This window comes from Cognatundibacterium rugosum, from assembly GCF_014284365.1.
Taxonomy (GTDB): Bacteria; Pseudomonadota; Gammaproteobacteria; order Burkholderiales; family Burkholderiaceae_D; genus Undibacterium; species Undibacterium rugosum.
This window is the reverse complement of record NZ_JACOGG010000008.1, coordinates 1-206,583: the sequence shown is the minus strand read 5'-3', so window position 1 is coordinate 206,583 and position 206,583 is coordinate 1. Positions and strand designations below refer to the sequence as shown.

Below are 206,583 nucleotides of genomic sequence, written 5' to 3'. Positions count from 1 at the left end.
CTGGCGACTGCTGGAACCGTATTGGCATTCACGCCAGACTGCCCCGCTAATTTGCCAAGATAGCGTTGCGTGTTCCCCAGCAAACCCTCGTCTTTCAGACGCGTGAGCAGGCCAGCTTTTTCAGCTGTTTCATGCGCTTGCGCTGAGACACCAGCTGGGTATAAAGTCAGGCTGCTGAACGTCAGCAAGACGATGCTGGCAACGCTACGCTGGAACAAGGTTTGGCGAATCTTCATAACAGGTCTTCACTATTTTTTCAGGAACGGCAATCTGGCCGCTTGGTTCGTTTGGGTACTTGAGGTAATCAGGGCTTAGGCTGGAAAAGGTTGTTCGCAATCGCCATTCCGCTATTCCATTGGGCTGCGATAACATTACCTTCTATATGGCCATCAGAGTCACGGATGCAGGCATAAGGGGCGAGGATGCTGCCCCACATATTGACTTGTGTAAAATTAATCAGGTCGGCATCTGGAAAATTAAAAATGAGTCTACGCTTTTGAAGCTGGAGCGCGCTATTGTCCATGCCAAATACGACTTTACGAAGTTTATTGCCAGTTATATTAATGATGACATACGCATCCTGCCGGATTTGAGCGACTTCCAGGCTACGCTTGTTAGTCACCTGGTCGTAAGTCAGATGGAAAACTTCTACATCCTGGTTGCTACCGGTCAGCGTCAAGATGGAGTCCCATTCCAGTTTGACAGAACCAGTATCACGCATGCTGTTGAGTTGTTCGCTCATGGCCGTCAAGTAGGTACGTTCGGCAACGAAGTCAATTGGAATAAAATCACTTTTTCTGAAGTCCAGGTAGGCACCAATGTTTTTGTCTTTACTAACGCCATAAATCCCGTAATTGTTGTTAGGGTCGTAGCTGCCAACCCAGCCACCATCGAAACGCACAATGGAGCCACCAACAATGAGGGCGGGGCCCACTTCATTCGCGGGAATCTGGTTGCCGATGTTAGCGGCATTAGTGCTCAGATTGCCTCCCAAGGCCAGATGCCCGTCGATATTTTGCATACCAGTGACATTGCCAAAAAAGAATCCAGCATAGGCGCCAGCAGTTCCAAAATCGATGCCAGCGGCCAGCACCGGTAATTGCGTACTCAGGGCCGTAGCGACAATCGAACAGCGAATCAGATGACGCAATGTTGGTGTGGCTTTACCGGTTCGGCAACTGGTCCGACACACAACAGCCGATAGGTGTTTCTGCACTTTTTTTAGCAGCTTCATTGGGATATCTCGACTCATTTTGCACTCCTTTCGAGTGCACGCATTAATTGACTTAAGCTTGCTTGCAACCTGCTCTTGACGCTGGTGCTGCTACGTTCGCTGTAGTTGACTGCGGCGCTGGCATAGAGCAAAGCAGTTTTACTATCACTCTGGGCCAACGCAGCACTTACGCTGCTTAGACTTTTTTGTAAGCTCTGACGAACAATGCCATCGTTGCCGCCTGTACTCATCGCTGCGACCAAGGTATTAACGTCGTTGAGCAATTGATCAGCACTCTTGACCGTAAAGTTCAGCATCTCCGTTTTGTACAAGCGTTTTGTACCATTAGCATCGACTGAGCTGATGGTTACCGGCAAGCTGAAGTCGCCCCCAGTAGCACCAATACGGATGTCAGCAACAATTTTTTTGCTTTGCGCAGCAGGGACGGGAAGCGTCCAAACAATTTTCTGCACCTGTGCCGGATCAGTATTTGCTAACGGGCTACTGCTTTGCAAAACACTGTTGGATGGCAAGGTTGCGACTGCCTCGATTTGAGCGTCGCCCCCTTGATTAGTGACGTCTAGCACAATGTGCAGAATATCTCCGGCAACCAATTGACTGCTAATTTGCTGGCGCTGTGTGCGTTTGAGCGCGGGCACCAGCGTTTGCTTCCAACGGGTATCGCTATTACTCTCAAGCTGAGTTTCCCAATCAAAACCAAGTGCCAAAGTGTTACCACTTCCAAGTTGGTTACTAACGATGGCAGCAGCGCTACTTGCCAAGCCAAGATAATTGGCTTCCAGTTTGCCACCGCCGGCTGCTTGCAGTTGCAAGGCACCTGTGGAAAGAGGTAATTGACTTGCTTGCAGAGGCGCTCCGCAGATATCGGTCTGCGGCACGACTTTTCCACCGGTTGCGACGGTGGCACCTAAGCTATAACCGAACAGACTGTCGAGTTTACTGTTGCGACCAGCATGCAAGCCATCGACCAATAAGCCAGCGCCACTATACGCATTAGCCCACAATTCCATTGCAGTACTGTCACGCTGACGCACACCAGCACCGCTGATCCAATAGCTGTCATAGTCCCCTTGACGCAACTCTTTAACAAATGCGTTCTCATCCATAACCACTGTCGCTGCAACTCCCTGACTACTCAGATACTGATTCAGGAAGTTGTTCTTTCTAGTATCGCAGGCAGCAAGTTTAGCGGGGTCGTCAACGACAGCCGACTTAGCACCGCAGCTTCCTTGTACGGCATCGATCGCACGGGCACAACTACTCCATACCAACACCTTATTATTGAGTTGACGCGATAAACTGGTATTCAATACGATGCTCGGGGAGCTGACCGTAAAACTGTCTTGTGCGATGACGACTGGTGAGGCATTGCCTATAACGCTGAGTAACTGTGCACTGTAAGTATCTGCCTGCCCTGGCGTAAAGCTACGGGCTTTTTGGTAACTCGCCGCGACGGCAAGACTACTTGGATCATCAGCACTAAAGACGATTTTTCCTTTACTGTCACTGACTTTAAGGCTCAATGTCAATCCTGTGATTGCGTTGCTACCTATGTTTTGTGCGGTAGCATTGAGGACAACGGTATCACCCAATGTGAGCGTACGTGGGGTGGCCGTGAGACCGCCTTGCAATTTATTGAGTGGTGCAATGAGCGTCAGGTTATCTTGCGCAAGCACACGCTCTTGTCCGTTGATGAGAACCACCAGTTGTCCCACAACGGTCGTTCCAGTGACACCATTGCTCAACCAGCTGCGGTTGCCATTCAAGACAACAGTTTGCTTTAGATCCATACTAAATGCTTGTTCGATGATGACCTTATTGGCACCAGGATCGACCACGCGGAACTTTAATGCTAAACCGGTCAAGTCAGTGTTACCACGGTTGCTGACACTGAAATTAAAGTTCGCCATTTCGCCAACAGCAATCTGTTTCGGCACAGCAGTCATGCTACCGACTAAACCACTGCCAGTATCGGAACTGGAGCTAACTTTGAATTGTGTCGCACTTTGGCTCAGCAGCGTTCCACCGCTATCTTTAACTTGTAAGATAGCCTGATATTGGCCCGCCGGTGCCGCCAGCAAAATCAAAGGATATAGATATTCTTTACTAGCGTTTTGCGCCAATTGCGTTATGGTTTCACTCTGTGTAAAGCGCAAACTGCCATCCGGGTTGATTACCTGTGTAATGATTTGCAGATTGTTACTGAACTGGTTGACCGCCCTATTCTGAATACGGTCTGTCAGTTGAACCCGGTCATTACTCAAGTAGCTGACTTTATCGCTGGTAATCTGACTGAAAATAGCTGGATTGTTATTATCAACAGCGGTAATAGCAAATGTCGCTGAAGCAGTTGTGACGACACGATCATTGCCATCGTAAAGCGTCGCAAGAATTCGATAATTGTTTCCGGCTAAGGTTCTTGCAGTATTCCAGTTACTGGCCTCGGTTACTACAGCACCAGCAGCAAGATTAGCGAACGGAACGCTACCCAACGCAGAAATCAGACTACCATCAGGCGCCAAAACATCGAATTTAACGCGGCCAGAATTTATATCTACACCGGTATTGGTGACCTGAGCGCTCACACCAACTTGGCTATCTGCTCCATAGCTCACCTTATCTGTCGCTAACCCAAGAGTCATAAACGCCGACGCGGTAACACTAGGAATGTCTATTGGTGCATTGACGGCTCCGTTCGTAAACGAATTTCTAAACGTCAAGTGTGCATCGCTGGAGAGTGGCCTTACTTCTCCTGGCTGTAGATCGCTGAGCTGTGTATCGAAACTAATCGATTGACCGTTGCTAGTGACACCTTTTAAGTTCCAAATAGCTGTAGTCGATCCATCACTATTTTTAGTGATCTGCGATGGTGCAGTATCCGGATTAAGCATCGTTACATTCGCTGGGAAGGTCAGACTCAAATCCGTATTGATACCGCCCAAACGATCAAGGATGACGGGCAACCAGATTGACACCCACGTCGTCGTCGCCAAATTTGTACTGGTGAAAATATTGTTCTGGCTTGCCCACGAGCCATCTGAAGCTTGGCTTGCCAACAACCATTCAATCGCACTGCGAATATATGGTTCATCTGGAGACGGGTTCAAGTAATCCAGTGCATATCCCACATGCGCAGTGACAAAAGCATCACCAGCATATCCAACATCGACACCCCAACTACCGTCTTTGCCTTGCCTGGATCTCAACAAGCTCGCAAGAACTTGCATTTTTGCTTTAATCGCATCGCGTCTTGGCAAATCACCTGCATAGAATTTTGCAGCCTCGCCCAAGCCCAATAATTGATGCGCCAGAACCAGATTATTTGCACTGGAACCCAAGTCTAAGTTTTGCAACCACTGGCTGGCGTGATCGATGCTTACACCAATTTGTGCACGCTTTGCTACCGGATCAACAACCTCTGGCAACAATTGGTAAAGACCAGGGTTACTACGACTAGCAAAATATACTTTTGCATCACTCGTCGTAACCATATAGTCCGTCCTTAGATCACTTAATGTACCAATTTGATTCCATTGTGCATCGTACGAGTAAAGTCCAGATATATTACCGACGACCCAGCCCTGTTTATATTTTGCAACCATTACAGGATTGGAAGGTGTGGTTGCAAGAGAAATGGTCGTCTTATCCTTTTTTACAAGAATAATTTTTGAATCGGCCACTGACGGAACCAACATTTCTCCTGTATCCGTAAAAGAAAATATCGTTGGAAGGCGGACAACCCCAGAGGCCAAATACACACTGTCCTTACCGCTGTCGTCGATTTGATAGATGGTACTGGAGTCATAATCCGCGCTGAATAGCTGACCACTTGGATCATAATTCAACGCACCCAAAGCCGGGTTCGTATTAAGCTGCTGTATTGAACCATCGAATCCAAGCTTCATTAAACCTTTACCTGTAGCGACCAAGATGGCCTCCCCACCTTTTGCCACTACCATCGCACCTGGATACCGCAAACCAGTCCATTGGATACCTATAGTCCCATCTGACTTAATTTGGGTTACTGTATCTACAAGTGGACCTGAAAGACAGGTAAAGTATAAATTGTCGCGCTGATCGCGAACTAGTGCGCCTGTACTTGCACAGTCAATTGCGGGTAAATAACGTTTAGTTTGGAAATTTATATCAAACTTAGTGGTAGGTATTTTATCAATGTAATTGTAGAGACCGATTAAACTCTTTACATTTAACGCGGTATGGTCTGCTGCATGCGTCCACTGACCTATCCACGGATAATCATAATCCCAATGACCATCACTTTTTTGTACGCTCTGTATAAATTCTGCGCCCCGTAGATGGGTCGCAGCAACATCTTCCTTGTCGTGCCATGAATCAAGTGACCACATCGCCAACATGCTAGATGTCTGACGATAGTAAAAATACTTATCGTAAAACGCACCATCTTTTTGCATACTTCTTTTCAATAGCGCATACAGGCTATTACGTTGGCCTTCATCAAACGTCGCGAAGCGACGATTCGTTTCACCACCGACCAATGCCTGAGTCTGTACATGACAACCAAGGCAATTGTTTCTTGCACCCCAGTTCGCAGCCTGCTGATCGTTATAGGTAACAGATTTTTGTATGGCAGCTTTGACGAGCGGCGCCAATGGATCGCTAATAACACCGCCAGCGACGTCTTGTCCGAGTACGTTTATTGTTGCGCGAACGGTTTGGGTACCGGTTCCAATCGTCGATTTGTTGCTTGTATATGCAGCTTTAGCTGAATCACCAACGTACACTGATCCAATAACTTTACCTAGACTTGCATCTGCCGTAGTTAATTCAAGGCGATAACTACCTGCGACAGTAGGCTTCCAGTCCTGGAACAGGATTGATCGCAGACTGTTAACTGAGATGTTTTCTGATAAAAAAACTTGCTCTGTATGTGCGACAGAATTGTCTTTAGCGTCAACGACGTTGAGAGTAAATGCCTGGCTGAGCAAATCTGTATTGCCATCATTTTGCACTATTGCTGAAAGCTTGACTGTGGTATTCGTCCCTGCCTGTAGTACTGGCGGATTGGCCGTCACAGAGCCAGCAAAATGCATTTGATTATTGATATTAACCGCTGCAACACGTTCAATCAGCACATTACCCAATGGCGTGGTGCGGCTAATGCTTCCGGCCTCTACAATTTGTACGGTCAGCTGATATGTACCTGGTAAATTCTGCGCTGAATTCCAGATTAGTTTAACCGGGACTTCCTCACCAGGATTAAGTTTGATTTGCCCTATCAATTTATTGTTTGCATCAAACGCAGACCCACTCCAAGTCCGTTTTTGAGTGGAATCGGTCACACGCAACAGCAATACCACTGTCGCGCCAGATTGCCCATTATTTTTAATCGTCGTATTCACAACCACATCGGCATTGCTTCCTATGGTCGCTGGACTAACAATTAAGTTGCCTAAGCCAAACGATGCAGTGCTCTGAGCAGACAGTATGAGGTCTTGCTGAAAATCTCCTGGAGCTTGTGGCTGCACATTCAAAATTGTAGAGTCGTAACCCACTGCACTCACTCGAACAGAGAAATTCCCCGCGTCAATATTCGTAATCAAGTAGGTACCGTCGACCCCAGTTGTCGCAAGCAATTGGCTTCCAACAATTTGCACTGTCGCATTATTGACTGCTTTCCCATTGGTATCGAGTACGCGGCCGGCAAGACTGGATTTAGTTAGGTTGGGTACCAGCGACACGGTACTCGCGTCAATTTTCGATCCAGGCACGGCAACGAAAGTCTGATTAACGGTCGCATATCCGGCCAGAGAAAAAGTCGCTGTATACGTACCAGTCGGTATTTGAATATCAAATTTCCCTTGCGAATTACTATTACCGCTAAGCGCTGCAGTTCCACTCAAAACGATACTGACACCAGCTAGCGGAGTCCCCTGCCCCGACGCTACAACTTGCCCTACAAAGTGTATTTCCCCCGGAACATTTTGGTTATTCGCATATAGCAACGGTGAAAATACCAAAGTTTGCCCTGCCACCACATTAACGTTAGCCGATGCCGATTGGAAACCTGCAAAGTTCGTACTAATCACGGCACTCCCAATTGGCAATCCAATTAATTCGTAACGGCCGCTTGCATCTGTGGTTACTGATCTGGTCACTGCCCCACTAATCGTCACAGTAACACCTGCCAGAGGAACATTGCCTGCCGCATTCAACACCACCCCTTGCAAGCGAGCGGTGTCGTTGGGCTGCGACATTACGATATTCCCCAAATTATAGGCCTGACCTTCAGCAAGCACGACGCTCCCGTTTAAGCTGACATAGCCAGATTTAATTACAGCGAAGGCATAGGAAGCCGCTGGAAGGTTCGCAAACGAAAAATTCCCTAAACTGTCCGTTAACGAATTTTGTGTCGCAGTGGCAGTTAAAGTAACACTAGCTCCAACTATAGGTTGACCGGTAGATTGATCAACGACGCGACCTTTTACCGAACTAGTGTTTTTTGCGGGAGTGTTTAACTGGGTTGAGATTGCTCTCAACACTAAGGAAGTTGTAAATGGATCTTCATTCCAACTACCATTCGGCAGCTGCTTGGAAGTAAAAAAGTTTTGGGCATTATTACGCACCGTTGCATCGGTCGTTACTGGAGCAACAGCAAGCAGCGCATAGGCAGAATAATAGACATCACCAAACCAACCACCATCAACACCTTGCCTCTGAAGCAACCAAGATGTCAAATTCTTTATATTTAGACTAAAGCTTAAATCCGCGCTACTTTGCAAAGCCATCAAAGTTATTGCGCTGTATAAGGTTCTTTGCATGTCAGTCCTGCCATCCACCCCGCCATCGGATTGGATTTGCTTCTGCAAATAAGCCCTTGCTCCTGTAGCAGCGGGACTGCTAGCACCATTTGACTGCGCCAAAGCAAGTACTGCCCATGCTGTATCTAACGGATTACTGGAATATCCTTCTGCACCACCAAACCCTCCATCCAAATTTTGCAGCTTCGCCAGCTCGCCTACCTGAGTACTTACGTCCCATCCTGACAAGCTTAAAGAAATAATTTTTCTTGCATTAAACTCAGTGTTGCTTTCGGGATCTGCATTAATGACACTAGTCAAAGAAGTGGGTGGTGCTGCCAGTAACTTCAGTGTTTGCGCCGTTTCCGTGCGGGCTTGTAGCTGGAGTGCTATCGAAGTTCGTTGACCAGACAAGCTACCATCAGATTGCACTTGCGACACAAGCCATTGCATTCCTTTATCGAATTGAGGTGAAGATTGATTTTGTGCAAAAGCTGAACTCGAAAAAAATAGCCCAACCCAAAATGACAAGCGTAAAAAACAAGCAAATAATCGAACCACACCCAACCCCTAATAACGAGCAAACTCAATTAATAACAAATTGAACATTAATGTAACTTAATACATCAATCAAAACCCCTACTTTTCAAAAATATATCAATCTCTGTGCTTTTTTTCTAACAAAATTACCCTAATTTTGACCAGACTTAAGTGGAAGCATCAAAAAAACTTCACTGCAATTCCGATATCAACATGAGATACTTAATGGCATATTGTCAGGAAAAAGAAAGACTACATTGATTCCTGAATCTACAAATCACCGAATTTAACGACCTTAAAAAATTCTTTACTTAAGCGACAATCGAACTTGAGACATTAAAAATTAATAAGTCATTTCGAAACATTTATTGTATTAATGTATCAATTAAAATATATTTATCGCAATATAATTATGATGTTGATCATATTTTAGTTTTTTAAGTTGCTTAATCACTCAATGAATGCCCTCATCATTGTCCAAGGATTGCTAACAAGGTAAGATCAATTAACTTAGTGCGCCAATTGCAATTTATCTAAATATTTCAAATCCCGAACAGCCATGGCTTTTAAAAAAATAAAACCTGAAATTTCATCTCGCTTCAAATCGTTGCAGGCATCTGGATTCACGCTGCTTGAGCTGTTGGTTGTTATTGTCATCATTGGCTTATTGGCAGCTTATGTGGGTCCAAAATATTTTTCCCAACTCGGCAAATCTGAAACTGTCGTCGCTAAAGCGCAAATTGAAGCGTTTGAAAAATCGTTGGACTCATTCCGACTCGATGTCGGTCGATATCCAACAACCGAAGAGGGGCTAGCGGCTTTACTTGTATCTCCACCAAATACAGCAAAATGGAATGGTCCTTACTTAAAAAAAGACATTCCGAAAGATCCGTGGGGCAATGTTTATATGTATAAATCTCCAGGTACAAAAGGAGATTTTGATATTATCTCTTATGGCAAAGACGGGCAGCCAGGCGGCACAGGCGAGAACGCAGATATCATCAACTAAAATCGTTTGAGTGTTTTAGGTATTTATGCTTTTTGAAGTTCGCTCTGTTTCATCAGCAAATGAAATTTTGGTCGATTTAATCGATGCAAGAGATGCGAGCGATGCGCGCGCTCAAATAGAAGCCAGAGGATGCATGGTCACGTCCGTCGGCCAACAATCGGTCTGGAAGCAAAAAGATCATCAACAAAAATCCTCCATCAGAAAACATGGTGCTTTGACTTTGTTTAGTCAAGAGTTACTCGCGTTGCTCACTGCCGGATTGACTATCGTTGAAGCACTTGAGGCTTTATTGGAAAAGGAACAAAACAGCGGCACACACGCTTTACTGTCCAGGCTACTCACAGGTTTGCGAGAAGGTAAGCGTTTTTCCAGCGTACTCGCTGAACAAACCGACGTATTTCCTCCTCTATTTGTAGGCATGATTCATACGGCCGAAGGTACCAGCGATTTACCTCGCTCTCTCGCTCGATATATTGAGTACGACCAGCGCCTAGAAATTGTCAGAAATAAAGTAATTAATTCTTCCATATATCCGCTGATCCTACTGTGTGTCGGCGGCACGGTCAGTTTTTTCTTAATTGGCTATGTCGTCCCCAAATTTTCCGAAGTCTATCAAGACACCGGAAGAAGCCTACCCTTAATGTCTCAATTATTGCTGGAGTGGGGACAATTTGTATCCAAACATACTTTATCTATATTCTTGAGCACTTTTTTGATTATTGGTGCCACTATAACCGGCATGTATCATCAATACTTGAATGGCAATCTGAGACGATTGATACACAAGGTTCCCAAAATTGGTGAGCGCGTGAAAATTTATGAGTTGTCGCGTTTATATTTGACGCTGGGAATGCTGCTTGAAGGAGGCGTTACCATAACATCGGCACTTGAGACTGCGCGAAATATGATGAGTGATGAGATGCGCGAACAAATCAGTTGCGCAATAAAAGAAATTGAGTCTGGCAGCCCATTATCCATTGCATTTGAACGATACAAACTAGCTACTCCTATTTCATTACGCATGCTAAGAGTCGGCGAGCGGTCGGGAGAATTGGGATTAATGCTTACACAATCTGCAGCATTTTATGACAATGAAATTAATCGCTGGATAGACCATTTCACGCGCGCCTTTGAACCAATCTTGATGGCTGTTATAGGCTTGATCGTTGGAACTATCGTAGTGTTACTTTACATGCCGATTTTTGATTTGGCCGGGAGCCTCTCTTGACAAAATTTGGTACTGCTGCTGAAGGTGCAATTATTGCGCCTCTTGATTGGGCATTTGACGAAAAAATATTGACTCGTGCACGCTCGCTCGCACAATCATCAGGTCAGTCACTATTCTCCTCGCTGCAAGAATTAACTGGTCAAGAACAGCGCACGTTAATCAAAGTCGTTGCTTCGCTGTTTGATCTAGTTCCAATTGAAACAGAAGAGATGATGTCACTGCCACCTGCGTTCGATTTAGTTTCACTGTCGAAATCCATGCAAAGGCAATGTGCATTATTGCGAGTCCGCGAGAATACCCAACAGAACGTCATCGGTATCATCACGGATCCCTTCGACACTGACCTGATGATTTGGCTGGAAACACAAGCAACCTCTTACATCTCCTATCGTTTGGCCCTCCCCTCCGACCTCGCCGCTTATCTGACTAAGCAAGAGGAATCGGTTCGTGCCGTCGATCACATGGAAAATGCAGCCAAATCAGAGCAACAACTCGAATCTACTATTGAAGTACTGTCATTTTCATCTATTAGCGAGTCATCTAGTCCGGCAGTCAAGTTGGTCAACTCAACACTCTACGATGCTTTGAAAGCGGGTGCATCTGACATTCATTTGGAAAGCACAGCCAGCGGATTGCTTGTCAAGTATCGCATTGATGGCATCCTGGATAACGCAACGTCCGCACAAGGCATCGAAAATGCAGAGCAAGTTATTTCGCGAATAAAAGTGTTAGCAGAGCTCGACATTGCGGAGCGTAGAGTACCGCAAGACGGGAGCTTTCAGGTTCAGAGCGGAGGGAGGGAAATTGATTTGCGCGTATCGATCATGCCTAGCATACATGGCGAAGATGCAGTAATCCGCATCCTGGATAAACGGTCAATGGTTGAAGAATATGGTTCATTAACACTGGACGCACTGAATTTCGATTCAAGTTCTTTAACTACTTTACGTCAACTAGCAGAAGAACCATACGGTATGTTGCTTGTAACCGGTCCAACCGGGTCCGGAAAGACGACCACACTTTACGCCGCCCTGACAGAGATTAATAGCGGGCGCGATAAAATTATCACAATTGAAGACCCAGTCGAATATCAACTGCCAGGGATCCTACAAATTCCGGTCAACGAAAAAAAGGGCCTTAGTTTTGCGAAAGGCTTAAGGTCTATCCTGCGACATGATCCAGATAAAATTATGGTCGGCGAGATCCGTGATCGAGAAACAGCCGAGATCGCTATTCAATCTGCACTAACAGGACATTTGGTCTTGACCACAGTCCATGCCAATAATGTATTTGATGTGTTTGGTCGCTTTACCCACATGGGTATTGATCCATATGCGTTCGTATCAGCACTAAATGGAGTCTGGGCCCAACGTTTGATCCGATTAAATTGCCCGCATTGTTCGCGCGCGTATAGGCCAGACAGCCAGGAATTGAGTCTGATGCAAACCGACGTTGAACACATAAACGATTTCACACTAAAAAAAGGAAATGGATGTGGAGATTGCCGTGGTACAGGCTACAAAGGACGCCGCGCTATCGCAGAGATCCTCACACTTACCGATGAAATCAGAGAAATGATTATCGAAAAAAAACCGATTCGCCAAATAAAAAATATGGCCCGCATGAATGGCACGCGCAGCCTACGTGAAACGGCGCTCGAGTTGGTAAAAAAAGGGGAAACTACACTGGAAGAAATTAAACGGGTCACTTTGAATGCTTAAACTTTTCTTCAGTAGCTCGGTTCAAATTGGTATAGGAATCAATGAAGTAATCGTCCGCCATCAGAAAAGAACAGGTAAGTTCTATTCATCTAGTACCGTCACAAAAAGCAGTATCAACAACTCCCAACCATGGGACACGCAGCTGCGTACACTATTAACTGAAAATAAAATCCGTAATAGAACTTGTTACGTTCATTTATCAAATGATTTTGTGCGTCATTTCATAGTCAAGCCTGCTAAAAATACTGTTAGCCTACGTGACTGCAGAGATGTGGCATATGCGAGATTTCAAACATTATTCGGTGAAAAGTACGAGGATTGGCTCATCCAAGGTGACTGGAATCAACAATATCCTTTTTTTGCATGTGCCATACCCAAATCGTTGCTCCATCAACTGACTCAGTTGACAACAGAGTTTAAGCTCCGCGTTTTAAATACAACGCCACAATTAGCTTCCGTGTGGAATGCCCATAGAAAGGCGTTATCTGCTGGTGATTTGTTAATCGTCATCGATAAAAATTTATTGCAAATTATCTGTATCCAACAACATGGGATCGGAGACATTCGCATGATTCCCTTTTTCGATACACATGAGGTTCAACACAATTGGCTAGATCAACAAATCCGGATCGAATCGCTAAGATTGGGCTTAAGCGAGATTAAAAAAATTCACTTAGTTGGAAACTTACCCATCGCCTGGAAAAATAGCTCTGTTGGCATCATTGATCTAACGACTAAAAATACTATACCTCAAACAACGTCTATTCTGCATTACGTCATAGGGTACGAACGTAAATGATGAAACGATTAAACATTAATTTTTCTAAATCCGGATTAACAGCCAGCATACTGCGTTTATCTTGGTTACAGCGTGGGCTTCTGTTTGGATTTTTAATACTACTTTTTTATAGCATATTTGTTTATATTGGATTACTTGACACAGCTAAAAGTATTCAAAACGATATTGTAAGCGTACAAACAAAAATCTCTCGATATCAACAAAAAGAAACGCCAATAACTGAGAATATCCCTAATGAAAAAATCAGGGTTGTCAATCAAATAGTAAAGCAATTAAATTTCCCTTGGAGTGGGTTACTTGATAAATTGGAAAAACTCACGCCTATGGATATCGCGTTGCTTAGTATCGAACCTGATTCAAAAAAAGAAGCTGTGCGAATTGAAGCAGAAGCAAAAAATTACAATGCGATGCTATCTTATTTGGCTGCATTAAATGCCGATGGTGAGTTTAACAACGTTGTGTTAATCCGTCATGTAGTCAACGAACAGGAATCGAACAAACCTTTACGGTTTCAATTTGAAGCGAAACAAAAGCAAATAGAAAAATGAATCGATTCAAACTGGTTTACTTAAAAACAGAACTATTCATCAGACAACTTGGATGGTTCAACATTTCGAGCATGCTACTGCTAATTGCTACTAGCAGTTTTTGGACAATCTTTATTCCAAATGCATCAACGAAAAATTTGAACCTACAGACGCAGCTAAGCATGTTACAAGACACGTACAAGGGAATATCGACAAAGGTCTCGCTGAAGACCCAACCAGAAAACCCACTTGATTTATTCTACCAATCTTTAGGACACAAGGAAGATGCAATCAATGAATTAAAAGTTTTATTTCAGATTGCTGAAAAGAATGGGATTCAACTCCAACAGGGTAACTATAAATCAGCGAAGAGTAAGGAAACGGACATAAAAACCTACCAATTTCAATTGCCGGTAAAAGCGACATACCCTGAAATCCGGAGATTTTGTGAGGAGATTTTACTTGCGATACCTTTTGCCAGTATGGATGAATTACATTTAAAGCGCGAGGTAATCGGAAGTGACATAGTAGAAGCCAAACTTAGCTTCACTTTGTATTTGCGACCAGCTATCAATACACCTGCCAGAAAGCCATGAAATTTCGTCAATTGTTATTAACGGTTATCGTCTTTGCAGCAGCCTGGTTAGCATTTTTTTCAGACAAAACTCCGCAATCCGGTGTTGTCGAAGCAACGGAAAGAAAAAATAATTTTGTTCCAGCCAATACGAAATCGAGTGTATCTTCAAAAAAACAAGAAGCAGACCTTGCTGTATTGAGTCTCACGACATTACAGCCACGTTCCAGTTTTATCGGAAATAGTAATAGCACGACTGCTCACAACACATTATTTAACCAAAAAAATTGGTCTCCTCCACTTTCTGCGTCAATTCAGAGTTTACCCACAGAGGTGCCTGTTGCGCCTTCATTGCCATTCACTTATATAGGAAAAAAATTTGAATCTGGTATATGGGAAGTCTACTTATCTGAAGGTGATCAAGCTTTCGTTATCCGAGAGAAAGACACGATAGACGAGCGATATCGCGTGGAAAAAATATCTCCGCCGACTTTGTATCTGACGTACCTTCCACTTAAACAAACACAAACGCTGCCCATTGGAGTATTCGATTAATGTTGTCCATCTGTTCTTACAACTTACTGACGAAGTTCGGAAGAAATATCCTACTGTGTATTGTTGCTGCCGTTATATTGAGTAGCTGTGCAGCTCAACAATCCTTTCGTGAGGGAAAGGAATTAGCGGCCTCAGGAAAGCTAGAACAAGCAATGGATAAATTTCAGCAAGCTTCCACAGCTGACTCCAAAAATGCGGAATATCGATTCGCATTCTTGGAGTTAAGGGATAAAGTTTTGAGTACCTATCTGCAAAGAGCTGAAAAACTAAAAGTCACGGGAAAAAGCCAAGAAGCGGAGCAGGCATTAGAAAATGTACTCAGGATAGACCCTTTGAATGAGCGCGCCATTGCGAAACTAGATGAACTAAAGAGTGGGCAGCGTCAATGGCAGTTAACGAATGAAGCACAGCTTGCTTTCGGGAATAATGATCTGGAGACCGCTAGAAACAAATTGCACATTGTTCTTACGGAAAACCCAAATAACATCGCTGCACAATCCTTGCAAAGAAAAATTATTGAAAAAAATAAATCGACTGCATCAGACCTAGGGCTCTCTGGAAAATTCAAAAAACCTATTAGTATTGAGTTCAGAGATGTCAGTCTTAAACAGTTATTCGAAGTAATTTCTCATTCATCTGGGATGAATTTCGTATTCGATAAGGAAGTAAAAACAGATCAGAAAACGTCAATTTTCTTAAAAGACAGCACGATCGAATCTGCAGTTCATTTTGTACTAATGACAAACCAACTTGAACAACAGATCGTGGATGCGAATACGATTTTGATTTACCCCAATACCCCTGCCAAAGTAAAAGACTACCAAGAAATGGTTGTGAGAACCTTTTTTCTGGCCAACGTCGATGCTAAGTCGATCGCGAATACTGTAAAAACGATAGTAAAAACAAAAGATATCGTGATTGATGAAAAACTCAATATGCTAATTTTGAGAGATAGCCCTGACGCCATTCGAGTTGCTGAAAGGCTAATAAGCTTGCAAGACATTCCTGAACCAGAAGTGATGCTAGAAGTGGAAGTTCTAGAGATAAAACGAACTCGCTTATTAGCACTAGGCATTCAGTGGCCTGATTCATTGAGTCTAACTCCGCTACCATCGACTGTCGGCGGCAGCGTGTCATTGCGCAATTTGCGAAACCTCAACACTGGCAGCATAGGTGCAACAGTTTCACCGATGACGGTCAATGCAAAAAAACAAGACTCTGACGCAAATTTATTAGCGAATCCAAGAATTCGGGCACGCAATCATGAAAATGCAAAAATTCTCATTGGAGAGCGCGTTCCTAATATTACGACAACATCAACGGCAACTGGATTCGTTTCCGAATCGATTACTTATTTGGAAGTCGGTTTAAAACTTAATGTACAACCCACTGTTTATTTAGACAACGATGTGGCCATTAAGGTCGACATGGAAGTCAGCAATATAGTCGGACAGACCCAGACCAAGTCAGGCTCGACTGCATATCAAATAGGTACACGTAATGCCAGTACGGTCCTGCGGTTAAAAGATGGTGAGACACAAATTCTTGCGGGTCTAATCAACAACGAAGATAGAACAAGTGCAAATAAGGTGCCAGGACTCGGAGAGTTGCCGATTCTTGGGCGACTTTTCGGGGGTAACACTGACGATAATCAGAAAACAGAAATCATCTTATCTATCACTCCCAGAATCGTCAGAAACATTCAGCGACCTGAAGCCTCTCTGTCAGAGTTTCAGGCTGGCACGGATAGTTCATTCAGAAACCGCCCTGATTCAAATAACTCTTCTGCGGCAAACGCAGCATCACCATTGAACACAAATGATGCATCAAAAAAATCAGGAACATCTCCTGAAAATGCTAACAAATCTCAAGCGACCTCTCAGCCAAACAATGGTATGCCAAATGTCCAAGGGCAATTTCTCAATCAGGTAAATACGGGCACAAACACTAATCCTCAATACCCAAATATTGGAATCGTATCAAGCAACCCACCAAAGCTACAGTGGCAAGGGCCAGGCAATATAAAAGTTGGGGATAACTTTTCAGTTCAACTCAATATACAGTCTGATCAAGGTATTCTCAATATTCCCTTAACGATTACATATGATAGTAAGCTATTACAAGTGAACGACGTAATTGAGGGTGACTTTCTAAAACAAGGAAATGCCCAAACCACTTTTATGAGCAGGATTGATCAAAATGGTCAAATTATCGTTTCCGATACTCGAAACGGTGATGTAGGCGCTGTAACGCAAGGCACACTGCTCTCAGTGAATTTCAAAGCTTTAGGCAGTAGCGACAACAGTACAATTCAAGTGAGCAATGTCAGCGCAACAGGGTTCGGTGGCAGAGTTATTCCAGTGCCAGTACCTACAGCTTTAAACCTCAAAATACAGCAATGAAAGTGAAAAAGTCTTCGGGGTTTACTCTAATAGAGTTACTTGTGACGCTAGCGATATTGGCAGTGTTAGCAATTATGTGCATACCAATGACTCAACTTGCTTTCCAGCGCCATCAAGAACGAGAGCTGAGATTAGCTCTCAGAGAAATTCGCTTAGCTATTGATGCATATAAGCGTGCTAGCGATGAAGGCAAAATAATAAAAGAAATTGGTAGTACTGGGTATCCAAGGGACCTGGATGTTTTAGTAAAAGGCACCGTTGATCAACGTAGTCCTCAACGGACTAAACTTTATTTCTTACGTCGGATTCCTCGTGACCCATTTAACGCAAATAGTGCTATATCTGACTCAGAAACTTGGAAAATACGTAGCTATTCAAGCGAAGCAGATGATCCGCAAGAAGGAGATGATGTGTATGATATTTATTCGTCATCAACAAAAGTTGGGCTTAATGGAATCCCTTATAAAAAATGGTAAACCAATCGATTCTACGAACCCGCGACAACGGATTTACGTTGATTGAGTTACTTGTTGTTTTGGCAATAGTAGCATTACTATTGACATTGGCTAGCCCTCGCTATTTTCAAAGTATCGAAACCTCGAAAGAGACTGTTTTATTGCACAATTTACGCAACACTCGTGAAACAATCAGTCACTTTTATAGCGACACAGGGAGATATCCAGAAACACTGGAAGAACTCGTTGAAAAAAAATACTTACACTCAATCCCCATTGATCCAATCTCAGAACTTCCATGGAAAATTATCCCTCCTGAAGAAGAGGATAAAGGTAAAGTTTTTGATGTAAAGAGTAGTTCTCCAGGAGCAGCAAAAAACGGCATCCCTTTTTCTGAGCTATGAAACTGTGCAAGCAACTAATGACCCACGTACCAAGAAAGCACCAACAAGGCTTTACCTATCTTGGTTTGATGATCTTATTAGTAATCATCATGATCGTAGCAACTGCATCTATACAGCTCGGGAAAATTGAGCAACAACGACTAGCTGAACAAGAGTTGTTGCATATTGGAAGAGAATTTCAGCTGGCGCTGCTGAGTTATGCGAATTCCACACCAGTTGGTCAAAATCGAAGGCCAAAGACATTACAAGAATTGGTCAAGGATCCACGTTTTCCGAACACTCAAAGACATCTGCGCAAAATTTATCTTGATCCCATAACAGGAAAAGCTGAATGGGGCATCGTGCTCTCCTCTGATCAACAACGAATTATTGGAGTGTTCAGTCTCTCAGATAAAAAGCCGATCAAAATAAAAAATTTCGATAGTTACTTCTTAGGATTCGATGAGAAAAAAAGTTATCGAGATTGGGTATTTGTTGGAGTTAAATAAAATACATGGTTTCTATGTAAACCTCCCCCATCTAGTGCCAGGTATTACTAGAGTTTTGAGTTTGCTTTACGTCGCAGCCGCATCAGAACGAGGTGTGATCAGATATATGAAACGTTTCCGCCGCTGATGCAGCATTGATGCGGAGTGTCAATTTTCTGATGACTTACCCAGTCTTATTTTGGTCGAAGGATTTACATACAGAACAGCGTGGGAGAGACGATTGGCTGGACGAAAGCAGCACTATATACCGCAGTCGGTTCAACGCGCGTTTGAGGCGCGGCGTACCGGACTGAAGACTCAGGTGTACGTGTACCCCAAGGGCCGTGCACCGTATTTGACGTCGACCGAAGGCGCGGCAGCGGAACGAGATTTTTATTCCACCCCTCAGCCTAATTCGAAAAACACACTGGATGATCTCATCACCGATTTCGAATCGGATGAGCTCAATCAATGCCTCAATGAACTTCTGTCCGTAGAGCATGGCCCAGTCGACCCAGCGATGGCCTCCCTCGTCATCGCGCATCTGACTATACGAACTGCGCATCTGCGGGGTACTTTTGATTCCGCGCTACAATCTGTCTTCGATCACATGGCCTCGCTAGTCGATAAAACGGAATCAGTGCGCAAATTTGTTGGCATCGATTCCCCGTCAGATAACCGTCTCAAGGAAGCAATTCGGTCTGAGCTGAGTGCGGTTGGCCTTGATGCCTTGCAGCAGGACGATCACAACACGATTGAACGCATGATATCCTTTCGCCTCAGAGAGCGCTTCGATACCCTCTTCGAGAATACCAAGGATGCCGTGAAAGGAGGATTGGCGCAGATGATCAGTCAAGCGCCCGACACGGTGGCGAACACGCACAAGCGCGTATTAACTGAATCACTGGTGTCGAGCGTACGCTATCAGGCGCTGCTCAAACTCCAGTGGCAGGTGGTCGCTGCCGACACGAGTGACCGACGCTTCATGCTTCCTGACTGCGTAGCAATTGGCAAAACAGCAGTAGCTGATGATTTTTTACCGTTCGCCATGCTGGACTCTGAAGATATCACAACGGTTGTGATGCCCCTATCTCCGCAGCGGCTTCTTGTAGGCGGCCCGCCCCCTTTGCTACAGGAGACACTCAATTGTGCTTTCGCAAGCTGTAGTTTGAAGTTTTTCATCAGCTCGTGCCGGGATGGCGACATGGAGAAGGTGGTACCACACATAGGCACTTTTGCCGCCAACATGAACTTGGACTTGTTCGAAGATGCGTATGAACCGAACCCAGAGCCGATGATACGGGAACAATATGAGACGCGATTAAAAATTCGAACTCCGTCAGGGAAAAGTGGCGATGCGATGAAGCGCGCGATTGCGGCGGTCGTGCGCGAATCGGTTGATGCTGCTGTACTCTGTACGATCGAATCGGTGACCGTGACCACGAATATGCGTGTCGCGATGGAGTCCGAGTTGAAGCGCGTGCCCAATGACCAGGAACTTCGCATTGCTGCGGCAGGTGTTGTCTTGCCGGTCAAAAACGGAACACGATGGCAGTCCAGGATCATTCTCCCCCGTCGTATTGCGGAGTCCCTGTTGCCGAACGAGATGCCTGCAAAACAACGCCTTGGTCGGCGCGTGATGAAGGTGAACCTGGGACGCGCAGTCTACTTGGGATGTTGGGCTCGCCAGTATCCCGCCATTTTTGTACAACAGGGGCCCACACTTTGGCAGCACACGTTGTACGCCATCGCCTTTAACGCTGCGTCTCAATATGCTGGGGCCTTGGTCACCCATGAGGAAATGGAGGCATTACCGCTGGATGGCGAGGCGCAAAACGAGCTAGCGTCCAATATCACCACTGCGCTCAGTCAGCTGCTGCTAGTTCGTAGTGGTTTTGCAAGTCATCATAACGTCGATAAATTGACAGTTGATGTTGCTGGCCTGTTGGACACGCTGCTCGGCAGCGTTGCCACATTAGCCGGCTTTGCCGCGACCGAAGGGGGCGCGCTCAATGACTACCCGCTAGTTGTGCAGATCTTGGAGGCTGCGAATTTATTCGACTGGGCTATCCTGTTCGCCAAGGATTTGGCGCGACATTATGAGTATCGTACGCGATGGAGCTCTGCGGCCGACCTAAACCAGCTTGCCGAGCACGTTGAAAGGATTCTCTGGACAATCGGAGTGTCGGCTACGCCAATTGGAGCGTTGTATAAGATTCATGTCTGTGATGAAGGCGGGCTGGCCTTGATAGGTCGCATCCTATCTCACTGAGGCGATGCTGTGGCACGCTGCACTTTGACGCATCATCAGTCACTTGCGTCGTTTTGAATCAAAACTGCCTGCCTTGATTGTTAACTGTAAGCGCGCAGCCGTCCCACCTATGAAATCGAACGCGATGTAGGGATACTCCAATTTTCGAATTGGAGAACCGAATGAGCAATGACGAGCGCAGAGCGGCATGGAAGCGCCGAGTAGTACAATGGCAGCAAAGCAGCTTAAGCCAAGAACCACTTGCCGCTGGCTGACCAGGCATTGAACTTTTTATAGATGGAGTTCCAACAACCAAAGGCAGCTGGCAGGTCTCGCCAAGGACAGCCTATTCTCATGCAATATAGCATGCCTTCGACCGTCAGGCGTAAATCGCGCTTGTTACAAATACGTTCTTGAAGCAAACTCTTTCGTCGCTTCGAACAGAGCTCGTCATTGAGCAGCAATCGGGACATGGCAAACTCTTGTTAGATCGGTGTGAGAACCTTAACAATACGAGTTTGCCTTTCTTTTTCAAAGGCTTACGTTCAAACGTCAACAAGCCCTAGAGTAAGGTGCGTTTGAAAGAATCTCGGCGTACATTGACTTAAACTCCCAAAGAAACCATAGTGATCAGATACAGGACGAAAAAATTGGATGTTCGCCGGCAGCCTGCGCGCAGGCAAACGTGCGGCGGCGATCATGAGTCTGATCCATTCAGCCCGGCTCAACGGTCACGATCCTTACGGGTACATGAAAGACGTGCTGGAAAGACTACCATTACAACCATTCAGCCGCATCGGCGAACTACTTCCACACAACTGGAAGCCTGCTCAATAATTTCCATCATCCATATCAAAACCGGTCAACCTGTGATGACCGGGCGCTTACAAAACATGATACCTTATTGCAAAGTAATGGAATGAATTTTGCAATATTAAAACAAGTTGCCAGCAATTTGACTGGTGTGAAAAATGCGGTGAACCTGAAGTTAATATTTTCGGATATTTTGACTGATGGTCCAAAAAATCACTAAATTAATACGAACGCTAATGCGCGTGTTACGCTGTTGAGCATAAGCGGAGCATGCATAAGTCAACAACCTTGGGTTGCCTACTACAAAAGTGCACGGCGCAGGGTTGCTGAAACGTTGAAGATATGAATGTGGCCGCCAAGACTCTGCGATAGCTGAAGGTATTGCTGACTCTCCAGCACCTTTAGCGCATGGTCGACTAGATACTGCTGTAAATCAAGTTTTAGTGCGATGGATTCATTGTCTTGCAATCCTAGGTTAACCACAGCAACTGCAACATCCTGAATTTTCTCGGAGTATCCCGTGATATAGGTCTTAGCATATTGTTGAAAGCCGTATGTGGTAATTCTAAAATGCGGCAGACCGCTACCAAGATGGCGTGAAACATTCAGAAGCCCTGCGTGCTCAAGCACTTCAATTGAATCACTGAGTTCTTGTTCAGGCGTTCCTATAAGTAAAGAACTAGTTATTAGGTCAGGGCCATCTATTAGATCATCTCCGTTCTCTAGCGCGTGTTCGCAGGATGCTTTCAACACGAGATTATCAATTCGAGCCAAACCATTGATCTCTTTGATCGGCGAAGTCACATATCCAGGAAGAGCGCCGAGCGGCGGTTTTTCACGGACTCCTGTGATAGATGCAACGATTCGATCGAAACTGGCGTCATAGGAGTTAAGATCATCAATACGCTCCCAAAGAGTGGATGCGAGCGCTGCAGGGACCTCACAGTTGTCAATTAACACGGGTATGAGCCGACTCCCAGAGTTAATTTTTGCGACGAATGCCGCATTCAACTCTTCTCTCACCCATGGTTTACTAACACTGTGTGTGGATAGAACCACAACCACTGCATTTGCGTTACGCAATCCCTCTTCGAAAATTTTGTCTACAAGACTGTCGCCCGGGAACATTTCCCAGCGATCAAGCCACGCATCCACGCCACTCGCACGAAGCCTTTCTGCAAAACGAACAACAAATCGAGCTTTATCCTCTGATGCATGACTAATGAATGCTTTTGGGTACATTTTCGAATCCTGAAATTAAAGTAGCGCACTACGAAGTAAAAAATCAACAAATTCAATAAAAGTTCAGCTGCAATTTGACTTCTGTTTCACAACCATTTATCCCGAAAATGGCATCCCCCTACACGCACATAAAACGGTTCACGCCTGTAGCTCTACTTAATCGTCACGAAAAACACCACCCATGGCCTAATTGCTGGCGCTGCAATGTATTAAATAGCAATTTAATAGTGACGAATCAATCAAAGTAATGACTATTTCTCTTCAAATCGCAAAAAATCTATCAGCTGCTTCGATTCAATAATTTCATCATGCGGCACAAGTAAGTAGCGCCAGGGCTTGCCACTCACAGAAGCTGCATGGTCTGATGCATGCTTGCACCAACGCACAGCCACAGCTGTTTTAGCCTGAACCACGGGTGTTTCGATATCAGAACGAGCCTTAGTTTCAACCATGAAAATCTGCTTGTCAGTTTCAGCGACGAAGTCAGGGATGTACTCCGGCTGCTCGCTGCCCAGCTTGTAGTAAATCTGGAACTGCCCCTTGGCGGGCTTGAGCCACTTCAAGGCATCGCGTTCAAGGATGACCGCGAAGCGTCTCTCGGTGTCCGAGTCAAACTTTTGCAGCGGGTACAGGCATCGCGAGAACCCGCCAAACAACATCTGCTTGATCTTGCCCAGATCGGTCACCGTTTCGCGGTAGTTGTGTGCTGTCTGCCCGGCGACCGCCGTGTAGTTGCAGGGCTTGAGTTCTGTAAAACCTCGGCTGACTTGCACCTCGTAGTCAGTGGCCTCTTCCCAGAAGTGGGCCATCATCTCGGCCCTGATCAGGCGAGCCAGCTCTGCACCATAGGTGTCGAACACTTCATGCAGCTCGTTTTCCGAGTAGTTCTGTGCCTGGTAGTGGGCTACCGCCTGACTGGCCAAGTCGTAGAGCAACTCGGCCTGCGTGAAGTAGTCGATGTCGTCGTAGTCGATCAGCTTCTTGACGATGTAGTCCTCGAAGCGCTGCTCCCTGATGCCCGCCTCGCGGCTCATAGTGAACTGATGGTTCGTGCGCAGCTCTTGGCCGACGATCTCCCGTTGACCCGGCTGAAAGTTGGGCAGTGAGCCCAGCTTGAACGGGTGGAAGCCGGTGGTGACCTCCCCGGTAGGCACCACTGCTATTCGCGGAATGTCGATGGTTTGCTGAACCACGATCTCCGTGGTCTTAGACACGACGGCCGACAAATCAAGAGCCGGTGCGGCATCGTCCACTTCAGCCAGCAACTCCCCCTGAGCAGGCTTCAGTCGCTCTGTCACTTCAGCCAGGATGGCCGATTGCACCTCCGGGGTGAGCAGGGCACTGCTCGTCGGCACGAGGTCACGCTTCACCTCGTACTTGCCGATCACGTCCATCACCACGCGCGCAGCTTGGCGCTCGCGCTCCGTGGTGAACACAGGCGCAGGCGCTGCAGCCGGAGTCACCCCCGAGCTGGCGGGATTGGTAGCAATGGTCGGCGCTTCGCTGAGCCCAAGTCGCGTCATCGTACCTGAGCCGACCTGTACGCTCACCTTCTTGTCGTCAGCGCTTGGAGCCTCCAGGATCACTTGCTTCAGGCGGATCGGCGAGTCCCCTCGGTTCGCCTCGTCGATGATCTCCTGGAACTTATCGTGGGCCACGATGTTCAAGCGGTCCACCGCAGCAACGCCCGTGCGTTTGCCATAGGGCAGGCGCAGGCCGCGACCGATGGACTGCTCTATCAGCGTGCGCGCATTGGCCGCACGAAGTGGCACGATGGTGTACAGATTGGTGACGTCCCAGCCCTCTTTGAGCATGTTGACGTGAATGACGATCTCGGTCGGCTCGTCCATGCTTTCCACGGCGAGCAGCTTGGCAATCATCTCCTCTTCCTCGGCCCCGGTACGGCTGGAGTCCACCTGGATCACCTTGCTCACGTAGCGCCCTTCATAAAAGGCGGCGGACTCGATTAGCGTCTTGAGCTGCGAAGCATGCGTGGTGTCACGCGCGATCACGAGCATGAAAGGCTTTACCACCTTCACGCCATTTTCTCGGGCGTAGGTCAGCAGTTCGACTTTGGTGGTCTCGTGCAGGCGAACGCCGTCTTCCAGCTTGATCTTTTCGATCTCCTCGGCCGAGTGCGCCTTGGCGTCGAAGTTACGCTGGGTCACAGCCGCCGGCTCTTTGACGAAGCCGTCTTCCATCGCCCGTGCCAGCGGGTAGTCCATCACCACGTTCCTGAACGGCACGGGGCCCTTGGTCGACTCCACGAATGGCGTAGCCGTCACCTCCAGGCCAAACAGCGGCTTCAATTCATTGATGGAGCGCACCCCGGCGCTGGCGCGGTAGCGATGCGACTCGTCCATCAGCAGCACAAGGTCCGGCAGGTTGGCCAAGTAGTTGAAGTAGCTGTCACCAAGCACCTCGCGCATCCGTTTAATGCGGGGCTCCTTGCCGCCGCGGACCTCGGAGTTGATCTTGGAGATGTTGAAGATGTTGATGCGAATCTCGCCAAACAATTCGCCCCCGGCAATGTTCTGCTGGTCGTAGTTGTCGCCTGTGATGATCCGAGGCGCGTTGATTGCCAACTCACCGATACCCTTAAAAACGTATTTGGGGGTATTGGGAGTGAAATCGGAAATCAGCTTGTTGTAGATCGTCAGGTTCGGTGCAAGCACGAAGAAATTGTTGATGCCATGCGCAAGGTGCAGGTAGGCGATGAACGCGCCCATCAGGCGCGTCTTACCCACGCCCGTGGCCAGCGAAAAGCACAGCGAGGGAAAGTCGCGTTCAAAGTCTTCCAGCGTCGGAAATTCCGCCTTCAGCGTGGCAAGGATGGCCGCCACGTTCTGGTCGTGGCCGAGCAGCTCCGGCGCGACCTCGATGGCGCGCACGAGCTTCGCAAGGGACTCCGCTTGGGGCGGGCGCAGAGACAGTCGGCCGGTGACGGCGTTCTGGACGCGTGCATTCATTATTCGTTCTCCCCGAACAGACCGCCTTGCCCCGCGTTCGTGGCGGCGGATTTCTTGGTTTTGCGTGTGGCAGCGCCGCTTGCGGCCTCTGGCTCTTTTGCCGATTCAGCCTTCTCCGCAATCGGCAGATTGGCGACGTTGAGGCTGTAGTCGTCGTGACCCCATTCACAGCGGGCCAGCACCATCTTTGGAATTTTCTTTAGTGTCAGGTTCGGCCAGCGTTCGGACGCTTTGGCTGCTGTAACGCCATGGAAAGCCGCGCAGCAAACCAGCAGACTCTGATCGCTGCCGACTTCGTCCGACAGCGCTTGTAGCTGTTCCGCGGACAAGTTCTGGGTAGTGACGTAGATGAAGTCCCGCTCGCTGGAATGCCCGTGCTGCCACCATTGCGCCTCTGATGGGGCATAGGTGAACCCCTCCAGCTTGGCGAGCGCTTCCGCCAACTGCGTTGCGTTGTACTCAGGATTGATGACTGGAATGCCCCAGCGGTCGCTGACGATGAGGCTAGGAGCGAGCTTGTAATAGCGGAAACCGCCGCCGCCTTGCCAGTTCACACTTTCGGTAATACCACCTTTGTCTTCTCCATCGACAACTCTCTTGAGGCGCGGAATGACGTGCGTGTGGCAGTGCTCACCAAGCTCAACCATGATCCAGCGGCGCCCCATTTTGTGTGCTACAGCGCCAGTTGTTCCTGATCCAGCAAATGAATCAAGAACAAGATCACCAGGGTTAGTCGAAATTTCCAGAATTCGCTTAATTAGGCGCTCTGGCTTCGGCGTATCGAACACATCCCGAGGCCCATAAAGACCAATCATCTCTTTCTTGGCTTCGTCTGTATGGCCCACCTCTTCATGTGGCCACCAGTTATGAGGAGTCATGCCATCTCGCACCTCAGAAAGAAATAGCTTTAATGCAGGAACTGTGTTTTTACCATCTCGCCCCCACCAAATTCTGTTTTCCTCAACATGTCGGCGGTGAGTATTTGGATCGTACTTCCAAGCTTTCTTTGTATTAGAAATCACTGCCCCGTTATTGGGATTGATGATGTCGTAGCATAGATTTGGACGCTTCTCCGGTGTTGCTTGATTAAGATAATCAACAGCCTTCCAAGGCCCACGTGGATCGTTATCCAGGTTGGTGTAACGTGCAGCCGATTCTTCGCTGCGCGGAAGCAGATTGTTCTTAAATGCGTCACTCTTTGAATAAACGAGAACAAAATCACATATAGTTGCAATGCCTTGGAAATTGTTGCTAACACTGTACTTTCTTTGCCAAGTTATTGTGGATTTGTAGTTTGACCGACCGAAAACCTCGTCGCACAAAACCTTTAAATAATGACACTCGTTATCGTCAATCGTTATCCAAAGCGATCCATCTTCTGTAAGGAGCCGTCGAATTATTTCGAGGCGGTCGCGTATCAAACCAAGCCAAATCGAATGTTCCAAACCATCGTCATAATGAGTGAAAGCGCTGCCAGTGTTATAAGGCGGATCAATGAAGACACACTTAACTTTTCCGGCAAATTCAGCCTCCAATGCTTTTAGTGCAAGCAAGTTATCACCAAAGATAATTTTGTTGTCGAAGAGATCACTGTCCGATTTTTTTCGACTTGCATGATATGAGCGCTCAGGGTCTTCCAAAAGGATCCTTGGTTCTAGTCTCGACCTTTGCTCTTTGCCGATCCAGGTGAGTTCGAGTTTTTGTTTATTCATTTTCGCTACCCGCAAATTCTTTTTTTGCAATCTGTCCGATGACCTCAAGAACTTCCTTCGCATCGAGACCATCTGTGATGTCAAGAACTCTAAACTCCGCGTTACCCTGTTTGAGCTCTTGTCCCGCCTCATTTCTGCCTTTCGCCTGAAGTATGGCATTAGTTGCACCACCGACAAAGTAAAGCTGGAGTTCGCCTCGACCAATCATTTCATCAGCAGAGGTTCTCTGATACTTGTTTGTTTTTTTGTTTTCCTCGAAACTAGACAAATGATAGATTGGTCTCAGATAGAACGGCTTCTCAGTTTCTGTCACACCTTTCACAGAAGAAGCATAGGGTCCTAATATTTGCCAATTTCGTATCATCGAATTCAAAGGCATATATATGCAAACCGACGACCGGATCTCAACAAGATAGTCTCGACCTTGCGAAGACAGCTTGATGTCGTATTGATCGTGATCTTCAAAATCGTCAGTCCTAACGTCGTCGTATCTTGTGACGCATATGTCGAGGTGGTGCTTTTTGAAGTAGGCTTTTAGCAGTCTGGCGCAGACGATGTCAGCAAGTGTTCCAAGGAAATTCTGACTTCGAATTTCATCGAAGTTTCTTTTTCGACCTGATGGCGCGTCTTTGTGAACCTTCTCCGCTTTTTTGAAAGCTTGATTTTGCGCAAGAGAAATACTCTCGCTGCCATTTTCTAAATTGGCTCGAAGAATGAGATGGTCTCCGATACTTATTTGCTCAAATTTCATTTTGCTATCCATTTATTACAGTTGCGGAGCACGACTCGACAGATAATCGAGTAAACGTTTTCGCGGATACGCGTCTGCTGAATTTTGGATATTGCGTAATGAGGCAATGGCCTGGTCTGTGGTCAGAGCGAAATATGCCACCATCAGATTCGCGATAAAGGTCACCACGTTGCCCTGGTTCCGAAAGCAAGCCAATGGCCCTTGGAATGTCAGCCGTTGATGGCCAAGATCAAAGGTCTGCTGCCGAAGTTGATCAAGGGGCATGCTGGTCAAAGCAAAAAGCATCGTCGCGCCTATGGCCGCCGCCGTATTGATACGCTGTTTCAGACGTTTCATCATTACCGTCGTAATGACATGAATCGCGTGACGGTAGATCAGCTTTTTTTGACTGCGCGCCGCTGCGTTTTGCTCGTATCCCACAACCAGTGCACGGATAGCGCGATAACACAATACAGCGTTAGTCAGCGCCGCCCCTTTCATGCTGGGTGTGAAGAGCGCCTGGTATTCAACAGACTCTAGGTTGGCCAGCCGTGGAGGTTCACTCTTGAGCCACACTGTGTAGCGAGGGTCGTTTTGCAGTGATGCCAACGCCTTGAGTGCCTCGTCCAGTGCGATCGCCTTGGCACCAATGGCCGCAGCCTCAGGACGGTAATGATAGTCAAAACCGAGGTGAGCAATCTCTTGTCTTAGTCGCTCCAGGTTCTCATCCAGCGACGCAAAGTTGGCGGTCTGGGCAGGGTTTTGATGATTGCGGGCCTTGGTTACCCACTTGCCGAATAACCCGTCCACCGGCGCCTTAATCAGGGTGAGCATTACCTTTTCGTCGTCGATGCTCCGGCCAGGATAGTGGCGCACGAACTCGGCGGCCGATGCCACGCTCTGAGCGCCGTTGATGATGGACACCCCTCGGACACGAAACCTTCCGGACTCCCGATGGGGGGCGCAGGGATGCTGCTCGTTGATGGCCTCACAAAGGAACGTGATACCATTGTTGAAATAGAAGAAGTGCTCCGTCTCCTGTTGCAGGGTCTCCGTAAAACCGGCGTTGAAGGTTGTCGCACCTTTGAAGCGTCTGATGTTGCGGTCAACCAGGCGGTCTTCGTACTGCACCCACAGTTCTGCAAGACGCTTGGCATCCATGCGGCCGTAGAACGCCCTGTAAGGCGCCTGGGTGTGCCCGAAGTCCGTCAGCTCTACATCGGCCTCAATTGCTTGGGCAGAGATGCCGTCCAAATGCAGATCATGAAGGGTCGTGAGTCCGTATGCATGACAGCGAAGGAATCCGGGATTCGGCCCGTTGAACGCACGCTCCAGGTCGGAAAAGATGTCCTTCCGATCATCGGAAACCGCCGTGCCGGAGTAGGAGAGCACCACCTTGACCTTGCAGATGCCAGTGTTCAAGGCATTGGTGATTGCAGCACAGCGGTTCTGAAGTTCGTTGTTGAAGCGGCCCCAGCATTCCTCGATGAGATCGGTGACGCCATCCCGAAACTTAGACATGTCATCAAGCTCCGGCTCGCCGGAGCCGGACTCCTTGTACTTCGGCTGGACAAGCCAGATGGTCTGGTCATTGGCCACGAACACCGAGTCGATGCCGTGGTCCAGGCCGCCGTCGATGTTCGCGGCGGCGGCCTCTTCCAAGGTCACGCCAGCGGCTTCATGAATTACGAACGCTGCAATCGCCTTGGACAGGAAATTGCTGCGGCGGGAGTCTGGGCTTGTGCCCGTCCCCGTGATGAGTGCTGCGTAGTCGGCGTCCAGCTTCTGGCACAGCATGTCTAGTTCAAGCGGGCGAATTGGTGCTGTTGCCATAAGGTCAACGCTTAATCAGCGACGAAAAATGCGCTGCTTCAACTCGTGCGCTCGCATCGCGAGGTTGGGCAAAGAGGCAATCTTGTCCTCTGGTGCCAGCTCTCGGCTTGGAAATATCGGGGGGCGCAAAGAACAGCATGTCAGTGGTACTTCCCTGAGCGATTGTTGAAGGCGGGCTTGGTGCCTTCCAATACTGTCACGACGGCGCTGTTTAGCGTTGGGTTTTCCAATGAGCCGGCTACGTAATTGATGCCGCAGTTTGAGGCTCGGTCAAACGATGCATGAATAATCTGCTCGGCGTCACAGACCACCGCTAGGTTCGGGTTATGAGTGACCATGATGATCTGGCGCTTCTTTTTGGCCTCTGATAGCACCGGAACCAAGAGGCGGAACACGGTCTCGTTGTCCAGATTTTCTTCGGGCTGGTCCAAGATGATGGGCGTCTTGCCGTTATCCACCAATAGATAGAAGATCAGCAGGAGTGCGCCTCGCTGGCCAGGAGACAACTGCTCAATCTGCGTGTCCTGGAAGAGAAGTGAATACCGTGGCTCAAGAAAATCGAGCCCGAAAATCAAGTCGTAGACCGAAACGGCTGATTGGTCCTTCTTCAGTAGGCTGGCAATACCGACCTCGGCGCCAGGCCCCTTGGCCGCCTGTTCAAGGGTTTCATGTAATGCCTTCGCAAAGGCCAGTGCGCCTTGCTTGGAGTTCAAGTCGTGGCTGTCAAACAGCCTCTTGACCGTCAAAAGAGCCTCATCTTGGCCGCGCAGCACACCTGAGGTTTGTTTAATCAAGGCGAAGAGACGTTCCGCGATGGCCTCAGCCGAAGCGGCTAGCGTCGCCTGGAACTGCAGCCGGTAGTCCTCGCGGATCAAGTCATTCGCCTTGATCAAGTCTTGCACCGGCTTGAAGAGCTCTTCTCGCGCCTTCCTTTGGGCGTCCAAGGATTCAAAGATTTCGGCCGTCAGCTGAAGTCGCGCGGCTTGCAGTTCCACGCGCTTGGCAGGCAACTCTTTGATCTGAGCCAGTCTGGTTTCCAGGCCTACCTTGGTGTCCGGGTCAGTCGGCGTGCCAGTCAGAGCATCCAGCTTCTTGGTCCATTCTGCGAGCTGGTGTTGGTACGTTTCGAACTGCTGTTGACGGGCGTTGAGCTTGGTCGCGTGTACCTTCTTCTCTTCTTCGAGGTTCGCGAGGGTGCTGGCCAAAGTGCCAGCCTCGGTCTGCAACGTCGACTGCTCTGCAGTGAGGGCAGTAGACCGTTCATCGAGCAAACTGGTCTTGATCTCCAGCTTAGCCACGTCGGCCCAGTTCAAGCCTGCAAGCTGGAGATCTTCAGCCACCTGTTGCTGGGCTTGCTCGTAGGCGCGCTGGAGTAGTCGCAGCTGCTCCCTTGCATTGGCTATCGCCTTCTGCTTCTTGGCAATTGAGGTGAGTTCTGACTGGATCTGCTGCGTGCGCTTGGTGGATGCTACGATTCTTTGAGCCGTGGCCGCAAGCGCTTCGGCGGCTTCCTTCTGCTCGGGTTCCAGGGTTTCAGGCGGCGGGGTAACTTCCGCCGGCTTGATCTTCTGGTGCTCGTCGATCTCGCGTGTCTTGACCAGCAGCTGGTCCGTCAGCTTCTTCTCCTCAATTGGCTGGAGCTGGTCTTCAATCCGAGCGATGCTGGCGTTGAGGGTCCTCAGCTCCTTGCGGAACTCCCCCAGTCGATTTCTCAGCGCTTGTTCTTGCTGTTCGGTGAGCTGATCGAAATCGAGCGCGCCAAGACGCATTTCCTCGCTGGTATGCGAGAAGATGACGGCTCGCAACTCCTTCTCAAACGCGTCTGACTTTCCAGAAACGTGATCGTTGCAGAGCTCTTCGAAGTAGTGCTGAGGGATGTATCTGACCAGCTCTTGTTTGTCCGGTGCCGGGGACTCGTTCAGCGGACGACTCTCGGTACTGTCATCGCGCCAGGTCAGGGTCCCGGTGAATTGACGTGCTGGATCTCCACTTTTGCCCAGAAAGCGTTCAGGCTTCAGGAAGCTGAAGTGTTTGGCCTGTCGTGAGTGTCCAAGGGTTGCGAGGATATCGGCCAGGGCGCTTTTGCCGCTGCCCTTGTTGCCGATGATGGCAACAAGGTCCGGATTGAGCGGCAGATCGCAGCCGTGCAGCCAGTTGCCGATACCAGTCTTGGTGCCCGTCTTGGTGACTTCGATCGACTCGATGAAGTGAGTCTTGCTGGTCTCCACGGCCTGGAGCTTGGCTGGCTTCACGCCAATGAACGACCGCTTCGCCGGCTCCAAGATGGCCTGTTTGAGACCCTGAAAGGTTGGATCGGCCTTGATCCAAGTCTTCTTTTCAGATGGGAAGTCTCCGTAGCCACGATTGTTGTTGTCGCCAGCAACGCCGACGAAGCAATGCGCGTCGCTGCCAGATACGGCAAGGCGCGGGATCGCTTTCAGCGCACTGAAGAAGTTGTCAAAGAACTTCGCGTTTCCAGCGGTCCTCACACCCGCGAAAGCCGCATGCAAGTCGACGCTGCGCGATTCGAAGATGGGCGAACTTTGGAAGAGGCCCATGACGTAGGCGTAGTGCTCATGCCACTTCACGTCAGCCAGGCCATCGTTGGTGTCAAAGGGCATGAACCCGATGGCCAGTCCCAGCTTGACCTTGGCGATCGCTGTTTTGTACGACTCTGGGTTCAGCTCCCCGATGGTCGCGCCAGCGAGCAAGGCCTTCTCCTCTGACGCGTCCACGTCTGCCTTGTCGAATCCGTGAGTCTTCAGCTTGTCGGCGCCAGCCTCGCGGGCGAGCTGGACCAAGGCCGAGTCTGACAAGGGGCGGTTTACCAGCTCGACCGTGAGTGCCTGCTTGAAGTCGAGCAGCGCCTGATCCTCGATCTCATCAGAGAACAGAACGTGAGCGTTGAGCCGGCCCTTCATCGGAGCGGCCAGTCGGAGCTCGATACCTGGGAAGACCTTCTTGTGAAGTGCTGGAGCTCCGGCCTCTTTGAGCCGTGCCTTTAGTGCAAGCCAGCCATCGAAGGTCCAGTAGTCCATGATGGCGAAGACTGCAGGCTCTGCCTTGTTCAGCGCGTCGATCATTTGATCGATGAGGGCATGCCGCTCGTCGGCATCTGCACAGTCCCTGAACTTCTTACCCAGCCAGTGGAATGACGCCGGCGTGTGGATGTGCAAATCCCACTGGCGCCAGACTGAACCTCTGGCGATCTCCCTTTTTGACATTAGATTAGCTCCCATTGAATACAGAAAAGAGGCTGCTCTTTGACTTGTTGTTTGAGCTGGCCTTCTAACTGACTGATGATGTCGTTGCGCTGGGCCTCGATTTCATCTTGTTTGTTGAAGAGTTCGCGACGCAGCTTCGTGCGCGTACTCTCAAGCTCACGTTGTTTCTTTTGCCACGACAACTTCTCGTCCAGCGTCGGCGCACTGGCTGCCGTACGCCGGACTTCTTTGATCTGCCGGTCGATCTCCATGATCTCCTGCTCGATGCCCAGCTTGAGGTCGTCGGCCCAGGCGTCCAGCTTCTGAACTTCTTGCTCAAAGTAGCCCAGATTGCGCTGGTTGATCTCACGCAAGATGTCCATCCGGCGGCCCTGGTAGTCCTCTGCGAGTTCGGACGCCGGCACATTGCCATCGCACGGCCCTTCCAGCTTCACGGGCAGGCGCAGGAGTTTCGAGGGGTCGTCTTCTGCCAGCGGCGAACCGTCAACGGTGACGGCGGCCGCGACAAGCCGCTCTTCCAAGTTGCCTAGCGCTTCCACAGAGACCAGGCTCACGGACAGCCAACCAGACTTGCCGCGATAGTTCTTTAAGGTGCTGATCTGCGTGCCGTAGGCGCCGTAGTCAAACAGCAGTTTGGCCATCGGCAGTTTTCGGGACTTGGCCTGGGCTGTTACCCACTCGGCGAGTGGATGCCCGATCCGATACAGATGCGATTCGCCTGATCGCCGGGGCAATTCGTACCGCCCCAGCTCGACGCCAGCAAGTGCGGAGCTCGGGAGTCGCTGTAGTACGAATCCTTCTTCATCGAATGTTGCGTGTCCCGCGAGCTCTGCTCGCGTCAAGTCCAGCAGCATCCGCTCGTACCTGCTTCTTGCCGCGCTACTTGCTTCCGCTCGTACACGCAGCTTGTCCTGCACCTCTTCATCGAAGTTCTCCAGGAGGATCTGCCGCGTCTTGACCATGGCTTCACTGATCTCACCGGACAGGTCGCGCTGCAGTTGCTCGAAGCTGCTCTTGATCTCTTCAGGATCGCGGCAGTTTTGGTAGATCTCCGCAATGCGACGCTCGAAGTCCACGCCCGACCCGATAGCACCCAGCACCTCATCGCTGGCGCCAAACACCCCCTCGAAGAGCTGGAACTTCTGGTCAAGAAGTTCGTAGACGCGAGCATCGGCCTCGTTGCTGCGGTCCACGAAGTTGACGACCACCACATCAAATTTCTGCCCGTAACGGTGACAGCGGCCGATGCGCTGTTCGATGCGTTGCGGATTCCATGGCAAGTCAAAGTTGATGACCAGCGAGCAGAACTGCAGATTAATACCCTCTGCTCCCGCCTCAGTGGCAATCATCACTGTGCCGCGTTCTTTGAAGTGCTCAACCAAAGCGGCTCTTGTGTCTGCGCTCCGTGATCCTGTGATGTGATCTGTCCCTGCGTGGCGCTTGATCCAATCAGCATAGACGGCTTGCGCTCGGGCATCGCTGTTGGTGCCATTGAACGAGACGATACCCTCACCGTAGGATGTGTCTGCCAGGAGCGAGAGTAGGTATTCCTGCGTACGTTTGGACTCTGTGAAGATGATGGCCTTCTTTGCTGCGTCGAGTCGTTCTAGCTCAGCGAATGCCTTGTCCAGAGCGGTCAACAGTGCTGTGCCCTTGGCGTTCTCGCGAATGTTGGTTGCAAGTGTTTTGAAGTGCCGCAGCTCAGCAATTTCCTGAGCAACCGCGTCGCGCTGGGCCGCTGGCGATACGTCTGTGGTCGCAGCACTGCCATCCCACTCGTCTGCGGTTTCATCAAGCGACTCGTAGTCTTCGTCGAGCACCTCGGCCAATTCGGGGATGTCAGCTAGCTCGGCGAGTTCGCTTTCAAGCCGCTTGGCCATGGTTTCCAGTGCGCCCGCAATGGCGTGGGTCGATGAAGCCAGCAGCTTCCACAGCACCAAGGAGATCAATTGCCTTTGGCCTTCAGGCAGCGCCTTGATGTTGGGCCGGCGAAGGTAGTCTGCGACAAGGTTGGACAGCTCCCGTTCCTCGGCCGAGGGGGTGAACTCTTCAACGATGGCCCGACGTGCTGTGTATGGCACGTACTGCTGAACTTGGCGGCGCAAGGTGCGTTTGCACACGGTGGCTAGGCGAGCTCGTAGTGCTGTGAAAGCCTGCTCCTTGGGTTGCGCCGTGAACTGCGAGCGGAAGCTGTCGATGTCACCAAAGACACGGTCATCAATCATGCTGACCAGACCGTATAGCTCCAACAGCGAGTTCTGCAGCGGAGTAGCTGTCAGCAGCACTTTGGAATGCACATGGGCCAGTGCTTCTTTCAGCGTCTTGGCAATCACGTTGCTTGCCTTATAGACATTGCGCAGTCGGTGCGCTTCGTCGAGCACAACCAGATCCCAATCAACGGCCTTGATGTCCGCTGCCTTCGATTTCGCAAACTGGTAGGAGCAGATGACGGGGCCGGATGCGCCTTGAAACGGATTCTGGCGACCCTGTTTACGGAGAGCGTTGAAGTTCTTGGCCTCTAGGAGGACGCCCTGCAGGTTGAACTTATCTTGCAACTCCTGATGCCATTGCTTGCGGAGGTTGGCGGGCACGATGATGAGGATGCGTCGGCGGCGCTCGGCCCAGCGCTGAGAGATCACCAGCCCGGCCTCGATGGTTTTACCGAGCCCAACTTCGTCGGCCAGGATCACGCCACGCGAGAGCGGATTGGCGCAAGCGAAAAGGGCCGCTTCGACTTGATGGGGGTTAAGGTCCACTTGCGAGTCTACAAGCGTGGAGGCAAGCGACTCTACTGAGTCGCCAGCCGCCCGACGAGTGAGAAGCCAAGCGTAATAAAGGCTTTGGTGTCGAGTAAGTGGCGGCGGAGCCATCAATTGAATTCCTAAATACGAACTTGTTTCGACTTAACAGATTCCCGCTAGCTCCGAACGCATTCTATCGTTGTCATATTTTCACAAAAGCATCGAATTTTATCGTATTGCCGGCCATAAAGCCAACAATTAGCTTTGTATTTATACGGGAAGTAATGCATTAATATTTCAATAATTAAATTATGAGTATAGTAATCCAAAAAACGGCATTTACATCATTACAAATGAAAGCATTGACTACTGAAATAAATTTGCACGACTAAACTTTGTCTCCAATCTCCATGATGGGTGAATAACAATTTGGATCGTGGAAAGTTAAAAATTTTCAAATATATATCCTCAATATGAGCGGAGAAAACCTTTCGCTACTGAGACTGATTCTACATAACCCAATCAACAAATTTTATATTGAAGGAATGTCATGAAAAACCAATGCCCAAAATGCAAATCAACTTTAATCGAAGCTCGTCACGTTGGTCGTAAAGTTGGCGGTAAAACTGGTGCTGTTGCTGGCGCTGCTGTTGGTGCCGCCAGTGCAGCAGGTGGGGCCGAACTAGGTGCAAGTATAGGACTAGTAGCTGGACCAGCAGGTGCATTAGTCGGCGGATTGGCTGGTGCTCTGCTTGGTGGATTGTTAGGCGGATCGAGCGGCTGTATTGCTGGTGCAAAATTGGGAGATGTGGTTGATGACCATGTTCTAGACAATTATGTTTGTCTTAATTGCCAGCATCAATTTCATCTGGCGGGCGGTACATCGTCCTCAGATCAGTAACTCCTCTTCCCTACCCCATCCATCGTCGAAAAACCATGCTGACGTTGGATTCACAGCACTCTAGAAGCACTACAAAACAGAATACGTTTCGTAGATTCACTGAATATCAATTCCCACTTGAATAACTCCTTAACTCTTGCCAACCCATTTAGGCAGTGAGTTGATTCGTTACAGGCATGCCTGAAGGAAAAAACAATGTCACATCAAATTGAATCCATGGCATATGTGAATGCCACCCCCTGGCATCAGCTAGGTCAACAATTAACACCAAATCAGCCAATTGAAGTCTGGTCTCAGCAATCAGGATTGAACTTCACGATCCAGGAAGCACCGGTGCAATTTTCTATGAAATCGCATGAGATGAAATCAATTTCATCGTTTCCGGAACAAAAAGTATTGTACAGATCAGACAACGGATCCCCACTATCGATCGTTTCAGCGCGGTATCAAGTTGTACAACCCAGTCAAATTCTTGAGTTCTACCGCGACTTAACTGAAATGGCTGGTTTTGAACTGGAGACAGCTGGAGTAATGAAAGGTGGTCGGAAATTATGGGCACTGGCACGGACCAATAAATCGTCCTTTGTTAAAGGCAATGATCTCATGCACGCCTATCTGTTATTAGCAACCGGCTGTGACGGAACATTAGCCACGACTGCCCAATTTACCAGCATCCGTGTCGTTTGCAATAACACGCTTGCTATCTCACTTGACAACGGTATTGGTGCGATAAAGGTACCTCACAACACCAACTTTAATGCAGCCGCAGTGAAACAACAACTTGGCATCTCAATTCCATCCTGGGACACTTTTATACACAGAATGAAAGTCCTCTCAGGACGAAAATTAACTGCAAATGAAGCAGATCGGTTTCTACTGAAATTATTTAACGACGCCAATAACGGTACAGAAAAACAGATAAACGCACGTGCTATGAAGAGTGTGTTGACACTGTATGAAGGGCAAGGCAAAGGTGCTGAACTAAGCTCGTCAAAATCTACGGCATTTGGCTTGCTGAATGCAGTCACCCAGTTTGTTGACCATGAGCGACGTGCCAGAAGCGCTGATCATCGACGTGACTCAGCGTGGTTTGGTCAAGGTGCTAACCTTAAGCAAAAGGCGTTGGATGAAGCATGGCAATTAGTACTTTAAGCCTTTCATTCCATCCCTAACGCTGTTTGAAAAGGCAGGTTCGCAACAACCGAACAACACGATAAAAAGTGCCTTTACGCGTATTTGGGACACAAAAAACTGCAAACGCAACCCGCTGCCCGGCAACCAAAATCGCCGGGCATTTTCTTTTGCCTGAAACTTTTGGCTTTCAATTAATTCAGCGCTTCTTATAAGGAGAAATCATGTCAAATCTTTGTGCATTATTATTGCCGCCGACACACAGCTTATCTACGATGCCCGATTCATCACAGCAGAGCAATCCAGTTTCTCTTCCGCTGGGAAAAATAGTCGCAACACAAAACGCGCTAAATTCCTTTAAGGATAACCATGTTCTAATTTTAGATTTGCTACGTCGCCACCAATCTGGCGACTGGGGCCTTGTGCATGAGGAGGGTCGTGCGGCGAACAACGAAGCAGCACGGCTTGGAGGGGCAATAATATCAAGCTATGAAATTGAGCTTAATGGACAAATTGTGTGGCTCATTACGGAAGCTGATCGAAGCGTCACCACGTTATTATTACCGGATGATTACTAACTGAAAAAGTATTTAGTCACTCAAAAAAAAGCAGCTAAATAACTAAACAAACTCAAAAATCACTTCAACTTGTTTAGCGATAAACCAGTAATAAGACTCTCAATTGCCTGCAATATGACAACTCTGTGTTCGTGAGATAGCCCATCAAATAGCATTGCTAATTGACGCCCTTGATCTAATTGACGACTAGATCCCTTTGTTATCAATTCCTCTATGCTACATTCGAAAATGTTAGCTAACTCAGCAATCCGGACAATTGAAGGAACTGCTACACCCGTTTCCATTCTAGAAACAGCTTCTCTGCTAATTCCTAAGATTTCAGCAACTCTTTCTTGTGACAAACCCTTAGCAACTCTCCGAGCTGAGAGAGCCTCCCCTATTGCCTTCACAAATATAGTTTTCTGAAAATTGTCCATTTACAGCCTTTTGCACTTTCCCGTAATGATCAGTTCAAAGACGGAATATGGACATGACTCAATTAATCACATTGTGATGTTTTAGGTTACAATTTTAATTAAACCTTAATTGTTAATTTAAATAGATCGACTACAGCCAATTTTGTAGTCGTTCTCTACACACATCAGGTTTTAAAAATCGATGTTGATTGCTTATCAAGCTAAATGGAAAAGAAAGGCCAAATACATGTTTAAATTTGAAATGTTGTTTATTTGCATACTTTCCACAATTACTTTAATAGGATGTACTGCTGAATCACCAATTGAAGTAGAACTAAAGTCCACCCCCTACTCCTCTCCAATCGGCGTTCTATCCCTAACCGGAATTTACGTCACCGCGAAGGTAGACGAAGTCAAAGTCAACTCCATCGAAGTCAATCGAGGAAATTGCAAAGTAACTGGGGGATCGAAATCACTAAGGTTCGGACAACATGCGTATTTTCAGAGCCCAGGCTGCGAAATCAAAGAAATTGAAGTCGAAACAGATGAAGGTAGTTTTACCTTCAGTTTCTAGCTGCTTGACGGCAGCTCCACACCAATACACTCAAAACATCAACAACTTACGCGTACATTGCGTCTTGCATGTACAGGGACGCCACGTTCTGCTGCGGACCTTTAACTGAAAGAAACCCATGGATTCGAACATACACACCCCAACCTCAAAAAGTACGTCCACCTCTCAAGCATCGTTCAGTATTCTGTTTAAAGGATTGCGGGATGATGTCGATCCAGCAGTAGCAATAGCTCAACTTGCCAGCTTATTTAAAGTATCAGTGGAACAAATTGACAGCTTGCTTGCGTTACCAAGCTACACGATCAAAAAGTCCATCTCGGAGAATGCTGCCCGAAACTATCAAATTGCGATTGAAGCCGCTGGGGGCGTCTGCGAAATTCAAGCAGATGATGTACAAATCCAATCAATTGAAATCGTGCTACCGGAACATGGCTCATTCGCTGCAAAGCATAATGCGGCTTCGCCCCCTCCAGCCTACGAAAGTACCTCGTCAACCCAATTTTCCGCTAAGGAAAAACAACCTACGTCATCAATGGCGACCGAACCTGCCAAACACGATGCGGCAGAACTGAAGGATGAAATCCAAACGAAAACTTTACATCTCATATTACTGACAATCGTTACATCCGGACTTTATCCATTGTTATGGCTAACACGCCACCACGATACGTTTAATCGGATTACAAAGAAACAGACCATTAATATGAAATATATTGTCTGGATGGCGATCTTTACCGGCATCTGTCTGGCACTCAGAGATGCACGTGATAAGAGCGCTATTTTGATGTTTTTTGGCGCTTACATTGTCGGCTCTATTCTCTTTCTTATCTGGGCATTCCGTGCCAAAAGTGCCTTACAAAACTATGCACTGAACACATTCAAAATTGATCTACGAATGAATCCAGTCTATACATTCTTTTTTACTATTTTCTATATCAATTACTGTATCAACGATTTGCCCGAGGTCTTACGTCGTCAAAAAATCTTGACTGGTCAGAATCAAATGTGAGTTTGGCATACTCAGAAATACCCATTCTTTCTTGAGGAACTTTTTTATGTTTCGAAAATTTCAAATACCGGCTTTCGGGCTAATCGCTGCGTTGCTCATGACGGCCTGCCAATCTAAGCCACCCACGTGTGGCGACGAATCAACGCAAACGGAATTACGCAAAGTCATGATAGAGCAAATAGAAAATGAAGCACGAAAGCTTCCTTTTGGAGATCGCATTGCCAATCAACCTGAATTCCAAGGTTTCCTTAATGGCATTACACTGACCTTGTCTGAAATTACTTCTGATGGCTACAACTCAGATATGAAGAAATATACTTGCCAAGCAAGAGTAACCGCCAGCGCCAGCAGTATTCCTAAGCAAATATCCGATAGAATCACATACAACACGCAAGCGACCGAAGATCCAGGACCTCCAAACTGGATTGTGCAACTCAACGATAAGTCACCCTTTGTGAGTACGTTAGCTCAAGTAGCGCTGAACGCCACATCAATTACAGGCAATCTAGGCGAGCAGTCTAGCTTACCTTACGTAGAACGCCTCTACTTAGCCCAGCAGGCAGCTAAGAATCCGATTGACTCAGCATCAATGCCTACCCGTTACGGCACCTTGTCAGTCAACGAAGAGAATAAGCTGTTATTCAACGGTAAATTGACGGAACCTGTCGTAGAAGGGAACAACAGCTTGTCATTTCTGGATAAAAAATCGTTTGCAGATCAAGACATCGTACTTGTTCAAAATACGGGTGGTACTGCCTGTCCAGCTGTATATATTTTTGTACAGCTGACCCAAGCCGGCGCAACAGTTACGAAAACCTTCGGAACATGCTCCGACCTATACCAGCTAGAACAGCAAGGAAGCAAACTAACAATGACATTCGCCGGTTTCTTGGGGCCAGCCGAATCCGAACAAGAAAAACGTGCAGCTGCACAAAAACGGGTGGTTTACGTTTTAGAAAATGGTGTGCTGAGTAAAGATGGCAAACCAATGTAAGCAGCGCCAGCATAATGTTCGCTGCTTACGCTATCGATTTATTATCCAATACATGATACAGCCTGATTTCTTCCAAAGATTTTGCGTGAATACACACACTTTTTGGTGAAAATAAGTTTGTGTGGCTTTTGGTTAGCTCCATAGATAGAAGAGCGCAGCTGCTCTTCTATCTATACAAATGCCTATCCAGATACGGTTAAAACATCCGATCAACAGTATCGTTGCCATGACGAGGTCGTCCCAACTTCTTTGTTCCCCGGGATGAATATTGGCCCTTTCGGAATAACTTATACTTGCCAGTACCCTTGGGTTTAAAAAATTGATCGTCTTTAAAGAAGTATCCCAAGACATGGTCCAAAAGGTTCTGGCGTAACTTTTCATCGCGCCAATGAATTAGACCAATCCCACAGTTTCCCAGGCGAACGAAATCATTGATTTGCGCATTGGAATTCCAGTAAATACCCCTCCCATGTGTGATTATCTCTTTCCAGTAATCACCTATTTTCTGTGCAAGATGGACGTGAGAACTACCGTTGCGTTCAGATCCATTAAAAAAGAATAAGGCATGAAAATGAATCCCTTTTTCAATACCGAATTCAGTTTTAATAATGTAACCCTTCTGATGATCAAACAACTTGTTCCATCGGCGATTTGCCAGTAGTCGATCGATATCATCCGATGCCATCTCAAAATCTATTTTCCCAGCCTGTTCGGCGGAATAACCTAAGTCAACACGAATAACAATTAAGCGGTCGTTTTGTTCGAACAATGTATTTACGTATTGACGGTATTCCTGGTATCTCACGTTGATTTCACGTCGCCTTGCAGCTTGAGCCGATCGAAATATCTGAGTTTGATAACGGCCCCTTATTACCCAAACCAGCTCCTTAAAAGTCTGCAGAGTAAGCCTGGTCTCGACAAATTCATACTTCCGAAGCATTTGACCAGAAGGCGTACCTAAGATGCACCTCATTCGAGTCAACTCCAACATACGGCAACAATCAGCCAGTATGTTTAGGTAAGCGGAATACTCATACTCCGAAGGAAGAGTCATTAGCGTCTTTAAATACTGAGGCATGTATTGAAACTGCAGATGGAGCCATTTTTGATATTCTCCGTCACATTGATCACTTTCTTGATGAAGCGATACTTGCAATAGAAACTGCTCTAACGCCGATAGCATCGCCGTCGGCGAGTGTGATGCCAGTTGCTGACTGAAAAATAAGTTTTGAGTGTCCGTTGCGCTTATTCCCATATTGCTGGATTGAAAAAAAGTCATAAGTGTTCCTTTCAAGCCAATACCCCTGGTACGGCCCTCATAGATAGTCACGATGTAAAAATCAATAGATGCAAACTATCCTCTTCGCAATATTGCAAAGAAAATAAATAAAATTTATTGACGTAATTGGGTTTCGTGTGTGTAAGTCGCTGTAGTCTCTATCGAGGCGACATGTGATGTGACCGCTATGAAAATATGCAGTCGAAATGGAGGGTGAACATACTCGGCTTGGATGCCGGCATCCTCACAGATGTCTAATGCTATATGAAAATTACCTAATTAATCAGAGACTGTTCAATGAGTGAATCTGCTTAGTAATTCATTCGACATGAAGTCTGCTTATTAATATCAATAGATATTTGATAGTTAAATAACATAAATAACCGAAAAGTCTCTTCTGAAAATACCTCCGCTGCGCCGGCTAATATTTTATTTTTAGCAATATAAAAATGAGACTTTTTAAAATACGCAACCCTACCGACTTAGCACACTGCCAGGCAAAATTACATCCAAATTTCCCCGGCTAGCCATAATTCTGCTTTCAATCCACGCCGTAACTTCAACCTCCAACCAAGCAACACTGCCATGGTTAGTTGCGGATAAGGAAATTGGTTTTGGGAAAGTTTCGTCAAACTGTTTGCAATTCGGATTTAGTCGGCCGTAAATACTACTTCTTTTTAGTCCAGTCAGTGCCTCTACTTGGGAGCGCCGAAGTAGTCGAAATTGTGAGGATGAATTCATGATAACTCCTGAAATTTAAAAGTATTGGACGCGAGCGTAATTTCTCCGCCACAACATCAGATCAGTTGTTATTTTTTTACAGAAAAGATGGCAAAGATTAGCCCCTTACCCTCCTTTTTCTTGCACTTATCCAAAGCAACGAAAATCAAAAAAACAAATTAAAACCAAATTACATTTTGTTTTTTAAAAACCAATCTGTTTATTCAAGTTACGTTTGCAGTTAACAATGCAGCCCTTGACTCAAGATGCAATGGCTACTGTATCTTCTTCAGGATTCAAAAAAAGATTGATTTTTCGTGTTCAAAACTGTTACCAGAAGAGTTTTTAACTACCATCAATTTCTGCATCATTAAAATTTTCATCCCCGTAAAATCTTTAATCATGTATATTTTTACTCGTGCTTCTCTTGTATTCATCAAATCTATTCATTCTCGATTATCTACACCTATATTTCATAGTAAATATTCACAAGAATATTTTAGTAATTTTTAAGTATTATTCAGGTATTTAATTAGCAAATTACAGGTAACATTTATGTAAATTTTCAATATTTTTTACGTTCTTTCAAATCTAAATTTTGCATTTCAAATCTAAAATACTTCAATTAAATTGCTATTATTTTAAGCATAATTTATAAGTCCATCTCTAATTTGTTTTTTTAAAATCGCCCAGTAAAATTCCAACTTTAAATTTTTACCAATGAAAACCGCTGATGGAAAAACGTACATATCAAAAATAAATACTTGTAAACCTAAAAAAACGACAAAAAGAAAACCTCGAATCGAAAGTCAGGATGAGTTTGAAATTAAGTTAAGACATTTCTTAGATGAAAAAAGACCGGAACAATCTAAAAACGGCGCCAAATTAAATTTGGGGGATGGTCTGGCGATATACGTCAAGAAAGATGGCGTTTCGTATTTTCAGTTTGTATATTGTATTCATGGAAAAAATTCCACAATCCAAATTGGACGATATCCAGAAGAGAAAAAGTTTGAGGCAGCAAGAAAAATCGCTGACGGTTATCGTGACGAAATCAAAGAAAAAAGAAACGACGCAAAAAATTTAACCCTAAAACGCAATCTGAATGGTTCCAGTCGTCATAAATCATTACCTTGCTTTAAAAGCATGCATGATGCGAAACGTTTCTCAAAGACGCTTACAGACACGTTATGCTTCGGATCATCCTTCAACCAAGATCAACTTGAAGCTTATCTTGCGATCTATCTTTTACTATTGCTCCCTGATCACGATCTCGATTTACTAAATTTAGCGCCACAAGACGTTCTTACTTTTTGTCGATTGATTGATCCAACTTGGCTTGAGGACCACAGATATAATTCAACTGTATATTTTTACGACAATACCAATAATGCGCATCAACAAAGCGCTCTAAAGATTAACATTATGTGGATATTCAATCGCCTAGATGCCTTGTATTATCCAAATCGGAACACGCTCTTCCCTAGATTGCATGGAAAAGGAAAAGCAGAAATTTACCGATTTTTTAATGCCAGTCTTAAACTAATTTGGGATGATTACCCAGTTGATGTTCGAAAATTTAAAGCTTTTTTTCAATACCAAGCTATTCAGCAAAGTGAATTCGCGCCGTCGATGATCGATAAATTCCTTGACCAAGCTTTAATGCACAAGAACCTAAGCAAATACCATTTCGACAATATAGAATGGAAAAAATATCGCTTTCGGATTTGGGCTTTAAGAATGTGGTGGATTGATTTAATTAAAGAGACTCCTGATATTCCGTAAGCGCCTCGCCAGCACCGTAATTGACTTTGCGGAGCGATTGAGTGCTTCTCTTTTCGACAGAATCTTTGCCGTCGAAGTCAGCAATAATTCCATGGTAGAAGTTAAGCGACGCGATTGATCGGATAATCAGCAATATGCGTAAACACATAGCGCAGATAGGCTTCCAGGTCGATGCGGTTCATGTGTGCAGTGCCGATCAGGCTATACATTGCGGCAGCACGTTCACCTCCACTGCCTGCACCCTGGAACTACAAGTTCTTGTGGCCAAGACAGCTACCACGTAATTGGTTCTCGGTGATGTTGTTGTCGATTTCCGCCACACCATTGTCGCAATAATAGATCAGCGCCGGCCACTGGTTCAGCATGTAGCTTACTGCCTTCATGGTCTCGGATTGGGTCGAGAGTGTTAGCAACCGGTTGTAAAGCCATGCTTCCAGTTCGTCCAATAACGGTCTGGCCTGCAATCGCCGGATGTGCTGGCGTTCATCTGGAGGCTTGCCACGGATCTGCACCTCAATGGCATACAACTCGCCAATTCTGCGCAGGATCTCGGTTGTGGTTGGCGTGGCCTTCTTGACGTGCAAATCGTAGACCTTGCGCCGGGCGTACGCCCAGCAGGCTGCTTCGGTCACGCTGCCGTCAGTAAAATCTTGTTGTAGCCGCCATAGGCATCGGCTTGCAACACCCTGATGAAGCCCGCCAGATACTCCTGCGGATGCAGGCCCTGTCGGTTGGCGGAATAGGCAAACCATACCGCTGGCGACGCCTGCGAGCCGGAATTGCGGTCATCGCGCACATACACCCAGAGCCGCCCGGTCTTGGTTTTACCGTTGCCCGGTGCCAGAGCCGGCATCGGCGTATCGTCAATGTGAATCTTGCGGTGGGAGACCACATAGCGACGCAACGCGTCCACCAATGGAATGACTAGCACGCCACAGGCTCCCATCCATCTACCCGTGGTGGCCGGATCTAGTTCTACCCGCGCCGGGCATGGATCACAGCTTGCCGGTACAGAGAAAGACCAGGTTCGGCGAATCCCCGTTGAATCGGGCGGTTCGGTGCCAGTGCCTGAACGATGCAATCACAACAGGCGCAAGCTTTCTTCTTCCTGACTTGCAGGATCACTTTGAACGCCGCTTCGATCACTTCCAGCTGTTCGGATACATCTTCGCCCAGTGGTTTCAGATTGCCGCCGCATTGTGGGCAGGCTTCTTCCTGGGGTTCGATGATATGTTCTTCGCGTGGTAGGTTCTCAGGGGATGGTTTATGAACCGATTTTTTACGTGGTTCCGGGTCCGAAACATCTGAGGCTTGTTCAGCCGCGCCTTCTTTGACGAACAGGTCTTCCAGACGGGTTTCCAGCAACTCTAGCTTCTTGTCGATCTTCTCGGACTTACGACCGAACATCATGCGCCTGAGCTTGGTGATCTGGAGGTTAAGTTGTTCAATCTCCAGAGTGCGCACACTCAGGGACAGTCCAGCGTCGAGACGGTCTGGCGCAACGCCTGCACTTCGCCTTCACGCTGCAACAGCAGCGCCTTCAAGGCTTCAATTCGTCTGGAAGTGGCGGGTGACGGGCATGCGCAGAGTTTACGCATGTCCTGAGACGTTTACAAGAGCCACAGTGCGGGTCCGGTACGCTTTTGTTGCTTCCAGTCGATCCCTTCGAGCAGCATGGACAGCTACGCCTGGGTTAAATGAATCTTGTCGCTGCTTGCGTGAGACCAGACGAAGCGACCTTGTTCCAGACGCTTGATCAGTAGGCACACGCCATCGCTGGTGACCCACAGCACTTTGACCACATTGCCGCGCCGGCGATCTGGACTTCGATGACACTCGGTGTATGGGTAGCAAATTCATTAGCCGAAACCGCAACAAGCAACTCGGTCGGAATAGAATTTGTCACTGGCAAACGATCAAAAGATTCATCGACGACTGTCACTGGAAACATGGCCTGGCGGCACGTCACGCCATCGAAGCAGCCTTCCCGCAATTGACGACGCCACTTGAACTGCATGTTGACATTGATGTCGTTTTCCTGCGCCAGCAGCGATACGTAAACGCCAGGTTCCAATGCGCGCTGCGCAAGTTGTTTTTTAAATTCCTGTAAGAAGTTGTGGCGCTTCTTTCTGCGCACCGCTTTAGACAGTAATTCCAAAATAACTCCCGCTAAATTTAACGGAAGCTACTTTGAAGACTTTCAATGCTGGCGTCCAGACGGTTCAGATGAGGCGCTTACGATATTCCTAAAATTGAACTTAAATAGGTCAAGGTACAAATACACGTAAAAATGCTGTAAATAAATGGCATACCAGATGGCATACCGAATCCGACAAAAATAAAAAAAGCCCTTGAAAATCAAGGGCTTAGTTTAATATTTTGGCGGAAGGTGTGAGATTCGAACTCACGAAGGCTTTAACACCTCGCCAGTTTTCAAGACTGGTGCATTCAACCGCTCTGCCAACCTTCCAAGCCTTTAATTATAGCCTGTGGGGATAACATTGACAAGATCTGTTGCTCATTTCCCTAAATACAGACTCGCGATTTTTTCGGCGCTGACTGGTTGGGACAATAAATAACCCTGAGCCTGGTTACAACCGGCCTCTCCCAAAAATTCAAATTGTTCTATGGTCTCCACACCTTCAGCAACGACCTCTAAGTTCAGTTGATGTGCCATGACGATAATGGCGCTGGCGATGGCGCAATCGTTACTGTCCGACGGAATGCCACGTACAAACGACTGATCAATTTTTAGGGTGGAAACAGGAAAACGTTTCAGATAGGAGAGGCTGGAATAGCCAGTTCCAAAATCATCTAAAGCGAGGCCAACGCCCAGGGCGACAAGCCGGTTCATAATCCGTATGACTTCTTCTGCACCTTGCATCAGCATGCTTTCCGTGATTTCCAGTTGCAACCATTGTGGTGCAATGCCATACACTTTTAGCGCTGTCGCGATTTTGCCTGGCAGAGCATCGTTGAACTCACGCGCAGAGACATTGACGCCGATCAGGAATGGCGCTTTCCCGGCATCCTGCCAAATGCGCGCCTGCCTGCAAGCAGAATGCAGAACCCAATTTCCCAATTCGATGATGAGCCCGGTATCTTCCGCTATCTGTATGAAGTCACCTGGCGAGACCATGCCGCGCTCTGGATGCTGCCAACGTACCAAAGCTTCTACCGACAGGAATTCACCGGTTGAGATGGTGAATTTAGGCTGATATAGCAAGAAAAATTGTTGTAGTTCCAGCGCTTTACGCAAATCAGTCTCTAAGTACAGGCGATCTGCAACATGGGCATTCATTTCCTGATTGTAGTAGGCGTAATTGCCGGAAAATACGGAAGCATCGCGCTTAACTTTGTACATGGCGATATCAGCACACTGCAACAAGGCATCAGCATTGCTGCCATCGTCAGGGAATATGGCAATACCTACGCTGGCACCGATGCCGAGATCAAAGTTATTGACCAAAAACGGTGCATCCAGACTGCCCAACAGTTTTTCCACAACCAGACCCACATGTGTCTGACTCGCGATATCGGCAATCGCGATTGCAAACTCGTCGCTACCCAGACGTGCCACGATATCTTCTTCCCGTAACACCTGGCGAAAACGTTGCGCGACCTGCTTCAGCAAGGCGTTTCCGATTTCATGGCCCAGCGTATCGTTGATCGCTTTAAAGCGGTTTAAATCAACAAATAACACTGCGCAACGCTGATGCTTACGTTGTGCCAGCTGTAAGCGCTGATCGACCAGTTTTTTAAAAAATATCCGGTTTGGCAGATTGGTCAGCGGATCAAAATAGGCGAGATGATTTAATCGTTCTTCTGTTTGTTTGCGCTGGGTGATATCGCGCAGATAGCCCACCAGTGCAATCGGCGATCCGTGTTGATCTTTCAGTGTGTTGAGTGTGAGGCTGGCCCAGAATACTTCACCTGATTTCTTTTTACGCCGGACTTCCATGGTACTGCCACCATGCTCCAGAAAATGATCATAACGGATGTCATCTTCCCGTCCTTCCTGCTCGTATAAAAAAATGATATTTTTACCCAGTGCTTCTTGCGCACTGTAGCCGAATAAATTTTCCGCACCACGATTCCAGCTCAGGATGAAACCGGCCAGGTCCATCGTGATTACAGAGTCGTGTAGGTGATCGAGTATCTGCGTGTGCAGCAACTGACAGGTTTGCCACTTATTTTTTTGTTCCAGCAGCTCTTTCCGGGTCGCTAACAGACGGGCTGTAAGCGCGGTCAGTACATGCAATTTTTTGAGGTCCGCTTCGTTGTATTGTCCATAGCGACCTGAGAGTAAATAAAAACATTCAGGTGTAACCTGGCTACAGACCTGGTGAGCTTCATGCACCGCATTCAGCTCTGGATTGCCCCGTACAAACTGAACCTGTGCATCTGGAAAAAGTCCGGTAGTCACCCGATTAATACCAGCTTCAAGCTCATCATCTGGCAAGATCAGTATCACCTCATTCAAGGTGATCGCAACAGTCAGATCCTCAACAGATGGGGATGTCATGCTACATGTCCTTACATACCTGATTCACCCATGCAAATGCATGCGTCACACTCAGCAAATAGTCATCGTCAGACAATGCCAATTCGGTAAGCATACCGCGTAATGTGGCTTGATAGTGCCTGTCAGCCATTTCTGTCAGTTGCAAGCAACGTCCCAACGGCCCGCTACGCTGCAATAGTGCCGCAACGTAATCTTCTTGCAGACTCAGCGGCTGCAGAACTTCCGCTAAAGGGCTGGTGAATAAAGTATCTAGCAAGGAAAACATGCCGACCATAAATGCGCCATCGGACATGTCGCGATTAAATCCCATACGTTGTGCCAGTGCCTCCATCATTGCCGCGCGGAATGCGGCACGCGCCATGAGTGGATTGAGTGCACCACCCTGATCAGATTGTTTTGCATACAGTAAAAGCTGCAGCCAGCGCTGCAATTGCCTGCGACCGAGCAAGTTAATCGCCTGCCCGAAATTACTGACTTTAACGGTCTGCGCGAATGCAGCAGAACTGACCAGCCGGAACAGTAAATAGGACAAATTGGCGTCTTGCTTAAATAAGTCTTCCAATTCCTTTGAATCGGCATCACGCGCGACCAAACCCAGCAACTTGAGCAAGCGGGTTTTAGCAGAACTGTCGGCCGCACTATTGTTCTTTGCCGGGTGAAACGCGTAATCGCCAGAGAACAGCTTAAACCCTGTCATTACCGCTTGTTCAAGCACAGCAGCTGTTCCTACATTTTTAGCCCAATGTTGACCCTGAGGCAGGCGCAACATCCACAGCTTAGCGGAAAACGGCACCCCCGCCTGGCTATCGATCACGATATCCCTGGTATCACTCCAGGCCAGATCCGAGACGGACTGAAAATCATCGGTATAGATCCGGAATCCTGAACGCGCAAAATGTTTGAGACGAGTTTGCAATTCCTGATCCTGACATACCTGCTCAGGAATACATAACATGATTTTGTTTGCCGGAAGGCGCTGATGCAGATCGGTCGGCAGCAAACTCAAGTCGCGAACATGCACCATCCAGTTCAGTGTGGGTAATTGTTCAAACAGTTCCAGTTGCTTCCAATGCTGCAAGGCTGCGATCACAGCATCCTGATCCAAGGCTGCAAAATCTGGGCACAGCGCAAGCAATTGCTGCTGCTGATTAAAAACGGGTAGAAATGTGGTGATTACCGTGGATTGCGTCATAAATAAAGGTACTTCTGTTTAACTTCTGCTTAGCCTGAGCGAATGATGATTACTATAGTCAACGCTGCTAAGGCCACTACGGCCATTATGTAGCACGCTGGCTATCGCCACACCTGCGTGTCAGACCAGCGTAGCTGTGCATTTTGTAATGCTTAAGGGAGAAAGATTTCCTGCAAATCGTTAAGGAATAATTTACCTTTTTCGGTAGGCATAATCAATGCATGATCACGGTAAATCAAGCCTTTGGCCTCCGCTTGTTGCAACTGTTTTTCTATGCGGTTTAACAGCAAGCCTGTGCGTTCCTGAAACAGTGAAACGGGAAAGCCTGACTGCAAACGCAGTGCGTTGAGCATGAATTCAAACGGCAGATCGTTAACAACGATTTCATTTGCTTCCTGCGCAGGATTGCCTGTGCGAACGGCATCCATATAGGCCTTAGGCTGTTTATATCTGGCCTGGCGCACCACACGGTGGGGAAATGACAGCTTACTGTGGGCACCTGCACCTATACCCAGATAATCGCCGAAATTCCAGTAATTTAAATTATGTCTGGATTCATGTCCTGGCAATGCATAGGCGGACACTTCATAATTGCGGTAGCCCGCGCTTTCCATGCGCGCGTGGATCTGCTCCTGCATTTCCGCACTGCTGTCCTCATCAGGCAAAGCTGGCGGAAATTTAGAAAAGTATGTGTTTGGCTCCATCGTCAAGTGATACAGCGACAAATGGCGAGGCGCAAACGACAACGCAGTTTCCAGATCACACGCAGACTCCGCCAGCGTTTGTGACGGCAAGGCAAACATCAAATCTAAATTAAAATTATCAAAGTAGTTTCCAGCGATATCTATCGCTCTGCGCGCCTCGTCCCCATTGTGGATACGGCCCAAGGCCTGCAAATGACCGGAATGAAAACTTTGTATGCCTATCGAGAGGCGATTAATGCCACTGGCGCGGAAAGACTTAAACTTTTCAGTTTCAAAAGTACCTGGATTGGCTTCCAGAGTGATCTCCGCATCTGCATCCAACGGCAGCAAGGTACGAATATCAGACAATAAGCGGTCTACTCCGGCGGCCGACATCAGGCTGGGTGTACCACCGCCAATAAACACCGTATGGATACGGCGCCCCCAGATCATGGGTAAAGACATTTCCAGATCGGCACGCAGTGCCTGCAGATAGGCCTGTTCGTCGAAGCTGCCTTTCACCTCATGCGAATTAAAATCGCAGTAAGGACATTTTCTGACGCACCAGGGGAAATGGACATACAACGATAAGGGTGGAAGTGCCGTCAGGTGCAATGCGCCCGGCGTCAGATACTGGGCAAAAACATCCTGAGGAATATCGGACAGCTCTGCACTTTTCTTAGGTGCCGTAGCCGATCCGACTGGTTTAATTGGAATCATTTTAACTTTTCAAACAAACTGCGTAATGCCTGACCGCGATGTGATAAGCGGTTTTTCTGCTCTGGAGATAATTCAGCGACAGTTTGCTGCAACTCAGGAATCAAAAAATGAGGATCATAACCGAAACCCGCGTTACCGCGTGGCTCAGCAAGCAAAGTGCCATGCCAGGTACCATCTGCGATCACAGGTTGTGGATCGTTTGCGCTGCGCACATATACCAAGACACAATAATAATAGGCGGAATGATTAGTGTGATTTTGCAAGTCACTCACCAGTTTCTGATTATTCCTTGCATCAGATTTAGGCTCACCTGCATAACGCGCAGACAGTACGCCGGGTGCACCACCTAAGGCAGGCACACAGATGCCGGAATCGTCCGCTAAGGCAGGTAAACCCGTTACCGCTGCAGCATGTCTGGCTTTTCTGAGTGCGTTTTCAACGAAGGTAAAAAAAGGCTCGTCCGTTTCCGCTACCGCCAACGCCGCTTGTGGTAACAACTCTATGTCCAGCGGCGCCAGGATTTGATGAAACTCTTTGAGTTTGCCCTGATTATTAGAGGCTAACACTATCTTTTTACTCATACACGCTGCCCTGCTTTACTATGCTTCGACTTCATTGACTATATTTGCTCGACATAACGCGATTATGACGCCGTCATCGCCGCGCTTTATCATGCGACTACGCGGTAATCAGGCGCCTAACAGGCCCAGCACTTGCTTTTGCAGCGCGATCAGATCAGAAATACCACTCTCTGCCAATTCCAGCAGGGTGTTCATGGTCTGGCGATCAAAGGCAGCACCTTCGGCGGTACCCTGTACTTCAATAAAACTGCCCGCATCAGTCATGACTACATTCATATCCGTATCGCAATCCGAGTCTTCCGGATAATCCAGATCCAGCACAGGAATGCCGCGATACACACCGACAGAAATGGCCGCCACGAAATGCTTCAGTGGCACAGCCGGCAGCAAGCCCTGCGCCACCAGTGTAGACAACGCATCATAGGCAGCGACCATCGCACCGGAAATCGCGGCAGTACGCGTACCGCCATCAGCCTGAATCACATCGCAATCAATATGCAGAGTACGCTCACCAAATGCTTCCAGGTCAAACGCTGCGCGCAGGGAACGGCCAATCAGACGCTGAATTTCCTGGGTGCGGCCAGATTGTTTGCCTTTGGCGGCTTCGCGATCCATGCGCGTGTGGGTGGAGCGTGGCAGCATACCGTACTCTGCGGTCAGCCAGCCCTGCCCTTTGCCTTTCAAGAAACCAGGCACTTTATTTTCTATACTCGCAGTACAAATGACGCGCGTATCACCGAATTCGATCAGCACTGAACCTTCTGCATGACGGGTGAAATGACGGCTGATGACGACAGGACGCAGAGCGTCTGCAGCTCGCCCGCTAGGACGGAAATTGGTAGACATAAATTAAGGTTTGTTCGTAATTTTGGAAGATTTATGGATCGCATTGCGTATCTCTGCAATCGCTTTTTCTATCTCCGCATCGTTAAAAATATCCTGCTCACCATGCTCTTTGACCAATTCAGGATCAATCGGTGCCTGTATCGTGGTCGTGACCGAGCCTATCGGCAAAGTATTGGTCGAGATGACGGAAGTATCATCCAGTCTGTCATCCCCTTCCCACATTAAAGCCAGCGCTGTGGTGTTATCACTGTGCTTACCAGCGATACTGACGGCAGAACGTATCAGTTCGGGGATAGCCCGTACTATAGTGTGCTCATGCAGACGCTGTGCCAGCAAATGATCGGGCAACATAGACCAGAATCCATCTGAACACAGCAGGATCAGGTCGCCAGGCTGCAGCACAGCTCTGCGTGACAATTCAACGATAGGTGAATTCGGCGCACCCAGGCAGTTAAACAATTTATTGCGGTCTGGATGGCTGTGGCGCTCGGCCGGATCGACCTTACCCTGCGCGATCAGAGTCTCCAGTCTGGAATGATCCTTGGTACGCAACAGTATCTGCCCCTGGCGTAACCAGTACAGGCGAGAATCGCCGCAATGCGCCCAGTAGGCGTAGCCATTCTGTATCAGACAGGCGACGATGGTGGTGCGCGGCGTCTCAGGCAAATTATTCATAATGCGGTAGCGATGAATCTCCTGGTGCGCAGCGAGGAAACTATCTTCCAGAAAACGCTCAGGGCGGCCTATCATAGGTTGCGCCTGTTGCTGAAACAAACTGCCTATGGTTTGCATCGCGATGGCAGCGGCCATCTCACCCATGATGTGACCACCCATGCCATCTGCAAGCAAAAGCAAAATCGCATCACGAGTAAAGCTGTAACCCATGCGATCCTGATTGACCTTGCGGCCGCCTATATGACTTTCTTGATAAACGGAAAAGCGCATGTAGATTGAGGTTAAAAATGTAAGTAAAAAACAGCTACAAACGGGGATAGCATTAATTTAGCGTGCTTTCCTGTATCGTCGTATGATCGCTGTCGTCTTTGTTCTTTTTCTTGCCGAAAAGACCGGCAATTTTCAGTCTGGCCTTATCCAGCAAGCCCGGTTCAGGTTGCGGCTGCGCTTTCATGGCTAACGCTTTTTGCAAAGCAAATACACTTTGCGGACGTTCCAGAGGGTCCAGCTTCAGGCACCAGCGCACGACTTCAATCAATTCGGGCGAATACATACCTTCCAGCTTGCGATAATGCGATTCCATTTTGTCATTCGTCTTGCGCTGATCCGCTGGCTGTGGCGGTGCGCCTATCATGCAAGCAAAAATCGAAGCACCGATACTATAAATATCGGTCCAGGGTCCAAGGTTACCGTTCTTCTGATACAGCTCAGGCCCCGCAAATCCAGGGGTGTACATTGGATACAACTTAGGGATATCGGTCTTCAGGGTTTGTCTTGCCGCACCAAAATCCAACAAAATTGGCGTTCCATCCAGACGCAGATAAATATTGGCTGGTTTCAAATCCAGATGCAGCAGCTTATTCGTGTGCACCTCGCGCAAACCATTCATCACCTGATTAAACATACGACGAATGAAACGCTCAGATACCAGTGGCTTTTCCCCCTTATCACGACGCCGTAAAATATGTTCCTGTAAGGAGCGGCCAGATTCATAAGCCATCACCATATAAACCGTTTCATTTGCGCGAAAAAAATTCACTACGCTGACGACATTAGGATGGGAGATACGTGCCAGTGCCCGCCCTTCTTCAAAAAAACACTTCAGGCCGATACGGTAAATCGGCAAATTTTCGTTTGAAATCGCAGGCACCAGTTCACCTTGCTGTCTTAAGGCAAGCGAGCTGGGCAAATACTCTTTGATGGCGACCGCGTTACCATCTTCATCAGACGCGAGATATACAATACTGAAGCCGCCAGAAGCGATTTTCTTTACAATGCGGTATCCGGCAATTTCCAAGCCATCGGGCAGTGGGGCATTATTTTGTGCAGCCATTGATCTTCCAATCCTGTTTACAGCAGCGATTGTGTTGACTATTGTGGGTTTTGTAAAGAATATCCTGCTTTAGAACAACTGTAGCCACAACTGAAAAACTTATTTCCAGTTGGCAATAAATTAAAAAGAGGAAAAATTTGAGTATTTACAGCATGACTGGCTACGCGACCAGTACACAGGAAACTGAAGCCGGAACCATCACAATTGAAATAAAAAGCGTTAATTCGCGCTTTTTAGACCTGCAATTCCGCATAAATGACGAATTCCGTGCGCTGGAGAGCCATTTCAGAGAAGCTATTTCCAAGCGGATTACACGCGGAAAAATAGAGTGTCGCTTCAGCTTTGGAAAAAAAACAACCGATACACAGCAAAAATCGCTGAATTCTGGTGTTTTGCAACAGCTGGAAGAATTTCAGGCTGCAATCAGCGCCCGCTTCCCAAACGCGAGCGCATTAACGAGCGCAGAGATATTACGCTGGCCCGGCGTCATCGAAGAGTCAGAAATCAATGCTGAGCATTTACAATCTGCGATACAAGCCACGATGCAGCAAACCCTGGATGCCTTCGTCGTCAGTCGCGAGCGCGAAGGCGCTGCACTGGGCCAGGTATTGCTAAGCAAGATCACGGCAATGGAAGAAATCGTCACGCGAATTACGCCGCTGATGCCGCAGATTCTGCAACAGTTTCAACAAAAAGCGACCGCCAGACTGGAAGAAGCGCTCGGCCTGGCTGGTGCAAATGCGGGCAATCCAGCCAGTCAGGTCAGTACGACCCAGACCATTACGCGCGAAGAGGCACTGGATCGTATTCGTCAGGAAGTAACGGTATATGGCATACGGGTCGATGTGGCCGAAGAATTAGCCCGCTTATCGGCACATTTGACTGAGACCCGGCACTTGTTAAAAAAAGGCGGGCAATTGGGTAAGCGTCTGGACTTTATGATGCAGGAACTCAATCGTGAAGCCAATACACTGGGCTCTAAGGCCGCGCTCAAGGAATTGGCTGACGCTTCCATGGATTTAAAATTGTTGATAGAACAAATGCGGGAACAAGTACAGAACCTTGAATAAGCGCAGGCATTTGCTTATACTCCCGCCACATTTTTTTAACGCCTGCTGCCCTGCCCTTACCGTCACTGAGTCAAGTACAGCATGGGTCGTGCAGCAAGCCCCATCCTAGCAGAGAGCACACATGCTACCCACCACTTCTACCGCTGGCAGTTTATTTATCGTCGCTGCCCCGTCTGGCGCGGGAAAATCCACCCTGGTCAATGCCTTGCTGGCACAAGAGCCGCAAATCAAGCTCTCTATATCATTTACGACCAGACAGCCGCGCCCGGGTGAACAAGATGGTCGCGAATATCACTTCACCACCGCAGAGGATTTTCTGGAAAGAAAAGCACGCGGGGAGTTTCTGGAATCAGCCGAAGTGCATGGCAATTACTACGGTACCTCACGCATTCTGATAGAACAGCAAATGCGTGCCGGCACTGACGTTCTGCTGGAAATAGACTGGCAAGGTGCGCAGCAGGTGCGCAAGCAATTCCCTGGTGCAGTTGGTATTTTCATATTACCACCATCAATTCCAGCGCTTGAAGAAAGACTAAAAAAACGTGGACAGGACGAGCCTCATGTCATTACACGCCGGATTTTGGCTGCAGGCGGCGAAATGGCGCACTCTCCTGAGTTCGAATATGTTATTATCAATCAGGACTTTGCCACTGCTTTGTCTGAACTGGTGTCTATCGTTAAAGCGACACGTTGCCGTTTCACACAGCAAGCAGCCCGCAACATTGAGCTTTTTGCTCAGCTTGGCATTCATGCCAATCCCAACTAATTCCAGTACCTACCGCATTAAGGAAATACCATGGCACGTATCACCATTGAAGATTCTTTGAAACAGATCCCTAACCGCTTTCAGTTAACGCTGTGTGCAACCTATCGCGCACGCCAGCTGCTGCAAGGTCATACACCGAAAGTGGAATCCAAGGACAAACCTACCGTTGTAGCACTGCGCGAAATCGCTCAAGGTAAAGTCGGCATCGAAATGCTGAAAAAAGTTCCTGTGTAAATCGCTGCACCTGCACTGACCGCTTTACACGAATTCGGCCGGGAGTAACAGAATGAACGTTAATGATATTAATTCATCTCTGCTTACCATCCCGGCCGAATCCATTTCCGTTCCGTCTTCAGAAAATCTTCGTCCGTTGCAAGATAAAAAAAATATCCCTGCATCTAATGATGCGTCTGCCAAACCGACAGAACCCACCCATACCGGGGTCGCCTCGACCAGTGCCCTGAGTGCACGCTTGTCGGAATACATGTCCGCAGCTGACTTAAAACTGGTCAAAGAAGCCTATCGTTTTTCTGACGAAATGCATTTGGGGCAGGTCCGAAAATCCGGTGAGCCCTATATTTCCCATCCCATTGCGGTCGCTGAAATCTGTGCTGAATGGAAACTGGATGTGCAAGCCATTATGGCTGCCTTGCTGCACGATGTGATGGAAGATCAGGATGTACAGAAAGAAGAGCTGATAGAGCGCTTTGGCGCACCGGTCGCGACGCTGGTCGACGGGCTGTCCAAGCTCGAAAAAATCGAATTTCAAAGCCAGATTGAAGCACAGGCAGAAAATTTCAGAAAAATGCTGCTGGCGATGGCGCGCGATGTACGTGTGATTCTGGTGAAACTGGCCGACCGTTTGCACAATATGCGCACCCTGGGCGTGATGTCGCCTGAAAAGAAGCGCAGGATTTCACGCGAAACCATGGACGTATATGTGCCGATTGCGCACCGTCTGGGTCTCAATAATATTTACCGTGAACTGCAGGATCTGGCGTTCTCGCATTTGTATCCTATGCGCTATCGCACGCTGTCCAAAGCAGTCAAGGCGGCGCGGGGCAACCGGCGCGAAGTGGTCAACAAAATTTTGGATGCGGTGAATGACGCACTGAAAACAGCGGAGCTGCAGGCCGAAGTGTATGGCCGCGAAAAAACCCTGTATGGCATTTACCGAAAAATGCATGACAAGCATCTGTCTTTTTCTCAGGTGCTGGATGTCTATGGCTTCCGTATCGTCGTCAAGGACTTCCGCGAGAGCTATTACGCGCTAGGTACATTGCATGCGCTGTACAAGCCTATGCCAGGCAAATTTAAGGACTATATCGCCATCCCGAAAACGAATGGCTATCAATCCCTGCATACCACGCTGATCGGCCCTTACGGCACACCGGTGGAATTTCAGATCCGCACGCAGGAAATGCACAGAGTGGCTGAATCTGGTGTGGCAGCGCACTGGCTGTATAAAAATGATGAAGGCAGTCTGACCGATCTGCAGCAACGCACCCATGCCTGGCTGCAGTCTTTGCTCGACATTCAGAAGCAAACCGGTGATTCAGCTGAATTCCTGGAGCATGTCAAAGTTGATCTGTTCCCTGATTCTGTCTATGTCTTCACGCCGAAGTCAAAGATTATCGCCTTGCCACGCGGCGCCACCGCACTGGATTTCGCGTACAGCATTCATACCGACATCGGCGACCAGGCGATTGCTACCCGCATCAATCATGAGCCGGTACCGCTGCGTTCCGAATTGAAAAATGGGGATATCGTTGAGATCATCACCTCGCCGAATTCCCGCCCTACGCCAAACTGGCTGACCTATGTGCGCACTGGTAAAGCGCGCTCAGCAATACGCCATTATTTACGCACCATCAATCTGAATGAGTCCACTGAATTAGGCCGCCAGTTGCTGGCTCAGGCTCTGGTTGCTGTTAATCTGAATCCTGATTTGCCAGCCACGCTGATCGATAAGCTGCTCAATGAATCCAGCGCGAAATCGATGGAAGAAATTTATACCGATATAGGCATAGGAAAGCGCATGGCGGCGCTGGTTGCACGTCACATCCTTGATCTGGTCGAGGATGATTCGCCAAACATTCCTTTCCAGCAGTTTGGCGAGCGCTCAGGCTATCGCCATGCCCCTGTAATTATCTATGGCAGCGAAGGTCTGTCCGTACAACTGGCACCATGCTGCCTGCCTATACCAGGCGATGGCATCGTAGGCCAATTGAAACGCGATCAGGGTTTAGTGGTGCATACCGACGATTGCGAGCATGCCAAACGCCTGCATGCCAAAGAACCGGATCGCTGGATCGATGTGACCTGGGGCGAAGAACTGAATCGTCGCTTTGATACCAGAATTGCGGTCACGATCAAAAACGAACGCGGTGCACTGGCCAGAATCGCTGCTGAAATTGGCGAGGCCGATGTCAATATCAGCCACGTCAACATGGAAGATGGCGATGCCAATGATATGACGCACATCCACTTTACAATTCAGGTGGACAGCCGTGCCCATCTCGCTAAGATTATGCGTAGCATCAAGCACCTCAATGGCGTGCATCGTATTTTGCGTGAACGTGGCTAATAGCAAAGCCCAGGCGCTTGCTACTCGCTGCTGGGAGTGGCACACCGGGCTATGCGACTGTTTCGCGCCAAGCACAACCGCAGCGCACTCTTCGCTAACTGGTTAAGCAGTTTATGACGGAAAAATTTATTCCTATCACTGATATCCGACAGCAGGCCGTCCCGCTGCCATCTGTCGGACTGATGCAGGCTGCCACCGGCCAACTGCTGGATAGTCTGCAGCGTCCTTTGCGCGATTTGCGGATTTCAGTCACAGATCGCTGCAATTTCCGCTGCGTCTATTGCATGCCCAAGGAAATTTTCGACCAAAACTACCATTATTTACCGCACGCAGATTTGCTGAATTTTGAGGAAATCACCCGTCTTGCGCGTATTTTTGTGGCACACGGCGTAAAAAAAATCCGTCTCACAGGTGGCGAACCTTTACTTAGAAAAAATATTGAACAACTCATTGCCATGTTAGCGAATCTGCGCACTGTGGATGGTGCGCCGCTGGATCTGAGTCTGACGACCAATGGTTCGCTGCTGGCGAAAAAAGCCCTTAGCCTGAAAAATGCAGGCTTAGGCCGGGTTACGGTGTCACTCGATGCCATCAATGATGATGTATTCAGGCGCATGAACGACGTTGATTACCGCGTTGATCAGGTGCTGGCGGGCATCGCAGCGGCAGAGGCTGCTGGTCTGGGGCCGGTCAAAGTAAATATGGTGGTGAAAGCCGGCATCAATGACAGCCAGATAGTTCCTATGGCAGAGTATTTCAAACACTCTCCCCATATTCTGCGCTTCATCGAATATATGGATGTCGGTGCTTCGAACGGCTGGCGCATGGGCGAAGTCGTTACTGCGGATCAGATACTGCAACGGTTGCAACAGGCAGGCATGCAACTGGCGACACTGGATGCGAATTATCCAGGTGAGACGGCAAGGCGTTGGAAGCATCGGCATCATGCTGGTGAAATCGGTATCATTTCAAGCGTAACCCAAGCCTTTTGCGGCGATTGTTCGCGCATACGGCTTTCGACTGAGGGGCAGTTATACACCTGCCTGTTCGCTACCCGCGGCTACGATCTGCGCCCCCTGTTACGATCAGCCAGAGTCAGTAGCGACCAGGAACTCGCTGACGGCATCGCCAGCGTCTGGCAACAACGCAGCGACCGCTACTCGGAACTCAGAAGTTCAGACACATTCGTGCCAACCTCAGCCAGCAAAAAGATAGAAATGTCTTACATAGGTGGTTAAACCCTGACTCGCCCGCACCGCACAGTATGCCCGACTCATTACCCCAGGAAACCATCAATGCCGCCCTCGCCTGACTATCCCCGGCTTTCTGTAACTGGCCTGTTGTTAGCGGGGGGGCGCGGGTCTCGCCTGGGAAATTGCGACAAAGGCTTACACCTGTTTCGCGGTCGCCCGCTGGCAGCCTGGGTATACGAGCGCCTCGAGCCGCAAGTCGCAACGGTGCTAATCAGTGCAAACCGGAATCTGGATGAATACGCGCAATTTGGCGCTCCCGTTTGTCGTGATCAAATCAACGGTTTTGCCGGACCACTGGCAGGAATACATGCTGGTTTACTGCAAGCAGACACGGAATTTGTACTCAGCGTAGCTTGTGACTCACCTTTCATCCCGCCTGACCTGGCGGAGCGCTTATATGCGACACTGTCATCACAGGCTGCGGATATCGCCATTGCGGCCACACGTGAAACGGGTCAGTCGCCACTGCAAGCACAACCGGTATTTGCGCTGATACGCAGGCATCTGGCTGCCGATTTAGGCCTGTATCTGCAGAGTGGGCAACGCAAAGTCAGGCTATGGATGGGACGGCACCGCATGGCGCTATGCGATTTTCCCGAAGCGCAAGCCTTCATTAACATGAATACTGAACATGAATTAATCCTTGCCGAAAAATATGATGCATAGCAGTCCGATGACGGTACAGAACTCCTCCTGTGAACCGAGTATAAAAGCTGATAATACAGCGCCACTCAGCCTGGATCAGGCAAAGGAAAAAATCACCAGCCTGGTCAGACCTCAATCCAGCCATGAACAAGTCAGCCTCACGGCCGCTTTAGGCCGGGTGTTGGCACAGGATGTGATATCACCCATTGATGTACCGGCACACGATAATGCGGCGATGGATGGCTATGCCTTTGCATCTCTCGGTGACTGTGCCCCTGAAGGCAGGACACTCAGGATAGTTGGCTGTGCTTTGGCCGGTGCAGCATTTCCAGGACAGGTAAATAGTGGTGAATGTGCGCGCATCACGACCGGTGCGGTGATGCCAGCCGGCTGCGACAGCGTCGTCCCCTATGAGCAACTGCTGGCACAGAACGATACGCACATTACCCTTCCGGCTAACGCTGACAGCGCCGGTGCGCACCGGCGCTTGCGGGGAGAAGACTTACAGCGTGGCAGTACCGCACTTCACAAGGGACGACTGCTCACGCCGTCAGATCTGGGCTTACTGGCTTCACTGGGCCTCACTTCCGTCGTAGTGAAAACTCGTTTGCGCGTCGCATTTTTCTCTACCGGTGATGAAATTCGCGCTCAGGGGGAAGCGAATCAGCATGGCTGCGTGTATGACAGTAACCGCTACACCCTGTTTGGTATGCTAAGCCGGCTGGGCTGCGTAGCAATAGATTTGGGCATCGTTCCGGATGATGCGGTACAGCTGGAAACGGCCTTTCGCAGCGCTTGTGAGCAAGCCGATGTCATCATTACGTCTGGTGGTGTGTCACAAGGCAGTGCTGATCTGACCCGGCTGACCATGAGTCGCCTGGGTGAGGTTTCCTTTTGGCAAATTGCTATGCGTCCTGGACGTCCAATGGCTTTTGGCAGGATACATAATGGCACACGCTCAGCACTGCTGTTTGGACTACCGGGCAACCCGGTGGCGGTCATGAGCAGTTTCTATTTTCTGGTGCGCCCTGCCTTACTGCGAATGATGGGGGCTGATCTGGTTGAGCCCTTGCTGATTCCAGCCGTGACAACGACGGCGCTGCAAAAAAAGGCAGGCAGAACTGAGTTTCAACGCGGTATATTGAAAAGAAATCTGCAGGGCCACTTAGAAGTTTCCGTCACAGGCTCACAAGGTTCGGGTATATTGCGCTCTATGTCTGAAGCGAATTGCATGATCGTTTTACATCATCATCAGGATCAGATCCACGCTGGCGAAGTGGTTGACGTCACGCTGTTTGATGGACTGATTTAATCACACGTTCAGATAACGGCTAAGAGCAGTTTTATTTTTCATTTATTTCATGGAGATCAGATTGAAAGCAACAACATGGGTATTCGCCACATTGGCATCCTTAGGATTACTGAGCGCCTGTGGCGGAAAAAGCAATCCGGCACCGACAGTGCTGGCGACTGTCAGCGCCGTCAGTATCGATCAGGTTGCTTACCGCAAAACTGCTACGATCAAAGTGCAGGGACAGAATCTGGATAAAGGGATTACGGTATCAAGCACAGGCTGTACAGCAGTCTCAGAATCCGCTGGCGGCACCGCCACGCAACGCACATTTACCTGCAAAATAGTGACTGTAGGCAGTGTGGTCACGAATGTCTTCAACGCCAACAATGTTCTGGCTTATCAGGCGACCATGACGTCTGTGCTGAATGCGCAGCCACAGGTAACACTGGGTACCTCCATGGGAAATATCGTGATTGAGCTCAATCCCGGCAAGGCACCGGTATCGGTCGATAACTTCCTTAATTATGTGGAAAGCGGCTTTTATGTCAGTAAAATTTTTCACCGTGTAGAAAAAGATCTGGTGATACAAGGTGGTGGTTATACTAAAGACCTGCAACTGGCCAGCACATCGGCAGCCATCGTACTGGAATCCAAAAATGGTCTGAGCAATGTCCGTGGCACGATAGGCATGGCACGCACCAGCGATCTGAATTCTGCCACGTCCCAGTTTTACTTCAATGTGACGGATAACAGTGCTGCGTTCGATTACTCTGCAACAAATGCAGGGTATGCGGTGTTCGGAAAAATTGTGTCCGGCATAGAAATTATGGATGCGATCCGTGCTGTTCCGGTTTCTACCCAGGGTGGCTTAAGCAATGTACCTGTCACCCCTGTGCTGATCACCTCTGCTGCACAAACACAGTAATGTTCTTAGCGCAGTTTTAGCGCAATTTGCGTATTTGCCCGTCCGCGGGCTGTCAACCAAGGAGAATCGCAGTGAAAACAAAGTATGCCAAGTTGTTATCCGGTCTGTGCGCAGTCTTACTTATGGCCTCGGTGGCACAGGCCAAGGACACCCCTAAAAACGCCGCTGCAGCTTCAGCGACTGCGGCCAGTGCTAAAACTGAGTTATTGGATATTAACAGCGCCAGCAAAAAAGAATTATCCGGATTGCCTAAAATTGGCGATGTACGCTCTGATGCCATTATCAAAGGCCGACCTTATCGTGGCAAAGATGAATTGCTCAGCAAAAAAATCATTCCTGAAGATGTGTATAACGGCATCAAAGATCTGATCATCGCGAAGCAAAAAACAACTGAAAAGAAATAATTTAATTTGTAACCTGGCAATGGCGTTTATACTGACATTGCCTCCAGATAACTCTATTGTCAGGTTACTCTTTCAGGGCGTACTTTCCATTAGTGTGAACTATGTTGCGTACGTATCTTTTCCCCTCCTTTATTTCCACTCTGATCTTACTCATCAGTAACTGCTCCTATGCAGAGGAGCATACCGATGAACAACAGCCAGCCACAACCCAAGTAACCGGCTTTGGTACACTGGGCATTGCGCACAGTACCAGCAGCCAGGTAGATATAGTCCGGGACTTATCGCAAAGCAGCGGGGTCGGCGCCAGTGGACGCACCAGTCTGGCGCTGGACAGCAACTTCGGGCTGCAATTGGATCATCGTATCAACGACAATACTGACGTTGCGGCTCAACTCTTAGCCAGAAAAGCGGACAAAGACTTTGTCCCTGAGCTGACCTGGCTGTACGCTGCGTATATGCCGAATGACAGGCTCAAGCTAAGACTGGGCCGGGTAGGCTTTGACGTCTATATGCTGGCTGATTCCCGTCAGGTTGCCTATTCCTATACCTGGGTGCGCCCTCCCGTCGATTTTTTTGGCAGTCTGATCGTTTCTTATTTTGACGGGGCAGATGCGGTCCTGTCTTTTCAGGATGCGCAGCAAGGAAATTATCAAGTGAAGCTGTATGCCGGTTTTGCACAAGGAAAAAGCTATACCGGCCACGCAGACTATGATTTTTCATTGGATGGTTCAAAGATACTTGGTGCTCATCTGGCTTATCAGCGCGGTGCATGGAGTGCCAGGCTGGGCTATAGTCAGTTGTTAGTCAGGAATGAGTACGCATCCTTAGTCCCTTTACTGGGAGCTTTTCATACTGCCCCCCTGAATACGCTGATCCCGGATGCAGCACAACTCAGCGCTGAGCTTGGCATGCAAAACAAGCGTATCCGTTACCTGTCCGCTGGACTGGTCTATGATGCAGGGCCGCTGCAAGTACAGGCCATGTTGAGTCAGACCAGTACAAATAGTTTGAATTTTCCTGACAGCTATGCCGCCTTCCTGTCCACCAGCTACCGGATGGGGAAATGGACCCCTTATGCAACGCTGTCCGCTTCGCGCCCGGTGTCAACACAAATACCACTGCAGCCGCCGGCTAACGCGCCTGCTACGGTCATACAATTATTCAGCGATATCAATAATGGCATACATAGTCAGCGCAACGGACAATCTACCCTAAGCCTAGGCTTGCGCTTAGACCTTAGTGATTCATCGAATTTAAAATTACAAATTGACCATATTCGCAGTAAAGAGAGACTTCTGGTGCGTAAGGAGGCACCTGACTGGAATGGGCGTGCGACGCTGCTAAGTGCAAGCTATAACTTTGTGTTTTAGTTATGTTTAAAGCGCGCATATTTCTTATTCTTTCCGGCCTGTTGCTACTCTGTGGAGGAGCACATGCAGAATTGGTTGTCATTGCTAATCCGTATAGCGGCATCGATAAACTGAGCAAAGACGAGGTCATTAATTTGTATATGGGCAGAACCCGTAAATTTGCAAATGGCCTGAGTGCCTTGCCGATAGACTTGAAAAATGCTGAGCATGAAAAAGTCCAGTTTTATGCGATGTTAGTCGGAAAAGAAGTCGCAGAAATTAACTCTTATTGGGCAAGATTACGTTTTTCTGGCCAGGGTTCGCCACCTCTGCAAGCAGAGTCGATGGACGAAGTATTACGCATTGTTGCTGAAAATAAGGCCGCCATCGGCTATGTCGATAAAAAAAAGCTGGATAAACGCGTCAGGCTGATTTATGTTTTCGAATAGATCTCTGTTTTAAAACAGTAAAGCGACGGATCCGGACGATTAGATACGTCTGCACATGAGTGTTCATCTCTGTATGTGGTACATCGTATGGCCGGTTTGCTGGCCTCAGGCCAGCAGATTCTGCGCGAACAATGCAATGCCCCCTGCTTCTATCGGCGATTATGCGAGAACTATTCAGAACCAGTATCGTGTTCCGGAGTACCAGCATCGTGCTGGGGATTACGCTATTGATAGGTGGATTATTTTCTACCGTCAGTTATCTGTATTTTCTGCGCGCAGAGCAGAAACAGGCAGTGCAAATTATGCATGATTTACTCAATTCTGTTGAAAATACCGCACAGATAGCCTGCTATTTATCCGACGCCAATCTGGCCAAAGAACTAGTGCAGGGATTGAGTAAAAATCATGACATCCGTCAGATTGTGATTTACCAAAAAGAGCATGTACTGGCCAGTTTCCGGCGCGACCCGAATGGCAACCCCAGCCCTATCGATAAAATCCTGTCAGCCACCGGGACCTCCAACGGTATACAAAGAAATATTCATTCCCCGTTCAACGCCTCCGAACAAGTCTGTACCGTAGCGATGGAAACGGATCAGCTTGCGATACGCGCACAAAGTTCGGAAAAAGCCAGCTTCATTGCCTACCTGTTGCTGCTGCAAGCAATTGCGATCGCGCTCATCGTAGCCACATTGATACTGGTGCTGATTACCCGTCCAATTATGAGTATATCCTCCCGGCTGCACCGTTTAAGGCCGGAAAAAGGCGAGTTGCTGCAATCCCCCTCCTATCATGGATCGGATGAGCTGGGCACGCTGGTCAGCGATGTGAATCAGCTGATAGGCAATCTGGTCAGTACGCTTGATGAAGAACGTCACCTGCGCATTCAGCATGCATTAGGAGAGAGAAAATACCAGACGCTGTTTGACAATGCAGAAACCGGGATTTTTCAGATTAATCCGGAAGGGCAATTACTGTCCTGTAATCAGGCCTTGTTGCGTATGCTCAGTATCAACAGCATCACAGAGCATGACACTGTGCTGCTACAGGCGCTGGAGGGGCAGGAATTAAGATTGCACCTGATGATAGATCAGACGACGCAAACCGCTCAGGCGGCGTCGGAAGACTTCCTGATAGAAACCGGTCAGGGCTTACGTCAAAAGAAATGGGTGCATCTGGTCATACATTCTGCTGAAAACGGCGTATTACAAGGCCTGATGAATGACATCACTGAGCGCAAACTCAACGAAGAACAGGCGAATCGTCTGGCGGTCACCGACCATTTAACCAATATCCATAACAGGCTGGGTTTTGAGCGGGAAATGAGCCGCCTGGCGAAAGAAAATGCCCGCCATGCAGGCTGTGACTTTTTTCTGCTGCTAATCGACCTGGACAAATTCAAAGAAGTGAATGACAGCTATGGGCATGCTGCCGGTGACAAGGTACTCATGCATTTTTCCGCCATTTTAAGTGCCACCTTACGAAAAACCGATTTTATCGCGCGCCTGGGGGGTGATGAGTTTGTGGTTTTGCTCAGAGGTGTGAGTGAATTGGGGACGGCACAAAGAATTGCCGACAAAATCATCCAGCTGACCCGGCAGCCGATTTCTATTTCGGATAGGGAGCAAGTCGTCATTGGTGCCAGCATCGGTATCAGCTTCACCCGTAACCAGGAGTTCGCACCTGCCAGTCTGATAGAAAGAGCCGATGAAGCGTTGTATACCGTGAAAAAGAGCGGCAGAAATAACCATCACTTCTCGCCTTCCTGAGCAGCAAGCTAGCTGAAGTCACCATACACAGCGATGCATAGCGCTGCTCACAGACAGAAAAAAGCCAGAAAAGTTTGAAAAGTCCGCTCCGGAATAATATACTGTATATTTAATCAGTATATTATTCCGGAGCGCTGACAAGCGCCCTGCTTTTCGGTCGCTATCATGTCTACTCTTGAACATCTTCATCCTGCACTCTGGCGTGCCACTCAGCTGGCGCATGGCGATCTGGCGACTACAGACACCGGTTATGCCGTACTGCGTACAGAATTGCCGGGCGGCGGCTGGCCATTGGGGCGCATGACGGAAATCCTGAGCGAACCGGGCAGCGCCGCGGAGATGCGACTTTTACTGCCAGCCTTAAGTCAGATCCATTCCGGCCCGATTGCCTTACTCAATCCACCACACATCCCGCAAATTGCAGCCTTTACTGCGCAACAGATCCCGGCCCAGCGCCTGCTCTGGCTGCCAACGCAAACACATCAGGACAGCCTGTGGGCGGCTGAGCAAATCATCCGCCATGGCAGTTGTGCCGCGCTCTTATTCTGGCAGGCCACAATCCGTCCTGAAGCCTTACGCCGCCTGCATTTGCTGGCACAACAGACGCAGATGGCATTTTTTATGCTGCGACCGGAAAACACCGCCAGCAATCCCTCCCCGGCCTTGCTGCGAGTACAGGTACACAGTGTTTCCTATGGCTTGCAAGTCAGGATACTGAAACGGCGCGGCGCACAGTCTCTCGCTTCCTTGCCGCTGTATTTACCGCAGCATCCTTATCTGGCCGGCTTAAGTCATGATCGTACACAAGGCTTGCCACAAGATGTGGTGCGCAGCAACCGGGCGATGCACGGCATCGTGCAGCCCTGATTGCAGAACAACAGCGATATCAGCTCCCGACACCACAGACAGCCTTTATGTCCCCCAGTTCCAACACAAATCCGGCACAGGCTGTAGCGGAACGCAAACCCTCGTTATGGGTGGCGCTGCACTTCCCGCATCTGGCGCTGGAAGCCTGTATCCCACGCTGGGAATGGCAACAGCATGATCAGGGCAGCGTCATCCTGCAGCAGCAGCGTGTGCTGGCAATGAGCCCGATGGCGCACGCTGCCGGGATACGCACAGGCATGCGTCGTGGCGGGGTGCAGATGCTGCTGCCGGATGCCAGCTTTTTTCCTTGCGACAGCCGCAAACAACAAGACTTGTTGCAAGCCGCAGCACTGGCATTATTACAGTACACTCCGTCAGTCGCACTGCATGGCAACGCTGGCATCGTGCTGGAAGTCAGCAGCAGCCTGCGCCTGTTCGGCGGCATACGCCGTCTGCGTCAGCGCATCCGCATGACTATGCATGCTCTGGGACTCAGCGTCAGCCTGGCCTGTGCCCCGTTTTCCAAAGCCGCAGCCTTGCTCGCGCTGCATGCCGCAGAATGTGGCAAAGCCGCCTGCTATTGCCTGTCGCAGCGTAAGCTGGTCACTGTTCTGGATCCGCTACCGGTGCATACCCTGAGTCAGGCGCAAGCCTATCTCGACATGCTCCAAGGGCTGGCCTGTCATCAGCTCCAGGATTTGCAAAAGCTGCCGCGCGCCGGTTTGCAACGACGCTGTGGTGCCGCTTTATTACAAGAGCTGGATCAGGCCTATGGCCGGGAAATGACGTTGCATCCCTGGGTCGTCGCCAGTGAACATTTTCATAGTAAACGCGAGCTGGCTGGCCGCCTGGAACGCAGCGATCAGCTACTGCCGTATGTGCAAGCCTTGCTGACCCAGCTATGCAGCTGGCTGCGACTGCAACAGCTGGCCCTGAGTCAGTTACGCCTGCGCTTACACCATGAGCGTGGCCGTAGCGCGATTGCCCCCAGCCAGCTCAACATCATGCTGGCTGAGCCCAGTTGGCAAGAAGCACATTTGCAACTGCTGGTGCGCGAGCGTCTGCAACAATTGCGTCTGAGCGGACCCGTGATTGCACTGGAACTGGAAGCTACAGAGACCGCAAAGCGCCAGTTACACAGCGAGGATTTATTTCCCGAACCGGGCGGCAAACCCGAAGACCATCAGCGCCTGCTCTCGCTGCTGGTGGCCAGACTGGGCGAACATCAGGTATTACAGGCAGCACCGCTAGCCGATTACCGGCCTGAAATCGCCAATCAATGGGTCTCCGTGCTGCATAAAAAGTCCGCGCAAGCTTATGCCACGGCCAGTGCCGCTCATGCCTTGCTGCGCCCGGTCTGGCTGCTGTCCCAGCCACTGGCGCTGACACTGCGCCAGCATCAACCCTGGTATGCAGGATCGGTGCTGACCCTCATTTCACCGGCCGAACGCATAGAGGCAGGCTGGTGGAGCGATGGCACCCAGGTCAGAGATTATTTTATTGCCAGTCACGCCAGGCATCAGTTGTACTGGATTTACCGTGAACGCAACGTGACGCAAACTGACGGCGATACGATCGCACTCAGCTGGTTTTTACACGGAATTTTCGGATGAGCGCGCCGCCTCCAAACGGAACACCTAATGTGGATGCGGCTTACGGGCACAATTTGCCCGATTACGCAGAGCTGTTCTGCATGTCCAATTTCAGTTTTTTACATGGTGCCTCCCATGCCGAAGAACTGGTCAAACGTGCCACCAGGCTAGGCTATCAGGCATTGGCGATCACTGACGAATGCTCGCTGGCCGGTGTAGTGCGTGCGCATGACGAAGCCAAAGCACAGCAATTGCCACTGTTGATTGGCAGCTGGTTCGCACTCAGTCATGACAGCGATGCGCTATCCTGCCTGCGCTTGCTGGTGCTGGCACAAAACCGCGAAGGCTATGGCAATCTGTCCGAGCTGATTACACTGGCACGCAGCCGCTGCAGCAAAGGCAATTACCTGCTCAAACCCGAGGATCTGCAGCCCAACGATAGCGCTTACGCCCACCTCGCCGGTCTCCCCGGCTGTTGCGTGATACTGCTGCCCGAATATCCGGTACGGCCGGCGATACTGGATCAGCAATTACAGTGGTTTCGTCAGTATTTTCACCGTGCAGATCAGCACAGCGGCTGGCTGGGGCTGACTTTACTACTGCAGGCTGCCGATGACTATCAGCAGCAACACGTGCTGCACAGCGCCGCCAGCCATGGCTTACCGGTAGTGGCGCTGGGTCAGGTAAGCATGCATGTACGTTCCCGCAAGCCCTTGCAGGATACGCTGACAGCGATACGGCTGAGTAAAACACTCACGGAATGTGGCTATACACTGACTCCAAATGCCGAGCAGCATCTGCGTTCGCGACTGCGACTGGCCAGACTGTATCCGCCCGCCACGCTGGCTGCCACCATACGCATTGCGCAATCCTGCCAGTTTTCACTCGATGAATTACGCTATGAATATCCGGATGAAATCGTTCCTCCCGGCCATACCCCGGCCAGTTATCTGCGGCAGCAAGTGTATCGGGGTGCGCAGCGCCGCTATCCCGATGGCATCAGCGACAGCCTGATACAGCGTATAGAGCACGAGCTGCATCTGATTAATGATCTCGCTTATGAACCCTATTTTCTGACCGTACACGACATTGTGCGCTTCGCACGTCAGCAAGGCATATTGTGCCAGGGACGCGGTTCCGCCGCGAATTCTGTCGTGTGCTATTGCCTGCACATCACCGAGGTCAATCCGGAAGTCAACACCCTGCTGTTCGAACGCTTTATCTCCAAAGAGCGTGCCGAACCACCCGATATCGATGTCGATTTCGAACATCAGCGGCGTGAAGAAGTCATGCAGTATATCTATCGCAAATATGGCCGCGAACGCGCAGCGCTGGCCGCCGCCGTCCATACCTACCATCCACGCGGTGCCTTGCGCGAAACCGGAAAAGCCCTAGGTATTGATCCGGACATTGTCGATGCAGTGGCCAAATCCCATCGCTGGTTCGATAGCAAACACGATCTGCTGGCGCGTTTCGCAGAATGCGGACTTGATACCAGTTCGGTCATCGCACAGCAATGGGCGGCCCTGGCGACTCAGCTACTGCGCTTTCCGCGCCACTTATCGCAGCACAGCGGCGGCTTTGTGATCGCCAAAGGAAAATTATCGCGGCTGGTGCCGATAGAAAACGCCGCCATGAAAGAGCGCTGCGTAATCCAGTGGGATAAAGATGATCTGGAATCGCTGGGCTTATTAAAAGTCGATGTGCTGGCGCTGGGCATGCTATCGGCGATACGGCGTGCACTCGATCTGCTGGCAAGCATCCCCGGTAAACCAGCCCGCTTGCAAGACATCCCACGTGAAGACCCGCTGACTTACGACATGATTTGCCAGGCCGATACCATCGGCGTTTTTCAGATCGAATCGCGTGCCCAGATGAGTATGCTGCCACGACTGCAACCGCGCGAATTCTACGATCTGGTGGTACAGGTCGCCATCGTCAGGCCGGGCCCGATACAAGGCGGCATGGTGCATCCCTATCTGCGCCGCCGTCAGGGGCTGGAACCGGTAGAACAGCATCATGATGCCGCCATGCAGAAAGCGCTGGGGCGCACGCTGGGGGTGCCGATTTTTCAGGAGCAAGTGATGCAAATCGCGATGCTGGCGGCGGGCTTCACCCCCGGTGAAGCCGATAATCTGCGCCGCGCCATGGCTGCATGGAAGCGTAAAGGCGGCCTGGAAGCTTACCAGGCGCGCATCATCAGTGGCATGCAGGCCAATGGTTACGAGGAGGATTTTGCCAAAAGAATTGTGGAACAGATAAAGGGCTTTGGTGAATACGGCTTCCCCGAAAGTCATTCTGCCAGCTTTGCGATCCTGGCCTACATCAGCAGCTGGATCAAATGCCATGAACCCGCTGTCTTTCTATGTGCGCTGCTGAATTCACAGCCGATGGGATTTTATTCACCTTCACAACTGATACAGGATGCCAGACGGCATGATGTACAGGTACAGGCAATCGACGTTTGCCACAGTGACTGGGACTGTACGCTGAGCAGTGACTGGTTTCACAATCGCTATACCAACACGCCACAAGCAGCGGTCAGACTGGGTATGTCGCTGATCAAGGGTATGTCGGAAACGGCTGCACAACGCATCATGCAAGCCAGAGCCGCTGGCCCATTTCAGGATACCGCTGATCTGGCACGCCGCGCCGAACTGAACCGGCATGAGCTGGAAACCCTGGCGGCTGCCAATGCGCTCAGCCAATTAGCCGGACACCGGCGTCAGGCCTTGTGGCAGGCGGTGGCCGCAGTCGCCGATAAGGATTTGCTACGGCCAGCCCGTGTTGCAGAAAGCACGCCGGAATTAGCAGCACCCGCCGAAGGTGAACAAATACTGAGTGACTACCAGAGTATCGGGCTCACACTGCGACGGCATCCGGTCGCATTGTTACGGACACAGTTACTGAAGCAGCGCTTTCTGCCAGCGCGGCTGCTCACGACGTTTCAATCCGGTCAGTTTGCACGTGCCTGTGGGCTGGTCACCGTCAGACAACGGCCCGGCACCGCCAAAGGCGTGTTATTCCTGACACTGGAAGATGAGAGCGGGCCAGTCAATGTGATCATCTGGCCCTCGCTGGTCGAACAGCAAAGACGTGAAATCCTGAGCGCCCGGCTGTTGGGCGTCTATGGCATCTGGCAAAACGAACAGGGTGTACAACACCTGATCGCCAAACGCCTGGTCGACATGAGTCATTTGATCGGCACCCTGAGCACCCACAGCCGGGATTTTTGTTAATCGTTGGATCAGACCAGCATTAAGACTGACCAGCGGAGCGCATCAGCGCCGACAAACGCTGCACGCCCTGCGCTGCCTCTAAGCTAAGTGCCTCAGGCGCAGCACGCCATTGCCGGACAAACTGGTCCACCGCTGCTTTCTGCGGGTCGGATAAGCGCGCTTGCAAGTCATCAAGTGCTTGCAGGAACTCAGGCTTCGCCTTGGTCTGCTCTGGCTGCAGATTTTGCGCAATCAACAGATATTGATAAGCCAGTTGTTTGTCGGCTTCAGGCTGCAAACGAGCGAGCCAGGCCAGCCTGATCATCGCTGAAAAAAGCCCTTGATCGGCGGCCTTCTGGTACCAGCTCAGTGCGCGTTTCCAGTCGCCCTGCTTTTGATATAACAGCGCCACGTCATGTTGCGCCAGTGAGTAGCCAGCTTCAGCCGCGATGCCTTTAAAATGTAAAGCCTGCGTATCATCTGTCACGATCACGCCAGGAAACTGGCCCGCATAATAGCAACCTAGCTTGTACGCAGCCAGAGGATGACCTCCTGCCGCGGATTTCTGAAACCAGAACAAGGCTTGTGCCGGGTCTTTCGTGGCACCGGCAATGCCATTATTGAACAGCATACCTGCATGGTATTGCAGCTCAGCCAGCTGAGCACTACTCAAGCGGGTTGCTGCATCCGACTCACCGGCAGCGATCATCACCACTTTGCTGGCCATGCTATCGGCAACCAGCTCCGTCGCATGTACGCTGGCGATGCTGAAGCAGCTCGCTAACAGCGCACCACCTAAAAAAACAGAGAGAGATTGAGAAGACATCATGGCACGCCAGAACAGATGAATGATTAAAAATGTCTGCCAGTCATTCACCGTCTGATGCCTGACACCGCAATCCGCACAGTATGTGGCAAGCCAGCTCACGCACAAAAATTGCCGATGTATCAAGCCATGCAACCGGAAAGCGCAGTTGGCAAACCCAAGCATCCAACCCAGAAAGTCAGTTCAGCACCAGACCAGCTACATGCTCAGAGATGATTTGCGCGCTGGCCGCCAGTGCCTGTTGCTCTAGACTGTCGAGTGGCGGATATAAGGTCTGCAGGATGCCAGCCCGCCCGACTACCTGCGGCAGCGACAAGGCCACATCGCGCACACCCTGCACCTGATCCTGTACGGAAGAAACCGTCAGAACCTGACGCTCATCAAACAGGATACAACGGCTCAGCAAGGCAATCGCTGCACCGATGCCGTAATACGTAGCGCCCTTACCTGCAATGATTTGATAGGCGGCGCGGCGTACTGCCTGATCGATGTGCGCCTTCACCGCCGCATCCAGACTGCAGCCACGGTCCGCTGCGAACTGGCTTAAAGGCACACCAGCCACACTGGCACTGGACCAGAGCAATACTTCACTATCGCCATGCTCACCTAATACATAGGCATGCACAGAACCCGGCGCCACACCACAGTGTTGTCCCAGCAAAGCGCGGAAACGTGCGGTATCGAGCATGGTACCGGTGCCCAGCACACGCCGCGCATCCGCACCTGCGGCCACCGCAATCCGGGTCGCCACCTGGGTCATGATATCAAGCGGATTGGTCGCAATCAGCAGCACTGCATCCGGTGAATAGCGCAGGATAGCGGGAATGATGTGCGCAAAAATATCCGCATTACGCTGCAACAAAGCCAGCCGGCTTTCTCCGGCTTGTTGACTGACGCCTGCTGCCACAATCACCAGCGCCGCATCCTGTAAGTCGGCATACTGACCGGCACGGAGATGTACGGGATGAGAAAACGGCGTGGCATGCAGAATATCCATCACCTGTGCCTGAGCCAGCGCGGGCTGCTGATCGACCAGCACCAGCTCACTGCCTATACCTTGTAACACCAGCGTATAAGCAGCAGTACTGCCCACATGACCGGCACCGACTATCCCGATTTTCATCAATCGCCTTTGCTTGCCAAGACCTGCGCCTCAGCGTTTATTTTTGTTTGCTTTGCTTCTCTTTAGCAGCCCGCTCCACCAGCACTTCCATCACCTGAAAAGAAGCCGGCAGCACCTCATCATTACTGAGCTTAGGATTCGCCTCAACCACCATTGAAGTTTGCGTCACATACCGGCCATCAATCACAAAAGTCGGTGTTGAGGTAACACCGTAATTTTCTACCAGACGCGGCAGGCGCTTCATCATACTCAACACAGAAAACGAGTTATACGCGTCCAGAAAAATCTTTTGCTCTATACCATGCGTCACCGCCCAATTCAGATTATCCTGGTCGCTGCGTAAACGCTTACGTTGCACATGCCAGGTAATCAGCAAGCGTGCATGCATTTCCTTCTCTAGCCCCAGCGCTTCCAGCGTCAGAAACATGTGTGCTTCAGGATCGGTTTCGCCGTAATACGGTAAATGAATGCGACGGAATTCGACTTTATCACCCATTTTTTTGAGCCAGTCCTGCAGTGCAGGTTCCAGTGCATTACAAGCTGGGCAGTGGTACATGAAAAACTCGATCACCTCGACTTTTTTTTCTGCCGCCCGTACCGGCATAGGATTACTCAATACCTGAAATTCTGCACCACGCACCGGATTCGGCGGTGAAGCCGACACCACACCGGCCAACAAAGTACAAGCTAAAAACATCCAGCGAAACCCACGCATACTTTCCCCGACAGTTGTAAGCAGACGGCCAGTACAGACCAACTGCAAAATGTTCATACACAGAAACCTTCAAGTATCGCATAAATTCCAGTTAGCCCACATAAAACGCCCCAACGGCGTTATCGCTCCTTGTAGTACGGCCAGTGCTGAGTAGTGGTGCTAGTGCTGAGTAGCACCAGCACTGCCTGCATCGCCATGGTAGCGCCCGGGTTTCAGGCAACACCTTGCCTGCTGGCGTCACAGATATCGCTTATCAGCGCTGCGTCCTACAGCACCACGGCTTTTTTAGCCTTGCCGGGAGAATTTTGCGCCACTCCAGATGCCAATTATTATTGCTAATGATAGTATGCAAAAATACATCACCCAGTAACACTGGTTGCGCCAGTTGCGCCACTTATGCACCGCCCAGGAAAAACTGCAGTCTGGCTGGCATCTGAATTTTTTGATAGGGACAAGTATGAAATCAGCGATAGAAAAACAACTGTGGTTTAGCATGCTCATCACCTTAATCGCACTGCTCTGTACCAACTTACTGTTTTCGCGCGCCCACCTCTCCTTCTACGACGCAGAGCTGTTCTCAGCGACACAAATTATTTATCTGTTTTGCTGGTTTGGATTTGAGCGGATTTTTAAATTCAGCTTTTCGCTGTTTTTTATGCTGAGCAGATCGCAGCAAACGCCTCAAGCCACCGGCGCCCCTGGCAACACGCAGTTGCAGGATATCCCGCCATCTGTGCAGGCTACAGATATCCGAAATTAAGCGATACACCACCAACGCTGCCAGCCTGTCACGCGGTATGCAAAGTGATACACATTGCATCTGCTTTTGACGCCAGGCTTCGGTGCAAAACACAAGTAGGGCGCATCGCGATGCGCCGCATGGCTTAGTCATCGTATTCAAGATTATTCAAGTCTCCACCAGCCGAATCGTGAGGATAAACGCCTGCTTCCACCAAACGATGAAAGGTCGAATAAGGCCATTCTGCGACTCTCTCAACCAGGCCATGCTTGAGTGGGTTGATATGAACATAATCCATATGTGCCACAAAGTCCTGCTCATCACGTATCAGATGTTCCCAATACCGGCGTTGCCAAATGCCGCGCTCACCACGACGTAAGCGAACCGGGGAGCGGGTTTCGGTTAAAGGGATGCTTTTTGAAAATGTATCTTTAATCAAACGCCAGCGCGTCGCAAAATCGCTGTCACCCTGAGGCAATTCAATCACGCAATGCAGGTGATCCGGTAAGACTACCCATGCATGAATCGTGAACGGATAACGCGCTTTCACCGCGCGAACCGATATACGCAATTCTGTGATGTGCCGGATCAACAAATCATTGCCGGTTCGCTCAATCAAGTTGACAGTGAAAAAGTAGGTGCCGCCCGGATGCCAGGCGCGTCGATAATTTGGCATAGTCTTCACCACATTCCATGCGGCGCATCACGATGCGCCCTACGGAGATTACGCATCACCGCGTTTTCACTTCAAATGAAAAATTTTCTTTATTTTTTCGTCTTTTGCAGGGTATACGTCAACTTCCCCAATCAAACCAATTCCCAAACCGCCATATATTTTTGAATTTTGTAAAATCAATATATAACTGTCTCCAAACGTAACCAAAACATTTACATTCCTATATGGTTCACTAATAGGCATCGCAATTGGCATTAATACAAACTGTTTCAGATAAGCATCGGAGTACAAAATTATTTCATCATTTTTTTTACTTCGTTTTTTAAACTCATCTCTGTCGATAATATTAGCGTCTAGCATCTTCTCTAATTGAAAACTCATTGCTTTCGCGTTTCGCAAATCGGCATCACTTTTTTTCAAATCAGCCTTCTTGTCGGGATTGGGCATTGGGATAACCCAACTAACAGGGATACGAATTCCAGAAATAAACTGTTCTCCAGTAATGACTTTATCTATTTCAAACTCATTTCAAAAATAGCCCTATTACCGTCAAATCGCTCTGGAATTGTTGTTTTATATGGCAATACCAATCTACCTAGCACAACTATCTTTGCATTAGACAAACTCATTGAGATGCTTTTCTCAATCGAATAGGGTGGGAGTAGGTACTTAGGCTCCGCAAATGCATCAACCATCGATAAAGCTATCAACAATAGTGCGAAATAAATATTTTTCATTAAGGTCGCTCCCACAAGTAGGGCGCATCGCGATGCGCCGCACGGAATTTCCATCGCAATCAAGATTCATCAAATCGCAAGCTAGCTCATCGTAAGCGTAAACGAGCTCTCTCAGCAAACGATAAAGCGCGAATCAGGTCTATATGCAAGGCTATTCAATAAGCCATGTCTGCATGGCTCGCTTTGCATTGTTCAGATGTGGCGCATCGCGATGCGCCCTACCACTGCAACACTAATAATTAAACCATGCTTGGCTATTGATTGAGACTAATCCTCTGCGCTACCCGGCAAAGTCAGGCGGCCGGTGTGGTAGTCGTATTCGTAGACTTCGCCGTAGCGCCCCCATTCGATCGCGACTTCGAGTACGCGTTTGGCTTCTTTCTCTTTGAGGAATTCCTGCAGCAGATCCAGTACCGGCTGCTCGGCTACACTGCCGCTGGGTTCACGTTCCAGTTCGCGCCGGATATGGGCGACCAGCGGGACATGGGTCAGGCATTGCTGGCCAAAGATGTCCTGCTTCAGCGATTGCTCTGCATGTACATATTGCTGGCCTAATGCGGTCAGCAATATGTCGCCTTTTTCCAGACTAGCCAGACCCAGCATGCTGAGTGCCTCGTAAGTCGGGAACAAATCCTCGTCTGACAATTCAGCTTCTTCCGCCAGTTCCGGCAAATCAGCACGGCCCAGGAAAGGCGCTTCGGCCAGCATATCGAGTATGCCTTCGATACGGCTGATGGTGGTTTCGGGTAAGCGGTAGCCAAGATGCCGCGCTGCCGATTCCGGATGGCTGTCGCTTTGCGCACGCATCGTCATCAAGCCATACACTTCATCAATTAAAGCGCGCACTTCCGGCGAATCCGGATCACGCGGGCGTGGTAAATCAACCGGAATTTCGCAACGTACGGTGCCAGGATCGCTGGTCAGCAATACGATGCGGTCGGCCATCATGACGGCTTCTTCAATATTATGCGAGACAATCAGAATGCCCTTGGTCGGGATTTTTCTCTCCTCCCATAATTCCAGCATATCGTTACGCAGGGTCTCGCCGGTCAGCACATCCAGTGCAGAGAAAGCTTCATCCATCAACAACACATCAGGATTGGTGACCAGCGCCCGCGCAATGCCGACGCGCTGTTTCATACCACCTGACAGTTCGCGAGGCAAAGCGCCACCAAAGCCAGAAAGGCCGATCAGCTCCAGCACCGAATCAGCACGTACTGTGCGCTCTGCCTGCGGCACGCCCTGAGCCTCCAGCCCCAGCTCCACATTCTGCTGCACCGTCAGCCAGGGGAACAGCGCGAAGGATTGAAACACCATCGCAATGCCGGAGACAGGCTGGTTGATTTCACGTTCACGGTATTTGACCTCACCATGATCAGCACTGATCAGGCCGGCCATAATCCGCAATAAGGTGGATTTGCCGGAACCGGATTTCCCTAACAAGGCGACGATTTCGCCTTCTTTTAACTGAAAATCGACTTTATCCAGGATGACCCTGGCCTGCCCGTCCGAGGCAGTGAAGGATTTTGCGACACGCTGTAAATCCAGTAAATTTTTTTGCATCATGGCTTACTCCTTGTGCAGTGCCCGTCTCTTGCAGTCACTGCCGGTCTGTATGTTTGTACGTCGGTATTCATCGCCGGGCCATGCCGCTGGCGATAGTTTGGTTGGTCTATGCGTTGTTGTAGCTGTGCTTTAGCGCAGGTGCTGATCAGCCAGCACATATAATTTGCGCCAGAAAAAGCGATTCAGCAGCATCACAAATACGCACATGACACCGATGCCAAGCGCAATGCGATGAAAGTCGCCTGCTTCCGTCATCTGCTTGATATAGCTGCCCAAGCCATCAGCCATCAGCGTGGTATCGCCCCAGGTCACGTATTCAGCCACGATACTCGCATTCCAGGAGCCACCGCTGGCCGTAATCGCACCGGTGATATAGCTGGGGAACACGGCTGGCAAATACACCCGCTTCCACTTGAGCCAGCCTTTGAGGCCCAGATTATCGGCAGCCAGCCTTAACTCGTTTGGAATCGCTGCGGCACCGGCAATCACATTAAACAGGATGTACCACTGGGTACCAAATACCATCAGCGGACTGAGCCAGATATTCGGCGTTAAATCCAGCTTGACCATCACCAATACCACCAGCGGGAACATCAGATTGACCGGAAATGCGGCAAGAAATTGCGCAATCGCCTGCACCCCTTGCGAATACTTAGGCCGCAAGCCTATCCAGATCGCGACCGGCACCCAGAACAGGGAGGCAATGGCAATCAGCAGCATCACTCGCAACAGCGTCAGCCCGCCCAAACCGACCACATGGGCGACCTCACGCCAACCGACCACGCTATGTATAAACTGCAGCAATTGCAGCGTGGCGACCAGCATGGCGCATACCAGCGCAATATCGAAAGCTCTGGCCAGCCAGGGCAACTGCATGATGCGCCGTTTAGGCCGTGGCACGGTGTCTGGCTGTAGCCGGAACCAAGCTATCATCACCGCCAGTCTGCGCCACATCGCCATACTCAGACGCCTGACCCAGTGGCTGTTACGCATCCAGCGCAAGACCCAGGAGTCGGGTGGAATTTCACCGGGATTTTCTTCAAAGCGGAATTTATCAGCCCAAGCCAGCAAAGGACGGAAAAATAACTGATCGTAGACCAGAATACCTGTCATCATCGCCAGGATGGCCCAGACGATAGCAGTGCCATCGCGTGCATCAATCGCGACGGCAATATACGAACCAATGCCGGGCAGGCGTATGTCTTGCCCGGCGACAGAAATCGCTTCTGCTGCGACCAGGAAAAACCAGCCGCCGGACATGGACATCATCATGTTCCATAACAAACCCGGGATCGCGAATGGCAAATCCAGGCGCCAAAAACGCTGCCAGGGCGAGAGCCGGAATACACTGGCGGCTTCCCGTAATTCCGACGGAATCGTCCGCATGGACTGGTACAGGCTGAATGCCATATTCCAGGCTTGCGAAGTAAAGATCGCAAAAATCGCCGCGCATTCCACACCGAGCAGATTCCCCGGAAAAAAGGCGATGAACGGCGCAATCGCTATCGCCTGAAAACCCAGAATAGGTACCGATTGCAGGATGTCCAGTGCCGGTATCATGACTTTTTCTGCAGTCAGGTATTTTGCTGCAATGGCGGCAAAGATCAGGCTGAATAACAAAGAAAAAGCCAGCGCCGTAAACATGCGCAGTATGGTGCGCAGCAGGTAATACGGCAAATACCAGGGGTCAAGCGAGACTGGCAGCACATCACCGACCGCAAATGGCCGGCTCATTTGCAGCGCAGCAAAGGTCAGCAAGCCCAGCAACGCCAGAAAAACCGGCAATAAAATCCAGTCCCATTTATTGGGTCCGCGTTGCGCCGCGCTATCCGATCCGGATCGCAGAGAAAACAAATTAAACACAGGCACCTCCGCCGAGGTCACAAGAAAAAATACAAAAAACCATGCGTACTCCCCAACCTCAGATCACGTATCTGAAGCCAAACAAATTTACACGCAGACTCAGCAACGCTGCCTTGAGTAGCCAGCGTGACGACGTGAAATCAATTGAAATGTGGGTGAGAGAAGGCGCGCCTGAGCGCAGATCCACTACCCGCCTGATGGCAAGGTAGCAGCGGTCGGACTGCTTACATTGCCATGGTGAAGTCGCAGTAGCGACAACTATAACTATCCACAGAATGAGCTCCGGAAATGATGAAGTCCGCAATGTAACACAAGAGCAAAAACAGAAGCAATATGCTGCAACGCAAAATGCAAGGAATGAACGTATTTTTTGTATCAGCGTCGCTGTCGGATTTGCGATGACAGGAAGGCAGCAATCGCGCAATGTTGTCTACGCTGGTATGGTACAGGACAGGAAGACGCTGGATCCCTGCCTGCGCAGGGATGGCGCGATCTCGGGGATAGCACTTGTTGCTTGTGAAGGCTGCCCCGCAAAGGGGGACGCGAGGCAGGCAGATATGCATACGCAGCCAACCCGCGTGCGCAACTGCTTATGTATTCTGCTTATTTCTTTTGCTGGCTGGCGAATTCGGCAAAAACGTCCAAAATATCGTCGCGTCGGTTTGCTTTGGCAAAATCCTGGGCAGTCTGACCCGCAGCGTTTTTCAAACTGGCGTCCGCGCCCTCTTCCAGCAATAATTTCACGACTGCTTTTTTACCAAACTGCACCGCCATCATCAAAGGCGTGGTTTTATTCGGCGATTCTGTATCGATATACGCATGGTGCTCCAACAGCAAAGCCACCAGCTCGGTCTTACCGCTGGCTGCAGCATAGTGCAAGGCGGTCCAGCCTGGTTGATTGACTTCAGCACCTTTAGCAATCAGCTTTTGTGCGACTTCGGTCTGCCCCAGATAGCTGGCCATCATGAGCGCGGTGTCGCCGTTATTGGCGTGAGCTTCCAGCTGTATGCCCGGCGTATTAATGAGCGCATCCACCACCTTGAACGATTTTTCACGGATTGCCATCATCAGCAAACTTTCGCCACGCTGCGGCTCTTTCGCATTCAGGTCCTGCCCCTTGCGGAATAAGCCCTGCATGCTGCCTACATCATTAAACCTGACGGCGAAAAATAAATCATCAATCTCTGCCGCCTGCACAGCCAGCGTGCCGGTCAGCAATGCAGCAGCGCACAGTGTGCGCACAGATGGCAGTAGCATCATTTAAGCTTCCCTCGCAAATTGAAACAGACGGAAAAAATTCTCGGTGGTGGTTTGCTGTACCTCCAGCACGGAAATACCGCGCAAATCCGCCAAAAACTCGCCGACGTGTTTGACATAGGCCGGTTCGTTCATCTTGCCACGGAAAGGTACCGGTGCCAGATACGGCGAATCAGTTTCGATCAGGATGCGATCCAGCGGCAAGGCTTTGGCGACTGCCTGCAAGTCTTTGGCGCTTTTAAAGGTGAGGATGCCGGAAAAAGAAATATAAAAGCCCATTTCCACCGCAGCCTGCGCAACCTCCAGTGACTCGGTAAAGCAATGCATGACGCCTGCCACACCACCCTGATCGGTACCGGCGCCCTCTTCGCGCATGATACGTATTGTGTCTGCTGAGGCAGCTCTGGTATGGATAATCAGTGGCTTACGGCTCAGGCGTGAAGCGCGTATATGCTGACGAAAGCGCTCACGCTGCCATTCCAGATCGCCTTGTAAGCGGAAGTAATCGAGGCCGGTTTCGCCGATGGCGATAATTTTAGGATGCTGGGCCAGCTCCACCAATTGCTGTGCGCTGGGCTCGGGCGTATCTTCATAATCCGGATGCACGCCGACCGAGGCATAGATATGCGGATACTGCTCAGCCAAGGCCAATACCTGCGGGAAGTCGGGCAAATCCACCGACACACACAAGGCATGGGTGACGCCGTTGTTTTGCATGTTCTGCATCAGCTCAGGCAGTTTGGCGGCAAGCTCAGGAAAATTGATATGGCAATGTGAATCGATATACATGGATAATCAAAAAAAACGGTATTTTGGTCAACAGACCCTAGTGTACGTTAAGGCGCAAGATGGCGCTGTAGCTGTTTGGCGTCAGTCCAAAAAAATGCCGCGTGGTGCGCGGCATTTGAAGACTGAATTGTGCGGCTAATTTGTGTGGCTATTTGTAGGCCTATTTGTGTGCCTGAATCACATCCAGCACAGCCTGTGCTGAGAGATTGGCGGTGTCGCGCAACAGACTGTGATGCATATCCGTAAAGCGTTGTCTGAGCCGGCCTTGTAAGGCATCGTCGTTCAGTTGCTGCCAGATTGCCTCTGCCAGCGCCTGCGGTGTTGCCGCCGATTGCAGGAATTCCGGTACCACAAATTCTTTTTCCAGAATATTCGGTAAGCCTATCCAGGGTTGATAACCCATATGACGCAAAATTTGCCAGGACGCTTCCATCATCTTATAAGCAATGACCATAGGCTTTTTATACAAAGCCACTTCCAGTGAGGCGGTACCTGACGCCACCAACACCGCATCTGCTGCAGCGATCACGGTGTGTGAACGTCCATCGACCAGCAAGACAGGCACACCTTCCAGACCTGCGGCGACCACCAGCTTGATGTAATACGCTCTTTGCTTATTCCCCGCCATCGGTACCACGATCTGTAAATTCGGATCGCGGTCGGTCAGAATTTTAGCGGCGCGGACGAAGGCTTCCGTATTGTATTTAATTTCTGAAATACGGCTGCCCGGTAAAATCGCGACCACTTTGAAGCGCGGATCCAACCCCAGTTCATCACGTGCAGCGGCAGTGTCTATTTCCATAGGGATGACTTGCGCCAGCGGATGGCCGACATAGGTCACCGGAATACCGGCTTGCTGATAAATCTGCTCTTCGAACGGGAAGACCACCAGCATGTGGGAAACCGCTTCAGCGATTTTTTTGATGCGCCCAGCACGCCAGGCCCAGATGGAGGGGCTGATGTAATGCATGGTCGGGATACCGGCTTGCTTGAGCTGAATTTCCAGATCCAGATTGAAGTCAGGCGCATCCACTCCGATAAATACATCTGGGCGCTCATCCAGCAAGCGTTGTTTCAATTGCTTGCGAATGCCGCTGATTTCGCGGTAATGCGCAAGCACTTCAAACAAACCGCGCACAGATAGCTTATCCATAGGCCAGTCATTGACAAAGCCATGTTCCGCCATACGTGGCCCGCCTATGCCATGCATCAGCGAGTCAGGTAATCTGGGGCGCAAACCGGACAGCATGCGCGCCGCCAGCATGTCGCCGGACGTCTCACCGGCGACCATAGAAATAATAGGGCGAGTCACTAGGCTACCCTGTTCAGCGCACAATGCCGCGCGTAGACACATCAAGGAAGCTGCGCATTTGCTGCACAGGGAGCTGCGCCTCAGCACTCAGTTCAGCCGCATAGGCATCCAGACTTTGCTTGGCTTCGTCCAGCGTCAAACCGGATTTGTAAATCAGCTTGTAAGCATGGCGGATCGCATTCAATTGCTCGCGTGTGTAGCCACGGCGTTTCAAGCCTTCCAGATTGACACCGTGTGCCTGTGCCGGATTGCCAGACAACAGCACAAACGGCGGGACGTCCTGCGTCAGGCTGGTATTCATGCCGACAAAAGCATGCGCACCAATCTGACAGAACTGGTGAACTGCTGAAAAGCCGCTCATAATCACCCAGTCACCTACGTGAACATGACCAGCCAAAGCAGCATTATTCGAAAAGATGGTGTGATTGCCGACGACGCAGTCATGCGCAATATGCACATAAGCCAGGAACCAGTTATCGCTGCCGATACGGGTAATCCCTTTATCCTGAACGGTACCGCAGTTGAAGGTACAAAATTCACGGATCAGATTACGGTCGCCGATTTCCAGATAGGTAACTTCACCCCCATACTTTTTATCCTGAGGCGGACCACCAATCGACGAATAAGCATGAAAGTGGTTATCACTGCCTATGGTGGTATGCCCATCGATCACCACATGGGGGCCTATCTTGGTTCTGGCACCTATCTTGACATGCGGACCTATGATGGAATACGGCCCCACCTCTACTGTACTGTCGAGCTGGGCGTTCGGATCAATCAGTGCTGTGGGATGAATAGCCATTACTTCTCCGCTGAGTCGTCAGTGGAGCGCATGGTGCACATCAGTTCGCCCTCGACCGCTAACTGACCGTCTACCGTTGCGCGGGCTTGATATTTCCAGATACCGCGTGCCACTTTCGTGATTTCCACTTCCATTTTTAACTGGTCACCAGGTTCAACCGGGCGTTTAAAACGTGCACCATCAATACCCAGGAAATACACCAGGGTTTTTTCATCCGGTTTTTTTCCCATGGTCAGGAAGGACAATATCGCAGCGGTCTGCGCCATCGCTTCTATCATCAGCACGCCAGGCATGACAGGTTTGTTCGGGAAATGTCCGTTAAAAAACTCTTCATTCGCCGTGACATTTTTAATCGCAGTGATACGCTTACCGCTTTCCCAATCCAATACGCGATCGACTAACAACATCGGATAGCGGTGAGGTAAATATTCTTTGATCTGGTTAATGTCGAGAGAATTCATGATTTGTCTGCTAAAACTTTAATTGTTTTTTCTAATTCGCGAACTTTTTCACGCATGGACGGGAGATTGCGCACGATGACCGCACTCTTCTCCCAGTCTGCGTTTTTCGCTAAAGGGTAAAAACCAGTGTATTGTCCCGGCTCCAGTATCGAGCGCGAAACCATACTACCGGACGAAATATGTACATTGTCGACGATGGTCAGATGCCCAAGCACCATCGCAGCACCGCCAAATGTACAGTGTTTGCCGATTTTTGCACTACCGGCAACGCCGACACATCCTGCCATCGCTGTATGCGCTCCTATATGGCAGTTATGTCCAATTTGAATCTGATTGTCCAGCTTGACACCATCTTCAATGATGGTATCAGCCAGTGCACCACGGTCTATGCTGGTATTGGCCCCGATTTCCACATCGTTACCGATCACCACGCGGCCGGTTTGCGGTATCTTAATCCAGCTGCCTTTTTCATTGGCAAAACCAAAACCATCGGCACCGATCACTGCACCCGAATGAATGATGCCGTGCGTGCCAATGACGCAATAGTCGTACACCGTTGCATTGGCATGTATCAGGGTATGCGCACCGATTTCCACACCGCGACCCACCACCACGCCGGCTTTCAGCACTGCGTGCTCACCGATCACAGCTTCTGCTTCTATACTCACATGCGGACCGATACTGGCAGTCTCATGGACGATAGCCGCCGGGCTGACCCAGGCCGTCGGATGTATCCCCGTCACAGCCGGGATTTTATTGAGTTCAGCAAATAGCTGCGCTGTGCGCGCAAAATAAACGTAAGGATTAGCAAAAACGATGCAAGCGCCCTGATAGCTGCTGCGCACCTGCGCGTAGTCAGCCTCAGTCACGATCAGCGCAGCCGCTTTCGTGCTGGCCGCCTGATGCTTTAATTTTGAATTGGAGAGGAATGTGATCTGACTGGCACCAGCTTCACTCAAAGGAGCGATGCCCGTCACCGTCAATTCAGGAGAACCAATCAATTGACCACCGAAGCGATCGACCAATTCTCCCAGCCGAATGCTTGTGGTGGTCATGATTATTTAGTGAGTGCTTTAAGAACCTTGTCGGTGATATCTATGCGTGGATTGTGGTAGACCGCATCCTGCAACACCAGATCGTATTTTTCAGCTTCTGCGATCTGCTTCACAATCTTGGAGGCACGCTCAAGCAAGGCAGCAATTTCTTCATTTTTACGTTGATTCAGATCTTCGCTGAAGACACGTTGTTTGCGCTTAATATCCTGATCCAGATCAGCCAGTTCGCGCTGACGCTTGATACGGTCGGACTCGCTGAGTACAGGCGCGTCTTTATCAAACTTCTCTGCCAGGATACGGAATTTGTTCGCCATATCCTGCAGATCTTTACTGCGTTTAGAAAACTCCTGCTCTATCTTGATCTCTGCTGCTTTTGCAGGCGCAGATTCACGAATCACACGCTGAGAATCAAAAATAGCGACTTTAGAATCCTGTGCCTGCACTTGAGAGACGCTCACTAAGCAAGCCGCACAAATCATCAAGCGTTGGAACAATTTGGACGGTGTAATCAGTTGACTCAAAATAATCTCCATAACACGAAGCACAGCAAACACATAAAGCAAACATAGCCCACAGAATCAGAACCCAGTACCCATTTGGAACTGGAAGGCCTGTTTCTTATCGCCTTCCTTCGCATTCAGCGCGCGGCCGAAGCTCAGTTTCAAAGGACCTACCGGCGATATCCAGCTTATACCGATACCTGCGCCTAAACGTAAGTCGCTATAACGTATACGTTGACCTTCATCAAACACCTGACCGGCATCTAGGAAAGTGAACCAGCGCAGCGACTTGTCTGCGCCTGGGAATGGCACCTGTAATTCTACATTACCTAAGACCCGTTTAGCACCACCCTGAGAATCACCCTGCGGCGTTCTTGTTCCTAAAGAGGAAGGCTCGTAACCACGCACAGAACCAATACCACCAGCATAGAAGTTTTTAAATACCGGGTAAGGATTACCGCCCAAACCGTGACCGAAATCGAATTCACCGTTCAGTGCCAGCGTCACGGAACGATAAATCGGCTGGAAATATTGCGCCTGATAAATCGCACGATAATAACGGTAGTTACCTAAGGCAGCCAATTCCAGATTAGCGCGCTGATAGCGACCGATAGTCGGCGTCAACACGCTGTCACGGCTATCGCGCTGCCAGGCTACCGTCAACGGATAAGAGCTGGTCGTTGCGGTACCAATACCATACGTTGCCTGGTCCGTGATGTCTTTACCACCGTTACCAAAATTCGCTACATAAGTTTTATACAAATTTGGACTGGTAAAATCGGTCTGCACCTTGGTACGCTCTACACCAATACCAAAGAATACAGTGTCGACTTCAGAGAATGGCACACCGAAACGCAGATTGCCACCTATAGACTGAATCTTATAGTAAGAATAAGAACCCAAAATAGGATTCGTGGTACGCAGGAAGCCATCGACGCTACGACTGATACCGTCATCGGTAAAGTAAGGGTCAGTATGCGCGAGAACGATGGTACGGTTCTGACGGCTGGTATTAATCTCCAGACCTATCGTATCACCGCTGCCAAAGGCATTGGCCTGGCTGACCGAGCCCGACAAAGTCAGGCGCTCAGCACTGGAGTAGCCAGCGCCAAACATCAGATTACCGGTCGGCTTTTCTTTGATACTCAGATTGATATCCACCTGATCGGCACTGGTCGCAACTTCCGGCGTTTCCAGCTTTACGTCGTCGAAATAGCCAAGACGTTCAACGCGGTCACGTGACGCCTTGATCTTGGCACCGTCGTACCAGCTGCTTTCAAACTGACGGAATTCACGGCGTATGACTTCATCTCGGGTACGGGTATTGCCCGCCAGGTTGATACGGCGCACATAGACACGTTTGCCAGCATCGACCGCGACATTGAACGCCACTTCTTTTTTCTCTTTGTCCAGCTGCGGAATCGCATTCACGTTCGCAAAGGCATAACCAAAGTTACCCATGCGCTCAGAAATGCGCTTCGTGCTTTCGGTCAAACGGGCCGCATTATAGACATTGCCTTTTTTGAGCAGCATCAGCGAGGCCAGCTCTTCGTCGCGGCCAAACATATCGCCTTCGAGCTTCACGTCGGAGACCGTGTATTTGTCGCCTTCGGTCAGATTAATCGCGATATAGATATTCTTTTTATCTGGACTAATGGAAATCTGAGTCGATAAAATCTGCATCTCCAGATAACCACGGTTCTGATAAAAGGAAATCAGGGTCTCGATATCGCCGGACAGTTTTTGTTTGGAATACTGATCCGCCTTGGTGTACCAGGAGAACCAGGTAGGCGTGTTCAAAGCCATCAGATCGCGCAATTCGCCATCGGAAAATGCTTTATTGCCGGTGATTTTAATTTCTGCAATACGTGCGATCTCACCCTCATCCACCGCAAACGTTACACGCACACGGTTACGTTCTATCGGAGTGATGGTGGTGGTAATCTGCATGCCATACAAGCCTTTGGACAGGTATTGGCGTTTCAGTTCCTGCTCAGCGCGGTCCACCGTCGCTTTATCGAAAATCCGGGATTCGCCGATGCCGATATCCTTGAGCGCTTTTACCAGTGCGTCTTTTTCAAATTCCTTGGTACCGGTGAACTCGACACCGGCAATGGTTGGACGCTCTTCCAGCAATACAACCAATACACCGTCCTGCTCTTCGATCTGGATGTCTTTGAAAAATCCGGTTGCATATAAAGACTTGATCGCCGTGGTACTCTTGGCATCATCAAATACATCACCGACTTTAACTGGCAGATAACTGAAAACAGTTCCCGCCTCTGTTCTTTGTAAGCCTTCAACCCGTATGTCCTTGACGGTGAATGGCTGGATGGCGAATGCACTACCGGAGCACAGTGCTAAGGCTGCGAGAGCCAGTGAACGACGGCGAAAATGTGGCAAAGTAAAATGCTCTATATGTAATTTCATTGGGTATAAAGTTCTTTCAATACTAGGACTCTGGTAAAACCGATTTCATCCGTTCTGACCTGAAATTCAGCCAGCAAATGCTTCAGTCACATCAGCCCTCAATACTCTCAATATTGCTATCCAGGACACATCACTTATATCAGGCGGGCTATTATGCCACCAAGTCGCCGAAAATCATTAAAAAAAGCTAATGCCATCATGGCGCCCAGCAAGGCGATACCAATCGTCTTGGAAATTTCGACTGCGCGCACCGATAAAGGCTTACCTCTGACGAGTTCCAGCGAATAATACAACAAATGACCACCGTCCAGCATCGGTACCGGCAGTAAATTCATCACACCCAGACTGATACTTACCGCCGCCAGGAATGAAATATAGGTCACTATGCTGATACGTGCGGTCTGTCCCGCATAATCGGCGATCGTGATCGGGCCCGTCACATTACTCAGCGAAGCTTGTCCGGTGAGCAGTTTGCCTATCATTTTTAAATTCAGCCAGGCAGTATCGAAGGTTTTTTCCAGGCTCTTAGGAATCGCTGCCAGTACAGGCACACTGACTTCTTTCATTTCTGGCGCAAGATTCAGCTGCACCTTCAAACGCCCGATACGACGGCCATTCACTTCATCAGCCACTGGTATAGCGCGCAACTCCAGTACAGCCTGTTCACGCAGGACCGTCAGTTGCAGTGCCTGATCCGGGCTCTGATTAACCCGCTCGACAAAATCCACGCCATCCAGCAGAGGCCGCCCATTCACACTCAGGATGCGATCCCCTTCTTGCAAGCCAGCCGCGAACCCCGGCCCATCTTTAAGCACCTGCGTCAGTATCGCAGGTGGCCTGGCTACCGCCATGCCTAACTTACCCAGAAAGTCCTGCTCCAGATCGTCTGCTTTCAAGGTATCTAAAGGCAGATGCACGCGAACACGCGTTGGGTTGGCTCCGGCCTCTGTGCGCTGCACCTCAACACTGGCATCTTGCTTCGCAACCGCAGCCTGCAAAACCAGCCAATGCACGTCATTCCAGCTTTGCACAGCTTTGCCATTAATCGCCAGTATCTGATCTGTATGACGCAAGCCGGACTGCGCCGCCACCGAAGCTGCATTCGCGATGCGCAGATGCGCCAGTGGCTCAGGCGTACCATGAACAAACAGCGCAAAATACAGCAATAGTGCCAACACAAAATTCGCTGCCGGACCCGCCGCTGCGATAATCATGCGCTTCCAGACCGGTTGGCGGGAATAATCGCGCTGACTGTCTTGCTCTGATAACGCAGACTGCGACTCATCCGGATTACTGCTGTCGAGCATACTCACATAGCCGCCAAGCGGTATCATGGAAATCGCCCACTCGGTCTGATCCGGGCCAAAACGGCGCGAAAACAGCACGCGTCCGAAGCCAAACGAGAACCGTAAGACCTTCACACCGCACAAACGCGCAGCCAGATAGTGACCCAGCTCATGGAAGGTCACCAGGCAGCCTATGGTGATCAGAAATGCCAGCGCATTTTGAGAAAATATCATCAGTTCACCAACCCAGCGGCAAAGCGACGCGCCTTTGCATCCACCTCAAGAATCGCCGCCAGATCCTGACAGGCTGTGACTTCTATCGCATCCATGGTTTTAGCGATGATACGGTCTATATCGCGGAAACCGGTTTTCTTATCGAGGAAAGCTTGCACGGCAATTTCATTCGCCGCATTCAGCACTGTGGGTGCAGAACCACCGGCACGCAAGGCCTGATACGCGAGTGCCAGGCAAGGGAAACGTTGAAAATCCGCCTTTTCAAAATGCAGCTTCGCCACCTGAACCAAATCCAGCGGCGCTACGCCAGAGTCGATACGCTCAGGATAAGCAAGACCGTAAGCAATCGGCGTACGCATATCCGGATTCCCCATTTGCGCCAACACTGAGCCATCGTTATACGACACCATGGAGTGGATCACACTTTGTGGATGGATCACCACCTCAATATCATCAGCCGGCGCATTAAACAGCCAGTGCGCCTCAATGACCTCCAGACCCTTATTCATCATGGTCGCGGAATCGACGGAGATCTTGCGCCCCATGACCCAGTTAGGATGCGCCACTGCCTGTTCCGGCGTCACGTCAGTCAGCGTCTCGACAGCACGATGCAGGAAAGGACCGCCGGACGCGGTCAATACAATTTTACGCACACCATGTTGCTGCATATTGCCCTGATACTGGCGCGGCAAGCACTGAAAAATCGCATTATGCTCGCTGTCGATAGGCAGCAGGCTGGCACCAGACTCCGCGATCGCGTCCATAAACAACTGGCCAGACATCACCAGTGCCTCTTTATTGGCGAGTAAAACCTTCTTCCCTGCGCGTGCTGCTGCCAGCGATGCCGGCAAGCCAGCCGCACCCACAATAGCAGCCATGACCATATCCACTTCAGTCGCAGAAGCCGCACGGCATAAGGCGTCCGGGCCAAATTCGACCTGTATGCCAGTCAGACCCGCTGCGGCCAAACCCTGATGCAAGGCATCCGCCGCCGCCGCTGTACCCACGATAGCCAGCGCCGGCTGAAATACCCGGCATTGCTCCAGCAGTTTATCGACCTGGCTATGTGCGGTCAGCGCATGAACGGCATAGCGTTCCGGATGGCGTGCGACGACATCCAGCGTTGAGACACCGATGGAACCGGTAGAACCCAGTACGCAAATTTTTTGAGTAGTAGCCATAACAAGCAAAATAAAACGAAATCAGTGAATAATATTCAGATAAGCGCAAATCAGCGCAACCAGAGGCAGTACAGGAATCAACGCATCGACGCGATCCAGTACACCGCCATGACCAGGCAAGAGCTGGCTGCTATCTTTCATGCCGGCACGACGCTTGAGCATAGACTCAAACAAGTCCCCCACGACGCTGGCGGCAGAAATCAACAACATCACAGCGACAAAAATCAATGCGCCTTTCGCCTGCATTAACTGCGCAGCAAAGGTATCCTGCAATGCAGGCAGCAAAGTCGATGCTGCAGTCAACCCAAGCACCGCAACCGCACCGCCCAGCGCTCCTTCCCAGGACTTACCCGGCGAAATGCCAGGCGCGAGTTTTCGCTTACCAAAAGCCTTACCTGCAAAATAGGCGCCGATATCAGCAATCCATACGATCGCCATCACCGATAACAAAAATAGAGCAGAACGCTGATATAACACCGCGATGGCGACAAAGCAGCCGAACACGACGATGCCGTACAGCGTACTCAGTATGCCATTCGAATAGCCAAAATCCTTAGGGAGGCCTTTGTACAATAAAGGCAGCAAACGCAGCACCCAGAATGCGACACACAACGCAAACAACAATACGGTGGAAAAATCACGCAGATGGAACAGCACATAAGCAAAAAAAGCCGTCCAGACCACGCTCATAGGTATCGGTAGCGGCTTCTTGAACAGGCGCTGACACTCCCAGATCGCCGCCGCAAAAAATGCAGAGATCACTACTGAAAATAACAGAAAGTTACCTGAAAATAAGGTGGGAATCAGGATGGCCAACAAGACCAGTGCAGTGATAATCCGGGTTTTTAACATGATGAGCTATACCGCAAGCATCAATACCATCAACGGTGGCAGAATGCTGCATGATTGAATGTGAACGCACAAAAAGAAACGTGACGGAATGGCCAGTGATTTTCAGAGCAGGCTGAAAAAAACAGGCCAATCCGTCACGGATCCGGTTTATTCTGACAAAGATAAAAGATGATCTATCATGCAGAATCAAATTTATACCGTCAACACTTCTTTTTCTTTTTCTGCCAACAGCTTGTCCACTTCAGCAACAAATTTATCTGTCAGCTTCTGGATATCATCCTGTGCGCGGCGCTCATCGTCTTCAGAGCACTCTTTATCCTTGAGCATTTTTTTCAGGGATTCATTGGCATCGCGACGGATATTACGAACCGCAATTTTCGCGCCCTCACCTTCGGTCTTGACCAGCTTGACCATTTCTTTACGGCGCTCTTCAGTCAGCGGCGGTGTAGGTACACGAATCATGTCACCCTGGCTGGATGGATTCAGACCCAGATCGGAATCACGAATCGCCTTTTCAATTGTGCTCAGCATTTTCTTTTCCCAAGGCTGCACACCGATCGTGCGCGCATCAATCAGCGTCACATTGGCAACCTGAGAAATATTGGTCGGAGAACCATAATAGTCCACCATGACGTGATCGAGAATACCGGTATGAGCACGGCCAGTGCGCACTTTAGCCAGATCAGCTTTGAGAGTCTCTATCGACTTCTGCATCCTTTGATCGGTATTTTTTTTAATATCTGCTACGGACATACTTACCTCCAAACATCAGTGCGGGAATCATTTGGCATCCCGCACAGGAAATTGATTAATGCAAAAGCCAGAATTATACGTGTACTAATGTGCCTTCGTCTGCACCCAGAATGACATTCTTTAATGCACCTGGTTTGACGATAGAAAACACTTTGATCGGCAGCTTCTGGTCGCGGCACAATGCAAATGCAGTCGCATCCATTACCTGCAGGTGACGGGAGATTGCCTCATCAAACGAGATAGTGGAAAAACGGGTCGCATTCGGATCTTTTTTCGGATCAGCCGTGTAAACTCCGTCAACCTTAGTCGCTTTCAACACGATTTCTGCACCGATTTCAGAGCCACGCAGCGCTGCCGCAGTATCTGTGGTGAAGAAAGGATTGCCGGTACCGGCCGCGAACACGACGACTTTACCTTCTTCCAAATATTGCAGTGCCTTAGGACGCACATAAGGCTCTACGACCTGCTCGATACCAATCGCGGACATCACACGGGCAGTCAGACCCACCTGGCGCATTGCATCAGCCAATGCCAGAGAATTCATGACAGTTGCCAGCATACCCATGTAATCGGCTGTTGCACGATCCATGCCTTGCGCACCAGGCGCCACGCCACGGAAAATATTACCACCACCAATAACAATCGCCAGCTCCACGCCCATGCGTGAAACTTCGGCAACGTCTGCCACCATACGCTCTATCGTTGCACGATTGATGCCAAATGGATCATCGCCCATCAGGGCTTCGCCGGAGAGCTTCAAGAGCACACGCTTATACGCAGGTTTTGTCATGATAGGACTCCTTCAGAAATTAAAAATAAAAACAAAAATAAACTTGCTGATTTGCTTTGAACACCAGGTACAAGCTGAGCCATCAAGATGTACAAGGCAAATTAGCCTGTTTGAGCGCGTAATTGCTGAGCTTAAAAAAACGGGCCTTTCGGCCCGTTTTCTTTAATGCCAGATTACGCTTGTTTTGCTGCTGCAACCTGCGCTGCAACTTCAGCTGCGAAATCGTCGACTTTCTTTTCAATGCCTTCACCAACAACAAACATGGTGAATGCTTTGACAGATGCGCCGGATGCTTTGAGCATCTGTTCAACGGTTTGCTTGTCGTTTTTAACGAAAGGCTGGTTCAACAGAGAAACTTCTTTCAGGAACTTCTGCACAGAACCTTCAACCATTTTCGCTGCGATATCCGCTGGCTTGCCGGATTCTGCTGCTTTTTGTTCTGCAACTGAACGCTCTTTTTCGATCAGTTCTGCAGGAACCTGTTCTGTAGACAGGGAAACTGGTTTCATCGCAGCGATGTGCATCGCTACGTCTTTACCGATTTGTTCTTCTGCTGCGTCAAACTCAACTACAACACCGATACGTGTGCCGTGCAGGTAAGAAGTCAGTTTGGACTGAGTTTCGAAACGTACGAAACGGCGGATAGACATGTTTTCACCGATTTTACCAACCAGTGCTGCACGTACTTCTTCCACTGTTTTGCCGTCGAGTGGCAATGCGCCCAATGCTGCAACGTCTGCAGGATTGTGTTCAGCAACCAGCTTAACGCAAGTGTTTGCCAGAGCGATGAAGTCATCGTTCTTAGTCACGAAGTCGGTTTCGCAGTTGATTTCGATCAACGCGCCAACATTACCAGAGATATAGGAAGCAACTACGCCTTCTGCAGTAATACGGGAAGACGCTTTAGAAGCTTTGCTACCCAGTTTTACACGCAGAATCTCTTCCGCACGGTCCATATCACCATCAGCCTCTGTCAATGCTTTTTTGCATTCCATCATAGGGGCATCAGTCTTTGCGCGCAGTGCGCCAACCATCGCTGCTGTAATCGCTGCCATGTCATTCTCCTAATTCATTAGTGCCAACGGACACTGATCATCAAATTTAGTTTAAAAAAAAGGGCGAACGATCGTTGCCCCATTTTTTCCCTGATCTGCCGCAACAGATCAGGGTGATTCAGCTGAACAAAATTACGCTTGTTCTACTTCTACGAACTCGTCAGAACCTGGCTTAACAGCTTCCAGAACTTCGTTCACTGCGTTTGCACGGCCTTCCAGGATTGCATCTGCAACGCCACGAGCGTACAGAGCGATTGCTTTGGAAGAGTCATCGTTACCAGGGATAACATAAGTTACGCCTTCTGGGGAGTGGTTAGTATCAACCACGCCGATAACCGGGATACCCAGTTTAGCTGCTTCAGTGATCGCGCCTTTGTGGTAACCAACGTCAACCACGAAAATTGCGTCAGGGATGCCGCCCATATCTTTGATACCGCCGATAGATTTTTGCAGCTTGATCATTTCACGCTGGAACATCAGAGCTTCTTTTTTAGACAGCTTTTCTACGGAGCCGTCTTCGATAGCTACTTCCATTTCTTTCAAACGCTTGATGGAGGTTTTGACAGTTTTGAAGTTTGTCAACATACCACCCAACCAACGTTGGTCAACGAAAGGCATACCTGCGCGCTGCGCTTCAGCCGCGATGATTTCACGCGATTGACGCTTAGTACCAACCAGCAGAATTGTGCCGCGGTTAGCGGACAATTGACGGATGTACTTCATCGCTTCCTGGTACATAGACAGAGTCTTTTCCAGGTTGACGATATGAATCTTGTTGCGATGGCCGAAAATGAACGGTGCCATTTTTGGGTTCCAAAAACGGGTTTGGTGACCAAAGTGCACACCAGCTTCCAGCATTTCACGCATTGTTACGGACATAATAACTCCAGGGTTAGGTCTTGAATCCAGTCAGTGATCCAGGTCATACCCGAACACCCTTTCAGACCGGATTCGATTAATAAAAAATGATTAACTTGCAAAGATTTTTTAATGCCAATACAAGCTAACCATCTATTCTACTATGAAAACATTGCTTTCCTCAAGCATCCCATCATCTCAAACAGGACGACAGAGGCGCAGCTCGTCTATAATGAAGCCCCAAGGCTTTCTCTGAGGAATGTTTTAATCCTATTTCCAGAGCGCAGCAATTCCAACACTTTTTCAAAATAACAAAAATCCGTATGGACTCCATTTCTATTAAATCCGCTGAAGACATCGCAGGCATGCGCATTGCAGGCAAATTAGCCTCCGAAGTGCTGGATTACATCACGCCTTTCGTCAAACCCGGCGTTACCACTGAAGAATTAGACCGTCTTTGTCATGAATACATGGTCAACGTGCAAGGCACCATCCCGGCACCCCTGAATTACTGCCCGCCCGGCTACACACCCTACCCAAAAGCAATCTGCACCTCAGTCAATGATGTGATTTGCCACGGCATCCCGAATGCCAAGGCACTCAAAAACGGCGACGTGGTCAATCTTGACATCACCGTCATTAAAGATGGCTACCACGGCGACACCAGCCGTATGTTTTTCATTGGCGAACCCTCCATCCTGGCGCGCCGCCTGTCGCAAATCACGTATGAATGCCTGTGGATAGGCATCGCCAAGGTCAAACCTGGCGTCCATCTGGGCGATATCGGCCATGCGATACAACAGCACGCAGAGAAAGCCGGCTACAGCGTAGTCCGTGAATTCTGCGGCCACGGCATAGGCAAGGTTTTCCATGAAGCGCCACAAGTGATGCACTATGGCAAACCTGGCACCATGGAAAAACTGGAAGCTGGCATGATCTTCACGATAGAACCGATGATCAATGCGGGCAAAAAAGAAATCAAGGCGATGCCAGACGGCTGGACCATCAAAACCAAGGACCGCAGCCTGTCAGCACAATGGGAACACACCATACTGGTCACCGAAACCGGCTTTGAAGTACTGACTATGTCTGAAGGCTATCCAGCGCTGCCGGATTTCATCAAACTGGCCTGAGATCTGCACAATGAGCACCCCTATGCTGGCATTCAAGGACAAACTGAAAAGCGCGCAGGCGGAAGTCATACAGCGCTTTAAAGAACAGGAAAAAGCAGAGCAGCTACTACAGGATCTGTGTAAAAACGTAGACCAGACCCTGACTGAAATCTGGCGTCATTTTGCCCTGCCCAAAGAGTGCTCATTAATCGCCGTCGGCGGCTATGGCCGTGGCGAACTATTCCCCTACTCCGATGTGGATGTACTGATACTGCTGCAAACCCAGCCTGACAGTGCACTCAAAGAGAAACTGGAAAACCTGGTGCAATTGCTGTGGGACATAGGCCTGGATATAGGACATAGCATACGTACCGTCGAAGAATGCCTGCAAGAGTCAGCCGCCGATATCACCGTGCAAACCAGCCTGCTGGAAGCCAGACTGGTGACCGGCAGCCGCAAATTATTCCGCGCCTTACAGCAGGATTATCTGGCGGCGATGCAGCCGCAAAAGTTTTTTCAGGCCAAACTGCTGGAACTGCAGCAGCGCCACGTAAAATACGAAGACACACCTTACAGCCTGGAGCCGAACTGCAAGGAAAGCCCGGGCGGCCTGCGCGATTTGCAAGTCATACTCTGGGTAGCAAAAGCCGCCAATCTGGGTAATTCCTGGCATGAACTGGCTAAGCGCGGCCTGATTACCGACACCGAAGCACGTCAGCTAAAACGGAATGAACGCGCCTTCAAAGACATACGCATACGTCTGCACTTGCACGCCAAACGGCGCGAAGATCGCCTGATTTTCGATATACAGGCGCCAATTGCGGAAAGCTTTGGCTTTAAAACCACCGAATCACGCCGCGCCAGCGAATACCTGATGCAGCGTTACTACTGGGCGGCCAAGGCAGTCACGCAACTCAATCAGATTTTGCTGCAAAACATAGAAGCCGTGTTGTTCCCGCAAGACAGCACGGCGCGGCCTATCCATGCGCGCTTTAACGAAGTCAATGGCTTCATCGATATCGCAGAGGACGACACTTTTGAGTCGCATCCTTCTGCGGTGCTCGAAGTGTTTTTGGTACTGGCTCAGCACAGCGAACTCAAGGGCATGACTGCGCGCACCCTGCGTGCGTTGTGGCATGCGCGTTTGCTGATGGATGCCGAATTCCGCCACAATATTTTCAACCGTGCGCTGTTTTTACAGATCCTGCAATCGCCGCGTGGCATCACCCATGCGCTGCGCCGCATGAATCAGATGAGCATATTGGGCCGTTACCTGCCCAACTTCCGCCGCATCATAGGCCAGATGCAGCATGACTTATTCCATGCCTATACGGTGGACCAGCACATCCTGATGGTGGTACGCAATCTGCGCCGCTTCACTATGCCAGAACATGCGCATGAATACCCGTTCTGCAGCCAGTTAATGGCGAACTTCAATGAACCCTGGGTGCTCTACATCGCCGCCCTGTTCCATGATATTGCCAAGGGACGCGGCGGCGATCACTCCGTGCTGGGCATGGCCGATGCCAAGAAGTTCTGTTACGACCATGGTTTAACGCGCGCCAATACCGAGCTGGTGGTCTTCCTGGTGCAAAATCATCTGACTATGTCTCAGGTCGCGCAAAAACAGGATTTATCCGATCCCGACGTGGTGCAGCACTTCGCCAGCCTGGTCAAGGATGAGCGCCATTTGACCGCACTGTATCTGCTGACGGTCTGCGATATCCGTGGCACCAGCCCGAAAGTGTGGAATGCCTGGAAAGGCAAGCTGCTGGAAGATTTATACAAAATGACCTTGCGCGTATTGGGTGGCGAAATGCCATCTAAAGACCGCGAACTCAAAAACCGCCAGGAAGATGCGCTCAAAGCCTTGCGTTTGGCTGGCATTGCACCGAACGCACACGAAGAATTCTGGAAGCAACTCGATGTCGCCTATTTCCTGCGCCATGACGCCTCAGACATCGCCTGGCAAACCCGGGTACTGCATGATAAAACCCATGCCAGCCATCCCGTCGTCAAATGCAGACTGTCACCGATAGGCGAAGGCTTACAGGTCACGGTCTATGTCAAGGATCAGGCGGATCTGTTTGCGCGCATCTGCAATTATTTTGATGGCAAAAATTTCGGCATTCTGGATGCCAAAATTCATACCTGCAGCAATGGCTATGCGCTCGATACCTTCCTGGTCATCGAACCCAGCTTTGCCAATCAATACCGCGACATCATTAATCTGATCGAGCATGAACTCAGTGAAATCCTGACCCTTCAGACACCGCTGTCAGCGCCGAACCGCGGACGCTTATCGAGAATGTCGCGCAGCTTCCCAATCACGCCCAGCGTGGATTTACGCCCTGATGATAAGGGACAGTATTACCTGCTATCGATATCGGCGAATGACAGAAATGGTCTGTTGTACGCGATTGCGAATGTACTCACCAAGTACAAAATCAATCTGCATACCGCTAAGATCATGACTCTGGGCGAACGGGTGGAAGACGTATTCATCGTTGATGGAGCGGCCTTACAAGGCGCAAAAACCCAGATCCAGTTTGAGGCGGAATTACTGGATGCGCTGCGTATCTGAGGCTTTTCAGCCAGATCTGCGCGGCACTCCGTTACAATGCGAACCTGACGAATATCAGCAACTCAATTAGCCAAGCTGAGCTAAACCAAGCCACGACAAGCTAACTCAAACAAATATAAGTAACTACCAGCCACTATAAGCAACACATGACAGACTTAATCAGATTATCAAAACGCATGTCCGAGCTCGGACTTTGTTCACGCCGCGAAGCCGACGAATGGATCGCCAAGGGCTGGGTCCGGGTCGATGGCAAAATCGTGTCCGAACTCGGCAGTAAAGTGCTACCGCATCAAAAAGTCAGCGTAGAACGCCAGGCCGCCGCCGAGCAATCCAAGCGCGTCACCATCTTAATCAATAAGCCGGTAGGCTATGTCAGTGGTCAGGCGGAAGATGGCTACACGCCTGCAGTCGGGCTGATCAAGCCAGAAAATCGCTGGAGCGAAGACACGGTCGACACCATGTTCCACCCTACCCAGCTACGCAGCCTCGTGCCTGCCGGTCGGCTGGATATCGACTCCGTGGGCTTACTGGTATTGACGCAGGACGGCCGTATCGCCAAGCACCTGATCGGTGAAACCACGGTCGTGGAAAAAGAATACCTGGTACGCGTACAGTACAGCAAACCGGGTCGCCTGCCAGCCGAAGACCTGAAACGCCTGAACCATGGCTTGTCGCTGGACGGTAAAAAGCTGTTACCCGCCAAAGTCAGCTGGCAAAATGAAGACCAGCTCAATTTCATCCTGAAAGAAGGCAAAAAACGCCAGATTCGCCGCATGTGCGAAATGGTCGGTCTGCGTGTACTGGGTCTGAAACGGGTACGCATCGGTAAAGTCAAACTCGGTAAATTACCGGAAGGCCAATGGCGCTATCTGCGCGAAGATGAGGTTTTCTGATCAGCCGTCCAACACGTTCATGTGTTTAAGCTGATGTGTTTAAGCTGTGTAGGGCGCATCGTGATGCGCCGCATTTGACTTTCAATCAGTGCGATCCATTCGGTGCGGCTTCTTCAATCGGGTCGCAGATTATTCCTGCTGGACCTCGCATCGCTTGGCAGAAGCAAGCGTTTATTCTCACCATTGGGCAGCCGACGTTTTGATCTGTCTTGATGACGAAAACGACTCCATGCGGCGCATCGCGATGTGCCCTACCCGCTCTACAATTCGCTCCACCTCACGATCTTTTGACCAAGTACCGTCGCGCCTTCGACGTTCAGTTGTACATCGTCACCCTGGGTCTCAATCTCTAACAGGATTCTGCCTGCTGCACCTACCACCTATCTGGGACTAAATATTTCTTAAGTCTGATTTTTACATTGGATAAACCAAGTTCGTGATCGCTAATAGCTTTGGCATGACGAATCACATCGGCATCATCCGATATAATAATTGAATCATTAAACGAAATACCGTATAGTAAGACATAATATTCATCTTCAGTTTCTCGAGTTTGTTTTTCAATTACGATCGTACCAATGGTACCGCCCTTGTCATCCTTTGTTATTTTTGGCAAATAAACAAAATCCATTTCCAAACGAAAGCCGGATAGAATTTCTGTTTTCTTACTACTCTTAAACTCAAAACCAAGCTTACGATATTCTTCAATGATTGTCGTTAGCAATTCGTTGAACTCGATCCCTTTAAAAATGGTTTTCCTGTATACAGGTTTAGCGTCAACGCTTTGGACAGGCATCAACATTCCTATAAGTAGCAACAGACCAACGAGATGACGTCGAATATGCTGAAAATCAGACATTTTACACTCCTATCAATTAATTCATCTTCAAAAAACACATCACAAAAAATATACGCGATATTTCTCAGCCATTGATTGAAGTGTGGTTTATCCTTACGATTAGGCAGCCGGTGTTTTGATCAGTCTTGATGACGGTAACGATTCCATGCGGCGCATCGCGATGCACCCTACCCGCTCTACAATTCGTTCCGCCTTACAGCCTTAACGCAGCTTGATTCGGGAAGGTTTGAGGTGTACTGTCAATAACGGACACTCTTGTTTCAAGCCGCCTGCGGCTGTTTGCTGAAGAATTCAGCGAACAACGCTGGCGGAATATTGCCAAGGCGGGAGTGACGCCGCTGGCGGTTATAAAAGCTCTCTATGTATTCTTGAATTGCTGACTGCGCGTCGGCTCGCGTAGCGTAGCGCTGGTGATGCACCAGTTCGTTTTTCAAGCTACCCCAGAAGCTCTCCATCGGGGCGTTGTCATAGCAATTCCCTTTGCGCGACATGGAGGCTTGCATGCCGAATTGTTCTACCAGCTTACGATAGTCATGAGCGCAATATTGGCTACCCCGATCTGAGTGATGAATCAATCCTGGTGCTGGCCGCTTATTGGTCGCGGCGCGCCAAAGTGCCTGCGCCGTCAGGGCCTGTGTCATGCGATCACCCATCGCATAGCCCACGATTTCGCAGGTGAACACGTCCTTCACGCCGGCTAGGTAGAGCCATCCCTCACCGGTCTGAATGTACGTGATATCCGTCACCCAGGCTTCATTCGGCCGGGTTGGGACGAATTTCTGCTTGAGCAGATTGTCGGCCACAGGCAGGTCATGATTCGAGTTCGTCGTGGCCTTGAATTTGCGCTTCTGCTTGCAGCGCAAATCCAATTCGCGACGCAGGCGTGCAATGCGGTCGCGGCCAGCCTCAAAGCCTTGTTCCGCAAGCTCTGGCTGCATACGCAGTGGCCCGTAGGTCTCGCGGCTCTGCGTGTGAACCGCCTTAATGGCCACCTTAAGGCGCTCATCTGCCTGCGCACGCGGCGACAATGTGCCTTTCGCCCAAGCGTAGTAGCCGCTGCGCGAGACACCAAAGACGCGGCACATAACGGCAATCGGATAGTGGAGTCGCATCGTCTTCATGACCGCGTACTTGGCAGCGACTCCCGCGCAAAGTACGCCGCCGCTTATTTTACGATATCTCGCTCCACGCGGGCTTCCGCGAGCTCTCTGCGCAGCTTCGCGTTCTCCGCTTCCAGTTCGGGGACAGTGCGACTTCCTGGTGCTGCGCAGGGCGTCGTCCCGCGCTTGGCGGTGCTTACCCAATTGGCCAAGGTTCCTTTCGGAATGGCAATGCGCGCTGCCGCGTCTTCGAGCGTCAGACCCTGCGTCAAGACCAGCTTCACGGCTTCTTCACGAAGCTCCGGTGTGTATGTTTTTATTCGTTTCATAAATTCTCCCTTTGGTGAAGTTTACCAAACAGGAGTGTCCGATAAGGTCAGGGTACCTCAGTTTCCTTCAAATAGGCAATCAATTGCTTACGAGACAAATGCGGATTTGAAGTCATTGCTTCTGACAAAACTTCACCTCCTTGAACTTCAAAGCTTAAAAAAACCGCAATTGGTGTTATGGACCCAAATTCCAATTTTCCCCACGTAGTAGGTGTGAAAATCCTCCACTTCCAAGTTATAAACTGGCAGCTTCAAGTAAGGATAGTTCGTCTCGCTTCTTTCAGCCTCTTCAATTGCAAGTTGAGAATACAAAGGATGATCTGCTTCGAGAGCCTGAATACGCTCAATTGCCATCGCTTCCGAAGCAATTAATTTATTATTCTTATAATCAATTAAAAGCCCTGGCCGCGTGAGGTCGCCCATATAGGAAGGAGTCCAACCAGCGCCATCAGAATCGGCAGCATAAATCGAACCACATCCTCCAATTTTTGTATATGTACCATCGAACAATTCAAACTGTTCTCCATCAGTAAAACGTCCTTTTGGCAAGTTATTGGCTGCAGTCCATCCTTGCCCGACCACCCAAAATGGATGGTTTAGTGTCGATACAATTCGCTCAAATGCGTTCGGTCTGATTGGAACTTCACCACAAACCTCCATCACCGTGGTCGGCTCATACGCAAACGTTTTCAACACACGTTTGTAGGCCTGTTCTCCACCGTTCTCTGGTTTCGATAAAACCCAATCACCGATCTTGATTTGCTCAATGGGTACCAAGCCTTCTTTGGTATGCACCAACGTACCTGCAGCAAAACAGGCGCCGGGTTCAAACCATTTTCTATCGGTACTAAGTTTCTGCAGCTTCTCTAGCACCAGTTTAAGTTGCTTCTCGCCCGCCCCACCAATTTCTTTCTTCAATTTATCCACAGATGGAAGAGCAAACGCTTCACGCAGAATTGATGTGAGATCATAGTCGAGGAGTGAAGCAGAACATCCCTGCATGAGCTCTTCTTCCAGTTGCTGGAATTCTTTAATCTGCAAATCAATTGGCAGGTCTTTATCAATCGCGCCTGCCAATTTTGAAAATTCCTCCCGATACCATTTGGTAGCATCGATGATGGTTTTGGTCTTTGCTTTTGGCGTAGTAAAAATAAGTTTCCCCTTGATTCTGACTTCTGTTTCGCCTGTAATTGTTGACACGTTGCTTTCGTATGGACGGGTTTCCAGACCTGCTTAATCGTCGAATATACTGAGAACTAAATACGTTACATTCCTATCGGTTGTTTCATTTTCTAAAAACACTTCGCAAAACATATACGCGATACTCATCGGCCATTAATTGAAGTAAGCCCATGCGGCGCATCGCGATGCGCCTTACCTGTGCGGGTGTTGGCAAGCCACCTGCCCCGAGATTTATTCGCTGCCATCCTCACCGGGCCCACTCGCACTGTCGATCAGCATTTGTGCCTGCAGTTCAGGCATTTGCTCGACTTGCTTGAGCTTGCGGGTCATCTGACGGGTTCTGACTTCGGCCTGGTCGATATTTTTGGCGGCGCGTTCCAGCGTGGACTTCGTCGCTGCCAGCACTTCACCGAATTTACCGAATTCCGTTTTGACAGCGCCCAGCACTTGCCACACTTCGGAAGAACGTTTTTCCAGTATCAGCGTGCGGAAGCCCATCTGCAGGCTGTTCAGCAACGCAGATAAAGTCGATGGCCCGGCCACGGAAACGCGGAAACTGCGTTGCAAATCATCGGCCAGTCCGGGTCGGCGCATGACTTCGGCATACAAGCCCTCGGTCGGTAAAAACAGGATGGCGAAATCGGTCGTCAAAGGTGGAGATACGTATTTCTCAGCAATGGTCTTAGCTTCACTGCGTATGCTGCGCTCCAGCTCTTTTCCAGCCAGCGCCACGCCTTCTGCATCGGCACGTTCGGCGGCATCTAACAGACGCTCGTATTGCTCTTTGGGGAATTTGGCATCGATGGGCATCCATACCGGCGCCCTGCCTTCTTCTTTGCCGGGCAGCTTGACCGCAAATTCAACCCGCTCGCCTGTACCCGGCACGGTTTCTACATTCTTCGCATACTGATCAGGCGTCAGCATCTGTTCCAGCACCATTTCCAGCTGCACTTCGCCCCAGGTACCACGGGTTTTGACATTGGTCAGCACACGTTTCAAATCACCCACACCGATTGCCAGTTGCTGCATTTCGCCCAAGCCCTGATGCACTTTTTCCAGACGATCAGAAACCAGCTTAAACGACTCACCCAGCCTTTGCTCCAGCGTGGCATGCAGTTTTTCATCCACGGTTTTGCGCATCTCTTCGAGCTTGCCGCTGTTTTCAGCCTGTAGTTGCTGAATCTTTTGTTCCAGTGTGCTGCGGATTTCCTGCATGCGCTGCGCATTTGATTCGGTCAGTTGGTCTATGCGCTGCGATAAAGTATCGGCCATCTGTTTCAGGCTGGCGGTCTGCTCTTCGCGCCCGCACTGGCTTTGCAGCAGCAGGGTCTGGCGCAATTGTTCCAGCTGTTGGGCAAAGCTATCCAGCTGCCCTTTTTGCAGACCCGCACCCTGCGCCAGTTGCTGCACCAAAGCCTGTTGCAGCCGCGCCAGATTACTGCCCATTTCCTGGCGTCCTGCCAGCGCAGTGGACTGCAATTGCTCACGCAGCGAGCGCTCTGTTCTTTCCTGACTTTGCAACTGCTGTAACTGCGCCTGCTGCAAATAAGCCTGCAAGGCTTGCAGCTCCGTGCCCAGCGTTGCACTACCGGCCTTACCTTGTCTGAGCAAGAGCAGAATCAGCAAGCCCAGCACACCTGCCAAGCCAAGTAAGAGCGCCCAATCCATCCAAACCATTGTTGTCATAAGCCTTATCCGGGTGTATTCCGCATCCAGTCGGCGGTCTGAAAGAAGGAATTCATCAAGTGCAGTTGCAACTCTTCAGCGATGCCTACGTCCTGCATCGCCCAGGCCATACAACGCAGCCACTGATCACGTTCACTGACGCCGATCGCGAATGGCAAATGGCGCGCACGCAGACGCGGATGACCAAACTGACTGATATACAAATCCGGGCCACCCATCCAGCCCGATAAGAACCAAAATAATTTGTCGCGCGAACTATCGGTCGGCGTCGGATGCATGGCGCGTATGCCTGCAAATTCAGGCTCCAGCTCCATCAGGTCATAAAAGCGGTCGACCATTTGCCGCAGCGGCTCAGCGCCGCCTATGCGTTGATACAGGCTGACGGCCTGTTCTTCTTGCATATCATCTTGCCGGTCATCTTGCTGATGACTGCTTTCTTTTGTTGTCATACTTCTTTTTGACTTTCCTGCTATTTTTTAAAGGTAGATTCTTTGCGATGCTGTTCAGGATTCACGCAAGCTGATGATGGGTGCCTGCCTGAGTACATGGCGTAAGCCCAGCCAGCCGCCGGTCACAGCACAGCCCGCACCTAAGACAGCACCGGCCAGCCAGACCCAGGGCGAGAATTGCCACTCAAACTGAAAACTATAGGTGGCCAGCGTCCAGCCTATCGCCGTTGCACCTGCCGCCGCCAACACGCCAGCCAGACTACCGATCAGTAAAAACTCTATCCACTGCGCACGTGACAATTGCTGGCGCGTCGCCCCCAAAGCACGCAGTAATGCAGCTTCGCGCATACGCATATCCTGCGTACCGGCCAAGGCGGCATACAAAACCAGCACGCCCGCTAACAAGGTGAAGGCAAACAGGAATTCCACGGCCGTCACTACCTGATCCATCACAGCCTGCAACTGCCGTATCATGGCGCCCACATCGACAATTGTCAGATTCGGAAATTGCGCCGTCATCTTCTGTATCAGGCCCTGATCGGATGGTGGCAAATGGAAAGCAGTAATCCAGGTTTGCGGCATATCCTGCATGGCGGACGGATTGATGATGACAAAAAAGTTGACCCGCATCGAACCCCAGTCCAGCTTGCGCAGACTGGTCACGGTCACAGTCGTTTGCTGACCTGCCACATCAAAGCTCAGCTGATCACCCAGTTTCAGGCGCAGGGTTTTGGCTATACCTTCTTCAACCGAGGCTTCTGCGACATTCGCTTTGGATGCATCAAACCACTGACCCGCCGTGATCTTATTGAGTTCTGGCAGATCATCCATGGTCGACAAATTAAACTCCCTGTCCACCAGGCGTTTGGCCTGATCCTGCTCAAACGTTTCAGCTGTGACTGGTTGCTGGTTAATCGCGACTAAGCGGCCACGTATCATGGGATAAAAACGCGGTGCCGAGTAAGGCTGCAGCATTGCCGCAACCTCCGCGCGCTGATCAGGCTGGATATTGATTACGAATTGATTCGGTGCGTCAGCCGGTGTGGATTTTTTCCAGGCGGAGACCAGATCGGAGCGTATCACGGTCAGCAATAACAAGGCCATCAGGCCCAATGCCAGTGCCACCACCTGGATGACGCTGGCGCCCGGTCGGCGCTGCAAGGCACTCACGGCAAAGCGCCAGGAAGCCGAGCTAAACAGATTACGTGCAGGCTTTAATGCACTCACGCTGCCCCAGGCAATCAGCGCAAACAGCGCCAGACCAATCGCATAACCGGCGCTGGTCAGCAAACCCAGCTTGAGATCGCCGGTCTGCCACAGCAATAAACCGACAAACATAGCCAGACCACACAGATAACTGAACCAGGTCACAGGCTGCGGCGCATCCTGATCACGCCGTATCACGCGGTTATGCGGGATATTCCGCAATTGCAGTACCGGCGGCAAAGCAAAGCCCAGCAACAATACCAGCCCGGTCGCAACGCCCTGCACGGCTGGCAGCAGGCTTGCTGCTGGCAGATTTTTCGCGACCAGTGCACCCAGCCATTCCAGCAATACATAATGACTCAGGAAGCCGAGCAAAATACCGGCCAGACTTCCGGCGATGCCGACCAACAAAAACTCGATCAGATACAGCCAGCTCACCTGAGTCTGGGTCAGCCCCAGGCAACGCAGCATGGCGCAGGCATCCAAATGACGCAACATAAAGCGGCGTGCTGCCATTGCAATTGCCACCGCCGCCAGCATGGCGGACAAGAGGCTGACCAGCGACAAAAACTGTTCAGCACGATCCAGGGTCGCGCGCATTTCCGGGCGTCCGCTATCCAGCGACTCCAGCCGTATGCCTTTGAGTGCCTGCTGTTCTATGCGGTTTTTTAAAGTTTGCTGAAAAGCCTGTATCGCAGATTTGTCGCCCGCCAGCAGCAGACGATAGGTCACGCGTGAGCCATCCTGAATCAGGCCGGTAGCCGCCAGATCAGGCAAGGCGATCATCACGCGCGGCGCAAAATTCATGAAACCGGCACCACGGTCAGGTTCATCGCCGATCAGATTCGCGACGCTGAATTCCTTATCCCCCAGTCGCAGCAAGGATCCGGGCTGCACATGCAACGCGGCCTGCACGGCAGGATCTATCCACACGGTCCCGGCGGCCGGTATGGTGCTGGTCGCGACTTCACGCTCGCCCTGAAGCAGCTTCATCTGCCCACGCAAGGGATAGCCAGCGCTGACTGCTTTGAGCGACACCAGACGCGTCGCGAGCTGATCACCCTGACCGCTGATCGCCATACTTGGAAACACCACAGTTTCAGCCAGCTGCAAGCCTTGCTGGCTGGCTTCCGCCTTCCAGCTGGCGGGGACAGGCTGATCGGCGCTGACCAATAAATCCGCGCCCAGCAACTGATGCGCGTCTCTGGCCAGACCATTACGCATGCGATCGGTGAAGAAACCGACTGCACTCAGCGCGCCCACTGCGATCATCAATGCCACCAGCAAGAAGCGCAATTCGCCCGCGCGCCAGTCACGTAAAGTCATACGCCAGGAGATCAACCACATACCTGTATCCTATCTATGCTGTTTATGCTATCCATGCCTGGGGCCGGGCTCAATGCTGGCCACAACAACTCAGAATGCGTTGAGCGCCTGACTGAAGTCCGCTAGTAAATCATCACGGTCCTCAATACCGACCGAAACACGGATCAGTGAATCAGCGATGCCCATTTCTGCACGGCGGGCCGGGCCCATTTCAAAGAAAATGGTGTGTGCTACCGCAATAATCAAGGTCCGGGTATCGCCTAAATGGGTGGCATGGATCGCCAGTTTCAGATGCTGTAGGAAGTCGAAGCAGTCGATCTCAGGCTTGAGTTCGAAACTCAGCAAGGCGCCGTAAGCGCGGAACAATTCCGTGGCCAGCGCATGCTGGGGATGGCTGGGCAGACCGGGATAGTGCACCACCGCGACCCGCTCATCCTTTTGCAGCAAGGTCGCCAGCGCCAGTGCATTCGCCGATTCACGCTCCATGCGTAAGGCCAGGGTTTCTGCACCGACTGCGATCTGATGCGCCGCGTCCGGTGACAAACTGGCGCCAAAATCACGCAAGGCCTTGGCGCGGATTTGCGACATGCCCTGCATGGCGGACGCCTGCTGGCGGAAATTATCGGCAATATTCGGATAGCTGGCCCAGTCAAACAAGCCGGTATCACTGATCGCGCCACCCAGTACATTGCCATGTCCGGCGATAGACTTGGTGAGCGAATTAATCACCAGCCCAGCACCGACCGCTTTGGGACGGAATAAATACGGTGAGGTCATGGTGTTATCGACCACAAACAGAATGCCACGCGCATGGCACAATGCGCCGATGCGCTGCAAGTCTGCGATCTGGGTACGTGGATTGGCGATGGTTTCGACAAACACCATGCGGGTTTCCGGACGCAAGGCAGCCTCCACCTGCGCGACATCCGTCGCATCCACCATCGATACCTGTATGCCTTGCTGGGCCGTGGTTTGCCACACGCTATTGGTATTCCCGAACAGGAAGACCGATGACACCACGTGGTCGCCCTGACGCAATAAGGCCTGAAACACCGCGCCAATTGCTGCCATGCCAGTCGCGAAGCAAATGCTGGACACTGCATCTTCCATCTTACTGATTTTTTCTTCTAAGGCGGCGACCGTAGGATTACCCTGACGGCCATAGCGATAACCGGATTGCTTACCCTGAAAGACAGCGGCCAACTCACGCGCATCGCTGTAGCCATACATGACGGCGTTATGCACGGGTTTATGCACTGAGCCGTGCTCTATACTTTTTTGTCTGTCGTTATGAAGGATGGTGGTGGTAAATCCGTAATTGGCTAGATTGCTCATTCTTGACTCTGTTTCGGTTGCGGTCGGCGTAGATTTGAGCCGTCAGACTACACAGCGCGTGTAGCAAACGGCATAAAAGCGGTGTTCCAGACGTGCAGTGTACCGCATTGCCCTGACCCTTACTATTCCGGCCCGGGATAGTGCACGAATTTGCGCCGTATTCCGCCTTTGCGCTGACTTTAATCAGGCCGAAAGCGCAAAACAAAGGCGGGAAGGCAATTCAGCAGCCGCACCAGCCAGGCCAGGCGCCTCGGAAAGACCAGCGTCGCCTGTTTGCTGGCTATCGCTTGCAATATGCGGCTGGCAGCTTGCTGCTCTGAGCTCAGAAAAGGCTTATGACTGGCATCGCCCTGATTCAGATCGCGCAATTTCTGGGTATCGATATAACCGGGGATGATGGTGGTCACCTGCACTCCGAACGGAGCACAGGCACGACGGTAAGTATCGGTCAGCTGTATCACACTGCGTTTGGTCGCGGCATACACCGAAGCCCCCGGATAGTCTTGCATTAGCCCGGCAATTGAGGCGATCGCCACCAGTTGCCCGCGTCCCTGACGCAGCATCAGCTCAGATGCCGCCTGAAATGCATGCACCAGACCACTGACATTGGTAGCCAGCATGCGTTCAGTCTGTTCCAGGCTAAGCGCCTGGCGACGTGAATTGACGTAGGTACCTGCACTAACGATCAGCAAATCCAGCCCGCTTGCGGCAAATCCGCTGATCGCGGCACGCACAGCTTCCGCATCGGCGATATCCAGCTGCAGATACCGCAAACCCGGATACTGCTGCAATGCCTGTAAATCCAGCCGTTCAGGATGCCTGCCCGCCACCGTGACCTGATGCCCGGCCTGCAAATAGCTTTGTGCCAGCGCCCAGCCTATGCCTGAAGTCCCGCCAATAATCAGTATCTGTTGACTGTGTTTGCGCATCTGATCAGCCCTCACGCGGCATTCCGGCCGGCCTCGACACCCAGTGCCAGACAAGCGCGCTGATACCCGTAATCCCACTGCAATTGCAGCATTTGCCGGAATTGTGGGTAGGTGGCGGGCATCACCAGCTCGATGCGGTTGGCGCGCCAGTTAATGCGTTTGCCTATCTGGTGTTTTGTCAATGCACTGGTCATATCGGCGGTATCGACCCAGTAATCGGCAAACTGTTGATTGACCTCACGGATACGCTGATTGCCATCAAAACCAAGTACTGCCCTCACAGCAGGCAAACCCAGTAAGCGATCATATGGGGCTTTACGCTCCATCACGATCTGGCTGGCCAGCCGGCTGGCGATTTCTATCGGGAACAAATCCACCACACCGCCGATGTAAGCCTGCCCTGCGATTTCATGGCAGCGGAAATAATACATATCTGATATGGAGGCGCGTACTGCATCTGTCAGTGCCACGCCGCTTTGCACACGGATCTGTGGTGCAATACGCGATCCCGGAAAATGCACAGGTGCCAGAGGCGACACCATGCCGTTTAAGGCCGCTGCCAGCGCGCCTTCTGCAAACACGGTTTCTTCAAACCAGGGCCCGCCTATGCGACTGCCCGCAGCAGCGGACGGATACAGCACACGGCCCGCAATGATTGCCAGCTCCGGTGCGCCGGCATAGGATTGCGGCTCAGGCAAAGGCAACAGCGGCGGGACTTCAAACAGATAATCCTGATACAGATCGGGCGCTGTCTGCATAAAGCGCGACCACAAGGCGCGCTGACCCAAGTCCTTTAACGTGGTACTCAGCTTTTTTTGCGGATTCGAACCCAGGCCACACCAGTAGGCATACATCTGTGGCGAACTCAGGAATTCGAATCTGGATGCATTGTCCGGCAGGTTCCGTATCACCGCCGCCGCGATCGCCGCACCACAACTGGCCACCAGCACATCCGGCGCACGCTGATGCTGCTCCAATGCCGCCATCATGCCCAGATAATAGCCAAAGCGAAAACCGCCGCCCGCCATCACCAGACAACGTTGATAAGGCTGAGCCGCTGTGGCTTGCGCCATCACGCTCATGCTAAGATGTTCAGTCTTTGCGCTGTCTTTTTTTATTTTTTGCTGCATAACCTGCTTTGTCTGAATTCACTGAAATTTCTGCTGCTAAGGCACTAACGCCTGAACGCACCGCCACGCCTTCTTTGATGACCAGGCTGCTGGTGCTCAATGCACTGAGTTTTACGCTGATTTATCTGACGACCAACTGGCTGGCTGCGGCACATCAGGTCAGCCAGCATCTGATGCTGGCCGCCGATGCCAGCATACCGCTGATACCGTGGATGATTATTCCTTACAGCAGCTCGCTTGTGCTGTTTGTTTTCATTTTTTATCATTGCGGCACACAGCAGCAATGCAGGCAGTATAGCTTACAAATTTTCACGGCCACACATCTGGCAGGAATGTGCTTTCTGCTGATGCCACTCAGACAGCAGCATGCTGCCGTGCTGCCTGAAGGCTGGCTGGGCTTTGCGTTTCAATCCCTGTATCTGATGGATCAGCGCTATAACCAGCTACCGTCTTTGCATGTCGCGTATGCCCTTATTTTCTGGTTCCACTTACGCCAGACTATGCGTACCCTGCCTGCACAGTTATTGCTGCATACAGGGATTGCCCTACTGATTGCCTCAACCCTATTCACACATCAGCATCATCTGGCGGACGTGATTACTGGCGCTGCACTGGGCTGGCTATGCATCTGCTTATGCAAGCCGCATGAAGTGCCGCCAGTCGCTGCTTATTACCGGATTGCAGCCGCCTGGCTGGCTGCCTTAGCGTTCTACAGTCAAAATCTGTGGCTATTCCTGCTGACTGCGACAAGCTTGCCCTGTCTGCTACTGGTGGCGCAGGCCTATGCGCGCGGTGATCGTCACTTCCTGCATAAACAACAGGGGCAACATCCAGTCTGGGTCAGACTGCTGTATGCGCCTTATCTGACTGGCTACCGGCTGAGCTGGTTGCTGCAACGCTATGTGCTACAGCCCGCTATCCGCATTCAGCAGATCACGCCACTGCTGGCTATCGGACCCCGATTGCGCAACGCTGAAATCAGCCAGCTGCATCCGGCCAGTGCCATCATCGATCTGAGTGCAGAAATGCCGGAACATCCGGCGCTATGCGGACCTCTGGCTGCGGCGACGAAGCGCTATCTGCATTATCCCTTGCTCGACATCCTGCCACCCACCCCGCAGCAAATGCAGGAATTAGCCGCACTGATCCTGCCCTTACTAGAGGCTGGCACACCAGTGTATTTACATTGTGCGATGGGCTTTCATCGCTGCCGCCACATTGCACGCTACCTGACTTCTCATTGATGAAAATCTCTGTCTACCAGTTAAAACCCCAGTTCCAACGCTTGCTGAGCCCGCTGTTAGGCGCGCTGCAGGGCAGCGGCATCACGCCAAATCAAATTACCTTGTTCAGCATGACGCTGTGCCTGCTATACGGCGGCGCGCTGGCGCTGTTCGCCGATCACACGATTTTATGGCGGCTCTATCCGTTTGCCATGCTGTTCAGGATGGCGCTGAATGCCATCGATGGCATGTATGCCAATGCCAGTGGCATGAAAACCCGGCTCGGTGCGCTGCTCAATGAAATCTGCGATGTAATTTCTGATCTCGCGCTGTATCTCCCGCTGATCCTCATGCTACCTGTGCACCCGGCCTGGATCATCGCTGTGCTGATGCTGGCCATGCTCAGTGAATTTGCCGGCGTGCTGGGCCTCAGCGTAGGCGCGGCGCGTGGCTTTCAGGGACCTATGGGAAAAAGCGACCGTGCCGTGCTATTTGGATCACTGAGTCTGGCTGGCGTATGCGCAGCACCAGCCAGCTGGATCAGCGCAGTCCTAAGTCTGTCCATCCTGCTGTCTGTATGTACTGTCTGGAACCGGTTGAGCGCTGCACTTAAGCAGCAGGACGAGACACAAGACGGCGCGCCAGACTCACGCTGAATATGCCCTGCAGCCCAATCAGGGAGCAGACTTTACGGCAGCCGGTTTCTGCCAGCAACGCGTCCAGCTCCGCCTGCGAACGTGGCCGCATCACCCAAGGCTGGCCCTGGTGATTATTGAGCGTGCCAGCGATCATTGCTAACTGCGGATGCCAGGGCTGTCCGGTATAAATCACACAGCCCTGCTCTGCCAGCACGCGTGCGATGCCCTTCACCGCACTGAGTATCAGGGCATTATCAGCAAACAGCTCAAACAGGCCAGACACAATCACAATATCGTATTGCGCGTCGCCCTGATAACTGGCTGCATCAAACGCATCACATTGCTCAAAACGGACACTGTCCGTCAGCCCTAGTTCAGTCGCTAAGCCTTGCGCAGCCTGCAGATTGGCCTCTGCATAATCACGCAGACAGAGGGCAAACCTGCGTTCGCCAAAGCGTTTTACCGTCTCCAGCACATAACGACCACCACCTGTCGCCAAATCCAGGATGCGCACCGTCTGGCCAGCGGGCACAGCCTGTATCGCCTCGGATAAGATTTGCTGTAAATGGACGCGGCGCTCACGGATACCACGCCAGCCCACCGCATCCAGATAGCCCCGATCGATGAATTTACCTATGCCCCAGCGCCCTGCTGCCTGATTTTTGTACACATAATCGAGTGAACTGCCGGAATCGAAACCGGTCTCCAGGCCGATACGCATGCCATCGCTGAGGCGCCCCAGACTATGGAGCATGCGCTTTTGAACAGCGAAATTCAGTTTTTGTAGCGCGCTGATGCTCTGACCATTGCTCAAGGCCTGATAAGCACGCGCTGACTGTCCATGGCGATCCTGCGTCAGATAACGCCGCGCGTCTGGTACTGGCAACGCAAAACATTGCTGCACAAATTCACGCACTTCCTGATATGCAAGCCGGGTATCCTGTTCGTAGAGCAGCGCATGAAAGGCATCCGGAATCCGCACATATTTTTTGTGCAGCGAGCTGATACGTTCAAAAAATAAGTGCTGCGGCTTTTCTTTGACCACATAATCCTTGCCCGCAACCAGCATCAGCACTGGCACATCCAGCGCCGCCGCATCCGCTACTATCCTTTGCGCGGTATCAGCCAGATCCAACAAGACACGGGCAGAGATATTTTTCGTGACCAGCTTGTCTGAGGCATAGGAACTGGCTTGCTGCGCCGAATGGGTCAGCATGCCTGGGCGGATATAACTGGTCACAAATAAGTCAGGCTGAAAACACCTCGCCAGCCTGAGTGCAGGCTTCGCCAGCGGCACATACAGATTGATATCAAATGCGGCAGCTGCCATCGCCAGGCCGCGCAGTGGCGGCGCATAGTCATGTACCCAGGTGGCAGCAATGACGGCACCGACACTATTGGCGATCACCACAATTTGCTCAGCACCGTAGCCATATTGCGCCGACAAATGCTGCATGAAAGCGTCAAAATCCCTGACCAGACACATGAAATCGGGCGCATCACCACGCTCGCCCGGCGAGTAACCATGTCCGCGTGCATCCCAGGCAAAGGCTGCGGTGTCAGTGGGCGTGAATTCTTCAACCAGTTGTTGCACACGGCCAGAATGCTCATGTCCACGGTGCAAAAATACCAGCGCCTTCTTCACCTTATCCGGTACGGCGCTCAGCGCAGGCCAATGGCGAAAGAATAGCCGGGTACCATCATGCGACACGAAACCGCTTTCTTCAGCAAGCCGGGTGACAGACAGGTTAGTAGTCATCTTGTTCCATTCTTTAAAAAGAAAATCAGCAGCACGCATCTTTGCGCACATCATTGCACAATGCGGAGCGCCACATACAAAGCGGGTGCGGTCAGCATCAGGCTGTCAGCCCGGTCCAGTATGCCGCCATGGCCGGGAATCAGGCTTGAAAAATCCTTAATGCCTAAACGACGTTTGACGGCAGAAAACAGCAAGTCGCCGCAAAAGCCTGCAATCGCAAGCCAGATACCAATTGCGCACAGCCATGGCAGGCTGGCCAATTGCAGGTAAGACCCCAGCAGCATACAAAACACGGCGGAAAAAAGCAGGCCGCCGATCAGACCTTGCACGGTCTTATTCGGGCTGACGCTGGCCACTAACTTGTGTTTGCCGAACCGTGTACCCGTGAGGTATTGCGCGACATCATTCAGACAGGTGCACACGATCAGAAAAAACAACCACGAAAGTCGCGAAGCCGTGTCGATACCGGTATCCACGGTCAGCAAATACAAAAAGCCCAGGCCGCAAGCAGTCCAGCACCAGGCGATCAGTAAACAGGCTTGCCTGTGCTTACTCAGTAAAAAAAACAGATAAGCCAGCCAATACAGGCAGCCAAGTACAAGGGCGGCCCGCGCAGGCAAGAGCATGACAATCAGCACAATCATCATCGCGATCAAAGCCGCGCAGCCCAACGTTTGTGCGGGTTTCACACTCAGGCGACAAATATCCTGCAATGCCAGTCCAGCGATCAACAGTACCAAGGCCAGCACACCGAGCGGATAAGTCAATAGTGAAGCGGTGATCACGGGCGCGATGACCCACCAGGCATATACCCGTGGCCGCAAGCCCGAATCAGGCCGTCCACGCGTAGTAATCGCAGTCGCCAGCGTGGCGAGCAACAAAAAGCTGTAGATACTCAGCGTTGCGATAGCAATGGAAGACAGTGAAATTAAATACATGAAAATCAGAGATGAGGTCCAAGCCGTGGCCAGGCTACCCAGATCGTGAGCAAAGTGCATTCTGCTGTATAACGATATCCACTGGACATCTCTGATTATAATCTCGACAAGACAAACTCCGTGCCGGGCAGGAGCCGGATATTTTGTAAAAAATTGCAAGGGTGAGCGCGATCAAGATCGCGCCAGGAACTGCGGGGCTGGCTGCTGTAGCCGCGTCAAGGCTTTCACTTAGCCAAGTACCAGCCCAATATAACGCACAGTCTCAACATTCCTGTGACGCGCGATAACTGAACTACTCAGAACCTCAGGGCCTCAGCAAAAACGCTTCAATAATCTTCGCCAGCAATGCGGGCTGATCATGGTGCAGCATATGGCCCGCATCGGCAATCATATGTTTTTCGAGTTGGCGGAAATACGTCAGGCGCCGGTCTATCTCCGGTCGCGCCTGTTCCTTGGGACCCATCCAGCTCCAGATATCGGTATCTTCCGCTTCCATCCACAACACCGGCGCGCTGATATTGGCCCAGCACGCCATCATTTCCTCGACATGGAACAGCAACGGACTGGTTTGTTTATGGGCCGGATCACCCAGAATTTCCCAGCGTCCCTGCGCATTTTCCCTGGCCCAGTGTTGCGACAGGAACGCGGCTTTTTCATTACTCAGACGTGGATTGGTTTTTTGCAGCCGTGCAGCCACCTCAGCCAGACTGGCGTAAGTTTTCAGCACAGGCGGGGTACGCAATTCTTCCAGCCATTTGCGGTAACGGCCAGGCGCCTGCTCCGGTGAAGTGGCAGGTAAACCGAAGCCCTCCAGGTCAACCAAACGCCTGACCCGCTCTGGCCGCGCACCTGCATACAGTCCCACCACATTGCCCCCCATACTATGCCCGAGCAGATTCACGGGTTCATCCGGTGAATACTGCGTCAGTAAGGCATCCAGATCGCCCAGATAATCGGGAAACCAGTAAGTATCAGTACCCGGAGCCTCGGTCAGACCAAAACCACGCCAGTCAGGCGCGATCACGTGCCAGTCAGCCTGCAACTGATCAACCACGAACTGGAACGAGGCGGATACATCCATCCAGCCATGCATCATAAAAATTTTCGGCGCATCTTCATTGCCCCAGTGACGGACATGATACGCAATGCCACGCAGTTGTATCATCTCAGTATGGGAAGCGCGATGTGGTGTTTGGTCAGGCAAACTCATAGAATTAATTTTTTTCATCAAGGAATAGCAATGCATACCGCTTAGTCCTGATCAATTTGCAGTAGCATGTCTGAAAAGGGCTGCAACGGACTGAATGCTGGCAGCCTGGGGGATCAGGCAGCGCAGGCTTAAAATAATAGAACGATCGTTCGATAATTATAACGGAGACTGAAGTCGTATGCAGAAAGCAGCAAAGAAAAACCAGTACTGTGATGACTATACGCAGTTATATCAGGAATTTAACTGGCTTGTTCCTGAGCGTTTTAATATCGCCGAAGTCTGTGCCCGACGCTGGGCAGCCAACCCGGATCAGATCGCGATCCGGCATGAGGATGAGGCTGGCTTTACCCGTACGCTGTCCTACCCCGAATTGCAGAGCCAGGCAAATCAGCTCTCCAATCTGTTAAGTCTGCAAGGCATACAGCGTGGCGACGTGGTGGCTTATGTGCTGCCGCAACGGCCGGAAGCGGCCATCACACTGATCGCCATCCTGCAAATGGGCGCAATCGCGATGCCACTGTCGCAGTTATTTGGCCCGGATGCGCTTGAATACCGATTACAACACAGCCAGGCCAGAGCCATCATTATCGACCGCTCGGTCTGGGATCAGTTCGCCGGCATAGCTGCTCATTGTCAGGATTTAAAGACCTGTATTTGTGTCGATCATGAAGATCTGGATGAAGACTTGCCGGCACTCGGCTGGACCCACTATGTTCCGGAAATGCCGCAGGAATTTGCACTGACAGATACCTGCTCCAGTGATCCTGCCATCCTGATTTACACCAGCGGCACGACCGGCGACCCCAAGGGCGCATTGCTGCCACATTCCGCATTGATCGGCAATTTGCCGGGCTTCGTCGCCTCGCAAAACTGGTTTCCGCAGCAGCGTGATGTATTCTGGTCACCGGCAGACTGGGCATGGACTGGCGGCCTGATGGATGCCTTGTTACCGACCCTGTATTTCGGCAAAACCATCGTCGCGTGGCAGGGCCGCTTTTCAGCAAAAAAAGCCTTTCAGTTGCTGGAGAAATACCGCGTCACGAATACCTTCCTGTTTCCGACTGCACTCAAACAAATGATGAAGACCTGTCCGCAGCCGCGCTCTCAGTACCGGCTGCGTTTGCGTGCGCTGATGTGTGCCGGTGAGCCGCTGGGAGAAACGGTATTCCACTGGTGCCAGCAAGCGCTGGGCATCACGCCAAATGAAATGTATGGGCAGACTGAAATGAATTACATCGTCGGAAATTCCCATCAGCACTGGCCAGCCCGCCCCGGCAGTATAGGCCGCCCCTATCCTGGACACAGGGTCGCACTGATTGACGACGATGGCCAGCCGGTAGCCACCGGATTTCCCGGTGAAATCGCCGTTCACAGGCGAGATATCCACGGCGAACCTGATCCGGTATTTTTTCTCGGTTACTGGAAAAACGAAGCGGCCACCCGCCACAAGTACAGCGGTGAATGGTGTCGAACCGGTGATCTGGCTGTGATGGATGAGGATGGCTATTTGTGGTATCAGGGACGTAGCGATGATATGTTCAAGTCGGCAGGCTACCGCATAGGTCCCGCTGAAATTGAAAACTGCCTGCTCAAGCATCCGGCGGTCGCCAACGCAGCGGTCGTTCCCAAACCCGACAAAGAGCGCGGCAATCTGGTCAAGGCATATATCGTGGTCACTCCTACCCACCGTGCCAGCAATGCATTGGTCAGCGAATTACAGGCCTTCGTCAAAAAACTGCTGGCCCCCTACGAATATCCGAAAGAAATTGAATTCCTGGATGCCTTGCCAATGACAACTACCGGCAAGGTACAACGCCGGATATTACGTTTGCAGGAAATCGAAAGGGCTAAAACCAGTTAGTTAGCCATCTTCGCTTCTAACAATCAGTTACTGATGTGGCGCAAGCTGGATGGTGATCGATTGCGCCGCTTTTTGCGCCAGCTCCAGAATCGCTTTTCCATATGCAGAGGCAGCAAATCCGTCGCCACCGAATACATGCTGACGTCCTATCGTCACATCACCTTCGGCAGTTCCGCTTAAACGGTATTTGGCCACCAGCACACCGGCTTTCGCGTCAAAAACATTCAGTTCGACTTCGATTGCACGCGTCTTTTTACTCCAGAGGCCAAACAATACCGGTGTGTTACGGATACCTGCATTGCGGATATCGCCCGAAATCACATAGCGAACACCAAAATTTTTAGCCACTTGCGCCAGAAACCCCACGGTCGGCGGATTTAATTGCCAATCCATTGATAACAAATCGGGAATAGTGCGCACACCGAACTGCTGCGTTTGCTCCAGCACACGCGCCACTTCGCGCGGAAACCCCTGTGCAATGTCATCCACATCAGAAAATTGTGCAGGTTTATTTACAGCAAACCCAGTCAGCAAAATACTGCGATCCGCGTCACGTGCTGGCACCATCGTTTGTACCTGCGTTTCCGCCCTCACCTGACTGAAGAAAATAACACAGCACACAAAGCCCAGCCAGACGCACAGAGCTACCAACCTGCTGTGGCTGACAGAGCAAACTTTTTTAATGAATTCTGAATGCAACGCAGACATACAGCCTCCTGCCTATAGATGATTTGATATAGTAACGACATCTGCTCATGATTCATGAGCCAAATTATCAATCTATGCACATTTTACAATTTGGTTACATATCAATCACAAAACGCAACTTTATTCAGGGCTGCAAAGTCAGGTCTATATGAAACTTACACTGGTCCATCCATCCCATGCACAGGCACTGCTCAACTTTGAACAAGAAAATCGCGCGCACTTTGAGCAATGGATAGCGAGCCGTGGGGACGCCTATTACCATACAGACCAAGTACGCAACAGCCTGGAACAAGCGCAATGGCTGGCCAATGCAGGGCGTGAATACCATTATCTGGCCTGGCTTAAAGAAGAAATCATAGGACGGATTACCTTGCGCGGCATAGAGCGCGAGCATTACCACAAAGCGTCTGTCGGCTATCGTTTCAGCGCCAGACACGCTGGACATGGCTATGCGAGTCAGGCAGTCAATCTGGTCTGTGAGCAGGCGTTTCGTGAGCTGACTTTACACCGTCTGGAAGCTGTTGTAATCATCGACAATCACGCTTCACGCGCAGTGATGAAAAATTGTGGCTTCCAACAATATGGACATGCGCGCTCATCGGTACTCCGACATGGCATCTGGATGGATATGCTGCATTTCGAGCGGCTGGCACCTGAGCCGCTGCAAACGTGCTGAAGCTACTACGCAAGACGCAACATTCACTCATTAGCACCGTTCAGCCCGCATTTCAGCCCTACGATTTTGCAGCCTGTCGCAAAGCAATAGACCCCAAAGTAAACTTGTCAGATACTTACCTCATCAACAAACGGATGCCCAACAGGCTGAATAAGAAAACAAGCACCATTTCATTAAATCAAATTGGAGATCACGATGCGCAAACTCTGGATACTGGGAAGTTTACTCCTCGCAAACATGGCACATGCGGAGAACAACACCAGAGAAGTACCTGCTTTTACCGCGATTAAATGCCGCTGTGCGTTTAACCTCAGTGTAGAAGTCGGCAAAGCGCAATCGATCACGCTGAAAGGCAATGATAAATTCAATGCCAAAGTCATCACTGAAGTCGCTGGCAATGAATTGATCATTTCCTACAAAGATAAAAATTCCTTCAGCATCAAAGATGATGCACAGGTCCTCGTTACCGTTCCCAGTCTGAGCCGCTTCCGGATGGAGGGCGCTGGTGTCGCCAGGATTAACAACATTAATACGGATGATCTGGAGATTTCCTATGAGGGTGCAGGCATGCTGACTGCTGCAGGTAAGGCGAAAAATCTGCGCCTGAAAGCCCAGGGTGTAGGCATGGTAGAGACCAAAGACTTACAGACAGAACGTGCTGATGTCAGTGTGGAAGGCATAGGTTCGGTCTCCGTTCATGCCAAAGAAAAGCTCAATGCCTCGGTACAGGGTATAGGCTCGCTCACTTATTACGGACATCCGCGTAATCTGAGTAAATCGGTTGATGGCATAGGCAGCATCAAGGCCGGTGACTAAGCCGGACACCCGTTTTTCTCCTGCCTTTAAACAAGAGAGGTTTTGCCCTGAATCACTGCGCGAGCAGCCTTCAGGGCTTTTTTATTCATCCTGCCGACATAGCTTGAGCAAACAGCGGCTGGCGCTTCGGCACAAACCAAACCGGAAACTGCTGACAAATCCGGCTTAAGGATGCTTACCTGGCACCCTGTTAAGGCAGTCAATTCTAACTATCGACCAATTGCTTTCCGGGTCGAAAAAATGGATTTTTTTCAAAGCAATTGAAATTTCAAGAGCGCGCAAGTCTTCTGCCAGGCGCAGATACGGTAAAAATATAGTAAATCGATCACCTGGAATCAGATCTGCCCGCCAGAGAAATGCGGTGTCGCCCAACTGGCCTGTTTCTTGCGTTCTAGCGGAATAATTTCACCGTCGACGAGTTTGAAATGGAAAAAATCACACCTGCTCAAACAGAACCACTGAAAATTGTTGTCATCAATACGTCGAAAACCACGCGTCCCTACGACGCGGAATTCAGTGACCATCAAAATACACGCTCCTCCACATTAAGAATTGGCTTGCTGCAGGCAGGTTATGACATTATTGCTTCGCTGCCTGGAGATATGTACTTAATTGAGCGCATTGCTCAGCTCGATCCCGACCTAATCATCATCGACGCGGAGTCTGATGCACGGGACGTCCTTGAACATCTCGTCATTATTTCCCAACACGCGCCCCGCCCTATTGTTCTGTTCACCGAGGATGACGAACCTGTTCATATGCGGCGCGCATTGGAGGCAGGGGTGTCAGCTTATGTCGTTGCAGGCTTACAAAGTGAACGCGTGAAACCGGTGTTAGAAGTAGCCATGGCACGCTTCGAGTTAGATCAGCAAGTACGAAGCGAATTACAGGATACCCGCAACCGGCTAGCAGAACGCAAGCTGATAGACAAAGCAAAAGGCATACTCATGCAGCGTTACTCTCTGTCTGAAGATGTCGCATATCAGCGGATGAGAAAGCAAGCCATGGAAAAGAATTTGCGCCTTGGCGAACTGGCAAAGCGTATTTTGGACGCTGTCGATTTGATAGGTTGATTTTTTTGGTGCGACGCACCAAAAAATAGCCTGTTCATGTGCAATTTGGGGCAAAAATCTCTTTTCTCTCTTTTTACCTGCGCAGCAAGTGCCCATTCAACCTGGCACAGTTCCTGCTGCAGTGACAGTCATACCAAGGATGGTACTCATTTTGTGAAACTGGCTAACGGCGGCCACTCACAAAAGACAAAGGCGTCTCTTCATTTCACTGAGTGGAATGAACAGGCGCCTTTTTGTTTTTCAAAACTTTACTTATGAAGGAGCGGCGATGCGTACATCTAGGCTTAAGTCTTCGGCTGATACCGAAACCACATCACAGGCATGCGATCTGCCACGCCGAAAATGGATACAAGGAGCGAGTGCGATGCTAGGAGCTGGAATATTAGGAAACGCCCCGCATGCGTGGGCCGCGGGTAGCGATAAGCCAGAAAAAGAAGAAGTGCGGGTTGGCTTTATTCCATTGACCGACTGCGCATCAATCATCATGGCCTCCGTGCTGGGCTTTGACAAAAAGTACGGGATCAAAATCATTCCTAGCAAAGAATCCTCTTGGGCCAGTGTACGTGACAAACTGGTCAACGGCGAACTTGATGCGGCTCATGTGCTGTATGGCCTGATCTATGGTGTTCAGCAAGGCATAGGCGGTCAGAAAAAAGACATGAATGTGCTCATGACCCTCAATCACAATGGGCAAGCCATTACATTATCTAAAGCACTGGCAGACAAAGGGGCCATTGATGGCAGTACGCTGGCCAGACTGATGCAGACCAACAAGCGGGAATACACGTTTGCGCAGACTTTCCCAACCGGCACCCATGCAATGTGGCTGTATTTCTGGTTGGCCCAACACGGCATCCATCCTTTACGTGAAGCGAAAGTAATCACCGTCCCGCCGCCACAGATGGTTGCCAATATGCGTGTCGGGAATATGGATGGTTTCTGTGTCGGCGAACCTTGGAATCATCGTGCGATCGTGGAAGGCATCGGCGTCACTGCCGCCACCACACAGGAAATATGGAAAGATCATCCGGAAAAAGTACTCGGCACCACCGCCGAATTCAGTGCCCGTTATCCGAATACTGCACGCGCAATGATCGCTGCCGTACTCGAAGCAAGTCGCTGGATTGATGCATCGCTATCCAATAAAAGAAAAATGACTGAGGTGATTGCCGACAAAGCCTATGTGAACACATCCGTTGATGTGATCAATCAGCGCATTCTGGGGCGCTACCAGAATGGTCTGGGCAAAACATGGGACGATCCTGATCACATGAAATTTTTCAATGACGGTGCAGTCAACTTCCCTTACCTATCCGACGCAATGTGGTTTATGACCCAGCACAAGCGCTGGGGCTTACTGAAAACAGATCCCGATTATCTGGCGGTTGCCAAGTCAGTTAACCGAATAGATCTTTATAAAGACGGTGCAGACATGGCTAAGGTCAGCATTCCTAAGGATGTGATGCGCAGCACAAAATTGTCCGATGGATCCGTCTGGGATGGAAAAAATCCTGCGGCCTACGCGGCAGCATTTAAGCTCAAAGCCTGAGGAAATGATCATGAGTAAATCCCTGAGCGCCATCACGCCGGCTACCACCCCGGCAGATCCGTCTGCAGATCAACAAAGACCTATTCGTACAGAGCGGGAGACTCAGGAAAAAACACTCTTCGCCTTACGCTTACGTGCATTGTCGATACGCGGTTTTATTTTGCACGCAGCCCCGCCTGCTGCGGGTCTGGCATTGCTGATTTTGGCATGGCAAATCATTTCATTTAAAAATACCGGCATTCCCAGTCCATTACAGACATGGAATGAAGCACTACTTATTTTCAGCGACCCATTTTATCAACGTGGACCGAATGACCAAGGGATAGGCTGGAATATATTTGCCTCATTAAAACGGGTCGGACTCGGTTTTGGTCTGGCAGCCTTGATCGGTATTCCGCTGGGCTTTTTAACGGGACGCTCCACGTTTGCTTACCGGATGTGTCAACCATTGATCAGCTTGCTAAAACCCGTGTCACCGCTCGCCTGGTTACCTATCGGCCTGCTGATTTTCAAAGCAGCAGATCCGGCCGCCATCTGGTCCATTTTTATTTGTTCAATTTGGCCGTTGATCATCAATACAGCGATCGGGGTGCAGCGTGTTCCACAAGACTATCTGAATGTCGCCAAAGTACTCAATCTCAGTGAATGGAAAATTCTGAGCAAAATTCTATTCCCAGCGGTACTCCCCTATTTGCTGACCGGAGTCAGACTGGCTATTGGCACGGCATGGCTGGTCATCGTGGCGGCGGAAATGCTGACAGGAGGTGTAGGGATAGGCTTTTGGATTTGGGATGAGTGGAACAACCTCAATGTGAAGCATATTTTAATTGCCATCATCGTTATCGGTCTGGTTGGACTGGTACTGGAGCAAATGCTGGTGCTGCTTGCAAAACTGGTGACCTTCGAAGACAGCGGAGCTTAAGATGACAGAACAACTCACGACCACCATTGATAAGAAATACATCGAGATCCAAGATGTGAATATGTATTTCAATAGCAAAGGTAAACAATTCCATGCATTAAAAGACATAGACCTGACCATTCGCCGGGGTGAATGCATTACGCTGATTGGCCATTCCGGCTGCGGCAAATCGACCTTACTGAATCTGATTGCCGGACTAATCAATGCCAGCAGCGGCACCCTGTTATGCGCTCAACGTGAAGTAAGGGGGCCTGGCCCTGAACGGGCTGTCGTTTTTCAGAATCACTCTCTGTTACCTTGGCTGACCTGTTTTGAAAATGTTTATCTGGGCGTAGAAAAGGTCTTTTCCAGGAAAGAGTCCGTGCTCAAATTACGTGAACGTACCGACGCGGCACTGGCATTGGTCGGATTGGCACATGCATCAAAAAAACGTCCACATGAAATTTCCGGAGGCATGAAACAACGCGTCGGTATCGCACGGGCACTGGCGATGCAACCGCAAGTACTGCTGATGGATGAACCTTTTGGTGCACTCGATGCACTTACCCGCGCACATCTTCAGGACGAATTACTCAATATTGTGGCAAAAACCGGTTCCACCGTTGTGATGGTCACACATGATGTGGACGAGGCTGTCTTGCTGTCCGACCGCATCGTCATGCTTACCAACGGGCCTGCGGCAACCATAGGCGAGATTATGAGCGTGGATCTGCCACGCCCGCGTGACCGGGTCGCCCTTTCACATGACAGTGAATATCAGCGCTGTCGTAGCGCTGTGTTGGAGTTTCTGTACCACCGCCAGCAAATCCCTGCTAGTCAAGCGACCTGAAACGAAGGAAGTTAAGATGAAAAAACTACGCCTGGTTCTGATCGGCAATGGCATGGCCGGCATACGGACTATCGAAGAGTTGCTGAAGCTGGCGCCCGACCTCTACGACATCACTGTATTCGGCAGTGAGCCCTGGCCCAACTATAACCGTATTTTGCTATCACCTGTATTAGCTGGTGAACAGACTCTGAAGGATATCATTCTGAACGATTGGGAATGGTACCGCGAAAACAAGATTAACTTACGTACCGGCACGACCATTACAGTCATAGATAGGGTAAAACGTGAAGTCATCGCCGATGATGGCAGCGTTACACCTTATGATCGTCTATTGCTGGCGACTGGCTCTACCCCTTTTATGCTACCGGTCCCCGGGAATGATCTGCAAGGAGTGATCGCCTATCGCGACATTGCTGACACCGAAACAATGATACAGACTGCCCAACAATACCCGAATGCAGTCGTCATCGGTGGTGGTTTGCTGGGACTGGAAGCTGCGAACGGCCTGCGCCAGCGTGGCATGACCGTCAGCGTAGTTCATTTGCCAGGCTGGTTAATGGAACGCCAACTTGATCCGGTTGCGGCAGGCTTGTTACAGCAATCGCTGGAGCAAAAAGGTCTGCAATTCCTGTTAGGTAAAAACACGGCTTCTTTGCTCGGCGACGAACAAGGACGGGTGCGTGCCGTGCGCTTCAGCGATGCATCTGAGGTGGCTGCCGATCTGGTTGTCATGGCGGTCGGAATACGTCCAAACACGGCGCTGGCAGAAGCCGCTGGCCTGCATTGCCAACGTGGCATCGTCGTGAACGACACCATGCAAACTTTTGATCCGCGCATTTATGCGGTGGGCGAATGTGTCAGCCATCGTGGCATCGCCTATGGCCTGGTCGCTCCCTTGTTTGACATGGCTAAAGTCTGTGCCAATCACCTGGCGCAATTCGGGATCGGACGTTACCAGGGGTCAGTTACTTCGACCAAATTAAAGGTTACAGGAATAGATTTATTTTCTGCCGGTGATTTTATGGGGGGCGAAGGCAAGGAAGAAATCGTTTTATCTGACCCGAACGGCGGCATTTATAAAAAGCTGGTCATACAAAACGACAAACTGATTGGTGCCTGTTTATATGGAGATACAGCAGACGGGGCCTGGTACTTTCGTCTGCTACGCGAAGGTAAAGACATCAGCACCATCCGCGACCATCTGATGTTCGGTGAGTCGGGAACCGGCGACACCGGTCACGCAGGCCAAACCTTGGCGGCAGCGATGTCAGACAGCGCAGAGGTCTGTGGCTGCAACGGCGTTTGCAAAGGGACGATAGTCAAAGCGATTCGGGAGCAAGGTTTATTCACACTAGAAGATGTGCGCAAACATACCAAGGCTTCTGCCTCTTGTGGTTCTTGTACCGGCTTGGTGGAGCAAATCCTCGTCAGTACCGCAGGTGGTGATTACTCAGCGAATCCGCGTAATAAAGCGCTGTGTCACTGCACGGACTTAACACATGCAGAAGTACGCAGCGCCATTCGGGAACACCATCTGCTTACCATTCCGGCGATTCAACAACGACTTCAGTGGCGCAGCGCTGACGGCTGCACCAGTTGTCGTCCCGCATTGAATTATTACCTGATATCAACCTGGCCACATGAAGCCGTGGATGATCCGCAATCCAGAATGATCAACGAGCGTTCGCACGCCAATATTCAGAGAGATGGCAGCTATTCTGTCATTCCCCGCATGTGGGGAGGTGAAACGACTGCTGCTGATTTGCGTCGCATCGCTGATGTGGTGGATAAATATCAGATACCTACCGTTAAAGTCACGGGTGGTCAGCGCATCGACTTACTGGGCGTCCAAAAACAGGATTTGCCCAAGGTTTGGGCCGATCTGGGTATGCCATCCGGTCTGGCTTATGCCAAGGGATTACGCACAGTCAAAACCTGTGTCGGCAGTGAATGGTGCCGCTTCGGCACCCAGGATTCAACCGCGATGGGAAAACAGCTCGAACATGCTTTGGCCCGCATGTATGCCCCTCACAAAGTAAAACTGGCGGTATCCGGATGCCCACGTAATTGTGCTGAGGCGGGTATCAAAGATGTCGGCGTGATTGGAGTTGACTCCGGCTGGGAAATTTATGTAGCAGGAAATGGCGGTATCAAAACCGAAGTCGCACAATTTCTGGTCAAAGTTAAAACTGCCGCGGAAGTGATGGAATTTACTGGCGCATTCCTGCAACTCTATCGTCAGGAAGGCTGGTATCTGGAACGTACCGTACATTTTGTGAACCGGGTCGGACTGGACTATGTGAAATCGGTCATTTTGGAGCAAGCAGAAAAACGACGTGCTCTGTATGAAGAGTTACTGTTTGCCTTGAGTCAGGAAGCTGACCCCTGGCATCAGCCTCAGGCTGCTCAAGTCGACACGCGCCAGTTTGTTGCACTTAATCTCTGAAGAGGAAAGCAAATCATCATGTCTGAATGGAAAATTATTTGCCTGGTGAGTGACATTCCCCAACACGGGGCAAGGGTATTGCAAAGAACCGGTTTGCCCGATGTCGCCCTGTTCCGTACTGGTGACAACCGCGTCTTTGCTCTGGTTGACCGCTGCCCACACAAAGGTGGCCCATTGTCACAGGGCATGCTGGTTGGTGACAACGTAGCCTGCCCGCTTCACAACTGGCATATCAACCTGGAATCGGGATCTGCCATCGCACCGGATCAGGGTTGCGCAGCACGTTTTCAAGTACGGCTGGAAGAAGGACAAGTTTTGTTGGATGAGACTGAATTGCGTTGTCTGGGCCATTGATTGACACAGGACTTACGCAAAGTTGTCGCAGCAAGACTGCGCAACCCTTGAATGCGTCAGGAAATAACGCGTGTCAACGATGTCCGTTGCGCCAGCCCTAAACAACAAAAGCTAAGAAGAGAAAGTTAACCATGTCAGTGATTACTGAAACCAGAAGCACCTGCTGTTATTGTGGTGTTGGTTGTGGCGTACTCATCAGCGCGTCTGGTAATCAAATCACCGGCGTACGTGGCGACCCCGACCATCCGGCTAATTTTGGCAGATTGTGCAGCAAAGGCAGTCAACTGCATCTGACCAGCACACCATTGATCCAGGCCCATCGACGTTTGCACACCCCCATGCTAAGGCAGCACCGTAATGAAACTTTGCAACATGCTGACTGGAATACAGTAACTGCGCTGATGGCCAGCCGCATTGTCAGCACCGTACGGCAATATGGGCCCGATAGCATAGGCTTTTATGTCTCCGGACAGTTACTGACAGAAGACTACTATCTGTTCAATAAGCTGGCCCGGGGTCTTATTGGCACCAATCAAATAGATAGCAATTCCCGCCTGTGCATGTCCAGCGCAGTGGCTGGTTATAAACAATCATTGGGCAGTGACGCACCGCCATGCAATTATGAAGATCTGGATTGTGCCGACCTGGTGCTGATCATCGGCGCCAATCCAGCCTATGCACATCCGGTGCTGTATCGCAGACTGGAAGCAGCGCGTCACAAACGACCGCAAATGAAAGTTGTCGTGGTAGACCCTCGCCGTACCGACAGTGCACAGGACGCAGACCTTCATTTGGCGATTAAACCCGGCACAGATGTGGCATTGCTTAACGGCCTGCTACACATCTGCCTGTGGGAAGGCTGGATACGGCAAGACTGGATAGATGCACACACCACTGGCTTTACCGAATTACGTAACAGTGTACGCAGTTACACGCCGGAATATACCGCTTCGGTCTGTGGTGTAAAACCCGAGGATCTGCACCAGCTGGCTGAATGGTTTTACAAGGCACCGGCAAGTTTGTCGCTGTATTGCCAAGGCTTGAATCAGTCATCCTCAGGGACTGCAAAAAACAGTGCATTGATCAATCTGCATTTGATTACCGCCCAGATTGGACGGCCAGGTACGGGGCCATTTTCGCTGACCGGGCAACCCAATGCGATGGGGGGACGGGAAACAGGCAGCATGTCAACCTTATTGTGTGGACACAGAGACATACAAAATCCTGCAGACCGGGCCGAAGTGGCTGCTGCGTGGGGAATCGACACTCTGCCAGATCAGGCTGGCAGCACGGCCGTTGACATGTTTGAGGCAGTACGCAACGGCAGGATACGTATACTCTGGATAGTCTGCACCAATCCCGCGCAATCATTGCCAGCGCAAGCACAAGTCAGAGCCGCACTTGAAGCCGCTGAACTGGTGATCGTCCAGGAAGCATTTGCAGATACAGCTACCTGTCGCTATGCAGACATCCTGTTACCCGCAGCAAGTTGGGGTGAAAAAGAAGGCACTGTCACGAATTCCGAACGCCGTATTTCGCGGGTACGTGCAGCGATCTCTCCTCCCGGTATGGCTAAACCAGATTGGTGGATTGCGAGTCAGATAGGACAAGCGATACAACAGCATTTCCCGCTTAAGAAAAATTTGAAGCTCAGCTACGAGGGACCTCAACAGATCTGGAACGAACACCGGGAACTGACCCGAGGCCAGGATCTCGACATCACCGGTCTCAGCTATGCAATGCTGGAACAGCATCCGCAGCAGTGGCCCTGTCCAACCGGACAAACAAGCGGCAAACCGCGTTTATACACAGACTTCCGCTTTCAGCATGCAGACGGTAAAGCCAGGCTGATCGAAACACCGTATCAATCAGCGCAGGATAAAGTCACACCACGTACTCCATTTATTCTGTCTACCGGCCGCATACGCGATCAGTGGCATGGCATGAGTCGTACCGGCGCTAACAATGCAGCCTTTTCCCATCAGCCTCAACCGTTCCTGGAAATGCACCCCGCGGATATGCAATCCCGCTTATTGCAGGATGGAGATATGGTTCACATCAGTAATCAACGCGGCCAGCAGTATTGGCGGATCATCGGCAACCCTGCATTACGCCCCGGTTTGCTGTGGTTACCTATGCACTGGGGAGAGGAATACGTATGGGGATACGAAGATGGACAAACCGCTTATGGCGTCAACACGCTGGTTAGCCCTGCACTCGATCCGCAATCTCGCCAACCCGAACTAAAATATACGACGGTCAGCCTGCGTAAACAAGAATTCCCATGGCGTTTATCAATCACCAGCTGGCTTAAACCTGATTCTGCGCACGAAAAACAAAAAGAATGCAGGCGGCTATTAGGCCATCTGCCGTATGCAGAATGCATACCGTTTGGCGCCGTAGCAAAAGGGCTCAGCGTGTTTGCTGTGATGAACGCGCCTGATCACCAACTCCTACATGCTTTAAAACAGCTGTTTGAGCTGAACTCGCCGGACGTCATGCAATATAGTGACAGCCAACGCAGCACCCGCCTGGTCCGTCTGGCACAGCAACAACTACAAACAGTTCTGCAATTTGGCACACAAACTTTGCCAGACTGGCTCAGCGTTTGGTTGACAACGCAGGTAACGGTCAATGTACCTGCAAGCCAACTGTTTCAGCAGCAAGCGCCCGACGGTAAGGCCACAGTCGCTGTGACGCAGATTTGTCAATGTATGGGGGTTAGCGCATCCAGCATCAGCCAGTTTCTGCAAAAGCAGCAGGTGCCGGCAAGCGCCTACGAGGAACAGCAGTTGCTACAAAATTTACAGCAGACGCTGGGGTGCGGCACACGATGCGGGTCCTGCGTGCCCGAGCTGAAACAGAAAATCAGGCATTTAAGGGAAACAGCAAGCAATTAACAGTTTTCAGTGAATACGTTCAGAAATGGGGCTTAAAACAGAAAAACCAAATCAAACTGAATCCTGAGGATGGAAACTGCCTTGCTCCTTTACCCTCCTTTACCTTAAGGTGCGTTTTTTTACGGCCTTCCCCCCCCACTTTGCCGGGTACACCACTAGGGCTGATCCGCTTGCTGCATCAGTTGCAATTCCTTATCACTGAAACCAGCGGTACGCCTTGCCTCCAGATTAAAGGGACCACGCAAACGGGGGGCTTTGTATTGCAATGCCAGCCTAGGATACAAAGCGACCGGATCCAGGCCCTGTTCTGTACAGAAATGCAGATACCAGCGATTACCGATTGCGACATGACCGATTTCATCGCGATAAATAATGCCTAATATCTCGGCAGCGCGTGCATCTCCGGCCTGTGCCAGCTTGACCGCCACACCCGGTGTCACATCCAGGCCGCGCGCCTCCAGCGTACGTGGCACCAACGCCAGCCGTGCGATCAGATCCTGCCTGGTCTTGGCTGCCATTTCCCATAAACTGTTATGCGCAGTGAAGTCACCATAGTGATACCCCTGCTGCTGCAAATGATCGCTAAGTAACTGAAAGTGATACGCCTCTTCCTTCATCACGCGCAACCAGTCGCGGTAAAACTGTTCCGGCAAACCGGCAAAACGCCACAGTATGTCTGCAGCCAGATTAATCGCATTCAGTTCGATATGCGCCAACGCATGGATCAGCACTGCCCTGCCCTCAACAGTATGCATGGCACGCCTGCCTACCTGACCCGGCGGCACCAGTTCAGGACGCACAGGGCGACCCGGGATGCCATCCGGCTCATTCAGTTCAGCCTGTCCGTTCAGCGTCACATCATCTGCAATCGCGAGCGCCAGCCGGCATTTTTCCTCAGGATCGGTCTGTAATAATACTTGTAAGGCAAGCTGGCGTAATTCGGGGGCAGTGCTTGGAAAATGGCGCATGTTTTGAAAGACTCCGGCAATATCGTACGCGGAGCGTTAAAATAAGGGGTTTACGTCACATCAGTGCTCAAGGTACTTGCACTGATGTGTTTCATGAGCCGCTATTTTACGGAAAAATCATGCCCATCTACCAATTAGGCGATCAAACGCCCGATATCGACGCATCTGCCTACATCACGGATACGGCAAAAGTCATCGGTAAAGTCAACATTGATGCCAAAGCCAGCATCTGGTTTGACGTCACCCTGCGCGGCGATAATGAGCTTATTCATATTGGTGAAAACAGCAATGTGCAGGAAGGCTGTATCTTGCACACCGATCCCGGTTATCCGCTGACCGTCGCCCGCAATGTCACCATCGGTCATCAGGCCATGCTGCACGGCTGCACCATCGGTGAAGGTTCGCTGATCGGCATCCAGGCAGTCATACTGAACGGCGCGAAGATAGGAAAAAATTGTCTGGTCGGTGCCGGTGCCCTGGTCACAGAGGGGAAGGAATTCCCGGATAACTCCCTGATCATAGGCTCGCCGGCCAAGGCTGTACGCCAGCTGACAGAACAGGACATTGCGGGCATGCACAAAAACACTGCCAATTATGCGCAACGCGGCCAGCTCTATAAAACTGAACTTAAACGCATCGTTTAATCAGACCGTCGCAAGCTATCCGATCGCGGAAAGCGGCATAACGGAACCGTTTTGCGTGGCTTAACACCATCTTGAAGTTGATTTTATGAAAACAGATACACTACAAAAATTTATGTTTGAACATGCCGGCGTGCGCGGTGAGCTGGTCGAGCTGGAACAATCCTGGCAGCAAATGCAGTCACACCGCAGCTATCCGAAGGCGGTGCAAACTTTACTGGGCGAACTGATGGCCGCCGCCGCCCTGCTTTCCGCCAATCTGAAGTTCAATGGCACCATGATCATGCTGATACATGGCGATGGCCCGGTCAAACTGATGGTGGTTGAGTGTGATGCCAACCTGCGTCTGCGTGCGACCGCCAAGCTGGCCGATGATGCTGTGATCGAAGAGAATGAAAGCCTGAAAGACCTGGTACATGCGCATGGTCAGGGCCGCTTTGTGATTACGCTTGATCCTAACGATAAAATGCCGGGCCAGCAGGCTTATCAAGGCATCGTGCCGCTGGATGGCGATGATATCGCCACCGTCATTGAAAACTATATGCTGCGTTCTGAGCAGCTCGATACCAAGCTCTGGCTGGCGGCTAACGATAAAGTGACACGCGGCATGCTATTGCAAAAACTGCCGAAAATCGGCGGCAGCGCATCCAAAGTCGAAGACGAAGCAGAAGCCTGGAACCACGCCGTGATGCTGGGTGACACCCTCAAAAAAGATGAAATGCTGGAACACAGTGCAGAAACCCTGATGCACCGCCTGTTCTGGGAGCAGACTCTGCGCGTATTTGAACCGCTGCATCCGGAATTCCATTGCAGCTGCACCCGTGAAAAAGTCGGCGATATGCTGAAAATGTTGGGCGCTGCCGAGATTGAAAGCGCTATTGCGGAAGCAGGACGCATCGACATCAACTGCGACTTCTGTGGCCAGCATTATGGTTTTGACCCGGTCGACTGTGCGCAGTTATTCGTCACCAATACACTGGCCGAAGGTACGGTCGCGGCTGCTGAAATCAAGCACTGATAAGGATTACATCCATCAGGACTGCAATATCACCAACACCTCCATCAACAAATCATCATGCTGAATGAGGTGTTGGCAGCAATTGGCGCTTCAGGCGTTACTGCGCGCGCACAACAAATTACGGCCGTATGCCACCGGTGGCCTTTAACAGCGTCGCGTTCGCATCATCGCCATCCAGCGACCAGGAAAACAAGCCGCCCAAACCTTTTTCTTTGGCGTAGGCGATCTTGGTGGCGATCACCACCGGATCATCGTAACTCCAGAATTCATTGCCATCGTAAATCCAGAGTTGTTTGGTGACCGGATGCACGTAGCTGGTGGAGCGCTTGAGCTTGAGCACTTTGTAATCATCGATCCCTGCCTCAAAGGTACCGGGTGCAGCACTGCTGGCACTTTGGTACAGACCATTTTTATCTGGCCCCGCAGCCACACCACGCCAGCCACGTCCGTAGAAAGGTATACCCAGCACGATCTTCGCTTTAGGCATACCCGCTGCAGTCAGCGCCTGCACCGTATCGTGGATATTGTATTTCAGGATGTCACCCGTGCCCGGTGCGACAGGATCAGCGTACAGGTTGGATTGGAAATTAGTCGGGCCAGTCGCGTCCCAGCCGCCGTGGTAATCGTAACTCATCACATTGACCCAATCGAGATAAGCCGAGTACAAAGCAGGTTCGGTATTGCGAATTTTATCGACACCGGAACCGATCGCGGCAGTCAGATAATAACGACGCTTATTGGTAGCACCCAATGCAGTCAGCTGACTACGGAATTCTGCCAGTAAGAGCGTGAAATTCTGCTTATCTGCGGCGCTATAGCCATTGCTGGCCAAGCCACCTGCTACCGGATATTCCCAGTCAATATCGATGCCGTCAAACACACCTTTGGCGACGCCGGTACCGCCCGTGCCTTCAGCCACAGGCAGATTTCCTTTGATGTAGAGATTGATGCAGGAGCTGACCAATGCCTTACGGCTGGCATCGGTCGCCGCTGCCTTACTGAAGTTTTTAGACCAGGTCCAGCCCCCCAAGGAAATCATCACCTTCAGACCTGGATTTTTCAGCTTCAGCTTTTTGAGCTGATTGAAATTGCCTTTGAGTTTATCGTCCCAGTTATCGCCCACACCATCGACCGATTCATTCTCCGCAAAGCCGCGCTGATAATCGGCCCAGCCATCCCCACCATCACCATTGCCGGTTTCAGTACGGGTCACGATATTGCATTCGCCATTCGCATACACATTGCCAAACGCATAGTTCAGGAAAGTCAGTTTTTTATCGCCACCCGCATCCACCAGATTGCGCAATTTGTAGTTACGTCCATAAATTCCCCATTGCGCAAAATAAGAGCCATGATGCATACCGACTGTAGGGCTGGGTTCCGGGATGCCGCTACCGTCACCGCCCGGTGTTGGTGTCGCTGTGCATTCGGAAGCAGGTCTTTCTTCCCAAGGCCCCCATTGCGCACCAGGTGCTTCATTCTGGGTGTACCATTTTGCGCGCCAGGCTTTGCCTTGATACGTTGCGTATTTGCCCTGGGTGTACACGGTCGCCGCCGACCAGGAATCACAAGCTGCTGCAGCCTGTGCATTCATACTGAAGCTCATGGCGGCACATAAGACAACGCCATACAATACCGATTTCATTGCATACATAGTTTCCTCCGTTTGGGGATGTAGTCTGAGATGACGGCTGATGCAAAACGACTAGGGCCTGTTACATAGAGCAGCAATTTGCGTTCAAATTTTGCATCAGCGTCAGGTTTTATTTCAGTACAACTTTGAAATGATGCTCGACACAGCGCACATAATCGCCCGCCTTTAATGCATAGTGCGGGGTTTGGTAAGACACCAGTTTGCAGGCATAGCTTTTGCCATCCGGACGACGTGGGTCATAACTCCAATCCTGCTCCCAGTACAGCAATTGCGCACCGGCCCCGCCAGCGGGAAAGGGCTTCATATTGGCGCAACTGAGTGCCTCATTCGCTGCAATGGGTACTGCAAAATACGCGGCCAGACTCTGGTAATAGCTGATGCGGTTTTGTGCCTGCGGTTTATCGTAGCCCTGACCGCATTCGATCCCGCCATTGATGATGTGTATCGTGGCGCCAAAGCCGGGGCTGAGCTGAGCCTGACGATCGGCATCATTGATCTGCCAGCTGCCATCGACCACATGCAGCATAGATGGCTTGGGCGGTTGCGGATAGACGAAGAAGAAAATCGCCGAAGCCAGGTTGAGCCAGGTATCAGCCACCAGTTCCGGCTTATCCAGCAACGTGCGCACAGTGCCAAACATAGCGTCAGAAAATGGGCCGTAGTTGTAGTTATACGAAAGCTGCTTCGCACCACGGCCATAGTATTTCTTCCAGCGTCCACTCGCATCTTTACCGCAAGGCCAGGTTTGCCCTTGCCAGGTTGATGGCTCACATTCCGCGTTATAGCCGCAACTGGTGTCGTTATCCGAACAGCCCGCTTCACGCAAAAAATACAGGCCCTGACGCCATTGCGGCACACTGGAGTTCGGATCATGCGCTCCGGTTTCCTGTGCAAAGTGGGCAAACATGGTGGCCAGCGTCTTGCGACAAATGGCCTCGGCATTGCGGCCATCGCTATAGTCGTCACACACGGCAGGGAACTTGGCGATGGCTTGCAAAAAACGCATATAGCTATAGCTGGCATCACGCAAAGGAAACAGGTTTTGCCAATCAGCTGCACTCAATATGCGCTCCACCCGTTTCACATTCAGAGGATTGGCGCTACGCCCAGGCTGAACTGCATCGACCGCAGCACCATCCAAAGTCCGCACGCTGGCCTGGATACGCTTAAACAGTGGGTTATCAGTTTTTTTTGCTTCTTCTGCCTCAGCCTCTTTACGGCTAGGAACAGCCGGACTGCCCGCAGGATTGCCAGCATCGCCGGGATTACTGTTATCCGGCGTGCACTCACCTGGCAAGCGCTCTTCCCACACATCGGCAGCTCCCGGCTGATTATTCTGGCTCCACCATTTGGCTCGCCAGACTTTGCTCTGCACCTGAACATAATCTCCCTTCACATACACCTTGCTGGCTTGCCAGGGTGAACACACCGGTGTCGCGGCATAGGTTGTTGGTGCAAACACGAACAACAGGCTAATTAATTTTCGCTTCATGGCTGACCTCATTTGATATACGGCAGATAAGGCTGCTCACTACGCAGGGCATAGGCTTTGCCATTGATGATGACGCTGAAGTTAGCTGGCCCCGAAACAGGCAAGTAATAGTTCAGCGTCATGCTGGTGCTGGCGTTCGGCGCTAAGCCAGACCACGCCGGCAGCTTGAAGGACATGCGATGCAAATCGCCCTTCAGGCCACCGATATTATTCCCACTGTGTCCGCTGCTCAGTACGCGCAGGCCCATGCCAGACTGGTCGCTGGTATTGTCCGGTGTGGACGTCGGCAAATCGAACTGGATTTCTGTGCCACCTGCCAGCGTAAAGCCGGAACGATTGGTGATTTTAAGCGTGGGGTTAATCGGGTAGTTAGCGTCGCCTAATTTATAGCCTGTCACTTCAACCAGTAAATCGATCGCAGCAGTTGGCACAGCTTGTTTAGAGCGCAGATTGCCGTAAGGTGTGGCGGTGCTGAAGGCCTGATAAAAACTGCGCGTTAAACTGCTGCCCATAAAATACTCACCACGCGCGGCATTCCAGTCATAGTCGCCAGCTAATTCCCAGAACATCACACCGCCTATACCCTGTGCGATGATCCACTGCGCTTTTCTTTGTACCGATGCCTCATCTTCCGTAGAAATAAACACGTTTTTCTGTGCATTCCACAGCCAGGGTGCCACCAGCGTCGCATCGTAATTGCGCACATAGCTGCCCACCAGCCTGTCATCCGGATTACTGGCCGGGTTGAGGCCATAGCTGGTCAGATAAGAACCGGCGACACCTCGCTCCAGATTTTTTGCATGCCACATCGGATTGCCACCGGCAGGTACCTCCTTGCCTTGCGCATCCAGATCACGCCACAGATTGTCGATACCAATCGCCCCCGCACCACACACCGTGGTACCAGGCGGGCAATTGCTGCCCAGCGATTTGCCCCACAGCCCATTGCTACCGCCAGTCACATTGCGCCAGCCACGGGTGTAATACGGCACACCGACATTGATACGACCCGATTGCATCGCACCACGCAAATAGTGATACGCCCAGTCGCTATTCAGATAGCCGATACCGCCATATTGCGCAGAGCTATATACACTCCAGCGTGCCAGTTCCGCGTCTTTGCCATCATCAAACAAGGCGGCATTCGGGCCCACAAACTCATTCCAGGCACCATGCAAGTCATAAGACATCAGATTGGCAAAATCCAGATAGGCCAGTGCCGGTGAATTTTCCATACCGCGCAGCAAATAAGCCGAAGCCGGTGCGGCAATCGTCAACAAGTAATAGCGGTTATCCTGCGCCGCTGCTGCATCCAGCTTTTCACGCAGGGTTTTCATCAAGGCGGAATAACTTTTCATCAGACCGGGGCGACGTGCATTGGCGACGCTAAAGTCGAGCGGATTGCCCGCATCTTTCATCGAAGTCGGATACTCGTAATCGATATCAACCCCATCAAAATTGTACTGGCGCAAAAACGCCACGACAGAATCCGCAAAGGTATTGATACCAGCCTGATTCACACTGTTATCAGCATTAGTCGTCATCGCATAAAAGCCACCGCTATTGACACGTTTGCCGGTACTGTCGAAGTAGCCGCCTGTCTCAGCCCATCCGCCTACCGAAATCAGGGTCTTCACTTGCGGATATTGTTTTTTGAATTTATTGAGCAGATTGAAGTGACCTTTATACGCATAGCCAGGGTCCATTTCTGCACCCGCCACACCTGGCCATTGCAGGCTGGTTGCGGCATTGTTAGGGTCACTGACTTCACCGACAGAGATGCGGTTTTGACTGTCCACATGCGCAAACGCATAATTGATATGACTGAGCTTATCCCAGGGAATCTGATGCGCCAGATAAGCCGGGCTACCATCTTTACCAGTGCGCCAGCTGGTGAAATAACCGATCACACGGCGCTGCAGCTTACCCAGTTTTTCACGGCCATTGCTATCGTAAGCCTGGCAATACGGTGCATTCACGCCCGCAGTCACCGCCATGCCATCAGGTCGGCACAGTGCGCTACCCGGTGGTAACGGTGGAGTGACCAGCACAGGATCTGCCGACCCACCACCGCCTCCCCCACCACCTCCGCCACCACTGCAATTCGCGACAAATTTCCAAGGACCATCCGCATCATTTTTCGGTGGATTCGCCTGCGTCCACCACTTCGCACTCCATTCCTGATCCTGATATGACACCTTAGCGCCACCGTTATAAGCCTTCGCTGCATCCCAGGCTGGCGAACTGCAAGCGGCCTGTGCCTCTATCGTCACGACCGCACACAAACTCATGCCTAAGAGTTGCGCAAAACGCATAGTAAGTTGTTGTTTCATGTCTCCCCCAAGTGATCATTCATCGGCCCAGGCTCAGTACCTGCGCAACGAATTTTTTTCAAACATACGACGCGACAGCAACACATTGAGACTGAATGCTGCGACGACGCACACCACCCTTGCCCATGCTGACACCGACCAGAACAACGCCATTTTTATGCTGCTTTGGTGACTGATTTTTGACTGCTTGAGCGACTTATTTTGGTATTAATCTGGTACTAGATGAGCAAGTCCAGTCTAGAAGAGAACATCAGCCCTGCAAGTGGTTTTTGTCTATGCTTACAATTTCGTTTTATAGAAAATGATTGCCTAGAGAACACATATTTAACGACGACTTAAATATGTAACTGGTATTAAACAGGACATGAAATGTTGAACGACACTTAAGGCGCAGAAATAGGCAAACCACAACGCCAACAGCAGTAAAGAGGCACGACAGCGTTAAAACACGCTTGGCTCTCAATCAGAGTTCAAGCAGTTCTACGACGAGCCGTTCAATACGACAGTTCCAGCCCATCAGCAAAGGCGGCAAACCGGATAGTTCCCCCCATTTAGCCAGGTAACATCTGGATTTTTCTGACTACTTGAACGGATGAGGACAATTTTATTCTTTCTGTCCTATTCAGCCTGGATGCAGATATATTATGGGTAATGTACGAATAAACATGTCAGAGAAACTGAGACGACAAAATGACTGAAAGCCTACAAAAAAAACGATTACGTGCCCGGCCACCGCGCGTCAGAATTACCTATGATGTTGAAACCGGCGGAAACATTGAAAAACGTGAGCTTCCGTTTGTCGTCGGCATACTGGCCGACTTATCGGGCGATCGCGCTCCGGAACAGATGACAACGCCTTTCAAAGAAAGGGTAATGACAGACATCGATCGCGATAACTTTAACGAGGTCATGAAAAGCATCCGCCCTCGGGTCGACCTGCTAGAAATCACGAAATCTGCAACATCGATTGCAGCACTGCTGTCCACGCCGGATGATCAGCAGCTGATGTTTGAACACATCGCTGATTTCGAACCGATGCGCATCATTCAACAACTGCCTGGTTTGCGCTCCGTATATGAATCACGGGGGCTGATCCGCAGCTTGCAGGCGCGTTGTGCATCGGATGATGACTTTGCTCAGTTGGTCCGTGTATTCGTGTTAAATAAAGACACGACAATACCGGGGGAAAATCCGCCAGCTTCAGATACAGAAGCATCCCGGCTGCGAAAAGCCTTAATGGAACTGCGTGCTGCAGATAAGGCTGAGACCGACGTGGATAAGACCTTACTCTGTCTCTCGCATTTATCTCTGCAGTTAGATTCTTACTTAGAAAATAATGCGGATATCAATCGCCAGGACTTCATGCAGAAACACAGTACTGTTGCAGTCATTGACGAACTCGTTACACATTGCGACCAACAATTGAGCAGCGCCTTAAACGCGATTTTGCACTGCCCGGGCTTTAAACAGTTGGAAGCGACCTGGCGCGGTTTAGCGCATCTGGTTGTTAACACCGAAACCGGCCCTCTGCTCAAACTGCGGGTTTTTAATGCCCAGCTGGAGGAGTTACGCAGAGACTTGATTAAAGCTATTGAATTCGACCAAAGCGCCCTCTTTAAACTGATCTACGAAGCAGAATATGGTACTTATGGCGGCGCCCCGTATAGCCTGCTAGTTGGCGCATATGAAATTGGAGCAGATGCAGCAGATATCGACTTCTTAAAGAACATGTCTGCCATTGCCGCCGCCGCGCATGCGCCGTTTATTGCTGCGGCATCAAGCAATCTGTTTGGCTTAAGCGGATTCGAGCAACTCAACAGACCACGTGAACTGGCAAAAATCTTTGAAGCTGCCGAACTCAGTGCCTGGCATGAATTCCGCCAAACCGAAGAGGCACGTTACGTCTCACTGGTGATGCCGCGCGTTTTACTGCGTCTGCCTTACGGAAGGCCGGATAAGCGTACGACGATAGCGTGTGAGGGCTTGGATTTCGAAGAAATTATCTGCAATGACGCGCAAACCCAGTTCCACTCTGCTGAAGGCAATCTGATTGGCTATGCAAAACCAGATCATCAAAATCTGCTCTGGGGCAATGCGGCCTACGTATTGGCCGAGCGCATTACCCATGCCTGCGCGTTGTACAGCTGGCCGGCTGCCATCCGTGGTGTGCGTGGTGGCGGCCTGATCGAAGGCTTGCCCTCGTACAGCTATACCAACCAGACCGGCAGCCAGGAAATGACAGGTGCGATTGAAGTCTCCATCAGCGAGCGACGCGACAAAGAACTGAGCGACCTGGGCTTCATCGCGCTGTCCTGTTGTAAAGCGAGTGGTCGTGCTGCCATCTTCGGTGGGAGAACAACGCATCTTCCTAAAAAATACTTTTCCGATGATGCCAACGCCCAGGCAAAAATGGCAGCGATGCTGCCTTGCGTGTTAGCGGAATCTCGCTTTATGCACTACATCAAAGCCATCATGCGCGATCAGATAGGCAGCTTCATGACGCGCGCTAACCTTGAAGCGTTTTTAAATCGCTGGATCGCCAACTACGTGTTACTTGATGAGGATGCTTCGCAAGAAGCTGAGGCGGCATATCCCTTACGTGAAGCATCCGTTCATGTAAGCGATGTGCCCGGCGAACCTGGCACCTATCGCGCGACCGTCTTTTTAAAGCCGCATTTTCAGTTAGAAGAATTGAGCACTGCCATTCGTCTGGTCACAGATTTGCCAGGCTAACATGGCGTCGCATACAACAACTGTTTGATCATCACTGAAGCTAACATGGATTTAATTTTATTTCAGCCTGGCGCTGCAGACATCGTCAGCGCAGGGACCGGCAGCATGATGCAGAACGACTCGCCGCTGACTAGAGCTGCCAACGCCTTCACTACCGTCAATAAAAATCCCTGCTTGGAATTGATCTCTGTCCATCATGGTATGAAGCAGCAAATCACAACAGATGTCAGTAATTCGGCAAGAACCTCAGGTCGTCCAGTGATTACCGAAATTACCTGCGTCAAGTATGTCGATGCAGCTTCGGTTAAATTGTATGATTACTGCCTGCGCGCCGAGCCACTGGGTAAAGGCCCTGCTGCACCGACTATCATTTACTTGCTGCGCAATTCCGGTGATACGATCAGCAACAGCATCACGATACAGCTGCGGGATGCCATCATCAGCGAAATTCAATTCCAATCGAATCCGGATGATATGCCGACTGAGCAGTTCAAGCTCAGCTTTACTGAAATTTTATGGACCTACGCGACACCGTCGACTGAGGCAAGCGCACCGGTCACCATTTCAAGCGGCTGGAGTGTCGTACGCAACCGACCGATTAGCGCCTTTAGCTCATTTTAAGAAATAACGGCTCGCGCATTGCATTGTTGAGGTCAACGGGCGACGCATTTTTGGCATACTCAATTCGAACGCCCAGCCTGCTCCAGTCATGCCTTACCAGTTCAGCCCTGAGCCGGAGCAGCAGACATATGGAACAGGCCCCAACCATGACCATCGGGGTCGACAAAACTATGCGAATACATGAAGCCTAAGTCCTCAGGCTGATCGTAGCTTGAGCCACCCGCAGCAAGCGCCCTGGCGACCAGGCGATCGACTTCTTCACGACTGTCACAGTGCAGATTGATCAGCATTTCCACCGCCACGCTGGTATCGCAAATCGCTTTGGGTGTGAAGTCACGAAACCGGTCGCGCGTACACAGCATCACAAAAATCGTATCGCTGATCACCACACAGGCTCCCGCATCGCTGGAGAATTGGGGATTATCCGCAAACCCGAGTGCCTTGAAAAACGCAATCGACTTAGGCAGATCAGCAACCGGCAGGTTGAGGTAGATTTGTTTGCTCATGGGGTTTGCCTTTCTGGTGTGGGGTGGAGTGAATTTTTTGCTGCTGAATGTTTGAATTGTGTGGGATCAAACGGCTACTAGCAAAAGTCCCAATTGAGTAGTGGGTTGAATATCATGTTAACGGTCGAAAAAGCGCTAACACCTTTTCTCGGAGAAACTCATCGCAGAATTCTTCCATACCTAGCATTTGAATAAGTGCATCTACTTGTCCGTCACTTCGGTGTTTAAATGCGAGAAGTCTTTCAATCTGAAGTGTTGTTAGATACTGGTCGAGATATTGATATGGATTCACTGTCTTAGGAGCATTTGCAATTATCAAATTCCAAGTACACTTTTTCATTATGCCCTCGTAAAGACGTTTGTATTCAAAGTAGGGCTGGATGTCTTGTCCATACTTTTCAAGAACAGCACCTTTGTGCCAAGCATAAAAATGCTGCACATGCTTTCGGTATTCAAAAAAGAGGCCGTATATGTCGATGGCATCAGGTGCACTATCTATAAACACCTTTGCCTTTGCTGACCAGCCATCCCATGCAAGCAACTCTGGCTTAGTAACGGTAAACTGTGCAACTCTTACACCGGACTTAAAGTCATGACGAATGATCCAATTTGCCTGCGCGATACGCCAATGAGTATTGTAGTTTCTGAGACCCTGCAAGAAATCGTGTAACCCTGGAGAAGAGAAGGCAGCCTTCAATTGATCGGTGTATCCGCAAACAGGAGTAGCTTTGTAAAACCGACGCGCATGATCGACTAGTGCCATAAGAGACGAAGTACAATAAAACAGCTTCTTCTTTACAACGCGAGTATGAATCTCGACCTCATTCACGTTCGCTCTATGCCAAAATGTGGGATTCTTACTACGATCTCCGAAGAGGCAAATTTCATCGAGAAGTTCGGTAGTGCTTTCATGAAAAATTCTTATGGAGTCGTCAAGATCCTGAACAGTACGCCACAACTTGCCGCCAGCAGTTTCTTCTATTGATTTTTTCGCATCTTGAAAACTATCGGATATCGCATGCTCAATGATTTCCCGAGACCAAGGATGTGGAACGGTATTGAGGTAACGAATCATGATGACAAACCAACTGTAGAGTAAAAGGAAACACTAACATAAAGATACAAATACAACAACCAATCTCTAATCACATCAATAATCACAGGATAATTAAACCTGTCTAGTTCTCAATAAAACCGATCTACGACTCCGCATCATCGCACTTCAAGACACCCAGCTCCCCTCACACAAGATATCTCTATTGAAACAAAAAACCGCACTTCCCAGTGCGGTTTTTTCATACTGACAAATCGCTTTACACCAACAACAGCGATCAACAATCAGAATGCAGCGATGCCGGTTTGGGCGCGGCCCAGGATCAGGGCGTGGATGTCGTGGGTACCTTCGTAGGTATTCACGACTTCCAGATTAACCAGGTGACGGGCGATGCCGAATTCATCGGAAATGCCGTTACCACCCAGCATATCGCGGGCGACACGTGCGATGTCCAGTGCTTTGCCACAGGAGTTGCGTTTCATGATCGAGGTGATTTCGACAGCGGCTGTGCCTTCATCTTTCATGCGGCCTAAACGCAGGCAGCCTTGCAGTGCCAGTGTGATTTCGGTTTGCATATCAGCCAGTTTTTTCTGTACCAGCTGGTTAGCGGCCAGTGGTTTGCCGAATTGCATACGGTCCATGGTGTATTGGCGCGCCATGTGCCAGCAGAATTCCGCTGCACCTAAAGCACCCCAGGCAATGCCGTAGCGTGCAGAATTCAGGCAGGTGAACGGGCCTTTCAGACCTTCCACGCCTGGCATCAGGTTTTCTTCAGGGACGAAGACTTCATCCATGACGATTTCGCCGGTGATCGAGGCACGCAGGCCGACTTTGCCATGAATTGCCGGTGCGCTCAGGCCTTTCCAGCCTTTTTCCAGAATGAAGCCACGGATGCGGCCGTCTTCGGTTTTAGCCCAGACCACGAACACATCAGCGATCGGGCTGTTGGTGATCCACATTTTTGAGCCGCTCAGCGAATAACCACCAGGTACAGCTTTAGCGCGTGTCACCATGCTACCCGGGTCGGAACCGTGATTCGGTTCGGTCAGGCCAAAGCAGCCTATCCATTCGCCGGTGGCGAGTTTAGGCAGGTATTTTTGTTTTTGCGCTTCGCTGCCGAATTCATTAATCGGCACCATCACCAGCGAGCTTTGTACGCTCATCATAGAACGGTAGCCGGAATCGACACGTTCGACTTCGCGTGCGACCAGTCCATAGCAGACATAATTCAGGCCAGCACCGCCGTATTCAACCGGTATCGTGGAGCCCAGCAAGCCCAATTCACCCATTTCGCGGAAGATGGCAACATCCGTTTTTTCATTGCGGAATGCTTCCAATACGCGTGGCGCCAGGCGCTCTTCGCAATAGGTACGTGCAGCTTCCTGCACCATGCGTTCTTCTTCGCTCAATTGCGACGACAATAACAAAGGGTCTTCCCAATTAAATACAGCCTTGGCCATCAAAATCTCCTGATCATTTTTATAGAAAACAGCATGCGATCCTTAAGCTATAGATCGCCGCAGATTCACGTTTACTGTGCAGACGTGAAGCTTTTCTCCTACAGTCGCGCATGCAATCACACAATACCAGTTGGCTTAGCACCTGGCCTATACCTGACTGGTGCCGACTTTTCGGAAAAGTCCATAGTATAAGCCAAGCGCGCATTTTCCCCGCCTGCTAAGTCGCGATAAGTGACGGATATCTGATGGATTTCAGCCCCGAATGCCAGAATTTATTCGGGAACCACGGCGGTGACTTCGATTTCGACTTTGGCGCGGTCTTCGATTAAGGCTGCTACCTGTACCGCGGTCATGGCAGGAAAATGACTGCCGATCAATTCGCGATACACCACACCGATATCTTTATAAGCCGCCACATATTCCGCTTTGTCGACTACATACCAGGTCATGCGGACGATATGTTCTGGGCGAGCCTTGGCCTCTGCCAGCACGGCGACGATATTGGCCAAGGTCTGTCTGACCTGTCCCGCAAAATCATCGGTATGGAAGACGCCCTGCCCATCCCAGCCTATCATGCCACTCACAAAAACCAATCTGCCGCTGGCAGCAATGCCATTGGCATAACCGCGAGGTCTGGCCCAATCCGGTGGTTGCAGTATTTCCATTATGCCTCCTGCCTTGTTTGTTGTTCCTGCTGTTGCTGCACTGACTGCGCAGCACTGAATTCTTTGAGCATTTCGCGTGCAATAATCAGTTGCTGCACTTCGCTCGCACCTTCGTAAATGCGCAGCGCGCGGATTTCACGGTACAGGCTTTCTACCTTAACCTGACTGACCACACCCATGCCGCCAAACATCTGCACTGCCATATCGATGACCTGCTGCGCCGATTCAGTGGCGACATACTTTGCCATCGCGGCTTCTTTGGTCACTTTCTTACCCTGATCACGTTGCCATGCAGCGCGGTAAATTAACAAGGCGGAACTGTCTATCGCCATCGCCATCTGCGCCAGTTTGGCTTGCGTAAGCTGAAAGTCTGCCAGGGTCTGGCCAAACATCTTACGAGTGGTGCTGCGTTGCAGGGCTTCCTGCAGTGCGCAGCGTGCAAAACCCAGAGCAGCCGCCGCCACTGAAGTGCGGAATACATCCAGCGTGGCCATCGCGACTTTAAAACCCTGCCCGGCTTCAGCTATGCGCTGACTGGCTGGGATGCGGCAATTCTCAAAACGGATGCGTGCCAGCGGATGCGGCGCGATCACATCAATCTGTTCAACGACAGAAAAACCCGGCGTATCGGCATCGACGATAAAGGCACTGATACCACGCGCGCCCGGCGCTTCTCCGGTTCGTACGAACACGGTGTAAAAGTCGGCGATGCCACCATTCGAGATCCAGGTTTTCTCACCATTGAGTACGTAGTCTGTACCATCTGGCACAGCACTGCATTGCATGGCAGCGACATCGGAGCCAGCCTCAGGTTCAGACAAGGCAAACGCTGCAATCGCAGCACCACTGACCACGCCTGGCAGATAGCGTGCCTGTTGCTCTGCGCTGCCAAACAGGCTGATCGCGCCGGAACCCAGGCCTTGCATCGCAAACGCGAAATCGGCCAGGCCTTCATGGCGGGCCAGGGTTTCGCGTATCAGGCAAATCGCACGGGTGTCAATCACATCCTGCAGCCCCCCCCATTGCCTGCCACCGACTGCATGCCGCAACCAGCCTGCCTGCCCCAATTGGCTGACCAATGCGCGACAACTGGCCCCCACCTGCGCCGGTTCATGCGCAGGATGCAGCAAGTGTTGCGCTGCCCAGCTATCCAATGATTGCTGCAATTGCCCATGCCTTGCTTCAAAAAATGGCCATTCCAGATAGGCGCTGTCTTGTAACAGCGTCGTCCTGTTCGTTTGACTCATAGCGTCAATCCCCTTCGAATTCCGGTTTTTGTTTGGCGACAAAGGCGTGATAAGCGCGGTGAAAGTCATTGGTCATCATGCAAATCGCCTGCGCCTGCGCTTCGGCTTCTATCGCCTGATCGATACTCATATTCCATTCCTGCTGCAGCATGTTTTTTGTCATGCTGTGCGCAAATGCAGGGCCACTGGCCAGCATGCGCGCATAACCTTGCGCCTCAATGAGCAAGTCATCATCCGGCACCAGCCGGTTATAGAAGCCCCAGCGCTCGCCCTCTTCTGCTGTCATCACACGACCGCTATACAATAAATCTGCGGCCCGCCCCTGGCCGATTAAACGTGGCAGGATGGAGCAGGCTCCCATATCACAACCGGCCAGCCCGACACGCGTGAATAGAAACGCGGTCTTGCTACGGCTGGTAGAGAAACGGATATCGGAACACATCGCGAGTATCGCGCCTGCACCCGCACAAACACCGTCTACCGCAGCAATCACAGGTTGAGGGCAGGCACGAATGGCTTTGACCAGATCGCCAGTCATGCGTGTAAAAGCCAGCAAGCCCGGCATATCTAATTCTGTGAGCGGTCCGATAATTTCATGCACGTCGCCGCCAGAACAAAAATTATGTCCTGCACCTGTCAGCACCACCGCTTTCACGTCATCGGCATAGGCCAGAGCACGGAATAAATCGCGCAATTCAGCATAGGATTCAAAGGTCAGCGGGTTCTTGCGTTCAGGCCGGTTCAGAATGATGGTTGCTACCTGATCTGCCACTTCAAAGTAGAAATGCGTAGCCTCATAATCCGCCAGCTGGCTACGGCCTGCGGGTAACTGATGGGGATGGCCGGGTAAATATTTCATGCTTATCCTTCTAAAAATCCAGGCTGCTGCGTTTCAAGTGCAGCCTTTATGTCGCCATCTTGTTGTGATCGTATTGCGTTCATGACTATCCTGACGATCAGGACGGCAGTTGCTGCTTCAGGCGTGACAACAAGGTGTAGAGCTGACTCCTGTCTGGTGCAGGCAGACCGCCCAGTAATTCAGCGATCCATTCCTCATGCACAGCGGCCATCTTGCTGAACACCTTGCGTCCTGCAGGCGTCAGGCGCACGCTGTAAGCGCGGCGGTCACTGGTATCAATCACACGCTGCACCAAACCCTCCTGCTCCAGCTGATCGGTAATGCCGGTTACATTGCCGCCAGTGACCATCATACGGCGCGACAACTCCCCCATACGCAGACCATCGGGATAACGCTCCAGCTGCGCCATTAAATCAAAGCGCGGCAAGGTAATGCCAAATTCGGCGCGCAGCCGCACGCGGATTTCGTTTTCGATGCGGTTACTACAGGACAGCATACGCAACCACAAACGCAAGGACTGATGATCGTCCACTGTTAGCCGGGTTTCTATATCGGTCACTGCTTGCTGACTCTCACTCATTGATATCCTTTTACACTGAAGCTTATTTACGCTTATTTGCGTTTTTTATGCTTACTGAACTTCACGGTCAGTCACCATACCACCATCCAGAACAGACCGTAATGCTCAGCACAAGTTCACGCTTTTCATCAGTAGTTACATCCATTCACCACCGGCGACGGTGATAGACTGCCCTGTCATCGCTGACGCAGCTGGCTCACACAACCACAGCACGCAGCGCGCAACTTCTTCGGGCTGGATCAGGCGACGCTGCGGATTATGTTGTGCCAGACTATCGCGCGCCTGCTCAGCGCTGCGGCCCGTTTTCTCTACGATATTGTGTATCGCCGCATCGACGATTGCGGTATCGGTAAAGCCAGGACAAACCGCGTTGACCGTGACGCCGGAACGTGCGATTTCCAACGCGACTGCACGGGTATAGCCGATCAGTCCATGCTTGGCTGCGACATAGGCACTGACGTAAGGATACGCCTTCAAGCCAGCAGTACTGGCGATATTGACGATACGTCCCCAGCCCCCCTCCATCATGCTGGGTAAGACTTGCTGGCTACACAGAAAGGCGCTGCTCAGATTCACATCCAGCATGTTTTGCCATAGCTGTTGATCTGTGCCCAGCACAGGCGCTGAAGCAGCTTGACCCGCATTATTAATGAGGATATCGACAGCGCCCTGCGCGTTGACCGCAGCGTCAACACCGGCTGCGACCGATTCAGCACTGCACACATCCATCTGCACCGTGTACACATTTTGCCCGGTCAGCGTTGCAATATCCGAAGCACATTGCCGTAAGCCTGCATCATTTCTGGCAGCGATAGTCACACGTACACCAGCCTGCGCCAGTGCCAGACTGATGGCACGGCCTATGCCACGGCTGCCGCCAGTAATCAGCGCATGTTTGCCAGCCAGACTGCCAGCGGTGGATACCTCAACTGGCTTCATACGATACGGGCCTCCGGCGCTTCAGCGGCGCGCTCACGTTGCAAATTGCGCTCCAGCTGGGCTTTTCCAGCCAGATACTGACGCGGCCAGGTAATATCACGGAATCCCATTTTGGCAGCTTCATGCAAGGTCCAGGCGGGGTCGGTGAGGTGCGGACGGCCTATCGCACACAAATCCGCACGACCGGCTGCGATGATGCTGTTGGCGTGATCCGCTTCTGTAATGGCGCCAACCGCCATGGTAGCGATACCGGCCTCATTACGTATGCGGTCTGCAAACGGGGTTTGGTACATGCGGCCAAATACGGGTTTTTCTGCCTTACTAACCTGACCGGAAGAACAGTCTATCAGGTCGGCACCTGCCGCTTTGAACAAGCGGGCAATCTGTACCGCATCATCAGGTGTAATTCCACCCTGCACCCAGTCATGCGCACTGATACGCACTGACAGCGGCTTTGCTTCCGGCCAGACCGCGCGCATCGCAGCGAATACCTCCAGCGGGTAGCGACAGCGATTCTCCAGGCTGTCGCCATACTGGTCGCTGCGCTGATTGGTCAGCGGTGAAATAAAACTGGATAAGAAATAGCCATGGGCGCAATGCAATTCCAGCCAGTCAAATCCGGCTGCATCCGCACGCCGGGTGGCTGAAACAAAGTCGTTTAAGACCTGCTGTAACTGCGCTGCCGTCGCTGCCGTCGCGAGGGCTGATACGCCAGGCAGATACTGCTGCTCTGATGCCGAGATCAAAGGCCAGCCGCCCTCGGTCAGCGGCTGATCGATACCTTCCCAGGCGACCCGGGTCGCACCTTTGGCTCCGGCGTGACCAAGCTGCACACCGATCTTTGCGCTACTCCGTGTATGTACGAAATCAACCACACGCTGCCATGCAGCGATGTGCGCATCCTCATACAGCCCCGGGCAAGCTGGCGTGATACGCGCATCAGCCGACACGCAAGTCATCTCTGCCATCACCAGTCCGGCACCGCCCATCGCGCGGCTACCCAAATGCACCAAATGGTAATCTCCGACCACACCGTCCTGCGCCGAATACTGCGCCATCGGCGATACCACGATGCGGTTAGGCAGTACCAGTTCACGTAAGCGGAAAGGCGTCAGCATAGGCGGCACTGGCCGCTCAGTCTGCGGCAGAGGCAGACCCGCAGCCGCAAAAGCTTGCTGCGCCAGATCCTGCTCAAGTCCAGCGATATAGGCAGGGTCGCGCAGACGCAGGTTTTCATGCGACAGGCGCTGGCTGCGGGTCAGCATGGAATACGCAAATTGTGGTACTTGCAGTTGCGAATAGCGGCTCACGCTTTCAAACCATTCCATGGAATTGCGCGCGGCACTTTGTATCTTCAACACTTCCACCGAGCGCTTGCTTTCATACTGAGTCAGCACCGATTCCAGATCCGCATTGTCTTGTGCTGCAAAGCTCTGCGCCAGTTCTATCGCGTCTTCCAGCGCCAGTTTGGTGCCGGAGCCGATAGAGAAATGCGCGGTATGGGCAGCGTCCCCCATCAATACCAGCGGTACGCGTTTTTGTGCGATCTGCAAATGATGTACCCAGCGCTGACACAAGATGCGTGGAAATTTGATCCAGTTGGCAGAACCACGCAAATGGCGCGCATTCGACATCAGTGCATGGCCATCTAAATAGCGCGCAAAAAGCTTTTCGCAGAATTGTATCGCCTGCTCCTGGCTCATCTGATCCAACCCGGCACGCAGCCAGACTTCTTCCGGCGTCTCCACGATGAAGGTCGAGGTTTCACCATCGTATTGATAGGCATGGGCCTGAAACCAGCCAAACTCTGTCTCTTCAAACGCAAAAGTAAAAGCCGGAAAACGTTGCTTAGTACCCAGCCAGACAAAACGACAACGCCGGGTATCAATATCAGGGCGAAAAACGTCTGCATATTTACTGCGCAGGCGGCTGTTCAAACCATCTGCCGCAATGATCAGGTCAGGCTGATACTGCAGTGCCAGCGCCTGCTCGTCCTCAACGTCCTGATTAAACACCAGCTGTACGCCGAGCTCTTCACAGCGATGCTGCAAAATATTCAGCAGACGCTGACGACCTATGCCGCAAAACCCATGACCACCGGAGCTGACCAACTGGCCTTTGAAATGCACAGCTATATCGTCCCAGTGATTAAAGGCTGCCAGTATCTGCGCGGCGGTCTTGGCATCCGCCTGCTCCAGATTACCCAAAGTCTGGTCCGAAAATACCACGCCCCAGCCAAAGGTGTCGTAAGGCTGATTGCGCTCCACAACCGTAATCGTGGCATCAGGTCTTTGCTTTTTCATCAGCAGCGCGAAATACAAACCTGCCGGGCCACCGCCTATACACAGAATATTCATGCTCTCATCCTTTCACAGACCTGATTGAAGCGCTGCAGACAGTATCGTTGCGGGTGTTTCACGCAGGCGGAAACGCTGCAATTTACCCGTCTCGGTACGTGGCAGGCTGGCGCGGAATTCGATGGCACGCGGATATTTGTACGGTGCGATCGACTGTTTGACAAATTCCTGAATCGCCTTGACCAGCTGCTCAGACGCCTCCTGTCCGGCGCGCAATACGATAAAGGCTTTGACCAGTTGACCGCGCTGCTCGTCAGCAACGCCGATGACTGCACATTCAGCCACAGCCGGGTGCAGCAAAATCGCATCCTCCACTTCGGGGCCGGCGATGTTATATCCGGCTGAAATGATCATATCGTCGGTGCGGGCCCGATAATAAAAATAGCCATCGCCATCCATTTCATAGGCATCACCAGTCAGATTCCAACCCTGATACACGTAATTGCGCTGACGCTCATCAGCCAGATAGCGACAACCAGTCGGCCCTTTAACTGCCAACCGCCCGACGACACCGGGCGGCACTTCCTGCCCATCGGCGTCCAATATACAAGCCTGATAACCGCGCACAGGCTTACCGGTCGCACCTGGCCTGACCTCGTCGCCGGCAGCGGAGATAAAAATATGCAGCATCTCGGTCGCACCGATGCCATCGATCATGCGCAATCCGGTCGCCTCCTGCCATGCCTGACGTGTGGAAATCGGCAGCATTTCGCCAGCCGATACCGTTTCGCGCAGACAGCGTAAATCCATATCTTTCGCCAGCAGCGCCATCTGACGATAGAAAGTCGGTGCAGTAAAACAGACCGTGGCCTGATAACGCATGATCGCTTGCAGCAAGGTCTCCGGTGTCAGTTTTTCTGACAGCACCGTAGTTGCGCCGTAACGCAAAGGGAATAAGAGCAAGCCACCCAGCCCAAAGGTAAATGCCAGCGGCGGCGTACCGATAAAAATATCGCTTTCCCTGACGTTTAACACTGAGCGCGGGAAGCAATCACAAATAGCCAGCATATCGCGATGAAAATGCATGGTGGCCTTAGGCGTGCCGGTGGTCCCCGAGGTGAAACCGATCAGGCACACATCATCGGCATAGCTGGCAAAGCTGGTGAATTCCGCAGGCATCGTTGCCATACGGCTTTCGAGACTATGTTCGCCGCCACGATAAAAAATCAGCTGACGTAATTCTGGGTGCATAGCCTGCGCCTCTTCCATCTCAGCTTTCAGATGGAAATCACAAATCGCATGGCTGATACGCGCTTTATCTATCATCACACCCAGCTCTTTAGCACGCAGCAAAGGCATGGTCGGTACGGCAACCGCGCCAACTTTCAGCACTGCCAAAAAACTCGCAGCCAGCATCGCATGGTTAGTACCGCGCAATAACACACGATTGCCTGGCAGTACGCCCAGTTCCTGGGTCAGCACATGCGCAATGCGATTCACCTGGGTCAGCAATTCTGCGTAAGTCCATCGCAATTCTGTACTCAGGATGGCGGGCTTGTTGGCAAACTGTGTATCGAGAGCCTTGTCTAAAAAAGCATCGACACAGTTGAATTGTTCCGGGTATTGCAGTTCAGGCAGAGCGAAATTGCGCTCAGGCCAAAGCTCAGCAGGTGGTAAATGCGCATGCGTAAATGTATCCAGATGCGCAGTTTGATGTAATGCCTGGTGTGCACTGATATCTGCCATAGCCCCTCCATCATTCAAAGATGTGCTGCATAAAATACACAGTTAAATTACTTTAAACCTAAAATAAATTCAGGTAAAGCGTTTTTTTCTTATGAATGGAACAGAGGAACAACAGTTGAGGCGGAATCAGGCAGGTGCACTAGCTTAGCGGAGGGGGACTGTGAAGAACAATCAGCGGCTTTTCCTGGCCGGCGTTGTTGCTGGCATTTTGGCTGGCGTCGCTGCTTTAGCCGATACCGCAGGCGCAGCCGGTGTGGCGGGTGCTGGCAAAGTGCTGTTCGGATCCAGCACCTGAATAAAAATTTCATCTTTACGTATCATGCCCAACTCAAAACGCGCCCGCTCCTCGACGGAATCGGTACCGGTTTTGAGGTCCATGACTTCAGATTCCAGCTTGCTGTTGCGCTCCTTCAATTTGTCATTGCGGCCCTGTGCCTGGGTCAGCTGACGTTCCAGCTCCCATACACGCAACCAGCCACCTTTACCCAGCCAAAGCGGGTACTGTATGGCGGCCAGCAATAACAAAAAAACGACTGCAATCAGACGCACAGCAACTCACTAACAATAAACAGAAAAAAGGGGAACCTGGTTCCCCTATAGTCAGGTACAGCAGTTGCCAGTATTGGGGCACGACTTCACTGTATCACCAATAAACAACAACTGACTGTCTGACTACGAATTGACCGACTATAGCAGATTACTTCAGGTTGTAAAATGCGTCACGGCCTGGATAGCTCGCCACTTCACCCAGATCTTCTTCGATGCGCAACAACTGGTTGTATTTTGCCATACGGTCAGAACGGGACATAGAACCAGTTTTGATCTGCAGCGCATTCATACCAACTGCGATATCAGCGATGGTGCTGTCTTCTGTTTCACCGGAACGATGCGAAATCACAGCGGTGTAACCAGCGCGCTTGGCCATTTCTATCGCAGCAAAAGTTTCAGTCAGAGTACCGATCTGGTTGATTTTGATCAGGATAGAATTGGCGATATCTTTTTGTATGCCTTCTTTCAGGATCTTGGTGTTGGTCACGAACAGATCGTCACCGACTAACTGTACTTTTTTGCCCAGTTTTTCAGTCAGAATTTTCCAGCCATCCCAGTCACCTTCTGCCATCGCATCTTCAATCGAGATGATAGGATATTTGTCGACCCAGGTCGCCAGCAGGTTAGTGAAATCGGTGGAGGACAAAGTCAGGCCTTCACCTTCGAGGTGGTATTTGCCGTCTTTGTAGAATTCAGATGCCGCGCAATCCAGACCCAGAGCGATCTGTGTGCCTGGCTCGTAACCAGCCGCTTCGATCGCCTGAATGATCAGTTTGATCGCGGATTCGTGGTTATCGACGGAAGGAGCAAAACCGCCTTCATCGCCAACTGCAGTGGTCAGGCCTTTGTCGTGCAGGATTTTTTTGAGTGCGTGGAAGACTTCAGCGCCGTAACGGACTGCTTCACGGAAGGATGGCGCGCCAACCGGGATAATCATGAATTCCTGGATATCCAGATTGTTATCAGCATGTGCACCGCCGTTGATCACGTTCATCATAGGCACAGGCAATTGCATTGCGCCTGAGCCGCCGAAGTAACGGTACAGTGGCAGGCCAGCTTCTTCCGCTGCTGCTTTAGCAACCGCCATAGAAACTGCCAACATCGCATTCGCGCCCAGACGGCCTTTGTTTTCTGTGCCATCCAGATCAATCAGGGTACGGTCCAGGAAAGCCTGTTCATTCGCATCCAGACCCATGATCGCTTCTGCGATTTCTGTGTTGATGTTTTCGCAGGCTTTCAGTACGCCCTTGCCCAAATAGCGGGATTTGTCGCCATCACGCAATTCAATAGCTTCACGGGAACCGGTCGATGCACCGGAAGGAACAGCAGCACGGCCCATGACGCCGGATTCCAGCAAAACGTCACATTCCACGGTTGGGTTACCGCGTGAATCAATCACTTCACGACCGATAATGTCAACGATAGCACTCATTTATATCTCCTAAACGATCAAAATTGCGTACAAAATAAAAAGTTTTGCATCCGGGATTGCGGTCTTGAGATTCACAGCCAGCCGGTCACAGGCAAGCCATCAGGAGACTAACGCAGCAGGAGCAAGACGACCATCTCACTTCTGCCGCAATGATCAGCGACAGCAGCGAGTGTCACCCATCAATGATTAAGCAAAACTGGATTCGAGGAATCCATTCTTCTTGACGATACGATCGAGATCCGTCAGTGTGGACAGCAACTCTTTCATGCGGTTCAGCGGTACGGCATTCGGACCATCACACAAAGCCTTGGCCGGATCAGGATGGGTCTCCATGAACAGACCAGCCACACCAACCGCGACTGCGGCGCGTGCCAGCACAGGTACGAACTGGCGCTCGCCACCCGAGGAAGTACCCTGCCCACCCGGCAATTGCACGGAATGGGTCGCATCAAACACGACCGGGCAATTAGTCTCACGCATGATTGCCAGTGAGCGCATATCGGAAACCAGATTACCGTAACCAAATGAAGCACCACGCTCACAAGCCATGAAATTATCTTCATTCAGACCTGCTGCACGCGCTGCGGCGCGTGCCTTGGCAATCACATTAACCATGTCATGCGGCGCTAGGAACTGGCCTTTTTTGATATTGACCGGCTTACCGGCACGGCCACAGGCCTCGATAAAGTCAGTCTGACGGGACAGGAAAGCCGGCGTCTGCAACACGTCAACCACTGCCGCAACCGGCTTGATCTCTTCAATGGAGTGGATATCCGTCAGTACCGGCACGCCGATTTCGCGTTTGACTTTGGCGAGTATTTCCAGCCCTTTTTCCATCCCCAGACCACGGAAAGAAGACCCGGAAGAACGGTTCGCCTTATCGAAGGAGGATTTGTAAATGAAAGGAATACCAAGTTCCTTGGTCATATCACGCAGGATGCCTGCAGTATCGAGCGCCATTTGTTCCGATTCGATTACGCAAGGACCCGCGATCAGAAAAAATGGCTGATCCAGACCGACATCATATCCACATAATTTCATGCTTAATTCCTTATGCCTTTTTATGGGCTAACGCCGCTTTTGCAAATGCGATGAACAGCGGATGTCCATCACGTGGCGTGGATTTGAACTCAGGATGGTATTGCACGCCAATGTAGAAAGGATGTACATCACGTGGCAATTCCATGATCTCGCACAGATCTTCGGAGGAAGTGCGGGAAGACACCACCAGACCGGCAGCTTCTATGCGTTCCAGGTAATGATTGTTTGCTTCGTAGCGGTGACGGTGACGTTCAGTCACAACCGTGCCATAGATTTCTGCTGCCAGCGTATCCGGCTTGATGGCGCAAGTCTGCGCGCCCAGGCGCATAGTGCCGCCCAGATCAGAATTCTCATCACGTTTTTCGACTTTACCGTCGGCGTTTTGCCATTCATCGATCAGCGCAACCACTGGCTGTTCTGTTTCAGGATCGAATTCTGTGGAATTCGCCATTTTCAGGCCGGCCATATTACGTGCGTATTCAATCAGCGCCACTTGCATACCGAGGCAGATACCAAGGTAAGGCACTTTGTGCTCACGTGCAAAACGGGCAGCCAGGATTTTACCTTCCACACCGCGCTTACCAAATCCACCCGGTACCAGGATCGCGTCGTATTTCTCCAGCGATTTAGTGCCGTGCGCTTCTATTTCTTCTGAATCCACGTATTCGATATTCACGCGGCTTTCAGTATGGATACCGGCATGGCGCAACGCCTCGGTCAGGGATTTGTAGGATTCGGTCAGATCGACATATTTACCGACCATACCGATAGTGACTTCTGCCTTAGGATTTTCCAGAGCAAAAATCAGCTTGTCCCACATAGACAGATCGGCTGGCTTAGGATTGAGTCCCAGCGCGTCGCACACGATCTTATCCAGACCCTGATCATGCAGCATCTGAGGAATTTTATAGATGGTGTCTGCATCCCAAACCGAGATCACGCCTTCTTCAGGAATGTTCGCAAACAGGGAAATTTTAGCGCGTTCATCATCCGGAATACGACGATCAGCGCGGCACAGCAACGCATCCGGGAAAATACCGATTTCGCGCAGCTTTTGTACGCTGTGCTGGGTAGGCTTGGTTTTCAGTTCGCCAGCCGCTGCAACATAAGGTACCAGCGTCAGATGCACGAAAGCTGCCGCATTGCGGCCTGCACGCAGACTGAGCTGACGTGCTGCTTCGAGGAAGGGCAGAGACTCGATATCACCGACAGTACCACCGATTTCAACCAGCGCCACATCGGCACCAGCCGCACCACGGTGGATGAATTCCTGAATTTCATTGGTGATGTGCGGAATAACCTGCACTGTCTTACCCAGATATTCGCCACGACGCTCTTTGCGAATGACGGATTCGTAGATCTGACCGGTGGTGAAGTTATTCACTTTTTTCATCTTGGAGCTGATGAAACGCTCATAGTGACCCAAATCCAGATCAGTCTCTGCACCGTCATCGGTAACAAACACTTCGCCATGCTGGAAAGGGCTCATGGTACCCGGATCCACATTGATATAGGGATCGAGTTTGAGCATAGTGACTTTGAGACCGCGGGATTCAAGAATAGCGGCGAGAGAGGCGGCAGCAATGCCTTTGCCTAGTGAGGAGACTACGCCCCCCGTAACGAATACGAACTTTGTCATTGCAGAAGGTGCCCGATGGCACAAGCGGGAAATTCGAATTATACATCACTCTTGTTCAAGGTGACGAGTCCCGCATACATCCTGCCACTTTTTTATTCACCCATCCCAGGATACGCTACTGATGCAAGCCCGGTCTGGCTCCCGGCAATTAAGCCCCAAAACGCAGCCAGCGCTGAATAACAACGCTGACTATTCAGATCTATGTTTAAACCTTAATTAAGTTTCTGCTTACGCTTTTGTTCAACCTGCTTTTCAGCTCACTTTACAGCTCACTTCACAGCATAACTAAATTGCAACTTCACAAAATTCTGCGCGCCGTAAGCATTGGAAATCTCTTCTATCTCATTGGCACGACGCACCAGCGAAACCAGTAAGCCAGAACCGTTTTTTTGCCAGCGATAACCCAGCTCCAGCTCTCCACCCCAACGCTTAACATGCAGCGCATTCGCCTGATGGGCAAAGTAGCCACCCTGCACGGTCGCATTGTAAGCCGTGTACTTAGGCTCGATACGTGCAAAGCCATAGCTGGCATCCTGCGCTGGCAGCAAATTCAACTGCCCGACCCGCCACTCCAACTGAGCTGACACGTCCGTCATGATATTGCCAAAGCGCCCCTTCACAGCCGGTGTCAGATCCATGCCTGACCACGGCAGCATACGGCCCGGTGCGTAAGCCGCATGCAGCATCAGCCCGAATTCATTCTTCAACTGAGTACTCCAGCCTTGCGGTTGAGGCTGTTTAATCACATGATGCAGTTGCTCCTGCGTCCATTTACCCCCGGCACAAGGCCCCAGACAACCGATATCCAAGCCATAACTGATACTGCGACCCGTAGCATAGGCACTGGTCTTGAAAAAGCCGCCATACAGCCAACCCGCATAAGGATGATCCGGTACAGGAATTTGCTCAGGCTTGAGTTTGATATCAGAAGCGGTATACAAATCCTGTCCAAGTCGCCAGCCATACTCAGTCTGAAGCAACTGATCTGCCACAGCAAACGACTGCTGAAAATGAATGCCACTGGTATAAAAGCGGTCATCGCGGTTCAGCAACAGGCTGTCATTTTCTATATTCAGCTGCAGTTGCTGCTTACCATTACGTACTACCTGCTGCATTTCCTGCCAGTCTGGCGCATCCGCCAGCACTTGCGCCTGCACCGCCAGCGGTGCCAAGGCCGCCAGCGCCAATGCGGTCAGCTGTTTAATATGGCTCTGTGTTTTATTCAGCCCGCGTTGTTCGTTTTGCTTAGCTTTACTCATAGACCTCTTTCTTCACTGTGCATCGCATTCAACATCGCCAGTACCGCCGCCGCGGTTTGTGCCGGCGCCTCCATAGGAATCAGATGCCCACCCTGTATCAGTTGATAATGCTTACCCATTAATTGGCGGGTATAGTAATCCCCAGCCTGACGGCATTCAAACGATTCATTTCCACCCACAAAACCTACAGGGACTTGCGGGCGCTTGCGCAACAGCTTGCCCAAAGTATGCGGCAGCGTGCGATAAATCGCGGTTTCAATGTTGCGGTCAAAACTCAGCGTCACGCCTTGTTCGCATGGCATGGTACCGGCGCGCACATAATCCCGCAACACCTCAGTCGGCCAGATCGCAAAAATCTCTTTGGCGGCATAATGCTGATACGCAGCCTCCTGATCAGGCCACAGATGGCGCCGGTTTTCGGACGCTGCTGCCGGAGAAAACTTCTTATCGATGCCCAGCCATTTACTGACTCTCAAGAGTATTGCCCGCCAGCCCGCCACCACAGGCGAATCGATCACCACCACCGCCTTGACCAGATCTGGCCGCTGCTGCGCAGTCATCATCGACAACAAGCCACCCAGTGAATGCCCGACCAAAATCACGGGCTGCCGGTAACGGCTTTCCAGGGTATCGATGAGTTCCTGCACAAGATGCGGCCAACCGTCAGTGACCGGGTAATTCGCCTGATGGCCGATTTTCTCCGTCACCTGCACTTCATACTCCTGCCGCAAGTGATCGAGAAAGACACGATAAGTCCCGGACGGGAAGCCATTACCATGTACGAAATGAATCAGTGTTTGCATGTCCCCTGCCTTTATCTTCCTGTTTGTGCGCGTCCCTGCGGCTGGCTGTACTTATGTTTTGAGCCTGTTTTTGAGCCTATTGTCCATACCAGTAACGCGCATGTTGTTTTCTGTATTCGGAAATATGCAATGATGCTTCAAAATCAAGCTCAATAGCACCTGCCTCATCAGTTCTTAGATGGTTTATTCCAAATGCCTGGTAACGCTCCAATACGAGCGGCTTGGGATGGTGGTAGCGATTCAGATAGCCGGACTGAATTACGATCAGCTCAGGATGCACCGCCTGCAGAAATGCATCCGTAGATGAAGTGCCGCTGCCGTGATGCGGTGCCAGCAAAACCGTTGCGGGCAATTTCTCTGGCAGCATATGCAACATCTCATCTTCCTGTATCGCTTCGGCGTCACCTGGCAATAACATCGATAATCGGGGCGTTGAGATTTTCAGGGTACAGCTGCGTGCGTTGGGCTTCCATTTATCGCTTGCATAGCTGGCCGCAGTCGGCTGCAGCATCTCAAATGTGACACCATCCCATTGCCAGGATTGGCCCGCAACGCAGACGCTATGCGGACTTGCAGACTGGCGCAGCACATGCTGACCGGGCAAAGAACTGATTACCCCATCTACCGTCATTTGCGCGAGTATGCTGACAGCACCACCGGAGTGATCGCTATCCTGATGTGAAATCAGCATACGATCCAGTTTGCGTATACCCTGAGCCCGTAAAAAAGGCAAAATCACGCGGCTGCCGGCATCGCTGTCCGGGCCGTAAGCCGGACCCGTGTCATACAACAGCGTATGCTGCCGGGTCTGTATCAGCACTGCAGTGCCCTGCCCTACATCCAGCACCGTAGCGCGAAAAGCCGCTTCAGATACCGGCGACTGCACCGGCAACAACACAGGAATGATGCAAACCAGCCCCATCCAGCGCATAGGCAAGGCACGCGGACCCAATAGCCATAACATCCCAGCTGTCGCCAGTAAGAATAAGGGCAATGCTGGTTGCGGCGCAGTCCAGATCACCCAATCCGGCGCGCTGAGCCAGGTCAGCAACTCCGCCATCAGAGCAATACCCGCGTGGGCCAGATGCAGCAGCCAGCCACAAAAAGGCGCAGGCAGAAACACAGCCAACAAGACCAGCGGGGTAATCAGAAAACTGACCAGCGGAATCGCAAACGCATTGGCGAGCGGACTAATCAGCGAAATCTGCGCAAACAGCAGCATCGTTAACGGCAGCAAACCCAATGTGATGCCATATTGGGTGCGCAGCGCGGCATGCCAGTTGCGGTGCAAACGCGCCCGCCAGCTACTGCCTGCATCGAGGCTGCCAGCGACCTCATCTCTGGCCACATACAGAATCACGGCAACCGCCACAAACGACAACCAAAATCCCGGCCACATCAATGCCCAGGGATCAATCACCAACACCACGCACAGCGCCAGTGCGAGTACCGATGAAAACTGATTAAAACGCCCGGTCCAGATCGCTACCGCCACCGTGAGCAGCATGTACATCGTTCTTTGCGCAGGCACACCAAATCCCGCCAATGCCACATACAGCACAGCAACCACCGCAGCCGTTACCGCCATCACTTTTTGCACGGGCAGCCTTAATGGCAAAGGCCGCGCATGAAATATAAAGAATGAACGCCGCCACAATGCGCCCATCAAGAGCGCAAAAAATCCCGCCAGCATGGTGATGTGCAGACCAGAAATACTGATCAGATGCCCGATACCGGAACGCTGAAAAATAGTCCATTCCACCTGGCGGATTTCACGCTGATCACCGATCACCAGCGCCACCACGACTGCCGCATAAGGCTTGCCAGGCAAGGCAGCATGAATACGTTCGCGCAACCAGCCGCGACAACGGTCTATCGCATACAGCACACCGGGCACAAAGTCCTGTAGCGGTTGAATTGCCGCTGACTGTGCGGTTTGCACGCTGCCAGTGGCACGCACGCCCTGCTCCAGCATCCATAATTCCGCGTCAAAACCGCCAGGATTCTGATTGCCATGCGGACGCTTCAAATGTACCGGCAAGCGCCAGCGCTGACCTGCTTGCAGAAGTGGTGCCTCACCTGCTCTGGCTGGCCAGAATAAACTGATACGGGATGGAAGCTGCTGCAGACCCGGCAGCGGAACTTGCGCTGCGCCGGTTTGCGCAGGTTGAAACTCGCTCAGCATTTCTACGTCGAGTTGAAAGCTACTGCCATTCACATTCACACCTGGCAAGCTGGCGATCACCCCAGTCACCAGTAAATCGCGCCCTTCCAGCGTCGCAGGTAAAGCAGTTTGCAAAGCTAGCTCTGCGCGCCAGTCAGCCCAGGCTATGCCGATCAGCGCAGCGGCCAGCAATGCAGCCGCTCTGCGCACATAAGGCAAATGCAGTTTGAACACACACAGCAATAAGCCACCCACAACAAAAACAACAGCGATCAGTGTCCTTATTGTCAGCAGACTGGCTTGCTGTTGCAGCCATAAGATACCCAGCGTCAGTGCGATAGCAACGCTGCGCATGACGCCACCACCTCAATTGAGTAAGAGGCGCGGCAACACCTCGCGCGCATTGTGTGAACTGGCCGCTGCGATGTCGGCGACATCCATGGCGCGCAACGCCGCCAGCACGGAGCCTATCGCCGGTATCTGATCGGGCCGGTTATAGCCGTCCCTGATCCAGCTAGGTGGTATATCAGGTGCATCGGTTTCCAGCACCAGCGCATCGAGTGGCAATTCCGCTGCGAGCCTTCGGATTTGCAAAGCACGGGGAAAGGTCATTGCGCCGCCAAAACCCAGCTTACACCCGAGATCCAGAAAATGCCCGGCTTGCTGCACACTGCCATTGAAGGCATGCGCGATCCCGCCCCGCACCCGGATGCGCCGCAATTGCTTAAGCACCTTGTCCTGCGAACGCCTGACATGCAGCAAGACCGGCAAATCAAAGTCCCTGGCGATTTTTAACTGCTCGGTATAAAAAAATTCCTGCTTTTCCAGCAAAGGACTTTGGGTCAGCGCAGGCACAAAATAATCCAGCCCTATCTCACCCACCGCAACCAGTTGATGCGCGTGTTCACTGCTGAGCACCTGCTCTATACGCTGACGCAATATCTGCAAATGACCTTCATCCGACGTCGGCACATACATGGGATGGATGCCCAGCGCATAGACGCAGGCCTCATGCTGCTGCGCCAGTTGCTGCACCTGATTGAACAAGTTCAGATGCACCGCTGGCACCACAATCTGACTCACCCCTGCCGCCACCGCCTGCTGCGCGAGCTGTAGCGAAGTCCCGCCAAACTCACTCGCATCGAGATGACAATGCGTATCTATCCACATACCTGTTCACTTTACAAATTGGCTACTCATGCACCGATTATGCTGGAATTCTGCGCACTGCGCCAAGCGGAAGTTAGCTTGTCGGAGGCTCACCTCACCGGATTCGCACATGCTTGCCGCAAACCATAAAAAATACAGGCTGCGGCACCTGCTGCGATCAGATGTTTCAGGCTGTGGCCGCTGACGCAAGCACTCAGGCTCAGGATGGTGTGATCCGCCATTTCAGCCAGTTTGGACAATAGATAACAAGCGATGGCGGCGTTAAACCAGCGACGAATCCGGTGATCGGCTTGCCAGATACCTTGCCAGACGATGACCAGCAGCACTGTCCAGAGCTGCAGCAACAGATAGGGACGTAAGTCTGCGCTGTGACGCCACCAAAGCACGCTGGCAACCGCCAGTGTCAGGCCCAGCATTAACTCAAGTAAGGCGCGATGCGGTGTCATACCCGGCTTCGCATCGGCACGTACGCCGCAGATCAGGCAGGCAGATGCAAGAGCAATCGCCATCCTGTCCCAAAACAAACGTGCATCATCCGGCGCCAGATGATAGTAAGCCGATACAACTGCAGTCAGGAACACAATCAGACACAATAAGCTAAACGCAGGCAGCGCCGCCGCTGAACGTGCGTAACGCCGCCGCACAAACAGCTGATCACCGGCCAGTGCAGCGACCAGAGCGAAACCCAGATTACTCAATACATCCGCAGCATGCGGTATTCCCAGCCAGACACGCTGATCGGCAAATTCATGATAATGGGGCAGTTGCAAGACCGGCCCATGCCATAACATCGCAACCACACTCAACAATACGATCGCTGCTGGCAGCCACTTGATTGACTTGATTGATATAAGCATCGTTTTCTTCCTTATCGACAGAACTGACTCACCGGCTACCCACAGGCAGCTTGCTAGTGACATTATTTGAACAAAAAACCAGCGCAGAGCTTGCCAAAGCGAAGCAAATAATGAAACTATGCAGAAAAAAGTTAGCTTTCATCGTAAGAAAAGTAGCTGAAACCGCTACCCAGATACGACTTCATCGAAATTAACAGGCCCGTTCAACGGGCATGCAGAACACAAAAGAGGCAAGGCAAACCATGAATGAAATCCGGCAAATCATGCGCACCATCAAAAGCCAGCTCAAGCTGCAGGGCAAAACCTATCGCGATGTGGCGGAAGCGCTGGCGTTGTCGGAAGCCAGTGTGAAGCGCATATTGCGCGAAGAAAATGCGGCAAATCTGAGTCTGGAACGCATACTGCAAATCGCACATTTTCTGGGTTTGACCTTGATGGAACTGACGCAGGAAGCCAATCATCAGGGCAACCGTCTGCCCACGCTAAATCAGAATCAGGAAAAAGAACTGGTCGCCGATAAACGCCTGTTGCTGGTCGCGGTCTGCGCCATCAATCACTGGAGTATGGACGAGATCATGCAGGTTTATCGCTACACCGAGCCGGAATGCCTGCATTACCTGCTCAAGCTCGATAAGCTGGGGCTGATCACACTCTTACCCGGCAACCGCATACGACTGAATATCACCCGCGATTTCGAATGGCTGCCCGCTGGCCCGATACGCCAGTATTTTCAGCAGTCTGGCTTACATGATTTTCTGGATTCTCACTTCCACGACGACGAGCAAACGCTGAGCTTCAGCCATGGCATGCTGACCGAAGCCGCCATCAGCAAGCTACATAGCGAGTTGCGCCAGCTCAAGCGCAAATTCGCCGACCTGCATCAGGAAAGTCTGGCCGCCCCGCTCAAAAAACGGCGAGGCGTTGGCCTGCTGCTGGCTAGTCGTGAATGGGAACCTGCGGAATTTACCGGTTTCAGACGACTGCCGGGCAAGGCAAAATGAGCCGCTTACATCGCTGGGCCAAGCTGACCAGTGGAAAGCCATGCCATGAATAGTCAGGCAACTTATTAATAGAAATGCTACATTTATGGTCGGCAATTACCTTTTGCTGTTTTGCTTAGGTTTCGTCACACTCACCACTCTGGAAAGTTCAGCATGAAAAAAGTAGCGCTCGTTGTCTCCATCTCCTATCAGGAAGAATCCAAAACGGCATTTTTACAAGCACTCAGTGAACATCAGCAGCGCTGTCTGCAAACCGAAGCAGGCACACTGCAATTTGAATTACTGCAGCCCGATGAACTCAGCAATACCGTCATGATTTTTGAGTTATACGCCAACCAGGAAGCCTATCAGGCGCACGATCAGGGCAGCAGCCTCGCGCGTTTCAAAGAACAAGCCGGTGCATGGATTACTGCAGTCTCAGTGCAGCAGTGTTTGGTGATGTAATTCAACACTACCCAGTCGGCGCTGCCTGTGCAGGCGGGCGTCGACAAACCGGTAACCTAGCCCCTTGGAAAAAGTGCACCAAGAATACGATGCAAACCATACATCAATGCCCACTGCCGGACTTGGCTTTATCAGCTAAATATCGTCAGTCTGGCGCCTATGCAGACTGCTATTACATCGATGTAGCACAGGAAATTACGCTCAGCGATTACGTGTATGCCTTTTACACCACACCGCTGTTTAGGATAGAACGCTTCCTGCTGAAATGGCTGGCCAAACGCCCCTCAACTGACCACGATGCGAAACAACTGGCGCTGCATCAAACCCGTCAATTTGCGATCTGGGATGTCGAAGAGCGCAATGCCAGGCAAATCCTGCTGCGCGATGCCGCCGGACGCACGCGCTCCTGGCTGATGGTGGAAGCACTGCATACGCCGCAAACCCATACAACCCGGCTTTACTTTGGCAGCGTGGTTGTCCCCAAATCACGCGCAGCGGATGGCGGCACATCGTTTGGATTTGTTTTCCACCTGCTATCCGGTTTTCATCACATGTACAGCAAAGCTTTACTGCGCGCGGCGCAGACCAGATTAAGCCGTTTGCGAAAAGACGTTGAAGCCTAGTCAGCATTCGCCAGCTTTGGGCCGGATTTTTGACAATATAGCTGTCTAAACGCTTTGACAGGCAACAGCCGCAACAGCGCTATCTGACGCAAGATTGATTGACTAGGACTTACGCAAAACCGCCCCAGCGGCGTTATGGCTCCTTGTCGTACAGCTCGTACTGCCTTCGTCGCCAAGCCTTGCCGGGACAATTTTGCGTAAGTCCTGTTGATTTAATAAAATATCAAAATGAACACAGCTATGTTAAAGTTTAAGCATTAATTGACAGCAACATCCACCCGCAACATGCATACCCAACAACTGCTTGCCGCCCCTGATTCTGTCCGTAACAACGCGGCTGTCTTGTTTGGCGCAACGGCGAGCTGCGGCCTTAGCAACGCTATTGTATTTGCCGTCACATCGGGATATTTCTGGCTGAACAACACCCCTGGCGTACCAGCCACAGCATCGGATGTCAGCACACTCGCTTTCACACTCACACTGATCGGCGCCCACCTGTTAAGCCTGATAGGTCCGTTAGCTGGCGGCGGCTGGTTAGCCAAACTCAGTGCATCAGGGCTGACGCGTAACACCCTGCTGGCCAGCCTGTTCGCAGCTGGTTTATGCGTCTGGTTGCAACGCCTGCCCCATGATCTGCCTGTCCCGCTATGGTCTTCCATCGCTACCCTGGTCTTGCCGCTGTTTGCCTTACCTCTCGGTGTCTGGCTTTACAAACGCGATCATTGAGATTTGTCAGGTAATACCCAGCATCCGGCATCCGGGTTCGCCATATTTCGCACCCTATCCAGGACATATCATGCAAACCCTGCTGACACTATTCTTCGCCGCTGCAAGTGCTGTCTCTGCCGCAGAAAGCCCGCCTGTGTGCCAACTCTCATCGTTGACGCCACCCGCAATCGTCTTGAACGAAGCAGTCGAAGGCCCCTACCTCTCCACCGCAGACAGCAAGGCTTTCCGCAGCATATCGCTGCGTGAACCCGTAGGCACCACCGACCAGTTTCTGTACGCCGCACTGATCGATCGTAATGCGCAGCAAGCCTGGATCTACCAATACGGCGGTTTTTCCGGCACCTACAAGTGGTTCGGCCCGTACAAGGTTAATGCCACCCACTTTGAAAACTGCCCGCCAGCCAAAGCCTATTTGCCATTGAATGTGGTGGTGCAAAAGCAGGGTGAATTAGAGATGCTGCCGGTTACGGATTTGTTGAGATAATGCGAAAATGGGATTTCAGAGTGTATGGCTTAAGCCAGGATGACCGTCGACACGAAATTTCCAGGAAATTTGCTTACGCTTGCAAATAATGACAAATACAACTTATTGTCTGCAGCTACAGTGAAAGACGAATGCGCATAAGCTTACTCAATGAGCACACTCAACCACCTAAAACGACTACTCCGCCTCGGAAGCGTAAGGACAAAGCCAGTCCCTACCCTGACTGCTGCGATTGAGCATCCACTACTTGGCTCGCTTCAAGTAAGCGACAGATTCCCAACTTCACTTACTGGCCGCATAGCTTACCGCGCGGGCGATATCCACATTGGGATTGATCCTGACGGCAGCAATATAGCAAATGCACTTGCTTTGGCGTGTAAAGCAGTTGAATCGTTGCCAGAACTAGACTTAAAGTTCAGAAATCTGATAGCCGAAAAATTCTTGGATAGTTACAACGCAGAATGGCGTTTTTGGGAAACAATAAATTCAGATGGAAGCAAAGCTCAGTTTGAGAAGCCAGAACTGACAAAGGCTGAGTTTTGCGCGCAGTTAAGACTTAATTCACTCGATGCTACTGGCCCATCCAGTCTCTCCGTCTGGTACGACGATAACGACATATTTTGGGGTCATCATCTCGGCATCGTTACTTTTGATGGCATCACATTGAACGATATTCATATTACGATGTGACGAAGAAACATGTATCGTCACGCCTAGAACCAGTTAATGTAGCTAAGCGACAAATGAAAAATCACTTGGGCAATCAAAAATGTTTGGAATTTTCAAGAAGAAGCAAGCGGCTATACAGCCAGCAACTCAGGAAGTTAGCATTCCAGCTGAGATCATTAGCTTTTTAAATGCAAAGAATGAGTTCAACTCGGAAGAACTTCAGATTAACATCCTTGACGCAAAAACGAGCGCCCAAAAGTCGCATGATGTGCGGAGTGTCAATAGCGGAAAGCATCTTGGACTTGTCGTCCTGAATGATATAGGTGACTCGAATCCATATTGCTACATCACGGAGGGTATCGCTACGGGAATGGTAGTGCATTTTAATCACGACCCCGAGCCAAAGATAGAATTCGCATCTCTTAATGCGTTTGAAGAATTTTTACGTAAATTACATGTCAGTCACACGAAATTAGGAGAGTTAGAAATCGAAGATCCTGTGCACCCAAACCAGGCTGCACTCTCTGCAGTACTGTCCGAACTGGCGCGAGCTACAGAATTCGACGACAGTGAATTTCTCATCTGCCTCTACTTGCCGCTTCTGCGTGGTGAGCACGAACAAGTTCTCCAAAACCTGGCAGAGCACCCTAGCTTCTTCGTCCGCGAAGCCGTTGCAGATGCAATTGGCTCCGCGCATTTAACCGATTCAACAAACCTTATTCTCAGCTTAATTAAAGACCCACATCCGCAAGTACAAAATGCGGCGCTGCGAGTTTCGAAGTTATTCAATCGCAGCAGCTTTGATGTGACTGGAAATTGATTATCACATTGATATTTTCATGTTAAAGTCGATCTCCATTTTTAAAATAATTCAGCCATATCAAATATGCACCTACTCTACCCGTGTGATCCCTTCAACAAAAAGAAACCTGACGAGGCATACGAGGAAGAGTTCTGCGCAGCTCAACACAACGGCTTTACTTGCTTTCTGTTTTCTTTTGAAGACTTCGAGTGTGGCGAATTTAGACCCCATCCCGCAAAGGTTTTTGAAGGAGATATCCTTTATCGCGGCTGGATGTTAACTCCGGAACGCTACGCTCAATTGCAAGAATCAATTGAGTTGATGGGAGCAACTGTTGTCGTAACCGCTGAGAACTACCGACGCTGTCATTATCTTCCTGAGTGGTACGACCAATGCAAGGATCTGACACCAACAACAATCACCCTGGCGAAAAACGATGATTTTTCATTGGCACTATCCACAACGGGTTGGAATGCATACTTCGTTAAGGATTTCGTCAAATCGCTCACCACTTCGCGCGGGTCAGTCGCCAAGAATGCTGCGGAAGTACACGAAGTAGTAACCTTGATTGAACGCTATCGCGGCAAGTTAGAAGGTGGCGTATGTATCCGAGAGTTCGAAGACCTTTTGCATGAAACTGAAGAACGCTACTTTGTCCTACGGGGCAAAGTGCTGGCTCGGAATGGCATCATTCCCGATATCGTACAAGACATCGCACGCCGTATTGAGAGTCCTTTCTTCTCGGTTGACATTGTATTTAACACAGAAGGCAAGCCCAGACTCATCGAACTAGGCGACGGTCAGGTTTCAGACCGAAAGCAGTGGCCTGCGAACACTTTCATCGAGGCGCTCAATAGCGCAGTCTGAACAAGCCGTTACCTAAAAGTGTATTTCAAGTGTCTTTTGACAGACTACTTTTCACACAAGACAATCAGGCATTAGCGTTGATTGCGAATCATTGCTTGTGGCCAGGTTTTGTGCTCATGCCAGCCCCCCAAGGCGAAATCCGTTTTCTTCGTCGAAACAAGTTAGCGAACCATCGTCTGGCCGTACGAAAAATATCCCACTTTTCAATTATCAAATGCCGCTCTATACAAAATTAACGCCGACTCAAGCAAACGATCAAGTAACTATTGAGCGGATAAAGGTGCTCGCGAAAAAGCAAAATTTCATTTTCGATCAAATTCTGAGTAGTATCGTTCCAGGTATAACAACGGCAGACCTTGCGGACATAGCGCGTGTAGCAGCGAAAGAAATCGGAGTTGAATTTTCATTTCGCAAGACGTTTTCGTTTCCAGAAGATATTTCCATTTGCCGTAACCACGAAATAATGAATGGGATACCAAAACATAATACGCGTATTGAAGCAGGTGATTTGGTCAAGATATCACTCGGAACGAATGACGCTATGAGTGCATTTTGCAGTCAGAACTGGACCATGCTTGTAGGAGAAGAAAAATCATCTCCAGCAAAAATCCATCTAATGTCATCGACATTGAAATGCCTGGAAAATGCAATTCAGATGTGCACTCCAAATGCGAAGATCTCAAGTATCGTGACGGCATTGCATGAAGTCGCTCTAGCAGAAAAAATTGTTTTATCTAAAAATTTTGTTGGTCACCTGATAGGCCGGGAACCCATCATATTTCCACAATTTGTTTTACCAAAGGGACTTATAGGCGAAGATCATACCCTTTCGACAGGAACGATGTTTTCTTTGCTAGCACTGGGACATGCAGCACAACCGCATGAAAAATTAGCTGCTGATAACTGGACTGTGATTGACAAAGAGCGGCTTCCGTCAGCGGTCTTTAGTCATATTGTACTGATTGGTGATAATGGCCCTGAGCTACTCACTTCTACATATAAATGAGTAGTCGACATAGCATTCGAGGACGAAGCTACAAGTATTTTATTTCTAAGTGCTCTGAAACCCACGTAAAAACTACATGAAACGCACAGTCATCATCTGCCACTTCATCACGCTGCTTATCTGCGTATTGACCTATCTGAAAACCACAGCCATCTGGTCTGCCGTAGCCATCGAATGGCTGCTACCTGGTGGACAAGTAAATACGAGTGCGCTCTTGTTAGCAATCGTCTACAACTTAGCCATGTTGTGCACCATCGTTTTTCCTCTTTCCTCGTCGGGCCGGGATCAACTTGTTTTTGGCGCAGGTTTTGGCGTATGCCTGGGTCTGGTCTTGCTGAGTGCGGTCGGAATGAAACCCGGCATTCTTCAGTGTGTTGCATCATTCGCTTTGGCTAGTTACGAACGAGAATTGGGTAACAGAAACAGGTCTGCTCAAAGCAGCGGAAATGCTGCCTGAGCTATCGAGCAACATACACACTGGTGAAAAATCTGTTTTTTTAATGCCACCTGTTTTCTCATGCGAACAGAGCACCATGTGACGCTCTCAACCACCAGCACCACACAAAAGTGGTGCTGGCAAAACTGGCGAAGCTGCAAAAAAAAAACACCCGATCTTAACTCACAGCCTGCGCCGTTTTCTTGCCGCGCAGGCGGCCCAGCAGGTGTTCGAAGTCGTCGATGTAGGTGAACACGGCGGGGACCACCAGCAGACTCAGTAAGGTCGAGGTGATCAGGCCGCCGATCACGGCAATCGCCATTGGCGAGCGGAAGCTGGGGTCGGCGCCCCAGCCAAGAGCCAGCGGCATCATGCCGGCTCCCATGGCGATGGTGGTCATGATGATAGGACGGCTGCGTTTATGGCAGGCGTCGACCAATGCATCAAAACGACTCATGCCTTCTGCGCGTGCCAGCACCGCATAATCGACCAGCAGAATCGAGTTCTTGGTCACGATCCCCATCAACATAATCAGGCCTATCATGGACGGCATGGATAAAGCCTGACCAGTCACCAGCAAGGCGACGAAGGCACCGCCTATACTCAGCGGCAGTGCGGCCAAAATCGTTACCGGCTGCAGGAAGTCTTTGAACAGCAAGACCAGCACGCCATAGATACACAGGATACCGATCAGCATCGCGATACCAAAGCTGGCGAACAGCGCCTGCATTTCCTGTGCGTCGCCCAGTTCTGCGATACTGACTGCGGCAGGCAGATTTTTCATGCTGGGCAGTGCGCGTGCTTCTTCATTGACTTCACCCAGTTGGCGGCTACCCAATTCCACATCCAGCGTGACATTGCGGCTGCGGTTCAGGCGATCGATCTGGGCCGGGCCGGATTCCATCGTGACTTTCGCGACGGTCGCCAACATCACCGGACCATTTTTACCCGGCACTGTCAGGCGCTCGATATCGGCCAGGCTAGCGCGGAAATGATCAGGCAGCTTGATACGAATCGGCACCTGACGTTGCGCCAGATTCAGCTTAGGCAGCATGGTGTCGTAATCCCCTGCAGTCGCCACGCGCACCGTTTCACCGATGCTGGCCGCGGTCACGCCCAGCTCGGCGGCACGCGCCATATCGGGTCTGACGATGATTTCCGGACGTACCAGTGAAGCACTGGAACTCACATTGCCTACGCCTTTCAGGGTCCGCAATTCACGCTCTACGCTTCTGGCCGCTTCCACCAAGGCGACCGGGTCTTCACTCTTCAGCACTAACTGCATTTTGACGCCGGAATCGGGTGGGCCGACGGTGAATTTAGCACCTGGCAGTGACGCCAGTTTTTCACGTATCGCGCCATCGATATCGGCCATGCTGGCCTTTCTGTTGTCACGATGGGTGGTGGTAATCGTCAACACCGCACGGCGTGCTTCAGCCGCTGCGCCTGGCGCAAACGCATCACCGCTGGAGCCGCCACCGATAGAGCTGAAGATACTCAGCACATTGCGGTCTTCTTTGATCAGCACACGTGCCTGCTCCGCCAATGCACGGGTCTCGGCCAGCGTGCTGCCGGGTGGCAGTTCGATGTTGACCTGGGTCTGGGCACGATCAGAGGCGGGTACAAAGCCGGTAGGCAGCAAACCGACCAGCGTAATTGAGCCTACAAAGAATGCCGCTGCCGCCAACATTGTGAGCAGACGATGGCGCAGACACCATTGCATAGTGCGCATGTAGCGTTGCATGATCCAGCCATCTGCAGATTCACCATGCCCATGTGCATGTCCCTTTGCATCAGAGGCAGGCTTTAACAGATAGGCCGCCATCATCGGTGTGAGCAAACGCGCCACCACCAGCGATGCCAGAATCGCGATCACCGCCGTCCAGCCAAACTGCTTGAAGAATAGCCCTGGTACTCCGCCCATAAAGGCGGTCGGCAAAAACACAGCCACCAGCGCAAAGGTCGTGGCGATCACCGCCATCCCGATTTCATCAGCTGCTTCCATCGCAGCCTGCATCGGGGATTTACCCATTTGCAGATGGCGTGCGATGTTTTCGATTTCCACGATCGCATCATCAACCAGCACACCCACCACCAGCGCGAGTGACAGCAGGGTCACGGTATTGAGGGTGTAGCCGAAATACTTCAGCCCCAGAAAAGTCGGGATTACCGACAAAGGCAAAGCAGCTGCTGCGACTATGGTCGCGCGCCAGTCACGCAGGAACCACCAGACCACCAGCACCGCCAGCAAAGCGCCTTCGTACAGCAAATGCATAGAGCCATCAAAGTTTTCTTCTACCGGCTGTGCGTTATCTATCGCCTCAAAAAAATGCAGCTTGGGATAATGTACTTTGAGTTCTTCTATCGCCTGTTTGCTGGCCAGTGCCACATCAACTTCGCTCGCACCCTTGGTACGGAACACTTCAAAGCCCACCACCACTTTGCCATCCAGCGTGGCGACTGAGCGCGGCTCGGCGATAGTATCGCTGACCTTCGCAACCTGCTCCAGCCGTATGTGGCGGCCATCCGGCAACGGTACATCCAGCTGTGCCAGTTCTGCAGCCGTTTTGACAGTGGCGATGGTACGTATCGATTGCTCTGCACCACTCACGTCACCACGGCCACCGGGTGCTTCCTGCTGTACCAGTTTGATACGGCGCGAGACATCGACGGCGGACACATTCAACGCCGCCATCTGATCGGCATTCAGCTCGACCCGCACTTCACGGTTAACGCCGCCTACCCGTTTGACGGCACCGACGCCGGGAATATTACGCAAGCGTTTCGCCACGGTGTTATCCACGAACCAGCTCAGATCCTGAATATCCATGCGGCTTTCCGGGCCATCCTTGCTGTCAGCCGCGTCTGCCTTGGCTTCCACGGTATAGGTGCTCACCACCCGCCCCGCCGTTGAGGCTTTGGTCACCACTGGGTCGCGCATTTCGCTGGGTAAATCCGCCCTGACTGTGGCGACGGCATCGCGCACTTCATTGACAGCATCCGAGATTTGTTTTTCTAGGATGAATTCCACCGTCACCGACACATCGCCATCCAGCACCTTGGTGTAGACGTTTTTTACGCCCTGTACGGAAGACACTGCATCTTCGATTTTACGTGCGACTTCGGTTTCAAGCTGAGCCGGTGCTGCGCCCTGCAAGGTCGCGCTGACAGTCACGATGGGTAATTCGATATCCGGAAAATCCTGCACGATGGTCGCCTTGAACGATAGCAGGCCAGCCAGCGTCAGCAAGATAAACAGCATGATCGCCGGTATCGGGTTTTTAATTGATAGCGCTGAAAAGTTCACAATCGCCCCTTATTTTTGTGTGCTGGCGGTGGTGGCAGCAACGGCCGCAGCGGCCGGCTTGTCCGCTGCAGGATTAACCACCTTAACCAGATCGCCGTCATTGAGGAAACCGGCGCCGCTGACCACCACGGTCTGACCGGCTTGCAAACCGGACAGCACCTCCACCACTTCACCTTGCGGCTGAGTGACCCGGCGTCCGGTCTGCAGCTTCACTTGCGTGACTTTGCCATCTTTATTCAAACGGAAGACATAACTAAAGCCATCCCTGACTACGATGGCCTGCTGCGGTATCGTCAATCCGGCAGAATGACCGAGCAGGAATTCGCCCTTGGCATACATGCCGGGCTTGAACACGCCCGCTGCCTTCGCTTCCTTAGGCGGCTGCAAGTCGACATAGACCAGGCCGTTGCGGGTTTGCGCATCCAGTACCGGAGCCACCATACGCACCTTGCCCTTCCATTGCGCGCCGCCGGGTGCGGTCACGATGGCTTCGCCGCCATTGCTGATCCGTGCCATTTCTGCTGCCGTCAGTTCGGCACGCCATTCCAGCCGCCCTTGCCGTATCATGCGGAACAGTTCCGCGCCACTCTGCACGACCGCACCAAACGTCGCAGTACGGGCACTGATCACACCGGCATCGGGTGCCAGCACGCGGGTATGTTTCATCCTGAGCTGTTGCGCCGCCAGCGCTGCTTTAGTTGCATCCAGTCTGGCTTTGGCGGTCGCTTCGGCACTCAGGTACTGACCGATTTGCTGGGCACTCAGTGCACCTGTGTTTTGCAAATTGCGTGCGCGTTCGGCATTGGCCTGTGCCTCAGCCAGATTGGCTGCTGCTTCTGCCACGCTGGCCTGGGCTGCTGCCAGATCGGTCTGTACCGTTTCGCTGACAAAGCTGGCCAATAGCTGACCGCGCTGAACCACGTCACCAATATTGACGTGCAACTCCTGTATGCGTAAGCCATTTGCTTCTGAGCCGATGATGGCCTCCTGCCAGGCCTGCACATTGCCATTGGCCGCCAGCCGCAGCGGTATGTCTGCAATAGTAGGCTGCGTAGTCGTGACGGTCAGCGCAGGTTTGAGTTTGCTATTCGCTGCTGCGCTGCTATTGGCCTGCGCCGATGCACTGCTGTCAGCCGCCATAGACAGGCTGTAGCTGCCCAATGCGGCCAGTAAGACCAGGACGGAAGAAGTCGCCCAAAACGAGGAACGAAGCACAGTGTGTAAAGAAAAATGCTGTGAAATTTGAGTAAACATAGTCATCTGCTTTCTTAGCAAGCGGGATTATTGTGAATTCTGTGCGGAGGTAGCTGCCGTAGCAGACGTAGGCGCTGCAGGAGCCGCGGCAGCAGCGGCAGGCATGACTGCCTGCGTGCTCCAGCCGCCACCGGCAGCGCGGTACAGCGCGATCCAGGCACGGCGACGTTCCGATTGCAGCGTGCTTTCATTGAGCTCGGCCGCAAACGCGCTACGGCGTGCGTCTTCCAGATCAAACAGACTGGCCATACCTTGCTGATAGCGGCTCGCAGTTTGAGCTGCATGCGCTGCATAGGAACGTGCGGCCAGTGCGGCATCCTGTTGTCTGGCTTCGGCACTGCGCAAATTCACCAGTGCTTCTTCCACCTCACGCACTGCCTGCCGCACTTTAGCCTGGTAATTGCTGGCACTGGCCAGATAACGCGCTTCGGCCGCATCGACATTGGCTGCCAGACGGCCACCGTTAAACAAGGGCAGAGTCAGGTTGACAGGACCCAGCGACCAGCTTGGACCAGTCAGGTCTGTGGCACCGCTGTCGATTCTGGTGCGACCAACAAAACCGGTCAGACTCAGACGTGGATAACGCTGTGCCTGCGCTGCTGAAATTTGCGCATACGCTGCAGTCATCTCCTGTTCCGCTGCATACACATCGGGCCGCTGATTCAACACGCTGGCTGGCAGACTGCTGATGCCGACCGGTTGCCAGGCTGGCTGGGGTGCCGCTTGCTGTATCAGCGCTGCGACTTCGGTTTCAGGCAAGCCAGTCAGTGCCACCAGCGCCTTACGCTCGACATCGCAGGCGGCCTGCTGTTGCAGCGTACGGTTATTTCCCTCGGCCGCCGCGGCTTGAGCCAGTACAAATTGGTTTTGCGAAGCCACACCGGCTTTCGCACTAAGCGCTGTTACCCGTACAGTTTCCTGCCTGGATTCACTGTCTTTGCGGGTCAATGCCAGTGTCAGCTGACACTGGCGCGCATTCACGTACTGCGTGGCGGTTTCCGCAGCCACTGAGATTCTGGCGTCATGCCACAACGCACGACTCGCATCCAGGCTGGCCTGACTGGCATCACGACTTGCCCGGCCAGCACCAAACACATCTATTTCCCAGGAAGTTTGTAAACCGGCTTGTCCCTGATTAGCAACTGGCATACCAGGCTGACTGCGGCCACGACTGGCATTGACAGTTGCATCCAGCGTCGGCAACAAGGCGGCACCACTGCTCACACGCGCTGCACGGGCAGTTTCTATGTTAGCCCAGGCTTGGGCAATGCCGGGGCTCACGGTTTGTGCTGCTGAAATCAGTTGTAGCAAGGCGGGATCACCCTGCGCCTGCCACCATTGCTGCAAGCTGGCGGCCTGCGTAGTTGGTGGCAAAGCCTGCAGCAGAGATTGCTGAGTCTGCACAGGCGTGGCCACCAGCTGTTCGGCCGGAGCGCGCACTGTGCTGCTGCAAGCGCTAGTCAGCAACAGGATAGGAATCAGACTGCATTTCATATTCATGTTCAAGATTTCTCCATCTCAGTTCCAAATCAATACTTACTTCATGCCCTGGCCTGTATCACATCTTCAGACAGCGTCAGACAGCAAAGCAGTCAGGCTGTCTGGCGACGACGCAGCTCGTCTTCACACATCGCCAGCGCAAAATCGATAATCCGCTGCACATACTGATCGATCGCAGCCTGGCTGTTAATCAGGTCTGGCTGTACCGCTTCAATCACATCAAAATTCACGAACAAGGACAAGGCCAGTCCGGATACGGAAAATGCCAGCCTTTGCACATCGGCATCTGGCTCTTGTAAGCCCAGATAACGGCTGATGCATTGCGCCAACCCCGCATGTGCCGGTTTGATCACCGTTTCAATTTCATCCTGCCACAGTCCGGTAGGCTCCAGCATTTCGCGGCAATACAGCTTCATGAATAAAGCGGCTTTCTCACCCTGCCTGAGCGCATCGGTGAAGGCGTGTACCAACGCTGTCATGGAGGCGCGTAGATCATCGCCTTCAAATACTTCCTGTTTAATTTCCGGGTTGTAGCGTGGATCGCGGAATACCGCGCGGTACAAACCCATTTTGTCGCCAAAGTAATAACTGATCGCAGAAATGTTCACCTCTGCCGTACGCGCAATTTCACGCGTGGAGGCTTTGGCAAATCCGTGATTCGCAAACAGCAGCAAACCGGCGTCTAACAAACGCAGGCGCGCTTCTGCACCATCTGCCCTGACTCCGCGCTCCGACTTTTGCGCGCTGCTGGCAGAGTGAATGTTCTGTTGTTCTGGCTGAGACTGAGCGTCTTGAGATTTCATGGCTGGAACAATACCTAACTACAAAAGATACATTAAAAGAAAACGGGATACTAACACACAAATCAAACGTTTGATTGAACTAGGGCCTGTTAACATTTAAATTGCGAGATGCGTTCAAGCCAAAACGTGGGCTGGCAAGGCGTGTGTCGCCGTCAGGGCTGGTGCCCCTGACAAGACACGCAACGCAGTCCAGCGCGCGTTTTGGCTTGAACCCAAAGGGAAAGGGGTAAAACAGCCGCATGGCGTTGTTGCATCCCGCTAACAGTGATCACACTGCTGCGCGGGCTGCGCCTAGCCCTGCAACCGTTTTTCCCCTTTCGCACACGTAATTTGAATGCTAACAGGCCCTAGGAAGGCAGTAGGGTTATTATTTGTCATCTGCTCCATCGCAAACAAAAAAGCCAGCAGATCAACAAAGATCGACTGGCTTTCTACGTCGGTGCGCCCAGACAGTTTCGGGCGAATCGATTCAGATTAGGTATGCAAGGCCTGATCTGCGACTAATACACCATCAGCATCGGCATAGATCCACTGCCCCGGTGCGATGCGTACACCGGCTATCGTAACCGTGACTTCTGCTTCGCCGCCGCCTTTCTTCACACTACGCACCGGCATGGCAGCCAGCGCACGCACGCCAATCTGGCAGGCATTGATTTCTGCGGTATCTCTGACGCAGCCATGCACGATGATGCCAGCCCAGCCATTTTTTTCTGCCAACACGGCCAGATTGCCACCGACCAGCGCACAACGCAGACTGCCACCACCGTCTATCACCAGCACCCGTCCCTGTCCTGCTGTTTCCAAGGTACTGCGCACCATGCCATTATCCTCAAACAAACGCAGTGTCGCAGCGGGACCGGCGAACTGGGTTTTGGCACCAAAAGACAGAAAAACAGGCGGCAATACACGCAGACTGCCCTGTGCCAGCAAGGACTCATGCGCGTCACACAGATCGCAGGTCAGTAAAAAAGCAGAAGTTTCAGGCATCGATATCCTCCAGGTAAGCATTTAGAAATGCCATCTGCTGCACGGTCAGGCACTCTCGATCGCATTGCGGGCGCGGGTCCGGGCACCAACGTTGACCGCGGTCAGAATAGCGAGCATCTGGAACACGCAGACCAACACAAACACCAAGGCTGGCTGATGGCGATCCATGATCGCACCAAACAATAGCGGCGAGCAAGCGAGGCCAGAGTCTAATCCTGAATACACGATGCCATACACGCGTCCTGTTGCATTCTTGGGTGCGGCGGCGCGTATCATCAGATCGCGAGATGGCCCTGCCACCCCGGAGCCAAAGCCTATCGCCGCCATCAAGACTACCGCCAGCCCGCTGCCCGGCAAACCGGTCGCGAGGCACAGCGCAAACATACCGGCAGCGCCGAACGCCATTGCGATGGTACGGTCATGGTTTTTTGCTTTAGCTGCCAGCATCCCGCCCCACAACATACCGCCCGCCGAAGCCAGCATATACAGGGTGTAAGCACTGGTCGCCGTAGCCAGCGACATGCCATACACATCACGCAGACTGGTGGCAGAGAAATTTTGTATGCCACCCAGCCCCATAGCAGTCAGAAAGAAAAAAGCGAAGCACATCCAGACCGCGGGTATTTTCAAAAAGTCCAGCGTACCTTCGGCCTGACCACTAGCGCCAGTTGAAGGTCCCTTGTCGACTTCAGCAGCTTTTTTAGCGGCTTGATGCGTACGCAGTAAGTCTCTGTGCCAGACCAGCAGCGCCAGTACAACTAAGGGCAAGGCAGATGCACATAACAAGGCCGTACGCCAGTCGCTGAATTGCGCAATCGAGACCAGAAAAACCGGTGCCGACGCCCAGCCCAGATTGCCGGTAATACCGTGCACAGAAAATGCATACCCAAGACGGGCTGGCGTCACTTTTTGATTCAGCAAAGTGTAATCGGCCGGATGAAACACGCTATTACCTACACCAGCGACCATTGCGCCCAGCATTAAGAAGCCATAGCTGGGCGCCATCGACAACAGCAAGGCAGACAGCGCCAGACAGCTGATACCAAAGAACAGCACCGCACGGGCACCGATACGGTCTACTACAAAGCCAGATAAAGCCTGACCGATGCCCGAGATGACGAAAAACACCGTCATCAGTAAGCCCAGTTCCGCATACGATAATTGAAATGCCTCCTTAATCCAGGGGAATAAAGGCGCCAGTATCATGTGAAAAAAATGCGAAATCCCATGTGCGACGCCGACCAGGCTGATGATCAGTGCGTCAGTTTTGCCTGCGGCTGGCCGGGTTTCGGCAACGTTAGCATATCCTGCATTCGACATAAAAAAACTCCCTTAAGTAGAAACTGGCCTCAGTCTAAAGAAATTCATGACGGCAGATTTAAGATAGAATGCCATTTTTTGTCGCAAACTCGCCAAATTAAAACGCATTATGCGCATCCCACAACTGACCGAGTACCAGCCACATCCGCCAGAACGCCACCCGACGCCGGCGCGTCCTATCCGTTTGATTTCCAGAGATATGAAAAACGCGAGGAATCTGGAAGCGCATCAGCATGGCTGGGGCCAGCTCACCTATACCCCGCAAGGTATGCTGCAGGTGCTGGCAGATGGTCAAATCTGGTTTGTGCCGCCGATGCGCGCAGTCTGGATACCACCCGATATGATGCATGAAGTACGCACACTGGCCGATTCGCGTTTGCGCGTGCTGCAAATCCACAAGGATTGCCATCCTTTTCCGGGTGACAGTTGTGTCGTTCTTGAAGTCTCAGGCCTGTTACGCGAGCTGATCGCTGCGATTGCGCAGTTTGATGCGGGGTGTGAACGCGAATCCAATTTATTCAAGGTGATATTTGATGAATTACGCGCCGCCACCCCGCTGCCTATACATCTGCCGATGCCGCAGGATAAGCGCTTGAAAACCCTGTGTGAGCTGATGCTGAACCAGCCCGCCAATCAGGACAGTCTGGAACAACTGGCGCAGCACAGCGGCGCATCAGCACGCACCCTGAGCCGCTTATTCGATAAAGAACTGGGAATGAGTTTTCGGCTGTGGCGTCAGCAAATGCGGCTGGCGCGCGCCACACCGCTGATCGCGTCTGGCATGCCGCTGTCGCAGGTAGCGGCTGAGCTGGGCTATACCAGCCAGTCAGCTTTTTCTGCAATGTTCAGAAAAACCCTGGGCAGTTCACCGACTGCTTTTTTTAAACACAAACAGGAACAGGCTATCTGATGATCTGATGAGCGCAGACATCATGGATTTGTTTGCCATTCCACAGTCTTGCCATTCACCTTAAGCGTACGCACACCTGACTGCTGTTCCAGTACCACGGCACGGATATCCTCAGCCTGATACACGATTTTTTGATTCAGCAGCACAAGCCGACCGTCATGCAGTTCCAGCGTATCGGTCTTGTTACTGGCCCGGCCTTGCGTGCCGAAAATCGAGATCACTTCTTTTTTATTCGCAGAATAGCTGTAAGCATAATCCGGCATGCGATATGCATAAGAAGCAACGACGCCAGCAATGAGGATGAGCAAGATACGAAACATAGCGAACAGGAAGATAGCCGAAAAATAGGGCTTACGCAAAATTGTCCCAGCAAGGCCTGGCGACGCAGGCAGTACACTTAGTACGACAAGGAGCCATAACGCAGCTGGGGCGGTTTTGCGTAAGTCCTAAAAAAAAGGGTGATGCTGACGCACCACCCCAACTTGCTTAAACGTATTAAATCACACTTTCTCGAATACCAGTTCGCCATTTTCAACATCGACCAAAATTATATCTTTCGGGCCGAATTTTCCTTGCAAAATCTCTTTGGACAGCAGGTTTTCTATCTGCTGCTGTATGGCGCGTTTCAGTGGTCTTGCACCATACACAGGATCGAAACCGGCCTCTGCGATTTTGAGTAAGGCGGCATCGCTGACCTGCAAGCCCATCTCCATCTGCAACAGGCGCTGCTCCAGGGTTTTGAGCTGTATCTTGGCAATCGCACCAATGTTTTTCGCATCCAGCGCATGGAACACCACGATTTCATCGATACGATTGATGAATTCAGGACGGAAATGGGTTTTCACTTCACCCATGACTGCGATCTTAATCAACTCAGGATCACTGCCCTCCATGGCCTGTATCTGATGTGAACCCAGATTCGAGGTCATGATGATCACCGTATTTTTAAAGTCCACGGTTCTTCCCTGCCCGTCCGTCATGCGTCCGTCATCCAGCACCTGCAACAAGACATTGAATACATCGTGATGCGCTTTCTCTACCTCATCGAGCAAAATCACGCTGTAAGGCTTACGACGTACGGCCTCGGTCAGATATCCCCCCTCTTCATAGCCAACATAGCCAGGTGGCGCACCGATCAGGCGTGCCACGCTATGTTTTTCCATGAATTCGCTCATATCGATACGGATCAGCGCATCCTCAGTATCAAACAGGAAGCTGGCCAGCGCCTTGCATAATTCGGTTTTACCGACGCCGGTAGGCCCGAGGAACAGGAAGGAACCGTAAGGACGACCAGGATCACCCAGCCCGGCACGCGAACGGCGGATTGCATCCGATACCGCGACGATCGCCTCGTGCTGCCCGACCACGCGCTGATGCAAGGCATCCTCCATATGCAGCAGTTTCTCACGCTCGCCCTGCATCATGCGCGACACCGGGATGCCGGTCGCACGCGAGACGATCTCGGCAATTTCTTCTGCACCGACCTGAGTGCGCAGCAACTTGTTCTTCGATCCTGGCTGCTGGCTGGCAGAAGCGGCATCGGCCTGCTTGAGTTGCGCTTCAAGCTCAGGCAAACGGCCATACTGCAGCTCAGACATGGTTTGCCAGTCGCCCTTACGTTTGGCATCCTCCATTTGCAGGCGCAGTTTTTCGATTTCTTCCTTAATATGGGTGCTGCCCTGCACGCTGGCTTTTTCTGCCTTCCAGATTTCTTCCAGATCCGCATATTCACGCGCCAGCTTGTCGATCTCTTCTTCGATCAGGCCCAGGCGCTTATGCGATGCCTCGTCTTTTTCACGTTTAACGGCTTCACGTTCTATCTTGAGCTGTATCAGGCGGCGGTCCAGCTTATCCATCACCTCGGGCTTAGAGTCGATTTCTATCTTGATCTTGGCGGCTGCCTCGTCGATCAGGTCGATTGCTTTATCCGGCAGGAAGCGGTCGGTGATGTAGCGGTTGGATAATTCAGCCGCGGCCACGATGGCCGGATCGGTAATATCGACGCCATGATGGACTTCGTATTTTTCCTGCAAGCCACGCAAAATCGCAATCGTCGCTTCGACTGTAGGTTCATCCACTAAAATCTTTTGAAAACGTCGCTCCAGTGCCGCATCTTTTTCTATGTACTGACGATATTCATCGAGCGTGGTCGCACCAACGCAATGCAATTCACCGCGTGCCAGCGCGGGCTTGAGCATATTGCCGGCATCCATCGCACCTTCCGCTTTACCGGCACCGACCATGGTATGCAATTCATCGATAAAGACGATGGTCTGGCCTTCATCGAGTGCGATTTCTTTGAGTACCGCTTTCAGTCTTTCCTCAAACTCACCACGGTATTTAGCACCCGCCAGCAATGCTGCCATATCGAGCGACAAAACGCGTTTGGACTTCAGACTATCCGGCACTTCGCCATTCACAATACGTTGTGCCAGGCCTTCGACAATCGCGGTTTTACCTACACCCGGTTCGCCGATCAGCACAGGATTATTTTTACTACGGCGCTGTAATACCTGAATTGCGCGACGGATTTCATCGTCGCGACCGATCACCGGATCGAGCTTGCCCAGACGGGCGCGTTCAGTCAGATCCAACGTATATTTTTTCAAGGCTTCACGCTGGCCTTCGGCGTCCTGCGAGTCTACATTGCCACCGCCACGCACCGCAGAAATAGCGGCTTCCAGCGATTTACGGTTCAGGCCGTGCTCGCGTGCCAGCTTACCGGCTTCCGATTTATCATCGCTCAATGCCAGCAAGATCATTTCACTGGCGAGGAACTGGTCGCCACGCTTCTGCGCTTCTTTATCGGCCATGTTCAGCAAACCAGTCAGCTCGCGGCTGACCTGCACCTGACCATCGTTGCCGGATACTTTAGGCAGACGCTCTGCGGCGGCCTTGAGTGCGGTCTGCAAGGCATTCACATTGACACCGGCACGCTGCAACAGCGAGCGGCTGCTGCCGTCATCCTGCTGAATTAAAGCCAGCGCCAGATGCACAGGTTCGATATAAGGATGATCATTGCCCACTGCCTGACTTTGTGCGTCAGCCAGCGCTTCCTGCAATTTGGTCGTGAGTTTGTCGAGACGCATGATGTGCTCCTGAATAGTTGATTAACACCCAATTTGGGGCAGCAATGCTGATTTCAAGCAGTCTGAAACCGAAACGAAACAGAAGTCTTGTTGTAGGTCAAATTCTGATAGTTGCTATGCCAAGGGCATGCGCTGAACGTATTGAGAGACACAGAATAAACACAGAGAAAACACCGATAAATATTTAACAGGCAATTTTTTCGTATGAATACCATTTGCAAAATAGCAGGCAGCTCAATTGAATGGATGACCCACGCCATGCGCGTCCCAATTCGCAGAATTGCGGTCTTTAAGCCAGCGTTTTACAGGACACAGAGCCAGCGCAGAGCGCAGTCAAGACACAGAGCGCTCCCTGCACATTCTGGATGAATTATCTGGGATCACTCTGCGGCCGACTGGTGTGAATGCGATACGATACGACAGTACGCATAGCGGGAAACAGCCTGAATGTGCCGCAAAGGCAACGCTGCAGCAGAAGTGCAGCCTGGTTAATGCAACTACTCTGCCTCAGTCAAATGCCTGTCCCGCCGCAAACTGGTTTAAAGCCCGTACCAGTGCTGCCGTAATTCCCGGCTCCATGGATGAATGTCCGGCATCGCCTATCATATGGAAAGCCGCTTCCGGCCATGCCTGATGCAGGCGATAGGCGGACACTGGCGGGCAAATCACATCGTAACGGCCTTGCACTATCACTGCCGGTAAATGACGGATCGCACCGATATTGCGGATTAAGGCATCATCTTCAATGAATGCGCCGTTGCGCATGTAATGGGCTTCCAGCCTGCCTATACCCAGACTGACGGCGTCTGATTCAAAGCTGGCTATCGCTTCCGGCTGCGGCTTCAGGAACAGGCAGGAACCTTCATACCGGCTCCAGTTACGCGCAGCTTCGGTGTAGACGGCAGGATCATCGCAGAACAGACGGCTGACATAGGCGTGCAACAGATCGCCACGTTCTGCTTCAGGAATCGCATTGGCAAACGCTGCATGAATTTCAGGGTAAAAGAATTTCATGCCATTCACGAACCACTCCACCTCGGCTTTGGTGCACAGGAAAATCCCGCGCAATACAAAGCCCCGGCAACGCTCAGGATGCGCTTCGCCATACGCCAGCGCCAGCGTTGAGCCCCAGGACCCACCGAAAATCAGCCACTGTTCTATGCCCAGCATGACACGCAGTTTTTCTATGTCTTCAATCAGCAATTGCGTGGTGTTTTGGCGGTATTCACCGAGTGGCGTTGATTTGCCGGCGCCGCGCTGATCAAACAACACAATCCGGTAATGTGCAGGATCGAAGAAACGCCTTTGCAACGGCGAAGAACCTGCGCCCGGGCCACCATGTAAATACAGCACAGGCTGGCCGTTCGGATTGCCACATTCTTCCCAATACAAAGTATGTAGCTCATCGACCGCTAACATGCCGCTGCGATTGGGTTCTATCGGGGGAAACAGGATGGCGTTGTCGTTCATGGTCAGACCTGAAGAGTGGCTTGAAAATACCCTCCATTATAAACGGCAAACTTTGTCAGCAGCGACTACCAGTGGCAGGCTCAGCGCCATTACCATTTCCCCTCCCAGCTCAGGCGCCACTGACGGCTGCTGGCTTGTGTCGTCTGTTCAGTCCAGCGACGCTCACTCAGCTGAAAATAATCCGCATTGCGCAGATCCTGCTGCAGCAGATTATTCACGCTAAGCCGCCACTGGCTATGCGCCTGTGCACTGAAGCTCAGGTAAGCATCGAGATGACGGCGTGGCCCGCTCAGCGACAGCATGCCTGCTGTATCGCGATAACGTTCGCTGGATAGATAGGACGCATCAAGGCCCATTTTCCACGCCGGGTTGATCGTGTAATCCAGGCCCAGCCTGGCGCTCAGACGCGCCTGATCCGGCAGCCGGTTATCCGGCCCTGCGACTGCTGACAAGCGTGACCAGTTATACCCCAGACTGCTTCTGAGCCGGATTGCCGGGCTGTTTTCCCAAAACTCTTTCAAGGCAAATTTACCCTCCAGTTCCAAGCCATCGATCACCGCCTTACCATGATTCTGCGTCTGGCTTTCCCATCCCCCCTGCTGCAGACTCAGATGTTCCAGCATCAAATCCTGCACCCATTTACGATAGGCACTCACACTGATCTGGCTATCTTCACCCAGGGTGCGCTCATAGCCCAGATCCAGCCCCCATGCGCGCTCCGGGCGCAAACCGGGATTTCCCAACTGGTCAGGATTAAACGGATTATTGTTGTTATCGACGCGGAAACGGCGTGGTATCAGCTTCGCCAGTGCTGGCTGTTTAAGCGTACGGTTGACTGCCAGTCGCCACTGGGTGTGCGAGTCCGCTTTCCACAAGGTTTGCAGCACCGGACTCCAGACTGCATTTTGCTGACGGATATCAAACTGCCCGGCTTCTTCGCTGTGTGCGGCGAACTGCTCCCAACGTAAGCCCAGATAAGCAGACCACTGCGCATGCAGTGTCCATTCATCCTGAATATAGCCCGCCAGCTTGCGCATGCTGGCTTCATAGCGATGCGCCGATTGCTGAGACTGGCCGAGCGAAGGCGTATCCCATTCATCGCGACTTTCAACGCGTTGTGCCAGACTGCTATCCCAGCCCAGACTGAGCACATGCTGCTCCGAATACGGTGCCAGATATTTACCCGCCCAGCGCCAGCTGTTTTCTTTTGCATCAGCGAATACCACACGTTGTTCGCTGAGTCCGGCCGCAGGATTGCTACCCCAAAAGCGAAAGCGCGAATCACGTGCGAAGTGATTCCAGCCCCATTGCATACTGAGTTTAGCGCTATCATTCAGGCGCTGTTCCCATTGTAATTCCTGGTGCGCAGTCAGAATATGCGCGGCCCAGATGCTGTGATTCAGCGGAAATTCTGAAGTTGCAGGCATCCCCGTGCCAGCCTGCTCACTTTCCTGCTTGGTGGTTTCCGGTCTGGCGTAATTCAAGAATAATTGCCAGCGCCATTGCCGCTGCTGGTCTGGCTGCCATTGCAGCGAAGGCGTCAGTGTGATGCTGTCACGCCGGTTATGCTGCTGCAGTTGCAAACGGCTGTCTATGCTATTTTGCCAAAGTGCCTGATTGCCATTCTGCGTCTGGTTCTGCACCAGCTGCTGACTGGTTTGATTTTGCTCCACGCTGCTGCTATCGATCTGTACAGCCAGCAAATAACGCCAGTCCGGAGCAGCAGCTAAGGCGCCATTACTTTGTACAGAGAATTGCGATCCCAGTCTGCCATTTTGTAGTGAAGAAGAGGCCCGCCATTCGGTTTCTGCTGCGGTCTTTTTTTGCCTGAGTTTGATATGAATACTGCCCGCCATGCTGCCTGCAGTCTGATCGGCACCAGCGACCCGTACAATTTCTATACTCTCCACCAGCTCAGGTGCAATGCTGTCGAGCTGAAATCCGGCGGGCATTTCCTGACCATTCACCAGGATCTGGGTATAGCCATTGCCAAGGCCACGCAAGCGTAGCTCCGGCTGTTTACCCTTGCCTTCGGCGATGGTAATACCTGGCTGACGTCTAAGCACATCCAGCAATTGATGATCCCCGTAACGGACGATTTCTTCATGCGGGATCAGCACTTTGGCCGCTGTATCATCACGCCCAGAACGCGCTGTAGCAGTGGCGTTGACCTCGACCTGTTGTACGGTTTGCTGTGCATAGACAGCCTGGTTGAGTCCGGCGAAACTCAGTGTCAGTCCCAGTGCAGGCAGCATTGCCAATGTGCGGTAAGTGCCAAGGTGCGCAGCGGCTGAGAAGAAATATGTAGTCGTATGTGGCATGATTTGCAGAAAAAAAGTGTGCAGCTCCCCCTGCTCTGTCCGTAACGGATCAGCGCCAGCGAAGCGAATAAATAAAACCGACGTAGTTGAGCTGACTTAGTTGAGCTGACTTAGTTGCGTTTGCTCAGTTGAAGGGATTAGCGTTCAGCATGGATCAGTGCACCATCACTGCACTGCCATCAATGATGGACGCACTGTTTGCGCTACTGATGGCGCCGCTGAGGGCGTCGCGTATCAGCTCTGCATCTTCAGTACGCATCGTGAATTGATTGGCATTGAGTAAAACCACGATCCAGTGTTTGTCTGCGATTTTAGTGCGCAGTAACAGGCAGCGGCCTGCTGCTTTGGAATAACCGGTTTTGGTCAGCGATATATCCCAGCCGGCCTGTCTCACCAAGGGATTGCTACTGATCAAACGTTCAGATTTACCCGCCAGTGACAACTTTATTTCCGGGCTGCTGCTGAGCTTTTGCAGTTCAGGATAGCCAGCTGCGAAGCGGGCCAGGCGCGCCAGATCGGCAGCGCTGGAGCGGTTATTGGCGGAGATCCCGACCGGTTCTTCTATGCTGGTGTGCTGCAGACCTAAAGCCTGAAGCTTGCTTCGTATCGCCGCGATCAGCGCAGGCTCACCACCTGGATAAGTGCGACCCAACGCTTTGGCCGCGGTGTTACTGGAAGGTACCAGCATCAATTCCAGCAATTGTTGGCGTGTGACTGACAAACCGGGCTTAAGCATAGTCAGTCCCTGCTGCGAGCCCACCATGTCTTGCCGGCTCAACTGCAATTCCTGCTGCATATCGAGCTGCGCATCGAGGGTCACCATCGCAGTCAGCAATTTAGAAATCGATGCGATCGGCACCGCCACATCCGCATCTTTTTGCAGCAAAACGGCGCCACTCGCCTCATCCAGCACCATCACGTGACGCGAATGGGTGTTTATCATCAGCTTATCTGGCAAGGCGAATTCGCGCGTTGGCCGGCTCTGCACTGTAAAATCTGCGACTGGACCCGCATCGACTTTAGTCTGAAAAATCAGCATCAGACTGACAACTGCCAGCACGACCGGCAGTGCCATTTGCCATTGCCAGGCTTGTGGACCGGGACGCAGGATTTGGCGGATGCGGCTCAATAAATCACCACCGTGGGCGGCCAGTGCCAAACTTTTCTGCTGCATCTGCATTTGATCCAGGCTTTGTAATGCGAGTGCCAGTTCACGTGACTGACCGGTGGCAGCAACCGCCAACTGATCCGCAATCAGCTCACGCTCGCTATCCATATGGCGACCCAGCCACCACACCACAGGATGATAGAACAGCAGCGCCTGCACCAGATTCTGCAGCAGCTTGACCAGATAATCCCAGCGCCGGATATGCGCCAATTCATGTGCGAGCAAGGCTTCTATCATGGCAGGCGACATACCACTGAGCAGTGACACGGGCATCAGGATCACAGGACGCCAGCAGCCGGTCGTCATCGGGCTCAGTATCTCGGTTTTCCACAGTAGCCGCACTTCACGCCGTATGCCAAAACGTGTCTGCAAACTGCGTGCGCTTTGCTGCCAGTCGCCCATCGCGCTGACATAGTCAGCCTGCCCGGCCAGACTACCCAGACGTGCAATCCACAGCAGACCCAGAAGATAACGACTCAGCATCAGCGTGACGCCACTCAGCCATAGCGTTACCAGGAAAGGCAAGACAGGCGCTAACAAGCTGAGTAGCAGATTGCTGTCCTGCCACTGGACTTCTGTCGTGGCAGACGCGTCTGACAACAATTGCAAAGCCGCACTCAGCGTCAGACTTTGCGGACGCGAGGCTTGCAACACCATGCCAACCAAAGGCAACAGTGCACATAACAGCATCGCACCCGAGGCAATCAGGTAACGGGTCTGTGGCCTGGCGTGACGACATAAGCTCAGCAACAGCGCTGCCACACCGGCAATCAACACACCTTGCCACACGAAATCCAGTAAAGGCCAGCCCAGTATCTGGGTCAGCCGCTCAAAAGAAAACTGACTGATTGCGGCATTCATGATTATTTTTCCTCTTTCAGGATTTTTTCGATTTCAGCACGCTCCTGAGCAGAGACATGCCCGCCGCGTAAAGCAGCCAGCACCAGCGCCTTGCCAGAACCGGCAAAGACTTTCTGTATCAGGTCTTTGAGCAAATTGGTTTGCAGGGAATCGGCCTCCTGAGCCGGCGCATAGACATGCGAACGCTGGCTTTCATCGCGCGTCAAAATACCCTTGCCATGCATGATCTGCAATTGGCGCAAGACCGTGGCGTAATTCAGATCAGGCTTATCGGTCTGCGCGATTTCGTGAACTTGCTTAGCACTCAGCGGACCGTGTTGCCACAGCACCTTAAGTAAATTCAATTCGGCAGCGGTAGGTTTAGGAATGGTGCGGGAAATTGGTGCAGACATACGTTTCCATTCATCAGGATTGAGTCAGAATGGAAGCAGAATAAATGTTCTAGAAAATTTTGTCTAGAACTTTTTTTCTACATTTAAAGTTCAGCGCTTAGAAAATATACGGCAGGTATCCGCAGCACGTGCCGCCCAGGCTGAACTCAGGCGGTTTTGGTATGCAACGCCAGTCTGGCACTGGGTAAAAAACGAGCTATGGTTGACAGCAACTCATCTTCGTCCACACTCTTGGTCAGGTAAGCATCACAGCCTGCCCAACTGCCACGGAATTTATCAAAGGCAGAAGATTTACTACTGAGCATCACCACCGCCGTTTGACTGGTACGCGGATGTCCTTTGATTTGCTTACAGACGGCGTAACCATCGATACCTGGCATCATGATGTCCAGGAAAATACAGGTATACGACTTCTTCATCGCCATCAATACTGCATCTTCGCCATTTTCCGCAAAGTCCACATCAAAGCGGAAGGGCTCCAGCTTTTTGCGCATCACCGCACGGACGGTGGCACTGTCATCGACCACCAGCACTGACTCCATCGGTGGCGGACTGAGCGGAGTCTGAGGCAAGGACTGCGCACGGTCAGTTTCGCGCCGCAAGCTTGCGCCATCCCAGCTTGCGCCCTGCTGACGACGGCTACGCTCAGCCAACGCCAGCATCATTTGTTCATCCAGTTGTTCGAACAAGCGCATCCACTGTATCGGTTTTGGCAGACAAGGCCAATCTGACAGCAGCACCGCCGGGCTGCCTATCAGCATGGCAGGCGCGTGTACATTGGGCGCACACTCATGCAACAGGCGGGTCAGCTCGGGATGATCCGCATTGATCAGGTAGATATCGGGCCTGGCCTCCGCCACGGCAGCGACTTCATATAAGAAAGTACGACGACTGGTAAGGCGAAAAGTCGATTGCAGCAGCTCTTGCTCAGCGCCGGAAAAACCAGCCAGTTGCAAAACAAAGCGCTGGCTGTCCGGGACGGTGGCAGAAATAGTAGTGATCATTTGCTGGTGCAACAAAGAGTCAAATAAGAGTCAGATAGTAGACGAGTAAGAAGAAGACAGTTTGAGCAAGCGGTGCTGGTATTTAAAAGCTGTCAAATGAGTACCAGATGATAGCATGCAGTCATGTGCCCTGCATGCGTAAAGTCAGCTTGTGAGTGCACGATAGCTCAAAAAACCGGCGAAGCAGCACAATACAGATCCCAACAAATGCAGACCGGCATGTGCCAACGCCCAAAACACTTCACCTTTTTGCAGCAATTGCATGGACTCTGCAGAAAAAGTGGAAAAAGTCGTCAAGCCGCCCAAAAAACCGGTAATCACAAACAAGCGCCAGGCCGGTGACAAGTCGGGATAGCCGCTAAAGAAAGCGACCGCCAATCCGATCAGATAACCACCACCCAGATTCGCGATCAGCGTACCCAGCGGGACTTGCGCCCAGACCTGATTGCCCCAGAGTGCCAACAGCCAGCGCAACCAGGCACCAAACGCCGCACCTATACCGACTGCAAGTATCCCTAACGCATTCATAGTGCCCCCTGTTGCGACAACGAGGCAGCCGCAGCAGCATCTTGCCAGCGTTGACTGGCGCGCTCATCGCTTTCGCGCGCATCCACCCAGCGCACACCTTCCGGGGTTTGTTCTTTTTTCCAGAATGGTGCGCGGGTTTTCAGGTAATCCATGATGAATTCGCAGGCAGCAAACGCATCTCCACGATGGCGCGTCGCGACCGCTACCAATACGATCTGATCGAGTGGCAGTAAGGGACCAACCCGATGGATAATCAGGCTTTGCAGCACAGGCCAGCGCTGCGCGGCCAGAGTCAGTATGTCCTGCAAAGACTGTTCTGTCATGCCAGGATAATGTTCCAGTTCCAGCCCACTGACCTCAGCCCCCTCATTGATATCTCTGACCAACCCGACAAAACTGACGACAGCACCGATTTCAGGCAGATTGCTGCGCAACGCAGCCAGTTCTGCACCCACGTCAAAATCTGCGGTCTGTATTCTGACCACCATCTCAGCCTCCGGTCACCGGTGGGAAAAAAGCCACTTCACATTGATCCGTCAGCACGGTATCCGCCGCACACATTTGCTGATTGTAAGCTGTGCGCAGTAACTTTTGATCCGACAAAACCTCGTCCCACACGCCACCGCGCTGACGCAGGAAAGCGCGCACGGCCCCTACTGTCCTCACTTCTGGCGGCAGCTCGATTTCTTCGGCGGACGTGCCTAAGACTTCTCTGACACTGGCAAAAAAACGGCATTGAATTTTCATACCACACCCATACTGCTGAAAGGAATAAAACGCACCATCTGACCGCGCACCACAGCTTGCAATGGGGGCAAATCAATTAAACCATCTCCCCATACGGCAGAGCTTAATACACCAGAGCTTTGATTCTGAAACAGTTCCAGCCCGCCGTCTGCATTGATGCGCGCACGCAGGAACTCATTGCGACGATCCGGCTTAGTCCAGTCAAAATCTGCACGCATGCTGTAAGCCTGAGGTGCAACATTGCGTACGCCTTGCAAACGCAACAGAAAAGGCCGTACAAACAGCAGGAAGGTCACGAAGCTGGATACCGGATTGCCAGGCAGACCGATGAAAAACGCGCTGCCGACTTCACCAAAAGCGAGTGGCTTGCCCGGCTTCATTGCAATCTGCCACATCGCCAGCTGCCCTTCGGCTTCCACAGCGGGTTTGACGTGATCTTCCTCACCGACCGATACACCACCTGAGGTAATGATCAGATCGTGCCCTTCTGCCGCCTGGCGCAGTGCGGCACGGGTCGCCGCCAGATTATCCGGGACGATGCCCAGATCGGTAATATCACAACCCAGACCCTGCAATAAGCCAGTCAGGGTATAACGGTTAGAGTTATAAATCGCGCCTGGCCGCAGCGTATCGCCGGGCATGGCGAGCTCATCCCCGGTGAAGAAAATGGCGACTTTAGGACGGCGCAACACAGGCAGCGTTGCCAGCCCGACCGAGGCGGCCAGACCCATCTCCTGCGCACGCAGCACGGTTCCAGCCTCTAAAATGGTCGCTCCTGCGCGGATATCCTCACCCTGACGCCGTATCCACTCCCCGGCTGCTGGCTGATGCCGGATCACGACGGCATCGCCATCGGTCTCGCATTGCTCCTGCATGACCACAGCATCCGCCCCTTCGGGTATTAACGCACCGGTAAATATCCTGGCCGCACTACCAGGCTCCAGTGGCTGCCCGACAACACCAGCCGGAATACGTTGCGAGATACGCAAACGCGCATGACCAGACACGCAGTCCGCGGCACGCACGGCATAGCCATCCATCTGGGTATTGTCCTGAGGTGGCACATGCAATTGTGCGTACTGAGGGCTGGCCAGTATGCGACCCAGTGCATCTGTCGTTGCAACGTTTTCTGTTGCGCTCAGGGTCCTGACGCGGCTCAGCATATGGTCCTGCGCCTGCGCGACACTCAGCATGCTTGTTTTTAATGTCATAGTAAAAATAATACAAATCAACAGAGCTGGATTGTATCCGGTCTGCCACGATCCTGTCGCCATACAGCGCAATGTCTGCATCTCGCGATGACATATGGCGCCAATTTAGGCTAACTGGATTAGCGCTGAGTTTTTTTTGAGAAACATTTTAATATTTGCTTCCGTCATCTCGCTATAATGAAAGCAACTTTCCTGCTATCCGGAGACCGACAATGCGCCTCTTTCAGACCTTCCCCAAACTGGCAGTAGCCGTATTGATATGCAGCTGCTGCTTAGCGCGCAGTGTGAGCGCAGAAGAAACGGTATATCGTTTTTCGCCAGTCAATCAATACGACATCAATCTGACTGCTGCGTATTGGAATCCCATCATTAACTATATCTCCGAAAAAAGTGGCATCAAACTCACACTCAAAATAGGCAGAACCAGTGCCGACACCACCAGCTATGTACTGGCACAGGAAGTGGAGTTTGCCTTCACCAATCACTTATTTTCTCCAGAACGCGAAAAGCTGGGCTGGAAAGTCTTTGGACGAAGAAATATCCCTTCAGTCACCGGGCAAATCGTAGTCCCTATCGAGTCCGGCATCACCGACTTACAACAACTGAAAGACAAAAGCATTGCCTTCCCCGGCCCCGAAGCGCTGATCGGTTATAAGGTGCCTATGGCACATCTGATGCACAAAGGAGTGGATGTTAACCTTGTTTTTGGCGGCAATCAAAATGGGGCACTGGCACAGCTTTTTGCCGGTAAAGTACAGGCAGTCGGCGGTAACTCTCAACTGATAGACAGTTACGCGACGCGCGAAAAAAAGAAATTCCGCATCTTATGGTCGTCCGAGCCTTATCATGACCTGGCACTGATGGCCTCGGGCAAAGTCAGTGATGCCACCGTTAAAGCTGTCGCCAACGCTTTTTTCAATATGAAAAACGATCCGCAAGGCAAAGAAATTCTGCATCAGGTCTCACAAAAAGTCGGATTAAGCAATGATAACTATTTCATTCCGTCCGATAGCAGCGAATATGCGAGCTATAGACGTTTTTATCAGAATGCGCCAGCCAGCCTGCGCTAACTGAACGGAGCTATTGTGTCCTTCCTGCGTTTCTTGTTGCCTCAATCGCTGGTGTTGCGTGTCTACGCCTTATACAGCGTGACCTGGCTGATCTTTATGCTGGGTGCCATCAGCGTGTATTACGAAACCCGATTCACGCAAGAGATATCTGATGTACAGGAATCTGCCTCGTCGGTGCTGGAAGTAGCTGCCCATACCATTACCGACAGTGCTGTGATCGGTGACTACGATACCATCAAGCGCACATTAGACCGCATGGTCAACAGTCCAAATTATTCCTCAGCAAAATTCATCGCCTTACAAAGCGGACTGATTTCCAGTCGCGCCAAAACAACCGAGTCGCTCGGCTACATCCCTGACTGGATCACAGAACGCGTGGCCAGCCACCTGTTTGATGACAACCGTATTATTCGCGTTGGCGGTCAGGATTATGGCGTATTGCGTCTGAGCTTTGACAACTTTGAAATCGCCCAAAAAATGTGGCAGATGATCAAAGTTGCGGCACTGATGACACTGGCCAGTTTTATCGGTGGCGTCGTACTGATCTGGTTTCCGTTGCGGCACTGGCTGGGGGCATTGCAAGGGACACAGATGCTGGAGCTGGGCCGTTCAGAAGGCCGCGACCTGGAATATGAGCACCTGATCCAGAACGCACCGGCTGAACTCAGAACAACGCTGCTAACCTTGCAAACCACCGCCGGCCAGCTCAGGGCGGAACTCAGTGAAAGAGAAAGTACCCTGAACTCCTTGCGCCAAATCCTGATCAGTCTGGTGCCTGATTCACGCAAGCGTATCGCGCAAGATGACAATATCGCCACCGTCATCGCCACCATCAGCAAACTGGTGGAAGAAGGTGAGAAATCAAGGTCCGCGCTGGAACTGGCGAAAACCGTAGCAGAAAATGCCAATCAGGCGAAAAGCAGTTTTCTGGCCAATATGAGCCACGAAATCCGCACACCGATGAATGGCGTGATAGGCATGCTGGAGCTGACCTTAGACACCCCGCTCAGCGAAGAACAAATCAACTATCTGGAACTTGCACATCGCTCTGCCAATAATCTGCTGGTGATCATCAATGACATTCTGGATTTCAGCAAAATTGAAGCAAATAAGATAGAGATGGAAGCGATAGAAATACGCTTACCAGAATTACTGCGGGATATACTCACCAGCCACGAATTGACTGCGCAAAAAAAACACCTGCCGTTACGTACAGAAATTGCGCCAGACATACCGCAAATCATACTCGGCGACCCAACCCGATTGAGCCAGATTTTGAACAATTTGCTCAGCAATGCACTTAAATTTACCGATCATGGCGAAGTCGTTTTACGCGCCAAATTAACGCCACCCGCCCATGTCGACGATACAGCGCATCTGCATTTGATGGTGAAGGACACAGGCATAGGCATCCCCATCTCCGAACAGGGGCGGATCTTTGATGCGTTTTCTCAACAAGACGCCTCGACCACACGACGTTTCGGTGGCACCGGACTGGGCCTGAGCATTTGCAACCGGCTGGCACAACTGATGGGGGGCAGCATTACGCTCAACAGCATGCCTGGCATCGGCAGTGAATTTTGCCTGACCATACCAGCCGTGTTTCCGCTTCCGTCTTCCGCAGATACCAAGGCAGTCGTGAACACGTCCGCACAGCGCGAATTAAGGCAGCTTAACATCCTGATTGCCGAAGATAATGCAGTCAATCAAACCCTGATCCTGAACCTGATCGCCAAACAAGGTCACCAGACGGTATTAGCAAATAATGGCCAGGAAGCCGTCGATCGCTGGAAAGGCGAACACTTCGATCTGATCCTGATGGACATGCAAATGCCGGTCATGGGCGGCCTGGACGCCAGCAAAATGATACGGCAACTGGAACAACAGTCACCTGCGCGGCAACGCACGCTCATCCATGCGCTGACCGCATCTGCACTGGCCAGCGAGCAGCAGGAAGCGATGGCAGTGGGACTGGACGGCTATCTGACAAAGCCGATTAACCGCCAGGTCTTGTACGAATTATTGAATCAGCTTGCCGCGCAACCAAGCGCGGGCTTGCCAACCAGCGTTTCTGAACATGCTTAAGCAACGCCTGTCGGTCTGGCTGAATCAAATTCCAGCCGTGATGGCATGGAACAAAAAACCTCAGCAAATTAGCATCTACCTGAGCCAGATCGCCACCGCCGAGGTAGCGCAGCATCGTAATCACTTATTGAGTCTGTTAGATCAGGGAGAAACCTCGCGCCTGCATCAGTATCAGCATCTGGGCGATCAACAGCGCTTTCTGGGAGGACGCGCACTGAGCAAGTTATTGGCAGCCCAATTATTTCAGCTCCCCTTCACGCAGATCCATCAGATCCACATCGTCAGGGATCAACTCGGCAAACCCAGCATTCAACTCAATCAGACCAACTACCCTCTGAGCCTGTCGCATAATGAACATCAGGTACTGGTCGCCCTCAGCCGTCAGGCTTTATCGCAAGACTGCAAGCTGGGCGTGGATATCGAAGCGCACGGAATCATTCCCGATCTGGAAAACCTGTGCGCTACCGTATGCACCGCAGCAGAAAGCCAGGATATTCTGTCTCACCCAGATCCAGCCACACGCTTCATCGCCTACTGGTCACTCAAAGAAGCCTTACTCAAAGCACTGGGCATGGGTTACCGCTTAGACCCGCTGCAATTCAGCCTCAGCCTGAAGCAGGACCGGCCCTGCCTGATCAGCGCCCCGGAAGGCGTCCCGCTAAATGGCTGGCAATTCCATCTGCACACCTGCACATCGGATCAACACACGCAACAACTGGCCATCGCCTTTCATTCCACCCATCGCAGCCAGCTACAAATTCAGCAGCTGCCCGCAGCAGCACTGCTGGAGCACTACCTGAACGAAACGCGCTAAACACCCCTGCACTGACCGCCAGAACAGAATTACTTTACGCATACGCAACACGAACTGGAAAAAATCAGGATTCTTTGCTATACTCGCAGGCTTCGTTTATGACGAACAACCAAAGCCGGAGAGGTGGCAGAGTGGTTGAATGTACCTGACTCGAAATCAGGCGTACTGTAACAGGTATCGGGGGTTCGAATCCCCCCCTCTCCGCCAAGTTAATGGAAAAAGCCCTTGAATTTCAAGGGCTTTTTCTTTTTCTGACTTCATCAGTATGCCATTTGGCATGTCATCTAATTTTTGGCGTGTAAATGCGTAGCTTTCTTTAGAGCGAAAGAAGGTGGTTGGCTCAATGAAAACTCAGTTTATACTTCATCCACCCTGGCATGCATTGAAGCGTATTAAGTCACTTTACGGCCTGACACAATCTCATCTTATTTCGAAAATAGAGAGAGATAGCGACGAGTTTTTCCAGAATTCGATATCTTGCTTAACATATTCCACGCCACGCGGCGTGAAATTAGAAGCCTTTCGCAGCTTAAAGAATCAGCGTTATCATGGGATCCGTTATGCAACCCAAGACGCAATGAAGTAGCGAGCTTTGAGATATTGCGGTGTTTTATCATCGAGCCAGCACTCAACATTAGATGACCGCTCGTCGGCTTAATATCTAAAGACGGGATGCATAGCATTCACCTGATAGGGAACAATTTACCGAGCGAAGCTTATTCTATTCGTCGTAATTGAATGCCGTTTAATCCGCTGGTTGAAGTAACACATTACCCCAACAACTCCCAGATACCAATCGATAACAATTCAGTTAAAAAACAGTTTCGTGCCGTTGTGTTGAAGCGAGTTACTGGATGTTTGCACCCAATCGGCAAGCCGGAAATTTGCTTTATATTTTATGAGACCTATTGGGGATATTCTCCCCAAACTAGAAAGGATGAAGATGAGTGATCAGCTTGCGATCCGTTGTGTTAGCAAAGACGACTTTCCTGAATGGCTAACACTTTGGGAAGGTTACAATAAATTTTATGGACGACATGGAGAAACCGCGTTAGATCCAGAAATTACCAGGTCAACTTGGGCTCGCTTTTTTGATGAACACGAACCGATGCAAGCAATGGTTGCAGAACGATCAGGAAAATTGCTCGGTTTAGTTCATTTCATCTACCACAGAAGTACTATTCAAATTAAGCCGGTATGTTATCTGCAAGACTTATTTACAGTGGATCATGCGAGAGGGATGGGGGTTGGCAGAGCACTGATAAACGCTGTGTATAACACTGCCAAGGCTGTCGGAATTCAACGTGTTTACTGGCAAACACAAGAAACGAATACGATAGCCATGCAACTGTACGACCAAATGGCTCAAAAAATTCCGTTTGTGGTGTATCACAAAAAGCTTTGACTAGTCGCTTGTACGAAGGGGTGTGGGGTGAAGAGATTCTGAAATCTGCGCATCTCGAAGTTCCGAATGATCCAAACTTAGCCCACGTAAGACCCTAAACTAATGAAAGACCCCACCTCTCAGCCAAAACATTAGCAAAGAGCGTGGAGCAACTTACAGTCTTCTTATCAAAAGCGCCACTGCACTGCGTGGATACACGCAGTGCAGTGGCGCTTAAGTATATTGCGGGAGATATGCTAAGAATGGCACAAGCATCCTTTGATGCTTGCGCCGGACAATCAGCTTTGCTTTAACTGACCGAGTATGCTGGCGACTTTGGTGGTAATCACGTCGACCGCGGGGCCATTTGCGCCGTGCGGAATGATGACGTTGGCGTGGCGCTTGGTTGGTTCGATGAATTGCTGATGCATAGGGCGTACCGTTTCCATGTACTGGCTGACGACGCTTTCTACGTTGCGGCCGCGCTCGGTGATATCCCTTTGCATGCGACGGATGAAGCGCACATCCGATGCGGTATCGACAAAAATCTTGAGCGACATCAGATTGCGCAAATCGGCATCATACAAAGCAAACAGGCCTTCGATCACGATGACCGGTGCGGGCTTGACGGGGATGGTGCGGTTGGAGCGGTTATCGATCGTGAAGTCGTATTCAGGCATCGCAATGGTTTCGCCATTGCGCAAGGCCTGGACGTGCTGCACCAGCAAAGGCCAGTCAAAAGCTTGCGGGTGATCGTAATTCTGCTTACGACGTTCTTCAGGGCTGAGATGGGATTGGTCGCAGTAGTAATCGTCCTGCATCACCACCGAGACCATATCGGCGCCAAACGACGCAAGCACTTGCTGGGATACCGTAGACTTACCACTGCCGCTGCCTCCAGCGACACCAATAACAAATGGATGGAAAGAAATCTTGTTCATGCCGAATGATACCAGAAGCGCGATTGAACTGACAGAGACAGGACTGTGGGATAGCAGCAGAAATGCGCCTTTTGAGCGATAAAAAGCCGAGATGGCATCGTTTCATCGTACACACCGTTGCGTATCAACTATTTACAAGCAGGACTTTCCCGCCCAGCCAAACTGAGCCGTTACGTACACAAGCGACCGTCTGACAATGCAAGGAATATTATTTCCAAAAATCAATAATGACATGAAGATGTCATATTTCCTGACTATATTTGCAGGCAATTTACACATAAAGCCTGCTGGACTTACATGTCGCACTGGCAGTGCCAGGATTTTTTAGGAATTGTTCCCATGGAAAGCGTCTTATTTGAGGGCAACATGTCCGCCGCCGCTGGGCATGCCTCTCCAGCTTTGCACGCAAGCCAGTTTGACCAGGCGGATTTGTCTGCGTTACGCTTTCAGCTACAGAACATCATCAGCAACCGGCTGCTGACTGCTCGTTTTCAACCCATCATAGAAATGTCCGATGGCAGCATCCTTGGCTATGAAGGCCTGATACGCGGCCCGTCTGATTCGGCATTGCATGCCCCAATTAATCTGTTTAAAGCTGCGGCAGAAAATAATTTGACGGTACAAGTCGAACATTTGTGCCGCCGTGTCGTGCTGGAACAATTTGCTGCACAAAAACTGCCAGGCAAAATCTTCCTGAATGTGAGCCCTGAATGCCTGATGCAAAGAGACGCACGCTATGGTGAGACGCTGGATTTTATTCATCAGATCGGCATCAATCCTGACCGTGTGATCATCGAACTCACGGAGTACCAGCCTACCCACGATTACGCGCTGCTGTTAGATGCGGTGCTGCATTACCGGAATATGGGTTTTGAAATCGCGATCGACGATCTGGGCGAAGGTTTTTCCAGTCTCAGATTATGGTCAGAACTGAAGCCTGAATACGTCAAAATAGACATGCACTTTATACAGGGCATAGATAATGATGCAGTGAAGGCGCAATTCGTACGTTCTATTCAATCAATTGCGGAGAAGTCAGGCACACGGGTGATCGCAGAGGGCATAGAAACGCAGGCGGAATTGCTGACCGTCAGGGAAATCGGCGTGGCCTGCGGTCAGGGTTACCATATCGCGCGTCCACACCCTTCCCCTACCCGCTCCATTTCAGCTGAAGTTGCGAAAACCCTGTCAGCGCATACTTATCACTCCGGGAAGCGGCCACATCAACAGATGGAAACCTCATCAGCGGTTGGAAAAATTTTACGCACCTCGCCAACGATTCCTTCATCGATGCTGAACAATCAGGTCGATGCAATATTTTTGGAAAATCCGAAACTGCAAATGCTGCCTGTGGTCGATGACGGCGTACCGGTTGGCATCATCAACCGCTATCACATGATAGACAGCTTTGCACGTCCGTATCAGCGTGAACTGTATGGCAAGAAGTCATGCCGGGTGTTTATGGATGCAAACCCGATCATCGTCGACAAACACACCAGCATGCAGGAAGTCAGCCACATCATTGTGCAGGCCAATCCTGACCATCTGATCAATGGCATCATGCTCACGGAAAATGGCAAGTACATAGGTATCTGTACTGGTCCGGATCTGATGCGCGAGATCACCCAAATGCAGATTAATGCAGCGCGTTACGCCAACCCGTTGACGCAATTACCGGGCAATGTACCGATTAATGAGCACATTGAGCAATTGCTGGAAAAGCAGGAGAAATTTTGCGCCTGCTATTGCGACCTTGATCATTTCAAGCCCTTCAATGATGTGTATGGCTACCGGCGTGGCGATGACATCATACAAATGACCAGCGAAGTGCTGAAAAAACACTGTGACCTGAAGCAGGATTTCATCGGCCATATCGGTGGCGATGACTTTATTATTCTGTTTCGCAGCGCGGATTGGGAAGCCCGTTGCCGCGCCATCCTCGACAGCTTTGCGCTGGAAATTCAGGATTTTTATAGCAATGAAGATCGCGAACGCGGCGGCTATCTGAGCGAAGACCGGCAAGGGAAAAAAGTATTTTATCCGCTGGTCAGCCTGTCGCTGGGCGTGGTCAAGGCACAGGACCGGCAATTCTATTCGCATCATCAGATTTCACTCGCAGCCTCGGATGCGAAAAAACAGGCCAAGAAAATCCACGGCAACAGCCTGTTTGTCGACCGACGCGCAGAATGAGGACGCGCAGAAACCGCCTTAAACTGAGTAGGAATAAAAAAAACGCCTGAATATTCTGAAGTGACCCCATTTAGTTGGACAGCTTGATAGTTACGTGGCCAAGGGCTGATTTCTGTATTGAACAGGACTCAGCCCTTTTAATTTCAGTTTTATACGGTCATGATTATAGTAGTGGATGTAGTCAGCCAATCCCTTCTCCAGCTCCTCGACGTTGTTGAATTTGGTCAGGTAATAGTATT

At 51.1% G+C, this 206,583-nt stretch carries 166 protein-coding genes, 2 tRNA genes and 4 pseudogenes; 70 read left to right on the top strand and 102 right to left on the bottom strand.

The window, feature by feature from the left end:
• The 3 genes from H8K47_RS09775 to H8K47_RS09765 all read right to left on the bottom strand — a co-directional run.
• Positions 1–236 (bottom strand): hypothetical protein (locus tag H8K47_RS09775; RefSeq protein ID WP_186881205.1); only part of this gene is annotated, 236 nt, incomplete at its 3' end.
• 68 nt (positions 237–304) lie between these two features.
• Positions 305–1,252, bottom strand: a complete 948-nt coding sequence (locus H8K47_RS09770) for a choice-of-anchor A family protein (protein WP_186881204.1) — start codon at positions 1,250–1,252, stop codon at positions 305–307.
• Positions 1,249–8,574 carry a carboxypeptidase regulatory-like domain-containing protein gene (locus H8K47_RS09765; protein WP_186881203.1) on the bottom strand — a complete coding sequence of 2,442 codons (7,326 nt, stop codon included), beginning with the start codon at positions 8,572–8,574 and terminating at the stop codon, positions 1,249–1,251. The genes H8K47_RS09770 and H8K47_RS09765 overlap by 4 nt, the downstream gene beginning before the upstream one ends.
• A 538-nt stretch (positions 8,575–9,112) precedes the next feature.
• On the opposite strand from H8K47_RS09765, the gene gspG reads away from it, so the two are divergent.
• The 12 genes from gspG (at position 9,113) to H8K47_RS09705 (ending at position 20,966) form a co-directional block, all read left to right on the top strand.
• Positions 9,113–9,562, top strand: coding sequence for a type II secretion system major pseudopilin GspG (gene gspG / locus H8K47_RS09760; protein ID WP_186881202.1), 450 nt, complete (start codon positions 9,113–9,115; stop codon positions 9,560–9,562).
• Between the two features lie 25 nt (positions 9,563–9,587).
• Complete coding sequence (locus tag H8K47_RS09755) at positions 9,588–10,790, top strand: type II secretion system F family protein (protein WP_186881201.1); 1,203 nt, start codon at positions 9,588–9,590, stop codon at positions 10,788–10,790.
• Positions 10,787–12,511, top strand: a complete 1,725-nt coding sequence (locus H8K47_RS09750) for a GspE/PulE family protein (protein WP_222612765.1) — start codon at positions 10,787–10,789, stop codon at positions 12,509–12,511. The genes H8K47_RS09755 and H8K47_RS09750 overlap by 4 nt, the downstream gene beginning before the upstream one ends.
• The gene (locus H8K47_RS09745) at positions 12,504–13,310 is read left to right on the top strand and encodes a hypothetical protein (RefSeq protein ID WP_186881200.1); all 807 of its coding nucleotides are present in this window, start codon (positions 12,504–12,506) and stop codon (positions 13,308–13,310) included. The genes H8K47_RS09750 and H8K47_RS09745 overlap by 8 nt, the downstream gene beginning before the upstream one ends.
• On the top strand, positions 13,307–13,858 hold the full coding sequence (locus H8K47_RS09740) for a PilN domain-containing protein (RefSeq protein WP_186881199.1): 552 nt from the start codon (positions 13,307–13,309) through the stop codon (positions 13,856–13,858). The genes H8K47_RS09745 and H8K47_RS09740 overlap by 4 nt, the downstream gene beginning before the upstream one ends.
• Positions 13,855–14,433 (top strand): hypothetical protein, encoded by a 579-nt coding sequence (locus H8K47_RS09735; protein ID WP_186881198.1) that lies wholly within the window; start codon positions 13,855–13,857, stop codon positions 14,431–14,433. Before H8K47_RS09740 ends, H8K47_RS09735 begins: the two co-directional genes overlap by 4 nt.
• Positions 14,430–14,966 (top strand): hypothetical protein, encoded by a 537-nt coding sequence (locus H8K47_RS09730; RefSeq protein ID WP_186881197.1) that lies wholly within the window; start codon positions 14,430–14,432, stop codon positions 14,964–14,966. The genes H8K47_RS09735 and H8K47_RS09730 overlap by 4 nt, the downstream gene beginning before the upstream one ends.
• On the top strand, positions 14,966–17,368 hold the full coding sequence (locus H8K47_RS09725) for a cohesin domain-containing protein (RefSeq protein WP_186881196.1): 2,403 nt from the start codon (positions 14,966–14,968) through the stop codon (positions 17,366–17,368). Before H8K47_RS09730 ends, H8K47_RS09725 begins: the two co-directional genes overlap by 1 nt.
• Entirely contained in the window at positions 17,365–17,844 is a 480-nt protein-coding gene (locus tag H8K47_RS09720; RefSeq protein WP_186881195.1) for a type II secretion system protein, read from the top strand. Before H8K47_RS09725 ends, H8K47_RS09720 begins: the two co-directional genes overlap by 4 nt.
• Positions 17,838–18,227 (top strand): type II secretion system protein, encoded by a 390-nt coding sequence (locus H8K47_RS09715; protein WP_186881194.1) that lies wholly within the window; start codon positions 17,838–17,840, stop codon positions 18,225–18,227. The genes H8K47_RS09720 and H8K47_RS09715 overlap by 7 nt, the downstream gene beginning before the upstream one ends.
• A gap of 17 nt (positions 18,228–18,244) precedes the next feature.
• A complete protein-coding gene (locus tag H8K47_RS09710) occupies positions 18,245–18,715 on the top strand; it encodes a type II secretion system protein (RefSeq protein ID WP_186881193.1) in 471 nt (156 codons plus the stop codon).
• A gap of 220 nt (positions 18,716–18,935) precedes the next feature.
• Entirely contained in the window at positions 18,936–20,966 is a 2,031-nt protein-coding gene (locus H8K47_RS09705) for a DUF4238 domain-containing protein (protein WP_186881192.1), read from the top strand.
• 236 nt (positions 20,967–21,202) lie between these two features.
• Here H8K47_RS09705 and H8K47_RS09700 read toward each other — a convergent pair.
• Positions 21,203–21,418, bottom strand: a pseudogene (locus H8K47_RS09700) (transposase); the annotation flags it as partial.
• 166 nt (positions 21,419–21,584) lie between these two features.
• Here H8K47_RS09700 and H8K47_RS09695 point away from each other — a divergent pair.
• Positions 21,585–21,782 (top strand): annotated as a pseudogene (locus tag H8K47_RS09695) (transposase domain-containing protein); the annotation flags it as partial.
• 276 nt (positions 21,783–22,058) lie between these two features.
• Here H8K47_RS09695 and H8K47_RS09690 read toward each other — a convergent pair.
• The 7 genes from H8K47_RS09690 to H8K47_RS09660 all read right to left on the bottom strand — a co-directional run bounded on the left by H8K47_RS09690 (position 22,059) and on the right by H8K47_RS09660 (position 36,338).
• Positions 22,059–23,000 (bottom strand): toll/interleukin-1 receptor domain-containing protein, encoded by a 942-nt coding sequence (locus H8K47_RS09690; RefSeq protein WP_186881191.1) that lies wholly within the window; start codon positions 22,998–23,000, stop codon positions 22,059–22,061.
• Between the two features lie 251 nt (positions 23,001–23,251).
• Positions 23,252–25,969: a DEAD/DEAH box helicase gene (locus H8K47_RS09685; protein ID WP_186881190.1), complete on the bottom strand. Its 2,718-nt coding sequence runs from the start codon at positions 25,967–25,969 to the stop codon at positions 23,252–23,254.
• Positions 25,969–27,681 (bottom strand): site-specific DNA-methyltransferase, encoded by a 1,713-nt coding sequence (locus H8K47_RS09680; protein ID WP_186881189.1) that lies wholly within the window; start codon positions 27,679–27,681, stop codon positions 25,969–25,971. Before H8K47_RS09680 ends, H8K47_RS09685 begins: the two co-directional genes overlap by 1 nt.
• A complete protein-coding gene (locus H8K47_RS09675; RefSeq protein WP_186881188.1) occupies positions 27,674–28,432 on the bottom strand; it encodes a hypothetical protein in 759 nt (252 codons plus the stop codon). Before H8K47_RS09675 ends, H8K47_RS09680 begins: the two co-directional genes overlap by 8 nt.
• Positions 28,433–28,447: 15 nt before the next feature.
• On the bottom strand, positions 28,448–30,244 hold the full coding sequence (locus H8K47_RS09670; RefSeq protein ID WP_186881187.1) for an AIPR family protein: 1,797 nt from the start codon (positions 30,242–30,244) through the stop codon (positions 28,448–28,450).
• A 140-nt stretch (positions 30,245–30,384) separates the two neighbouring features.
• On the bottom strand, positions 30,385–33,468 hold the full coding sequence (locus tag H8K47_RS09665; RefSeq protein ID WP_186881186.1) for a TrlF family AAA-like ATPase: 3,084 nt from the start codon (positions 33,466–33,468) through the stop codon (positions 30,385–30,387).
• A complete protein-coding gene (locus H8K47_RS09660) occupies positions 33,468–36,338 on the bottom strand; it encodes an SNF2-related protein (RefSeq protein WP_186881185.1) in 2,871 nt (956 codons plus the stop codon). The genes H8K47_RS09665 and H8K47_RS09660 overlap by 1 nt, the downstream gene beginning before the upstream one ends.
• A gap of 421 nt (positions 36,339–36,759) precedes the next feature.
• On the opposite strand from H8K47_RS09660, the gene H8K47_RS09655 reads away from it, so the two are divergent.
• From H8K47_RS09655 to H8K47_RS09645, 3 genes are all read left to right on the top strand, one after another.
• Positions 36,760–37,110 carry a hypothetical protein gene (locus H8K47_RS09655; protein ID WP_186881184.1) on the top strand — a complete coding sequence of 117 codons (351 nt, stop codon included), beginning with the start codon at positions 36,760–36,762 and terminating at the stop codon, positions 37,108–37,110.
• A 195-nt stretch (positions 37,111–37,305) separates the two neighbouring features.
• Positions 37,306–38,262 (top strand): DUF932 domain-containing protein, encoded by a 957-nt coding sequence (locus tag H8K47_RS09650; RefSeq protein WP_186881183.1) that lies wholly within the window; start codon positions 37,306–37,308, stop codon positions 38,260–38,262.
• Positions 38,263–38,465: 203 nt separating this feature from the next.
• Positions 38,466–38,819, top strand: coding sequence for a hypothetical protein (locus H8K47_RS09645; RefSeq protein ID WP_230410179.1), 354 nt, complete (start codon positions 38,466–38,468; stop codon positions 38,817–38,819).
• Positions 38,820–38,878: 59 nt separating this feature from the next.
• Here the strand turns inward: H8K47_RS09645 and H8K47_RS09640 are convergent, their stop codons facing one another.
• On the bottom strand, positions 38,879–39,235 hold the full coding sequence (locus H8K47_RS09640) for a helix-turn-helix domain-containing protein (protein ID WP_186881182.1): 357 nt from the start codon (positions 39,233–39,235) through the stop codon (positions 38,879–38,881).
• A gap of 671 nt (positions 39,236–39,906) precedes the next feature.
• On the opposite strand from H8K47_RS09640, the gene H8K47_RS18180 reads away from it, so the two are divergent.
• Complete coding sequence (locus tag H8K47_RS18180) at positions 39,907–40,797, top strand: DUF4234 domain-containing protein (RefSeq protein WP_222612764.1); 891 nt, start codon at positions 39,907–39,909, stop codon at positions 40,795–40,797.
• 46 nt (positions 40,798–40,843) lie between these two features.
• Positions 40,844–41,791, top strand: coding sequence for a hypothetical protein (locus H8K47_RS09630; RefSeq protein ID WP_186881181.1), 948 nt, complete (start codon positions 40,844–40,846; stop codon positions 41,789–41,791).
• Positions 41,792–41,987: 196 nt separating this feature from the next.
• On the opposite strand, the gene H8K47_RS09625 is transcribed toward H8K47_RS09630, so the two are convergent.
• Positions 41,988–43,070, bottom strand: coding sequence for a YagK/YfjJ domain-containing protein (locus H8K47_RS09625; RefSeq protein ID WP_186881180.1), 1,083 nt, complete (start codon positions 43,068–43,070; stop codon positions 41,988–41,990).
• A gap of 474 nt (positions 43,071–43,544) precedes the next feature.
• Entirely contained in the window at positions 43,545–43,811 is a 267-nt protein-coding gene (locus tag H8K47_RS09620; RefSeq protein WP_162021890.1) for a helix-turn-helix transcriptional regulator, read from the bottom strand.
• A gap of 699 nt (positions 43,812–44,510) precedes the next feature.
• Between H8K47_RS09620 and H8K47_RS09615 the strand changes: the two genes are divergently transcribed.
• Positions 44,511–45,575: an Arm DNA-binding domain-containing protein gene (locus H8K47_RS09615; protein ID WP_186881179.1), complete on the top strand. Its 1,065-nt coding sequence runs from the start codon at positions 44,511–44,513 to the stop codon at positions 45,573–45,575.
• Between the two features lie 101 nt (positions 45,576–45,676).
• Here H8K47_RS09615 and tnpC read toward each other — a convergent pair.
• From tnpC to H8K47_RS09565, 11 genes and pseudogenes are all read right to left on the bottom strand, one after another.
• Positions 45,677–47,173, bottom strand: a pseudogene (tnpC, locus tag H8K47_RS18500) (IS66 family transposase).
• Positions 47,174–47,257: 84 nt separating this feature from the next.
• Positions 47,258–47,344: a hypothetical protein gene (locus tag H8K47_RS18175; RefSeq protein ID WP_408057889.1), complete on the bottom strand. Its 87-nt coding sequence runs from the start codon at positions 47,342–47,344 to the stop codon at positions 47,258–47,260.
• A complete protein-coding gene (locus tag H8K47_RS09605) occupies positions 47,332–47,733 on the bottom strand; it encodes a transposase (protein ID WP_222612763.1) in 402 nt (133 codons plus the stop codon). Before H8K47_RS09605 ends, H8K47_RS18175 begins: the two co-directional genes overlap by 13 nt.
• A 222-nt stretch (positions 47,734–47,955) precedes the next feature.
• Positions 47,956–48,045: transfer RNA gene (locus H8K47_RS09600), tRNA-Ser, on the bottom strand.
• Positions 48,046–48,093: 48 nt separating this feature from the next.
• Positions 48,094–50,100 carry a putative bifunctional diguanylate cyclase/phosphodiesterase gene (locus tag H8K47_RS09595; protein ID WP_186881178.1) on the bottom strand — a complete coding sequence of 669 codons (2,007 nt, stop codon included), beginning with the start codon at positions 50,098–50,100 and terminating at the stop codon, positions 48,094–48,096.
• Position 50,101: 1 nt separating this feature from the next.
• Positions 50,102–51,292, bottom strand: coding sequence for an EAL and HDOD domain-containing protein (locus tag H8K47_RS09590; RefSeq protein ID WP_186881177.1), 1,191 nt, complete (start codon positions 51,290–51,292; stop codon positions 50,102–50,104).
• A gap of 152 nt (positions 51,293–51,444) precedes the next feature.
• Positions 51,445–52,695: a radical SAM family heme chaperone HemW gene (gene hemW, locus H8K47_RS09585; RefSeq protein WP_186881176.1), complete on the bottom strand. Its 1,251-nt coding sequence runs from the start codon at positions 52,693–52,695 to the stop codon at positions 51,445–51,447.
• A complete protein-coding gene (rdgB, locus tag H8K47_RS09580) occupies positions 52,692–53,276 on the bottom strand; it encodes an RdgB/HAM1 family non-canonical purine NTP pyrophosphatase (RefSeq protein ID WP_186881175.1) in 585 nt (194 codons plus the stop codon). Before rdgB ends, hemW begins: the two co-directional genes overlap by 4 nt.
• Before the next feature lie 108 nt (positions 53,277–53,384).
• Positions 53,385–54,122: a ribonuclease PH gene (rph, locus tag H8K47_RS09575; RefSeq protein ID WP_186881174.1), complete on the bottom strand. Its 738-nt coding sequence runs from the start codon at positions 54,120–54,122 to the stop codon at positions 53,385–53,387.
• 3 nt (positions 54,123–54,125) lie between these two features.
• Complete coding sequence (locus H8K47_RS09570) at positions 54,126–55,067, bottom strand: PP2C family protein-serine/threonine phosphatase (RefSeq protein ID WP_162018478.1); 942 nt, start codon at positions 55,065–55,067, stop codon at positions 54,126–54,128.
• 52 nt (positions 55,068–55,119) lie between these two features.
• Complete coding sequence (locus H8K47_RS09565) at positions 55,120–56,130, bottom strand: serine/threonine protein kinase (RefSeq protein ID WP_186881173.1); 1,011 nt, start codon at positions 56,128–56,130, stop codon at positions 55,120–55,122.
• Between the two features lie 152 nt (positions 56,131–56,282).
• Here H8K47_RS09565 and H8K47_RS09560 point away from each other — a divergent pair, with 152 nt between their 5' ends.
• The 15 genes from H8K47_RS09560 (at position 56,283) to H8K47_RS09490 (ending at position 74,339) form a co-directional block, all read left to right on the top strand.
• Entirely contained in the window at positions 56,283–57,200 is a 918-nt protein-coding gene (locus H8K47_RS09560; RefSeq protein ID WP_186881220.1) for a YicC family protein, read from the top strand.
• Positions 57,201–57,321: 121 nt separating this feature from the next.
• The gene (gmk, locus tag H8K47_RS09555) at positions 57,322–57,966 is read left to right on the top strand and encodes a guanylate kinase (protein ID WP_186881172.1); all 645 of its coding nucleotides are present in this window, start codon (positions 57,322–57,324) and stop codon (positions 57,964–57,966) included.
• Positions 57,967–57,996: 30 nt separating this feature from the next.
• Positions 57,997–58,200 (top strand): DNA-directed RNA polymerase subunit omega, encoded by a 204-nt coding sequence (rpoZ, locus tag H8K47_RS09550; protein ID WP_162018475.1) that lies wholly within the window; start codon positions 57,997–57,999, stop codon positions 58,198–58,200.
• 250 nt (positions 58,201–58,450) lie between these two features.
• The gene (locus H8K47_RS09545; RefSeq protein ID WP_230410183.1) at positions 58,451–60,553 is read left to right on the top strand and encodes a RelA/SpoT family protein; all 2,103 of its coding nucleotides are present in this window, start codon (positions 58,451–58,453) and stop codon (positions 60,551–60,553) included.
• Between the two features lie 113 nt (positions 60,554–60,666).
• The gene (gene moaA / locus H8K47_RS09540; RefSeq protein ID WP_186881170.1) at positions 60,667–61,791 is read left to right on the top strand and encodes a GTP 3',8-cyclase MoaA; all 1,125 of its coding nucleotides are present in this window, start codon (positions 60,667–60,669) and stop codon (positions 61,789–61,791) included.
• A 57-nt stretch (positions 61,792–61,848) separates the two neighbouring features.
• Positions 61,849–62,472, top strand: a complete 624-nt coding sequence (gene mobA / locus H8K47_RS09535) for a molybdenum cofactor guanylyltransferase MobA (protein ID WP_186881169.1) — start codon at positions 61,849–61,851, stop codon at positions 62,470–62,472.
• Positions 62,462–63,763: a molybdopterin molybdotransferase MoeA gene (gene moeA / locus H8K47_RS09530; RefSeq protein WP_186881168.1), complete on the top strand. Its 1,302-nt coding sequence runs from the start codon at positions 62,462–62,464 to the stop codon at positions 63,761–63,763. Before mobA ends, moeA begins: the two co-directional genes overlap by 11 nt.
• Positions 63,764–63,824: 61 nt before the next feature.
• The gene (locus tag H8K47_RS09525) at positions 63,825–64,670 is read left to right on the top strand and encodes a peptidylprolyl isomerase (protein ID WP_186881167.1); all 846 of its coding nucleotides are present in this window, start codon (positions 63,825–63,827) and stop codon (positions 64,668–64,670) included.
• Positions 64,671–64,741: 71 nt separating this feature from the next.
• The gene (locus H8K47_RS09520; RefSeq protein WP_212681459.1) at positions 64,742–65,074 is read left to right on the top strand and encodes a ComEA family DNA-binding protein; all 333 of its coding nucleotides are present in this window, start codon (positions 64,742–64,744) and stop codon (positions 65,072–65,074) included.
• Positions 65,075–65,175: 101 nt separating this feature from the next.
• Complete coding sequence (locus H8K47_RS09515; protein ID WP_186881166.1) at positions 65,176–66,444, top strand: porin; 1,269 nt, start codon at positions 65,176–65,178, stop codon at positions 66,442–66,444.
• Between the two features lie 71 nt (positions 66,445–66,515).
• On the top strand, positions 66,516–66,872 hold the full coding sequence (locus H8K47_RS09510) for a hypothetical protein (protein WP_186881165.1): 357 nt from the start codon (positions 66,516–66,518) through the stop codon (positions 66,870–66,872).
• A gap of 161 nt (positions 66,873–67,033) precedes the next feature.
• The gene (locus tag H8K47_RS09505) at positions 67,034–68,641 is read left to right on the top strand and encodes a sensor domain-containing diguanylate cyclase (protein WP_186881164.1); all 1,608 of its coding nucleotides are present in this window, start codon (positions 67,034–67,036) and stop codon (positions 68,639–68,641) included.
• A gap of 165 nt (positions 68,642–68,806) precedes the next feature.
• The gene (gene imuA / locus H8K47_RS09500) at positions 68,807–69,508 is read left to right on the top strand and encodes a translesion DNA synthesis-associated protein ImuA (protein ID WP_186881163.1); all 702 of its coding nucleotides are present in this window, start codon (positions 68,807–68,809) and stop codon (positions 69,506–69,508) included.
• Between the two features lie 47 nt (positions 69,509–69,555).
• The gene (locus H8K47_RS09495) at positions 69,556–71,121 is read left to right on the top strand and encodes a Y-family DNA polymerase (RefSeq protein ID WP_186881162.1); all 1,566 of its coding nucleotides are present in this window, start codon (positions 69,556–69,558) and stop codon (positions 71,119–71,121) included.
• The gene (locus H8K47_RS09490; RefSeq protein ID WP_186881161.1) at positions 71,118–74,339 is read left to right on the top strand and encodes an error-prone DNA polymerase; all 3,222 of its coding nucleotides are present in this window, start codon (positions 71,118–71,120) and stop codon (positions 74,337–74,339) included. Before H8K47_RS09495 ends, H8K47_RS09490 begins: the two co-directional genes overlap by 4 nt.
• Positions 74,340–74,358: 19 nt before the next feature.
• On the opposite strand, the gene H8K47_RS09485 is transcribed toward H8K47_RS09490, so the two are convergent.
• From H8K47_RS09485 to rpsB, 22 genes are all read right to left on the bottom strand, one after another.
• Positions 74,359–75,147 (bottom strand): tetratricopeptide repeat protein, encoded by a 789-nt coding sequence (locus H8K47_RS09485; RefSeq protein WP_186881160.1) that lies wholly within the window; start codon positions 75,145–75,147, stop codon positions 74,359–74,361.
• A 175-nt stretch (positions 75,148–75,322) separates the two neighbouring features.
• Positions 75,323–76,267, bottom strand: a complete 945-nt coding sequence (locus tag H8K47_RS09480) for an L-lactate dehydrogenase (RefSeq protein WP_186881159.1) — start codon at positions 76,265–76,267, stop codon at positions 75,323–75,325.
• A 37-nt stretch (positions 76,268–76,304) separates the two neighbouring features.
• Positions 76,305–76,982, bottom strand: a complete 678-nt coding sequence (locus H8K47_RS09475) for a thiol:disulfide interchange protein DsbA/DsbL (RefSeq protein WP_186881158.1) — start codon at positions 76,980–76,982, stop codon at positions 76,305–76,307.
• Between the two features lie 884 nt (positions 76,983–77,866).
• On the bottom strand, positions 77,867–78,397 hold the full coding sequence (locus tag H8K47_RS09470; RefSeq protein WP_186881157.1) for an REP-associated tyrosine transposase: 531 nt from the start codon (positions 78,395–78,397) through the stop codon (positions 77,867–77,869).
• Between the two features lie 66 nt (positions 78,398–78,463).
• Positions 78,464–78,844, bottom strand: a complete 381-nt coding sequence (locus tag H8K47_RS09465; RefSeq protein ID WP_186881156.1) for a hypothetical protein — start codon at positions 78,842–78,844, stop codon at positions 78,464–78,466.
• 557 nt (positions 78,845–79,401) lie between these two features.
• Positions 79,402–80,700, bottom strand: coding sequence for an ABC transporter ATP-binding protein (locus tag H8K47_RS09460; protein ID WP_186881155.1), 1,299 nt, complete (start codon positions 80,698–80,700; stop codon positions 79,402–79,404).
• Between the two features lie 129 nt (positions 80,701–80,829).
• On the bottom strand, positions 80,830–82,563 hold the full coding sequence (locus H8K47_RS09455) for an ABC transporter permease (protein ID WP_329604161.1): 1,734 nt from the start codon (positions 82,561–82,563) through the stop codon (positions 80,830–80,832).
• A gap of 603 nt (positions 82,564–83,166) precedes the next feature.
• Positions 83,167–83,823 carry an ankyrin repeat domain-containing protein gene (locus tag H8K47_RS09450; RefSeq protein WP_230410178.1) on the bottom strand — a complete coding sequence of 219 codons (657 nt, stop codon included), beginning with the start codon at positions 83,821–83,823 and terminating at the stop codon, positions 83,167–83,169.
• On the bottom strand, positions 83,824–84,609 hold the full coding sequence (locus tag H8K47_RS09445; RefSeq protein ID WP_186881154.1) for a TatD family hydrolase: 786 nt from the start codon (positions 84,607–84,609) through the stop codon (positions 83,824–83,826).
• Positions 84,610–84,769: 160 nt separating this feature from the next.
• Positions 84,770–85,963, bottom strand: coding sequence for a lipid-A-disaccharide synthase (lpxB, locus tag H8K47_RS09440; RefSeq protein WP_408057888.1), 1,194 nt, complete (start codon positions 85,961–85,963; stop codon positions 84,770–84,772).
• Positions 85,935–86,723: an acyl-ACP--UDP-N-acetylglucosamine O-acyltransferase gene (gene lpxA, locus H8K47_RS09435; protein WP_186881153.1), complete on the bottom strand. Its 789-nt coding sequence runs from the start codon at positions 86,721–86,723 to the stop codon at positions 85,935–85,937. The genes lpxB and lpxA overlap by 29 nt, the downstream gene beginning before the upstream one ends.
• On the bottom strand, positions 86,723–87,184 hold the full coding sequence (gene fabZ, locus H8K47_RS09430) for a 3-hydroxyacyl-ACP dehydratase FabZ (protein WP_162018449.1): 462 nt from the start codon (positions 87,182–87,184) through the stop codon (positions 86,723–86,725). Before fabZ ends, lpxA begins: the two co-directional genes overlap by 1 nt.
• Positions 87,181–88,239 carry a UDP-3-O-(3-hydroxymyristoyl)glucosamine N-acyltransferase gene (lpxD, locus tag H8K47_RS09425; RefSeq protein WP_186881152.1) on the bottom strand — a complete coding sequence of 353 codons (1,059 nt, stop codon included), beginning with the start codon at positions 88,237–88,239 and terminating at the stop codon, positions 87,181–87,183. Before lpxD ends, fabZ begins: the two co-directional genes overlap by 4 nt.
• Positions 88,240–88,241: 2 nt before the next feature.
• Complete coding sequence (locus H8K47_RS09420; protein WP_186881151.1) at positions 88,242–88,772, bottom strand: OmpH/Skp family outer membrane protein; 531 nt, start codon at positions 88,770–88,772, stop codon at positions 88,242–88,244.
• 45 nt (positions 88,773–88,817) lie between these two features.
• Positions 88,818–91,169, bottom strand: coding sequence for an outer membrane protein assembly factor BamA (bamA, locus tag H8K47_RS09415; RefSeq protein WP_186881150.1), 2,352 nt, complete (start codon positions 91,167–91,169; stop codon positions 88,818–88,820).
• A 134-nt stretch (positions 91,170–91,303) separates the two neighbouring features.
• Positions 91,304–92,689, bottom strand: a complete 1,386-nt coding sequence (gene rseP / locus H8K47_RS09410; RefSeq protein WP_186881149.1) for an RIP metalloprotease RseP — start codon at positions 92,687–92,689, stop codon at positions 91,304–91,306.
• On the bottom strand, positions 92,689–93,870 hold the full coding sequence (gene ispC / locus H8K47_RS09405) for a 1-deoxy-D-xylulose-5-phosphate reductoisomerase (protein ID WP_186881148.1): 1,182 nt from the start codon (positions 93,868–93,870) through the stop codon (positions 92,689–92,691). The genes rseP and ispC overlap by 1 nt, the downstream gene beginning before the upstream one ends.
• A gap of 21 nt (positions 93,871–93,891) precedes the next feature.
• Positions 93,892–94,722, bottom strand: coding sequence for a phosphatidate cytidylyltransferase (locus H8K47_RS09400; protein ID WP_186881147.1), 831 nt, complete (start codon positions 94,720–94,722; stop codon positions 93,892–93,894).
• A gap of 192 nt (positions 94,723–94,914) precedes the next feature.
• Entirely contained in the window at positions 94,915–95,475 is a 561-nt protein-coding gene (frr, locus tag H8K47_RS09395) for a ribosome recycling factor (RefSeq protein WP_186881146.1), read from the bottom strand.
• Between the two features lie 73 nt (positions 95,476–95,548).
• Positions 95,549–96,265: a UMP kinase gene (gene pyrH / locus H8K47_RS09390; RefSeq protein ID WP_162018442.1), complete on the bottom strand. Its 717-nt coding sequence runs from the start codon at positions 96,263–96,265 to the stop codon at positions 95,549–95,551.
• 173 nt (positions 96,266–96,438) lie between these two features.
• Positions 96,439–97,320, bottom strand: a complete 882-nt coding sequence (gene tsf / locus H8K47_RS09385; RefSeq protein ID WP_162018441.1) for a translation elongation factor Ts — start codon at positions 97,318–97,320, stop codon at positions 96,439–96,441.
• A 132-nt stretch (positions 97,321–97,452) separates the two neighbouring features.
• A complete protein-coding gene (gene rpsB / locus H8K47_RS09380; protein WP_162018440.1) occupies positions 97,453–98,199 on the bottom strand; it encodes a 30S ribosomal protein S2 in 747 nt (248 codons plus the stop codon).
• Positions 98,200–98,447: 248 nt separating this feature from the next.
• Between rpsB and map the strand changes: the two are divergent.
• The 3 genes and pseudogenes from map to H8K47_RS09365 all read left to right on the top strand — a co-directional run.
• A pseudogene (gene map, locus H8K47_RS09375) lies at positions 98,448–99,311 on the top strand (type I methionyl aminopeptidase); the annotation flags it as partial.
• Positions 99,312–99,321: 10 nt separating this feature from the next.
• Positions 99,322–101,874: a [protein-PII] uridylyltransferase gene (locus H8K47_RS09370; protein ID WP_186881145.1), complete on the top strand. Its 2,553-nt coding sequence runs from the start codon at positions 99,322–99,324 to the stop codon at positions 101,872–101,874.
• Between the two features lie 146 nt (positions 101,875–102,020).
• Positions 102,021–102,767, top strand: coding sequence for a pseudouridine synthase (locus H8K47_RS09365; protein WP_186881144.1), 747 nt, complete (start codon positions 102,021–102,023; stop codon positions 102,765–102,767).
• A 373-nt stretch (positions 102,768–103,140) separates the two neighbouring features.
• On the opposite strand, the gene H8K47_RS09360 is transcribed toward H8K47_RS09365, so the two are convergent.
• From H8K47_RS09360 to H8K47_RS09320, 9 genes are all read right to left on the bottom strand, one after another.
• A complete protein-coding gene (locus H8K47_RS09360; protein ID WP_186881143.1) occupies positions 103,141–103,626 on the bottom strand; it encodes a hypothetical protein in 486 nt (161 codons plus the stop codon).
• 260 nt (positions 103,627–103,886) lie between these two features.
• A protein-coding gene (locus tag H8K47_RS09355) for an IS3 family transposase (protein ID WP_186881142.1) occupies positions 103,887–105,055 on the bottom strand; the annotation gives its coding sequence in 2 pieces (ribosomal slippage) (positions 103,887–104,794 and positions 104,794–105,055; 1,170 coding nt in all).
• Positions 105,056–105,202: 147 nt separating this feature from the next.
• Positions 105,203–106,255, bottom strand: a complete 1,053-nt coding sequence (locus H8K47_RS09350; RefSeq protein WP_186881141.1) for a polymorphic toxin-type HINT domain-containing protein — start codon at positions 106,253–106,255, stop codon at positions 105,203–105,205.
• A 213-nt stretch (positions 106,256–106,468) separates the two neighbouring features.
• Positions 106,469–107,914: a DNA recombination protein RmuC gene (locus tag H8K47_RS09345; RefSeq protein ID WP_186881214.1), complete on the bottom strand. Its 1,446-nt coding sequence runs from the start codon at positions 107,912–107,914 to the stop codon at positions 106,469–106,471.
• Positions 107,915–107,928: 14 nt separating this feature from the next.
• On the bottom strand, positions 107,929–108,324 hold the full coding sequence (locus H8K47_RS09340) for a group II truncated hemoglobin (RefSeq protein ID WP_186881213.1): 396 nt from the start codon (positions 108,322–108,324) through the stop codon (positions 107,929–107,931).
• 102 nt (positions 108,325–108,426) lie between these two features.
• The gene (locus tag H8K47_RS09335) at positions 108,427–110,925 is read right to left on the bottom strand and encodes an ABC transporter permease (protein ID WP_186881140.1); all 2,499 of its coding nucleotides are present in this window, start codon (positions 110,923–110,925) and stop codon (positions 108,427–108,429) included.
• 69 nt (positions 110,926–110,994) lie between these two features.
• Complete coding sequence (locus H8K47_RS09330) at positions 110,995–112,239, bottom strand: cystathionine gamma-synthase family protein (protein ID WP_186881139.1); 1,245 nt, start codon at positions 112,237–112,239, stop codon at positions 110,995–110,997.
• A gap of 179 nt (positions 112,240–112,418) precedes the next feature.
• Positions 112,419–113,168, bottom strand: coding sequence for an SDR family NAD(P)-dependent oxidoreductase (locus H8K47_RS09325; protein ID WP_186881138.1), 750 nt, complete (start codon positions 113,166–113,168; stop codon positions 112,419–112,421).
• An 11-nt stretch (positions 113,169–113,179) separates the two neighbouring features.
• Positions 113,180–114,298 (bottom strand): patatin-like phospholipase family protein, encoded by a 1,119-nt coding sequence (locus tag H8K47_RS09320; protein WP_186881137.1) that lies wholly within the window; start codon positions 114,296–114,298, stop codon positions 113,180–113,182.
• Positions 114,299–114,306: 8 nt separating this feature from the next.
• Here H8K47_RS09320 and H8K47_RS09315 point away from each other — a divergent pair, with 8 nt between their 5' ends.
• A complete protein-coding gene (locus tag H8K47_RS09315) occupies positions 114,307–115,542 on the top strand; it encodes a phosphatase PAP2 family protein (RefSeq protein ID WP_186881136.1) in 1,236 nt (411 codons plus the stop codon).
• Complete coding sequence (locus H8K47_RS09310; protein ID WP_186881135.1) at positions 115,542–116,177, top strand: CDP-alcohol phosphatidyltransferase family protein; 636 nt, start codon at positions 115,542–115,544, stop codon at positions 116,175–116,177. Before H8K47_RS09315 ends, H8K47_RS09310 begins: the two co-directional genes overlap by 1 nt.
• On the opposite strand, the gene H8K47_RS09305 is transcribed toward H8K47_RS09310, so the two are convergent.
• From H8K47_RS09305 to H8K47_RS09295, 3 genes are all read right to left on the bottom strand, one after another.
• Positions 116,131–117,918 (bottom strand): bifunctional alpha/beta hydrolase/class I SAM-dependent methyltransferase, encoded by a 1,788-nt coding sequence (locus H8K47_RS09305; protein WP_186881134.1) that lies wholly within the window; start codon positions 117,916–117,918, stop codon positions 116,131–116,133. The two genes, H8K47_RS09310 and H8K47_RS09305, sit on opposite strands and share 47 nt — an antisense overlap.
• Positions 117,919–117,968: 50 nt before the next feature.
• Entirely contained in the window at positions 117,969–118,856 is an 888-nt protein-coding gene (locus tag H8K47_RS09300) for a phosphatidate cytidylyltransferase (RefSeq protein WP_186881133.1), read from the bottom strand.
• 304 nt (positions 118,857–119,160) lie between these two features.
• A complete protein-coding gene (locus H8K47_RS09295) occupies positions 119,161–120,066 on the bottom strand; it encodes an alpha/beta fold hydrolase (protein ID WP_230405173.1) in 906 nt (301 codons plus the stop codon).
• Between the two features lie 178 nt (positions 120,067–120,244).
• Between H8K47_RS09295 and H8K47_RS09290 the strand changes: the two genes are divergently transcribed.
• The gene (locus H8K47_RS09290; RefSeq protein ID WP_186881132.1) at positions 120,245–121,927 is read left to right on the top strand and encodes an acyl-CoA synthetase; all 1,683 of its coding nucleotides are present in this window, start codon (positions 120,245–120,247) and stop codon (positions 121,925–121,927) included.
• 27 nt (positions 121,928–121,954) lie between these two features.
• Here H8K47_RS09290 and H8K47_RS09285 read toward each other — a convergent pair whose 3' ends face one another.
• Complete coding sequence (locus tag H8K47_RS09285) at positions 121,955–122,635, bottom strand: flagella assembly protein FlgT middle domain-containing protein (protein ID WP_186881131.1); 681 nt, start codon at positions 122,633–122,635, stop codon at positions 121,955–121,957.
• 148 nt (positions 122,636–122,783) lie between these two features.
• Between H8K47_RS09285 and H8K47_RS09280 the strand changes: the two genes are divergently transcribed.
• The 9 genes from H8K47_RS09280 (at position 122,784) to H8K47_RS09240 (ending at position 134,200) form a co-directional block, all read left to right on the top strand.
• On the top strand, positions 122,784–123,311 hold the full coding sequence (locus H8K47_RS09280; RefSeq protein WP_186881130.1) for a GNAT family N-acetyltransferase: 528 nt from the start codon (positions 122,784–122,786) through the stop codon (positions 123,309–123,311).
• 195 nt (positions 123,312–123,506) lie between these two features.
• A complete protein-coding gene (locus H8K47_RS09275) occupies positions 123,507–124,127 on the top strand; it encodes a head GIN domain-containing protein (protein WP_186881129.1) in 621 nt (206 codons plus the stop codon).
• Positions 124,128–124,552: 425 nt separating this feature from the next.
• Entirely contained in the window at positions 124,553–125,200 is a 648-nt protein-coding gene (locus tag H8K47_RS09270; RefSeq protein WP_186881128.1) for an ANTAR domain-containing response regulator, read from the top strand.
• 364 nt (positions 125,201–125,564) lie between these two features.
• Entirely contained in the window at positions 125,565–126,749 is a 1,185-nt protein-coding gene (locus H8K47_RS09265; RefSeq protein WP_230405183.1) for a CmpA/NrtA family ABC transporter substrate-binding protein, read from the top strand.
• Positions 126,750–126,759: 10 nt separating this feature from the next.
• Positions 126,760–127,671, top strand: a complete 912-nt coding sequence (gene ntrB / locus H8K47_RS09260) for a nitrate ABC transporter permease (protein ID WP_186881126.1) — start codon at positions 126,760–126,762, stop codon at positions 127,669–127,671.
• 61 nt (positions 127,672–127,732) lie between these two features.
• Entirely contained in the window at positions 127,733–128,500 is a 768-nt protein-coding gene (locus H8K47_RS09255; RefSeq protein ID WP_408057887.1) for an ABC transporter ATP-binding protein, read from the top strand.
• Positions 128,501–128,516: 16 nt separating this feature from the next.
• Positions 128,517–130,946, top strand: a complete 2,430-nt coding sequence (gene nirB, locus H8K47_RS09250) for a nitrite reductase large subunit NirB (RefSeq protein ID WP_186881124.1) — start codon at positions 128,517–128,519, stop codon at positions 130,944–130,946.
• Between the two features lie 18 nt (positions 130,947–130,964).
• Positions 130,965–131,300 (top strand): nitrite reductase small subunit NirD, encoded by a 336-nt coding sequence (gene nirD / locus H8K47_RS09245; protein ID WP_186881123.1) that lies wholly within the window; start codon positions 130,965–130,967, stop codon positions 131,298–131,300.
• Between the two features lie 131 nt (positions 131,301–131,431).
• Positions 131,432–134,200: a nitrate reductase gene (locus tag H8K47_RS09240; RefSeq protein ID WP_186881122.1), complete on the top strand. Its 2,769-nt coding sequence runs from the start codon at positions 131,432–131,434 to the stop codon at positions 134,198–134,200.
• A gap of 155 nt (positions 134,201–134,355) precedes the next feature.
• Here H8K47_RS09240 and H8K47_RS09235 read toward each other — a convergent pair whose 3' ends face one another.
• The gene (locus H8K47_RS09235) at positions 134,356–135,168 is read right to left on the bottom strand and encodes a ferritin-like domain-containing protein (RefSeq protein ID WP_186881121.1); all 813 of its coding nucleotides are present in this window, start codon (positions 135,166–135,168) and stop codon (positions 134,356–134,358) included.
• Positions 135,169–135,287: 119 nt separating this feature from the next.
• On the opposite strand from H8K47_RS09235, the gene H8K47_RS09230 reads away from it, so the two are divergent.
• Together H8K47_RS09230 and hslO are read left to right on the top strand one after the other, a co-directional pair.
• A complete protein-coding gene (locus H8K47_RS09230) occupies positions 135,288–135,812 on the top strand; it encodes a gamma carbonic anhydrase family protein (RefSeq protein ID WP_186881120.1) in 525 nt (174 codons plus the stop codon).
• Positions 135,813–135,897: 85 nt separating this feature from the next.
• Positions 135,898–136,827: an Hsp33 family molecular chaperone HslO gene (gene hslO / locus H8K47_RS09225; RefSeq protein WP_186881119.1), complete on the top strand. Its 930-nt coding sequence runs from the start codon at positions 135,898–135,900 to the stop codon at positions 136,825–136,827.
• Positions 136,828–136,945: 118 nt separating this feature from the next.
• Here the strand turns inward: hslO and H8K47_RS09220 are convergent, their stop codons facing one another.
• From H8K47_RS09220 to H8K47_RS09210, 3 genes are all read right to left on the bottom strand, one after another.
• Positions 136,946–138,481 carry a glycosyl hydrolase family 18 protein gene (locus H8K47_RS09220; protein WP_186881118.1) on the bottom strand — a complete coding sequence of 512 codons (1,536 nt, stop codon included), beginning with the start codon at positions 138,479–138,481 and terminating at the stop codon, positions 136,946–136,948.
• A gap of 109 nt (positions 138,482–138,590) precedes the next feature.
• Positions 138,591–139,973 (bottom strand): glycoside hydrolase family 19 protein, encoded by a 1,383-nt coding sequence (locus tag H8K47_RS09215; protein ID WP_222612761.1) that lies wholly within the window; start codon positions 139,971–139,973, stop codon positions 138,591–138,593.
• Between the two features lie 8 nt (positions 139,974–139,981).
• Positions 139,982–142,306 (bottom strand): chitinase C-terminal domain-containing protein, encoded by a 2,325-nt coding sequence (locus H8K47_RS09210; RefSeq protein ID WP_230410177.1) that lies wholly within the window; start codon positions 142,304–142,306, stop codon positions 139,982–139,984.
• A gap of 690 nt (positions 142,307–142,996) precedes the next feature.
• Here H8K47_RS09210 and tssC point away from each other — a divergent pair.
• A complete protein-coding gene (tssC, locus tag H8K47_RS09205; RefSeq protein ID WP_186881116.1) occupies positions 142,997–145,039 on the top strand; it encodes a type VI secretion system contractile sheath large subunit in 2,043 nt (680 codons plus the stop codon).
• A 45-nt stretch (positions 145,040–145,084) separates the two neighbouring features.
• Positions 145,085–145,660 (top strand): type VI secretion system tube protein Hcp, encoded by a 576-nt coding sequence (locus tag H8K47_RS09200; RefSeq protein ID WP_186881115.1) that lies wholly within the window; start codon positions 145,085–145,087, stop codon positions 145,658–145,660.
• Between the two features lie 101 nt (positions 145,661–145,761).
• Here H8K47_RS09200 and H8K47_RS09195 read toward each other — a convergent pair whose 3' ends face one another.
• The 19 genes from H8K47_RS09195 to H8K47_RS09105 all read right to left on the bottom strand — a co-directional run bounded on the left by H8K47_RS09195 (position 145,762) and on the right by H8K47_RS09105 (position 167,927).
• The gene (locus H8K47_RS09195) at positions 145,762–146,166 is read right to left on the bottom strand and encodes a VOC family protein (protein ID WP_186881114.1); all 405 of its coding nucleotides are present in this window, start codon (positions 146,164–146,166) and stop codon (positions 145,762–145,764) included.
• 112 nt (positions 146,167–146,278) lie between these two features.
• A complete protein-coding gene (locus tag H8K47_RS09190; protein ID WP_186881113.1) occupies positions 146,279–147,241 on the bottom strand; it encodes a hypothetical protein in 963 nt (320 codons plus the stop codon).
• 263 nt (positions 147,242–147,504) lie between these two features.
• Positions 147,505–148,680: an acyl-CoA dehydrogenase gene (locus H8K47_RS09185; protein ID WP_212681417.1), complete on the bottom strand. Its 1,176-nt coding sequence runs from the start codon at positions 148,678–148,680 to the stop codon at positions 147,505–147,507.
• 272 nt (positions 148,681–148,952) lie between these two features.
• Positions 148,953–149,345: a RidA family protein gene (locus H8K47_RS09180; RefSeq protein ID WP_186881112.1), complete on the bottom strand. Its 393-nt coding sequence runs from the start codon at positions 149,343–149,345 to the stop codon at positions 148,953–148,955.
• Entirely contained in the window at positions 149,345–150,592 is a 1,248-nt protein-coding gene (locus H8K47_RS09175; RefSeq protein WP_186881111.1) for an acyl-CoA dehydrogenase family protein, read from the bottom strand. The genes H8K47_RS09180 and H8K47_RS09175 overlap by 1 nt, the downstream gene beginning before the upstream one ends.
• Before the next feature lie 4 nt (positions 150,593–150,596).
• Positions 150,597–151,451: an enoyl-CoA hydratase family protein gene (locus H8K47_RS09170; protein ID WP_186881110.1), complete on the bottom strand. Its 855-nt coding sequence runs from the start codon at positions 151,449–151,451 to the stop codon at positions 150,597–150,599.
• A 97-nt stretch (positions 151,452–151,548) separates the two neighbouring features.
• A complete protein-coding gene (locus H8K47_RS09165) occupies positions 151,549–152,031 on the bottom strand; it encodes a MarR family winged helix-turn-helix transcriptional regulator (RefSeq protein ID WP_186881109.1) in 483 nt (160 codons plus the stop codon).
• A 135-nt stretch (positions 152,032–152,166) separates the two neighbouring features.
• On the bottom strand, positions 152,167–152,970 hold the full coding sequence (locus tag H8K47_RS09160) for an SDR family NAD(P)-dependent oxidoreductase (protein WP_186881108.1): 804 nt from the start codon (positions 152,968–152,970) through the stop codon (positions 152,167–152,169).
• Positions 152,967–155,327 (bottom strand): bifunctional salicylyl-CoA 5-hydroxylase/oxidoreductase, encoded by a 2,361-nt coding sequence (locus H8K47_RS09155; RefSeq protein ID WP_186881107.1) that lies wholly within the window; start codon positions 155,325–155,327, stop codon positions 152,967–152,969. Before H8K47_RS09155 ends, H8K47_RS09160 begins: the two co-directional genes overlap by 4 nt.
• A 12-nt stretch (positions 155,328–155,339) precedes the next feature.
• Positions 155,340–157,013 (bottom strand): benzoate-CoA ligase family protein, encoded by a 1,674-nt coding sequence (locus H8K47_RS09150; protein ID WP_186881106.1) that lies wholly within the window; start codon positions 157,011–157,013, stop codon positions 155,340–155,342.
• 171 nt (positions 157,014–157,184) lie between these two features.
• Entirely contained in the window at positions 157,185–157,562 is a 378-nt protein-coding gene (gene ftsB / locus H8K47_RS09145; protein WP_186881105.1) for a cell division protein FtsB, read from the bottom strand.
• A gap of 148 nt (positions 157,563–157,710) precedes the next feature.
• Positions 157,711–158,994: a phosphopyruvate hydratase gene (gene eno / locus H8K47_RS09140; protein ID WP_186881104.1), complete on the bottom strand. Its 1,284-nt coding sequence runs from the start codon at positions 158,992–158,994 to the stop codon at positions 157,711–157,713.
• Positions 158,995–159,180: 186 nt separating this feature from the next.
• Positions 159,181–160,035 (bottom strand): 3-deoxy-8-phosphooctulonate synthase, encoded by an 855-nt coding sequence (kdsA, locus tag H8K47_RS09135; protein WP_186881103.1) that lies wholly within the window; start codon positions 160,033–160,035, stop codon positions 159,181–159,183.
• Positions 160,036–160,045: 10 nt separating this feature from the next.
• The gene (locus tag H8K47_RS09130) at positions 160,046–161,674 is read right to left on the bottom strand and encodes a CTP synthase (protein WP_186881102.1); all 1,629 of its coding nucleotides are present in this window, start codon (positions 161,672–161,674) and stop codon (positions 160,046–160,048) included.
• Positions 161,675–161,943: 269 nt separating this feature from the next.
• Positions 161,944–162,933: a lipid A deacylase LpxR family protein gene (locus tag H8K47_RS09125; RefSeq protein ID WP_186881101.1), complete on the bottom strand. Its 990-nt coding sequence runs from the start codon at positions 162,931–162,933 to the stop codon at positions 161,944–161,946.
• On the bottom strand, positions 162,930–163,736 hold the full coding sequence (locus H8K47_RS09120; protein WP_186881100.1) for an alpha/beta hydrolase: 807 nt from the start codon (positions 163,734–163,736) through the stop codon (positions 162,930–162,932). The genes H8K47_RS09125 and H8K47_RS09120 overlap by 4 nt, the downstream gene beginning before the upstream one ends.
• 76 nt (positions 163,737–163,812) lie before the next feature.
• Positions 163,813–166,254, bottom strand: a complete 2,442-nt coding sequence (locus tag H8K47_RS09115) for a DNA internalization-related competence protein ComEC/Rec2 (protein WP_186881099.1) — start codon at positions 166,252–166,254, stop codon at positions 163,813–163,815.
• A 12-nt stretch (positions 166,255–166,266) separates the two neighbouring features.
• Positions 166,267–167,070, bottom strand: coding sequence for a TatD family hydrolase (locus H8K47_RS09110; RefSeq protein ID WP_186881098.1), 804 nt, complete (start codon positions 167,068–167,070; stop codon positions 166,267–166,269).
• 89 nt (positions 167,071–167,159) lie between these two features.
• Positions 167,160–167,927 (bottom strand): hypothetical protein, encoded by a 768-nt coding sequence (locus H8K47_RS09105; RefSeq protein ID WP_186881097.1) that lies wholly within the window; start codon positions 167,925–167,927, stop codon positions 167,160–167,162.
• 242 nt (positions 167,928–168,169) lie between these two features.
• Between H8K47_RS09105 and H8K47_RS09100 the strand changes: the two genes are divergently transcribed.
• The 10 genes from H8K47_RS09100 (at position 168,170) to H8K47_RS09055 (ending at position 175,009) form a co-directional block, all read left to right on the top strand.
• The gene (locus H8K47_RS09100) at positions 168,170–168,928 is read left to right on the top strand and encodes a helix-turn-helix domain-containing protein (RefSeq protein WP_186881210.1); all 759 of its coding nucleotides are present in this window, start codon (positions 168,170–168,172) and stop codon (positions 168,926–168,928) included.
• Positions 168,929–169,081: 153 nt separating this feature from the next.
• Complete coding sequence (locus tag H8K47_RS09095; protein ID WP_186881096.1) at positions 169,082–169,372, top strand: putative quinol monooxygenase; 291 nt, start codon at positions 169,082–169,084, stop codon at positions 169,370–169,372.
• Positions 169,373–169,461: 89 nt separating this feature from the next.
• The gene (locus H8K47_RS09090) at positions 169,462–169,995 is read left to right on the top strand and encodes a hypothetical protein (protein WP_186881095.1); all 534 of its coding nucleotides are present in this window, start codon (positions 169,462–169,464) and stop codon (positions 169,993–169,995) included.
• A 285-nt stretch (positions 169,996–170,280) separates the two neighbouring features.
• Positions 170,281–170,721: a hypothetical protein gene (locus tag H8K47_RS09085; RefSeq protein ID WP_186881094.1), complete on the top strand. Its 441-nt coding sequence runs from the start codon at positions 170,281–170,283 to the stop codon at positions 170,719–170,721.
• A gap of 70 nt (positions 170,722–170,791) precedes the next feature.
• Positions 170,792–171,208 carry a hypothetical protein gene (locus H8K47_RS09080; RefSeq protein ID WP_186881093.1) on the top strand — a complete coding sequence of 139 codons (417 nt, stop codon included), beginning with the start codon at positions 170,792–170,794 and terminating at the stop codon, positions 171,206–171,208.
• 150 nt (positions 171,209–171,358) lie between these two features.
• The gene (locus H8K47_RS09075) at positions 171,359–171,898 is read left to right on the top strand and encodes a DUF2262 domain-containing protein (RefSeq protein ID WP_186881092.1); all 540 of its coding nucleotides are present in this window, start codon (positions 171,359–171,361) and stop codon (positions 171,896–171,898) included.
• A 79-nt stretch (positions 171,899–171,977) separates the two neighbouring features.
• Positions 171,978–172,697, top strand: coding sequence for a HEAT repeat domain-containing protein (locus H8K47_RS09070; protein WP_186881091.1), 720 nt, complete (start codon positions 171,978–171,980; stop codon positions 172,695–172,697).
• Between the two features lie 66 nt (positions 172,698–172,763).
• The gene (locus tag H8K47_RS09065) at positions 172,764–173,546 is read left to right on the top strand and encodes an ATP-grasp domain-containing protein (protein ID WP_186881090.1); all 783 of its coding nucleotides are present in this window, start codon (positions 172,764–172,766) and stop codon (positions 173,544–173,546) included.
• A 214-nt stretch (positions 173,547–173,760) separates the two neighbouring features.
• Entirely contained in the window at positions 173,761–174,552 is a 792-nt protein-coding gene (locus H8K47_RS09060; protein WP_186881089.1) for a M24 family metallopeptidase, read from the top strand.
• A 76-nt stretch (positions 174,553–174,628) separates the two neighbouring features.
• Positions 174,629–175,009 carry a hypothetical protein gene (locus tag H8K47_RS09055; RefSeq protein WP_186881088.1) on the top strand — a complete coding sequence of 127 codons (381 nt, stop codon included), beginning with the start codon at positions 174,629–174,631 and terminating at the stop codon, positions 175,007–175,009.
• A gap of 157 nt (positions 175,010–175,166) precedes the next feature.
• Here the strand turns inward: H8K47_RS09055 and H8K47_RS09050 are convergent, their stop codons facing one another.
• From H8K47_RS09050 to H8K47_RS09025, 6 genes are all read right to left on the bottom strand, one after another.
• Positions 175,167–178,295, bottom strand: coding sequence for an efflux RND transporter permease subunit (locus H8K47_RS09050; protein WP_186881087.1), 3,129 nt, complete (start codon positions 178,293–178,295; stop codon positions 175,167–175,169).
• A 9-nt stretch (positions 178,296–178,304) separates the two neighbouring features.
• On the bottom strand, positions 178,305–179,549 hold the full coding sequence (locus H8K47_RS09045; RefSeq protein ID WP_230405170.1) for an efflux RND transporter periplasmic adaptor subunit: 1,245 nt from the start codon (positions 179,547–179,549) through the stop codon (positions 178,305–178,307).
• Between the two features lie 27 nt (positions 179,550–179,576).
• Entirely contained in the window at positions 179,577–181,049 is a 1,473-nt protein-coding gene (locus H8K47_RS09040; protein ID WP_230410176.1) for an efflux transporter outer membrane subunit, read from the bottom strand.
• Between the two features lie 92 nt (positions 181,050–181,141).
• Entirely contained in the window at positions 181,142–181,852 is a 711-nt protein-coding gene (locus tag H8K47_RS09035) for a CerR family C-terminal domain-containing protein (RefSeq protein WP_186881086.1), read from the bottom strand.
• A 474-nt stretch (positions 181,853–182,326) separates the two neighbouring features.
• Positions 182,327–182,839, bottom strand: a complete 513-nt coding sequence (gene rraA / locus H8K47_RS09030) for a ribonuclease E activity regulator RraA (protein ID WP_186881085.1) — start codon at positions 182,837–182,839, stop codon at positions 182,327–182,329.
• Positions 182,840–182,884: 45 nt separating this feature from the next.
• Positions 182,885–184,159 carry an MFS transporter gene (locus tag H8K47_RS09025; RefSeq protein WP_186881084.1) on the bottom strand — a complete coding sequence of 425 codons (1,275 nt, stop codon included), beginning with the start codon at positions 184,157–184,159 and terminating at the stop codon, positions 182,885–182,887.
• Positions 184,160–184,268: 109 nt separating this feature from the next.
• On the opposite strand from H8K47_RS09025, the gene H8K47_RS09020 reads away from it, so the two are divergent.
• Positions 184,269–185,069, top strand: coding sequence for an AraC family transcriptional regulator (locus tag H8K47_RS09020; RefSeq protein ID WP_186881083.1), 801 nt, complete (start codon positions 184,269–184,271; stop codon positions 185,067–185,069).
• A gap of 20 nt (positions 185,070–185,089) precedes the next feature.
• Here the strand turns inward: H8K47_RS09020 and H8K47_RS09015 are convergent, their stop codons facing one another.
• The 11 genes from H8K47_RS09015 to H8K47_RS08965 form a co-directional block, all read right to left on the bottom strand.
• Positions 185,090–185,428, bottom strand: coding sequence for a hypothetical protein (locus H8K47_RS09015; RefSeq protein WP_186881082.1), 339 nt, complete (start codon positions 185,426–185,428; stop codon positions 185,090–185,092).
• A 141-nt stretch (positions 185,429–185,569) separates the two neighbouring features.
• On the bottom strand, positions 185,570–188,158 hold the full coding sequence (gene clpB / locus H8K47_RS09010) for an ATP-dependent chaperone ClpB (protein ID WP_186881081.1): 2,589 nt from the start codon (positions 188,156–188,158) through the stop codon (positions 185,570–185,572).
• A 507-nt stretch (positions 188,159–188,665) separates the two neighbouring features.
• Complete coding sequence (gene pip / locus H8K47_RS09005; RefSeq protein ID WP_186881080.1) at positions 188,666–189,628, bottom strand: prolyl aminopeptidase; 963 nt, start codon at positions 189,626–189,628, stop codon at positions 188,666–188,668.
• Between the two features lie 89 nt (positions 189,629–189,717).
• Positions 189,718–191,949, bottom strand: a complete 2,232-nt coding sequence (locus H8K47_RS09000; protein WP_186881079.1) for a TonB-dependent receptor plug domain-containing protein — start codon at positions 191,947–191,949, stop codon at positions 189,718–189,720.
• A gap of 154 nt (positions 191,950–192,103) precedes the next feature.
• Positions 192,104–193,978 carry a M56 family metallopeptidase gene (locus H8K47_RS08995; protein WP_186881078.1) on the bottom strand — a complete coding sequence of 625 codons (1,875 nt, stop codon included), beginning with the start codon at positions 193,976–193,978 and terminating at the stop codon, positions 192,104–192,106.
• Between the two features lie 2 nt (positions 193,979–193,980).
• Positions 193,981–194,370 (bottom strand): BlaI/MecI/CopY family transcriptional regulator, encoded by a 390-nt coding sequence (locus H8K47_RS08990; protein ID WP_186881077.1) that lies wholly within the window; start codon positions 194,368–194,370, stop codon positions 193,981–193,983.
• Positions 194,371–194,516: 146 nt separating this feature from the next.
• Positions 194,517–195,374, bottom strand: a complete 858-nt coding sequence (locus H8K47_RS08985) for a response regulator (RefSeq protein ID WP_186881076.1) — start codon at positions 195,372–195,374, stop codon at positions 194,517–194,519.
• A gap of 144 nt (positions 195,375–195,518) precedes the next feature.
• Positions 195,519–195,902: a fluoride efflux transporter CrcB gene (gene crcB / locus H8K47_RS08980; RefSeq protein WP_186881075.1), complete on the bottom strand. Its 384-nt coding sequence runs from the start codon at positions 195,900–195,902 to the stop codon at positions 195,519–195,521.
• Positions 195,899–196,390: a molybdopterin synthase catalytic subunit MoaE gene (moaE, locus tag H8K47_RS08975; protein WP_186881074.1), complete on the bottom strand. Its 492-nt coding sequence runs from the start codon at positions 196,388–196,390 to the stop codon at positions 195,899–195,901. Before moaE ends, crcB begins: the two co-directional genes overlap by 4 nt.
• A 1-nt stretch (position 196,391) precedes the next feature.
• Entirely contained in the window at positions 196,392–196,649 is a 258-nt protein-coding gene (gene moaD, locus H8K47_RS08970) for a molybdopterin converting factor subunit 1 (RefSeq protein ID WP_186881073.1), read from the bottom strand.
• Entirely contained in the window at positions 196,646–197,860 is a 1,215-nt protein-coding gene (locus H8K47_RS08965) for a molybdopterin molybdotransferase MoeA (protein WP_230405168.1), read from the bottom strand. Before H8K47_RS08965 ends, moaD begins: the two co-directional genes overlap by 4 nt.
• 212 nt (positions 197,861–198,072) lie before the next feature.
• Between H8K47_RS08965 and H8K47_RS08960 the strand changes: the two genes are divergently transcribed.
• The 5 genes from H8K47_RS08960 to H8K47_RS08940 all read left to right on the top strand — a co-directional run bounded on the left by H8K47_RS08960 (position 198,073) and on the right by H8K47_RS08940 (position 203,234).
• Positions 198,073–198,930 (top strand): phosphate/phosphite/phosphonate ABC transporter substrate-binding protein, encoded by an 858-nt coding sequence (locus tag H8K47_RS08960; RefSeq protein ID WP_186881072.1) that lies wholly within the window; start codon positions 198,073–198,075, stop codon positions 198,928–198,930.
• 15 nt (positions 198,931–198,945) lie between these two features.
• A complete protein-coding gene (locus tag H8K47_RS08955; RefSeq protein WP_186881071.1) occupies positions 198,946–201,015 on the top strand; it encodes an ATP-binding protein in 2,070 nt (689 codons plus the stop codon).
• Entirely contained in the window at positions 201,008–201,829 is an 822-nt protein-coding gene (locus H8K47_RS08950; RefSeq protein WP_186881070.1) for a 4'-phosphopantetheinyl transferase family protein, read from the top strand. The genes H8K47_RS08955 and H8K47_RS08950 overlap by 8 nt, the downstream gene beginning before the upstream one ends.
• A gap of 117 nt (positions 201,830–201,946) precedes the next feature.
• Positions 201,947–202,036, top strand: a tRNA-Ser gene (locus tag H8K47_RS08945).
• A gap of 736 nt (positions 202,037–202,772) precedes the next feature.
• Positions 202,773–203,234: a GNAT family N-acetyltransferase gene (locus H8K47_RS08940; protein WP_186881069.1), complete on the top strand. Its 462-nt coding sequence runs from the start codon at positions 202,773–202,775 to the stop codon at positions 203,232–203,234.
• Positions 203,235–203,512: 278 nt separating this feature from the next.
• On the opposite strand, the gene udk is transcribed toward H8K47_RS08940, so the two are convergent.
• On the bottom strand, positions 203,513–204,154 hold the full coding sequence (gene udk / locus H8K47_RS08935) for a uridine kinase (protein WP_186881068.1): 642 nt from the start codon (positions 204,152–204,154) through the stop codon (positions 203,513–203,515).
• A gap of 339 nt (positions 204,155–204,493) precedes the next feature.
• Between udk and H8K47_RS08930 the strand changes: the two genes are divergently transcribed.
• Positions 204,494–206,344: a GGDEF domain-containing protein gene (locus tag H8K47_RS08930; RefSeq protein ID WP_230405314.1), complete on the top strand. Its 1,851-nt coding sequence runs from the start codon at positions 204,494–204,496 to the stop codon at positions 206,342–206,344.
• Positions 206,345–206,434: 90 nt separating this feature from the next.
• Here H8K47_RS08930 and H8K47_RS08925 read toward each other — a convergent pair.
• A partial coding sequence (locus tag H8K47_RS08925; RefSeq protein WP_186881067.1) for an IS3 family transposase occupies positions 206,435–206,583 on the bottom strand: 149 nt, incomplete at its 5' end.

Coding starts and splice junctions, on each gene's coding strand:
- H8K47_RS09740 (WP_186881199.1), top strand. CDS start 13,307: ATGATGAAACGATTAAACATTAATTTTTCTAAATCCGGATTAACAGCC.
- H8K47_RS09115 (WP_186881099.1), bottom strand. CDS start 166,254: ATGCGCAGCGTTGCTATCGCACTGACGCTGGGTATCTTATGGCTGCAA.
- H8K47_RS09270 (WP_186881128.1), top strand. CDS start 124,553: ATGGAAAAAATCACACCTGCTCAAACAGAACCACTGAAAATTGTTGTC.
- H8K47_RS09675 (WP_186881188.1), bottom strand. CDS start 28,432: ATGAAATTTGAGCAAATAAGTATCGGAGACCATCTCATTCTTCGAGCC.
- gspG (WP_186881202.1), top strand. CDS start 9,113: ATGGCTTTTAAAAAAATAAAACCTGAAATTTCATCTCGCTTCAAATCG.
- H8K47_RS09175 (WP_186881111.1), bottom strand. CDS start 150,592: ATGAGTCAAACGAACAGGACGACGCTGTTACAAGACAGCGCCTATCTG.
- mobA (WP_186881169.1), top strand. CDS start 61,849: ATGCCGCCCTCGCCTGACTATCCCCGGCTTTCTGTAACTGGCCTGTTG.
- H8K47_RS09640 (WP_186881182.1), bottom strand. CDS start 39,235: ATGGACAATTTTCAGAAAACTATATTTGTGAAGGCAATAGGGGAGGCT.
- fabZ (WP_162018449.1), bottom strand. CDS start 87,184: ATGAATTCTCTCGACATTAACCAGATCAAAGAATATTTACCTCACCGC.
- H8K47_RS09310 (WP_186881135.1), top strand. CDS start 115,542: ATGAAAATCTCTGTCTACCAGTTAAAACCCCAGTTCCAACGCTTGCTG.
- H8K47_RS08940 (WP_186881069.1), top strand. CDS start 202,773: ATGAGTGATCAGCTTGCGATCCGTTGTGTTAGCAAAGACGACTTTCCT.
- H8K47_RS09465 (WP_186881156.1), bottom strand. CDS start 78,844: ATGCCCAATCCCGACAAGAAGGCTGATTTGAAAAAAAGTGATGCCGAT.
- H8K47_RS09710 (WP_186881193.1), top strand. CDS start 18,245: ATGACCCACGTACCAAGAAAGCACCAACAAGGCTTTACCTATCTTGGT.
- H8K47_RS09095 (WP_186881096.1), top strand. CDS start 169,082: ATGAAAAAAGTAGCGCTCGTTGTCTCCATCTCCTATCAGGAAGAATCC.
- moaA (WP_186881170.1), top strand. CDS start 60,667: ATGACGGAAAAATTTATTCCTATCACTGATATCCGACAGCAGGCCGTC.
- H8K47_RS09075 (WP_186881092.1), top strand. CDS start 171,359: ATGAGCACACTCAACCACCTAAAACGACTACTCCGCCTCGGAAGCGTA.
- H8K47_RS08960 (WP_186881072.1), top strand. CDS start 198,073: ATGCGCCTCTTTCAGACCTTCCCCAAACTGGCAGTAGCCGTATTGATA.
- H8K47_RS09060 (WP_186881089.1), top strand. CDS start 173,761: ATGCCGCTCTATACAAAATTAACGCCGACTCAAGCAAACGATCAAGTA.
- H8K47_RS09615 (WP_186881179.1), top strand. CDS start 44,511: ATGAAAACCGCTGATGGAAAAACGTACATATCAAAAATAAATACTTGT.
- H8K47_RS09570 (WP_162018478.1), bottom strand. CDS start 55,067: ATGCGCTTTTCCGTTTATCAAGAAAGTCATATAGGCGGCCGCAAGGTC.
- H8K47_RS09295 (WP_230405173.1), bottom strand. CDS start 120,066: ATGAGTTTGCCTGACCAAACACCACATCGCGCTTCCCATACTGAGATG.
- H8K47_RS09365 (WP_186881144.1), top strand. CDS start 102,021: ATGACAGACTTAATCAGATTATCAAAACGCATGTCCGAGCTCGGACTT.
- lpxB (WP_408057888.1), bottom strand. CDS start 85,963: ATGTGTCTACGCGCGGCATTGTGCGCTGAACAGGGTAGCCTAGTGACT.
- gmk (WP_186881172.1), top strand. CDS start 57,322: ATGCTACCCACCACTTCTACCGCTGGCAGTTTATTTATCGTCGCTGCC.
- H8K47_RS09185 (WP_212681417.1), bottom strand. CDS start 148,680: ATGGCCAAGGCTGTATTTAATTGGGAAGACCCTTTGTTATTGTCGTCG.
- H8K47_RS09325 (WP_186881138.1), bottom strand. CDS start 113,168: ATGCGCAAACACAGTCAACAGATACTGATTATTGGCGGGACTTCAGGC.
- H8K47_RS09730 (WP_186881197.1), top strand. CDS start 14,430: ATGAAATTTCGTCAATTGTTATTAACGGTTATCGTCTTTGCAGCAGCC.
- pip (WP_186881080.1), bottom strand. CDS start 189,628: ATGAACGACAACGCCATCCTGTTTCCCCCGATAGAACCCAATCGCAGC.
- rpoZ (WP_162018475.1), top strand. CDS start 57,997: ATGGCACGTATCACCATTGAAGATTCTTTGAAACAGATCCCTAACCGC.
- H8K47_RS09690 (WP_186881191.1), bottom strand. CDS start 23,000: ATGTACCCAAAAGCATTCATTAGTCATGCATCAGAGGATAAAGCTCGA.
- H8K47_RS09080 (WP_186881093.1), top strand. CDS start 170,792: ATGCAAACCCTGCTGACACTATTCTTCGCCGCTGCAAGTGCTGTCTCT.
- H8K47_RS09670 (WP_186881187.1), bottom strand. CDS start 30,244: ATGGCAACAGCACCAATTCGCCCGCTTGAACTAGACATGCTGTGCCAG.
- H8K47_RS09660 (WP_186881185.1), bottom strand. CDS start 36,338: ATGGCTCCGCCGCCACTTACTCGACACCAAAGCCTTTATTACGCTTGG.
- H8K47_RS09255 (WP_408057887.1), top strand. CDS start 127,733: ATGTATTTCAATAGCAAAGGTAAACAATTCCATGCATTAAAAGACATA.
- nirD (WP_186881123.1), top strand. CDS start 130,965: ATGTCTGAATGGAAAATTATTTGCCTGGTGAGTGACATTCCCCAACAC.
- H8K47_RS09545 (WP_230410183.1), top strand. CDS start 58,451: ATGTCCGCAGCTGACTTAAAACTGGTCAAAGAAGCCTATCGTTTTTCT.
- H8K47_RS09055 (WP_186881088.1), top strand. CDS start 174,629: ATGAAACGCACAGTCATCATCTGCCACTTCATCACGCTGCTTATCTGC.
- tssC (WP_186881116.1), top strand. CDS start 142,997: ATGACTGAAAGCCTACAAAAAAAACGATTACGTGCCCGGCCACCGCGC.
- H8K47_RS09345 (WP_186881214.1), bottom strand. CDS start 107,914: ATGGTTTGGATGGATTGGGCGCTCTTACTTGGCTTGGCAGGTGTGCTG.
- H8K47_RS09665 (WP_186881186.1), bottom strand. CDS start 33,468: ATGTCAAAAAGGGAGATCGCCAGAGGTTCAGTCTGGCGCCAGTGGGAT.
- pyrH (WP_162018442.1), bottom strand. CDS start 96,265: ATGACAAAACCTGCGTATAAGCGTGTGCTCTTGAAGCTCTCCGGCGAA.
- H8K47_RS09290 (WP_186881132.1), top strand. CDS start 120,245: ATGCAGAAAGCAGCAAAGAAAAACCAGTACTGTGATGACTATACGCAG.
- H8K47_RS09625 (WP_186881180.1), bottom strand. CDS start 43,070: ATGACTTTTTTTCAATCCAGCAATATGGGAATAAGCGCAACGGACACT.
- H8K47_RS08985 (WP_186881076.1), bottom strand. CDS start 195,374: ATGATCACTACTATTTCTGCCACCGTCCCGGACAGCCAGCGCTTTGTT.
- H8K47_RS09745 (WP_186881200.1), top strand. CDS start 12,504: ATGCTTAAACTTTTCTTCAGTAGCTCGGTTCAAATTGGTATAGGAATC.
- moaD (WP_186881073.1), bottom strand. CDS start 196,649: ATGAAAATTCAATGCCGTTTTTTTGCCAGTGTCAGAGAAGTCTTAGGC.
- H8K47_RS09330 (WP_186881139.1), bottom strand. CDS start 112,239: ATGAGCAATCTAGCCAATTACGGATTTACCACCACCATCCTTCATAAC.
- H8K47_RS09495 (WP_186881162.1), top strand. CDS start 69,556: ATGTCCCCCAGTTCCAACACAAATCCGGCACAGGCTGTAGCGGAACGC.
- H8K47_RS09275 (WP_186881129.1), top strand. CDS start 123,507: ATGCGCAAACTCTGGATACTGGGAAGTTTACTCCTCGCAAACATGGCA.
- H8K47_RS08965 (WP_230405168.1), bottom strand. CDS start 197,860: ATGACATTAAAAACAAGCATGCTGAGTGTCGCGCAGGCGCAGGACCAT.
- H8K47_RS09045 (WP_230405170.1), bottom strand. CDS start 179,549: ATGTTTACTCAAATTTCACAGCATTTTTCTTTACACACTGTGCTTCGT.
- H8K47_RS09515 (WP_186881166.1), top strand. CDS start 65,176: ATGTTGCGTACGTATCTTTTCCCCTCCTTTATTTCCACTCTGATCTTA.
- H8K47_RS09285 (WP_186881131.1), bottom strand. CDS start 122,635: ATGTCTGCGTTGCATTCAGAATTCATTAAAAAAGTTTGCTCTGTCAGC.
- H8K47_RS09400 (WP_186881147.1), bottom strand. CDS start 94,722: ATGTTAAAAACCCGGATTATCACTGCACTGGTCTTGTTGGCCATCCTG.
- H8K47_RS09305 (WP_186881134.1), bottom strand. CDS start 117,918: ATGACTACTAACCTGTCTGTCACCCGGCTTGCTGAAGAAAGCGGTTTC.
- H8K47_RS09150 (WP_186881106.1), bottom strand. CDS start 157,013: ATGGCAGATATCAGTGCACACCAGGCATTACATCAAACTGCGCATCTG.
- H8K47_RS09470 (WP_186881157.1), bottom strand. CDS start 78,397: ATGCCAAATTATCGACGCGCCTGGCATCCGGGCGGCACCTACTTTTTC.
- H8K47_RS09065 (WP_186881090.1), top strand. CDS start 172,764: ATGCACCTACTCTACCCGTGTGATCCCTTCAACAAAAAGAAACCTGAC.
- H8K47_RS09370 (WP_186881145.1), top strand. CDS start 99,322: ATGAGCACCCCTATGCTGGCATTCAAGGACAAACTGAAAAGCGCGCAG.
- H8K47_RS08930 (WP_230405314.1), top strand. CDS start 204,494: ATGGAAAGCGTCTTATTTGAGGGCAACATGTCCGCCGCCGCTGGGCAT.
- H8K47_RS09070 (WP_186881091.1), top strand. CDS start 171,978: ATGTTTGGAATTTTCAAGAAGAAGCAAGCGGCTATACAGCCAGCAACT.
- crcB (WP_186881075.1), bottom strand. CDS start 195,902: ATGAATGCGTTAGGGATACTTGCAGTCGGTATAGGTGCGGCGTTTGGT.
- lpxA (WP_186881153.1), bottom strand. CDS start 86,723: ATGGCTATTCATCCCACAGCACTGATTGATCCGAACGCCCAGCTCGAC.
- hslO (WP_186881119.1), top strand. CDS start 135,898: ATGAAAACAGATACACTACAAAAATTTATGTTTGAACATGCCGGCGTG.
- H8K47_RS09165 (WP_186881109.1), bottom strand. CDS start 152,031: ATGAGTGAGAGTCAGCAAGCAGTGACCGATATAGAAACCCGGCTAACA.
- H8K47_RS09025 (WP_186881084.1), bottom strand. CDS start 184,159: ATGTCGAATGCAGGATATGCTAACGTTGCCGAAACCCGGCCAGCCGCA.
- H8K47_RS09595 (WP_186881178.1), bottom strand. CDS start 50,100: ATGACATCCCCATCTGTTGAGGATCTGACTGTTGCGATCACCTTGAAT.
- H8K47_RS09565 (WP_186881173.1), bottom strand. CDS start 56,130: ATGGCTGCACAAAATAATGCCCCACTGCCCGATGGCTTGGAAATTGCC.
- H8K47_RS09655 (WP_186881184.1), top strand. CDS start 36,760: ATGAAAAACCAATGCCCAAAATGCAAATCAACTTTAATCGAAGCTCGT.
- H8K47_RS09040 (WP_230410176.1), bottom strand. CDS start 181,049: ATGAATATGAAATGCAGTCTGATTCCTATCCTGTTGCTGACTAGCGCT.
- H8K47_RS09120 (WP_186881100.1), bottom strand. CDS start 163,736: ATGCAAACACTGATTCATTTCGTACATGGTAATGGCTTCCCGTCCGGG.
- nirB (WP_186881124.1), top strand. CDS start 128,517: ATGAAAAAACTACGCCTGGTTCTGATCGGCAATGGCATGGCCGGCATA.
- H8K47_RS09735 (WP_186881198.1), top strand. CDS start 13,855: ATGAATCGATTCAAACTGGTTTACTTAAAAACAGAACTATTCATCAGA.
- H8K47_RS09090 (WP_186881095.1), top strand. CDS start 169,462: ATGCAAACCATACATCAATGCCCACTGCCGGACTTGGCTTTATCAGCT.
- H8K47_RS09195 (WP_186881114.1), bottom strand. CDS start 146,166: ATGAGCAAACAAATCTACCTCAACCTGCCGGTTGCTGATCTGCCTAAG.
- frr (WP_186881146.1), bottom strand. CDS start 95,475: ATGTCCGTAGCAGATATTAAAAAAAATACCGATCAAAGGATGCAGAAG.
- H8K47_RS09485 (WP_186881160.1), bottom strand. CDS start 75,147: ATGATGTCTTCTCAATCTCTCTCTGTTTTTTTAGGTGGTGCGCTGTTA.
- H8K47_RS09480 (WP_186881159.1), bottom strand. CDS start 76,267: ATGAAAATCGGGATAGTCGGTGCCGGTCATGTGGGCAGTACTGCTGCT.
- H8K47_RS09715 (WP_186881194.1), top strand. CDS start 17,838: ATGGTAAACCAATCGATTCTACGAACCCGCGACAACGGATTTACGTTG.
- H8K47_RS18180 (WP_222612764.1), top strand. CDS start 39,907: ATGGATTCGAACATACACACCCCAACCTCAAAAAGTACGTCCACCTCT.
- H8K47_RS09450 (WP_230410178.1), bottom strand. CDS start 83,823: ATGATGCTACTGCCATCTGTGCGCACACTGTGCGCTGCTGCATTGCTG.
- moeA (WP_186881168.1), top strand. CDS start 62,462: ATGATGCATAGCAGTCCGATGACGGTACAGAACTCCTCCTGTGAACCG.
- H8K47_RS09100 (WP_186881210.1), top strand. CDS start 168,170: ATGAATGAAATCCGGCAAATCATGCGCACCATCAAAAGCCAGCTCAAG.
- H8K47_RS09445 (WP_186881154.1), bottom strand. CDS start 84,609: ATGTATATCGATTCACATTGCCATATCAATTTTCCTGAGCTTGCCGCC.
- bamA (WP_186881150.1), bottom strand. CDS start 91,169: ATGAAATTACATATAGAGCATTTTACTTTGCCACATTTTCGCCGTCGT.
- H8K47_RS09590 (WP_186881177.1), bottom strand. CDS start 51,292: ATGACGCAATCCACGGTAATCACCACATTTCTACCCGTTTTTAATCAG.
- rseP (WP_186881149.1), bottom strand. CDS start 92,689: ATGATATTTTCTCAAAATGCGCTGGCATTTCTGATCACCATAGGCTGC.
- H8K47_RS09180 (WP_186881112.1), bottom strand. CDS start 149,345: ATGGAAATACTGCAACCACCGGATTGGGCCAGACCTCGCGGTTATGCC.
- H8K47_RS09230 (WP_186881120.1), top strand. CDS start 135,288: ATGCCCATCTACCAATTAGGCGATCAAACGCCCGATATCGACGCATCT.
- lpxD (WP_186881152.1), bottom strand. CDS start 88,239: ATGACCACCACAAGCATTCGGCTGGGAGAATTGGTCGATCGCTTCGGT.
- H8K47_RS09035 (WP_186881086.1), bottom strand. CDS start 181,852: ATGAAATCTCAAGACGCTCAGTCTCAGCCAGAACAACAGAACATTCAC.
- H8K47_RS09265 (WP_230405183.1), top strand. CDS start 125,565: ATGCTAGGAGCTGGAATATTAGGAAACGCCCCGCATGCGTGGGCCGCG.
- H8K47_RS09300 (WP_186881133.1), bottom strand. CDS start 118,856: ATGTATTTAATTTCACTGTCTTCCATTGCTATCGCAACGCTGAGTATC.
- H8K47_RS09105 (WP_186881097.1), bottom strand. CDS start 167,927: ATGCTTATATCAATCAAGTCAATCAAGTGGCTGCCAGCAGCGATCGTA.
- hemW (WP_186881176.1), bottom strand. CDS start 52,695: ATGATTCCAATTAAACCAGTCGGATCGGCTACGGCACCTAAGAAAAGT.
- H8K47_RS09020 (WP_186881083.1), top strand. CDS start 184,269: ATGCGCATCCCACAACTGACCGAGTACCAGCCACATCCGCCAGAACGC.
- H8K47_RS09170 (WP_186881110.1), bottom strand. CDS start 151,451: ATGAAATATTTACCCGGCCATCCCCATCAGTTACCCGCAGGCCGTAGC.
- tsf (WP_162018441.1), bottom strand. CDS start 97,320: ATGGCAGCGATTACAGCAGCGATGGTTGGCGCACTGCGCGCAAAGACT.
- H8K47_RS09340 (WP_186881213.1), bottom strand. CDS start 108,324: ATGCAAGAAGAACAGGCCGTCAGCCTGTATCAACGCATAGGCGGCGCT.
- H8K47_RS09110 (WP_186881098.1), bottom strand. CDS start 167,070: ATGTGGATAGATACGCATTGTCATCTCGATGCGAGTGAGTTTGGCGGG.
- H8K47_RS09720 (WP_186881195.1), top strand. CDS start 17,365: ATGAAAGTGAAAAAGTCTTCGGGGTTTACTCTAATAGAGTTACTTGTG.
- H8K47_RS09200 (WP_186881115.1), top strand. CDS start 145,085: ATGGATTTAATTTTATTTCAGCCTGGCGCTGCAGACATCGTCAGCGCA.
- H8K47_RS09280 (WP_186881130.1), top strand. CDS start 122,784: ATGAAACTTACACTGGTCCATCCATCCCATGCACAGGCACTGCTCAAC.
- H8K47_RS09620 (WP_162021890.1), bottom strand. CDS start 43,811: ATGAATTCATCCTCACAATTTCGACTACTTCGGCGCTCCCAAGTAGAG.
- moaE (WP_186881074.1), bottom strand. CDS start 196,390: ATGGTGGTCAGAATACAGACCGCAGATTTTGACGTGGGTGCAGAACTG.
- H8K47_RS09770 (WP_186881204.1), bottom strand. CDS start 1,252: ATGAGTCGAGATATCCCAATGAAGCTGCTAAAAAAAGTGCAGAAACAC.
- H8K47_RS09190 (WP_186881113.1), bottom strand. CDS start 147,241: ATGATTCGTTACCTCAATACCGTTCCACATCCTTGGTCTCGGGAAATC.
- H8K47_RS09420 (WP_186881151.1), bottom strand. CDS start 88,772: ATGGAGATTATTTTGAGTCAACTGATTACACCGTCCAAATTGTTCCAA.
- H8K47_RS09220 (WP_186881118.1), bottom strand. CDS start 138,481: ATGTATGCAATGAAATCGGTATTGTATGGCGTTGTCTTATGTGCCGCC.
- H8K47_RS09645 (WP_230410179.1), top strand. CDS start 38,466: ATGTCAAATCTTTGTGCATTATTATTGCCGCCGACACACAGCTTATCT.
- udk (WP_186881068.1), bottom strand. CDS start 204,154: ATGAACAAGATTTCTTTCCATCCATTTGTTATTGGTGTCGCTGGAGGC.
- rraA (WP_186881085.1), bottom strand. CDS start 182,839: ATGCCTGAAACTTCTGCTTTTTTACTGACCTGCGATCTGTGTGACGCG.
- H8K47_RS08950 (WP_186881070.1), top strand. CDS start 201,008: ATGCTTAAGCAACGCCTGTCGGTCTGGCTGAATCAAATTCCAGCCGTG.
- H8K47_RS09490 (WP_186881161.1), top strand. CDS start 71,118: ATGAGCGCGCCGCCTCCAAACGGAACACCTAATGTGGATGCGGCTTAC.
- H8K47_RS09360 (WP_186881143.1), bottom strand. CDS start 103,626: ATGTCTGATTTTCAGCATATTCGACGTCATCTCGTTGGTCTGTTGCTA.
- H8K47_RS09755 (WP_186881201.1), top strand. CDS start 9,588: ATGCTTTTTGAAGTTCGCTCTGTTTCATCAGCAAATGAAATTTTGGTC.
- eno (WP_186881104.1), bottom strand. CDS start 158,994: ATGAGTGCTATCGTTGACATTATCGGTCGTGAAGTGATTGATTCACGC.
- rdgB (WP_186881175.1), bottom strand. CDS start 53,276: ATGAGTAAAAAGATAGTGTTAGCCTCTAATAATCAGGGCAAACTCAAA.
- H8K47_RS09320 (WP_186881137.1), bottom strand. CDS start 114,298: ATGCAGCAAAAAATAAAAAAAGACAGCGCAAAGACTGAACATCTTAGC.
- H8K47_RS08990 (WP_186881077.1), bottom strand. CDS start 194,370: ATGTCTGCACCAATTTCCCGCACCATTCCTAAACCTACCGCTGCCGAA.
- rph (WP_186881174.1), bottom strand. CDS start 54,122: ATGTCTACCAATTTCCGTCCTAGCGGGCGAGCTGCAGACGCTCTGCGT.
- rpsB (WP_162018440.1), bottom strand. CDS start 98,199: ATGTCCGTAACAATGCGTGAAATGCTGGAAGCTGGTGTGCACTTTGGT.
- H8K47_RS09235 (WP_186881121.1), bottom strand. CDS start 135,168: ATGCGCCATTTTCCAAGCACTGCCCCCGAATTACGCCAGCTTGCCTTA.
- H8K47_RS09125 (WP_186881101.1), bottom strand. CDS start 162,933: ATGAGTAAAGCTAAGCAAAACGAACAACGCGGGCTGAATAAAACACAG.
- H8K47_RS09560 (WP_186881220.1), top strand. CDS start 56,283: ATGACTGGCTACGCGACCAGTACACAGGAAACTGAAGCCGGAACCATC.
- H8K47_RS09650 (WP_186881183.1), top strand. CDS start 37,306: ATGTCACATCAAATTGAATCCATGGCATATGTGAATGCCACCCCCTGG.
- H8K47_RS09680 (WP_186881189.1), bottom strand. CDS start 27,681: ATGAATAAACAAAAACTCGAACTCACCTGGATCGGCAAAGAGCAAAGG.
- H8K47_RS09725 (WP_186881196.1), top strand. CDS start 14,966: ATGTTGTCCATCTGTTCTTACAACTTACTGACGAAGTTCGGAAGAAAT.
- H8K47_RS09210 (WP_230410177.1), bottom strand. CDS start 142,306: ATGAAACAACAACTTACTATGCGTTTTGCGCAACTCTTAGGCATGAGT.
- kdsA (WP_186881103.1), bottom strand. CDS start 160,035: ATGAAATTATGTGGATATGATGTCGGTCTGGATCAGCCATTTTTTCTG.
- imuA (WP_186881163.1), top strand. CDS start 68,807: ATGTCTACTCTTGAACATCTTCATCCTGCACTCTGGCGTGCCACTCAG.
- H8K47_RS09000 (WP_186881079.1), bottom strand. CDS start 191,949: ATGCCACATACGACTACATATTTCTTCTCAGCCGCTGCGCACCTTGGC.
- ntrB (WP_186881126.1), top strand. CDS start 126,760: ATGAGTAAATCCCTGAGCGCCATCACGCCGGCTACCACCCCGGCAGAT.
- H8K47_RS09215 (WP_222612761.1), bottom strand. CDS start 139,973: ATGAAGCGAAAATTAATTAGCCTGTTGTTCGTGTTTGCACCAACAACC.
- H8K47_RS09085 (WP_186881094.1), top strand. CDS start 170,281: ATGCATACCCAACAACTGCTTGCCGCCCCTGATTCTGTCCGTAACAAC.
- ispC (WP_186881148.1), bottom strand. CDS start 93,870: ATGGCTACTACTCAAAAAATTTGCGTACTGGGTTCTACCGGTTCCATC.
- H8K47_RS09335 (WP_186881140.1), bottom strand. CDS start 110,925: ATGTGGTTGATCTCCTGGCGTATGACTTTACGTGACTGGCGCGCGGGC.
- H8K47_RS09460 (WP_186881155.1), bottom strand. CDS start 80,700: ATGATGCAAAAAAATTTACTGGATTTACAGCGTGTCGCAAAATCCTTC.
- clpB (WP_186881081.1), bottom strand. CDS start 188,158: ATGCGTCTCGACAAACTCACGACCAAATTGCAGGAAGCGCTGGCTGAC.
- H8K47_RS09475 (WP_186881158.1), bottom strand. CDS start 76,982: ATGCGTGGGTTTCGCTGGATGTTTTTAGCTTGTACTTTGTTGGCCGGT.
- H8K47_RS09240 (WP_186881122.1), top strand. CDS start 131,432: ATGTCAGTGATTACTGAAACCAGAAGCACCTGCTGTTATTGTGGTGTT.
- H8K47_RS09630 (WP_186881181.1), top strand. CDS start 40,844: ATGTTTCGAAAATTTCAAATACCGGCTTTCGGGCTAATCGCTGCGTTG.
- H8K47_RS09155 (WP_186881107.1), bottom strand. CDS start 155,327: ATGAATATTCTGTGTATAGGCGGTGGCCCGGCAGGTTTGTATTTCGCG.
- H8K47_RS09685 (WP_186881190.1), bottom strand. CDS start 25,969: ATGAATGCACGCGTCCAGAACGCCGTCACCGGCCGACTGTCTCTGCGC.
- H8K47_RS09505 (WP_186881164.1), top strand. CDS start 67,034: ATGCGAGAACTATTCAGAACCAGTATCGTGTTCCGGAGTACCAGCATC.
- H8K47_RS09160 (WP_186881108.1), bottom strand. CDS start 152,970: ATGAAGCCAGTTGAGGTATCCACCGCTGGCAGTCTGGCTGGCAAACAT.
- H8K47_RS09130 (WP_186881102.1), bottom strand. CDS start 161,674: ATGACAAAGTTCGTATTCGTTACGGGGGGCGTAGTCTCCTCACTAGGC.
- H8K47_RS08995 (WP_186881078.1), bottom strand. CDS start 193,978: ATGAATGCCGCAATCAGTCAGTTTTCTTTTGAGCGGCTGACCCAGATA.